Source organism: Nonomuraea salmonea (assembly GCF_042428605.1).
GTDB lineage: Bacteria > Actinomycetota > Actinomycetes > Streptosporangiales > Streptosporangiaceae > Nonomuraea > Nonomuraea salmonea.
Window position 1 is genome coordinate 855,450 of sequence record NZ_JBHMCF010000003.1, and the last position, 208,690, is coordinate 1,064,139.

General features: G+C 70.7%; 197 protein-coding genes and 3 pseudogenes (1 of these 200 running past the window's edge). 73 read left to right on the forward strand and 127 right to left on the reverse strand.

Features of this window, described 5'->3' with window-relative positions; all coding sequences use genetic code 11:
• The 4 genes from ACFFR3_RS05060 to ACFFR3_RS05075 form a co-directional block, all read right to left on the reverse strand.
• A protein-coding gene (locus ACFFR3_RS05060) for a proline-rich domain-containing protein (protein ID WP_379482662.1) crosses the window boundary here: on the reverse strand, window positions 1-3,147 show its 5' portion. The gene continues 2,841 nt to the left of window position 1, outside the view; the window shows 3,147 of its 5,988 coding nt (coding positions 1-3,147); it begins with the start codon at window positions 3,145-3,147; the stop codon falls past the left edge of the window.
• Between the two features lie 6 nt (window positions 3,148-3,153).
• Window positions 3,154-3,456: a type VII secretion target gene (locus ACFFR3_RS05065; protein ID WP_345396112.1), complete on the reverse strand. Its 303-nt coding sequence runs from the start codon at window positions 3,454-3,456 to the stop codon at window positions 3,154-3,156.
• Window positions 3,453-3,830: a YbaB/EbfC family nucleoid-associated protein gene (locus tag ACFFR3_RS05070; RefSeq protein ID WP_345396109.1), complete on the reverse strand. Its 378-nt coding sequence runs from the start codon at window positions 3,828-3,830 to the stop codon at window positions 3,453-3,455. The genes ACFFR3_RS05065 and ACFFR3_RS05070 overlap by 4 nt, the downstream gene beginning before the upstream one ends.
• Before the next feature lie 135 nt (window positions 3,831-3,965).
• A complete protein-coding gene (locus ACFFR3_RS05075) occupies window positions 3,966-5,324 on the reverse strand; it encodes an MFS transporter (protein WP_345396106.1) in 1,359 nt (452 codons plus the stop codon).
• 135 nt (window positions 5,325-5,459) lie between these two features.
• Here ACFFR3_RS05075 and ACFFR3_RS05080 point away from each other — a divergent pair, with 135 nt between their 5' ends.
• From ACFFR3_RS05080 to ACFFR3_RS05090, 3 genes are all read left to right on the forward strand, one after another.
• Window positions 5,460-5,846 carry a MarR family winged helix-turn-helix transcriptional regulator gene (locus ACFFR3_RS05080; protein ID WP_379482663.1) on the forward strand — a complete coding sequence of 129 codons (387 nt, stop codon included), beginning with the start codon at window positions 5,460-5,462 and terminating at the stop codon, window positions 5,844-5,846.
• Window positions 5,847-5,982: 136 nt separating this feature from the next.
• Window positions 5,983-6,675 (forward strand): ABC transporter ATP-binding protein, encoded by a 693-nt coding sequence (locus ACFFR3_RS05085; protein ID WP_364364910.1) that lies wholly within the window; start codon window positions 5,983-5,985, stop codon window positions 6,673-6,675.
• Window positions 6,672-9,158 (forward strand): FtsX-like permease family protein, encoded by a 2,487-nt coding sequence (locus ACFFR3_RS05090; protein WP_379482664.1) that lies wholly within the window; start codon window positions 6,672-6,674, stop codon window positions 9,156-9,158. Before ACFFR3_RS05085 ends, ACFFR3_RS05090 begins: the two co-directional genes overlap by 4 nt.
• Before the next feature lie 75 nt (window positions 9,159-9,233).
• Here ACFFR3_RS05090 and ACFFR3_RS05095 read toward each other — a convergent pair whose 3' ends face one another.
• The 6 genes from ACFFR3_RS05095 to ACFFR3_RS05120 form a co-directional block, all read right to left on the reverse strand.
• Window positions 9,234-10,511 (reverse strand): thymidine phosphorylase, encoded by a 1,278-nt coding sequence (locus tag ACFFR3_RS05095; protein WP_345396097.1) that lies wholly within the window; start codon window positions 10,509-10,511, stop codon window positions 9,234-9,236.
• On the reverse strand, window positions 10,511-10,906 hold the full coding sequence (locus ACFFR3_RS05100) for a cytidine deaminase (RefSeq protein WP_345396094.1): 396 nt from the start codon (window positions 10,904-10,906) through the stop codon (window positions 10,511-10,513). The genes ACFFR3_RS05095 and ACFFR3_RS05100 overlap by 1 nt, the downstream gene beginning before the upstream one ends.
• A complete protein-coding gene (locus tag ACFFR3_RS05105; RefSeq protein WP_345396091.1) occupies window positions 10,903-12,183 on the reverse strand; it encodes an ABC transporter permease in 1,281 nt (426 codons plus the stop codon). Before ACFFR3_RS05105 ends, ACFFR3_RS05100 begins: the two co-directional genes overlap by 4 nt.
• Window positions 12,180-13,322 carry an ABC transporter permease gene (locus tag ACFFR3_RS05110; RefSeq protein ID WP_364364902.1) on the reverse strand — a complete coding sequence of 381 codons (1,143 nt, stop codon included), beginning with the start codon at window positions 13,320-13,322 and terminating at the stop codon, window positions 12,180-12,182. The genes ACFFR3_RS05105 and ACFFR3_RS05110 overlap by 4 nt, the downstream gene beginning before the upstream one ends.
• Complete coding sequence (locus tag ACFFR3_RS05115) at window positions 13,322-14,929, reverse strand: ABC transporter ATP-binding protein (RefSeq protein ID WP_379482665.1); 1,608 nt, start codon at window positions 14,927-14,929, stop codon at window positions 13,322-13,324. Before ACFFR3_RS05115 ends, ACFFR3_RS05110 begins: the two co-directional genes overlap by 1 nt.
• An 87-nt stretch (window positions 14,930-15,016) precedes the next feature.
• Window positions 15,017-16,087, reverse strand: coding sequence for a BMP family lipoprotein (locus ACFFR3_RS05120; RefSeq protein WP_364364896.1), 1,071 nt, complete (start codon window positions 16,085-16,087; stop codon window positions 15,017-15,019).
• A gap of 298 nt (window positions 16,088-16,385) precedes the next feature.
• On the opposite strand from ACFFR3_RS05120, the gene ACFFR3_RS05125 reads away from it, so the two are divergent.
• Entirely contained in the window at window positions 16,386-18,287 is a 1,902-nt protein-coding gene (locus ACFFR3_RS05125) for a Xaa-Pro dipeptidyl-peptidase (RefSeq protein ID WP_364364893.1), read from the forward strand.
• Between the two features lie 498 nt (window positions 18,288-18,785).
• On the opposite strand, the gene ACFFR3_RS05130 is transcribed toward ACFFR3_RS05125, so the two are convergent.
• Window positions 18,786-20,009: a M20 family metallopeptidase gene (locus ACFFR3_RS05130; RefSeq protein WP_364364890.1), complete on the reverse strand. Its 1,224-nt coding sequence runs from the start codon at window positions 20,007-20,009 to the stop codon at window positions 18,786-18,788.
• A gap of 544 nt (window positions 20,010-20,553) precedes the next feature.
• On the opposite strand from ACFFR3_RS05130, the gene ACFFR3_RS05135 reads away from it, so the two are divergent.
• Window positions 20,554-21,906 (forward strand): peptide ligase PGM1-related protein, encoded by a 1,353-nt coding sequence (locus ACFFR3_RS05135; RefSeq protein WP_379482666.1) that lies wholly within the window; start codon window positions 20,554-20,556, stop codon window positions 21,904-21,906.
• Here ACFFR3_RS05135 and ACFFR3_RS05140 read toward each other — a convergent pair.
• Window positions 21,878-22,159: an SCO4848 family membrane protein gene (locus ACFFR3_RS05140; RefSeq protein ID WP_379482720.1), complete on the reverse strand. Its 282-nt coding sequence runs from the start codon at window positions 22,157-22,159 to the stop codon at window positions 21,878-21,880. The two genes, ACFFR3_RS05135 and ACFFR3_RS05140, sit on opposite strands and share 29 nt — an antisense overlap.
• 32 nt (window positions 22,160-22,191) lie before the next feature.
• On the opposite strand from ACFFR3_RS05140, the gene ACFFR3_RS05145 reads away from it, so the two are divergent.
• Window positions 22,192-23,331 (forward strand): D-alanyl-D-alanine carboxypeptidase family protein, encoded by a 1,140-nt coding sequence (locus tag ACFFR3_RS05145; protein ID WP_345396073.1) that lies wholly within the window; start codon window positions 22,192-22,194, stop codon window positions 23,329-23,331.
• On the opposite strand, the gene ACFFR3_RS05150 is transcribed toward ACFFR3_RS05145, so the two are convergent.
• Entirely contained in the window at window positions 23,320-24,288 is a 969-nt protein-coding gene (locus ACFFR3_RS05150; RefSeq protein WP_364364882.1) for a YihY/virulence factor BrkB family protein, read from the reverse strand. The two genes, ACFFR3_RS05145 and ACFFR3_RS05150, sit on opposite strands and share 12 nt — an antisense overlap.
• A gap of 350 nt (window positions 24,289-24,638) precedes the next feature.
• Between ACFFR3_RS05150 and ACFFR3_RS05155 the strand changes: the two genes are divergently transcribed.
• Together ACFFR3_RS05155 and ACFFR3_RS05160 are read left to right on the forward strand one after the other, a co-directional pair.
• The gene (locus tag ACFFR3_RS05155) at window positions 24,639-25,829 is read left to right on the forward strand and encodes a helix-turn-helix domain-containing protein (RefSeq protein ID WP_379482667.1); all 1,191 of its coding nucleotides are present in this window, start codon (window positions 24,639-24,641) and stop codon (window positions 25,827-25,829) included.
• Between the two features lie 89 nt (window positions 25,830-25,918).
• Window positions 25,919-26,131 carry a hypothetical protein gene (locus ACFFR3_RS05160; RefSeq protein WP_345396064.1) on the forward strand — a complete coding sequence of 71 codons (213 nt, stop codon included), beginning with the start codon at window positions 25,919-25,921 and terminating at the stop codon, window positions 26,129-26,131.
• A 99-nt stretch (window positions 26,132-26,230) separates the two neighbouring features.
• On the opposite strand, the gene trpS is transcribed toward ACFFR3_RS05160, so the two are convergent.
• Complete coding sequence (gene trpS, locus ACFFR3_RS05165) at window positions 26,231-27,229, reverse strand: tryptophan--tRNA ligase (protein WP_345396061.1); 999 nt, start codon at window positions 27,227-27,229, stop codon at window positions 26,231-26,233.
• Window positions 27,230-27,243: 14 nt separating this feature from the next.
• A complete protein-coding gene (locus ACFFR3_RS05170; protein ID WP_345396058.1) occupies window positions 27,244-28,557 on the reverse strand; it encodes a hemolysin family protein in 1,314 nt (437 codons plus the stop codon).
• Between the two features lie 86 nt (window positions 28,558-28,643).
• Between ACFFR3_RS05170 and galE (ACFFR3_RS05175) the strand changes: the two genes are divergently transcribed.
• Window positions 28,644-29,591 (forward strand): UDP-glucose 4-epimerase GalE, encoded by a 948-nt coding sequence (gene galE, locus ACFFR3_RS05175; protein ID WP_345396055.1) that lies wholly within the window; start codon window positions 28,644-28,646, stop codon window positions 29,589-29,591.
• Window positions 29,592-29,849: 258 nt separating this feature from the next.
• Here galE (ACFFR3_RS05175) and ACFFR3_RS05180 read toward each other — a convergent pair whose 3' ends face one another.
• From ACFFR3_RS05180 to ACFFR3_RS05210, 7 genes are all read right to left on the reverse strand, one after another.
• Complete coding sequence (locus tag ACFFR3_RS05180) at window positions 29,850-30,848, reverse strand: malate dehydrogenase (RefSeq protein WP_345396052.1); 999 nt, start codon at window positions 30,846-30,848, stop codon at window positions 29,850-29,852.
• 58 nt (window positions 30,849-30,906) lie between these two features.
• Window positions 30,907-33,066, reverse strand: coding sequence for a serine/threonine-protein kinase (locus ACFFR3_RS05185; RefSeq protein ID WP_379482668.1), 2,160 nt, complete (start codon window positions 33,064-33,066; stop codon window positions 30,907-30,909).
• Between the two features lie 161 nt (window positions 33,067-33,227).
• The gene (locus ACFFR3_RS05190) at window positions 33,228-34,256 is read right to left on the reverse strand and encodes a polysaccharide deacetylase family protein (RefSeq protein WP_379482669.1); all 1,029 of its coding nucleotides are present in this window, start codon (window positions 34,254-34,256) and stop codon (window positions 33,228-33,230) included.
• Window positions 34,257-34,441: 185 nt separating this feature from the next.
• The gene (locus ACFFR3_RS05195; protein ID WP_379482670.1) at window positions 34,442-34,741 is read right to left on the reverse strand and encodes a hypothetical protein; all 300 of its coding nucleotides are present in this window, start codon (window positions 34,739-34,741) and stop codon (window positions 34,442-34,444) included.
• 85 nt (window positions 34,742-34,826) lie between these two features.
• The gene (locus ACFFR3_RS05200; RefSeq protein ID WP_364364854.1) at window positions 34,827-36,044 is read right to left on the reverse strand and encodes an NADP-dependent isocitrate dehydrogenase; all 1,218 of its coding nucleotides are present in this window, start codon (window positions 36,042-36,044) and stop codon (window positions 34,827-34,829) included.
• Between the two features lie 53 nt (window positions 36,045-36,097).
• Window positions 36,098-36,397, reverse strand: coding sequence for a DUF3017 domain-containing protein (locus ACFFR3_RS05205; RefSeq protein ID WP_364364851.1), 300 nt, complete (start codon window positions 36,395-36,397; stop codon window positions 36,098-36,100).
• Complete coding sequence (locus tag ACFFR3_RS05210; protein WP_379482671.1) at window positions 36,394-37,515, reverse strand: citrate/2-methylcitrate synthase; 1,122 nt, start codon at window positions 37,513-37,515, stop codon at window positions 36,394-36,396. The genes ACFFR3_RS05205 and ACFFR3_RS05210 overlap by 4 nt, the downstream gene beginning before the upstream one ends.
• A gap of 181 nt (window positions 37,516-37,696) precedes the next feature.
• On the opposite strand from ACFFR3_RS05210, the gene ACFFR3_RS05215 reads away from it, so the two are divergent.
• Entirely contained in the window at window positions 37,697-38,344 is a 648-nt protein-coding gene (locus ACFFR3_RS05215) for an FHA domain-containing protein (RefSeq protein ID WP_345396031.1), read from the forward strand.
• 162 nt (window positions 38,345-38,506) lie between these two features.
• Here the strand turns inward: ACFFR3_RS05215 and ACFFR3_RS05220 are convergent, their stop codons facing one another.
• Window positions 38,507-40,036, reverse strand: a complete 1,530-nt coding sequence (locus ACFFR3_RS05220) for a glycoside hydrolase family 10-like protein (protein WP_345396028.1) — start codon at window positions 40,034-40,036, stop codon at window positions 38,507-38,509.
• An 86-nt stretch (window positions 40,037-40,122) separates the two neighbouring features.
• Here ACFFR3_RS05220 and ACFFR3_RS05225 point away from each other — a divergent pair, with 86 nt between their 5' ends.
• Window positions 40,123-41,553, forward strand: a complete 1,431-nt coding sequence (locus ACFFR3_RS05225; RefSeq protein ID WP_345396025.1) for a glycoside hydrolase family 3 N-terminal domain-containing protein — start codon at window positions 40,123-40,125, stop codon at window positions 41,551-41,553.
• Window positions 41,550-42,410 (forward strand): MurR/RpiR family transcriptional regulator, encoded by an 861-nt coding sequence (locus ACFFR3_RS05230; protein WP_364364839.1) that lies wholly within the window; start codon window positions 41,550-41,552, stop codon window positions 42,408-42,410. The genes ACFFR3_RS05225 and ACFFR3_RS05230 overlap by 4 nt, the downstream gene beginning before the upstream one ends.
• Here ACFFR3_RS05230 and ACFFR3_RS05235 read toward each other — a convergent pair.
• The 6 genes from ACFFR3_RS05235 to ACFFR3_RS05260 are packed head-to-tail and all read right to left on the reverse strand — an operon-like array spanning window position 42,407 to window position 48,769.
• Entirely contained in the window at window positions 42,407-43,867 is a 1,461-nt protein-coding gene (locus tag ACFFR3_RS05235; RefSeq protein WP_364364836.1) for a benzaldehyde dehydrogenase, read from the reverse strand. The two genes, ACFFR3_RS05230 and ACFFR3_RS05235, sit on opposite strands and share 4 nt — an antisense overlap.
• An 11-nt stretch (window positions 43,868-43,878) precedes the next feature.
• Complete coding sequence (locus ACFFR3_RS05240; protein ID WP_379482672.1) at window positions 43,879-45,465, reverse strand: thiamine pyrophosphate-dependent enzyme; 1,587 nt, start codon at window positions 45,463-45,465, stop codon at window positions 43,879-43,881.
• Window positions 45,462-46,232 carry an ABC transporter ATP-binding protein gene (locus ACFFR3_RS05245; RefSeq protein WP_345409530.1) on the reverse strand — a complete coding sequence of 257 codons (771 nt, stop codon included), beginning with the start codon at window positions 46,230-46,232 and terminating at the stop codon, window positions 45,462-45,464. The genes ACFFR3_RS05240 and ACFFR3_RS05245 overlap by 4 nt, the downstream gene beginning before the upstream one ends.
• Window positions 46,225-46,974 carry an ABC transporter permease gene (locus ACFFR3_RS05250; RefSeq protein WP_364364830.1) on the reverse strand — a complete coding sequence of 250 codons (750 nt, stop codon included), beginning with the start codon at window positions 46,972-46,974 and terminating at the stop codon, window positions 46,225-46,227. Before ACFFR3_RS05250 ends, ACFFR3_RS05245 begins: the two co-directional genes overlap by 8 nt.
• Window positions 46,971-47,828, reverse strand: a complete 858-nt coding sequence (locus ACFFR3_RS05255; RefSeq protein ID WP_345396013.1) for an ABC transporter permease — start codon at window positions 47,826-47,828, stop codon at window positions 46,971-46,973. The genes ACFFR3_RS05250 and ACFFR3_RS05255 overlap by 4 nt, the downstream gene beginning before the upstream one ends.
• A complete protein-coding gene (locus tag ACFFR3_RS05260; RefSeq protein ID WP_379482673.1) occupies window positions 47,825-48,769 on the reverse strand; it encodes an ABC transporter substrate-binding protein in 945 nt (314 codons plus the stop codon). Before ACFFR3_RS05260 ends, ACFFR3_RS05255 begins: the two co-directional genes overlap by 4 nt.
• 104 nt (window positions 48,770-48,873) lie before the next feature.
• Here ACFFR3_RS05260 and ACFFR3_RS05265 point away from each other — a divergent pair, with 104 nt between their 5' ends.
• Complete coding sequence (locus ACFFR3_RS05265) at window positions 48,874-49,644, forward strand: IclR family transcriptional regulator domain-containing protein (protein WP_379482674.1); 771 nt, start codon at window positions 48,874-48,876, stop codon at window positions 49,642-49,644.
• Between the two features lie 145 nt (window positions 49,645-49,789).
• The gene (locus ACFFR3_RS05270) at window positions 49,790-50,224 is read left to right on the forward strand and encodes a GNAT family N-acetyltransferase (RefSeq protein ID WP_379482675.1); all 435 of its coding nucleotides are present in this window, start codon (window positions 49,790-49,792) and stop codon (window positions 50,222-50,224) included.
• Window positions 50,225-50,245: 21 nt separating this feature from the next.
• Here the strand turns inward: ACFFR3_RS05270 and ACFFR3_RS05275 are convergent.
• Window positions 50,246-50,977: pseudogene (locus tag ACFFR3_RS05275) on the reverse strand (imine reductase family protein); the annotation flags it as partial.
• A 60-nt stretch (window positions 50,978-51,037) separates the two neighbouring features.
• Between ACFFR3_RS05275 and ACFFR3_RS05280 the strand changes: the two are divergent.
• Window positions 51,038-51,634 carry a DJ-1/PfpI family protein gene (locus ACFFR3_RS05280; RefSeq protein ID WP_379482676.1) on the forward strand — a complete coding sequence of 199 codons (597 nt, stop codon included), beginning with the start codon at window positions 51,038-51,040 and terminating at the stop codon, window positions 51,632-51,634.
• Between the two features lie 158 nt (window positions 51,635-51,792).
• Here ACFFR3_RS05280 and ACFFR3_RS05285 read toward each other — a convergent pair whose 3' ends face one another.
• Complete coding sequence (locus ACFFR3_RS05285; RefSeq protein ID WP_364364810.1) at window positions 51,793-52,644, reverse strand: bifunctional methylenetetrahydrofolate dehydrogenase/methenyltetrahydrofolate cyclohydrolase; 852 nt, start codon at window positions 52,642-52,644, stop codon at window positions 51,793-51,795.
• A gap of 405 nt (window positions 52,645-53,049) precedes the next feature.
• Here ACFFR3_RS05285 and ACFFR3_RS05290 point away from each other — a divergent pair, with 405 nt between their 5' ends.
• The 4 genes and pseudogenes from ACFFR3_RS05290 (at window position 53,050) to ACFFR3_RS05300 (ending at window position 60,145) form a co-directional block, all read left to right on the forward strand.
• Window positions 53,050-57,366, forward strand: a complete 4,317-nt coding sequence (locus ACFFR3_RS05290) for a glycoside hydrolase family 38 N-terminal domain-containing protein (RefSeq protein ID WP_379482677.1) — start codon at window positions 53,050-53,052, stop codon at window positions 57,364-57,366.
• Between the two features lie 422 nt (window positions 57,367-57,788).
• A pseudogene (locus ACFFR3_RS50225) lies at window positions 57,789-57,932 on the forward strand (DUF7158 domain-containing protein); the annotation flags it as partial.
• 228 nt (window positions 57,933-58,160) lie between these two features.
• Complete coding sequence (locus ACFFR3_RS05295; protein WP_379482678.1) at window positions 58,161-58,934, forward strand: hypothetical protein; 774 nt, start codon at window positions 58,161-58,163, stop codon at window positions 58,932-58,934.
• Window positions 58,934-60,145: an ROK family protein gene (locus ACFFR3_RS05300; RefSeq protein ID WP_379482679.1), complete on the forward strand. Its 1,212-nt coding sequence runs from the start codon at window positions 58,934-58,936 to the stop codon at window positions 60,143-60,145. Before ACFFR3_RS05295 ends, ACFFR3_RS05300 begins: the two co-directional genes overlap by 1 nt.
• Before the next feature lie 348 nt (window positions 60,146-60,493).
• Here the strand turns inward: ACFFR3_RS05300 and ACFFR3_RS05305 are convergent, their stop codons facing one another.
• From ACFFR3_RS05305 to purN, 3 genes are all read right to left on the reverse strand, one after another.
• Window positions 60,494-60,673, reverse strand: coding sequence for a hypothetical protein (locus ACFFR3_RS05305; protein WP_345395977.1), 180 nt, complete (start codon window positions 60,671-60,673; stop codon window positions 60,494-60,496).
• Between the two features lie 441 nt (window positions 60,674-61,114).
• Window positions 61,115-62,656, reverse strand: a complete 1,542-nt coding sequence (purH, locus tag ACFFR3_RS05310; RefSeq protein WP_364364798.1) for a bifunctional phosphoribosylaminoimidazolecarboxamide formyltransferase/IMP cyclohydrolase — start codon at window positions 62,654-62,656, stop codon at window positions 61,115-61,117.
• The gene (purN, locus tag ACFFR3_RS05315) at window positions 62,653-63,282 is read right to left on the reverse strand and encodes a phosphoribosylglycinamide formyltransferase (RefSeq protein ID WP_364364795.1); all 630 of its coding nucleotides are present in this window, start codon (window positions 63,280-63,282) and stop codon (window positions 62,653-62,655) included. The genes purH and purN overlap by 4 nt, the downstream gene beginning before the upstream one ends.
• 74 nt (window positions 63,283-63,356) lie before the next feature.
• On the opposite strand from purN, the gene ACFFR3_RS05320 reads away from it, so the two are divergent.
• Complete coding sequence (locus ACFFR3_RS05320) at window positions 63,357-63,776, forward strand: hypothetical protein (protein WP_364364792.1); 420 nt, start codon at window positions 63,357-63,359, stop codon at window positions 63,774-63,776.
• 1 nt (window position 63,777) lies between these two features.
• On the opposite strand, the gene ACFFR3_RS05325 is transcribed toward ACFFR3_RS05320, so the two are convergent.
• The 3 genes from ACFFR3_RS05325 to sucC form a co-directional block, all read right to left on the reverse strand.
• Window positions 63,778-65,415: a cell division protein PerM gene (locus ACFFR3_RS05325; RefSeq protein ID WP_379482680.1), complete on the reverse strand. Its 1,638-nt coding sequence runs from the start codon at window positions 65,413-65,415 to the stop codon at window positions 63,778-63,780.
• A gap of 154 nt (window positions 65,416-65,569) precedes the next feature.
• Entirely contained in the window at window positions 65,570-66,445 is an 876-nt protein-coding gene (sucD, locus tag ACFFR3_RS05330; RefSeq protein WP_345395968.1) for a succinate--CoA ligase subunit alpha, read from the reverse strand.
• Between the two features lie 3 nt (window positions 66,446-66,448).
• Window positions 66,449-67,630, reverse strand: coding sequence for an ADP-forming succinate--CoA ligase subunit beta (gene sucC / locus ACFFR3_RS05335; RefSeq protein ID WP_345395965.1), 1,182 nt, complete (start codon window positions 67,628-67,630; stop codon window positions 66,449-66,451).
• Window positions 67,631-67,987: 357 nt separating this feature from the next.
• Here sucC and ACFFR3_RS05340 point away from each other — a divergent pair, with 357 nt between their 5' ends.
• Window positions 67,988-68,791, forward strand: a complete 804-nt coding sequence (locus ACFFR3_RS05340) for a hypothetical protein (protein WP_379482681.1) — start codon at window positions 67,988-67,990, stop codon at window positions 68,789-68,791.
• An 80-nt stretch (window positions 68,792-68,871) separates the two neighbouring features.
• Entirely contained in the window at window positions 68,872-69,738 is an 867-nt protein-coding gene (locus ACFFR3_RS05345) for a hypothetical protein (RefSeq protein WP_364364784.1), read from the forward strand.
• Window positions 69,739-69,819: 81 nt separating this feature from the next.
• Here ACFFR3_RS05345 and galE (ACFFR3_RS05350) read toward each other — a convergent pair whose 3' ends face one another.
• Window positions 69,820-70,797, reverse strand: coding sequence for a UDP-glucose 4-epimerase GalE (gene galE, locus ACFFR3_RS05350; RefSeq protein ID WP_364364781.1), 978 nt, complete (start codon window positions 70,795-70,797; stop codon window positions 69,820-69,822).
• A gap of 141 nt (window positions 70,798-70,938) precedes the next feature.
• Here galE (ACFFR3_RS05350) and ACFFR3_RS05355 point away from each other — a divergent pair, with 141 nt between their 5' ends.
• The 3 genes from ACFFR3_RS05355 (at window position 70,939) to ACFFR3_RS05365 (ending at window position 73,406) form a co-directional block, all read left to right on the forward strand.
• Window positions 70,939-72,402 carry a glutamate-cysteine ligase family protein gene (locus ACFFR3_RS05355; RefSeq protein WP_379482682.1) on the forward strand — a complete coding sequence of 488 codons (1,464 nt, stop codon included), beginning with the start codon at window positions 70,939-70,941 and terminating at the stop codon, window positions 72,400-72,402.
• A 14-nt stretch (window positions 72,403-72,416) separates the two neighbouring features.
• A complete protein-coding gene (locus ACFFR3_RS05360) occupies window positions 72,417-73,079 on the forward strand; it encodes a neutral zinc metallopeptidase (protein WP_379482683.1) in 663 nt (220 codons plus the stop codon).
• 81 nt (window positions 73,080-73,160) lie between these two features.
• Entirely contained in the window at window positions 73,161-73,406 is a 246-nt protein-coding gene (locus ACFFR3_RS05365) for a WhiB family transcriptional regulator (RefSeq protein WP_364364772.1), read from the forward strand.
• Window positions 73,407-73,628: 222 nt separating this feature from the next.
• Here ACFFR3_RS05365 and ACFFR3_RS05370 read toward each other — a convergent pair whose 3' ends face one another.
• Window positions 73,629-74,342 (reverse strand): CPBP family intramembrane glutamic endopeptidase, encoded by a 714-nt coding sequence (locus ACFFR3_RS05370; RefSeq protein ID WP_364364769.1) that lies wholly within the window; start codon window positions 74,340-74,342, stop codon window positions 73,629-73,631.
• 144 nt (window positions 74,343-74,486) lie between these two features.
• Window positions 74,487-75,206, reverse strand: coding sequence for a PIG-L deacetylase family protein (locus ACFFR3_RS05375; RefSeq protein ID WP_364364766.1), 720 nt, complete (start codon window positions 75,204-75,206; stop codon window positions 74,487-74,489).
• 95 nt (window positions 75,207-75,301) lie between these two features.
• Between ACFFR3_RS05375 and pcrA the strand changes: the two genes are divergently transcribed.
• Window positions 75,302-77,572: a DNA helicase PcrA gene (gene pcrA, locus ACFFR3_RS05380; protein WP_379482684.1), complete on the forward strand. Its 2,271-nt coding sequence runs from the start codon at window positions 75,302-75,304 to the stop codon at window positions 77,570-77,572.
• A 68-nt stretch (window positions 77,573-77,640) separates the two neighbouring features.
• Here pcrA and ACFFR3_RS05385 read toward each other — a convergent pair whose 3' ends face one another.
• The 3 genes from ACFFR3_RS05385 to ACFFR3_RS05395 form a co-directional block, all read right to left on the reverse strand.
• Window positions 77,641-78,624: a L,D-transpeptidase gene (locus tag ACFFR3_RS05385; RefSeq protein WP_364364763.1), complete on the reverse strand. Its 984-nt coding sequence runs from the start codon at window positions 78,622-78,624 to the stop codon at window positions 77,641-77,643.
• A 151-nt stretch (window positions 78,625-78,775) separates the two neighbouring features.
• The gene (locus ACFFR3_RS05390) at window positions 78,776-79,408 is read right to left on the reverse strand and encodes a response regulator (RefSeq protein ID WP_237106330.1); all 633 of its coding nucleotides are present in this window, start codon (window positions 79,406-79,408) and stop codon (window positions 78,776-78,778) included.
• Window positions 79,405-80,613, reverse strand: a complete 1,209-nt coding sequence (locus tag ACFFR3_RS05395; protein ID WP_345395939.1) for an ATP-binding protein — start codon at window positions 80,611-80,613, stop codon at window positions 79,405-79,407. Before ACFFR3_RS05395 ends, ACFFR3_RS05390 begins: the two co-directional genes overlap by 4 nt.
• 113 nt (window positions 80,614-80,726) lie before the next feature.
• On the opposite strand from ACFFR3_RS05395, the gene ACFFR3_RS05400 reads away from it, so the two are divergent.
• The 8 genes from ACFFR3_RS05400 to ACFFR3_RS05435 all read left to right on the forward strand — a co-directional run bounded on the left by ACFFR3_RS05400 (window position 80,727) and on the right by ACFFR3_RS05435 (window position 91,311).
• A complete protein-coding gene (locus tag ACFFR3_RS05400; RefSeq protein ID WP_379482685.1) occupies window positions 80,727-82,790 on the forward strand; it encodes a PspC domain-containing protein in 2,064 nt (687 codons plus the stop codon).
• On the forward strand, window positions 82,780-82,986 hold the full coding sequence (locus tag ACFFR3_RS05405) for a hypothetical protein (RefSeq protein WP_345395930.1): 207 nt from the start codon (window positions 82,780-82,782) through the stop codon (window positions 82,984-82,986). Before ACFFR3_RS05400 ends, ACFFR3_RS05405 begins: the two co-directional genes overlap by 11 nt.
• Before the next feature lie 71 nt (window positions 82,987-83,057).
• Window positions 83,058-83,549 carry a (2Fe-2S)-binding protein gene (locus ACFFR3_RS05410; RefSeq protein WP_364364755.1) on the forward strand — a complete coding sequence of 164 codons (492 nt, stop codon included), beginning with the start codon at window positions 83,058-83,060 and terminating at the stop codon, window positions 83,547-83,549.
• Window positions 83,546-85,894 carry a xanthine dehydrogenase family protein molybdopterin-binding subunit gene (locus ACFFR3_RS05415; protein WP_364364752.1) on the forward strand — a complete coding sequence of 783 codons (2,349 nt, stop codon included), beginning with the start codon at window positions 83,546-83,548 and terminating at the stop codon, window positions 85,892-85,894. Before ACFFR3_RS05410 ends, ACFFR3_RS05415 begins: the two co-directional genes overlap by 4 nt.
• Window positions 85,891-86,745 (forward strand): FAD binding domain-containing protein, encoded by an 855-nt coding sequence (locus ACFFR3_RS05420; protein WP_345395924.1) that lies wholly within the window; start codon window positions 85,891-85,893, stop codon window positions 86,743-86,745. The genes ACFFR3_RS05415 and ACFFR3_RS05420 overlap by 4 nt, the downstream gene beginning before the upstream one ends.
• An 80-nt stretch (window positions 86,746-86,825) precedes the next feature.
• Window positions 86,826-87,524 (forward strand): SRPBCC family protein, encoded by a 699-nt coding sequence (locus tag ACFFR3_RS05425; protein ID WP_379482686.1) that lies wholly within the window; start codon window positions 86,826-86,828, stop codon window positions 87,522-87,524.
• 89 nt (window positions 87,525-87,613) lie between these two features.
• Window positions 87,614-90,256, forward strand: a complete 2,643-nt coding sequence (locus ACFFR3_RS05430; RefSeq protein ID WP_379482687.1) for a bifunctional glycosyltransferase/CDP-glycerol:glycerophosphate glycerophosphotransferase — start codon at window positions 87,614-87,616, stop codon at window positions 90,254-90,256.
• Window positions 90,253-91,311, forward strand: coding sequence for a glycosyltransferase (locus tag ACFFR3_RS05435; protein ID WP_364364743.1), 1,059 nt, complete (start codon window positions 90,253-90,255; stop codon window positions 91,309-91,311). Before ACFFR3_RS05430 ends, ACFFR3_RS05435 begins: the two co-directional genes overlap by 4 nt.
• Before the next feature lie 51 nt (window positions 91,312-91,362).
• Here the strand turns inward: ACFFR3_RS05435 and ACFFR3_RS05440 are convergent, their stop codons facing one another.
• Genes ACFFR3_RS05440 through ACFFR3_RS05450 form a run of 3 tightly spaced genes read right to left on the reverse strand, consistent with a single transcriptional unit; the run spans window position 91,363 to window position 94,794 of the window.
• Window positions 91,363-92,400, reverse strand: coding sequence for a sulfotransferase family protein (locus ACFFR3_RS05440; protein ID WP_345395909.1), 1,038 nt, complete (start codon window positions 92,398-92,400; stop codon window positions 91,363-91,365).
• Window positions 92,401-92,421: 21 nt separating this feature from the next.
• Window positions 92,422-93,303 carry a CDP-alcohol phosphatidyltransferase family protein gene (locus ACFFR3_RS05445; protein ID WP_355410939.1) on the reverse strand — a complete coding sequence of 294 codons (882 nt, stop codon included), beginning with the start codon at window positions 93,301-93,303 and terminating at the stop codon, window positions 92,422-92,424.
• 48 nt (window positions 93,304-93,351) lie between these two features.
• Complete coding sequence (locus ACFFR3_RS05450) at window positions 93,352-94,794, reverse strand: glycosyltransferase family 2 protein (RefSeq protein WP_379482688.1); 1,443 nt, start codon at window positions 94,792-94,794, stop codon at window positions 93,352-93,354.
• A 157-nt stretch (window positions 94,795-94,951) separates the two neighbouring features.
• Between ACFFR3_RS05450 and ACFFR3_RS05455 the strand changes: the two genes are divergently transcribed.
• The gene (locus ACFFR3_RS05455) at window positions 94,952-95,443 is read left to right on the forward strand and encodes a GNAT family N-acetyltransferase (protein WP_345395900.1); all 492 of its coding nucleotides are present in this window, start codon (window positions 94,952-94,954) and stop codon (window positions 95,441-95,443) included.
• Window positions 95,440-96,483 (forward strand): pseudaminic acid synthase, encoded by a 1,044-nt coding sequence (gene pseI, locus ACFFR3_RS05460; RefSeq protein WP_364364734.1) that lies wholly within the window; start codon window positions 95,440-95,442, stop codon window positions 96,481-96,483. Before ACFFR3_RS05455 ends, pseI begins: the two co-directional genes overlap by 4 nt.
• Here pseI and ACFFR3_RS05465 read toward each other — a convergent pair.
• Window positions 96,476-97,441 (reverse strand): PseG/SpsG family protein, encoded by a 966-nt coding sequence (locus ACFFR3_RS05465; RefSeq protein ID WP_364364731.1) that lies wholly within the window; start codon window positions 97,439-97,441, stop codon window positions 96,476-96,478. The two genes, pseI and ACFFR3_RS05465, sit on opposite strands and share 8 nt — an antisense overlap.
• Entirely contained in the window at window positions 97,438-98,157 is a 720-nt protein-coding gene (locus ACFFR3_RS05470; protein WP_364364729.1) for a cytidylyltransferase domain-containing protein, read from the reverse strand. Before ACFFR3_RS05470 ends, ACFFR3_RS05465 begins: the two co-directional genes overlap by 4 nt.
• Before the next feature lie 113 nt (window positions 98,158-98,270).
• On the opposite strand from ACFFR3_RS05470, the gene pseB reads away from it, so the two are divergent.
• Together pseB and ACFFR3_RS05480 are read left to right on the forward strand one after the other, a co-directional pair.
• The gene (gene pseB, locus ACFFR3_RS05475; protein ID WP_355410927.1) at window positions 98,271-99,248 is read left to right on the forward strand and encodes a UDP-N-acetylglucosamine 4,6-dehydratase (inverting); all 978 of its coding nucleotides are present in this window, start codon (window positions 98,271-98,273) and stop codon (window positions 99,246-99,248) included.
• Window positions 99,248-100,372, forward strand: coding sequence for an aminotransferase class V-fold PLP-dependent enzyme (locus tag ACFFR3_RS05480; protein ID WP_379482689.1), 1,125 nt, complete (start codon window positions 99,248-99,250; stop codon window positions 100,370-100,372). Before pseB ends, ACFFR3_RS05480 begins: the two co-directional genes overlap by 1 nt.
• A 4-nt stretch (window positions 100,373-100,376) precedes the next feature.
• On the opposite strand, the gene ACFFR3_RS05485 is transcribed toward ACFFR3_RS05480, so the two are convergent.
• Genes ACFFR3_RS05485 through ACFFR3_RS05495 form a run of 3 tightly spaced genes read right to left on the reverse strand, consistent with a single transcriptional unit; the run spans window position 100,377 to window position 104,798 of the window.
• Window positions 100,377-102,263, reverse strand: coding sequence for a glycosyltransferase (locus tag ACFFR3_RS05485; protein ID WP_345395885.1), 1,887 nt, complete (start codon window positions 102,261-102,263; stop codon window positions 100,377-100,379).
• Between the two features lie 19 nt (window positions 102,264-102,282).
• Window positions 102,283-103,899 carry a class I SAM-dependent methyltransferase gene (locus tag ACFFR3_RS05490; protein WP_345395882.1) on the reverse strand — a complete coding sequence of 539 codons (1,617 nt, stop codon included), beginning with the start codon at window positions 103,897-103,899 and terminating at the stop codon, window positions 102,283-102,285.
• The gene (locus ACFFR3_RS05495) at window positions 103,896-104,798 is read right to left on the reverse strand and encodes a hypothetical protein (protein ID WP_379482690.1); all 903 of its coding nucleotides are present in this window, start codon (window positions 104,796-104,798) and stop codon (window positions 103,896-103,898) included. Before ACFFR3_RS05495 ends, ACFFR3_RS05490 begins: the two co-directional genes overlap by 4 nt.
• A 162-nt stretch (window positions 104,799-104,960) precedes the next feature.
• Here ACFFR3_RS05495 and ACFFR3_RS05500 point away from each other — a divergent pair, with 162 nt between their 5' ends.
• The 11 genes from ACFFR3_RS05500 (at window position 104,961) to ACFFR3_RS05550 (ending at window position 116,552) form a co-directional block, all read left to right on the forward strand.
• Window positions 104,961-105,209 carry an acyl carrier protein gene (locus tag ACFFR3_RS05500; protein WP_345395873.1) on the forward strand — a complete coding sequence of 83 codons (249 nt, stop codon included), beginning with the start codon at window positions 104,961-104,963 and terminating at the stop codon, window positions 105,207-105,209.
• Window positions 105,210-105,267: 58 nt separating this feature from the next.
• Window positions 105,268-106,035 (forward strand): SDR family NAD(P)-dependent oxidoreductase, encoded by a 768-nt coding sequence (locus ACFFR3_RS05505; protein WP_379482691.1) that lies wholly within the window; start codon window positions 105,268-105,270, stop codon window positions 106,033-106,035.
• Window positions 106,035-107,372 (forward strand): AMP-binding protein, encoded by a 1,338-nt coding sequence (locus tag ACFFR3_RS05510; protein ID WP_379482692.1) that lies wholly within the window; start codon window positions 106,035-106,037, stop codon window positions 107,370-107,372. The genes ACFFR3_RS05505 and ACFFR3_RS05510 overlap by 1 nt, the downstream gene beginning before the upstream one ends.
• Entirely contained in the window at window positions 107,369-107,494 is a 126-nt protein-coding gene (locus ACFFR3_RS05515) for a hypothetical protein (RefSeq protein ID WP_379482693.1), read from the forward strand. The genes ACFFR3_RS05510 and ACFFR3_RS05515 overlap by 4 nt, the downstream gene beginning before the upstream one ends.
• Window positions 107,491-108,567, forward strand: coding sequence for a LuxE/PaaK family acyltransferase (locus ACFFR3_RS05520; protein ID WP_379482694.1), 1,077 nt, complete (start codon window positions 107,491-107,493; stop codon window positions 108,565-108,567). The genes ACFFR3_RS05515 and ACFFR3_RS05520 overlap by 4 nt, the downstream gene beginning before the upstream one ends.
• On the forward strand, window positions 108,567-109,949 hold the full coding sequence (locus ACFFR3_RS05525) for an acyl-CoA reductase (protein WP_379482695.1): 1,383 nt from the start codon (window positions 108,567-108,569) through the stop codon (window positions 109,947-109,949). Before ACFFR3_RS05520 ends, ACFFR3_RS05525 begins: the two co-directional genes overlap by 1 nt.
• Entirely contained in the window at window positions 109,946-112,039 is a 2,094-nt protein-coding gene (locus ACFFR3_RS05530; protein ID WP_379482696.1) for a hypothetical protein, read from the forward strand. The genes ACFFR3_RS05525 and ACFFR3_RS05530 overlap by 4 nt, the downstream gene beginning before the upstream one ends.
• 107 nt (window positions 112,040-112,146) lie before the next feature.
• Window positions 112,147-113,352: a glycosyltransferase gene (locus ACFFR3_RS05535; protein ID WP_364364704.1), complete on the forward strand. Its 1,206-nt coding sequence runs from the start codon at window positions 112,147-112,149 to the stop codon at window positions 113,350-113,352.
• A 269-nt stretch (window positions 113,353-113,621) separates the two neighbouring features.
• Window positions 113,622-114,329, forward strand: coding sequence for a class I SAM-dependent methyltransferase (locus tag ACFFR3_RS05540; protein WP_345395849.1), 708 nt, complete (start codon window positions 113,622-113,624; stop codon window positions 114,327-114,329).
• A 102-nt stretch (window positions 114,330-114,431) separates the two neighbouring features.
• Window positions 114,432-115,073 (forward strand): polysaccharide deacetylase family protein, encoded by a 642-nt coding sequence (locus ACFFR3_RS05545; protein WP_345395846.1) that lies wholly within the window; start codon window positions 114,432-114,434, stop codon window positions 115,071-115,073.
• A gap of 27 nt (window positions 115,074-115,100) precedes the next feature.
• Window positions 115,101-116,552 (forward strand): hypothetical protein, encoded by a 1,452-nt coding sequence (locus ACFFR3_RS05550; protein WP_379482697.1) that lies wholly within the window; start codon window positions 115,101-115,103, stop codon window positions 116,550-116,552.
• On the opposite strand, the gene ACFFR3_RS05555 is transcribed toward ACFFR3_RS05550, so the two are convergent.
• From ACFFR3_RS05555 to ACFFR3_RS05570, 4 genes are all read right to left on the reverse strand, one after another.
• Complete coding sequence (locus ACFFR3_RS05555) at window positions 116,494-116,961, reverse strand: response regulator (protein WP_345395837.1); 468 nt, start codon at window positions 116,959-116,961, stop codon at window positions 116,494-116,496. The genes ACFFR3_RS05550 and ACFFR3_RS05555 overlap by 59 nt on opposite strands.
• Window positions 116,958-118,559: a sensor histidine kinase gene (locus ACFFR3_RS05560; protein ID WP_379482698.1), complete on the reverse strand. Its 1,602-nt coding sequence runs from the start codon at window positions 118,557-118,559 to the stop codon at window positions 116,958-116,960. Before ACFFR3_RS05560 ends, ACFFR3_RS05555 begins: the two co-directional genes overlap by 4 nt.
• Window positions 118,559-119,746: a PP2C family protein-serine/threonine phosphatase gene (locus tag ACFFR3_RS05565; RefSeq protein ID WP_345395834.1), complete on the reverse strand. Its 1,188-nt coding sequence runs from the start codon at window positions 119,744-119,746 to the stop codon at window positions 118,559-118,561. Before ACFFR3_RS05565 ends, ACFFR3_RS05560 begins: the two co-directional genes overlap by 1 nt.
• 185 nt (window positions 119,747-119,931) lie before the next feature.
• Complete coding sequence (locus ACFFR3_RS05570) at window positions 119,932-120,366, reverse strand: winged helix-turn-helix transcriptional regulator (protein ID WP_345395831.1); 435 nt, start codon at window positions 120,364-120,366, stop codon at window positions 119,932-119,934.
• A 79-nt stretch (window positions 120,367-120,445) separates the two neighbouring features.
• Here ACFFR3_RS05570 and ACFFR3_RS05575 point away from each other — a divergent pair, with 79 nt between their 5' ends.
• Window positions 120,446-121,867, forward strand: coding sequence for an MFS transporter (locus ACFFR3_RS05575; protein ID WP_379482699.1), 1,422 nt, complete (start codon window positions 120,446-120,448; stop codon window positions 121,865-121,867).
• Window positions 121,868-121,979: 112 nt separating this feature from the next.
• On the opposite strand, the gene guaA is transcribed toward ACFFR3_RS05575, so the two are convergent.
• Window positions 121,980-123,527, reverse strand: coding sequence for a glutamine-hydrolyzing GMP synthase (gene guaA / locus ACFFR3_RS05580; protein ID WP_364364685.1), 1,548 nt, complete (start codon window positions 123,525-123,527; stop codon window positions 121,980-121,982).
• A 100-nt stretch (window positions 123,528-123,627) separates the two neighbouring features.
• On the opposite strand from guaA, the gene ACFFR3_RS05585 reads away from it, so the two are divergent.
• A complete protein-coding gene (locus tag ACFFR3_RS05585; RefSeq protein ID WP_345395825.1) occupies window positions 123,628-124,569 on the forward strand; it encodes a DUF2207 domain-containing protein in 942 nt (313 codons plus the stop codon).
• Here the strand turns inward: ACFFR3_RS05585 and ACFFR3_RS05590 are convergent.
• The 4 genes and pseudogenes from ACFFR3_RS05590 to ACFFR3_RS05605 all read right to left on the reverse strand — a co-directional run bounded on the left by ACFFR3_RS05590 (window position 124,514) and on the right by ACFFR3_RS05605 (window position 127,314).
• On the reverse strand, window positions 124,514-124,849 hold the full coding sequence (locus tag ACFFR3_RS05590; RefSeq protein WP_345395821.1) for a transposase: 336 nt from the start codon (window positions 124,847-124,849) through the stop codon (window positions 124,514-124,516). The two genes, ACFFR3_RS05585 and ACFFR3_RS05590, sit on opposite strands and share 56 nt — an antisense overlap.
• A pseudogene (locus ACFFR3_RS05595) lies at window positions 124,822-124,911 on the reverse strand (hypothetical protein); the annotation flags it as partial. The gene ACFFR3_RS05590 and the pseudogene ACFFR3_RS05595, both read right to left, overlap by 28 nt.
• Window positions 124,889-125,764 (reverse strand): SDR family NAD(P)-dependent oxidoreductase, encoded by an 876-nt coding sequence (locus ACFFR3_RS05600; RefSeq protein ID WP_345395818.1) that lies wholly within the window; start codon window positions 125,762-125,764, stop codon window positions 124,889-124,891. The gene ACFFR3_RS05600 and the pseudogene ACFFR3_RS05595, both read right to left, overlap by 23 nt.
• Before the next feature lie 56 nt (window positions 125,765-125,820).
• Complete coding sequence (locus tag ACFFR3_RS05605; protein WP_379482700.1) at window positions 125,821-127,314, reverse strand: DUF885 family protein; 1,494 nt, start codon at window positions 127,312-127,314, stop codon at window positions 125,821-125,823.
• An 87-nt stretch (window positions 127,315-127,401) separates the two neighbouring features.
• Here ACFFR3_RS05605 and ACFFR3_RS05610 point away from each other — a divergent pair, with 87 nt between their 5' ends.
• Complete coding sequence (locus ACFFR3_RS05610; RefSeq protein ID WP_379482701.1) at window positions 127,402-128,145, forward strand: N-acetyltransferase; 744 nt, start codon at window positions 127,402-127,404, stop codon at window positions 128,143-128,145.
• Window positions 128,146-128,266: 121 nt separating this feature from the next.
• On the opposite strand, the gene ACFFR3_RS05615 is transcribed toward ACFFR3_RS05610, so the two are convergent.
• Entirely contained in the window at window positions 128,267-129,250 is a 984-nt protein-coding gene (locus ACFFR3_RS05615; RefSeq protein ID WP_345395812.1) for a PLP-dependent cysteine synthase family protein, read from the reverse strand.
• Between the two features lie 118 nt (window positions 129,251-129,368).
• On the opposite strand from ACFFR3_RS05615, the gene ACFFR3_RS05620 reads away from it, so the two are divergent.
• The 3 genes from ACFFR3_RS05620 to ACFFR3_RS05630 all read left to right on the forward strand — a co-directional run bounded on the left by ACFFR3_RS05620 (window position 129,369) and on the right by ACFFR3_RS05630 (window position 134,998).
• Window positions 129,369-131,582, forward strand: coding sequence for a protein kinase domain-containing protein (locus ACFFR3_RS05620; protein WP_379482702.1), 2,214 nt, complete (start codon window positions 129,369-129,371; stop codon window positions 131,580-131,582).
• 31 nt (window positions 131,583-131,613) lie between these two features.
• Window positions 131,614-133,584, forward strand: a complete 1,971-nt coding sequence (locus tag ACFFR3_RS05625; RefSeq protein WP_364364664.1) for a beta-propeller domain-containing protein — start codon at window positions 131,614-131,616, stop codon at window positions 133,582-133,584.
• 157 nt (window positions 133,585-133,741) lie between these two features.
• A complete protein-coding gene (locus ACFFR3_RS05630) occupies window positions 133,742-134,998 on the forward strand; it encodes a S8 family serine peptidase (protein ID WP_364364661.1) in 1,257 nt (418 codons plus the stop codon).
• Window positions 134,999-135,056: 58 nt separating this feature from the next.
• Here ACFFR3_RS05630 and ACFFR3_RS05635 read toward each other — a convergent pair whose 3' ends face one another.
• Together ACFFR3_RS05635 and ACFFR3_RS05640 are read right to left on the reverse strand one after the other, a co-directional pair.
• Window positions 135,057-136,793 (reverse strand): glycerol-3-phosphate dehydrogenase/oxidase, encoded by a 1,737-nt coding sequence (locus tag ACFFR3_RS05635; protein WP_364364659.1) that lies wholly within the window; start codon window positions 136,791-136,793, stop codon window positions 135,057-135,059.
• Window positions 136,794-136,879: 86 nt separating this feature from the next.
• The gene (locus ACFFR3_RS05640) at window positions 136,880-137,650 is read right to left on the reverse strand and encodes a DeoR/GlpR family DNA-binding transcription regulator (RefSeq protein ID WP_345395795.1); all 771 of its coding nucleotides are present in this window, start codon (window positions 137,648-137,650) and stop codon (window positions 136,880-136,882) included.
• A 130-nt stretch (window positions 137,651-137,780) separates the two neighbouring features.
• Here ACFFR3_RS05640 and ACFFR3_RS05645 point away from each other — a divergent pair, with 130 nt between their 5' ends.
• From ACFFR3_RS05645 to ACFFR3_RS05660, 4 genes are read left to right on the forward strand one after another with little or no spacing between them, the layout of a single operon-like run.
• Entirely contained in the window at window positions 137,781-138,653 is an 873-nt protein-coding gene (locus ACFFR3_RS05645) for an SIS domain-containing protein (protein ID WP_345395792.1), read from the forward strand.
• Entirely contained in the window at window positions 138,650-139,786 is a 1,137-nt protein-coding gene (gene nagA, locus ACFFR3_RS05650) for an N-acetylglucosamine-6-phosphate deacetylase (RefSeq protein ID WP_379482703.1), read from the forward strand. The genes ACFFR3_RS05645 and nagA overlap by 4 nt, the downstream gene beginning before the upstream one ends.
• The gene (locus ACFFR3_RS05655; protein WP_379482704.1) at window positions 139,783-140,688 is read left to right on the forward strand and encodes a 1-phosphofructokinase family hexose kinase; all 906 of its coding nucleotides are present in this window, start codon (window positions 139,783-139,785) and stop codon (window positions 140,686-140,688) included. The genes nagA and ACFFR3_RS05655 overlap by 4 nt, the downstream gene beginning before the upstream one ends.
• Before the next feature lie 11 nt (window positions 140,689-140,699).
• Window positions 140,700-141,527: a class II fructose-bisphosphate aldolase gene (locus tag ACFFR3_RS05660; RefSeq protein WP_364364647.1), complete on the forward strand. Its 828-nt coding sequence runs from the start codon at window positions 140,700-140,702 to the stop codon at window positions 141,525-141,527.
• Here ACFFR3_RS05660 and ACFFR3_RS05665 read toward each other — a convergent pair.
• From ACFFR3_RS05665 to guaB, 4 genes are read right to left on the reverse strand one after another with little or no spacing between them, the layout of a single operon-like run.
• Window positions 141,514-142,284: a phosphotransferase family protein gene (locus ACFFR3_RS05665; RefSeq protein WP_345395780.1), complete on the reverse strand. Its 771-nt coding sequence runs from the start codon at window positions 142,282-142,284 to the stop codon at window positions 141,514-141,516. The genes ACFFR3_RS05660 and ACFFR3_RS05665 overlap by 14 nt on opposite strands.
• 6 nt (window positions 142,285-142,290) lie before the next feature.
• The gene (locus tag ACFFR3_RS05670; protein ID WP_345395777.1) at window positions 142,291-142,536 is read right to left on the reverse strand and encodes a hypothetical protein; all 246 of its coding nucleotides are present in this window, start codon (window positions 142,534-142,536) and stop codon (window positions 142,291-142,293) included.
• A 46-nt stretch (window positions 142,537-142,582) separates the two neighbouring features.
• Complete coding sequence (locus ACFFR3_RS05675; RefSeq protein ID WP_364364641.1) at window positions 142,583-143,704, reverse strand: GuaB3 family IMP dehydrogenase-related protein; 1,122 nt, start codon at window positions 143,702-143,704, stop codon at window positions 142,583-142,585.
• Between the two features lie 4 nt (window positions 143,705-143,708).
• Window positions 143,709-145,190, reverse strand: coding sequence for an IMP dehydrogenase (gene guaB / locus ACFFR3_RS05680; RefSeq protein ID WP_379482705.1), 1,482 nt, complete (start codon window positions 145,188-145,190; stop codon window positions 143,709-143,711).
• Between the two features lie 504 nt (window positions 145,191-145,694).
• On the opposite strand from guaB, the gene ACFFR3_RS05685 reads away from it, so the two are divergent.
• Window positions 145,695-146,711 (forward strand): helix-turn-helix transcriptional regulator, encoded by a 1,017-nt coding sequence (locus tag ACFFR3_RS05685; RefSeq protein WP_379482706.1) that lies wholly within the window; start codon window positions 145,695-145,697, stop codon window positions 146,709-146,711.
• Window positions 146,712-146,750: 39 nt separating this feature from the next.
• The gene (locus tag ACFFR3_RS05690) at window positions 146,751-147,128 is read left to right on the forward strand and encodes a DUF5319 domain-containing protein (RefSeq protein WP_355425493.1); all 378 of its coding nucleotides are present in this window, start codon (window positions 146,751-146,753) and stop codon (window positions 147,126-147,128) included.
• Here the strand turns inward: ACFFR3_RS05690 and ACFFR3_RS05695 are convergent.
• From ACFFR3_RS05695 to groES, 5 genes are all read right to left on the reverse strand, one after another.
• On the reverse strand, window positions 147,089-147,241 hold the full coding sequence (locus tag ACFFR3_RS05695; protein WP_345395765.1) for a hypothetical protein: 153 nt from the start codon (window positions 147,239-147,241) through the stop codon (window positions 147,089-147,091). The genes ACFFR3_RS05690 and ACFFR3_RS05695 overlap by 40 nt on opposite strands.
• Window positions 147,238-147,873 carry a sigma-70 family RNA polymerase sigma factor gene (locus tag ACFFR3_RS05700; protein ID WP_132334441.1) on the reverse strand — a complete coding sequence of 212 codons (636 nt, stop codon included), beginning with the start codon at window positions 147,871-147,873 and terminating at the stop codon, window positions 147,238-147,240. Before ACFFR3_RS05700 ends, ACFFR3_RS05695 begins: the two co-directional genes overlap by 4 nt.
• A 338-nt stretch (window positions 147,874-148,211) precedes the next feature.
• A complete protein-coding gene (locus ACFFR3_RS05705) occupies window positions 148,212-148,811 on the reverse strand; it encodes a DUF7711 family protein (protein WP_345395759.1) in 600 nt (199 codons plus the stop codon).
• Between the two features lie 160 nt (window positions 148,812-148,971).
• Window positions 148,972-150,591, reverse strand: a complete 1,620-nt coding sequence (gene groL / locus ACFFR3_RS05710; RefSeq protein ID WP_345395756.1) for a chaperonin GroEL — start codon at window positions 150,589-150,591, stop codon at window positions 148,972-148,974.
• A gap of 73 nt (window positions 150,592-150,664) precedes the next feature.
• Window positions 150,665-150,976, reverse strand: a complete 312-nt coding sequence (groES, locus tag ACFFR3_RS05715) for a co-chaperone GroES (protein WP_148036826.1) — start codon at window positions 150,974-150,976, stop codon at window positions 150,665-150,667.
• A gap of 404 nt (window positions 150,977-151,380) precedes the next feature.
• On the opposite strand from groES, the gene ACFFR3_RS05720 reads away from it, so the two are divergent.
• Together ACFFR3_RS05720 and ACFFR3_RS05725 are read left to right on the forward strand one after the other, a co-directional pair.
• Window positions 151,381-152,595 (forward strand): THUMP-like domain-containing protein, encoded by a 1,215-nt coding sequence (locus ACFFR3_RS05720; RefSeq protein ID WP_417629304.1) that lies wholly within the window; start codon window positions 151,381-151,383, stop codon window positions 152,593-152,595.
• 194 nt (window positions 152,596-152,789) lie between these two features.
• On the forward strand, window positions 152,790-154,631 hold the full coding sequence (locus ACFFR3_RS05725) for an apolipoprotein A1/A4/E domain-containing protein (RefSeq protein WP_345395754.1): 1,842 nt from the start codon (window positions 152,790-152,792) through the stop codon (window positions 154,629-154,631).
• Between the two features lie 673 nt (window positions 154,632-155,304).
• Here ACFFR3_RS05725 and tsaD read toward each other — a convergent pair.
• The 12 genes from tsaD to ACFFR3_RS05785 all read right to left on the reverse strand — a co-directional run bounded on the left by tsaD (window position 155,305) and on the right by ACFFR3_RS05785 (window position 165,833).
• Window positions 155,305-156,336: a tRNA (adenosine(37)-N6)-threonylcarbamoyltransferase complex transferase subunit TsaD gene (gene tsaD / locus ACFFR3_RS05730; RefSeq protein WP_364364620.1), complete on the reverse strand. Its 1,032-nt coding sequence runs from the start codon at window positions 156,334-156,336 to the stop codon at window positions 155,305-155,307.
• The gene (gene rimI / locus ACFFR3_RS05735) at window positions 156,329-156,760 is read right to left on the reverse strand and encodes a ribosomal protein S18-alanine N-acetyltransferase (RefSeq protein WP_345409520.1); all 432 of its coding nucleotides are present in this window, start codon (window positions 156,758-156,760) and stop codon (window positions 156,329-156,331) included. The genes tsaD and rimI overlap by 8 nt, the downstream gene beginning before the upstream one ends.
• Window positions 156,761-156,771: 11 nt before the next feature.
• Window positions 156,772-157,419 carry a tRNA (adenosine(37)-N6)-threonylcarbamoyltransferase complex dimerization subunit type 1 TsaB gene (gene tsaB, locus ACFFR3_RS05740; protein ID WP_379482708.1) on the reverse strand — a complete coding sequence of 216 codons (648 nt, stop codon included), beginning with the start codon at window positions 157,417-157,419 and terminating at the stop codon, window positions 156,772-156,774.
• Window positions 157,420-157,446: 27 nt separating this feature from the next.
• On the reverse strand, window positions 157,447-158,397 hold the full coding sequence (locus tag ACFFR3_RS05745; RefSeq protein WP_345395748.1) for a phosphotransferase: 951 nt from the start codon (window positions 158,395-158,397) through the stop codon (window positions 157,447-157,449).
• Between the two features lie 5 nt (window positions 158,398-158,402).
• A complete protein-coding gene (locus tag ACFFR3_RS05750; protein ID WP_364364611.1) occupies window positions 158,403-158,945 on the reverse strand; it encodes a class F sortase in 543 nt (180 codons plus the stop codon).
• A gap of 4 nt (window positions 158,946-158,949) precedes the next feature.
• Window positions 158,950-159,621 carry a hypothetical protein gene (locus ACFFR3_RS05755; RefSeq protein WP_364364608.1) on the reverse strand — a complete coding sequence of 224 codons (672 nt, stop codon included), beginning with the start codon at window positions 159,619-159,621 and terminating at the stop codon, window positions 158,950-158,952.
• A 168-nt stretch (window positions 159,622-159,789) separates the two neighbouring features.
• The gene (gene tsaE / locus ACFFR3_RS05760; RefSeq protein WP_345395739.1) at window positions 159,790-160,284 is read right to left on the reverse strand and encodes a tRNA (adenosine(37)-N6)-threonylcarbamoyltransferase complex ATPase subunit type 1 TsaE; all 495 of its coding nucleotides are present in this window, start codon (window positions 160,282-160,284) and stop codon (window positions 159,790-159,792) included.
• On the reverse strand, window positions 160,285-161,361 hold the full coding sequence (locus tag ACFFR3_RS05765; RefSeq protein ID WP_364364605.1) for an alpha/beta fold hydrolase: 1,077 nt from the start codon (window positions 161,359-161,361) through the stop codon (window positions 160,285-160,287).
• A 45-nt stretch (window positions 161,362-161,406) separates the two neighbouring features.
• Window positions 161,407-162,528, reverse strand: coding sequence for an alanine racemase (alr, locus tag ACFFR3_RS05770; RefSeq protein ID WP_379482721.1), 1,122 nt, complete (start codon window positions 162,526-162,528; stop codon window positions 161,407-161,409).
• A gap of 68 nt (window positions 162,529-162,596) precedes the next feature.
• Entirely contained in the window at window positions 162,597-164,048 is a 1,452-nt protein-coding gene (locus ACFFR3_RS05775; protein WP_364364602.1) for an NAD(P)H-hydrate dehydratase, read from the reverse strand.
• A gap of 9 nt (window positions 164,049-164,057) precedes the next feature.
• Window positions 164,058-164,408, reverse strand: coding sequence for a holo-ACP synthase (locus ACFFR3_RS05780; RefSeq protein ID WP_345395728.1), 351 nt, complete (start codon window positions 164,406-164,408; stop codon window positions 164,058-164,060).
• Between the two features lie 18 nt (window positions 164,409-164,426).
• A complete protein-coding gene (locus tag ACFFR3_RS05785; RefSeq protein WP_345395725.1) occupies window positions 164,427-165,833 on the reverse strand; it encodes an alkaline phosphatase PhoX in 1,407 nt (468 codons plus the stop codon).
• Window positions 165,834-166,009: 176 nt separating this feature from the next.
• Here ACFFR3_RS05785 and coaA point away from each other — a divergent pair, with 176 nt between their 5' ends.
• The 6 genes from coaA to ACFFR3_RS05815 all read left to right on the forward strand — a co-directional run bounded on the left by coaA (window position 166,010) and on the right by ACFFR3_RS05815 (window position 171,431).
• A complete protein-coding gene (gene coaA, locus ACFFR3_RS05790; RefSeq protein ID WP_364365847.1) occupies window positions 166,010-166,912 on the forward strand; it encodes a type I pantothenate kinase in 903 nt (300 codons plus the stop codon).
• A gap of 163 nt (window positions 166,913-167,075) precedes the next feature.
• Entirely contained in the window at window positions 167,076-168,002 is a 927-nt protein-coding gene (locus tag ACFFR3_RS05795; protein ID WP_379482709.1) for a DUF389 domain-containing protein, read from the forward strand.
• A gap of 40 nt (window positions 168,003-168,042) precedes the next feature.
• On the forward strand, window positions 168,043-168,951 hold the full coding sequence (locus tag ACFFR3_RS05800; protein WP_364364593.1) for an ABC transporter ATP-binding protein: 909 nt from the start codon (window positions 168,043-168,045) through the stop codon (window positions 168,949-168,951).
• The gene (locus tag ACFFR3_RS05805; RefSeq protein ID WP_345395719.1) at window positions 168,944-169,804 is read left to right on the forward strand and encodes an ABC transporter permease; all 861 of its coding nucleotides are present in this window, start codon (window positions 168,944-168,946) and stop codon (window positions 169,802-169,804) included. The genes ACFFR3_RS05800 and ACFFR3_RS05805 overlap by 8 nt, the downstream gene beginning before the upstream one ends.
• Window positions 169,801-170,715, forward strand: coding sequence for an ABC transporter ATP-binding protein (locus ACFFR3_RS05810; RefSeq protein WP_345395716.1), 915 nt, complete (start codon window positions 169,801-169,803; stop codon window positions 170,713-170,715). The genes ACFFR3_RS05805 and ACFFR3_RS05810 overlap by 4 nt, the downstream gene beginning before the upstream one ends.
• Window positions 170,715-171,431, forward strand: a complete 717-nt coding sequence (locus ACFFR3_RS05815; protein ID WP_364364589.1) for an ABC transporter permease — start codon at window positions 170,715-170,717, stop codon at window positions 171,429-171,431. The genes ACFFR3_RS05810 and ACFFR3_RS05815 overlap by 1 nt, the downstream gene beginning before the upstream one ends.
• Before the next feature lie 60 nt (window positions 171,432-171,491).
• On the opposite strand, the gene glmM is transcribed toward ACFFR3_RS05815, so the two are convergent.
• Genes glmM through rplM form a run of 3 tightly spaced genes read right to left on the reverse strand, consistent with a single transcriptional unit; the run spans window position 171,492 to window position 173,834 of the window.
• Window positions 171,492-172,838 carry a phosphoglucosamine mutase gene (gene glmM, locus ACFFR3_RS05820; protein ID WP_345395710.1) on the reverse strand — a complete coding sequence of 449 codons (1,347 nt, stop codon included), beginning with the start codon at window positions 172,836-172,838 and terminating at the stop codon, window positions 171,492-171,494.
• A 1-nt stretch (window position 172,839) separates the two neighbouring features.
• Window positions 172,840-173,364 carry a 30S ribosomal protein S9 gene (gene rpsI / locus ACFFR3_RS05825; protein WP_345395707.1) on the reverse strand — a complete coding sequence of 175 codons (525 nt, stop codon included), beginning with the start codon at window positions 173,362-173,364 and terminating at the stop codon, window positions 172,840-172,842.
• A 26-nt stretch (window positions 173,365-173,390) separates the two neighbouring features.
• Window positions 173,391-173,834, reverse strand: coding sequence for a 50S ribosomal protein L13 (gene rplM / locus ACFFR3_RS05830; protein ID WP_345395704.1), 444 nt, complete (start codon window positions 173,832-173,834; stop codon window positions 173,391-173,393).
• A gap of 306 nt (window positions 173,835-174,140) precedes the next feature.
• Here rplM and ACFFR3_RS05835 point away from each other — a divergent pair, with 306 nt between their 5' ends.
• Window positions 174,141-174,905 carry a CAP domain-containing protein gene (locus tag ACFFR3_RS05835; RefSeq protein ID WP_364364585.1) on the forward strand — a complete coding sequence of 255 codons (765 nt, stop codon included), beginning with the start codon at window positions 174,141-174,143 and terminating at the stop codon, window positions 174,903-174,905.
• A gap of 24 nt (window positions 174,906-174,929) precedes the next feature.
• Window positions 174,930-176,744, forward strand: coding sequence for a hypothetical protein (locus tag ACFFR3_RS05840; protein ID WP_379482710.1), 1,815 nt, complete (start codon window positions 174,930-174,932; stop codon window positions 176,742-176,744).
• 1,018 nt (window positions 176,745-177,762) lie between these two features.
• Here ACFFR3_RS05840 and ACFFR3_RS05845 read toward each other — a convergent pair.
• Window positions 177,763-177,987: a hypothetical protein gene (locus ACFFR3_RS05845; RefSeq protein WP_364364579.1), complete on the reverse strand. Its 225-nt coding sequence runs from the start codon at window positions 177,985-177,987 to the stop codon at window positions 177,763-177,765.
• Window positions 177,988-179,574: 1,587 nt separating this feature from the next.
• Between ACFFR3_RS05845 and ACFFR3_RS05850 the strand changes: the two genes are divergently transcribed.
• Entirely contained in the window at window positions 179,575-180,489 is a 915-nt protein-coding gene (locus tag ACFFR3_RS05850) for a hypothetical protein (RefSeq protein ID WP_379482711.1), read from the forward strand.
• A 91-nt stretch (window positions 180,490-180,580) separates the two neighbouring features.
• Here the strand turns inward: ACFFR3_RS05850 and truA are convergent, their stop codons facing one another.
• From truA to rpsH, 19 genes are all read right to left on the reverse strand, one after another.
• On the reverse strand, window positions 180,581-181,441 hold the full coding sequence (gene truA / locus ACFFR3_RS05855) for a tRNA pseudouridine(38-40) synthase TruA (RefSeq protein WP_364364573.1): 861 nt from the start codon (window positions 181,439-181,441) through the stop codon (window positions 180,581-180,583).
• Between the two features lie 86 nt (window positions 181,442-181,527).
• Window positions 181,528-182,058: a 50S ribosomal protein L17 gene (rplQ, locus tag ACFFR3_RS05860; protein ID WP_345395692.1), complete on the reverse strand. Its 531-nt coding sequence runs from the start codon at window positions 182,056-182,058 to the stop codon at window positions 181,528-181,530.
• A 93-nt stretch (window positions 182,059-182,151) separates the two neighbouring features.
• Complete coding sequence (locus ACFFR3_RS05865; RefSeq protein ID WP_043623495.1) at window positions 182,152-183,168, reverse strand: DNA-directed RNA polymerase subunit alpha; 1,017 nt, start codon at window positions 183,166-183,168, stop codon at window positions 182,152-182,154.
• A 97-nt stretch (window positions 183,169-183,265) separates the two neighbouring features.
• Window positions 183,266-183,892 (reverse strand): 30S ribosomal protein S4, encoded by a 627-nt coding sequence (gene rpsD, locus ACFFR3_RS05870; protein WP_080043218.1) that lies wholly within the window; start codon window positions 183,890-183,892, stop codon window positions 183,266-183,268.
• Between the two features lie 23 nt (window positions 183,893-183,915).
• The gene (rpsK, locus tag ACFFR3_RS05875; RefSeq protein ID WP_020542285.1) at window positions 183,916-184,320 is read right to left on the reverse strand and encodes a 30S ribosomal protein S11; all 405 of its coding nucleotides are present in this window, start codon (window positions 184,318-184,320) and stop codon (window positions 183,916-183,918) included.
• A gap of 117 nt (window positions 184,321-184,437) precedes the next feature.
• A complete protein-coding gene (rpsM, locus tag ACFFR3_RS05880; protein ID WP_132617274.1) occupies window positions 184,438-184,818 on the reverse strand; it encodes a 30S ribosomal protein S13 in 381 nt (126 codons plus the stop codon).
• Between the two features lie 211 nt (window positions 184,819-185,029).
• Window positions 185,030-185,143 carry a 50S ribosomal protein L36 gene (gene rpmJ / locus ACFFR3_RS05885; protein WP_003956441.1) on the reverse strand — a complete coding sequence of 38 codons (114 nt, stop codon included), beginning with the start codon at window positions 185,141-185,143 and terminating at the stop codon, window positions 185,030-185,032.
• 23 nt (window positions 185,144-185,166) lie between these two features.
• On the reverse strand, window positions 185,167-185,388 hold the full coding sequence (gene infA / locus ACFFR3_RS05890; RefSeq protein WP_012887858.1) for a translation initiation factor IF-1: 222 nt from the start codon (window positions 185,386-185,388) through the stop codon (window positions 185,167-185,169).
• 279 nt (window positions 185,389-185,667) lie between these two features.
• A complete protein-coding gene (locus ACFFR3_RS05895) occupies window positions 185,668-186,075 on the reverse strand; it encodes a hypothetical protein (RefSeq protein WP_364364565.1) in 408 nt (135 codons plus the stop codon).
• A gap of 102 nt (window positions 186,076-186,177) precedes the next feature.
• Window positions 186,178-186,609 carry a DUF1707 SHOCT-like domain-containing protein gene (locus tag ACFFR3_RS05900; protein ID WP_345409518.1) on the reverse strand — a complete coding sequence of 144 codons (432 nt, stop codon included), beginning with the start codon at window positions 186,607-186,609 and terminating at the stop codon, window positions 186,178-186,180.
• A 17-nt stretch (window positions 186,610-186,626) separates the two neighbouring features.
• On the reverse strand, window positions 186,627-187,436 hold the full coding sequence (gene map / locus ACFFR3_RS05905; RefSeq protein ID WP_364364562.1) for a type I methionyl aminopeptidase: 810 nt from the start codon (window positions 187,434-187,436) through the stop codon (window positions 186,627-186,629).
• A gap of 112 nt (window positions 187,437-187,548) precedes the next feature.
• Window positions 187,549-188,199: an adenylate kinase gene (locus tag ACFFR3_RS05910; protein WP_364364559.1), complete on the reverse strand. Its 651-nt coding sequence runs from the start codon at window positions 188,197-188,199 to the stop codon at window positions 187,549-187,551.
• Window positions 188,199-189,503: a preprotein translocase subunit SecY gene (gene secY, locus ACFFR3_RS05915; RefSeq protein ID WP_364364556.1), complete on the reverse strand. Its 1,305-nt coding sequence runs from the start codon at window positions 189,501-189,503 to the stop codon at window positions 188,199-188,201. The genes ACFFR3_RS05910 and secY overlap by 1 nt, the downstream gene beginning before the upstream one ends.
• Before the next feature lie 171 nt (window positions 189,504-189,674).
• Window positions 189,675-190,130, reverse strand: coding sequence for a 50S ribosomal protein L15 (gene rplO, locus ACFFR3_RS05920; RefSeq protein ID WP_345395681.1), 456 nt, complete (start codon window positions 190,128-190,130; stop codon window positions 189,675-189,677).
• A 2-nt stretch (window positions 190,131-190,132) separates the two neighbouring features.
• On the reverse strand, window positions 190,133-190,315 hold the full coding sequence (gene rpmD / locus ACFFR3_RS05925; protein ID WP_080043226.1) for a 50S ribosomal protein L30: 183 nt from the start codon (window positions 190,313-190,315) through the stop codon (window positions 190,133-190,135).
• 2 nt (window positions 190,316-190,317) lie between these two features.
• Complete coding sequence (gene rpsE, locus ACFFR3_RS05930; protein WP_345395678.1) at window positions 190,318-190,947, reverse strand: 30S ribosomal protein S5; 630 nt, start codon at window positions 190,945-190,947, stop codon at window positions 190,318-190,320.
• 52 nt (window positions 190,948-190,999) lie between these two features.
• Entirely contained in the window at window positions 191,000-191,383 is a 384-nt protein-coding gene (rplR, locus tag ACFFR3_RS05935) for a 50S ribosomal protein L18 (RefSeq protein ID WP_345395675.1), read from the reverse strand.
• 2 nt (window positions 191,384-191,385) lie between these two features.
• On the reverse strand, window positions 191,386-191,928 hold the full coding sequence (rplF, locus tag ACFFR3_RS05940) for a 50S ribosomal protein L6 (protein WP_345395672.1): 543 nt from the start codon (window positions 191,926-191,928) through the stop codon (window positions 191,386-191,388).
• A gap of 16 nt (window positions 191,929-191,944) precedes the next feature.
• A complete protein-coding gene (rpsH, locus tag ACFFR3_RS05945; protein ID WP_020542297.1) occupies window positions 191,945-192,343 on the reverse strand; it encodes a 30S ribosomal protein S8 in 399 nt (132 codons plus the stop codon).
• Here rpsH and ACFFR3_RS05950 point away from each other — a divergent pair.
• Window positions 192,342-192,491 (forward strand): hypothetical protein, encoded by a 150-nt coding sequence (locus ACFFR3_RS05950; RefSeq protein WP_345395668.1) that lies wholly within the window; start codon window positions 192,342-192,344, stop codon window positions 192,489-192,491. The genes rpsH and ACFFR3_RS05950 overlap by 2 nt on opposite strands.
• Before the next feature lie 45 nt (window positions 192,492-192,536).
• Here ACFFR3_RS05950 and ACFFR3_RS05955 read toward each other — a convergent pair whose 3' ends face one another.
• From ACFFR3_RS05955 to ACFFR3_RS06050, 20 genes are all read right to left on the reverse strand, one after another.
• On the reverse strand, window positions 192,537-192,722 hold the full coding sequence (locus ACFFR3_RS05955) for a type Z 30S ribosomal protein S14 (protein WP_020542298.1): 186 nt from the start codon (window positions 192,720-192,722) through the stop codon (window positions 192,537-192,539).
• A gap of 2 nt (window positions 192,723-192,724) precedes the next feature.
• Window positions 192,725-193,300 (reverse strand): 50S ribosomal protein L5, encoded by a 576-nt coding sequence (gene rplE, locus ACFFR3_RS05960; RefSeq protein WP_345395665.1) that lies wholly within the window; start codon window positions 193,298-193,300, stop codon window positions 192,725-192,727.
• Window positions 193,300-193,593 (reverse strand): 50S ribosomal protein L24, encoded by a 294-nt coding sequence (gene rplX / locus ACFFR3_RS05965; RefSeq protein WP_345409517.1) that lies wholly within the window; start codon window positions 193,591-193,593, stop codon window positions 193,300-193,302. Before rplX ends, rplE begins: the two co-directional genes overlap by 1 nt.
• Before the next feature lie 8 nt (window positions 193,594-193,601).
• Window positions 193,602-193,973 (reverse strand): 50S ribosomal protein L14, encoded by a 372-nt coding sequence (rplN, locus tag ACFFR3_RS05970; protein ID WP_026214151.1) that lies wholly within the window; start codon window positions 193,971-193,973, stop codon window positions 193,602-193,604.
• A 191-nt stretch (window positions 193,974-194,164) separates the two neighbouring features.
• Window positions 194,165-194,464, reverse strand: a complete 300-nt coding sequence (rpsQ, locus tag ACFFR3_RS05975) for a 30S ribosomal protein S17 (RefSeq protein WP_345395660.1) — start codon at window positions 194,462-194,464, stop codon at window positions 194,165-194,167.
• On the reverse strand, window positions 194,457-194,693 hold the full coding sequence (rpmC, locus tag ACFFR3_RS05980) for a 50S ribosomal protein L29 (RefSeq protein WP_043623744.1): 237 nt from the start codon (window positions 194,691-194,693) through the stop codon (window positions 194,457-194,459). Before rpmC ends, rpsQ begins: the two co-directional genes overlap by 8 nt.
• Window positions 194,693-195,112, reverse strand: coding sequence for a 50S ribosomal protein L16 (gene rplP / locus ACFFR3_RS05985; protein WP_111180887.1), 420 nt, complete (start codon window positions 195,110-195,112; stop codon window positions 194,693-194,695). The genes rpmC and rplP overlap by 1 nt, the downstream gene beginning before the upstream one ends.
• Window positions 195,113-195,114: 2 nt before the next feature.
• Window positions 195,115-195,957 carry a 30S ribosomal protein S3 gene (gene rpsC, locus ACFFR3_RS05990; RefSeq protein WP_355425609.1) on the reverse strand — a complete coding sequence of 281 codons (843 nt, stop codon included), beginning with the start codon at window positions 195,955-195,957 and terminating at the stop codon, window positions 195,115-195,117.
• The gene (gene rplV, locus ACFFR3_RS05995; RefSeq protein ID WP_103960883.1) at window positions 195,957-196,310 is read right to left on the reverse strand and encodes a 50S ribosomal protein L22; all 354 of its coding nucleotides are present in this window, start codon (window positions 196,308-196,310) and stop codon (window positions 195,957-195,959) included. Before rplV ends, rpsC begins: the two co-directional genes overlap by 1 nt.
• 24 nt (window positions 196,311-196,334) lie before the next feature.
• Window positions 196,335-196,613, reverse strand: coding sequence for a 30S ribosomal protein S19 (rpsS, locus tag ACFFR3_RS06000; RefSeq protein ID WP_049572698.1), 279 nt, complete (start codon window positions 196,611-196,613; stop codon window positions 196,335-196,337).
• A gap of 11 nt (window positions 196,614-196,624) precedes the next feature.
• Window positions 196,625-197,461: a 50S ribosomal protein L2 gene (gene rplB, locus ACFFR3_RS06005; RefSeq protein WP_111180890.1), complete on the reverse strand. Its 837-nt coding sequence runs from the start codon at window positions 197,459-197,461 to the stop codon at window positions 196,625-196,627.
• A gap of 106 nt (window positions 197,462-197,567) precedes the next feature.
• Window positions 197,568-197,870: a 50S ribosomal protein L23 gene (gene rplW, locus ACFFR3_RS06010; protein WP_345395641.1), complete on the reverse strand. Its 303-nt coding sequence runs from the start codon at window positions 197,868-197,870 to the stop codon at window positions 197,568-197,570.
• On the reverse strand, window positions 197,870-198,517 hold the full coding sequence (gene rplD, locus ACFFR3_RS06015; protein WP_345395638.1) for a 50S ribosomal protein L4: 648 nt from the start codon (window positions 198,515-198,517) through the stop codon (window positions 197,870-197,872). Before rplD ends, rplW begins: the two co-directional genes overlap by 1 nt.
• On the reverse strand, window positions 198,514-199,167 hold the full coding sequence (gene rplC, locus ACFFR3_RS06020; RefSeq protein ID WP_345395635.1) for a 50S ribosomal protein L3: 654 nt from the start codon (window positions 199,165-199,167) through the stop codon (window positions 198,514-198,516). Before rplC ends, rplD begins: the two co-directional genes overlap by 4 nt.
• Before the next feature lie 14 nt (window positions 199,168-199,181).
• A complete protein-coding gene (gene rpsJ / locus ACFFR3_RS06025) occupies window positions 199,182-199,490 on the reverse strand; it encodes a 30S ribosomal protein S10 (protein WP_012887830.1) in 309 nt (102 codons plus the stop codon).
• Between the two features lie 304 nt (window positions 199,491-199,794).
• Complete coding sequence (tuf, locus tag ACFFR3_RS06030) at window positions 199,795-200,988, reverse strand: elongation factor Tu (protein ID WP_345395632.1); 1,194 nt, start codon at window positions 200,986-200,988, stop codon at window positions 199,795-199,797.
• Between the two features lie 153 nt (window positions 200,989-201,141).
• Window positions 201,142-203,190, reverse strand: a complete 2,049-nt coding sequence (gene fusA, locus ACFFR3_RS06035) for an elongation factor G (protein ID WP_379482722.1) — start codon at window positions 203,188-203,190, stop codon at window positions 201,142-201,144.
• Window positions 203,191-203,274: 84 nt separating this feature from the next.
• Complete coding sequence (rpsG, locus tag ACFFR3_RS06040) at window positions 203,275-203,745, reverse strand: 30S ribosomal protein S7 (RefSeq protein WP_020542314.1); 471 nt, start codon at window positions 203,743-203,745, stop codon at window positions 203,275-203,277.
• Window positions 203,745-204,119 carry a 30S ribosomal protein S12 gene (rpsL, locus tag ACFFR3_RS06045; RefSeq protein ID WP_020542315.1) on the reverse strand — a complete coding sequence of 125 codons (375 nt, stop codon included), beginning with the start codon at window positions 204,117-204,119 and terminating at the stop codon, window positions 203,745-203,747. Before rpsL ends, rpsG begins: the two co-directional genes overlap by 1 nt.
• A gap of 510 nt (window positions 204,120-204,629) precedes the next feature.
• Window positions 204,630-208,505: a DNA-directed RNA polymerase subunit beta' gene (locus tag ACFFR3_RS06050; protein WP_364364544.1), complete on the reverse strand. Its 3,876-nt coding sequence runs from the start codon at window positions 208,503-208,505 to the stop codon at window positions 204,630-204,632.
• Window positions 208,506-208,690: the final 185 nt, after the last annotated feature.

A 208,690-nucleotide genomic window follows, 5' to 3' on the forward strand; every position in this document is an offset into this window, starting at 1 on the left:
GATCGTCACGGCCGTCGCGCCGACCTCGTGCCGGGGGCCGAGCACGCCCTGCGCCACGACCTCGACCGTGTGGCCGGCGATCGTGGTCTCGTACCTGATGCCGTGCAGCGCGTACGTCAGGTCCGCCTCCAGGGCGGCGCCCCCGTACCTGAGCTCCAGGTCGCGGACGATCTGCCGCCTGATGTTCTGCGGCAGGTCCGGCAGCGCCCCCTCGACGGCCTGGCGCAGCTCGGCGAACAGCCGCGTGTCCGCGTGCACCCTGACGCCGGTGCCGAGTCCTGGCCCGCGACCGGCGGCGAGCGTCCTGGGCTCCAGCGGGTGCGGGTCGTAGCCCGTCCTGCCGGATGCGAACTCCTGGCGTACGCGCTCCATCTCGCGGTGCAGGCCGGCCAGCTCGTGCTGGATCCTGTTGAACTCGCCGGGCGGCCGCAGGTCGTGGCCGAAGACGTCCCGTTCGAGGCCGGGCGCGTCGCGCGTCGGCAGGGCCAGCTCGGCCGGCACGTCCACGGTGAACGTGCCCATCGTCTCCGTCTCGACCTTCAGGCGCAGGTGGGCGTCGTACATGGTGAGGTCGGCCCGGCTGGTGACCACGGTGTGGTTGCCGTGCGCCCGGTTCGCCGTCGCGACGTGGTCGGAGCCGAACCCGAAGCCGACGATGCCGCGCCCGATCGCCTCCGCCCAGTGGCCGGCGCGCACGCCCAGCCTGCCGCCCACGTGCAGGTTGAGGTCCCTGCCCTGCCGGTACGCCACGCCTTCCGCGTTGCGCCGCCCGAGGTCGTCGCGGAGCATGCCCTCGACGGGAGGCCGCCCGTCGCCGTCCACCCGCTCGATCCTGGTCACCTCGCCGGTGATCCTGATCGACTCCTCCGCCGACCGCAGCGCCGACGCCCTGAACCTGACCGCCTCCGTGACCGCCCCGCTCGACAGCAGCGCCTGACTGCGGTTCTTGATGCCCTGCTCGTGCAGGATGGTCGAGGTGAGGTGGTCGATGATCTTGACGACCTCGCGGGCGGGCACGCCCTCGGCGAGCGCGCGGCGCTGCACCTCCAGCACCAGCGGCGTCAGGTCGAGGCCGCTGACCGTGATGCCGTGGTCGCGGAACCTGCCCGCCGCCCCCTGCGGCACCTCGTGGCGCGGGCGGGCCGGCGGGTGGTCGGACGGGCGCGGCGGGCCCTCCCTGGTGAACTGCTCGGGGAAGGGCAGGGTCACCGCCAGGTCCTGGATCTTGCCGGCGGTCGCGAGCTTCGCGCCGTCGCGGTAGACGTCCACGGCGACGTCGGCGAGGAAGTAGTCGTGTTTGGGGCTGATGACCTTGTGGCCGCTCATCAGCTCGATGCTGCTGGTGTGCGTGGTCCTGGAGGTGTCGAGCAGTCCGGTACGCGGCAGCGCCGTCGACTCCTCGGCCGCGTCGGGCGACTCGGTCAGGTTGCGGACGAGGCCGCCGCTCACCTCCCTCGACGTGGCGCGTACCGACTTGCCCTCCACGCCGTCGCCGCCGAACGCGACCGGCTTCTCCGGTGCCAGGTCCGGGTGCTCCACATGGGTGAACCCCTCGGGGCGCAGCTTGACGTAGATCGCCTTGTCCCCGACGTCCAGGGCCGCGCCCTTCGCCAGGCGCTCGGTCCAGGCGTCGCGGTCACCGTCGGCGAGCACCTGCTCCAGCCAGTCGCGGACGGCCGCCCGCTCCCGCTTCGTCGCGCCCTCGATCCCGTCGGCCAGCGCCCGCGCCGCCGCCTTGGCGTCCTGCGGCACCTTGACGTCATGCACGGCCGTCTCCCCGAGCGCCCCGATCTCGGTGGTACGCGGCGGCCGCACCGTCCCCCGCCCCGGCTCACCCGCATCAGGCCGCGCCACCCCGTCAGGCCGCGCCACCTGACCGGTCCCGTCAGGCCGCACCACCGAGGCACCGCCCTCCGGGGCGTGCGCCGGAGGGATCGCGTTGATGCCCTGCTGCTGTGAACCGGGCTGCTGGTGGGCGGGCTGCTGGTGGGCGGGCTGCGGGTCCGGGCTCGACGCGAGCGTGGTCGTGGGGACCTGCCCGGCCTCATGCGCCGCCCCACCGGAACGGGGTTCGCCGCCGCTCGCTGCGGAGCCGGGGTCGGGGACGCCGGCTCCGGAGCGCTGGTCCGGGGTGCCGGAGGCCGGCTCCCCCACGCCGGGGCCCGGGTCGCCCGTACCGGCGCCTGGGCTCGGGCCACCGGGGCCGGGATCGGGGGTAGGGGGAAGGCCGCTTGAGGTGGTCGGTGGGATCTCGGGAGGCAGACCTCTGACCAGGTGCTGGCCGTCGGCGCCGAGTGCGCTGGACGTGATGCCCTTGGCCAGCATGTCCCAGCTGAAGTGCCCCTGCGCCAGCATGGTGCCGGCCGTGGTGAGGCCGCCGGTGACGGCGTACTGGGCGGCCTGACCGTACAGGGAGGAGTTGGCCGCGGCGAGCAGCTTCTCGAACGTGGACATCTCCGCCCGGGTCAGCCCGGCCCGCAGGGCGGGCGTGGCGAGCCGGGACAGCGCGCCCGACATCAGCCCCATCATGCCGCCCATCGCGCCGCCGCTCGCCGCCGAGATCGCGAGCTGCTTGACGTCGAACTCGTCCCTGCGGTTGGTCAGCTGCAGCGCCTGGATGCCCGCGTCCATCCCGCCCATGATCCCGGCGAAGATGGCGATGTTGCGCAGTGTGCGCCGGGCGATCTGCGCGACGGTCAGCCGCGCGATCTGCACGCGCGGCGGGATCAGGCCCAGGGCCGCGGGATTGGTGACGGCGAGGTGCAGCAGCACCACCAGGGTCGCGATCAGCAGCCACACGGTGGCCTCGATCATGTACTTGGCGTACTGGATCTGCACGCCCACGCCGTTGAGCGCGACGGCGGTGTTGACCAGCCGCTCGACGAAAGTGGCCACCTTCTCGTCGGCCGTCTTCCTGACGTGGCCGACGAAGGCGAGGTGCGCGTCACCGTCCCAGTCGGCGCCGATGAGCCGGGCGCCGGCGGGCAGGTGGGCGTCGGTGCCCTCGACGATGCGGTACGCGGCCGTGATGCACGCGTCGGCCATCCGGAAGCAGCCGCTCTCGTCGCCTTCCGGCCAGTCCATGCCGACGACCCAGCCCACGTACGGCTTGGCCCAGTCGGGCGTGAGGAACCCGTCGAAGCCCATGGTCGCTCAGTCGTGGCGGGCGGGCGGCTGGTCGGCGGCGTCGTAGTTGCGGCTGGAGACGTGCAGGCCGGTGGTGAGGTCGTCGAGGTCGTCCAGAAGGTCCTTGAAGGCGTCCTCGATGGCCTGCTCCATGCCGGGCAGCTTCTTGGTCAGCTCGGCGCCGTACATGTCGTCGCCGAGCGTCTTCCTGTCCAGGTCGAAGGCTGCGCGCAGGGCGGTTCTCGCCTCCTCGGCGTTGCTCTTCAGCTCCTGGTAGACGCCGCTGTGCCGGCGCAGCGCCGCCGCGCGTACGGTGAATCCGTCGCTCACCGGGAACCCTTCCGCGGGCCGGGGAGGAACGCGTCGAGCCCCTGTCCGAAGACCCCGTCGAGGAGCTCGGGGTCCGGCATGAGCGGCTCCATGAGCGTCCTGCTCTGCTCGGCGACCTCGCCCGCCGCCGCCTCGGCCTGCCGCATGATGGCCTCGGCCAGCTCGGACGGCGACAGGCTGCGGTAGACGCGCGGGTTCAGCTCGATGCCGCGCAGCCGCCCGTTGGGGCCGACGGTGACGCTGACCATGCCGTCCTTCGAGCGCGAGGTACGCTCTACGGCGTTGTACTCCGCGTACGTCTCCCGCAGCCGGGCGACCTGCCGGTCGATCTCCCGCGCCATCTCCTCGATCGTCGCCTCGAACGCGTCGGCCACCGATGCACTCTCCCCCTGTGAATGATCACAGGGATCGTAATATGACAGGAACGGACACGACGTCACATTCGGGCGCTGTTAGCAGAGAATTAACTTCTCTGACGCAAAGCCAGGCCACTGAGCAATCTGCGAAGATTACACCGTTTCGTAGGTCCGCACCGGCTCCGCCGCCGGGACCGCCTTGCGCGCCCGCAGCCCCGTCGCCGAGATCGCCAGCCCGACCAGCGCCAGCACCAGCGACACCACGATCGCCGCGCGCAGCGAGCCGATCGAGAGCGTCTCGCCGCCGCCCGAGGTGAGCACGGCGGTCACCACGGCCAGCACGATCGCGCCGCCCACCTGCCCTGAGGTGTTCAGCAGGCCGGAGGCGAGGCCCTGCTCGTCGTCGTCCACGCCGTTGGTGGCCTGGATGTTGAGCGCGGGGAACGACAGCGCGAACGCGATGCCCAGCAGGACCATGCCGGGGATCACCATGCCGCCCAGGCTGGGGGTGCGGTCGATGCCGAGGAAGATCGCGTAGCCGCCGGCCAGCGCCGCCGCGCCGACCACGATGAGCTTGCCGGTGCCGAACCTGTCGGCGAAGTCGCCCATCTTGGTCGAGGTGAGCGCGACCAGCACGCCGGCGGGCAGGAACGCCATCGCGGTGCCGAGTGCCGACCAGCCCAGCAGGTTCTGGAAGTACTGCATGGCCACGAACTGGAAGGCCACGTACGAGCCCATGAGGATGACCAGCCCGAGGTTGGCCCGCACGATGTGCCCGGAGCGCAGGATGCCCAGCCGCACCAGCGGGTGGCGCACCTTCAGCTCGGTGAACACGAACAGCCCGAGCAGCGCGGCCACCCCGGCGAGCGAGCCGATCGTCCGCACGGACGCCCATCCGGCCTCGGGAGCCTGCACGACCGTGAAGACCAGCAGCAACATGGATCCGGTGATCGTCACGGCGCCGACGAGGTCGTGGCCGCCCTCGGCCCGCTCCTCACGGCCGCGCGGCAGCACCTTCAGCGCGGCGATCAGCGCGATGACCGCGACGGGCACCGGCATCAGCAACGTCCACCGCCAGCCGATCTCGGTCAGCAACCCCGACAGCACCAGGCCGAGCGAGTAGCCGCTCGCGCCCGAGGCGGTGAAGAAACTCAGCGCCTTGTTGCGCTGCGGGCCCTCGGGAAACGTGGTCGTGATGATCGACAAGGCGGCCGGGGCGGTGAACGCGGCGGCCACGCCCTTCACGAACCTCGCGGCGATCAGCAACCCGCCGTCGTCCACCACGCCGCCCAGCAACGACGCCACGGCGAAGACGCCCAAAGCGACCAGGAACACCCTGCGCCGCCCGAGCAGGTCGGCGGTCCTGCCGCCGAGCAGCAGCAGCCCGCCGTAGCCGAGCACGTAGCCGCTGACCACCCACTGCAGCGAGGACGTGGTCAACCCCAGGTCGTGCTGGATGGCGGGCAGCGCGACACCCACCATCGAGACGTCAAGCGCGTCAAGAAAGATCACTGCGCAGAGCACGGCCAAAGCGGCCCAGCGCGAAGAAGGAGAAGTCATGAGCCAGAACAATACATGCACCCGCATCTATTGCAAGCGCATTTAATGCCGTTGCATGAGAGTTGGGCTGGTGGTAACCTCCGCGACATGGACGCGGACGACGTGGTCGAGACCTGGCACTACGTCCTGGCCAAGCACGCCAAGACGATGTGCGCGCTGGAGCGCGAGCTGGGCGCCCGGCACGGGCTGGGACCCAGCGAGTTCGAAGTGCTCGACCGGATCGTCCATCACGACCGCAAGCTGCGCATCCAGGAGCTGTGCGACGAGGTCCACCTGAGCCAGAGCGCGCTGTCGCGGGTGGTGGGCCGCCTGGAGAAGGCCGCGCTCGTCTCGCGCGACGTCTGCCGCGACGACCGGCGCGGGGTCTACGTCCGCATCACCGACCAGGGCCGCGCCCGCCACGCCGAGGCCGTGCCCACCCATCGCGCCGTCCTCGCCGAGATCTTCAGCGAAGCCCCCGCCCTCACGAACTGACCTCCGCACCCCGCGCTCCCCGCCTTCCTTGCGAAGGCGGGCATTCGTCATGTCTTCCCTCAGGCTCGTGCATTCCGCTTGAGGCGTGCATACCGAGTATGCATACTTAGTACGCATGTCGGTCGATGGAGGAGCGATGACGTTCGTACAACTGGCCGATGTGGCCAGGGTGCACGGTGAAGGGGCGGCGGCCGTGCACGCGCTGAAAGGCGTGCGCCTCGAGGTGGGGCTGGGGGAACTGGTCGCGGTCATGGGCCCGTCGGGGTCCGGCAAGTCGACCCTGCTCAACCTCGCGGGCGGCCTCGACCGGCCCACGTCGGGGACGGTGCACCTCGACGGGCAGGACCTCGCCACCGTACGTGACCTGGCGGCGCTGCGGCGGCGCAGCGTCGGCTACGTCTTCCAGGACCTCAACCTGATCCCGTCGCTGACGGCGGCGGAGAACGTGATGCTGCCCCGCGAGCTCGACGGCGTGCGCTCAGGCCGGGCCCGCGAGGAGGCCATGGCCGCCCTGGCGGAGGTCGACGGGGCTGATCTGGCCGGCCGCTTCCCCGAGGAGCTGTCCGGCGGCCAGCGCCAGCAGGTCGCGATCGCCCGCGCGCTGATCGGTGAGCGGCGGTTGCTGCTGGCCGACGAGCCGACCGGCGCCCTCGACACGCGTACCGGCGACGAGATCCTGCGCACGTTACGGGCACGCTGCGACGCGGGGGCCGCAGTGCTGCTCGTCACCCACGAGCCGCGGTACGCCGGCTGGGCCGATCGGGTGGTGTTCCTGCGTGACGGGATGCTCACCGAGTCCACGGACGTGCCGCTGGAGAGCGCTCGATGAGCGCGATGCGCGCCGCGCTGCGCATCTCCCGCCGCAGCGCGTGGCGGGCCAAGGGCCGAAGCGCGCTCATCATGGTGATGATCGCACTGCCCGTCCTGGTGATCACGGGGGTCGCCACGTGGTTCGCCACCGGGAGCGTCTCCGGGCTGGAGATGGTGGAGACCGAGCTGGGCACGGCCGACGCCCGCCTCGTGCAGTTCCCCGAAGGCACGAGGATTCACCAGGAGCCGCGCGGCACGGTCTGGCAAGGAGACGGCGACAAGGGGGTCATCCCCGAGCGCAGTGCCGCCGAGGTGGCGGCGCTGCTCGCGCCGGGCACCCGGGCCATCCCCTGCAACGCCGGCGAGATCGAGCTGAGCACCGGGCGGATCGACGCGCTGGAGACCGACCTGCGCGACCCCCTCACCAAGGGCATGCTGACACCGGCCGAGGGCAGGCTGCCCACCGGGCCGGGCGAGGTCGCGGTGACCCCCGCCACCGGCCTGCGGCCCGGCGACCTCCTGCGGCCGACCGGCGCGGCGCCGCTGAAGGTGGTGGGCGTGGTCGAGCACCCGTACCGGCCGACGCTGCGGCAGGTCGTCGGGCCCGACCTCCCGGTGGTGCGGTCGAAGATGATCAACTACAGGACCGAGTACGGCGCCGCCTGGCTCGTCGACACCCCCGGCCCGGTCACCTGGACGGACGTGGCCGCGCTGAACACCGCCGGCATCCACGTCACCTCCCGCGACATGCTCGTGAACGTGCCCGACAGGACGGCTGTGCGCGGCCTGCCGCAGACGGTCGCGCTCGGCGCCATGGTGATCATGCTCGTGCTGGAGACCGTGCTGCTGGCCGGCCCCGCCTTCGCGGTCGGGCTGCGGCGACGGCGGCGGGAGCTGGCCGAGATCGCCGCGCAGGGCGGCTCGGCCGGGCACCTGCGGCTGATCGTGCTGGCCGACGGCCTGGTGCTCGGCGGCACGGCCACGCTGGTGGCGGCGGCGCTGGGCGTCGGCGCGGGAGGGCTGGCCGCCGAGATCGGGGCGCACTGGGGCGGGCAGGTCGGCCCGCTGGACGTGCCGTGGCTCACGGTGCTCGGCGTCGCCGTGCTGGGCCTGGTCTCCGGGATCGTGGCGGCGCTGGTGCCCGCCGTGCAGGCGGCCCGGCAGGACACCGTGAGCGTGCTGGCAGGCCGCCCGCCCGCCGTGACCATCCGGCGCGGCTGGCCCCTGGCCGGGGGCGTGCTGGTGCTGGCCGGGCTGGTGGCGACCGTACTGGCCCGCCGCCAGCAGGACCCGGCGACGGTGTGGACCGCCGCGCTGCTGATCATGATCGGCCTGGTGGTGCTGACACCGTGGCTGATCGGCCTGACCGGGCACGTGGCCGGCCGCTTGCCGCTGTCGCTGCGGGTGGCCGTCCGCGACGCGGTGCGCCACCGCTCCAGGACGGCGAGCGCGGTGGCGGCCGTCACGGCGGTCACGGCCACGGTCGTCGCCGTGGGCATCAGCGCGCAGAGCGAGTACGTCGACCAGCAACGCGCCTACACCTCGGCGCGCCCGACCGGCACACTGGCCGTCTGGGGCGGCGTGATGAGCGACAGGACCTGGACCAGGCTGCGCGCCGAGGCGGTACGAGGGCTCCCAGGAGTGCCGCTCGCCTCGGGCTACCAGGTGCAGGACGCCCAAGGCCGCCGCTACGCCCTGCGCTATTCGGTGCGCTGGAACGGCACGCGCACCCGCCGTACGGTGGCCGTCGGCGACCAGCCCCTGCTCACCCTCCTGCAGGGACGCCACGACCCGCGGGCGGCCGCGGCGCTGGCCAGCGGCAAGGCCGTGGTGTTCGACCCGGCCGCGGTGCGCGACGGCAAGCTCCGGCTGCGGGCCGGCTCGACGTCGGGCCCGCCGCGCACCTTCGAGGTGCCCGCGGTGACGGCCACCCCCGCCGACGAGCACCAGGGCGGGGCGCTGCTGCCGCGCGGCCTGGTCGAACAGGCCGGTTTCACGACCCTGGAACGCCAGCTCTACGCCATGCACCGGCCGCCGGACACGCTGTCCGGCGACCTGCACAAGGTGACCTCCCGCGTGACGGTCGCCATGGAGGACGGCTACCGGCACCTGCCGAGCACCGGCCTGGGCGGCTGGCTCGTGGGTGCCCTGGTGCTGGTCGTCGGCGGCACGCTGGCCGCCACCGGCCTGGCCGCCGCCGACATGCGGCCCGAGCGCTCGACGATGATGGCGATCGGCGCCCCGCCGAGGACGTTGCGCATGGTCGTGGCCTGGCAGGCGCTCTACATCGCCGGTCTCGGCGCGCTGATCGGGCTGGCGGCGGGAGGGGTGACGGGCGTGGCGCTCAGCCGGCCGATGACGTCGCAGGGCTCCGGTGACCCGGCCACGCTCGCCCTGCCGTGGCCGTTCCTGGCCGCCGTCGTGGTGGGGCTGCCCCTGCTCGCGACCCTGGTGGCGCTGCTCACCAGGACCAGACTGTCCCTCGCGCCCCGGCGCTCGTGACGCACGACCCACCGGGCGCCGGTGGGTCGTGGGGTGACCAAGGGGCGCTCGGGGGCGCCCCTTGGCCGTCGGTCTTCAGACGGTGATGCGGTCGATGACAAGCGGCAGCTGCGGCCCGGCCACCTCGCCCACCTCGTACGCGCCCTCCAGCGCCGCGAGAGCGCGCTCGAAGCGCCCGGTCTCGTCGGCGTGCAGGGTCATGAGGGGCTGCCCCTGGCGTACCAGGTCGCCCGGCTTGGCGTGCAGGACGACGCCCGCGCCGAACGACACCGGGTCCTCCTTGCGCGCCCTTCCCGCGCCCAGCCGCCAGGCGGCCAGGCCCACCGCGTACGCGTCGAGCCTGGTCAGCACGCCGGAGGCGGGCACCTCGACCGTCATGGTCTCGGCCGCCTGCGGCAGCAGCGCGTCGGGGTCGCCGCCCTGGGCGGAGATCATCCGCCGCCACACGTCCATGGCGGAGCCGTCCTCCAGCGCCTTGGCCGGGTCCTTGGCCCCGGTGATCCCGGCGGCCTCCAGCATCTCGCGGGCCAGCCGTACGGTGAGCTCGACCACGTCGGCCGGCCCGCCGCCCGACAGCACCTCGACCGACTCGGCGACTTCCAGCGCGTTGCCCACGGCCCGCCCGAGCGGCCGGTCCATGGCGGTGAGCAGGGCGACCGTGCGCACGCCCGCGTCGGTGCCGAGCGCGACCATGGTCTCGGCCAGCTCCCTGGCGTCGTGGACGGTCTTCATGAACGCCCCCGAGCCGACCTTGACGTCGAGGACGAGCGACCCGGTGCCCTCGGCGATCTTCTTCGACATGATCGACGAGGCGATGAGCGGGATCGACTCGACGGTGCCGGTGACGTCGCGCAGGGCGTACAGCTTCTTGTCGGCGGGGGCGAGGCCGGAGCCCGCCGCGCAGACGACGGCGCCGGCGGCGCGCAGCACGTCCAGCATCTCCGCGTTGGACAGCGAGGCCCGCCATCCGGGGATCGACTCCAGCTTGTCGAGCGTGCCGCCGGTGTGGCCGAGCCCGCGCCCGGACAGCTGCGGCACGTACGCCCCGCAGGCCGCCACCAGCGGCGCCAGCGGCAGCGTGATCTTGTCGCCGACCCCGCCGGTCGAGTGCTTGTCGGCGGTGGGCCGGTCGAGCGCCGACCAGTCCATGCGCTCGCCCGAGCGGATCATGGCCAGGGTCCAGTCGGCGATCTCGCGGCGGTCCATGCCGTTCAGCAGGATCGCCATGGCCAGGGCCGACATCTGCTCGTCGGCCACCTCGCCGCGCGTGTACGCGTCGATGACCCAGTCGATCTGCGCCGTGGTCAGCTCGCGCCGGTCCCGCTTGGCCCTGATGACCTCGATGGCGTCCATCAGGAGCTCCTGCTGAGGTCCTGCGGGCCGAACGCGTACGGCAGGATCTCGGCCATGCGCTTGGGCCCGTCCTCGGTCTCGACGAGCAGGTCCTCGCCGCCGAACTCGTAGAGGAGCTGGCGGCAGCGCCCGCACGGCATCAGCAGCTCACCGTGGCCGTCCACGCAGGTGAAGGCGACCAGCCGGCCGCCGCCCGAGCGCTGCAGCGCCGAGACCAGGCCGCACTCGGCGCACAGGCCCACGCCGTAGGAGGCGTTCTCGACGTTGCAGCCGGTGACGATCCGGCCGTCGTCGACCAGCGCCGCCGCCCCCACGGGGAATTTCGAGTACGGCGCGTACGCGTGCCGCATGGCTTCTGCGGCCTCGTCGCGCAGGCCGTCCCAGTCGATGTTCAATGTTGTTCCCCCCGGCGATAGCTCACGCCGTCCGCCTTGGGCATCCGCAGCCGCTGGGAGGCGATCAGGAGCACGAGCAGCGTGAGCACGTGTGGCGTGATGAAGACGAAGTCGTTCGGCAGCTCGTCGATGACCAGCCAGAGCCAGAACAGCACGGCCGCGCCCACGACGGCCCCTGCCATCACCACATACTGCCTGACGCCCGGCGCGGCCAGCTCGGCGGGCCGGTCGGGCGCGGTCAGGCGGTGGACCTGCAGGACGAGGTAGGCCAGCAGCAGCACCGCGCCGAACAGGAAGAACGTGGTGACGGTCTGGGCGCTGCGCAGCTGCAGGCCGTTGGCGTAGCCGAACAGGGCGGAGCCCGCGGCCAGGCCGCCGGGACGCCAGTTGCCGAAGATCATGGCGGCGAGGCCGATGAAGCCGCGGCCCTGGGTCTGGCCCTCGACGTACTTGTCGGAGACGAAGACCAGGAACACGCCGCCGAGCCCGGCGAAGGCGCCGGAGAGCACCACGGCGACGTACTTGATCCGATAGACGTTGACGCCCAGCGACTCGGCGGCCCACGGGTTCTCACCGGCCGAGCGCAGCCGCAGGCCGAAGGCGGTGTGCCAGAGCACGAAGAACGTCAGCGGCAGCAGCAGCACGGCCAGGACCACCAGCAGGTTCATCTGGTGGGTGAGCCCGCGCAGCACGCCCGCGACGTCGGCCACGAGGAACCAGTGGGTGCTCTCCAGCTTGCCGAGCAGGTCGGGCCCCGAGGACAGCAGCGGCAGGCTGATCGTGGGCGTGTCCCCGCTGACCGCGGGCGAGCTGGTGATGCCCGCGCCCGCCTCGGCGGCGGGCGTGCCCTCCTTGTAGAGCACCTCCGACAGGAAGCGGGTGATGCCGGGACCGAGCAGGTTGATGGCGACGCCGCTGATGATGTGGTCGACGCCGAACGTCACGGTCGCGATGGCGTGCAGGAGCCCGCCGAGCGCGCCGCCGATCAGCCCGGCGGCCAGCGCGGCCCACGGACCCCACTGGTATCCGGCCCAGCCGGCGAACCACGTGCCGAGCACCATCATGCCTTCGAGGCCGATGTTGACCACGCCGGCCCGCTCGGCCCACAGGCCGCCGAGACCGGCCAGGGCGATCGGCACGGCGAGGATGAGCGCGGCGCCGACGGTGCCGGACGAGGTGAGGTCGTCGAAGCCGGTCAGCACGCGGACCAGCGACACCACCACGATGAGCGCGGCGACGCCGATCAGCGCGAGGTGGTATTTGCGGACCCTGGTCATGCTGCCACCTCAACGGGAGTGTTCCTGCCGAGCTGCTGGGCCGCTCGCCGTTCTTCGATCCTCAGCGCGATGCGGTTGGTCACCTCGTTGGCCACGACGACGAGCAGCACGATCGCGCCCTGGATGATGGTGACGACGGAGGCGGGGATGTCGGCGAACTGCAGCGCGCCCTGCGCCCGGTCGAGGAAGGCGAACAGCAGCGCGGCGAACGCGATGCCGACGGGCTTGTTCCTGCCGAGCAGCGCCACCGCGATGCCGAGGAAGCCCAGGCCGGCGGTGAAGTTGTTGGTGTAGGCGCCCCGGTCGCCGAGGATCTCCGGCAGGCCGATGAGCCCGGCGATGCCGCCCGACAGCACCATGGCAGCGATGATCATCTTCTTGGGGTTGACGCCGGATGCCTGGGCGGCCGGGCCGTTGAGCCCGCTGGCCTTGACGTTGAAGCCGAACCTGGTGCGCTCCAGCACGACCCAGATGACCACGCCGAGCACGACGGCCACGAGCAGGAAGCCCCACAGGCCGCCGTTGCGGGTGGGCGGCAGCATGCCGAACCACTCGAAGACGAAGTTCAGGTCGGGGAACATGCCCGAGTCGGGCAGCGGCGGCGTGGTCGTGTTGAGCTGGCCCTCCGCCCGCTCACCCGCGAACGGCTCGCGCAGCAGGTACGCCGACAGCGCGATCGCGATGTAGTTGAGCATGATCGTGGAGATGACCTCGTTCACGCCCCTGGTCACCTTCATGACGGCGGGGATGAGCGCGTACAGGCCGCCGACGGCGGCCGCCACGAGGATGATGACCGCGATCTGGATGGGGGCGGGCGCGGTGAAGGTGGAGCCCACGAACGCCGCGCAGATCGCGGCGATGCGGTACTGACCCTCGACGCCGATGTTGAAGAGGTTCATGCGGAAGCCGACGGCGACCGCGAGACCGGCGATGAACAGCGGCACGGCCCTGTTGAGGAAGGTCGCGACGGAGTTGGACTCCGCCCGCGCGCTGTTGCCGAAGTCGAAGAAGGCGACCAGCGCGTCGAGCGGGCTGCCGCCCGCGACCACGATGGCCACGCTGCAGATGGCGATCGCCAGCACGACGGCGATGGCGGCGCCGGCGACGGTGAGCAGTGCCCGGTTGAGCCCGGCGGGCATCACGTCTCCTCGTTTCCGGCGATGGCGCCGGTCATGTAACCGCCCAGCTGTTCGGGCGTGATCTCGCGGGGGTCGAGCCCGGCGACGAGCCGGCCCCGGTAGATGACCTGGAGCGTGTCGGACAGGCCGATCAGCTCGTCCAGGTCGGCGGAGATGAGCAGCACGGCGAGGCCGGCCGCGCGGGCGTCGCGGAGGTGGTCCCAGATCGCGGCCTGGGCGCCGACGTCCACGCCGCGCGTGGGGTGCGCGGCGATGAGGAAGACGGGCTCGCCGCTCATCTCCCGGCCCACGATCAGCTTCTGCTGGTTGCCGCCGGACAGGGCCAGGGCCATCGTGTCCACGCCTGGCGTACGCACGTCGTACGCGTCGATGATGCGCTGGGTGTCGGCCTTTGACGCCTTCCTGTCCACCCAGACGCCCTTGTGCGCGGGCTTCCTCGTCTGGTGGCCGAGCACCCGGTTCTCCCACAGCGACGCCTCCAGGAGCAGGCCCTGGCGGTGGCGGTCCTCGGGGATGTAGCCGATGCCGGCCTCGCGGCGGCGCAGCGTGGACCAGGAGCTGATGTCGCTGCCGTCGAGCTCGACCAGGCCGTGCGCGGCCCTGATGCCCATGATGGCCTCGATCAGCTCCGACTGGCCGTTGCCCTCGACGCCGGCGATGCCCAGGATCTCGCCCTTGCGCACCTGGAACGACACGTCGTCGAGCAGCAGCCGCTTGCCCTCGTCGCGCAGCCTGGCGGCGTACTCACCGGCCGCTACGCCCTTGGGGGCGGGGTGGTGCCCGTCGGCCTCCACGGTGAGGTGGGAGACCTGCAGCGCGACCGTGTCGGTCACGGTGGACTCGCGGGTCTCCGGCGTGGGCAGCTCGCTGCCCACCATCAGCTCGGCGAGCTGGCGCGCGGTCACCTCGCGGGGATCGACGCTGGCCACGGTGGTGCCGCGGCGGATGACGGTGATCGCGTCGGCGATGCCGAGCACCTCGTCGAGCTTGTGGGAGATGAAGATGACCGTCAGGCCCTCGGCCTTGAGCTCGCGCAGGTTCTGGAAGAGCTCGTCCACCTCCTGCGGCACGAGCACGGCGGTCGGCTCGTCGAGGATGAGGATGCGGGCTCCGCGGTAGAGCACTTTGAGGATCTCGACGCGCTGGCGGTCGCCGACGCCGAGGTCCTCCACCAGCTTGTCGGGGTCGACCCGCAGGCCGTGGGTGGCGGCCAGCTCGGTGATGCGCCTGCGGGCCGAGGCGGTGTCGAGCCGGCCGGCCCGCTTCGGCTCGGCACCGAGGACGATGTTCTCCAGCACCGTGAAGTTGTCGGCGAGCATGAAGTGCTGATGCACCATGCCGATCCCGACGTCGATGGCGTCGCTCGGCGTACGGAAGCTGACCTCCGTGCCGTTGACCTTGATCGTGCCCTCGTCCGGCTTCTGCATGCCGTAGAGGATCTTCATCAGGGTGGACTTGCCCGCGCCGTTCTCCCCTACGATGGCGTGCACCGTGCCGGGCTGGACGGTGATGCGGATGTCGTGGTTCGCGACGACACCGGGGAAACGCTTGGTGATGCCCTCCAGCTCTACGGCGGGTCGCGCCGTGGCCAGGGTGTCAGCACTCATTTCGCCTCTCCTAGAGCGGGTGGGCGACATAGACAGAAGGCCCGAAGTTTACGGACTCCGGGCCCTCAGCTGTCCCTCGTACCCCGATTACGGCTTGGCAGGAACCGTGATCTTGCCGTCGACGATGTCCTTCTTGGCAGCGTCGAGCTTGTCCTTGATGTCGTCGATCTCGCCGCCCGTGGTGGACAGGCCGACACCGTCGACCTTGAGGTCGTACGTCACGTTCGTGCCGCCCTTGGCGCCGCCCTGGAAAGCCTTGATGAACTCGAACACGCCGACGTCGACGCGCTTGAGCATCGAGGTCATGATCACCGACTGCAGGTCGGTCTCCTTGACCGTCTGCCGCTGGTCGGAGTCGACGCCGATGGCCTTCTTGCCGGCCGCGGCGGCCGCCTGGAACACGCCGAGGCCGGAGTCGCCGGAGGCGTGGTAGACGATGTCGGCGCCGTCCTGGTACATCTTCTCGGCCGCGACCTTGCCCTTGTCGGGGGCCTTGAAGCCGCTGAAGTCGCCGTCAGGGGTGAGGTAGGTGACGTCGATCTTGGCGTCCGACTTGACCGACTTCACGCCGGCCACGAAGCCCGCCTCGAACTTCTTGATCAGGTCGGACTCGACGCCGCCGACGAAGCCGACGTGGCCGCTCTCGGACTTGGTCGCCGCGGCGACGCCCGCCAGGTACGAGCCCTGCTCCTCGGCGAACAGCAGGCCGGTCACGTTGGGCGCGTTGGAGGCGGAGTCGACGACCGCGAACTGCAGGTCGGGGTATTCCTCGGCGGTCTTCTTGACGTCTTCGGCGTAGGCGAAGCCGACCCCGATGATCGGGTTGTAGCCGGCGTCCGCGAGCTGACGCAGCAGGTCACCGCGGTTGGAGCCGTCGGCGGAGGGGCTCAGCTCCTTGATCTCCGCGCCCAGCTCCGTCTTCGCCCTCTCGAGGCCGGTGTAGGCCGCGTCGTTGAAGGACTTGTCACCACGCCCGCCGACGTCGAACGCGAGGCCGACCTTCAGCGAGCCGGTGCCCGCCGCGGAACTCGTGCCCCCTGTCGGCTCCTCGCTGGCCGTGGTTCCCCCACCGCCGCCGCCACCACAGGCGGCCGCTGCCATGAGCATGACGCCGGCGACCGGGCCGAGCATCAGCTTGTTGAATCGCTTGCCGAGCAAGGCGACTCCTTCCATTTCCCCGCCGCCGAATCTCATCGCAGGCGCGAAGAAACGAACGGCACCTGCACGGAAGATAGTTGCTTGACCAGGGACAACCAAACCGGCGCACAGGGTCGCAACCGCTCCGTTATCGACATCACTCGCGTCCGTGACCTGGGACCTGAATCCGGCACGAAGCAGGCACACCGTACGACATCCGGAAAGATTTCCCCAACTTCGCCCCACGGACACCCCTTGCCCCAGAGCTCATCGTGACGGAGATTCCCAGCGAAGGTCGAAAACTCTCATCGGAGCCCGCATGCATTCTCGTAAGGCCCGCAGGAGGCTCGCCGTGCCGCTGGCCGCGTTACTCGTGGCCACCCTGACCGGCACAGTGACCGGCACGACGCCCGCCTCGGCCGACACCCCCGCGATCAAGATCGAGAACAACGCGACCCAGCCCGTCTTCTCCCGGGCGGACGCCATCCAGCAGACGGTGTTCGTCGAGGTCAAGGGCACCGACAGCGACAACGACGGCAAACCGGACCGGGTGGCCGTGGACATCCTCCGGCCCAAGGAGACCGACCACGGGCTCAAGGTCCCGGTCATCATGGAGGCGAGCCCGTACTACGCCCCCGGCAACGACGTCGCCAACCACCCCGTGGACGTGGACGAGCACGGCAACCCGCTGCCCGCGCTCACCGCGCTCAGCGCCCGCCAGGACGCCGGGCCGTTCGACGGCTACTACGACAACTACTTCCTGCCCCGCGGCTACGCCATCGCCCTGGTCGAGAACGTCGGCAGCGCCCGCGCCACCGGCTGCCCCACCTCCGGCGACCGCAACGAGACGGCCGGGCCGAAGGCCGCCATCGACTGGCTCAACGGGCGCGCCAAGGGCTTCGACGCCGCCGGCAACCCCGTCGACGCCACCTGGTCCACCGGCAAGGTCGGCATGATCGGCGTCTCGTACAACGGCACGCTGCCCAACGCCGTCGCCGCCACCGGCGTCGAGGGCCTGAAGACGATCGTCCCCATCGCCGCCATCTCCAGCTGGTACGACTACTACCGCGCCAACGGCGGCGTCCTGGCCCCCGGCGGCTTCCAGGGCGAGGACCTCGACGTGCTCGCCAAATACGTCCTGACCAGAGAGAACGGCCAGGAGGCTTGCGGCGCCGTCATCGACGACATCGCCGCCGAGCAGGACCGGATCACCGGCGACTACAGCGCCTTCTGGGACGTCCGCAACTACATGAACGGCGTACGCAAGGTCAAGGCCAGCGTGTTCGTCGTGCACGGGCTCAACGACTGGAACGTCAAGACCAAGCAGTTCGCCCAGTGGTGGTACGCGCTGGCCAAGCAGAAGGTGCCGCGCAAGATCTGGCTGCACCAGGGCACCCACATGAACCCGTTCAGCCTGCGTACCGTCGAATGGCTGCGCCAGCTGCACGGCTGGTTCGACTACTGGCTGCACGGCATCGACACCGGCATCATGCGCGAGCCGCAGGCCGACGTCGAGGCGGCCGCCGGGCAGTGGGAACAGCACCGCTCCTGGCCGCTCCCCGGCACCGTGACCGTCCCCCTGCACCCCGGCCCCGGCTCCTCCCTCGGCTTGCTCCCCCGCCCCCGCGCGGCCAAGGAGACCTTCACCGACCAGAAGACGAGAACGGCCGAGCAACTGGTCGAGGCCACCGGCCAGGACCCGAACCGCCTCGCCTACACCACCCCCACCCTCCCCACGGACGTCCGCATCTCCGGCACCCCGACGGTGAAGGTCCGCGCCTCCTTCAAGGACGGCGCCTCCCCGTACCTGACCGCTTTGCTGGTCGACTACGGCACCGACACCCGCCCGAACGGCAGCCTGCTCTCAACCGGCGAAAACTACTGCTACGGGCAGGGCGTCCCCGGCGACACCGGCTGCACGGTCCTCCGCACCCTGGGCACCTCCGTGACCCCGTACAAGATCGTCACAAGAGGCTGGCTGGACACCCGCAACCGCCACCGCCCCGACCGCACCGACACGCTCCGCCCGGGCAAGGACTACGACTTCACCTGGGACTTCCAGCCCACGGACTACACCTTCAAGAAGGGTCACCGCCTGGGCCTGGTCGTCATCTCGACCGACTACGACTACACCCTCCGCTACCCGGTGGGCACCAAGATCACCATCGCCCCCTCCCACAGCAAACTCAACCTCCCCATAACCCTGGGCCGCCTCCCGTAGGAGGGGAAACCCCGCCGCACTTCGGCGGGGGCCTTAAGGGGGTGGGTGCCAAGCCCCAAAGAGTCCCCCGCCGAAGACGGGCAGGACCTCCGCCACACTTCGGCGGGGGTCCTCAAGGGGGTGGGACGGGGCGCGGAGCCCCACGGAGGGACCCCAGCCGAAGCACCCGCAGGACCCCCGCCGCACTTCGGCGAGGGTCCCCAAGGCGGGGTGGAGGGTGGAGTCCCCAAGGGACCCGGCAAAAGTGCGGCGGAATCCCACCCCAACACCCAAAGGACCGCAGCCGAAGCACGGCGGAACCCCCACCCCCCAACACCCGAAAGAACCCCAGCCCAAGTACGGCGGGGTCCCTCTCCTCACACCCGAAAGGACCCCAGCCCAAGTACGGCGGGGTCCCTCTCCTCACACCCGAAAGGACCCCGGCCGAAGTACGGCGGCCCCCAACACCCGAAAGGACCCCGGCCGGAGTGCGGCGGGGTCCTTTCCCAGCAGGGGTGGTCAGGCCATGGCGTTGGTGATCGAGTCGAGAGGGCCGACCTCCCACAGCGAGGTCAGGGCTGTGGTGGCCATCACCCGCACCCCCATCGCGATCGCCTTCTCGTCCACGTCGAACGTCCCCTGGTGGATGTCGTACGTCACCCCGTCAGGCGACCGCGTGCCGAGCCGGGCGAAGGCGCCCGGGATCGACTCGAGGTACCAGCCGAAGTCCTCGCCCCCGAGTGACTGCTGGGTGGGGACGACGGCCCCGGCCCCGAGGGCCTGCTCGGCGGCGGCGGACAGCATCTCGACGCTGAGCTCGTCGTTGACGACGGGCGGCACCCCGCGGGTGTAGTCGAGGGTGGCCTCGACGCCGTAGGCGCCGGCGACGGACTCGAGCAGCGACTTGATGAGGTCGGGCGCGGCGTGCCAGGCGTCTTCGTCGAGGCAGCGCACGGTGCCCTCGGCGACCCCGTCGTCGGGGATGGCGTTGGCCGCGGTGCCGGCCACCACCTTGCCCCAGACGAGGCTGAGCGAGGAGCGCGGGTCGACGCGGCGCGACAGCGCGGCGGGCAGCTCGGTGAGGATCTTGGCCAGCGCGAAGACGAGGTCGGCGGTCAGGTGGGGGCGGGCGGTGTGGCCGCCAGGCCCGGACACCCGCACGGCGATCTTGTCGCAGGCGGAGGTGATGGGGCCGGTCCTGAGGCCGAACTGGCCGACGTCGACGCGCGGGTCGCAGTGGAGGCCGAAGATGCGGTCGACGCCGCTGATGCCGCCGTGGGCCATGACCTCGAGCGCGCCGCCGGGCAGCTCTTCGGCGGGCTGGAAGATCAGGCGTACGCGGCCGGGCAGCGACCCGGCGGCGGCCTGCTGGGCCAGGAAGAGCGAGGTGCCGAGCAGGACCGTGGTGTGCACGTCGTGGCCGCAGGCGTGGCAGGCGCCCGCCACGGTCGAGCGGTAGGGCACGTCCTTCTCGTCCTGCAGCGGCAGCGCGTCGATGTCGGCGCGCAGGGCGATGGTCGGGCCGTCGCCGCTGCCGACGTCGCAGATCAGCCCGGTACCCTTGGGCAGCACCGAGGGGCTGAGGCCGGCGGCGGTGAGCCGCTCGGCGATGCGCTGTGTCGTGCGATATTCGGCGAAGGCCAGCTCAGGATGCATGTGGAGGTCGCGGCGGAATGCCACGAGATCCTGCTCGGTCTCCGCCAGGAACGCGTCGAGTTCGCCTCGAAGCTCACGTCCCCGCATATGTCACCGTCCCGTCCGATGCCATGCGCTCCCAGCGGACTGCTGGGCTGCACGGCTCATGCGCTCCAAAAAACCTCTCCATCGCCGCCGGGGCCACCTGGTTGAGCGGCCGGTGTGCGGCGGAAACCAAAGATCGGCCCGCCGGATTCGGTGCGCGGATCGTCAAGCACGGGCTTCGCATTCCATCGATCGCGAGTGCCGCCGCAGCCAGGGAGCACGGCGGTCGGCCGTGTGCCTGATGGCGATGCTTCGACTTTATCGCCCTCTCGCGCCTGCACGCCGACAGATACCCCAAATGTTGGCCCGCGGCACGTCCGAAATCGCAGGTTGTCACGTTCCGTACGGGCGCTGGTGATCCCTAAATAGTCACAAGGGATCAGTAGATCGTGACCCGATGCTGCCAGTTCAAACGTGGTCAGCGATTCCGAATCCTGTCACCTTCCGTCATGGTCATCACACTTCAGCGGTTGCTGTTTTCGGGGGGATTGCGTGTTTCACTCGCTATATGATCACTAATATCCCGTTCGGGGAGAAGTATGCTGGGTTGAGCATCTTCGAGCCGGGCGAGGGGACCCTGGTGGTCGTGCCCTCGCTCTCCCTTCCGCAGGATGAGCTCCGCCGGATCACGGGGGCCAGATCCTACGAGGAGCGCCTGCTTTTCCTGCTCCTGACGCTCCGGGAGCCCGGGGTCAAAGTGGTCTACCTCTCCTCCGCGCCGGTCGATCCCGAGATCGTCGACTACTACTTCGGCTTCCTGCCCGATCCGGATGACGCCGCCAAGCGTCTGACGCTGATCAGCCTCGACGACCCCTGGTCCCAGCCGTTGACCAGGGGCGTGCTCGACCGTCCCGACGTGATCGAGCAGCTGCGCGCGGCGATCGACGGGGACGCTTGGCTGGTGCCCTTCGTGCTGAGCGAGCTCGAGGAGGAGCTGGCGTCGCTACTCAGCGTGCCCCTCTACGGACCCGCCACGTCCCTTTCCTATTACGGCTCCAAGAGCGGGGCCAGAGAGGTGGGACATGAGGCGGGCGTCCCGATGGCCCGGGGCTTCGGCGACGTGCGCACGGCGCTCCAGATCGAGGAGGCCATCGAGGCCCTGCCGGGCGACCGGGTGATCGTCAAGCTCAACGACGGCTACTCGGGGCTCGGCAACGCCATCGTCACCAGGTCCGACCGGTCGCTGATCAGCTTCTCCGCCGACGGCGAGGACTGGGGCAGCTTCACCGCGAAGATCAGGGAACGGGGTGCGGTGGTCGAGGAGTTCATCGAGCACCGGCCGCTGTACTACCCGAGCGCGCTGGCCGGCATCACGCCCGGCGGGCACGCCAGGGTGCTGGCCACCCACGACCAGGTGCTCGGCGGCCCGAACGGCCACGTCTACCAGGGCTGCACGTTCCCGGCCGCGCCGGAGTACCGCGCCGAGGTGGGCGCGTCGGCGGGCCGCATCGCGCAGGTGCTCGCGGAGCGCGGCGTGGTGGGCCTGTTCGGGATGGACTTCTTCGCGCTCAAGGCCGACGCCGGGTACGCGGCGCTGCTGTGCGAGATCAACCTGCGCATCGGGGGCACCACGCACCCGTACGGCGCCGCCGTCCTGACGACCGGCGCCACGTACGACCAGGCCACCGGCCACCTCATGTCAGGCGACCGGCCGAAGTACTACACCGCGACCGACAACTGCGCCTCGGCCTGCCTGCGCGGGCGCACGCCCGGCGAGCTGATGCGGAAGGCGGACCGGCTGGGCGTCGGCTTCGACGCCCAGCGGCGTACCGGCAACGTGTTCCACCTGCTCGGGGCCATCCCCGAGCACGGCAAGCTGGGCTTCACCACGATCGGCGACTCCCGCGAGGAGGCCGACGAGCTGCACGCGCTCACCCGCCGCCTCCTGTGCGGCCCTTGATCCCGCCGCCCCCGCCGCGCAACGCGCGCCAGCCGATCACCCCCAGGACGACCCCGAGCACGATGTTCACCGCGATCAGCACGCCGTGCACCACGTAGAACGCGGTGGGGTGGCCGTCGGCCAAGTTAAACCCGAGGTTCACCCACTCGAAGATCATGAATGCGCCTAGGATGATGAGGAATCCGGCGATCTTTCGTGACACATGTGCCTCTCTAGCATCGAACGTGGATCTTCGGGGGATGTGTCGCCACATGTGCACTATCACGGAGCTACGCTGAGACCGCCATGTGGACGAAACTCGTGCCGGTCACGGCACTCATCGCCTCGGTCGCGCTCACCGGCGGGACCGCGCACGCCGAACCGACGACGCCGGTCGGCGGCGAGGCGCTGGGCAGCCGCGGCCTGGTCGCCCCCGCAGGCGTCAAGAAGCCGCCCAAGAGCAAGGCTACTTCGTACGTCATCGCGGACGCCGACACGGGCCAGGTGCTCGCGGCCAAGGACGCCCACGGGCACTACCTGCCGGCCAGCACGCTGAAGACGCTCACCGCGCTCACGCTGATCCCCAAGCTGGACAAGAACCGCAAGATCAAGCCCAGCAGGAACGCGTGCAACCAGGAGGGCAGCGCGGTCGGCCTGTCACCGAAGGTGTCGTACAAGATCGAGGACCTGTTCAGGGCGCTGATGATGTCGTCCGGCAACGACGCCGCGATGGCGCTGGCCGAGACGAACGGCGGCGTGGCCAAGACCATGGCCGACATGAACGCCGAGGCCAAGCGGCTGCAGGCGTTCGACACGGTGGCCAAGACGCCGAGCGGCCTCGACGAGAAGGGGCAGCGCAGCTCGGCGTACGACCTGGCGCTCATCGCCCGCGCCGGCCTGGCCAACCCCGACTTCCGCCGCTACATCAGCACCAAGACCGCGAAGTTCCCGGCGCCCAAGGGCCACTACGAGATCAGCAACCACAACAAGCTGCTCTGGCGCTACGACGGCATGATCGGCATCAAGAACGGCTGGACGTCGAAGGCGCGCGCCAGCTTCGTCGGCGCGGCCACCAGGGGCGGCCACACGATCGTGGTGAGCATCATGCGGCACGAGGGCTTCTTCTGGGACGAGGTGTCCAAGCTGCTCGACTGGGGCTTCTCCGTACGCGGCAAGGCGGCCCCCGTGGGACGCCTGGTGGACCCGTTGCCCGCCACCGCGCTCGCGGGCCCGCACACGGCCGCCACAGCCACTCCCACGACCGCTCCGTCCGGCGGGGCGTCCGTCACTCCGGCCGCGCAGCCGCCGCTGCTCGACACCGCCGCGTCCAAGCAGACCGACTCCACCAAGATGGTCGGCTCGATCGTGATCGGCGGCGGGCTGCTGTTCGGGCTGATCTGGCTGGGGTTCGGCATCCGCCGCAGGCGCGGCCGCTCAGGTCTCTGACGCCTGCGCCCGCTCCGCCTCCTCCTGAGCCTGCTCGACGGCGGGAATGGGGGATGGAGCGGGCGGCGGGCTGAACCCCGCGGTGGCCGTCCACGCGGCCACGAACAGCACGAGCCTGGCCGAGAAGTTCATCCACACCAGCAGACCCACGATGACGGCGAAGACGCCGTACAGGGCGGAGTTGCCGAGCGTGGTGGCCAGCAGCAGCGTCGCGATCTGCTTGAGCACCCCGAACCCGATCGCGCCCAGCAGCGCGCCCTTGGCGATCACCCGGAACGGCTGCCCGGTCCGCGCCACCCAGCCCAGCAGGATCACGAACAGCAGCCAGTCGGCCCCCACGCCGGCGCTCACGCCCGCCGCGCGGAAGCCGAGGTTGGCGAGCACCGACTCCTGGCCGAACAGGAAGTGCATGACGTTGTTCGTCGCCGTGGTGGCGAACCCGGCGACGAGCACGGACGAGATCGCGGTCACGCCGATCAGCAGCAGCGAGACCAGGTCGCGCAACTTGCCGACGAGGAAGCCGAGCGGCGGCACGGTGGTCATGTACATCTCGCGCAGGGCGCCGCGCAGCGCGTCGAGCGCCCCGAGACCCGCGTAGAGCAGGCCGAGCAGGCCGATGATGCCGGCGGTCTCCTTGGCCGTGGCGATGGCGGTCAGGTCGAGCTGGTCGGAGATGCCGGGCAGGCGTTCCTCGATGGCCTTGGTGAGCGCGTACTTGGTGGTCTCGCTGGTCGCCACCACGAAGCCGAGCACCGCGTACGAGAGCGCCACCAGCGGGAAGAACGACAGGAACGCGAAGTAGGTGACCGCGCCCGCCAGCCGGTCGCCCGACTGGAGCTGGTAGCGCTGCACCGCCCTGATGAGGTGGTCGAGCGCGGGCCGGCGCACCCGCCAGTCGTTCAGCCTGCCGCGCCCCCGCGCCTTGGCCGCCGCCACGCGCTCCGTCAGACTCGCCATCTCACCCTCTCACCCCGGGCCCGGGGCGGTGATCAGGCCACGACCACCGCGCGGGCATTGTCGGCCAGGGCGGCGACGACCGTCGCCACCTCATGATGGAGCAACTGCCCAGCACACTTGACGGCACGCCCGGCGACGAAGAGAGCCGCAGCGCATCGAGGCGGCCGACGCCCTCCGCGAGGTCCTCGCGCCCCTCGGCGGGCGCCGCCTCCGCCGACCGAAAAACGCGAGCGTTTCACGCGTTCCACACCCCCCGATAGGGCCTCTGAGCAGGGCGGAAACCAGGACGGCCGGACAGCGGGAGCCCTAGCCTTTGGGATGTTCCGACCGACCCAGGAGGCGTCCCGCCCATGGCCGAAATCAGCACCGGGCACATGGTCAGGCTCCAGCGCGAGCGAAGAGGCATGAGCACCACCGCGCTGGCCACGCAGTCCGGCTGCACCCCCAGGCACATCGAGCTGATCGAGCACGGCAAGCGCACCCCCTCGCTCCCCCTGCTCAGGGAGATCGCCAAAGTGCTCGGCGTCCGCACCGCGGTCCTGCTCGGCGAGACCCCGCGCGACTCGCACGAGCCCAGCAGGCCGCAGATCGGCGACATCGAGCGGGCCCTGTTCACCAGCCGCTCGCAGACGCCCGACATCGAGCCGCCCGACGCCGACCAGCTGGCCGAGCGGGTGGCCGCCGCCCGCAACGCCTGGTTCGCCTCGACGCGCCGCTACTCCATCCTCATGGCCGCGCTGCCGTCGATCATCACCGACGCCGAGAGCCTCGCCCTGGAGCGCACGCCACGGGCCTGCGGCGTGGCGACCGACGCGTACCTGCTGGCCAGGGGTGTGCTCAAGCACCTGCGCAGGGTGGACCTCGCGCACCTGGCCGCCGACCGGGCGATGCGCTTCGCCGAGGAGTCGGAGGACCCGCTGATGACGGCGTGGGCGTACTGGAGCCTCGGGCAGTCGATGCTCTCCGACGACATGCACGAGATCGCGTACGACGTCGCCCGGCGCGGCCTCGAACTCCTCGAACCCCACCTCGCCGAGGGCGACGAGCGGCACACCAAGGCGCTCGGCGCGCTCCACCTGCTCGCCGCCATCGGCGAGGCCCGCAAGGGCGACGACGACACCGCCAAGGAGCGCCTGCGCGGCGCCGCCGCCCGGCTGGCCGAGCGGGTCGACGACACCTCAAACTGCTACGACCTGGCCTTCTTCGGCCCCACGAACGTCGCCATCCACATGGCCAGCATCGAGAACGACATCGGCCGCCCCGAGGCCGTGCTGCGCATCGCCGACGACATCGACCTGCGCCGCACCCCGTCCATCGAGCGCCGCACCACCCATCTCGCCCAGGTCGCCCGCGCCTGCGAGGACCTCGGCGACGACGCCGCGAGCCTGCTCCACCTGCTGCGCATCGAGCGGGAGAGCCCCGAGGAGCTCGACCACAAGCTGCTGCTGCGCGAGATGGTCAGGTCGCTGGCGCGGCGGGCCCGCCCGTCGTGGGCCCCCGAGGTACGCCACCTCGCCGAGCGCCACCACATCACGGTCTGAACCCCGAACTCCGAGTTCGGTCACTGCGAACGGGGAGATCCTTCGCCGGAGTTCGTCACCGTCAGGCGCCGGAGTGCCACGCTGCGTCCATGACCACAGCGCCGAGTGCCGATTTCGTCATGGAACACCTGCTCCAGGAGGCCACGCGGGAGTTCCCCGGATGGTCGTTCGAACGCGACCGCTCGGGCTGGACCGCCACCCGCGACGGGACCCGCCTGCACAGGCCCAGTCTGGCCGCCCTGCGCGCCATCCTGCGCGTGCACAGAGCCGTCCGCCACGACCCGGAGTGCCCGTGCGCCTAGTGCGCCCGTCGCGAGCCGGCACTTCCCCGCGCCCGGCCCGCGACGGCGAAGGGCCAGGACCGCCGACGGCGGTCCTGGCCCTTCAACGAGCCGGTGCGGTCAGAGCAGGAAGCCCACGCGGTCGCGCACCTGCTCCATCGTCTGCCTGGCCACCGCCGACGCGCGCTCGCCGCCGATCGCGAGCAGCCGGTCGAGCTCCTTCTCGTCGGCGAGCAGCTTCTCCGTGCGCTCCCTGATCGGCGTGAACGTCTCGACCACCGCTTCCGCCACGTCCTTCTTGAACGTGCCGTAGCCCTGGCCCTCGTAGCGGGCCACCAGCTCGGGGATGGGCGTGCCGGTCAGCGCGGACTGGATGCGCAGCAGGTTGGAGATGCCCGGCTTGTTCTCCTCGTCGAACAGCACCTCGGAACCGGTGTCGGTGACCGCGCGCATGACCTTCTTGCGCAGCGGCCCCGGCTGCTCCAGCACGTCGAGGATGCCCGCGGGGCTGGAGGACGACTTCGACATCTTCGACGTCGGGTCCTGGAGGTCGGTGATCTTCTCGACCTCCTTCGGGATGAACGGCTCGGGCAGCGTGAACGTGTCGCCGAAGCGGTGGTTGAAGCGCTGCGCGAGGTCGCGGGTCAGCTCGAGGTGCTGCTTCTGGTCGGCGCCCACGGGAACGCTGTCGGCCTGGTAGAGCAGGATGTCGGCGGCCTGCAGGATCGGGTAGGTGAACAGGCCGACGCTGGCCGCGCTCTCGCCGAACTTGGCCGACTTGTCCTTGAACTGCGTCATCCTGGCCGCCTCGCCCATGCCGGTGAGGCAGATGAGGATCCACGCCAGCTCGGTGTGCTCACGCACGTGCGACTGGACGAAGACCGTCGACCGCTCGGGGTCGAGCCCGGCGGCGAAGAGCTGGGCCGCGGCCACGCGGCTGCGGCGGCGCAGCGCGGCGGGCTCGGTCGGCACCGTGATCGCGTGGAGATCGACCACGCAGTAGAACGCGTCGTGGGTCTCCTGCAACGTGACCCACTGACGGAGCGCACCCAGGTAGTTGCCCAGGTGGAAAGAGTCCGCTGTGGGCTGGATGCCGGAGAGAACACGAGGTCTGGCCATAGCAGGCAATTGTGTCAGGAATCCTGCTCAGGTGCCGACTCGACGGCCGGTCGGCGTTTCACCCTGACGCGGGCGATCCTGCGGCCGTCCAGCTCGGTCACGGCCAGCTCGAAGCCGCTGAACTCCACCCGCTCGCCCACCGCGGGCACGTGGCCCAGCATGGCCATGACGAAGCCGGCCAGCGTCTCGTACGGGCCGTCCGGCAGCCTGATGCCGGTCTCGGTGGCGAAGTCGTTGAGGTTGGTCAGGCCGTCGATCTCGATCTCGCCGGCGGGCAGGACGACGACGTCCTCCTCGATGTCGTACTCGTCCCTGATGTCACCGATCAGCTCCTCCACCAGGTCCTCCATGGTGACGATGCCGGCCGTGCCGCCGTACTCGTCCACCACGATCGCCAGGTGCTGGCCCTCGTCGCGCATCTCGTTGAGCGTGGTGAGCAGGCGCTTGGACGCGGGCACGAACTTGGCCGTCCTGATCGGCACCACCGCGCTGATCGGCTCGGTCCGCCCGATGAGCTCCGGGTCCAGCAGGTCGCGCACGTGGACGAAGCCCACCACCTCGTCGTACGACTCCCGGTAGACGGGGAAGCGCGAGTGCGGCAGTGTGGCGGCCAGCCTGGCGGCCTCGGTCAGCGGCGTGTCGGCGTCCATGAACTCGACCTCGGTACGCGGCAGCATCACCTCCCTGAGCTGCCGTTTCCCGGCGGCGAACACCTCGGCGATGAGCTTGCGCTCGTCGGCGGTCAGGTCGGTGTGTCCCACCACCATGTCGCGCAGCTCCTCGGTGGTGACCTCCTCCCTGTCGGCCGACGGGTTGCCGCCGAGCAGCCGGACCACGAGGTCGGTCGACTTCGACAGCATCCAGATGACCGGGCGCGACAGGGCGGCGATGCGGTCGAGGAAGGGCGCCACGAGGAGCGACAGGCCCTCGGTGCGCTGCAGCGCCAGCCGCTTGGGCGCCAGCTCGCCGAGCACCAGCGACACGTACGAGATCGCCAGCGTCACCAGCACCAGCGCGAGCACGGGCGCGACGGCCTCGGGCACCTGCCAGCTCACGAGCACGGGCTCGAACTGGGCGGCGAGCCGGTCGGCGCCGAACGCGGCCGACAGCATGGTGGCCACGGTCACCCCGATCTGCACGGCCGACAGGAACCTGTTGGGGTCCTGGGCCAGCTTGGCCACCCGCTCGCCGCGCCTGCCCTGCTGGGCGAGCTTGCGCACCTGGCTGTCGCGCAGGGAGACCATGGCTATCTCGGCGGCGGCGAAGAAGCCCCCGATCAGAATGAACAGCAGGACCAGGGCGATGTTGGCCGCGACGGTGTCAAACATGGTGGTTGGCAGCGTACTCGCCGGGTTTCCCGCGTATGCTGAACGGCAAGCCTTACAAAATCAAACATATCTCCACAGGAGTGCACATGAGACTGCTGGTCACCGGAGGGGCCGGATACGTCGGCAGTGTCGTCGCCGCCCAGCTCGTCGAGGCGGGACACGAGGTGACCGTGCTCGACGACCTGTCCACCGGGCACGAGGACGCGGTGCCCGAGGGCGCGCGGTTCGTGCGCACCGACATCGCCGAGGCCGGGCAGGCGCTCGACGGCGTGGACGCGGTGCTGCACTTCGCCGCCAAGTCGCTGGTCGGCGAGTCGGTGCAGCAGCCTGCGCGCTACTGGGCCAACAACCTGGGCGGCACGCTGGCGCTGCTCGACGCCATGCGGGAGCACGGCGTGGGCCGGATCGTGTTCTCCTCGACGGCGGCGACGTACGGGGAGCCCGAGCGCTCGCCCATCGAAGAGAGCGATCCCACGCGCCCGACCAATCCCTACGGCGCGACCAAGCTGGCCGTGGACAGCGCGCTCACCGCGTACGCGGGCCTGCGCGGCCTCGGCGCGGTGAGCCTGCGCTACTTCAACGTGGCCGGCGCCTACGGCCGCTACCGCGAGCGGCACGCGGTCGAGACCCACCTGATCCCCAACGTGCTCAAGGTCGCGACGGGCGAGCGCGAGTCGGTCAGCGTGTTCGGCACCGACTACCCCACGCCCGACGGCACCTGCGTGCGCGACTACATCCACGTCGCCGACCTGGCCAGGGCCCACCTGCTCGCGCTGGAGTCGATCACGCCCGGCCGGCACGAGATCTACAACCTGGGCAGTGGCGCCGGCTTCTCCGTGCAGGAGGTGATCTCGGTCTGCCGCGAGGTCACCGGGCACGAGATCCCGGCGGTGGTCGGCGAGCGGCGGCCCGGCGACCCCGCCGTGCTGGTGGCGTCGTCCGCGAAGATCCAGCGTGAGCTGGGGTGGAAGGCCGAGCGGCCGGCGCTGCGCGACATCGTCGCCGACGCCTGGGGAGCGCTTTCTCGGAAATGACCCTACGCGTGTGCGATCTGTGCTGTGATACGCAAATGTGAGGAGCTTTTCACCAAGGGTCACGCAGCTGCTCTTCGTCACCCTCGTCGTGACGGGCAGCCTCCTGACCGCCGCCGGTGTGGTCTTCGCCACGCCCGGCCCCGTACCGGCCGCCGACCCCGCGCCGAGCGACGAGGCGGCCACTCCGTGACCGGCTGACCCCCGGGACGCGAACGCGCGCCCCCCGCGAAGCGGAAGGCGCGCGTCAGCGAAAGTACGTCAGATGAGGCCGAGGTCCTTGACCGCCTGGCGCTCCTCCGCCAGCTCGCGCACGCTGGCGTCGATGCGCTCGCGGGAGAACGGGTCGATCTCGAGACCCTGGATGATCTCGAACCTGCCGCCGGCCGCACGCACCGGGAAGGACGAGATGAGCCCCTCGGGCACGCCGTAGGAGCCGTCGGAGACCACGGCGGCCGAGGTCCACTCGGTGCCGTTGACCCAGTCGTGGACGTGGTCGATCGCGGCGTTGGCCGCCGAGGCGGCCGAGGACGCGCCGCGCGCCTCGATGATGGCCGCGCCGCGCTTGGCCACGGTCGGGATGAACGTCTCGCGCAGCCAGTCGCCGTCGACCTGCTCGGCCGCGACCTTGCCGCCCACTTCCGCGTGGAACAGGTCGGGGTATTGCGTCGCGGAGTGGTTGCCCCAGATCGTCATGTGCTTGATCTCGGTGACCGGCACCTGGAGCTTGGCCGCGAGCTGCGACAGCGCGCGGTTGTGGTCGAGGCGGGTCATCGCGGTGAAGCGCTCGGCCGGGACGTCGGGAGCGTTCTGCTGGGCGATCAGCGCGTTGGTGTTGGCCGGGTTGCCCACGACCAGGACCTTGATGTCGTCGGCCGCGTGGTCGTTGATGGCCTTGCCCTGCGGGCCGAAGATGCCGCCGTTGGCGCCCAGCAGGTCGCCGCGCTCCATGCCGGCCTTCCTGGGCATGGCGCCGACCAGCAGCGCGACATTGGCGCCGTCGAAGGCCACGTTGGGGTCGTCGGTGATCTCGATGCCGGACAGCAGCGGGAACGCGCAGTCGTCCAGCTCCATCGCGGTGCCCTCGGCCGCCTTCACCGCCGCCGGGATCTCCAGCAGGCTCAGCTTCACCGGCGTGTCGGCGCCGAGCAGCTGCCCCGACGCGATGCGGAACAGCAATGCGTAGCCGATCTGGCCGGCGGCTCCGGTGACGGTCACCTTGACGGGCACCTTGACGGGCTCAGTGGCTGACGACGCCATGGCCTTCCCCTAACTCGCAGCGAGAATCATTGACGTTCGGGATGTTACCCGCTCGTCATCAGCAGGTTTCCATCGCGGGCACCTTGAGCTCCTCCTTGAAGTCGACCCTGCCGAAATAGCTGGTCAGGAGCTGCTCCATGACACCCTTGGCGTACATGTCGGCGATCACGCCCGACACGGCCTTGCACGTCTTGACGTCGCCGTCCTTGATGCCGACCGCGTAGCGCTCGCTGCTGAGCTTGGCGCCGAGGATCTTGAAGCGCTGGTTCTCGCGGGCCGCGAACCCGGCGAGTATCAGGTCCTCGCCGGGCACCGCGCTCACCTTGCCGGTGCGCAGCAGGTCCATGCAGGCGGCGTAGTCGCTGGCCGCGACCGGCTTGACCGGCACGCGGTCCTGGACGGCGCCGACCGACGGGCTGTTGAGCGCGCACACCCGCTTGCCCTTGAGCTCGTCGATGTCGTCGATGTCGCCGGCGCGCACCAGGACGTCCTGGTGGGCCAGGTAGTAGGGCCCGGCGAACTGGGTGTCGCTCCTGTCGATCGAGTACGTCGCCACGACCAGGTCGACCCGGCCCTCGGCCAGCGCGGACGCCCGGTCGTCCCGCCCGACCCTGACGAACGTCGTCTCCCTGGCGCCCAGCTCGGCCGCGATGCGCTTGGCGACGTCGACGTCGAAGCCCTCGAAGGAGCCGCCGTCCTGCAGCCCGATGCCCGGCAGGTCGCCCTTGACCCCGATCACGATCTTCCCGGTCTGGGCCACCTTGTCCACGACCGACGTGGCCGCACCGCCGGAGTCCTGCGGCGGCGGATCGACCTGCTCGAAGAAGGCGAGCGGGCGCCAGCCGTTCGCTAACAGCGCCAGTGCGGCGGCGGCGAGCAGCACGAGCACGGTGGCCACCGCGATCCACAGCCTGGCCCGCCCGCGCCGTGCGGGCGCGGCGGGCCCGGTCGGCGCGTACGGCGCCGCACCCCCCTCCGGCCCCACGCCGCCCGGGTGCTGCCCGGGGCCGGTCGGCGCGTTCTGGAGCGCTGATGCCCCAGCGTGGGGAGCCGTGTGGGGAGCCGCGTGGGGAGCCGGCAGATGCGGGACCTGGGCGCCGGTGTGCGGACCTGGGACGGCCTGCGAGCCCGTGTGGGAGCCGGTCTGGGGGCCGGTTGGAGGGCCGCCGGTCTGAGGGCCGGTCTGGGGGCCGGTCTGGGGGCCGGTCTGGGGGCCGGTCTGGGGGCTCTGCGCGGGCTGGGGGCTCTGCTCGGTCTGGGGGCCGGTCGGGGCGGGCTGGGCCGGGGAGGCGCCCGTCACGCCGGGACGGTCGGTGATCGAACCCGCCGACACCCGCAGGAACGGCGTGGTGTCGTCGCTCGCCACCTGCACGCCCTTGGTCAGCACCGCCGTCGAGGCGCCCGCCGTGGACGACTGGCCGAGCAGCCGCAGCAGGATCTGGTCGGCGGACGGCCGGTCGGCCGGGTTCTTCGCCAGCGCCGAGCTCACCACGCCGCGCAGCGGCTCGGCCATCATGGTGACGTCGACCTCGTGGTTGAGTATGCGGTTGAGCACGACCGCGATCGACTTGCCCTCGAAGGCGACCTGCCCCGTGGCGGCGAACGCGATGGTCGCGCCCCAGGAGAACACGTCGGTGTAGGGCCCGATGTCGTCGCCGGCGATCTGCTCGGGCGCCATGTAGGCGGGCGTGCCGATGGCGCGGCTGGTGATCGTACCGGTGGAGTCGATGATGCGGGCGATGCCGAAGTCGACCACGCGCGGCCCGTCGGCGGCGATCAGCACGTTGTCGGGCTTGAAGTCGCGGTGCACGATCGAGGCGTGGTGGATGGCGGTGAGCGCGGTGGCGGTGCCGATGGCCAGCCGGTCGAGCACGGTGCCGGTGAGCGGCCCGTCGGTCTCGACGATCTCGCGCAGCGGCCGGCCGTCGATGTACTCGCTCGCGATGTACGGCGTGTCACCGTCGAGGTCGGCCTCGATGACCCGCGCCGTGCAGAACGACGCCACCCGCTGCGCCGCCTTCAGCTCCCGCGCGAAGCGCGAGCGCGCGATCGTGTCACCGCTGAACTTGACGTGCAGCAGCTTGATCGCGGCCCGCTCACCCTGGTTGTTGACCCCCAGATAGACGATGCCCTGCCCGCCCTCCCCGACCCGTCCTGACAGCCGGAAGGACCCCAGCTCGGTGGGATCGCCGGCGACCAGCGGCGAGATCTGCGGCATTCGTCATCCCCACGTGTACTGAACCCATCGACGCAAACTTTACGACGCTCAGCAACTTCTCAGGGATCGGTTGAGGCTTAGGTACGTCACGGGTTCGCCTCTTTCCCGCCCCGGCGCCGATCTCCGGCGCCGGGGTTGACGTGGGTCGCGGGTGAGGCCGATCAGTAGGGCAGGCTCCAGGTCGCGAACGCCTTGCGCAGCGAGGGCGCCTTGAACTTGGGATACGCCACCGTACGCGGGTCACCGTCGGAGGTGTAGCGCATGTCCGGGTTCTTCTTCAGCCAGTCGAGCCACGCCTCGGAGCAGAACTGGGCGCAGTCGCCCTTCTTCTCCATGACCTTGATCCTCGGGATGCCGGCCGGGTCGAACGCCTTGCTGAACGGCGCCGGTGCCGGGGTGTAGCCGGCCAGGAACGCGCCCGCGTGCTTGTACGCCTTGCCGCGCAGCGCCCAGTTCTTCTTGTTCGGCTGGTTGCCGTACGGCAGGGCGATGGTGACGGGCTTGACGTACGACAGGGCCTCGATCTCCTTGCCGATCGAGCCGATCTGCTCCTCGACCTCCTTCTGCGAGCGGCCCCGCAGGTTGAAGTGGTCGCGGGTGTGGTTGCCGAGCTCGAAACCGTTGTCCTTGAGCCACAGCAGCGCCTGGGCCTGCTCCTCGCGCACGGTCTTGCCGAACATGTCGCGCGTCACGTAGAAGGTGGCCTTCGGCTTCCAGCCGGGGTGCGCGGCGGCCACCTCCTTCAGGATCGCCACCGCGGTGTCCTTCTGCGGCACGCCCATCGCGTTCAGGGTGAGCTGAGAGGGCGACGAGTCGTCGAACGTCAGCACCACGGGGTGCTTGCCGGCCGGGATGTCGATCTTGCCGGTCACGAGTTCGGCGGCCGAGACGGGCACGTAGCCCTCTTTCACCAGGCGTTCCAGATCGGCCCTGAACTGCTGGGGCGACCGGTCGTCGGTGGTCTGCGGCTTGGGCACGATGCGGTGGAACATCAGCACCGGGATCTGCCCCAGCTCGTTGGCCTTCACCGCGGCGGCCCGCTTCACCTTGGCCGCCCTGTCCGCCTTGGCCTTGGCCGCCGCGTCGACCTTGTTGTTGGTCAGCTTGGCGGTCTCGGGCTGAGAGTCGCAGCCCGTGAGGAGAGCGGCGGCGATGAGCGCCCCCAGCCCACTCAGATAACGCAGTCGCATCCTTACCCCCCGAAACGCGTACGACTGTTCTGAGCTGGCTCTTACCCACGTGATCAACTACGCCACGCCGCCCTCGGGGTCAAGAGCTGGGAAAACGCGCCGGGCCCGACAAAACGACCGGCCCCTGCCGGGGAGGCAGAGGCCGTACGCAGCCGCCGTGGCCCTTCCTGCATGTCACCTCCATGTCACCTCGCGGAGACGCGGCGGCGGAACTCGGCGGTGGCGGTCTGGACCACGCGGTTGAGCTGGTCAAGCTCGTCCTCGGTGGGCTCGCGACGCAGTTCGACGTTGACCGCGAAGTCACCGTCCTTGAGGCTCGCACCGAGGTCGGCGGGCAGATCCTGCGGCAGTCTGCTGTGCACGAACTCCCGGAACGCCTCGGCGACCACCGCGATACGCACGCGCCCGAGAAGCTCCTGGTCGCCGCTGTGTTCGTGTCGAGCGACGTAGATGATGTCGACATGGCGCAGGAGCGTATCGATCACTGCTGACATGCGAGGGTGACGACGGCCCAGGCATGCGAAACGGCCCCCACCATGCGGCGTAGTCGCAGGTAGAGGCCGTTTCCGGCTAGGCCGACATCTTCTTCTTGAGGTTCTCGTCGAGCGCCGCGAGGAAGTCCTGCGTGGTGAGCCACGCGGCGTCGCCGCCGACCAGGAGCGCGAGGTCCTTGGTCATCTGGCCGCTCTCGACGGTCTCGATGCAGACCTGCTCCAGCTTGTCGGCGAAGTCGGTGACGGCGGGGGTGCCGTCGAGCTTGCCGCGGTGGGCCAGGCCACGCGTCCACGCGAAGATCGAGGCGATCGGGTTGGTGGAGGTGGGCTTGCCCTGCTGGTGCTGGCGGTAGTGGCGGGTCACGGTGCCGTGGGCGGCCTCGGCCTCGACGGTCCTGCCGTCGGGGGTCATCAGGACCGAGGTCATCAGGCCGAGGGAGCCGAAGCCCTGCGCGACGGTGTCGGACTGGACGTCGCCGTCGTAGTTCTTCGCGGCCCAGACGTAGCCGCCCTCCCACTTGAGCGCCGCGGCGACCATGTCGTCGATGAGGCGGTGCTCGTAGGTGAGGCCGGCCTTCTCGAAGTCGGCCTTGAACTCGGTCTCGTAGACCTCGGCGAAGATGTCCTTGAAGCGGCCGTCGTAGGCCTTGAGGATGGTGTTCTTCGTGGAGAGGTAGACCGGGTAGTTGCGGGCCAGGCCGTAGCGCATGGAGGCGCGGGCGAAGTCGCGGATCGACTCGTCGAGGTTGTACATCGCCATGGCGACGCCGCCGCCGGGGAAGTCGTACACGTCGAGCTCGATCGGCTCGGAGCCGTCCTTCGGCGTGTACGTCAGGGTCAGCGTGCCCTCACCGGGGATCTTCAGGTCGGTCGCGCGGTACTGGTCGCCGAAGGCGTGACGGCCGACCACGATGGGCTTGGTCCAGCCGGGCACCAGGCGCGGCACGTTGGACATGATGATCGGCTCGCGGAAGATCACGCCGCCGAGGATGTTGCGGATGGTCCCGTTGGGGGACTTCCACATCTTCTTGAGGCCGAACTCCTCGACACGCGCCTCGTCCGGGGTGATGGTGGCGCACTTCACACCGACGCCGTACTTCTTGATGGCGTTCGCGGCGTCGATGGTGACCTGGTCGTCCGTGGCGTCGCGGTGCTCGATGCCGAGGTCGTAGTACTTCAGGTCGACGTCGAGGTAGGGAAGGATCAGCTGGTCCTTGATGAACTGCCAGATGATCCGGGTCATCTCGTCGCCGTCAAGCTCGACGACGGGGCCCTCCACCTTGATCTTGGGCATGCGAATGGTTCCCCTTCAATGAATGGATGCGTTGAGGCTATCGGACCGTCTGGTCACGGGGCGAAAAGGGACAGGATGATCGCTTTCAGCTCGTTGTTACCGAGAAGGAGCGAGGTCAGCACCAGCACGAATCCGAACACGGACAGCGTGATGACGTCGATCTTCTTGCTCCTGAGTGCGAGCTGACCGCCGTAACCGGCGAAACGCAGCGCGGCCGCGATCATGATGACGGCCCCCAGCACGAACCCGCCCCAGCGCGGGTCGGCGATGAACATGGCGAGCACACCGGCGGCCGCACCCACCAGGATCAGCGGGTACGGCCCCCAGGTCTCGCGTTCGGTCCCGTTGCTCAACGCTCTTCTATCGGCTTCCACTTCTGGTCGGTCTCACCGATGTACTCACTGTCGGGGCGGATCAGCCGGTTGTCGGCGTGCTGCTCGATCACGTGAGCCGTCCAGCCTGACATGCGGCTGACGGAGAAGACCGGCGTGAACAGGTCTGTCGGAATGCCAAGGTAGTGGTAAACGGAAGCGGCGTAGAAATCGACGTTGGGATAGAGGCCCTTGGTCTCGAAGACGACCTCCTCCATCTCCTTCGACATCCGGTAATACGTGTCGTCGCCGCCGGCCTCGCCGAGCTCGGCGGACATGCGGCGCAGGTGCGTGGCGCGGGGGTCCTCGGTCTTGTAGACGCGGTGGCCGAAACCCATGATCTTCTCGCCGGCGGCGAGCTTGTCGCGTACGGCCTGGGCGACGCCGCCCGGCGACAGCGACTCCAGTGTCTTCATGACCTGCTCGTTCGCCCCGCCGTGCAGCGGGCCCTTGAGGGTGCCGATGGCGGCGACGATGGCGGAGTGCATGTCCGACAGCGTCGCGGCGCACACGCGGGCGGCGAAGGTGGAGGCGTTCATGGTGTGGTCGGCGTGCAGCACCAGGCACTCGTCGAAGATCTCGACCTCGCGCCGGTCGGGGGTGCGGCCGGTGACCTGGAGCAGGAAGTTGGCGGCGATGCTCAGCGACGGGTCGGGCTCGGGCGCCTCCGAGCCGGTGCGCGCGGCGTGGTAGCGGGCGACGAGCAGCGGTTGCTGGGCCACCAGTCGGGCGGCCTTGCGCAGGTTGGCCTCGGGGTCGATGGAGTCCTTGTCGGCGTCGTCGGCGCCCGCCAGGGAGACCAGCGTGCGCAGCGCCTCCATGGGTTTCTGTTTCTCGGCGATCTCGGCGATGTTCGCGGACACCAGGGCGCCCAGCTCGCGGCCCCGTGCCAGCTCGTCGCCGTAGGCGTCGAGCTGGGAGCGGGTGGGCAGCTTGCCACGTTGGAGCAGGTGCGCGGTCTCCTCGAACGTCGCGCGGCCGGCCAGGTCGTGGATGTCGTATCCACGGTAGAAGAGGCGACCGGCCTTTCCGTCGATGTCGCTCAGCGCTGTGGACGCGGCGACGACATCGGCCAGACCTTTCGTTGGCTTGTCCGCCATGAGTGTTTCCTCCGCTTATCTCCGCCCGAAGTCTACCCGTGAGCAGGCAAAACCGACGGCAAAGGTCCAGACCAATTTCACGACGGATTCTCCTTTCGGCAAAGGAGATTCCGCATCCCCTCGGTTGGGTAAGCCGGAGCTGTAGTAATAGTTACGGCGGGCTACCTGGGGAGGAACTGCCGTGGAGGGGCCGTTCATACGCATCGAGGACACTGGCGAGGTGGTCCCGTTGCGCCCCGAGATCACGACGGTCGGAAGGGGCCGGGGTGTAGACATCCGGCTCACCGACCCCAGCGTGTCTCGACTCCATGCCGAGTTCGTCAGACGAGGACCCTACCTGTATGTCGTCGACCTGGGGCTGTCCAGGAACGGCACGCGGGTGAACGGCAGGCCGATCGCCCGGAGGGTCCTTGACGACGGCGACGTCGTCTCCTTCGGCGCGGCACGCGGCCGGATCGGTGGAGTCCCCCGTGAGGACTTCACCCCCGAGGTCGAGCTGCGCAGGGCGGCGGCACCCGAGCTGACCAGGCGCGAGGTCGATGTGCTGACCTCGCTCTGCCGGCCGGCGCTGTCCGACGAGGCGTTCGTCGCTCCGGCGACGGCACGCGAGATCGCCGACGACCTGGTCGTGACCGAGGCCGCGGTCAAGCAGCATCTGCTGCGGCTCTACCAGAAGTTCAGGATTCCCGAGGGCACCAACCGGCGCACACGGCTGGCCAACGAGGTCGTCGCGCTCGGGCTGGTCCGCCCGACCCCTGTGGTGCCACCGCAGAGGTCGTCGGGAGCCGCACCCGAGCAGGCTTCGGCGGCCGGGCGCAGGGCTTCGTAGTCTCAAGGTTCGCGACCGGGGCCACGGCGAGGGGTTCCGGCAGCGTCGGAACCTGAACATCACCCCCTACGGGGGGCGCGAGCAACGGCGTACGCCCTGCTCAGGGCGGCGCCGCGGCTCGTCGCCGGTCCGACCGGCGACGCAGCCGGGCGCAGCACGCTCTCAGATCACCCTGAACCCGTTGCTGGGCTTGCTGGTCCTGTTCGCCCGGTCCACCGCGACGACGTAGTAGTGGTGGCCGCGCTTGCCTTCGGCGTCCACCCAGCGCAGCTGCCGGTCGCCCGGCACGACGGCGACCAGGTTGCGGGCGTCGTCGAAGGCGCGGGAGTTCGCGGGCCGGTCGAAGCGGAAGACGGCCCACTGGAAGGGCTCGTCCTTCCCGGTGGCCACCGCCCGCACCTCGACCCCGCCGTGGCGGCGCAGCGCGTACGCCACCACCGGCCGCGACGGCGCCCTGCCGCCCGCGAGCCGGGGCAGCACCGGCGCGAGCGCGGGCCGCTGGTAGTGGTCGTTGACCGCGGTCGTGATGGAGGCGAGCCTGTCCACCTTGACGTCGTTGGCGTTGTACCAGATGTCGCCGCCGATCTCGGGGTGGTCGCGGTTGAGCGTCAGGTGCCTGGACAGCTCGTCCGGCGCCTGCCACTCGGCCGCCTGCGCCGGGTCGCCCGCCTTGTACGCCGCCTGCCCGATCCACAGCAGCGTCTTGGTGCCCGCGGCCACGTCGGACCACCACGGCACGAGCTTGGAGTAGTCGGCCGGCGGCTGCCCGATGTACCAGTAGAGCTGCGGCGCGATGTAGTCGAGCCAGCCCTTCTTGACCCAGCCGCGGGTGTCGGCGTGCAGGTTGTCGTACGACTGGCCGCCGTTGGTGTCGGAGCCGAGCGGGTCGGTGCCCTTGTTGCGCCAGATGCCGGACGGGCTGATGCCCCAGGCGATCTCCGGCTTGGCCTTGAGCACGCGCTGCTGCATCTCCTGGACCATGAGGTCCACGTTGTTGCGGCGCCAGGCGGCGAGGTCGGGGAAGCCGGCGCCGTACTCGGCGAACTCTTCCGCGTCGTCGAAGTCGGCGGTGTTGGTCGGGTAGAAGTAGTCGTCGAAGTGCAGGCCGTCGATGTCGTAGCGGGTGACCGCGTCCATCATGGCGTCCTGGCAGAACTTCCTGACCTCGGGCATGCCGGGGTTGTAGTAGAGCTTGCCGCCGAACGGCACGATCCAGTCGGGGTGCTTGCGCCCGGGGTGGTCGGGGTGCAGCTGGGCCGGGTCAGCCTGCATCGAGACGCGGTAGGGGTTGAACCAGGCGTGGAAGGCCAGGCCGCGCTTGTGCGTCTCCTCGACGGCGAACTTGAGCGGGTCGTAGCCGGGGTCCTGGCCCTGGGTGCCGGTGAGATATTGCGACCACGGCTCGTACGGCGACGGCCAGAACGCGTCGGCCGTGGGCCTGATCTGCACGAACACCGAGTTGAGCTTGCGCTGCACGGCCACGTCGAGCCAGGCGAGGTATTCCGCCTTCTGCTGCTCGGCGGTCAGTCCCGGCTTCGACGGCCAGTTGATGTTGACCACCGACGCGATCCACATGCCGCGCATCTGGCGCAGCGGGGGCACGTACCCGGGCTGGGCGAAGGCCGGGAGGGGAACGGCCGATGCGGCGGCGGCGAGAGCGAGACCCTTGAGGAGAGTCCTTCTGCTGGGCATGGGGGGTGCCTCTCGGAAGTGGTTGTATCGAAGGCGACGATGACAGAAAATTACCTTCAGATCAACAACCGTGAAGGAAAATGCCGATGAGCGGTGACCTGTACAGACTGGCGATGACGGTGCTGCATCCGGGGTTCGAGGGGACCTCTGCTCCCGACTGGCTGCGCCGCGCGCTGGGCGAGGGTCTGGGCGGCGTCGTGCTGTTCGCCCGCAACGCCATCGGCGCCGATCTCGTTCGCCAGTTGCGGGCCGAGAACCCGGACGTCGTCGTCGCCATCGACGAGGAGGGCGGCACGGTCACCCGGCTCGAAGTGGCGGACGGCAGCTCCTTCCCCGGCAACAGGGCGCTGGGCGTGGTGGACGACGTGCGGCTCACCGAGCAGGTGGGCCGGCAGATCGGCAGGATGCTCGCCGACCTGGACATCACGCTCGACTACGCGCCCTCCGCCGACGTGAACGCCGACCCGGCCAACCCCGTGATCGGCGTGCGCTCGTTCGGGCCTGCCGCCGAGCTGGTCGCCCGCCACACCGCCGCGTACGTCGAGGGCGTGCAGGGCGCCGGGGTGGCCGCCTGCGCCAAGCACTTCCCCGGGCACGGCGACACGGTCACCGACTCCCACCTGGCCCTGCCCACCGTGCACGCCACCAGGGAGGTGCTCCAGGAGCGCGACCTGCCGCCGTTCCGCGCCGCGATCGAGGCGGGGGTGCGCTCGATCATGTCAGGCCACCTGCTCGTGCCCGCACTCGATCCCGCGGTGCCCGCGACGCTCAGCCGTACCGTGATGACCGAGCTCCTGAGGGGCGAGCTCGGTTTCGACGGGATGCTGGTCACCGACGCGATCGAGATGCGGGCGGTGGCCGCCATGGCGCCGCCCGGCGAGATCGCCGTACGCGCGCTCGCCGCCGGCGTGGACGCCGTCTGCGTCGGCCTGAGCGACGAGCACGGCCTGCGCGAGATCGCGGAGGCGATCGTCGCGGCGGTCCGCGAGGGCCGGCTGGCCGAGGAGCGGCTGGCCGAGGCCGCCGCCCGCGTGCGGGCCCTGTCCACCTGGTACGCCGCCCAGTCCGAGCTGCGCGCCAAGGCCCACGGCGACCTTGACGAGGGCGTCGGCCTGGACGCCGCCCGCCGCGCGCTCACCACGACCGGCGACGGCAGGCTGACGAGCGCCCCGCTGGTCGTCGAGGTCAACACCCGGCTCAACAAGGCCATCGACGCCGACACGCCGACCGGCGTCGCCACCGCGCTGACCGCCCTGCTGCCGGGCACCGCACGGGTACGGCTGGAGCAGGGCGGCGAGCTGCCCGCGTTCGGCGAGCGTCCCGTGGTGCTGGTGGTGCACGACGCGGCCAGACATCCGCAGGTGCGCGACACGGTCGCGCGGGCCCTGGCCGCCCGCCCCGACGCGTTCGTGGTGGACACCGGCGTGCCCGCCACGCCGGAAGGCGGCACGCACGTCCATACGCACGGCATCTCCCGCGTGTCGGCCCAGGCCGCGGCCGAGTGGATGACCCGATGAGCGTCGAGCCGGCGAACCCGGTGGCGTCCGTACGCGCCGTCCTGCCCTCGCTCACCCCCGCCGCGCAGTCGATCGCCCGCCTCATCGTGGACGACCCCGGCCTCGTGGTGCGCAGCACGATCACCGAGTTCAGCGCCGTGTCGGGGACGAGCGAGGCGACGATCGTGCGCACCGCGCGGGCCCTCGGCTTCGCCGGATACTCGCAGATGCGCTTCGCGCTGGCCGCCGCCGTCGCCAAGGAGCCCGAGCGGCTGGTGCCCGGCGACCTCGCGCCCGACGACCCGCTGACCGACGTCATCGCCAAGGTCGCGCGGGCCGAGTCGGAGGCGCTCGCCGACACCGCCGCCCAGCTCGACCCCGACCGGCTCGGCGAGGTCGTCAAGGCCATCTCCGAGGCGCGCAGGATCGACGTGTACGGCGTCGCCGCCTCGGGCCTGGTCGCGACCGACATGTCGCAGAAACTGCTGCGCATCGGCCTGTCCAGCCACCCGTTCAGCGACGCCCACCTCGCGCTGACCAGCGCGGCCCTGCTCCGCGACGGCGACGTCGTGGTGGCGGTGAGCTGCAGCGGCGAGACGCCCGACGTGCTGGTGCCGGCCCGCACCGCCGCAGAGGCGGGCGCCCTGCTGGTGGCCATCACCGACAACCCGCGCTCGTCGCTGGCGGAGCTGGCCGATCACACGCTGGTCTCCGCGGGCCGCGAGACGGCGTTCCGCCCGGGCGCGCTGGCCAGCAGGATCAGCCAGCTCCTCATCGTGGACTGCATCTTCGTCGGGCTGGCGCAGCGGCGCTACGAAACCGCCGAAGCCGCCATCCGCGCCACCAAAGAGGCCACCGACCGCTACCGCAACCGCTAGAACGGGTAACCGGCGATGTCGCCCTGCACCGTGACCCACTGCGTCTCGGTGAAGGCGTCGACGTTGGCGCCCGTGCCGCCGAAGCGGCTGCCGGTGCCCGAGGCGCCCACGCCGCCGAACGGCGCCACCGCCTCGTCGTCCACGGTCTGGTCGTTGATGTGCACGATGCCGGTCGGCACCTGCTCGGCCAGCGCCAGGCCCTTCATGACATCCCTGGTGAGGATGCCGAGCGACAGGCCGTACTCGGAGTCGGCCGCCAGCGCCGCCGCCTCCTCCAGGGTGGCGAACGTGGCGACAGGCGCCACCGGGCCGAACACCTCCTCCGCGTACGCGGGCGCCCGCACCGGCACCTCGGCCAGCACCGTCGGCCGGTAGAACAGCCCCTCGTACGAGCCGCCCGCCGCCAGCCTGGCCCCGGCCGTCACGCTCTCGGTGACCAGGCGGTGCACGCGGTCGCGCTGCCCGGCGTCGATGAGCGGGCCGAGCGCGACCTGACCGGTGGCCGGGTCGCCGACCGGCAGCCCGTCGGCCTTGGCCGCCAGGCGCTCGACGTACTCGGCGGCCACCGACTCGTGCACGAGGTGGCGTCCCGAGGTCATGCAGATCTGGCCCTGGTGGAAGAACGACGCCCACGCGCCCGCCGAGGCCGCGGCGTCCAGGTCGGCGTCGTCGAAGATCACCAGCGCCGAGTTGCCGCCCAGCTCCAGGTGCACCCGCTTGAGCGAGCGGGCCGCCGCCTCGCCGACCTTGCGCCCCGCCGCGGTCGAGCCGGTGAAGGAGATGACGGGGATGTTCGGGTCGGCGACCAGCGCCTGCCCGGCCTCCGGCCCGCCGGGCAGCACGTGCAGCAGTCCAGGAGGCAGCCCCGCCTCCTCGAAGACGCGGGCGATGGCGTAGCCGCCGCAGACGGCGGTGCGCTGGTCGGGCTTGAACACCACCGCGTTGCCCAGCGCCAGGGCAGGGGCGACCGACCTGATGCCGAGGATGAGCGGGAAGTTGAACGGCGCGATCACGCCCACCACGCCGGCCGGCACCCGGCGGGCGAAGCTGAGCCGCTTGCGCGCCGTGGGCAGCATCTCGCCGACCGGCTGGCTGGCCAGCGCCGCCGCCTCGTAGCACTCCTGGGCGGCCACGTGCGTCTCGAACCCGGCCTTGCCCGGCACCCCGCCGGACTCCCTGACGATCCAGTCCTGGATCTCCTGGGCGTGCTCCTCGAACAGCCTGCCCGCGCGGCGCAGCAGGGCGGCCCGCTCCTCGTACGAGGTCGCCGCCCAGGCCCGCTGCTCCTGCCTGGCGCGTACGGCGGCGGCCGCCACGTCCTCGGCGCCGGCCGTGCCCGCCCTGCCCAGCTCGTTGCCCGTCGCGGGCTCGATGACGGGGGCCTCACCGGCCCGCGCGGCCGTCCAGCTCCCGTCGAAGATCGACCCCGTCCACGTCTTCGGGTCTAAGAACGTCATGGTGTGCCTCCTCAGGGCTGGAACCGCGGATCGACCGCCACGGCGACGTCGAGCAGCAGGGGGCTGTCGCGGCCGGGCAGTACGGGCATGATGTCATCGAGGGCCGCGGTCAGCTCGGCGTGCGAGCCGATCGTGACGGCCGGGCAGCCGAGCGACCTGGCCAGCGCGCCCATGTCGATCTCGTCGAACGCCGGCCACGGCGCCTTGCCGCCGCCGTGCTGCTCGGCGAGCCGGTCCATGATCGCGTACCTGCCGTTGGCCAGCACCACGAACAGGGCGCCCACCCGGTAGTGGGCGGCGCTCCACAGGGCGTGCAGGCCGTAGAGCGCGGAGCCGTCGCCGACCACGGCCACCACCGGCCGGTCGGGCAGCGCCATCTTCAGCCCCACGGCGGCGGGCAGCGCGAACCCGAGCCCGCCCATCGCGGCCGACAGGAAGCCGAGCGAGGTCCTGGCGGGGACGAGGCGGTGCAGGTCGGGGCGGGCCGAGGGAGTCTCCTCGATGAGCGCGGCGTCGGCGGGCAGCCGCAGCGCCAGCTCGCGCAGCACGTCGGCGGGCTGGAGCGGGCCGTTCGTGGTGTGCTCCTGTGCTTCAGGCCGGTTGCTCGTGGCGCGTGGCCGCTGCGGGAGCAGGGCGGTCAGGCGGGCGCAGACGGCTTGCGGCGCGGCCAGGACGGCCAGGTCGGCCGGGCTGCGGTGGGCCTCGGCCGGATCGTCGGTGACCAGCGCGACGGCGGTGCCGGGCGGCACCAGCGGCCCCGGCACGTACGGATACTGGCGGAACACCGGCGCCCCCACGGCCAGCACCACGTCGTACGCCGCCAGCCGCTCCCGCAGCCTGGCCCGGTCGGCGGGCAGCACGCCGGCGTACTGGGGATGGTCCTGGGGAAACCCGGCCCGGCCGCCGAACGACTCCTGGTGCACCGGGCACCCCAGCCGCTCGGCCAGCGCCACTAGCGCGTCCCACCCGTCGCGCACCCCCGCGCCCGCCACGATCGCCGGCCTCTCGGCCCCGGCCAGCAGCTCCACCAACGGGCCCAGCTCGGCGTCCACCACCGACGCGGGCCGCACGAGCCTGGCCGGCGCGGCCATGATCTCCCCTTCGAAGGGCGCGTCCCAGTCGTCCAACGGCACCACGACCAGCGCGGGCCCCCGGTGGGTGCGCGCCTCGTGCACGGCCCTGGCGACCGCTCCTGGCACGTCCTGGGCGCGTACGGGCTGGTCGACCCGTACCGGATAGTCGCCCGCCAGCCCCGCGAGCCGCCCGGTCAGGAACGGCTCAAGCGCCAGGTGCCGGCGGTCCTGCTGCCCGACGAGCACGACGAGCGGCGCCCGGTTCTCGCGCGCGGTCGCGATGGCGCCGACGGCGTTGCCCAGCCCGGCGGTGGTGTGCAGCACGGCGAGCGCGGGCGCGTCGCGCCCGATCGCCCAGCCGGTGGCCATGCCGACGACCGAGCCCTCGTGCAGGGCCAGCACGAAGCGCAGGTCGTCGGGCAGTCCCGTGAGCAGCGCCACCTCGGTGGAGCCCGGGTTGCAGAACAGCGTGGTCAGCCCGTGGCGGCGCAGCACGTCGAAGACGGCGTCCTTGACGGTGGTCATCGTTCTCCCCTCGCCCGCTGGATCTGCCGGTAGACGTGCCCGCGCAGCTCGCCGAAACGCGGCAGCGACCGGGTGGTGAGCTGGTCGCGTTCCGGCGGCAGGTCGATCTTGAGGTCCTCCATGACCGTGGTCGGGGACGATGAGAGCACGATCACGCGCCGGCCGAGGTAGACGGCCTCGTCGATGTCGTGGGTGACGAAGAGCGTGGTGACGCCGAGGTCGCGCCACAACCGCAGGATGAGGTCCTCCAGGTCCGCCCTGGTCTGGGCGTCCACGGCGGCGAACGGCTCGTCCATGAGCAGCACCTGCGGCTCGTACGCGACCGCCCGCGCGATCGCCACCCGCTGCTGCATGCCGCCGGACAGCTGCCAGGGATGCGCGTCAGCGGCGTCGGACAGCCCGACCGCCGCCAGCGACTCGGCGACCAGCTCCCGCCGCCTGGCCGCGGGCAGCCGCTTCTCCTTCAGCGGCAGCTCGACGTTCTGGCGCACGGTCATCCAGGGGAAGAGGCTGCGGGCGTACTCCTGGAAGACCACGGCCATGCGCGGCGGCGGGCCCGTCACCTGCACGCCGGCCACCCGCACCTCGCCGCCGGTCGGCGGCAGCAGCCCGGCCACGCAGCGCAGCAGCGTCGTCTTGCCGCAGCCCGACGGGCCGACCACGCAGACCAGCTCCCCCGCGCCGACCTCGAACGTCACCTCGCCGATCGCCTCGACCCTGCGACCGGGGCTCGCGTAGACCTTGTGCAGGCCGGAGATCTCAAGCACGGGCCGCTCCACCCCCGTGGTACCAGGCCAGCACCCGTCGCTCCACCACGCGGAACAGCGCCGACAGCCCGAGGCCCAGCAGCCCGAGCAGCAGGATGCCGCTCCACATCTCGGCGATCTGGAACTGCCGCTGGAACAGCACGATCGTGAACCCGAGGCCGCTGGAGCTGGCGAACATCTCGCTGATGACCATGAGGATGATGCCGATCGACAGCGCCTGCCGCAGCCCGGTCATGATCTGCGGGCTCGCGCCGCGCAGCACGAAACGCCGCATCCTGGAGGCGCCGCGCACGCCGTACATGCGGCAGGTGTCGGCGAGCACCTCGTCCAGCGCGCGGACGCCCTCCACGGTGTTGAGCAGGATCGGCCAGAGGCAGCCCGAGACGATGACCAGCACCTTCATCGGCGTGTCGATGCCCGCCAGCAGCATGATCAACGGCACCAGCACCGGCGGCGGGATCGCGCGGAAGAACTCCAGCACCGGCTCCAGCGTCGCCCGCAGCCGCCGCGACAGCCCGATGGGCACGCCCAGGCCGACGCCGAGCAGCCCGGCCACGGCGTAGCCCGCGAGCAGCCGGCCGACCGACGGCAGCACGTCCTCGGTCAGCCGCTCGGAGAACCACGTCTCGGCGAACGCCCGGCCCACCGCGGCCGGCCCCGGCAGGTAGAACGTCGCCCCGCCGACCGCCCACCAGGCCAGCACCAGCAGCGCGGGCAGCGCCAGCAGCCTGATCACCTTCACGCGGCCACCTCCGAGCGCACGGCGGGATGCCAGGCCAGCACCCGGCGCTCCAGCAGCCGTACGGCCGCGTTGACCGCGATGCCGACCAGGCCGGACAGCACGATCAGCGCGTACACGGCCGGCACCGCGCCGCTGCTCTGCGCGACCTGGATCTCCGCGCCCAGCCCAGGGCTGCCGATGACCAGCTCCGCCGTCACCGCCAGGATGAACGCCACCGCCGCCGCCAGCCTGAGTCCGGTCATGACGTACGGCAGCGCGGTCGGCCACACCAGGTGCCTGATGCGCGACCAGGCCGACAATCCGTACGACCTGGCCGTGTCGTAGGCGACCGCGTCCACGGCGGCGACGCCGTACAGGACCTGGATGAGCACCTGCCAGAACGCGGCGTAGACGACGAGCAGCAGCGTCGAGCCCAGCGAGGGCCCGAACAGCAGCGTCGCCAGCGGCACCAGCGCGACCGACGGGATCGGCCGCAGGAACTCCACCGTCGAGTTCGTCAGCGCGCGCAGCCCCGGCACCACGCCGATCAGCACGCCCGCGCCGACCGCCGCGCAGAACGCCAGCGCCAGCCCGATCGCCCAGCCGCGCAGGGTCTCGGCCAGCGCGATCCACAGCTCGGCGGTGGCGAGCTGCCCGGCCAGCGTGCCGAGGATGACCGTGGCGGGCGGCAGGAACCGCTCGTCCACCAGGCCCAGCCTGGGCACCGCCTCCGCCAGGAGCAGCAGCCCGGTCAGGCCCGCGGCGCCGTACGCGAGCCGGGCGGGCAGGCCGGTCGGACCCGCGGCGCCGTGCCCGAGCCTGGCGGGCAGGCCGGTCGGACCCGCGGCGCCGTGCCCGAGCCTGGCGCCCCTCACGGCACCAGCTCCGAGACGTCCACCTCGTCCTGCAGCACCCCGTCGGCCAGCGCCAGGTCCGCGATGGTCTGCACGGACGCCCTGTTCACCTCGACCGGCCACTTCGGCAGCTTGATCTGTGCGATCACCTCAGGCGCGATCTTCGTGTACGTCTTCAGCACCTCGCGCACCTCGTCGGGGTGGCCGTCGGCGTACTCCAGGGACCTGCGCATCGCGGCGGTGAAGCGGCGGGTCAGGTCGGCGTCGGTGCGGCCGGTGGTGAAGTACATGGCCACGGTCAGGTCGGGGGCGGCGTCGGCGAAGTTCCACGCCACCGGGCGGGCACCCTGGCTGATGGCCTGGCTGACGAACGGCTCGACCACCCAGATCGCGTCCACCCGGTCGCCCTGCAGCGCGGCGGGCGCGTCGGGGAAGGGCAGCTCGACGAACTCGATGCCGCTCGGATCGCCGCCGGCCTTGCGCACGGACGCGCGTACGGTCGTGTCGCCGATGTTCTTGAGCTGGTTGACCGAGATCTTCTTGCCCGCCAGGTCCTTGGCCGTCCTGATCGGGCTGTCCGGCTTGACCAGCACCGCGCTGAAGTCCTCGCCCTGCTCGCCCGTCGAGGAGACGCCGTTCGCCACCACCTTCACGTCCAGGCCCTGCTGCTTGGCGGTCAGCAGCGACGTGGTGTTGCCGAAGGCGAACTGGAACTGCCCGCTCACCACCCCCGACACCGAGGCGGCGCCGCCCGCGACCGGGGTGATGGTGAGGTCTATGCCCTGCTCGGTGAAGAAGCCCTTGGCCTTGCCGAGGTGGATCGGCGCGGTGTCGACGATGGCGATGACGCCCGCGTTGACCTTGGCGGGGCCGGTGCCGGTGGATTCTCCGGCCGGTTCTGAGGTGCCACAGGCTGTCACGAGTGCGGCGGTGCAGGTGAGGATCACAAGAGCGCGACGCACGACTGCTCCTCTTTCTGTTCGCTCTGCGCACAGGTATTCTCTGACCGAACGACCCCGTATCGCGGAAGCTACGCTCTTGCCCGCCGCTGTCAAGGGGGCAGCTCATGGTCGATCACGTGCAGTCGCTCGCCAGGGGGCTCGCGGTGATCCGGGCGTTCAGCGCCGCCCAGCCCGAGCTGACGCTCAGCCAGGTGGCCCGCGCGACCGGGCTGAGCAGGGCGGCGGCCAGGCGGTTCCTCATCACGCTGACCGACCTGGGCTACGTGCGCAGCGACGGGCGGCTGTTCGCGCTCACGCCACGGGTGCTGGAGCTCGGCTACGCCTACCTGTCCAGCCTGTCCCTGCCCGAGGTCGCCGACCCCCATCTCGAACGGCTCGCCGCCGAGGTCCGCGAGTCCGCCTCCGTCGCCGTGCTGGACGGAGAGGACGTCGTTTACGTGGCGCGGGTGGCCACCGCCCGGATCATGCGCGTCACGATCAGCATCGGCACTCGCTTCCCTGCGTACTGCACCTCGATGGGGCGGGTGCTGCTCGCCGGGCTGCCCGCCGCCGAGCTGGACGCCTACGTGGAGCGGGCCGAGCTTCGCCGGCTCACCTCCCGCACCATCGTCCTGCCCGCCGCCTTGCGGGCCGAGCTCGACGAGGTGCGGAGGCGCGGGTGGGCGATGGTGGACCAGGAGCTGGAGGAGGGGTTGCGGTCGATCGCGGCGCCCATCAGGGACCGGTCGGGGCGGACGGTGGCGGCGGTGAACGTGTCGACGCACGCCAGCCGTACGAGCCTGCAGGCCGTACGCCGCGACCTCCTTCCGCCCCTGCTGGCCACGGCCACCAAGATCGAGTCCGACCTGGCCTCGCTGTCCGTGACCCCCACCTGACCCGCCGCGCCTCGCTGTCCGTGACCCCCACTTGACCCGCCGCGCCTTGGACGCGCGGCGCGCCTGGCTCCGCATCAGGGTGGCGGCACTTTCCTCCCCTGACCCCGCGAACGGGCGCCCGGCGCGCGGCCGTACCCTGGCCCGCATGCACATCCGTCTTCGCCTGCCCGCCGACCTGGACGCCTGCGTGGAGGCGCTCGCCCAGGTCCAGGCCACCGACCGCTACCCCGTCGACTGGCCGAGCGACCCCGGTGGGTGGCTCACCCCCTCCGACCTGACATCGGCCTGGGTCGCGGTCGAGGACGGCGCTGTCCTCGGGCACGTCGGCCTCACCCGGGACGCGGAGATCGTCCGCCTTTTCGTCACCCCGGCCGCGCGCGGCCGCGGCCTGGCCGCCCACCTCCTCGACGCCGTCCGCGCCGCCACCCCCGGCCCGCTCAAGCTGGAGGTCTCCTCAGAGGGCACCACCGCCATCGCCCTGTACGAACGAACGGGCTGGCGCCACACCGGCACCACCCGTGGCCGGTGGCTCAACGCCGCCGGCGAACCCGCCCTCCTCCACCACTACACGAGCCCCTGACGGCGCCCACCTCCGGAAGTGGTCGATGACGCGGGCGTAGCTGCCGAGGGCGTGCCCGCGGTCGATCGCCTCGGCGAGCAGCTCGCCGGTGCACTCCGCCATGGTGGCGTCGATGCCGCGCATCCGGCTCTCGTGGATGAGGTGCCGGACCGGCGGGACCTGGGTCTCCAGGGTGGCGTCGTCGGCGGCGAAGGAGTCCGCGTCGATCTGGTGGGCGTAGGCCGTCAGGAACGACGCCACCCCCTTCAGCCAGTCCGTGGCCATCGGCAGGAAGTCGGTGACCGCGATCTTCTCGGTGCCCAGGAGCGCCGCGCCGTGCGTGAAGCCGTTGAACGTCGACCACATGACCCCGAGCAGCGCGACGTCGTACAGCGACGGGAGGCCGACGTCGGTGCTGATCAGCGTGGTGCCGCCGCCCAGCACCCGCAGGGTCCGCTCGTACGCCTCGTACGCGGCGGACGGGCCTCCGTACAGGATGACCGTCTCCGGCGCGCCGATGCCGGGCGGGGTCATCATGATCGCCCCGTCCAGGTACTCGGCCCCGCGTTCCGCCGCCCAGCCGGCCATCGTGCGGGCCTCGTCGGACGCGCCCGAGGTGAGGTTCACCAGGGCGCTGCCGGACAGCTCCGTCTCCGCCGGGGCCAGCAGGTCGCGTACGGCGTCGTAGTCCCGTACGCAGACGATGACGAGCGGGGCGGCGGCGACGGCGGCACCCACCGTCGGAGCCTCGCTCGCGCCCGCCTCGACCAGGGCCCGCGCCCTGCCCCGACGTGCGGTTCCAGGTGGTCGGGGGGTGGCCCGCCTTCAGTCGGGATGCGCCCCGGGACGACCTCCTCGGTGCCGGGGTTCACCTGCAACGCGCCGTACGGGCTGGAGGAGCTGGAGCGGGCGGACACGGTGATCGTCCCGGTCGTGCCGGAGGCGTACCTGCGGGGCGAGCGCGACCTGTCCCCGGAACTGCTCGACGCCCTCCGCCGCGCGGGCGGCGCGGGCGCGCGGATGGTCTCGCTCTGCAACGGCGTGTTCGCGCTCGCCGCCGCGGGCCTCCTCGACGGCCGTCCCGCCACCGCCCATTGGGAGCACACCCGCGAGCTGGCCGAGCGGTACCCGCAGGTGCGGGTGGACGACTCGGTTCTGTACGTCGACGACGGCGACGTGCTCACCACCGCCGGGCTCAGCGGCGGGCTCGACCTGTGCCTGCACATCGTCCGCCGCGACCTTGGCGCGCGGGTGGCCAACCAGCTCGCCCGCCGCCTCGTGGTGCCCGCCCACCGGCCGGGCGGCCAGGCCCAGTTCGTGGAGCGCGCCGTCGATGTGACCGACGACGGGTCGCCCCCGTCCTGCACTGGGCGCTGGAGCACCTCGACGCCCCGCTCACCGTCGAGGACCTGGCCGCCCGGGCGGGGATGAGCGTACGCAGCTTCCACCGCAACCTGCGGGCGGCGACCGGCACCAGCCCCATGAAATGGCTGCTCCACCCCCATGGACTCCGGGCCCGGGGCGGCCTGGGGTGGGCCCAGGGCGGGCCAGAGGTGCCGGCAGCAGGCCCGCACCAACGGCCGGCGGGGTTAGACGAGCTGGCGTTCGGCGGCTTCGACGACGTTGGCGAGGAGCAGGGCGCGGGTCATCGGGCCGACGCCGCCCGGGTTGGGCGTGAGGTAACCGGCGACCTCCTCGACGTCCGGAGCCACGTCCCCGGCGATCTTGCCCGCCACCCGGGAGACCCCGACGTCGAGAACGGCGGCCCCCGGCTTGACCATGTCGCGCGTGATCAGCTCGGGCACGCCGGCCGCCGCCACGACGATGTCGGCCCGCCGTACATGCGAGGCGAGGTCCTGGGTGCCGGTGTGGCACAGGGTCACCGTGGCGTTCTCGCTGCGCCGGGTCAGCAGCAGCCCGAGCGAGCGCCCCACCGTGATGCCGCGGCCGACCACGGCGACCTCAGCCCCCTTGATCGGCACGCCGTACTCGCGCAGCAGCAGCACGATGCCGTGCGGCGTGCAGGGCAGCGGCGCGTCCACCATGTGCACGAGACGGCCGAGGTTGACCGGGTGCAGCCCGTCGGCGTCCTTGGCCGGGTCGATGCGCTCCAGCAGCGCCATCGTGTCGAGGTGCTTGGGCAGGGGGAGCTGCACGATGTAGCCGGTGCACGCCGGTGAGGCGTTGAGCTCGTCGATGGCCGCCTCGACGTCGGTCTGGGACGCGGTGGCCGGCAGATCGACGCGGATGGAGGCGATGCCCACCTCCGCGCAGTCGCGGTGCTTGCCCGCGACGTAGATCTGGCTGCCGGGGTCGTCCCCCACCAGAACGGTGCCCAGGCCGGGCGTGATCCCGCGTTCTTTGAGCGCGGCCACCCGCTTGGTGAGATCTGCCTTGATCTTTGCGGCGGTGGCCTTGCCATCGAGTTTCACAGCGCTCATGCCGCAATCCTGTCATGCCCCCTGACCTCCCCCGCACCACCCCACACCCCCGGCCACGGCCGCCAACCCCACAGCCCGACCACCCCCCGCGCCACCACCGAAATGCCCTGCCCCGGTCCCGAAGCCAACCACCCCCGCGCCACCGTCCCGCGCCACCGTCCCGCGCCACCGTCCCGCGCCACGAAGTGGTGGCGACCGACTCCCAGGGACGGCCGCCCAAAGCGGCCTGCACCGGCGGGACGCCGTCCGTTCGTGGTGTACCGGTTGCCGTCATTCCCGGTGACTTATCCACAGGCCACGAGCGGCCGGGGCGGGTTATCCACAGCCGGAGGCTGACATCGTTGTCATCGATTCGGCGAAGGCTTAGTGTTTTCGGCGCCAGCACCACGCGTCCGGAGGTCCCCCTTGCCGTTCCGCCTCTTGTCCGCCGAGTCCACCGACCTGTTCGTCGGCTCCCAGGAAGAGCCGCACCAAGTCCTGCGCGTCACTGTGGCGGCAGGCGAGCGCGAGTCGTCGCTGGAGCTACGCGGCGCGGGCGTCCGGCTGGCCGGACATGTCATGATCCCGCCGGAAGCGGGAGTGCACGAGGTCCCGCTGGAGGTGTGGGCCGAGCCGGGCACGACGGTCCCCTGCCTGCTCACCCTCGACGGCGAGGACCTGGAGGTCGAGGTCACGGCCGAGGAGCCGGGCTGGACGATGTTCATGGTGTCCCACTTCCACTACGACCCCGTGTGGTGGAACACGCAGGCCGCCTACACCAGCCCGTGGGAGCTGCTGTCGGCCGACGCCACCACCAGGCCGCTCTGGGAGGGCAACGCGTTCGCCCTGGTCGAGGCCCACATCGAGCTGGCGCTGCGCGACCCCGACTACCGGTTCGTGCTGGCCGAGGTCGACTACCTCAAGCCGTTCTTCGACACCCATCCCGAGCGCCGAGCCGATCTCAAAGCCCTCATGGCCGAGGGCCGGGTGGAGCTGGTCGGCGGCACGTACAACGAACCCAACACCAACCTCACCGGCGCCGAGACCACGATCCGCAACCTCGTCTACGGCATCGGCTACCAGCGCGACATCCTCGGCGGCGACCCGCGCACGGCGTGGCAGCTCGACGTGTTCGGTCACGACCCGCAGTTCCCCGGCTACCTCGCGGCGGCCGGGCTGACGGCCAGCGCGTGGGCGCGCGGCCCGTTCCACCAGTGGGGCCCCATCAGCAAGAACTTCAAAGAGGCCAAGAACGACGCGGCGCTGATGCAGTTCCCGAGCGAGTTCGAGTGGATCGCGCCGTCGGGGCAGGGCGTGCTGACCCACTACATGCCGGCTCATTACTCCGCCGGCTGGTGGATGGACTCGTCGCCGTCCCTTGAGGACGCCTGCCAGGCGGTCTACGACCTCTACCGCTCGCTCAAGCCGGTGGCCGCGACGAAGAACATCCTGCTCCCGGTCGGCACCGACTACACCCCGCCCAACAAGTGGGTGACCGACATCCACCGCACGTGGGCGTCCCGCTACGTCTGGCCCAGGTTCGTGTGCGCCGTCCCGCGTGACTTCCTCGACGCCGTACGCGCCGGGCTGTCGTCCTACAGCCCCCAGACGCGCGACATGAACCCGATCTACACCGGGAAAGACGTCTCCTACATCGACACCAAGCAGGCCCAGCGCGCGGCCGAGGTGGCGGCGCTCGACGCCGAGCGGCTGGCGACGTTCGCCCGTGTGCTGGGGCTGGGGGGCTACCCGCACACGGCGCTCGACAAGGTGTGGCGGCAGCTCGCCTACGGCGCCCACCACGACGCCATCACCGGCTCCGAGTCCGACCAGGTCTACATCGACCTGCTGACCGGGTGGCGCGAGGCGTACGACCTGGCCGCCGAGGCCCGCGACAACGCCCTGTCGGCCCTGTCCGCCCAGGTCACGACCGACGCGCCGGGGGTGCTCGTCGCCAACACGCTGCCGTTCGCACGTGACGGCCTGGCCTCGGCCGCCCTGCCCGAGGGTCACGTCCTGGCCGACCCTTCCGGGGTCCCGGTGCCCGCCGTAGCGGAGGGCGGCACGCTCACGTTCCTGGCCCGCGACGTGCCGTCGGTGGGCTGGCGCACGTACCACGTGGTGCCCGGCATCCCCGAGACGTGGCAACCGGCGTCCGGCGTCACCATCGAGAACGACCGCTGGCAGATCACCGCAGACCCTGACAAGGGCGGCACCCTCGTCTCCATCGTCGACCGCACCACCGGCCAGGAGGTCCTCACCGGCCCCGGCAACGAGCTGCGTCTCTACGACGAATATCCGCAGCATCCCGACATGGGCGAAGGGCCCTGGCACCTCATCCCGACCGGCCACGTCGTGGGCTCGTCGTCGGCCGCCGCAACCGGTGTGCGCGCCGAGAGCAGCCCGGTGGGCCGGCGGCTGATCGTGACCGGGCAGGTCGGCGAGATCACGTACGAGCAGGTCGTCACCCTCCCGGCCGGCTCCGACCGCATCGACTTCACCACCCGCGTCCTCGACCACACCGGCGCCGACCGGCTGCTGCGAGTGCGGTTCCCGGCCCGGGTGGAGGGGGCGCTGCCGGTGTCCGACGTCTCGGGGGCCGTGGTGGGGCGTGGTTTCGCGCTGCCCGACGTCGATACGGCCCACCACCCGTGGACGCTCGACAACCCGGCCAACACCTGGTTCGGTCTCTCGGCCACCGCGAAGGTCGATCTGGGCGCGGCGGGCGCACGCGCGCTCGGTGTGGCCGAGGTCGTGGTGCCCGCCCTCGACGACGCTCCGCAGGCCCGCGACCTGGTCGTGGCCCTGGCCAGGGCCGGCGTCACCGCCACCACCTCATCCGCCGACGGCACCCGCTACGGCTGGCTCGACGTCGACTCCAACCTGCCCGACGTGCGCCTCGTGCTGGGCGGCCCCGACACCAACCCGGTGGCCGCCGACCTGCTCGCCAGGGCCGACGAGTCCTACGCGAAGGCGCTGAGCGAGGGGGCCACCCGCGTCTGGATCCCCGCCGAGCGTCCGCTGCCCGAGACCTGGCAGCCCAGCGCCGACCTGCGCGACCTGCGGGCCCTCCCGGCCCTCATCGTCACCGACTCCATCGCCGACCTGGTGGCTGACCTGGCCGACGCGACCATCGAGGCCGTGTGCCCGCTGGGCGGCGAGCGCCTTGAGGACCGTACGGTGGCGCTGCTGGCGTACGGGCTGCCCGGGTTCGCGGTCGACCCGTCCGGCGCCCTGCACCTGTCGCTCATGCGGTCCTGCACCGGCTGGCCCTCCGGCATCTGGCTCGACCCGCCGCGCCGCACCACTCCCGACGGCTCCGGCTTCCAGCTCCAGCACTGGACGCACGAGTTCTCCTACTCCCTGGTCTCGGGCCCCGGCGACTGGCGCGCCCTGCGCCTGCCCGCCGCCGCCCAGGAACACATCACCCCCCTCCACACCCGCCTCCTCGACACCCCGCAGACGGGCCCCCTCCCACCGGTTCACTCCCTGCTGACGGTGTCCCCCGAGCGCGACGTCCTCCTGAGCACCCTCAAATCCACCGGCAACCCCCACGCCCACGGCCGCGCAGAGGGGTCCTCGGAAACCTCCGCCGTGACGATCCGCCTGATCGAATCCACCGGCCTGGGCACCCGGGCCGAGTTGACCTCCCCCGTCCTCGACCTGCACACCCTCGCCCCCGCCAACCTCCTCGAACACCCCTCGACCCCCACCTCCACCGCGCTGACCCGCACGATCGAGAGCGCCACCCTCGCTGCCCCCAGCAAGCAGACCCGGCCAACACCCGGCTCCCTCGCGTCCTCCGACTCCGCAGCCACCACGGCTGCGGCCATCGATGCGCCCGCAAGCCCCACCCCCTCGCCCTCGCCTGCGCCTGCGCGCATCGACCTCGGTGGCTTCGAGGTCGCCACCTACCTCGCCTCGGCCCCGCTCCCGTCCATGGCGCCGGAGCTCGCGCGCACGACCGAGCAGGCCCAGCCCGTCTACAGCCGCTACTGGCTGCACAACAAGGGCCCGGCACCCCTGGGCTACCTCCCGGTCTCCATCGCGGTCACGCCGGGTCTCGTGGAGTCGCCGGAAGGGCCGTTCGAGGTGGAGGTCGTCCTGGCCTCCCACCTCACCGACACCGCGCACGAGGGCGTCGCCGAGATCCGCGTCCCCGAGGGCTGGACGGCCACCCCGTCCGCCCGCCCGTTCCGCCTCACCCCCGGCGGACACCTCCGCTTCCCCGTGACGGTGACGCCGACCGCCGCCCCCGAGCCCGGCCTGCACTTCATCTCCGCCCGCACCCACACCAGCGGGCAACTCGTCGAAGACATCACCACGGTCGCCATCGGCCCCGCGCCCGAGCTGCCCGTCCCCGGCACCCCACCCGAGCTCGCCAAGGCGACCCGCGGCACCACCGCCGACACGGCCCGCCCCACAGGCCTGTCGATCACCACCGTCGAGGACTCCCTCACCCTGGCCACCGGCGACCGAGCCCAGCTCACTCTGCGCCTCACCAACACCACCGCCGACGAGATCCGCGGCGAAGCCCAGCTGGCCTCACCTTGGGGCACCTGGTCCCTGCTCCCGGAGGTCATCAAGGGCTTCACGGTGGCGGCAAGGACGACCGCCGAGGTGTCGTTCCCGGTGCAGGTTCCCCACGACCACCCGACCGGCCACGCGTGGGCCCTGGCCAAGGTCATGTGGTTCGGCCGCTGCCAGTACACCCCGGCAGTACGCCTAGAGGTGACTCGATGACACCAGCGAACCCCCCGGCCAAGCCCAACCTCTCACCACCGCCGAAGGCCCTCACCAGCGCCATCCCACCAACGCCCACAAACGGTCGGCCGAACCGCCGAACGGCACCTCCAACGTCCGACCAACCCAAAGACCACCGAACAGGACCGATCACCCCAACCAGCCGCGACCTGACTACACCAGCCGCCCCAGCCGAAGGCGACGCCCCAGCCGAAGGCGGCATCCCAGCCGAAGGCGACGCCCCAGCCGAAGGCGGCATCCCAGCCGAAGGCGACGCCACGACACCAGCCGTTCCGGCGGGAGGCGGCTCCACAACGGTGGCCGGCGACTCGACCGGAGACCACCGGGCGACGGAGACCAACGACTCTGCCGTGGACCACCCGGCGACGAAGGCCAGCGACTCGGCAGGCGGCCACTCGACGATGGAGGTCAGTGGAGTGGCCGGAGGCGGACTGGAGACGGCGGTGATCGGGTGGATCGACGGACGTCCGATTCCTCGTGCACGCCTTGACGCTCGCCTCGCCGCCCTCCGGAACGGCCCGCTCAGCTCGGCCCTTCCCGTGCCCGGCACCTCGGAAGACCGTCAGCTCGCTCGCTGGCTCACCCAGGTCATCCTCACCGAAGCCCTCTGCGAGTCCACCGCCACCGAGGTCGGCCTGTCCGTAGGACCACAGACGGCCCCAAGTCTGTCCGTAGCACCGCAGACGACCCCGACTCCGCCGTCGCCCGAAGATCACGCTGCCCCGGACGCCCCGGCGAAAGCGGCCGCGACCGCAGCCCTTACGCTCGATCGGGTGGCCGCGGTCGAACTCGGTTCGATCAACGCCGCCGCCTACAACGCCAGCCCTTGGGTGCGGGCCGTGTTCGAGCACGTCACGGCCACGGTGACCGTCCCGGAGGAATGGCGCCGCCCACCGACCCCCGACCAACCACCCCGCCACCACGTACGCCACCGCCTTTTCGACACCCTCTCGGACGCACAGGCGGCGACACCCTCCGACCTCGAACCCCTCGGCCTCATCACGCTCGACTCCCTGCCCACCGCCATCGCCCAAGCCCTCCAAAGCCACCCGTACAACACCCTGGTCGGCCCGATCAGGGACGCCCTCGGCTGGCACGTGGCAACCGCCACCCCACCCGAGACGCCCGCCCCAGCCCCGCCACATCAAGCCGCCCAAAGCACGCCACACACCCAGACGATCATCACCGCCCCAGCCGAGTCACTCAGCACAGCGTCACCGCACCAGACGACCGTCACCACCCCACCTGGCCAGACGATCACCATCACGCCGTCACCTGGGACGACCGTCCCCACGTCACCGTCCCCCATGGCCGCCACCGCACCGCAGTCCGACGAACCGCAGTCCGACGAACCGGAAGGAATTGTGCAGACACTGCCTCACCCCACCTCCCGGCCGACCGGCCACGACCACGACCTTCTGGCCGCCGCTCGGCGTAAGGCGTTCGCGCGCTGGCTGGACGACATGCGGGCCAGGAAGGTCACCCTCGTTCCCGGCCTGGAGCATCCTGGCGACCCCCGCCAGCCCGACAACCACCACAAACACTGATGAACTGCGTACTTGCCATTGATATCGGAGGGACCAAACTCGCCGCCGCACTGGTGGACGAGGAGGGTTCCATCCTGCGCTCAGCGACCCGGCCGACCCCGCGTACGGAGGTCATGTCCGCCCTCGCCGCCCTCATCGCGGAGGTGACGGCAGGCGGCCCGGCGCCCCAGGCGGTCGGCATCGGCTGCGCCGGCCCGCTCGACCTGGCCACCGGCACCGTGAGCCCCGTCAACATGCCGAGCTGGCGCGGGTTCCCGTTGCGGGACGAGGTGCACAAGCTGACCGGGCTGCCGACGCTGCTCGCGGGTGACGCGCAGTGCTTCGCGCTGGGGGAACACTGGCTGGGCGCCGGCCGCGGTTGTTCGTCGTTGCTGGGCATCGTGGTGTCGACCGGCATCGGCGGCGGCCTGGTCATCGAGGGCGCCCCGCTCCTCGGCCCCACAGGCAACGCCGGACATGTCGGGCACATGAGCATCGACCCGTACGGCGAACGCTGCGAGTGCGGCGGCCGCGGCTGCGTGGAACGCTACGCCAGCGGCCCGAACATGACCCGCTGGGCTTTGGACAGCGGCTGGTCCCCCTCCCCCGGCACCTCGACGACCGCCGTCCCAGAAAAGCCCCTCGTCCATGTTCGCGACGCGAACCCAGGGGCAGGGACCCCTCGGAACAAGCAAGGGAACGGGAGCACTGAGGGAAATCAGGGGATCGCACCCTTCGGGAACAGCCGGGAGAACGGCCCTCTTGGGGGAGGCCGAGGCAACGGGCCCGCAGGGGACGGACCTCTCGAGGACGCTAGAGGACCCTTCGGGGACGGCCGGGTGAACGGGGCTCCTGGGGACGAGGAGCACATTCACAGCGAGGAGGGCAGGGCTCAGGGCGACGAGGGACAACGGGCGGACGCACGGGCGTTGGCACGAGATGCCGCCGCCGGGGATGAGATCGCGGTGCAGGCGTTCGAGCGGGGCGCCAGGGCGCTGGCGGGCATGATCGCATCCACAGCGGCTGCCGCCGAGGTCACGACCGTGGTGATCGGCGGCGGCGTGTCGGCGGCGGGCAGCGTACTGTTCGAACCGCTGGAGCGAGCACTTGACGACGTGGCCGGGCTCGCGTTCGTCCGGGCAGTCCAGGTGAAGCAGAGCACGCTGGGAGTCCGAGCGGGCCTCGCCGGCGCCGCGAATCTGGCCTGGCAAGCCCTCAAGTCAACAACCTGACCAGCAGCCCCCGCCCCTCCCCGCTGCGGGTCGCCCAGAGGGATGCGCTGTCCCGGGCGGTGCTGCGGTGACGCGGTGCGTCGTCGGCACGCAAAGCGGTGCGCGGCCTGGCCGAGTTGTACGGCCTGGCCGAGGTGCGCGGCCTGGCCGAGCAGTTGTTACGGCACGTGCCGTGGGGATGGGGCCGCGCCAAGTCGGCGCGGGAAGCGGTTGACGGGCTGCCCGCCAACTGCCCCGGGTTGTTGCTCCAGACGGCGCTGTGGGGGGTGTGCCGGCCTGGTGGCTGCGGTGGGTGGTTTGGTGGCGCGGGGCTGCGCTGTTGTGTGCCTGGGATCTTGCCGAAGGTGGTTACTCGCGTTCAGCGAGCTGGGCTTCGCGGCGTTCGATGATACGGCGGGTGAAGGGGATGACCTCCACGATGCGTCCGCCGAGGTAGGCGCCGATGAGGGCGAGCACCACGAGGACGATGGGGCTGGAGGAGAAGCCGTTCAAGGCGACGAAGGCCTGCAGGAATGCGTCGAGCGCCATAGAAGAACTCCGAGGGACGGGAGTGGGGAGGAGGGCTTCAGGCTAACGTTCCTTGGCGACTGCTCGCTACAGAAAGGGATAAAAGCGACAAGATCCATCAGATTGGTCTTGATGTCGCACCCGGTGGCACCTCCCACGGCCCTCCGCGAGCCGCCTGAGCCCGTCATGAGCCCCCTGAGCCCCCCGCGAGCCCCCGTGAGCCGCCTCCCATGAGCCCCCCCGCGAGCGCCCGCGACCCCACAAGCCCCAAGAGCGCGAGCCCCGTCGGCCCCACAGGCCCGTGAGTCCAACCAGCCCCGTAAGCCCCAACAGGTCCCAATCAGCCCCGTGAGCCCAACCAGCCCCGTGAGCCCCTGAAAACCCACCAGCCCTGCGAGCCAGGTCATAACGCGGGGATGGCCCGCTTCCGGATGGCGGAGGCGGGCCATCTGCTGTGGCTGATCAGTGGAAGAAGTGACGGGTGCCGGTGAAGTAGAGGGTGATGCCGGCTTTTTCGGCCGCCTCGACGACCTCCGCGTCGCGGACCGAGCCGCCGGGCTCCACGATCGCCCGTACGCCGGCCTCCGCCAGCACCTCCAGCCCGTCAGGGAACGGGAAGAAGGCGTCGGAGGCGGCGACCGAGCCGGCGACGCGTTCGCCGGCCCGCGTGACGGCGAGGCGGCAGGAGTCGACGCGGTTGACCTGGCCCATGCCGACGCCCACGGTGGCGCGGTCGCTGGCGAGGAGGATGGCGTTCGACTTCACCGAGCGGCAGGCCCGCCAGGCGAACTCGAGGTCGGCCAGCACCTCGGGCGAGGCGGGGGCGCCGGTCTTGAGCTCCCACTGGGCGGCGGAGTCGCCGGGCGCGTCGACGCGGTCGGTGGTCTGGACGAGCAGGCCGCCGTCGATGCGGCGGAACTCGGTCGGGTCGGCCGGCCCTGAAGGGCAGCGCAGCAGGCGCAGGCTCTTCTTGCCGCGCAGCACATCAAGCGCCTCGGCGTCGAAGTCGGGCGCGATGACGACCTCGGTGAACACGTCGAAGATCTGCCGGGCCAGCTCTTCGGTGACGGGCCGGTTGACCGCGATGACGCCCCCGTACGCGGAGACCGGGTCGCACGCGTGGGCCTTGCGGTGGGCCTCGGCCACGTCGGCGCCGACGGCGATGCCACACGGGTTCTGGTGCTTGATGATGGCGACGCAGGGGTCGGAGAAGTCCCACGCGGCGCGCCAGGCGGCGTCGGCGTCGAGGTAGTTGTTGTAGGACATCTCCTTGCCGTGCAGCTGCTCGGCGTTGGCCAGCCCGCCCTCGCCCGCGGTGTAGAGGGCGGCGCGCTGGTGCGGGTTCTCGCCGTAGCGGAGGGTGGCCTTGCGCTCGTACGCGGTGCCGGTGAACTGCGGGAACTCGCCCTCGCCCACGTACGTGCCGCCGAACCAGTTGGCCACGGCCACGTCGTAGGAGGCGGTGTGGGCGTAGGCGATGCCGGCGAGCCGGCGGCGCTCGGTGAGGGTGAAGCCGCCCTCGGACAGGGCGTTGAGCACGTCGCCGTAGAAGCCGGGGTCGACGACGACGGCGCAGGTGTTGTGGTTCTTGGCGGCGCCGCGGATCATGGCGGGCCCGCCGATGTCGATCTGCTCGACGCACTCGGCGTCGGACGCGCCGGAGGCCACCGTCTGCTGGAACGGATAGAGGTTGACGACCACGAGCTGGAACGGGTCGATCTCGAGCTCGTCGAGCTGGGCGACGTGGTGCGGCTTGGTGACGTCGGCAAGCAGCCCGGCGTGTACGCGCGGGTGCAGCGTCTTGACCCGCCCGTCGAGGCACTCGGGGAACCCGGTGAGCTGCTCCACCTTCGTCACCGGGATCCCGAAGGAGGAGATCGCGGCGGCGGTGCCACCGGTCGAGACGATCTCCACCCCGGCGCCGTCGAGGGCTCTGGCCAGCTCTTCGAGCCCGGACTTGTCGTATACAGCGATCAACGCGCGCCGGATGGCGATGCGAGTCACGTGGTTTCCCCTCCTGTGTGGTTGCCGATGCGGACCATACGTCCGCTGACCGTCCAGCCCTCGCGGGCCATCCGGCCGACGGTTTCGACGAGCAGGCGCCGCTCGGCCTGCTTGATGCGCTCGTGCAGGACCTCCTCGTCGTCGCCGGGGAGCAGGGGCACCGCCGCCTGCGCCACGATGGGGCCCGTGTCGACGCCCTCGTCGGCGAGCATCACCGTGCAGCCGGTGATCTTGACGCCGTGGGCGAGCGCGTCGCGTACGCCGTGGGCGCCGGGGAACGACGGCAGCAGCGCCGGGTGGGTGTTGAGCACGGGGAAGGCGTCGAGGGTGGGGGTGCCCAGAATCTTCATGAATCCCGCGGACACGACGAGGTCGGGTTCGTACGCGGCGATGCGGGCCGCGATCGCGGCATCCCATTCCGCCCGAGTCGCGTAATCACCCAATTTTTCGACAAATGTCGGGACCTGTGCTCGTTCGGCCCTGACCAGCCCTTCTATGCCCTCCCTGTCCGCGCCCACCGCGACCACGCGAGCGCCGTACGACGGATCGGCGGAAGCGTCCAGCAGGGCCTGTAGGTTGGTTCCAGAGCCGGAGACGAGGACGACGAGCCGCCCAGCCTTAGACACGCATACTCCAATGAGGAAACAGGGTGGGGGTCACAGGGTATCTGTTCATCGTCCGGCGACGCAGAGGAGGTCAGGTGTCGACACCGGTGAAGGCACCGGCAGGCCAGCAGCCCGCGGATTCCGCGAGCCGCCGAGCGATCTGGTTGTCCATCGCAGCGCTGGCCATGACGTTCATGTTGCCCCTCGCGGGCCTGGTCATGGCGTTGTTCGCGCTGATGGCAGGGGTCCGGGCGCTGCCGCTGCTCAAGAGCGAGGGCAAGCCCACGGGCGTGGCGGTGGGCGGCATCACCGTCTCCTCGCTCGCGCTCGCGCTGTCGGCGGGGGCCACGGCCATGCAGCTCTATCTCGCGGACGAATACTCCGCCTACACGGAGTGCATGAAGGGCGCCGGCACGGTGGCCTCGCAGGGTGAGTGCTTCGCCGAGTTCAAGGAGGCGGCGCAGCGCAAGCTTCCCGCCGACGTCCTCCAGATGCTCGGCACCATGCAGCCCTGACCTAGTCGCGATCCCAGGCGTAAGGGTCGACGTAGATCACGTGGCCGCCCCGGTCGTCTGACTCGTCCACGATGTCCTTGCGGGGCGGGCGGGCCGCGGCCGGTTCGGGCTCGGCGAGCCGGGGCCGGGCCTGGGCCAGCGTCTCGGCCTCCGCCGACGCGTGCTCGTCCTGCCAGTCGTCCCTGATGACGGGGATCTCCTGGGTGTCGGCCTCGGTGGCGTCGAGCCAGTGGCCGGGCAGCGGGCGCGGGTCGCTCTCGGCGAGCCCGACCTTGCTCGCCGCCTTGGCCAGCGCCGCTCCGGCTTTACGTACGGGGGCGGCGGCCTTGTCGAGCGGGGCCCTGGCCTTCTTGTTGAGCAGCAGCAGGTTGGTCACGCCCGCGGAGATGCCGGCCGCCACGCCGACCTCGAGCGCCACCGACAGCGCCACCTCCCAGGGCGACGGTCCGACCGTGGCCAGCCGCCCGCCGCCGATCGGCCCGCCCGACAACGCCGCGAGCACCCCGGCGACCAGCCCGCTGGTGATGCCGGACAGGAACCCCCACAGCGGAGCGGCCTCGTACGACGGCGAAGGCGAGATGCGGGCCACCATGACGCCCGCCACCGCGCCCGCCGCGAACGGCAGCGCGATCACCGCCATCATCCACGCCGGCACCGGCCCGCTCTCGGGCAGTGCGCCCAGGATCGGCAGGCTGGGCACCGTGCCGAGCTGCACGCCCGTGGGCGCGACCAGGGTGTCGGCGCCGATCGCGAAGCCGGGCCCGGCGATGTAGGAGAACGCCCAGACGACGGCGTTGAGCAGGTAGAGCAGCTGGAGCAGGATGAGCAGCACCCCGCCCACGAACCCCGGCGACAGCACCTCCGACAGCTGCCTGACCTGCCCGAAGTTGAGCACGACCGCGAGCAGCACCAGCGCGAGCCCGGCCACCACCAGCACCGCGGTGGCGACCGCCGTGCCGACGGTCAGGGCGCGCACGCGCTCGGGCAGCAGCCGCAGCATGACCCGCCACGGCCCGATCATGCGCGCGGTGGCCAGCGAGCCGGCGAGGAAGGCCAGCAGGAAGTGGCTGAGCAGCGCCTCACCGATGAACGGCTGGGTGATCTCGTTGCCGGCCACCAGCGCGATCAGCCCGGCGAGCAGCGCGTAGGGGGCCGCCAGCGACACCCCGGCCTGCACCACGAGGACGAGCTGGGCCCGCCGCCTGGCGCCCGCCTGCTCCTTCGGGCTGTTCTTGGGCAGCCGGGCGGGCAGGCGCAGCCGCAGGTCGGCGTCGCGGGCCATCCAGCGCCCCGCGCGGTAGAGCAGCATGGCGGGCAGGATCATGAGGCCGAGCGGCAGCAGCCCGACCCGGCCGCCGGGGATGGCGAACCCGGCGTGGTGGGCGGCCAGCCAGAGCTGCGCCGCCGTACGGAAGACACCCGGCAGCCCGGCGCCCAGCGTGCCGCGCGGCGCGGCGATCCAGCCTACGAGGGTGAGCGTGGTGAGCACGGCGAGGCCGACACCGAGCGTGCAGGCGGCGGCCAGCATTCCCGACACCGGCAGCGGCCGCCGCGTCTCGTCGTCGTCACTCGGCGCTCCGGGGAGCTTGCCGAGCACCGACCGGGGGGCAGTACGCAACTGGTCGAGGATCGCCGTCACAGTAGGCGATTTTCTCAAGCTTTCCCGACCGAAGCTTGGTTGACGCGCCGGGTATCGCCGCGTTCTGTCGCTTCTTCGCCGAGGGCGTAGGGGCTTTCGGACGCGCGAAGGGCTCCGCATGGCGGCATACCACGCGGAGCCCTTCGGGAAACGATCAGCGCGCCTGCATGATCTCGCGCATGAGGCGGGCGGTCTCGGAGGGGGTCTTGCCGACGCGGACGCCGACCTTCTCCAGGGCCTCCTTCTTGGCCTGGGCGGTGCCGGCCGAGCCGGACACGATGGCACCCGCGTGGCCCATCGTCTTGCCCTCGGGGGCGGTGAAGCCCGCGACGTAGGCGACGACCGGCTTGGTGACGTGCTGCTCGATGTAGGCGGCGGCCCGCTCTTCCGCGTCGCCGCCGATCTCGCCGATCATCACGATCGCGTCGGTGCCGGGGTCGTCCTGGAACGCCTGCAGCGCGTCGATGTGGGTGGTGCCGATGACCGGGTCACCGCCGATGCCGACGGCCGTGGAGAAGCCGAAGTCGCGCAGCTCGTACATGAGCTGGTAGGTGAGCGTGCCGGATTTCGAGACCAGGCCGATGCGGCCGGCGGTGGTGATGTCGGCGGGGATGATGCCGGCGTTGGAGGCGCCGGGCGAGGCGATGCCGGGGCAGTTGGGGCCGATGATGCGGGTCTTGTTGCCCTTGGCCACCGCGTACGCCCAGAACTCGGTCGAGTCGTGCACCGGCACGCCCTCGGTGATCACCACGCAGAGCGGGATCTCGGCGTCGATGGCCTCCTTGACCGCGTCCTTGGTGAACTTCGGCGGCACGAACACCACCGACACGTCGGCGCCGGTCTGCTCGATGGCCTCCTTCACCGTGCCGAACACGGGCAGGCCCTCGTGCGTGGTGCCGGCCTTGCGGGCGTTGACACCGCCCACGACGCGAGCACCGGAGGCGAGCATGCGGCGGGTGTGCTTGGTGCCCTCACCACCGGTCATGCCCTGAACGATGATCTTGCTGTTCTCCGTCAACCAGATGGCCATGGGTCACGCACCTACCGCAGCGAGCTCGGCGGCGCGCTTGGCCGCCTCGTCCATCGTGTCAACCAGCTCGACGCGCGGGAGCGCGGCGTCGGCCAGGATCTGCCGCCCGAGCTGGGCGTTGTTACCGTCGAGGCGGACCACCAGCGGGTGGGTCACGGCCTCACCGCGGCTCTCCAGCAGCTTGAACGCCGAGACGATGCCGTTGGCGACGGCGTCGCAGGCGGTGATGCCGCCGAAGACGTTCACGAAGATCGACTTGACGCTGGGGTCGGACAGGATGATCTCCAGGCCGGCCGCCATGACCTCGGCGGACGCGCCACCGCCGATGTCGAGGAAGTTCGCGGGCGAGGGCTTGCCGGGGAACGCCTCACCGGCGTAGGCCACCACGTCGAGCGTGGACATGACCAGGCCGGCGCCGTTGCCGATGATGCCGACGTCGCCGTCGAGCTTGACGTAGTTGAGGTCCTTCTCCTTGGCCTTGGCCTCGAGCGGGTCCTCGGCGGCCTTGTCGGCCAGCGCCTCGTGGTCGGCCTGGCGGAAGCCGGCGTTGTCGTCGAGCGTGACCTTGCCGTCGAGCGCCTTCACCTGGCCGTCGGCGGACAGGATCATCGGGTTGACCTCGACGAGCGTGGCGTCCTCGTCGACGAAGCAGCACCAGAGCTTCTCGATGAGCTCGGCGGCGCCGTCGAGCGCCTTCTCGGGCAGGCCGCCGGCCACCGCGATCTCGCGGGCCTTGGCGCGGTCGATGCCGGTCAGGGCCGAGACGGGAACCTTGGCGACCTTCTCGGGCGCGGTGTGGGCGACCTCTTCGATGTCCATGCCGCCCGAAGCCGAGCAGATGGCGAGGAAGGTACGGTTCGCCCGGTCGAGCAGGAAGGAGAAGTAGTATTCCTCGGCGATCGCGCTGGCCTCTTCGACCAGCACCTTGTGGACCGTGTGGCCCTTGATGTCCATGCCGAGGATGGCCTCGGCCTTGGCCACGGCGTCGGCGGCGTCGTCGGCCACCTTCACACCGCCGGCCTTGCCCCGGCCGCCGGTCTTGACCTGGGCCTTGACGACAACGCGGCCGGTCAGCTCCTGAGCCGCCGACCGCACCTCCTCCACGTTGTGGGCGACGATGCCGCGTGGCACCGGGATGCCGTAGTCAGCGAAGAGCTCCTTCGCCTGATGTTCGAACAGGTCCACGAGGGTCCGTCCTTGCTTATCCGACTGATGTTCGACGGCCCGGGCATCTGTGCTGATGGTCGCGTGCGCTTCGCCGTGCGCGGGCTTCGTTCCTCGCTCTGCTCTGTCACGGCGAGCTCCTGCGCTCAGGGGTCGTGCCGGGCGTTTCCGCCAGTGAAGCCTAGCCCGAAGCTTGACCTGCCCAGGTCATCGGGTCGCGGTTCTTCCGCTATGTGACGGTGATCTCACTTCTTCAGGACGGACCCTGCACACAAATTGCACGGTTTAGCCGACATAAGACCCTTCGCTCGATATATGTTCGTGATCTTCAAATGTCAGGCTTGCTCCTCGTTCTTGCCTAATGCCGAAGGAAACCCTATGAAGCGAATTGTCGCGGGGCTGGCGCTGGCGTCGTCGGCCGCATTCGTGACCGCCGCGCCCGCGCAGGCCGCGCCCGCGGACCCGGTGAAAGCGCTGAAGAAGCAGTACGTCACCGGGCACGGCGTGCGGATCTCCGAGTCCGCCCGCACGGCCGCGGGTTCGACGGGGGCCGTGAGCATCACCACGAACGGCACCATCGGATTCGGCAAGTCCGGAATCGTGGCCATGGACCTGCGTACCGGGGTGAAAGGCGCGGGGTCTCCACTCGGCGCGCCGCCGCGGATGGTCACGGTCGGCAATTACACGTACGCGAAGGGCGGGTTGTTCAGCGATGAACTTCCCGACGGCAAGAAGTGGGTGCGCTACCCGAACCAGACCGGTGGGCGGGCCGGCAGCCAGCCGCTGGACATCTTCCGGCCCAAGGTGCTCAAGGCGCTCGTGACGGGGGCCAAGAGCTTCAAGGGCGGCTCGTACCGGGGGACCGTCACCTTCGGCCGGCTCGGCCGGCTCTACGGGGAGAAGGTCGACAAGCGGCTGGGCAAGGTCGCGATCTCGTACGTGCTCGACGTCAACTCCAAGGGCCTGGTCACCCGGGTCCGCAGCGAGTACAGGCTGGACTTCGGCATCCTCGGCAAGACCACGTCCACCGTGAACACCCGCTACACCGGCTGGGGCAGCAAGGTCACGATCAAGGCCCCGCCGGCGGACGAGGTGCTCGACGTCAGCGAGCTGGGCACTGAGAGCGACGTGCCGCAGAGCATTCCCGACGGGTCGCTGAACTCGCTCAGCGCGGTCGAGTAGCCGCCACACCCGCGCCGGGGCCTCTCCCTTCCGGCCCCGGCGCACATCAGCAACTCCTCCTCAACACCTAAGGAATCCGCATGAAGCGAATCCTGACCGGCGTGGCGTTAGCCACGACCGCCGCTCTCGTGAGCGCCACCCCGGCGCTGGCCGCCGCGCCCAAGAACCCGGTGGCGGCCGTCAAGAAGCAGCTCGCCCCCGGCAAGGGGGTGAAGTTCACCGAACGGACCACGCTGAGCGATGGTCGCCTCCGTCAGGTGTTCGTCCGGCGTACCGGCGCCCTGCAGTTCGGCAAGTCGGGCGTCGCCGCCTCGGACATCACCGGCAAGATCAACATCAAGGCCAGCGACCTGGAGGGCATGGGCGACGGCGAGACCGGCACGCTGCTGAAGGCGCTGACCGTGCCCGAGCGCACGATCCGCGTCGGCACCACCTCCTACCTGTCCGGCAACCTCTGGTCGGCGCTGCTGCCCGAGGACAAGCCCTGGTACAAGATGCCGAAGGGCCTGACCGGCGGCTTCACCGGCACCTACGGCCAACCCATCAACGTGGCCGAGCCCGTCACCCTCGCGGCCCTGCTCAAGCGCTCCAAGGCGACCGGCAGCGGCTACGCGGGCAAGACCAGGGTGGCCGACCTGTGGAAGGTCTCCCCCTGGCTGCGCTCCAGCTGGATGGACAAGCCCTCCGCCAAGGCGATGAAGGCGTCGATCAGCTGGAAGCTCACCGTCGACAAGGCGGGCCGTCCGACGCGGCTCGTGACGACGTACCCGCTGTCGGTGCCCGGCCTCGGCAAGACGGGCAGCATCAGCGTGGACACCCGCTACACCGGCTGGGGCGGCAAGGTCACGGTGAAGGCTCCGCCCGCCGACCAGGTGACCACGACGTTCGAGAACGGCGAGGACGACATCTCCAGCCTCGAACTCCCGATCGGCAGCCTCGCCGGCTGACCCCACGCGTCAAAGCACCGGCCCGGTCTGAGCCGGGCCGGTGCTTCGGCCCCGCCTCGCGTCCCCGCCGCCCCTTTCGGGTCAGGGGAGGCGGGTGGGGCGGAGGGCAGCCCATTGGAGTGAGTGTCTGATGCCGTCCTCCAAGGAGAAGCGGGTCTGCCAGCCGAGCAGCTCGCGGGCGCGGTCGCTGCGGGTGTAGGCGCCGGCCACGTCGCCTGGGCGGGCGGGGGCCTCGACGGCCTCGATCGGCCGGTCGGCCACCCGGTTGAACGCCTCCACCAGCTCGCGGACGGTGGTGCCTGAGCCGGTGCCGAGGTTGATCACGTCGGCCTCCAGCGAGTCGAACCGCCGCAGGGCCGCCACGTGGGCCTCGGCCAGGTCCCAGACGTGGATGTAGTCGCGGATGCCGGTGCCGTCGGCCGTGGGGTAGCCGGTGCCGGTGATCTGGAAGGGGACGCCCTCTTCGTACGCCTCGATCATCTTGCCCAGTGCGTGACTGGGGCGGCGGAGCTGCAGGCCCGTCCGCATGAGAGGGTCGGCCCCGACGGGGTTGAAGTAGCGCAGCGACAGGATCCTGATGGGCCGGCCGGCCGCGATGTCGGCGAACATGCCCTCGCAGACCGCCTTCGTCCGCGCGTACGGGCTCTGCGGGGCCAGCGGCGACTCCTCGGTCACCGTGTGGTCGTCGCCCGCCTGGTAGATCGACGCCGACGAGCTGAAGATCATGCGCGTGCACCCGTTGCGGAGCAGGTGCTCGACGAAGTCGAGGCTCTTGGCGACGTTGGCACGGTAGTAGCCGATCGGGTCGGCCACGGAGTCGGGGACGACGATCAGCGCGGCACAGTGGATGACGGCCGAGATGTCGGGACATTCGGCGAAGATCTTGTCGATGAGCGGCCCGTCACTGATGTCGCCTTCGTAGAACACCCGGCCCTCGGCGAACTCCCGCCGCCCAGTGACGAGGCTGTCGAGGATCACGGGATCGATCCCCGCGTCGAGGCACGCGGAGGCGATCGTGCTCCCGATGTAACCGGCTCCACCGGTGATCAGTACGCGCATGCCTGCACCCTAGCCAGCATCGCGGGCCCCGCCGCGGGCCTTGAGCCAACCTGTGGACAACTCGAACGGCCTGTGGACAACAGGGGTTCCTTTGCCTTCCCGGTATGGCCTAGTCGGCTTCGGCGTGCGACATTTCGAGATATGGGCAGGGACGTGCCGGTCGTCGTGTTCAGCAGGGACGATCGCCGGCAATACCGCGAGAAGGTGCACCGCTGCCTCGACGTGTTCGCCCGGATGCTGCGCGAGTCCCGTTTCGCGTTCGAGCACCCGCTCGCCGGGCTGGAGATCGAGCTCAACATCGTGGACGCGCGGGGCGAGGCCCTCATGCGCAACGCCGAGGTGCTCGCCGCCATCGCGCAGCCGGACTGGGCGACCGAGCTGGGCCAGTTCAACGTCGAGATCAACGTCGAGCCCCAGGAGCTGAGCGGTGACGGCGCCCTGCGCCTGGAGAACGACGTACGCGCCAGGCTGAACCACGCCGAGTCACGCGCGCGTTCGGAGGGCGCCCACCTCGTCCTCATCGGCATCCTGCCCACGCTGCGCGAGCAGGACATCGGCGAGGGCACGCTGTCGGCGAACCCCCGCTACCGCCTGCTCAACGAGCAGATCTTCGCCGCCAGGGGCGAGGACCTGCACCTGTGCATCGAGGGCGTCGAACGGCTCGACACGCACGCCGACAGCCTCGCCCCCGAAGCGGCCTGCACCAGCGTGCAGCTGCACCTCCAGGTCAGCCCCGACATGTTCGCCGCGCACTGGAACGCCGCCCAGGCCATCGCCGGGCCGCAGGTGGCGGTGGCGGCCAATTCGCCGTACCTGTTCGGCAAGGAGCTGCACAGGGAGACCAGGATGGCGCTGTTCGAGCAGGCCACCGACACGCGGCCGGCGGAGCTGAAGACGCAGGGCGTACGGCCGCGGGTGTGGTTCGGCGAACGGTGGATCACCAGCGTCTTCGACCTGTTCGAGGAGAACGTCAGCTACTTCCCCGCCCTGCTGCCCCTCTGCGCGGACGAGGACCCGCGCGCCGAGCTGGACCAGGGCCGCATCCCCGAGCTGCACGAGCTGACCCTGCACAACGGCACCATCTACCGGTGGAACCGGCCCGTGTACGCGGTCGTCGGCGGGGTGCCGCACCTCCGCGTGGAGAACCGGGTGCTGCCGGCGGGCCCGTCCGTCCTCGACATCGCGGCCAACGCGGCGTTCTACTACGGGTTGATGCAGGTGCTGCCGTACGACGAGCGTCCGATCTGGAGCCGGATGTCGTTCCAGGCCGCGGCGGACAATCTGGCCGCCGCCGCGCGGCACGGGCTCGACGCGCGGCTGTACTGGCCGGGAGTGGGCGAGGTGCCGGCCGCCGAGCTGATCCTGCGGCGACTGCTGCCTCTGGCGCGTGAGGGGCTGGCGAAGTGGGGCGTGGACGGGGCTTCCGCGGATCGGCTGCTGTCCGTCATCGAGGGGCGGTGCCTGACGGGGCGTACGGGGGCGAGCTGGCAGGTGGACCGGGTGCGCGCGCACGGCGGCGACCGGCACGCGGCGCTGCGGGCCATGACCTTGGAGTACATCGAACGCATGCACACCAACGAACCCGTGCACACGTGGGACGCGTGACGCATGCTGGAGGTGTGGCTTCGTCCCGCCCGGCCCGGTTCATGGCCGCCGTCCTGACATTGGTCCTGGCCGTCGTCTCGACGGGCTGTGGGGTGGTGCGGCGGGAGTCGATGGACAGGGCGCGGGACGACACGTTCGAGGAGGACGTACGGACCGCGCGGACGCTGACGGAGGAGTTCTGGCGGCTGCAGTTCCAGGAGTCCGGCCGGACTTATCGGCCGGTCAACGATTTCATCCCCTACTCCGGACGTTTCGGGCCGAGCTGCGGCGACCAGCCCGCCGTCCCGAACAACGCCTTCTACTGCCCGCTGGGGCATTTCATCGCGTTCGACCAGGACTGGATGGAGTCCTTGTGGAGTGAGATGGGCGACGGATCCGTCTATGTCATCATCCCGCATGAGTTCGGGCATGCCGTACAGGCGCAGCTCCGCACGGGCTACCAGTTGAACATCCAGATGGAGCTCCAGGCCGACTGCTACGCGGGCGCCGCCCTGAGCGGCATGGTCGCGTCCGGCGCCCTGGCCGCCGACGAGGGGGACGAGGAGGAACTGCTCTACAGCCTGGCGGCGGCCGGCGACCCCACGGACGACTGGCTCGACCCCTCGGCTCACGGAACGGCCGAACAACGCCAGAGGTCCTTCGCCGCCGGCTATCAGAACGGCGTCACCGCCTGCTGACGACGTAGTCGCCTGGTCGTACGCCAGGGTTCAACCCAGAGGATGATGCCACCGATCTTGTCCTCGGCCTACCGTTGGTGCATGCCACTGGAGGAGATCGGCTGGCTGCGCAGGGGGGCATGCCGCACCAGCGACCCTGACCTCTTCTTCCCCCTTGCCCCCACCCCGCTGCAGGAGGCCCGTGCGAAGGCGATCTGCGCCGGCTGCCAGGTCGTGGAGGAATGCCGCGCGTACGCGTTAGAGGCCGGCGAGTCGGAAGGCATCTGGGGTGGCCTCACCCCGGAAGAACGCCGCCGCACCCGCCTCACCCGCCCGACCGCCTCCTGACCGCCCCCTGCGGCGCCTCGCCAGGTGCCGCGGAAACCACCGACCGGTCCCCCAAGACTCGACAAGTGATCGACACAGCGCGAGACAGCCCCTCCGCGGCGCTGTCGCCTCCGCCGCGCGAGGCAGCCCCTCCGCGGCGCTGTCGCCTCCGCCGCGCGAGGCCGGCTGATCTCAGAGCAGTTCGGGCAGTCACACCCTCCTGCCCGCACTGCGCCTTCGCGGTCAGGACGGTTGCAGGGGCTTGGGCGGGGCGGGCTCTCGGGGGGCGGCGAGGCGGGCGAAGAGGTAGCCGAGGGAGTTGGTGGCGAGGTGGAGCATGGCGGGGGTGAGCAGGCCCCGGCGCCGGCGCAGCTCGCAGAACAGCACTCCGGCCGCCGCCGTCGACACGACGCTGCCCACGACCACCCGGGCCACGTCGAGCCGCCCGGGCGGCTCTCCGGCCGTCAACGCGCCCAGCGCCGGGTTGGCCCGCGCCATGTCGATCGACGGCAGGATGTGCCACAGCCCGAACAGCCCGGAGGAGACGGCCGTGGCGGCGACCGTGCCGTGGCTCTTGCGCAGCATGCCGTACAGCGCCCCCCTGAACCCGACCTCCTCCAGCAGCACCGTCCCCAGGGGGACCTGAAGCAGCGCCTCCTCGAAGACCCGGGCGCGCGACAACGACAGCGCCCGCTCGTCGTGGAAGAGCGGCTTCGTACGCGGCGACGCCACCCCCACGCTGTAGACCGCGGCCACCGCCGCCGCCAGCACACCCCCCGCGACCGCTCCCCGGCGCCCGTCCTCGAACCCGATCTCCTCCCACGTCAGCCCGGACTTACGGGCCATCGCGACGAGCGCGCCGGTGGCGAGGGTGGACGTCAGCGGTCCCAGGCGGGGGACGACCTTGTTGTTGAGCACGTTGGCGGCGGCCAGCACGGCGATCGAGCGGAGCAGCATCCTTGCAGGCTACGTCTCAGCTCACGGAGACACGCCCGCACACTTTCTCCTCAGCCCGCACCGGGGGTGCCCGGCCCTAGGGCCGGCGGGGTGAGTGGCGAGCCCGTGTCGCCTGGTTTTCTGAGGCCGTAGGAGGGTCTGGGGTCAGGCGGTGGGGACCACCTGGAAGCCTTCGGCGTAGTGGCCCTCGCCGAAGCCGGCCTGTTCGGCCCAGGCGCCGAAGCGGCTCTTGACGAAGTCGGCGAAGCCTTCCACGTGGGCGACCTGGCTGACGTGCGACTGCAGCGCGGCGAGCTTGCGGTCCATCGAGGCGGTGATGTCCACCCAGTGGTCGGGGGTGGGGCCGCCGTTGAGCCACACCTCGCGGACGGTCCACGCCTCCAGGCCCTCGTCCTTGAGCAGCTCGGGGAAGGCGTAGGGGTTGCGGGCGTCGGGGTAGACGGCGTCGAGGGCGGCGCCGCCCACCGCGCGGTGGTCGGGGTGGCTGGGGGCGACGAACTGGTAGTTGCGGTCGGGGTGGTGGGTGATGACGAGGTCGGGTTTGACCTGGCGGATCACCCGGGCGATGTCGCGCCGCAGCTCAAGCGTGGGGGTCACCTGGCCGTCGGAGTAGCCGAGGAAGCGTACGTCACTGACGCCCACGGCCTTGGCGGCGGCGAGCTGCTCGGTGCGGCGGAGCTCGGCCATGCCGGAGTTGTCGAGCGTGCGCTCGTTGCCGCCCGCGTCGCCGTCGGTGACCAGCAGGTACGTGACCTCCACCCCCCGGTCGGCGAACAGCGCGATGGTCCCGGCGGAGCCGAAGTCGGCGTCGTCGGGGTGGGCGCTCACCACGAGCACGCGGTTGATCTCGCTCTCAGGCAGCATGATCCCTCTTTCCTGACCTTCTGTGGGGGTCAACCGGCACCCTCTCGTCGGCATTCCGGGCGCCTTTTGTCGGTGGAGCGTCTTACCCTGGGTGGGTGCCGACCCAAGTCTCTGTTGACCACCCCTTGCTCGATGGCCTCAATCCGCAGCAGCGCGAGGCCGTGATCCATCATGGCAGTCCCCTGCTCATCGTGGCCGGGGCGGGCTCGGGGAAGACGCGGGTGCTCACGCACCGCATCGCCTACCTGCTGGCCGAGCGCGAGGTGCATCCCGGCGAGATCCTCGCCATCACCTTCACCAACAAGGCCGCCAAGGAGATGAAGGAGCGCATCGACAAGCTGGTCGGGCCGCGCTCGCGGGCGATGTGGGTGATGACGTTCCACAGCGCCTGCATGCGGATCCTGCGGCGTGAGGCCAAGCGGCTGGGGTTCCCGTCCAGTTTCTCCATCTACGACCAGGCCGACTCCCAGCGGCTGATGGCCATGGTGTGCAGGGAGATGGATCTCGACCCCAAGCGCTATCCGCCGCGCTCGTTCTCCGCGCAGGTGAGCAACTTCAAGAACGAGCTGGTCGACTACGAGAGCGCGATCGACCGGGCGGGCTCACACCTGGAGAAGACGCTCGCGCAGGCGTACAAGGCCTATCAGCTCAAGCTGACCGAGGCCGGCGCGATGGACTTCGACGACATCATCATGAACACGGTGACGTTGTTCCAGCTCTTCCCCGACGTCGCCGAGCACTACCGGATGCGGTTCAGGCACGTGCTGGTCGACGAATACCAGGACACCAACCACGCCCAATACATCCTGATCAGGGAGCTGGTGGGCCATCCCGAGCTGCGCACCGACGACGGCGAGCTGGTGCGCTCGGGGTCCGACATGTCGGAGCTGTGCGTGGTGGGCGACGCCGACCAGTCGATCTACGCCTTCCGCGGCGCGACGATCCGCAACATTCTGGAGTTCGAGCGCGACTATCCCGACGCCCGCACGATCCTGCTGGAGCAGAACTACCGCTCGACCCAGAACATTCTGGCCGCCGCCAACGCGGTCATCTCCCGCAACGAGTCGCGCAAGCCGAAGAACCTCTGGTCCGACCAGGGCGACGGCCCCAAGATCGTGGGCTACGTCGCCGACAACGAGCACGACGAGGCCATGTTCGTGGCCCAGGAGGTCGATCGGCTCAGCGACGAGGAGGGGGTCAAGCCGGGTGAGGTGGCGGTGTTCTACCGCACCAACGCGGCCTCCCGGGTGTTCGAGGAGATCTTCATCCGCACCGGGCTGCCCTACAAGGTGGTCGGGGGCGTGCGCTTCTACGAGCGCAAGGAGGTCAAGGACCTGCTGGCCTACCTGCGGGTGCTGGCCAACCCCAACGACGTGGTGTCGCTGCGGCGCATCCTCAACGTACCCAAGCGCGGCATCGGCGACCGGGCCGAGGCGATGATCGAGGCGCTGTCGTCGCGCGAGCGCATCTCGTTCTGGGACGCGCTGCGCCGCGCCGACGAGGCCCACGGCATGGCGACGCGCTCGCTCAACGCCGTACGCGAGTTCGTCGCGATGATCGAGGAGCTGATCGGCAAGGCCGAGGGGGTGCCGCCGTCGGCGCTGGCCGAGGAGGTGCTGGTCGCCACCGGCTACCGCGCCGAGCTCGAGGCGTCGGAGGACCCGCAGGACGAGTCCCGCCTGGAGAACCTCAACGAGCTGATCTCGGTGGCCTCGGAGTTCGAGGAGGCCAACCCGGAAGGCACGCTGGTCGAGTTCCTTGAGCAGGTGTCGCTGGTGGCCGACGCCGACCAGATCCCCGACTCCGACGGCGGGCAGGGCGTGGTGACGCTGATGACCCTGCACACCGCCAAGGGGCTGGAGTTCCCCGTTGTGTTCCTGACGGCGATGGAGGACGGCGTGTTCCCCCACGTGCGGTCGCTGGGCGAGCCGAAGGAGCTGGAGGAGGAGCGGCGGCTGGCCTACGTCGGCATCACCAGGGCCCAGCAGCGGCTCTACCTCACCAGGGCGGCCGTGCGCAGCTCGTGGGGCGCGCCGTCGTTCAACCCCGCGTCCCGGTTCGTGAACGAGGTGCCGGGCAAGCTCATCGACTGGCGTACCGACCCGGAGAAGTCGGCCTGGAGCGCGGCCACGCGGCGCGAGCCCGCCGCACGCCCCGCCCCGGCCAGGAGCGGCGGTGGGAGCGGCGGTGGCGGGCGGACGGTGCCGTCGCTGGCGCCCGGTGACCGGGTCTCGCACGACAGCTTCGGGCTCGGCACCGTCGTGTCCGTCGACGGGGTCGCGGAGAAGACCAAGGTGAAGATCGACTTCGGCAGTGGCGGGGAGAAGACGCTGCTGCTGTCGTACGCGCCGCTGGAGAAGCTCTAGACGGCGCAGGGCCGCTCCCCCTGGCGTGGGGTGCGGCCCTGCGGTGTCGTCGAAGCGGGTCGAGTCCGTCAGCTCTTCAGGGCGCTGCCCTTCTTCCACTGGGTCCAGTTGAGCTGCCAGTAGCTCCAGCCGTTGTTCCACTGGAGTTTGCGCTTGGTGCCGGTGATCTTCACGACGTCGCCGCGCTGGGCGATCGTGTAGAACCACTTGGCGCCCGCCGGGGTGGCCCGCACGCAGCCGTGGCTCTGGTTGGAGCGGCCGAGGAAGTGGTAGTAGCCGGCGCTCTGGTGGACGTACTCACCGCTGTCGGAGATCCGCACCGCCCACGGGATCTCCTCCTTGTAGTAGCGCGGGTCCTTGGGGTCCGTGACGCCCATCCAGGACGACGTCATGGTCTCCACGGCCTTCTTGCCCATGGTGAGGTGGGTTCCGCTGGTGGTGAGGTAGACGTCCACGCCGTTGCGGACGAGGCCGCCCTTGCCCGCGCTGATCGGGATCTTCTTGGCCAGCTTGCCGTTGCGGTACACCTTCATGACGTGCTTGCGGGTGTTCACGACGGAGATGTGCTTCGCGCCGACCGCGAACCTGCGCGAGACGTTCTTGGCGCCGGTGTTGCCGGGCAGCTCCGACAGCCGCGCGGTGAAGAGCACCTTCTGGTTCGGCTGCCAGTACGTCTTCGTCCGGTAGATCACCTTGCGCTTCGACACCCAGCGCCAGGCCCCGTCGACCGGCTTGTCGGGCTTCACCTCGAGCAGCGCCTCGACCTCGGCCTTGTTCTTCACGTCACGGTCGAAGGTGACGATGATCGGGAATCCGACGCCGACCTTCTCGGTCTTCTCCCCCATCGGGGTGATGTCGGCGATGCCCAGCGTGACCTTCTTGCGAGCCGTACCGGTGGTGGTGGGGCTCGGTGTCGGGGTCGGGGCGGTCGTGACGGCCGCCTGGGCGACGACGACGGGGGTCTGGGCTCGGGGTACGGGGGCGCTCTGTGCCGCGCAGGCCGACGCGGCGGTGAGCGCGACCAGTGCCGGAAGCATCCGGGTGACGCGCATCAAAGGGGTTACTCCTGGACTAAGTGCTTTCGACTACCTCCTTGTGAGACAACCGGGACGGTCGATTCGTGTGCGAAATGGTGATTACTATCCTGTAACGATCCAAATTTGAACAAACCGCTGGTCAGAAGCGGCGTTCAGAAGGAAGGGCTCAGACCAGCCTGCGGGCGGTCGCCCAGCGCGACAGCTCGTGCCGGTTCGACAACTGGAGCTTGCGCAGCACCGACGACACGTGCGTCTCGACGGTCTTGACCGAGATGAACAGCTCCTTCGCGATCTCCTTGTACGCGTAACCGCGCGCGATCAGCCGCAGCACCTCGCGCTCGCGCTGCGTGAGCGAGTCGAGCTCGGGGTCGATGGACGGCGCCTCGGAGGAGGCGAACGCGTCCAGCACGAACCCGGCGAGCCGCGGCGAGAACACCGCGTCGCCCTCGGCCACCCGGTTGATGGCGTCGGTCAGCTCCTTGCCGCTGATGTTCTTGGTGACGTAGCCGCGAGCCCCGCCCCTGATCACCCCGATGACGTCCTCGGCCGCGTCGGACACCGACAGCGCCAGGAACCGCACCTGCGACCCCGAGCCCAGCACCCGCCGCAGCACCTCCTGGCCGCCGCCGCCCGGCATGTGAACGTCGAGCAGGACCACGTCGGGCTGATGCGCGGCGATCGCCTTGACCGCCGTCTCGACGTCCTCGGCCTCGCCGACCACCTCGATCGAGTCGCCCAGCTCGGCGCGCACGCCCGATCGGAACAACCGATGGTCATCGACGATCAGTACGCGCGTCATGCCTTCTCCACCTTCATCGTCAACATCACTTCCGTGCCCTCACCCGGCGCGGTGCGTACGCGGGCCGTGCCGCCGTGCCGCTCCATTCTGCCGATGATGGACTCCCTGATGCCCATCCGGTCGAGCGGGATCGCGTCGAGGTCGAACCCCTTGCCCCGATCCTTCACGAAAATCGTGACTTCTTCACCCTCGACCTCCGCGTACACCGAAATGGACGGACTCTCAGAGTATTTCGCCGCGTTGACCATCGCCTGGCGGGACGCCTTGAGCATGGCCGCGAGCTTGCCCGCCGCGTCGAGGTCGATGTCGCTCACACAGACCACCTCGATGGGCACGCCGTGCGCGTCCTCCTCCTCGGCGGCGATCCTGCGCACGGCCGCCGCCACCGTCGCGTCGGCGTCCTGCGCCGGCTGGTAGAGCCAGTTGCGCAGCTCGCGCTCCTGCGAGCGGGCCAGCCGCGACACCTCGCGCGGGTCGTGCGCCACCCGCTGGATGAGCGTCAGCGTGTGCAGCACCGAGTCGTGCACCATGGCCGCCACCTCGGCGCGCTCCTCCTGCCTGATGCGCTCGCGGCGCTCCAGCTGGAGCTCCTTCCACAGGCCCGCCAGCCAGGGGGCGGCGATCACCGCCAGGCCGCCCACGACCACGATGGTGAACATCAGGCCCGGCCTGGCCTGGGCCAGCTCGCCCTGCGAGTACAGGAAGCCGACCGCGCCGGTCACCACCAGCGCGATGCCGAGCAGCGTACGGACGCGGTTCTTCCTGATGCTCAGCGCCGCGCCGCTCATCCAGCTCCGGCGCCGCTCCGGGTCGGCCTGCTGCCACAGGATCAGCGCGCCGATCCCGCCCACCGCGAACGGCAGCAGGCCGATGCCGCCCTGCGAGGCCCCCGTCAGCAAGCCGAACGCCAGCACCGCCACCCCGATCGCGGTGAACGCGGCCAGCTGGCTCCAGTCGCGTGGCGGCACCTGCCCCTCGTGCGGCTCGCGCGGCGTCACCATCCACAGCACCGCGTACGCCGGCGCGCCCGCCCAGCCCACGGCGGTGAGCAGCACGAACATCAGCCTGATCACGACCGGGTCGAGCTTCAGCTGGGTCGCCAGCCCCTGGGCGACACCACCGAGCAGGCGTCCCTCCATGGGGCGCTGCATCCGGCGAAAGGGCTTGTCGCCGCTCTGCTCGGCGAGTGTCTTCTGGTCAGCCATAACATGGCCATGGTCACACGTCCCGGGCCACATGGGCATCAGGGAACAACCCCCGGGTCCTGTCAGGGGTCTCCCGGATGCGGGCGTAGCGCGCGTGGGTCACGATGGTACGCATGACAGAGGCACCGCCAAGGCAACCGGCTGCTCCCCCCTCCCAGCTGCGACGCAGCGGCGAGGGACGCTTCCTCATGGGAGTGTGCGCGGGGCTCGGGCGGCACACCGGCGTCGACCCGGTGGTGTTCCGCGTCGCCTTCGCGGTGCTGCTGCTCGGGTCCGGCATCGGGCTCTTCCTCTATCTCGCGGCGTTCCTGCTGATGAAGGAGCCGAACGGGCGGCCCGGCATCATCGAGCAGTGGACGCGGCGCGACTTCGACGCCGAGACCGTGCTGGCGCTGCTGACGGCGGTGCTGGCGTTCGGCCTGGCGATCAACGTGGCCACCGTGTGGCTGGACACCGGCTCGCTCGTGGTCGGCGTGTTCCTGGCGGTGTCCCTGCTGGCGGCCCACACGAACGGGGTCGATCTGGTGGGTCTGGCCCGCTCGATGCCCGACCGTCTGAGCCGCCGCCGCTCACCCGACTGGGCGGCCTTCGACTCGGCCCCGGCCGGTCCCGCCACGGACGCCGCACCCCCGACCACCGCGGTCCGCCGCCCCTCCCCGCCCTCGGCCCCCACCGACACCCCCGTCGGCCCCCTGCCGGAGAACGCGTCGCCCGAGACGGGCGCGCTCGGGGCACTCAGGGACGAGCTGCCCCATGAGGCGGCAGCGCCCGATGTGGCCGCAGCGTCTCAGGGGACGGGAACGTCGGATACCGCAGCAGCCCAGGGGGCTACGGCGTCTCAAGGTGCGGGAGCGCCCGATGAGGCAGCGCCCGATGAGGCGGAAGCGCCCGGCGGGACGGGCGCGCCGCAGGAGCGCGAGGCGGCTCTGCGGCAGGAGGGGGTGCCCGTCGAGGAGGCGGTCGCGGAGGGCGGCGACGAGGCGACCCGGCGGGTCGGCGACAAGCCGGCCTGGAACATCGAGGGGTTGCGTCAGGCGGCGGCAGGCGTGCGCGATGCCGCCTACCAAGCCAGGCGCCACCGCCAGGGGCAGTCGAGCGCGCCTCTTCCGCCTTCGGGCGAACCAGCCACCACCCAGCACCCGGCCTCGCACGCGAGCGCGCCGGGCGCGACCGCCGACGCTCCGGGGGCGAGCGCGGGGGTCCCCGACGCGGAAACGTCCGGCGCGGGAGCGGCCGGCGCAGGAGCGGCCGGCGCAGGCACGTCCGGCGCGGGAGCGGCGGGGGCCAGGGATTGGGAGGAGCGGCTGCGGTGGCGCGAGCAGTTCGAAGGGCCCGTCTCGCCGGAGGCGGTGACGGCCGAGCATCCCGTCCCGAAGCGGCCTCGCGACTACCGTCCTGACCCGCCGACCTCGATCGACCACAGCCAAGGGGAGCCGTTCGCGCCGCACGGCCCGTACCGGCCGCTGGATCCGGCCAGGCGGGCCGGCTACTCCCCGTACGACCCGGCGTTCTACGGCCGCCCCCCGATGCCGACGCATCCGCGGCGGCCGCAGCGCCGGCCGCAGCCGAAGTCGTACATCGGCGCGATCACTGTCCTGCTGGCCATCATCATTGGAGGGATCGTCGTGGCCGTCCAAGCCAGGTCGGCCGCCGGAGTGAGCCCCACCATCGTCGGCGGCGCCATGCTCATCACGCTCGGCGCGGGCCTGCTCGTGGCCGCCTGGTGGGGCCGGGGCGCCGGCCTGGTCGCGGGGGGCACGACGGTCGCGCTGATCATAGGGGTGGGGTTGATGCTGGGCGGCGTGCCGAAGAGCATCGGCCCGTCGGATTGGGCGCCGACGAGCGTGGCGGAGGCGGGCAGACTGTACGACGTGGGCCTGGGCGACGGCCGGCTGGACCTGTCGGAGCTGGTGCTGCCACCGGGGACGAAGGTGACGTTCAACGCGGCGGTGCAGGCGGGCGAGCTGGAGGTGATCGTGCCACCGACGGTCAGGGTCGAGGTGCACGCGACGAACAAGGTGGGCGACATCATGATCGGCCAGTCCCTGCGCGGCGGCGTGGACCTGCGGATCAACCGCGTGCTGGAGCCCGAGGTCAAGCCGGAGGGCAAGCTGTCGACGATCGTGCTCAACCTCAAGGGCGGCCTGGGCGACATGACGGTGCGTCATGCGGCGTGATCTCGAGGAGCGGCCGCGCCGGCTGCACAGGACCGACTGGATGGCCCTGCTGAGCGGTGTCCTGTTCATCGTTCTGGGAATCTTGACGGTGACCCGCGCGATCACGGATCCGCTGGTCCTGATAGGCGTGCTGGTGCTGGGGCTGGCCTTCGCGGGGCTGGTGGCGATCATCGCCAGGGTGTTCCGCGGTAAGTAACCCTTGACCGGGAAAAACACCGGCGTAGGTTCGGAGTGTCCGCTTTTCCCCCTGCTCCTGAGGGAGGACGTATGCCCCGAATCACCGTCACTGTCGACGGGGTCAAGTACGAGGAGGACGTCGAGCCGCGGCTTCTCCTCGTTCACCTGCTACGAGAGCGGCTGGGCAAGACCGGCACCCCCATAGGTTGCGACACGAGCAACTGCGGCGCGTGCACGGTCATGCTCGACGGCAAGAGCGTCAAGAGCTGTTCGGTGCTGGCCGTGCAGGCCGACGGCTGCGACGTCGTCACGATCGAGGGTCTCGGCACGAGCGGCGCGAACGGCTCGATGCATCCGATGCAGCGGGCCTTCCACGAAGAGCACGCCCTGCAGTGCGGCTACTGCACGCCCGGCATGGTCATGGCCGCGATCGACCTGCTCAGGGACGACCCTGAGCCGTCGGAGGAGACGATCAGGCAGGGGCTGGAGGGCAACCTCTGCCGCTGCACCGGATACTGCAACATCGTGCGGGCCGTCCGCAGGGGCGCCCAGGAGATGGGGCAGGCGGTGAGCACGTCATGACCGTCCAGGAGGTCGGCCGGCCGCGCAGGCGGAAGGAGGACACCAGGCTGCTGACGGGGCGCACGCAGTGGACGGACAACCTCTCCAGGCCCGGGATGCTGCACGTGATGTTCCTGCGCAGCCCGATGGCGCACGCGCGTATCACGCGGGTCGACGTCTCAGGGGCCCGCGACCTGCCGGGGGTGGTGGCGGCCTTCAGCGGCCAGGATCTGGCGGCGGAGCAGGGCAGCCTGCCGTGCGCGTGGCCGGTGACCGAGGACGTCGTCATCCCCGACCATCCGCCGATGGCGGTGACGGAGGTCAGGTACGTCGGCGAGGCCGTGGCCTGCGTGATCGCGACCGACCGGTACCGGGCGGCGGACGCGCTGGACGCGATCGAGGTCGACTACGAGCCGCTGCCCGCGGTGCTCGACATGAACGAGGCGCTGGCGCCGGACAGCCCGAAGGTGCACGAGGCGGGCAACAAGGCGTACAGCATGCAGATCACCTCGGGTGACATCGAGGCGGCGTTCAGGGACGCGCCGGTCGTGGTCGAGCGGACGTTCACCCAGCAGCGGCTCATCCCGAGCGCGATGGAGCCGCGGGCGGTGCTGGCCGACACCGACGGCGAGTCCTACACGCTGTGGACGTCCTCGCAGATCCCGCACGTGCTGCGGGTCATGCTCGCGGTGACGACCGGCATCCCCGAGCACAAGATCCGGGTGGTCGCGCCCGACGTGGGCGGCGGGTTCGGCTCGAAGCTGCAGGTCACCGCGGAAGAGGTGCTCTGCCTGCTGCTGGCGCGGCGGATCGGCCGGCCGGTCAAGTGGACGGAGTCGCGTTCCGAGGGCAACCTGACCGTGCATCACGGCCGCGACCAGATCCAGCACCTGCGCCTCGCGGCCGACGCCGACGGGCGCATCCGCGGCCTGCGGGTGGAGCTGATCGCCGACATGGGCGCGTACCTGCTGCTGCTGACGCCGGGCATCCCGCTGCTCGGCGCGTCGATGTTCAACGCGATCTACAAGATGGACGCGTACGAGTTCGGCTGCACGGGCGTGTTCACCACGAAGATGCCCACGGACGCCTACCGGGGCGCGGGCCGGCCCGAGGCCACGTTCGGCATCGAGCGGATGATGGACGAGCTGGCCGCCGAGCTGAACATGGACCCGCTGGAGGTGCGCAGGCGCAACTGGATCAGGCACGAGGAGTTCCCGTACACCACGATCTCGGGGCTGACGTACGACTCGGGCAACTACGAGGCGGCGACCGAGCGGGCGCTGTCGTTGTTCGGCTACGACAAGCTGCGCGCCGAACAGGCCGACCGGCGTGACAGGGGCGACCCGGTGCAGCTCGGGATCGGGGTGAGCACGTACACGGAGATGTGCGGGCTGGCGCCGTCGCGGCTGCTCGGCGAGGGCCGCTTCGGGGCGGGCGGCTGGGAGCACGGCGAGGTGCGCATGCTGCCCACGGGCAAGGTCGAGGTCGTCACCGGCAGCACGCCGCACGGGCAGGGCCACGTGACGTCGTGGAGCCAGATCGTGGCCGACGCGCTGGGCGTGCCGTTCGAGGACATCACGGTGCTGCACGGCGACACGGCGATCGCGCACAAGGGCATGGACACCTACGGCTCGCGCTCGCTGGTCGTCGGCGGGATCGCGGTGCTGAAGGCGTGCGAGAAGGTCAAGGACAAGGCGCGCGTGCTGGCGGCGCACCTGCTGGAGTGCTCGCCCGACGACCTGGAGTTCGAGGCGGGGACGTTCAAGGTGCGCGGCACCGACTCGGGCAGGACGATCCAGGAGCTGGCCTTCGCCGCGTTCACCGCGCACAACCTGCCCGACGGGGTGGAGGCGCGGCTGGACTCCGTGGCCACGTTCGACCCGGAGACCTACTCCTTCCCGCACGGCACCCACCTGTGCGCGGTGGAGGTGGACACCGAGACGGGCCGGACGAAGATCCGCTCGTACGTGGCGGTGGACGACATCGGCAAGGTGATCAACCCGCTGATCGTGGAGGGCCAGCTGCACGGCGGCATCGCGCAGGGCATCGCCCAGGCGCTGTTCGAGGAGGCCGTGTACGACGCCGAGGGCAACCTGCTGACCACGACCATGGCCGACTACCTGCTGCCGTCGGCGGCCGACCTGCCGGATGTCACGCTCGACAGGACGGAGTCGCCGGCGACCAGCAACCCGCTGGGCGCGAAGGGCGTGGGCGAGGCGGGCACGATCGCCTCGACCCCGGCCGTGGTGAACGCGGTCGTGGACGCGCTGCGGCCGTACGGGATCGACGACGTGCGCATGCCGTGCACGCCGGAGCGGGTCTGGCGGGCCCTCCAGGAGCGGGCGCAGGAAGGAGAGCGGCCATGATCCCCGCGCAGTTCGAGTACGTGCGTCCCGGCTCGGTCGCCGAGGCGTGCGAGGTGCTGGCCGGCGACGAGGACGCCAAGGTCCTCGCGGGCGGGCAGTCGCTGCTGCCGCTGCTGCGGCTACGGCTGGCGTACCCGTCCGCGCTGGTGGACGTGGGCCGGCTGGAGGAGCTCAAGGGCGTGCACGACCGGGGCGACCACGTCTTCATCGGCGCGCTGACCACGCACGACGAGGTCATGCGCTCCCCGGTGGTGACGGCGGGCTGCCCGCTGGTGGCGCTGGCGACGGCGCACGTGGCGGATCCGGCGATCAGGCACCGGGGCACGTTCGGCGGCTCGCTGGCGCACGCGGACCCGGCGGGTGACCTGCCGGCCGTGGTGCTGGCGCTGGACGGCGTGTTCGTGGCGGTCTCGGCGCAGGGCGAGCGGGAGATCCCGGCGTCGGAGTTCTTCGTGGACTACTGGGAGCCGGCGCTGGCGCAGGGCGAGATCCTGGCCGGCGTGAAGATCCCGAAGCTGGGCGAGGGCTGGGGCTTCCACTACGAGAAGTTCCACCGCACCGCGCAGGCGTGGGCGATCGTCGGCGTGGCGGCCGCGGTCAAGCGCTCGAACGGCTCGATCGCCGAGGCCAGGATCGGGCTGACGAACATGGGCGCGACCCCGCTGCGGGCCGGCGCGACGGAGGCCGCCCTGACCGGCGTGGAGCTGGGCGACCAGGTACGCCAGGCGTGCGACGAGGCGGCGGACGGCACCTCGCCCCCGTCGGATCTGCACGCCCAGCCGGACTACCGGCGGCATCTGGCCAGGGTGCTGACCTATCGCGCGGTCCGTGCCGCGGCCGGAGCGCCCTGACGACGTGACGGGGGCGTCCCTCTTCCGGGGCGTCCCCTTCGCGACGTAGTGTCACAGGCATCGGCGGAAGGAGCGGATCGATGGCGATGCGGTTCGAGCACGAGTTCACTGTTCCCGTCCCGATCGAGCAGGCCTGGGCCGTGCTGCTCGACGTCGAGCGGGTCGCGCCGTGCCTGCCGGGGGCGACCTTGGACGTCTTCGAGGGTGACGAGTTCACCGGCAGGATGAAGGTCAAGGTCGGGCCCATCACGGTCACCTACCGGGGTTCCGCCAGGTTCGAGGACGTGGACAAAGACTCCTACTCGCTCACCATCCGAGCGTCGGGCAAGGAGGCCAGGGGCTCGGGCACGGCCTCGGCCACGGTCAAGGCCCGCATGCGGCCGCGCGACGACTCCACGCTGGTCACCGTCGAGACCTCGTTCAACGTCACGGGCCGGCCCGCGCAGTTCGGGCGGGGCGTGATGGCGGAGGTCGGCGGCAAGCTCATCGAGAAGTTCGCCGGCAACCTGGCGGAGCTGCTGTCGGAGCCCATGGTGACGCCCGCCGAGCAGGAGCAGGAGCAGCAGGAGGAGGAGCGGCATCTGAGCGCGGTGCCGGAGCCCGAGCCCGTGCAGGAGCGGCAGGTGGGCTCGCTGCGCTCGTCGCGGACGCCCGACGAGGAGGCGCTCGACCTGCTGGAGATCGCCGGGCAGCCGCTGCTGAAGCGGGTGGCGCCGATCGTGGGCGGGCTCGCCGCACTCCTTGTCATCATTTGGGTGATTCGTCGCCTGGCGCGCTGATTTTGGGCAAATAGTCCATCAAGTCCGGTCACTTCCCTCTGGGCGGGGGAAGCCCAATCCCGCCGGAATGTCTCACGGGGGGATGCGCGATGCCGGACTGCACCGTGGTCGTGATCACCTACAACGACGCGGCCCGCCTGCCCAGAGCCGTACGTTCGGTGCTCGGCCAGTCGCTGCGCGACCTCGAAGTGATCATCGCCGACGACGCGAGCACCGACGGCACCCCCGAGGTCGCCAGGCGCCTGGCCGCGAGCGACCCCCGGGTCCGCTACCTGCGCAGGCAGGCCAACAGCGGCGGCTGCGGCGCCCCGCGCAACGACGGCATCGACGCCGCGCGCTCCCCGTACGTGATGTTCCTCGACAGCGACGACGAGCTGCCGCGGCACGCGTGCAAGAGCCTGCTCGCCGAGATCGAGCGGACGGGGGCCGAGTTCGTCGCGGGCCAGATCTCCCGGCTGTACGAGTCGAACGGCCGGCTGCGCCCCTACTACCCGTCGTTGTTCGCCCGGCGGCGCGTGGTCGAGGGCATCAGGCAGGAGCCCGAGCTGTTCCTCGACAGCTTCAGCACCAACAAGCTCTACGACGTGCGGCTGCTGCGCGAGAACATGCTGCGCTTCCCCGAGGACATCCACTACGAGGACCACGTCTTCGCCACCGAGCTCTACGCGGTCACCCGCAGGTTCGCCGTCGTGCCCTGGGTCGTCTACCACTGGCACCGCTCGACCGCGAACGACTCCATCTCCCTCAGCATCGAGGACCTGGAGAACGTGCGCCAGCGGGTGATCGCGGCCCGGCTGAGCGACGACATCCTGCGCGAGCACGGGGCCGCCGACCTGGTGCCGCACCGGCAGTACCGGTTCCTGCGCCAGGACCTGCGGGTCTACCTCAACCCGCTGCCGGCCAGGGACCTGGTGTGGGTCAAGGAGTTCGCCTCGGTGGTGCGGCCGTACCTGGAGGAGATCTCCGGTGAGGTGTTCGACCGGCTGGACCCGCTGGACCGGGTCTGCGCGCAGCTCATCATGGACGACCGCGTCGAGGACCTGCGCGTGGCGGCCGGCTCGCTCACCGGCCCGCGCGCCGCGCCCAGGGCGGCGGTGCAGCTCGGCGGCAGGACCTACTGGGGCAGCACGCCGTCACCCGGCATGGACATCACCCGGCTGCGGCTGGCCGAGCTGCCCTTCACCGCCTCCCGGCTGCGGCACGAGGTGGCCGACCTGTCCTCCGACGGGCGGCGGGTGCGGATGACCGTGCGCAGCTACGACCCGTTCGGCGCGCTGCCGCCCGAGTGGATGGCGTTCCTGCAGCTCGGCCGGGTCCGCGTGCCGATCGACCCGCAGCCGTCGGCGCAGGGCGCGTACGTCACGCACGTCGAGTTCACGCCCACCGGCCGGTGCGAGCCGCGCATCGGGTTCACCCGGCTGTCCGACGGGCTCACCACGACCGACCGGCTCATCGCCGACCCCAGGACCGAGCCGATCGAGCTGCCGGGCTGCACGCTCGGCGTCGAGGGGTACGCGGCCTACCTGTGCGTGCGGCCCGACTCGGTCACCCGGGCTGTGCTGCGGCGGGTCAAGCGGCAGGTGCTCAAGCGGATCAGCACGCCGCGCAACAAGTTGCTGGCGTACAGGCTGCTGGTCAGGGTGCTGCCGCCGCGCAGGAACCTGGCGCTGTTCGAGTCGGACGTCGGCAAGGGCTACAGCGGCAGCCCGCGCGCCATCTACGAGGAGGTGCGCAGGCGGCGGCTGCCCATCGACGCGGTCTGGTCGGTCGCCAGGGGGCGCGGCAACTTCCCCGCCGACGCCAAGCTCGTCCGCAGGGGCAGCTGGCGCTACGTCTACACGATGGCGCGGGCCGGGATCTGGGTGGACAGTCACGGCTTCCCGCTCGACTACCCCAAGCCGCGCGGCACCCGCTACCTGCAGACCTGGCACGGCCAGGGCATCAAGTCGATCGGCTTCGACGCGCCCGACCTGCGCGGCGACTTCGACGGGCCGCGCGCCAGGTGGCGGGCCGCGGTGGCGCGGTGGGACGCGCTGGTGTCGCCGAGCGCGGAGTTCTCCCGCGTGTTCCTGCCGTCGAACGGCTACGCGGGCAAGGTGTACCGCTGCGGCACGCCCCGCTGCGACGCCCTCGTCAGGGGCTCCACGCAGGACGGCGGCGCCTTGGAGGTGCTGCGCCGGCTGGAGGTGCCGCCGGGCCGTCGCGTCCTGCTGTACGCCCCCACCTACCGCGACCAGGCCAAGGGCAGCGGCCGCTCGGTACGGGTGGACCTGGAGCTGCTGGCCGAGGAACTGGCCGACGAATGGGTGGTGCTGCTGCGTACGCATCCGGTCGAGCGCTACCAGCCGCCCGAGCACCTGCGGCACTTCGTCCGCCCCGCGAGCTCCTATCCCGAGATCAACGACCTCATGCTGGCCTCCGACGCGCTGCTGACGGACTACTCCTCCGTCATGTGCGACTACGCGCTGACCGGCAAGCCGATGGTGTTCTACATCGACGACTGGGACGACTACCGCCTGTCCGAGCGCGGCGTCTACCACGACCTGCCGTCCATCGCGCCAGGGCCGTGCGTGACGACCACCGGGGACCTGGCCGAGGTGCTGCGCAGGCTGCCCGCCGTGCACGAGTCGTACGCCGAGCGCTACGCCGCCTTCCGCCGCATGTGGTGCGCGGACGAGCGGGGCGACGCGGCGGCCAGGATCGTCGCCGACTTCTTCGAGGAGGCCCGGTGAGCGTCGTGTTCACCTGCCTGGACGCCGACACGCTCGGCGGGATCCAGCAGGTCACCCACACCCTGGCCCAGGGTCTCGCCGAGCGCGGCCACGAGGTGCACGTGATCGGCCTGCACCGCACAGGACGCCCGTTCCGCTACGTGGACGAGCCGCGCTACCACCGGCACCTGATCAGCCCGCGGCCGGCCGACGGGCCGCTCGCCCGCAGGCTGGCCGACCGGCGGCTGAAGGGGCTGCTGCGCGAGATCCCGCCCGGGTACGCGGTGCTGACCTCGCCGTCCGTGGTGGCCCGCGTGTCGGGCCTGCTGCCGCCCGGTTTCCGGCCGATCGGCCAATATCACGGCTCGTACGGCCACGCCCGCGGCTGCTGGCACCTGGCCTCGATCCGCCGCCACTACCCGCCGCTCGACCAGGCGCTCTTCCTCAGCGACGACGACGCGCGGCGCTTCTCCGAGCACGCGCTGCTGCCCAACGCGGGCGCGCTGCCGAACCCGCTGGCCCGCTGGCCTGAGGAGATGTCCCGGCTGGACACGCCCAGGGTGCTGGGGGTGGGCCGGCTGGAGGGGGTCAAGCGGTTCGACCGGCTGATCAGCGCGTTCGCGAAGTCGCAGGCGCCGCCGCCGTGGGAGCTGCACCTCATCGGTGACGGCGGCGAGCTGGAACGGCTGCGCGCGCACGCCGAGCGCGAGGGGGTCGGGGACCGCGTGGTGTTCCGAGGGGTGGTGCCGGCCGAGCGCATGCCCGCCGAGTACCTCGACGCCTCGATCCTGGGGCTGACCAGCGAGCATGAAGGGCTGCCGATCGTTCTGCTGGAGTCGGCGGCGCACGGGGTGCCCGCGGTGGCGTTCGACGTGTCGGGCGGCGTGCGCTCGGCCGGCCCTGTGCTGGTGCCGCCTGGGGACGTGGCGGCGTTCGCGGCGCAGCTCGGGCGGCTGGTGGCCGACGAGGAGGAGCGGCGCCGGTTGGGCGCCGACGCCCGCGCACGGGCCGAGGCGTTCCGCCTCGACCACGTGCTGGACGGCTGGGAACGGGTCTTCGCCCACATCGAGCGCTGACCCGAGAGCGCTGACCCGAGAGCACTCACCCGAGAGCACTCACCCGAGCGCTCAGACCGGCTCGGTCAGTTCCTTACGCTGTTGCGGCACGCCGGCCAGCGACCGCTGGCGCGAGGTGAGCAGCGCGGCGACCGGGCTGGGCTCGCGCAGCCGGTTGAACCGGTCGCGCATGTGCTTGCGCATCCTGCTGGCCCTGCGCTTCTGCATCGTCTTCTGGGCCGTGGTGATGTGCTCCTTGGACGGCTTGGGCGCCCCGCTCAGCTCGTAGCCCATCGACTCCAGGCGGTCGCCGAGCATGTGCTCGCACAGCGCCACCTCCCAGTCCTCCAGCCGGTTCGCCCAGCTGCCGACCCGGCTGCGGGTGACCTCGCGGTGGGTGTTGCTGTGCCAGACCTTGTGCTGCGGCACCGCCACGCTGGCCGCCTCCCGCGGCGAGATCATCGCCGGCGAGAAGTCCTCGTCGAGGAAGTGGCAGAGCTTCTTCAGCTCGGTCATCGGGTCGTCGGTGAGGTCCTCGTAGCGCAGCTCGTAGTAGGTGTCGTCGGGCAGCGTACGACGCAGCCTGCCGCCCGCGTCGATGGCCTCTGCCCAGGTGGAGACGGCGTGGAAGGAGTCCAGGGTGTACCAGGGCATCTCCTTCAGCGAGGCCACGCAGTCGCGGCCGTCCCTGATGAGGTGGATGAACTGGGCGTCGGGGAAGAGCCGCAGCAGCATGTCCACCTGCTTGACGTAGCTCGGCCGCTTGTCGCCCCAGCGGGCCTTGTCGAAGCGGTCGGCGTACATCTTGAAGGCGATGCCGAGCACCGAGCCCAGCGAGCCGGGGCCCTCGACGGCCTGCCGGACGAACTCGTCCTTGTCGATCTTCAGCTCGCGGAACTTGGTGCTGCGGTCGGTCGCGATCCACTGCGCCAGGGCGCGGCGGCGCTGGGCGACCCGGAGGTCGCCCCACTTGCGGCGGCGGTAATAAGCGGGAACGAGGAAGCGCGTCTCCGGTGGCACCGCGAGGCGCGGGTGCGAGTGGAGCATGAGCTGGAGCATCGTGGTGCCGGACCGCGGGCATCCGATGACGAAGACTGGCCGGTCGTTCATGTCGTACTAACCCCCGAAAACTTAGACGAGAACGTGCTCTCGGCTCTCCTGAGGCGAGCCCACGCCGTGCCTGCGCGTGAAGAGCCACATCCGGTACACAAGGAAGACCTCGTTGGCGAGCAGCAGCGCCCCAGACGACGCGGCGAGCGGGATCAGCGCCCACGCCCCCGCGATGGGCGCGACCACGAACACCGCCGCATGGAACTCGATGCCGCTCACGAGGTGCGAGCGCACACGATGACGGGCCAGGAACCTGTTGAGCCTGCGGAAGAACCGGGCGAAGATCCGCCGCTGAGCGCGCCCCCGCGGCTCGCCCTCCGGCCGCTCGGCGAAGAACGGCTCCGGGCCCACGGGGTCGGCGCCGAGCGGGTCGGCGTCGATCGGGTCCTGACCCAGCGGGTCCGGCTCCGCCTCCTGCCGTTCCTCTCTGATGGCCTCGCGTACGCGCTTCATCTGCGGCGCGTTGACGTACCTGAACAGGTCCAGGACCGCCACCGCCGCGCCGAGCACGACGTAGTGCACGTCGCCCGTCAGCGCGTACTGTCCGTACGCCAGCCCCCCGGCGCACAGGACGACCCTGATCCGATCCCCCACGTAGTCGAGCCAGAGCCCGAACGGCGTGCCCGTGCCCTTCAGCCGGGCGATTTTGCCGTCCACGCAGTCGATCATGAAGCTCAGATAGAAGAAGCCCGCGCCCGCTATGAGGTGGTTCGCCGCGAAACAGGCGGCCGACACCGTGCCGAGGACCAGCGAGAGCACGGTGAGCGCATTGGGCGTGAGCCGGGTGTGATTGGCGACGGGAAGGGCGACCCGGCAGGCGACCGGATCCACGAAATAGACGGTCCACCAGGAGTCTCTCCGCTTGCGTGTCTCGTAGACGTCATCCAGCGAATAGGTCCTCATGGATCCCAGCATGACCACGCGACGCGCCGGAGCGATTACTGTCTGGAACTACTGGGGGATGTCCATAACGGTTCTTGACCATCCCGGCACGGACCACCGCCACGTCCCGCCCGCCTCTCCGTCGCGGCACCAGCCCTTGAACACCAGGCCGCGCAGCTCGGCCCGCACCCCCAGTTTCCAGGGGCGATCCCCGTCGAGCCGGGCCGGGTCCACGACCGCGAGGACGCCGTACCTGCCCTTGCGCCGCACCTCCAGCGGCACCCTGCGGCGGCCGTCGCTGAGCCACAGGCTCACCTTCGGCACTTTGCGCTCCACCCGGTGGATGCCCACGTACGCGCGCAGCCGGTAGTCCGTCCCCGTCCAGGTGCACTCCTCGACCCTGGCGACCAGCTTGAGCTCGTCGCGGGCGTCGAACACCTCGTCCGGGATGCGCAGGCGGCGGTCGCGGAAGAAGGGGTAGTCGCCGTACCAGCCGGTCGTCCGCCAGCCGCGCGGCACCACGCGGGCGACCTCCTCGCGGCCGCGGCGGAACTCCCGTACGGTGCGCAGCTCCCTGATGAGCCCGCGCCGCAGCAGGTGCAGCTCCAGGCGGCGCAGCGAAGGCGCGCCGGCCAGCACGTGCGGCCCCAGCTCGGCCAGCCAGGCCCGGCCCAGGTCCAGCAGCGGCCCCGGGTCCTCCGTACACCGCTCCAGCGCCTGGAACAGGAAGATCGTGTCCTTCTCCAGCACGAGCGCGTCGAAGCCGTCGAGCAGCTCAGGCGCGCGGTCGTCGAAGAACGTGCGCACCGAGCGGATGGCCGACAGCCGCTCCTGGAGGTTCGGCAGCTCCGAGCGGCGCTGCGTGATCGAGGTGCCGCCCTCCTCGCGCTTGCGCCAGTGGTAGACCACGTCGCCGACCATGTCCACGCTGGTCGCCAGCACGTGGGCCTGCATGGCGACCGGGACGTCCTCATAGATGCCGGCGGGGAAGCGCAGGCCGCAGCGCTCCCAGAAGTCGCGCCGGTACACCTTGTTCCACACCGTGCGGTCCCTGACCAGCACCGGCCTGTCGGTGATGTGGGTGCACAGGTGCGGGCGCCTGAACACCTTCTCGTGCAGCGTCGACTCCTCCAGCCCCCCGTCCACCAGCCGCCGCACGGCGCCGGTCGCGAGGTCGGAGCCGGTCGCGGCGAGCGTGCCGACCAGCCGCTCGTACGCTTCCGGCGGCACGACGTCGTCACCGTCGGCGAAGGCCAGGTACGTGCCCCGCGCCCGGCCGACACCCACGTTCCGCGCCGGTCCGGGACCCAGGTTGCGCTGACTCACCAGCACGAACCGGCCGTCGCGCGCGGCGAAGTCCTCGGCGACCCGCCGGCCGCCGTCGGTGGACCCGTCGTCCACGACGATCACCTCGATGTCCTCCAGCGTCTGCGCCGCCAGCGACTTCAGGCACTCGGTCAGGTACGGCTCCACGTCGTGAACGGGGACGACCACGCTGAGCAGGGGGATCATGCCGAATTGCTCCTTGCACTCGGTGTGCGTTCGAGGGCAGCATGCCGTGACGGCCGACCTCACTACGTGCCCGATGGCCGTCCCTGATGAGCTCTTTACCGAGCGCGTAATCCGCTACGTTGTGCAAAGGATCGAGCACGTACGGTAGGGGGACGCCGTGTTGAGAGACGCACACGAGGACGATCTGCCGGCCATGCGCCACTGGCGCAACCACCCTCGCGTCCGCGCCACCAGCTTCACCACGCACGAGATCACGCCGGACGAGCACACCCGCTGGTGGCGGGCCACCCGGGTCGACGGCACCAGGCGGGTGATGGTCTACCAGCACGCCGGGGCCCCGGCCGGGGTCGTCACCTACACCGGCATCGCGGGCGGCGCCGCGTACTGGGGCTACTACCTCGACCTCGACGGCCTGGAGCGGCACGGCGAGCTGCTGCCCGCCTGGGTCGGCCTGGAGCGGGCGGCCATCGAGCACGCCTTCGGGCCGCTCGGGCTGAGCCTGCTGCGCGGCGAGGTGCTCGCGGGCAACGAGCCGGTGCTGCGGCTGCACCGGCGCTTCGGCTTCGCCGAGACGGGCTCCTACCGGCGGGACGTCGACGGCGTCCTGCGCGACGTCGTGACCATCGAACTCAGGAAGGACCACACATGATCTCCATCGGGGGGCGGCCGATCGGCCCAGGGCATCCGCCGTTCGTCGTCGCCGAGCTGTCCGGCAACCACAACGGCAGCCTGGAGCGGGCGCTGGCCATCGTGGACGCGGTCGCCGACGCGGGGGCGCACGCGCTGAAGCTGCAGACGTACACGCCCGACACGCTGACCGTCGACTGCGACGCTCCGGCGTTCCGGGTGGGCGACGAGCACGAGCTGTGGGGCGGCGAGACGCTCTACCGGCTCTTCGAGCGCGCCCACACGCCGTGGCAGTGGCACGACCCGATCTTCAAGCGGGCCCGGGAGCGGGGGCTGGTCGCCTTCTCGGCGCCGTTCGACCCCACGGCGGTCGAGGTGCTGGAGAAGCTGGGGGTGCCGGCGTACAAGATCGCCTCGTCGGAGATCGTGGACCTGCCGCTCATCCGGCTCGCGGCCGGCACCGGCAAGCCGCTGATCATCTCGACCGGCATGGCCACCGCCGCCGAGATCGACGCCGCCGTGACGGCGGCCAGGGGCGCGGGGTGCACGCAGCTCGTCGTGCTGTCCTGCACGGCCACCTATCCCGCGCCGCCCGGCGAGAGCAACCTGCGCTCGCTGCCGCTGCTGTCGGCGCTGACCGGCGAGGTGGTGGGGCTGTCCGACCACACGCCCGGCATCGGGGCCGCGCTGGCGGCGGTCGCGCTGGGGGCCTGCGTGATCGAGAAGCACGTGACGCTGTCGCGGGCCGACGGCGGCGTGGACGCCGCCTTCTCACTGGAGCCCGCCGAGCTGGCGGCGCTGGTGACGGAGAGCAGGCGGGCCTGGGAGTCGCTGGGCGACACCGTGATCGGGCCGCGCCCGTCGGAGCGCGAGGGCCTGCGCTTCCGCCGGTCCCTTCACGTCGTACGTGACGTGCGCGCCGGCGACCCGGTCACCCCCGACAACGTCCGCTCGATCCGCCCGGCCGGCGGCCTGCACCCCGACGCCGCCGCCCAGGTCATGGGGCGTCGTTTCGTCCGCGACGCGCGGCTGGGCACTCCCCTGACCTGGGACCTCATCTGACGGCGAGAGCGAGCAGCGCATCGGCCACCCGCTCCCGCCCCTTGCCGTCCACCAGCCCGCGGCCCCGCCTGCCGTGCTCCTCGCGGGCGGCGGGGTCGGCGAGCAGCTTCGCCAGCGTGGCGACCGCCTCGGGGCCGGGGGCGGGGCCGAGGCCCGCCGCGGCGCGGCGGCGTACCAGCTCCTCGTAGCCGATGAGCTGGTTGGCGGCCACCCAGGTCAGCGCCATCGGCGCGCCGAGGTGCAGCAGCTCCCAGACCGCCGAGCCGGCCGCCGTCACCACCAGGTCGGCCGCCGCCATCAGCTCGGGCAGCCGGTCGGTGGGCGGGATCACCGCGATCGGCCCCGCGTCGAACGGCACCGGGCTGACGACCGTGCCGAGGAAGGGCAGCCCGGTGGCGTTGAGCGCGTCCGCCCAGCGCCGCGCCACCCCCGCGCTGTCGGTGCCGCCGAAGAAGCACAGCACGCGCGGCGGGCCATCCGGGCGGGGTGCTCGGGTGCGGCGGCGGACGCTGTCGCGGAGGAGCACATGGCTTGAGCCGGCGAGGCGGGGGCCGGACAGGGTGAAGGGGCGGTGTTCGGCGCCGAGGTTCTGGTCGAGGTAGAGGTCGGCCTCCTGGCCCAGCGGGTCACCGTCCACGATGGCCAGCACCGGCAGCCCCGCCGCCCTGAGCACCGACCCGGTGGCCGGCGCCAGCTCGTACGAGTCCAGCACCACGGCGTCGAAGCCCAGCCCGCGCGCCAGCGCCGCCAGCTTCTCGGGCTCGTGCGGCGCCGGGACCAGCGGCAGCCCGCGCCCGTCGAGCTGGGCCCGCCCCCACGGCGAGTCACGGACCTCCCCCAGGAAGACCACCTCGACGCCGCGCGCGACCAGCTCCTCGGCCAGCGCCACGCACCGCACCAGATGCCCGACCCCGCTCCGCGCCCCGGCGTCGCACCGGATCCCCACCCTCGCGGTCACGCGTCCTGCAAAGCCTTCTGGCGGACGTGGGCGTTGAGGCCGGTCACCTCGGGATGCTCCCGCAACCAGGAGACGAGCGTCCTGGCCGGCAGGCACCGATCGCCCAGGGCGGCGACGACGGCCGCGATCAGCCGCCAGTCGTCCTCGGTGTCGAGCGTCACCCGCAGGTCGTCGGCCGCCGGGCGGTAGGCCAGGCCGAGCAGCCGGGAGTCGCCGGGATGCTCGTAGAGGTAGGAGGTGACGTGGGTGCGGTGGAAGCCGGTGGCCTCCTGGTCGGCCCTGGCCAGCGCGGCCCGGCCGGCGATCTCGACGTCGAGCCCGCGCGGCAGCGTACGGGACAGGCCGGTGCTGAGGTAGTCGAGCCCCGGCACGGCACGGAACACCAGCGCCGCCTCCCTGATCACGGCCGGGTCGAGCAGCGGGCAGTCGGCGGTGAACCGCATGACCGCGTCGCACCGCCGCCCGGCCAGAGCCTGGACGAACCTGGTCAGCACATCATCGACCGGCCCCCGGTGACAGGCCACGCCGAGCCGGTCGCACTCGCGGAGCACCGCGTCGTCGGCCGGCTCGGTGGTGGTGGCGACGAGCAGGTCGTCGAGCGCCCCGGCCTCGCGCGCCGCGCGTACGACCCAGCCGAGCACCGACCGCCCGCCGAGCTCGCGCAGCACCTTGCCGGGCAGCCGGGTCGATCCCGTCCTGGCCTGAATGATCCCCACAATCCGCACCGAAGCCCCAATCCCCCGTGTGACTCTGTGTCGTTGTGCGATCGCGCTATGCTACCGGCTGCCACGACGACTACAGCGCCGTCCGGCGCGACTCAGGGGGCCACGTGAGCATTCTCAGCGGATCATCGATACTGATCACCGGAGGCACGGGGTCCTTCGGCAAGGCGTTCATCCGCCACGCGCTCGACTCGCTGGGGGTGCGCCGCCTGGTGGTCTTCTCCCGCGACGAGCTCAAGCAGTACGAGAGCAAGCAGCTGTTCGGCGACGACGAGCGCCTGCGCTGGTTCATCGGCGACGTACGCGACCGCGACCGCCTCACCCGCGCCATGCACGGCGTCGACCACGTCGTCCACGCCGCCGCGCTCAAGCAGGTCGACACCGCCGAGTACAACCCGTTCGAATACGTCCGCACCAACGTCGCGGGCTCCCAGAACGTCGTGGAGGCCGCCATCGACTGCGGCGTGCGCAAGGTCGTCGCGCTCTCCACCGACAAGGCCAGCAGCCCGATCAACCTCTACGGCGCCACGAAGCTGGTGGCCGACAAGCTGTTCGTCTCGGCCAACCACTACGCCGCCGCCCACGAGACCCGCTTCTCCGTCGTCCGCTACGGCAACGTGGTGGGCAGCAGGGGCTCGGTGGTCCCGCTGTTCCAGCGCCTGGCCGAGCAGGGCGGCAGCCTGCCGATCACCGACAAGCGCATGACGCGGTTCTGGATCACGCTGGAGCAGGCCGTCAGGTTCGTGGTCGACTCGTTCGACATGATGCAGGGCGGCGAGCTGTACGTGCCGCGCATCCCGAGCATGCGCATCACCGACCTGGCGGAGGCGCTGGCCCCGCAGAGCGCGGTCTACGAGATCGGCGTGCGTCCCGGCGAGAAGCTGCACGAGGAGATGATCGGCCCCGACGACAGCCGCAGGGCGCTGCGCCTGGCCGACCGCTACGTCGTCCAGCCGACGATCGCCACCTGGGGCTACCGGCCGCCCGAGACCGGCGAGACGCTGCCCGAGGGCTTCTCCTACCGCTCCGACACCAACGACCAGTGGCTGTCGGTCGACGACCTGCGGGCGATGGTGACCGGCTGATGCTGCCCTACGGACGCCAGTCCATCGACGAGTCCGACGTCGAGGCCGTCACGGAGGTGCTGCGCGGCGACTGGCTGACCACGGGGCCGGCGGTCGGCGCGTTCGAGGCGGAGCTGGCCAAGTGGACGGGCGGCGTGCCCTGCGTGTCGGTCACGTCGGGCACCGCCGCGCTCCACGTCGCCTACGTCGCGGCCGGGGTGCGCCCCGGAGACGAGGTGATCACCTCGCCGCTGACGTTCGTGGCCACGGCCGCCACGGCCGCGCTGCTCGGCGCGCGGGTGGTCTTCGCCGACGTGCAGCCCGACACCGGAAACCTCGACCCCGGCGCCGCCGCCGCGCACGTCACGACGCGGACGCGGGCGATCACCGCGGTCGACTACGCGGGCCACCCCGCCGACTACGACGAGCTGCGCAAGGTGGCGAAGCGGGCGGGGGCCACGCTGATGGCCGACGCCGCGCACGCGATCGGGGCGACGTACAAGGACCGGCCCGTGGGGAAGCTGGCCGACCTGACGACGTTCTCGTTCTTCCCCACCAAGACCGTGACCACGGCCGAGGGCGGCGCTGTCGCGGCGCCCGACCCCGCGATGCTGCGGCGCGCGGCCCGCTTCAGGAACCACGGCCTGGTCAGGGATCCGGGCGAGCAGCGCACGCCCGGCGAGGGCGGCTGGCACCAGGAGGTGCACGCGTTCGGGCTCAACTACCGGCTGCCCGACGTGCTCTGCGCGCTCGGCATCAGCCAGCTGCGCAGGCTCGGGCGCTTCCGCGAGCGGCGCGCCGAGCTGGTCGCCCGCTACCACACGCTGCTGCGCGACGTGCCCGGGCTGACGCTGCCGGCCCAGCGCGCCTACGTACGCCCGAGCTGGCATCTCTATCCCGTCAGGATCGGCGACGGGCGGCGGCGCGAGGTCTACGACCGCATGCGGGCGGCCGGCATCGGCGTGCAGGTCAACTACATGCCGGTCTACTGGCACCCGGTGTTCGAGGACATCGGCTACCGGCGCGGCCTGTGCCCAGAGGCCGAGGCCTACTACTTCGAGGAGCTGTCGCTGCCGCTGTGGCCCGGCCTGACCGACGCCCAGCAGGACCACGTCGCCGAGACGCTGGCCGGGATCCTGCGCTGAGCCTTCAGCGTTCGGCCAGCAGCAGGCAGCCGTCCTCGCCGCGGTCGATGAGGAAGCGGCGCTCGGCCACGGTCGTCACCGTGCGCTGCCGCGAGCGTACGAGCGGGCGCAGCGCACGGCCCTGATCGATCAGCACCTCCCACCACGACTCGTGGCCCACGCACGCGTCGATGCCGGCCAGCGGCACCCGTGCGTGGAAGTTCTGGCCGGTCAGCTCCACCGGGAAGTACATCTCCTCGCCGTCGCTCCTGCGCAGCAGCCGCAGCACCGGCTCGCCGTCCCCGAGGTCGGAGATGCGGCCCGCCAGCACCAGGTCGCCGCCGTCCACCCGGCACTCGCCGATGATCGCCTGGGCCGTGCGCACCCTGATGCCCCAGGCGCCCTTCGTGCTGCGTACCGGCACGAGCCACACCCCCGACCTACGGCGCGGCGCCGGGATCAGCGGCGGCAGCCAGCGCGGCCCCGCCACCCTGCACTCCAGCCGCAGCCCGCCGCCGCGCACCCGGACGTGCAGGTCCCACTGGCCGTGCCGGGCGAGCTGCGCCCGCGACAGCGTCTCGGGGTCGAAGGCGAACCTGAACGGGAACGCGTGCTCCGGCAGCCGGCCGCCGTCCTCCTGCTCGATCTCCTCCCAGAGGGGGAAGCTCCCGTTCTCCGACAGCACCACGGTCTCGCCGGTGCCGCGCTCGCGCAGCCACGTACGCACCCGCACCCGCCGCAGGTCGCCGATGTCGAACTTCCCGACCGCCACCCGGCCCGCGCCGTGCAGCACGTCGTCGTGCCAGTCGAGGCTGACCAGCCTGGCCCGCAGGCCCAGCTCGCCGGAGACGTCCGACAGGTGGCCCGGCATCGAGGGGTGGCGGCCGTGCCAGCGCTTGCGCCACCACCCCGACGAGCCGACCTTCGGCTGCAGCCGGCCCTGCCTCGCCTCGGCGAAGACCCGCGACAGCTCATCCAGCCTGCGCGTGTGCAGCAGGTGCACCATCAGGCGGTGCTCGAACGGGATGCTCAGCCACGCCTCCTGCGACACGCCGTCGAGGTAGCGGACGGCGAGGTCCACCAGGTCGGGGTCGGCCTTCTCGCCCATCGCCGCCATGGCCTCGACGGCGACGGTCATGTCGATGTCCAGCGTGTCGCGGTCGAAGTCGGCCTTCAGCCCAGGGGCGCCGCGGGCGAGCAGCCCTGCCGTCTGCGTCACCGACAGCAGGCGGTCGCGCAGGTTCGCCGGCTCCAGGCAGCGCTGGGTGATCGAGGCGCCCTGCTCGTCGCGCTGCCGCCAGTGGTAGACGACCCTGGCCAGCACGTCCACCGACCGCGCCCCTACGTGGGCGGCCATGGCGACGGGCTGGTCCTCGTACATGCGCTCGGGGAAGCGCAGCCCGAGGCGGTCCCAGAACGAGCGGCGGTAGACCTTGTTCCACAACATGCGGTCGCGGACCAGCAGCGGGTGGCGGGTGATGTGGGTACGCCTGGCCGGCCTCGCGAACGCCTGCCGGTGCGCCCACGAGGGGATGAGCAGGTTGCGGTAGAGCCGCATGACGTTGCCGCAGGCCAGGTCGGAGCCGGTCGTCTCCAGCGAGGACACCATGCGCTTGAACGCGTCGCGCGGCACGGTGTCGTCGCCGTCCACGAAGGCGAGGTAGGTGCCGGTTGCGTGGCGCACGCCCACGTTGCGGGCGTGGCCCACCCCGTGGTTGTCCTGGCTGAGCAGGGTGATGCGCGGGTCGTCCGCCATCCTCGCCGCGACGGCCGCGGCGCCCTCGTCGCCGCTGCCGTCGTCGACGCAGATCACCTCCAGGTCGTCCAGCGTCTGCGCGGTTATGGAGTCAAGGCAGGGTCCGATGTACTTCTCGACGTTGTGGAACGGGACGATCACCGAAAGAACCGGCACAGGAGCTCCTCATGGTGAGTCAGCCGGACAGCAGGCGTATGACGCGGCGGGCGACCTTGCGGGGGCGGGCCAGTCGGCGGGAGAGGCGGTAGCCGAGCGTTCTGCGGTAGGCGGTGGCCTTGCGCTGCGTCCTGCGCAGCTTGGCCTTGGCCCGTACGAGCTCGCGTTCGCGATAGGAGAGCTTGGTCTCCAGGCGGGCGATCCTGGCCAGGGCCGACGTGAGCTGGTCGGCCAGCCGGTCGCGGGCGCCCAGCAGATCCCGGTACGTCGGCGCGTGCTCGCCCAGCTCGGCCGGCTGCCCCAGCTCGGCGTCCAGCTTGCGGGCCAGGTCGAGGTCGCCCTGGTCGCACGGCCGCTCGGCCATTCCGCACAGGGTCAGCGCGAGCTGGTCGGCCTCCAGCGGCCACGGCCACGGGTGATGGTGACCGGCCGCCAGCAGCCTGACCGCGAACCGCCACAGGATCCGGCACAGCACCACGCGCGGCTCGGGCGGCGTGGCGGGGGCGGCGGGCGGGTTGACCGCGGCGAACCGCTCGCCGTCGTAGACCAGGCTGTCGGTGGCGGCCGACGCGTCGCCGCCCGCCTCCAGCCAGCAGGCCAGCTCCGACAGCAGCTCGCGTACGGTCTTGACGTCCTCGCGGGCGCACGCCTCGACGAGGATCTCCTCCACGACGCGGCCCGCGGGCACCGGCTGCTCCTCGCCGCCCGGCAGGCGACGGGTGCCGCCGGCGGTCAGCTCGTACAGGGCCTGGCCCTCCTCGATGAGGCCGAGCGGCAGCTCCACCGGGTGCACCGGGTCGGACGTCAGGGGCGGGCGGGTCGCGACGGCCAGCCACAGCGGCGCCAGCTCCTCGCCCAGCCCGTGCCTGAACACCAGCCTGGTCAGGCTGAGCGGGTCGGCCACCAGCATGCGGTCGCTCTCGCGGGCGCTCAGCGGGAACGTCAGTGCCTCGGGCAGCTCGAACGCCAGCGACTCACGCGACAGCAGCGAGCGCGGGGCCTGGCGGTCGGGGTAGGCGGCGTAGCAGCGCTGCAGGCTCAGCCCGGCCGACTCCAGGCCGAGGTCGAGCGCCGCGGGGCCGCCCGGGTAGCTGGGGTCGAAGCCGTGCGGGGCCCACTGGTCGTCGCCGCACTCGCGGTCGGCCGGCCGCGCCTCGATGAACCGGTCGATGCCGAGGTCGTTGCGTACGCCGAGGACCATACGGCCACCCGGCCTGGTCAGCTCGGCCAGCGCGGCCAGTGACTCGCTCCATGCCGAGGCCGGGGCCTCCGCCGAGTGGGTGCGCAGCAGGCCGTCGAGGGCCAGCACCAGGTCGTACGGCTCGTCGACGTCCAGCACCTCAAGCCGGCCGCAGAACACCTCCAGCCCCGGGTGCCGCTCCCCCAGGTCGCGGGCGTCGGGGAACGAGCGCAGCAGCGCCGCCGCCTCGCCCGCCCTGGCCACCACGTCGTCCACCAGCGGCTGCGGATGCGGGCCCACCAGCAGCACCCTGCCGTCCACGGGGACCAGCCGCCTGATCAGCTCCAGCGCCGCGCCGCGCCACTCGGTGACGCCCCCGATGCCGGACATGTCGGACCAGAGCAGCATCTCGCCGCCGATCAGCCGCACGTTCGCCGGCGCCTCGTTCACACTCATCCCCGCACTCCTGCACTCACCTTGGTGTGGCCGGCGGCGGACGGGGCGAGGCGCCTGCGTGGGGCCGCCGCCGGGGGGCGCTTCCATCCGAACATCCGCCGTAGCTCCTCCGGTGTCGCCTGATACTCGAAGCCCAGCTCGCGCCGCGCCACCTCGGCCGCCAGCTCGCGATCGACGTGGGTGCCGTGCAGCTCGGGCCACAGGCGCATGCGGCGGGCGGTGCCGCCGTATTCGGGCCGTTCGTCCTCGAACTGCATCGGGTCGCCGTAGACGGCCACCTCGCACCCCACCGACGCGCCGTAGAACAGCGCGCTGCCGAGCCGGTTGGAGGCCACCCTGCGGTGGCGCCGCAACTCGACGAGCTGCTTGCGCAGGAAGTCGCGGCCCTTCGCCTCCCAGCGGGAGCCGCGCTCGCCGTGACAGATGACCCGGAACCCCCTCGATTCGTACGCCCGCCGAATGTCCGGATTTGCGAATTCCAACCAATAAAGGCAGACCGTTACCGGGCCAATCTCGACATCTCGGATTTCATCGGCAAGCCGGGCGTGATCCCCGCTGACGGAATGTTTTTCCCAGCCATGAAAGGGATACCAGATCGTACCCTCGCGATCCTCCCGCACACCGAGGCCGGGCTCCTGGTAAAGAAGGTAGATCCACGGCGCGCCGATGAGGTAGTGCCCCCTCCTGCCCATCGACCAGCCCCGGCGGCGCAGGACGTCCGACCAGATGAAACGGGGGTAACCGGGGCTGCACCAGTGGTCGTTCGGGGGAAATCCGTGCAGATAGTTCCATCCGTGCTGGAGGAAACCTTGAATGCGCTTTGGCGCCTCGTCCGGCAGGCCGCAGTATCTGCCGAGAATGCGGGAGTGCCCGTACCAGTGATTGGATTCGTCCATCATTCCCCCCGTACGGCTGGCGTGTCGTTCCCGACATTCCCAGCACCCATGACGGGTCACGCATCGTTATACGCTTCCATTACTCAGGTCGGGGGCTTGGTTTTTCATCGCCTTCGCGATACGGCTACACTTCGTCATGGCTTGAGGACAGAGAGTGAGTGCATCATGAGTCATCTCGACCGCCTGCGGGCCGTGTTCCGCATGGCGCTCAACCTTCCGCCCGACGCCGGCGTCGACGACCTCGAATACCGCGCCATCCCGCAGTGGGACTCCCTCGCGCACATGGCGCTCATCGCGGCGATGGAGGACGAGTTCTCCATCATGATCGACACCGACGAGATGATCGACATGAGCTCGTTCGCCAAGGCGGCCGAGCTGCTGGAGAAGCATGGCATCGGCGCCGCCGCCGTCTGACCCCCGCCCCGGTTCGCACCCACCGCACCCTGAGCTCGGGTCGTGTGAGGAGACCCGGGTGGGGTCCGAGACCGAGGGCGAGGCGTTCGTGGAGCGGCGGGTGGTGCTGGTCACCGGGTCGACGCGAGGGATCGGGCGGGCGGTGGCGATGCGGCTGGCCGCGTCCGGTCACGCCGTGGTCATGCACGGCCATGACGAGGAGCGGGCCGCGAAAGCGGCGGCCGAGGTGGCCGCCGAGACCGGTGGCGCCACCGACTCCGTGCACGGCGACGTCGCCGACCCGGCGCGGGTCAACACGATGATGCGGCGCATCTACCAACGGCACGGCCGGCTCGACGCGCTCGTGGTCAACGCCGGTGTGCACGCGGCCGGGCTGCTCGGGCTGACGAGCCGCGACACGATCGGCCGCCTCTTCGAGGTCAACGCCGTCGGCGCCACCCACACGCTCCAGGCCGCGCTCAGGCTGCTGCGCAGGGGCAGCGAGCCGGCCGTGGTGCTGGTCTCGTCGATCATGGGCAGGGCGGGCGGCGCCGGGCAGACGGTCTACTCCGCCACGAAGGCGGCGGTGCTCGGCCTCACCCTCGCCGCGGCCAAAGAGCTGGGCCCCCACGGCATCAGGGTCAACGCGGTGGCGCCCGGCTACATCCGTACCGACATGCTCGCCACCCTCGGCGACGACGAGCGCCTCGCCACGATCGCGGCGACCCCGCTCGGCCGCCTCGGCGAGCCCGACGACGTCGCACGGGCCGTGGCCTTCCTCCTCTCCCCTGAGGCCGCGTTCATCACCGGCCAGGTCCTCGGCGTGGACGGCGGTCTGGTCCAGTGATGTCAGAAGACCCGCAGCCGCACGCCACCGGCCTGTTCCCGCATCCGCAGGCTCGGCTCATCGCCGCCGGCGATCGGGACGGTGTCGCCGGGGAGGACCTGGCGCGGGCCGTCCGGCGGGCGGCCGGACGGTTCGGGGAGCTGCCGCCCGGGCCGGTGTTCTGCGGGATGCGGAACACGCCGGCGTCCGTCTTCTGCTACCTGGGGGCGTTGGAGGCTCGGCGGCCCATCGCGTTGCTTGATCCTGAGTTGCCGGCCGCCGCGCTGGGCGAGCTGGTCGAGCGGTTCGAGCCGAGTGCGCTCATCGGGTTCACGCAGGCGGGCGGTGAGCTGGGGCGGCGGCGCACCGCGCCTGATCCGCATCCCGACCTCGGGTTGTTGCTGGCCACCTCCGGCTCTACGGGCAACCCCAAGCTGGTCCGGATCTCGCGGGCGGCGGTGCTGGCCAATGCTCGGGCGATCGCCGTCGCCCTGAGTCTCGGACCGCACGACGTCGCGCCGACCAGTCTGCCGTTGCACTACAGCTACGGGCTGTCGGTGCTCAACAGTCACCTCGTCGCCGGGGGCACGGTGGTGCTCACCGAGGCGGGGTTGCTGGAGCGGTCGTTCTGGGCCAATCTGAAGGCCCATTCCTGTACGTCGCTCGCCGCGGTCCCCTACCAGTACACGATGCTGCGCAGGCTGCGCTTCGACCACGCCGACTACCCCGCGCTCACCACGCTCACCCAGGCGGGCGGGCGGCTGGCGCCTGAGCTGGTCAAGGAGTTCGCCGCGCAGGCGAAGCGCTTCTACGTCATGTACGGCCAGACCGAGGCCACCGCCCGCATCGCGGTGCTGCCGCCCGACCGGCTCGACGACAAGCCGGGGTCCGTGGGCGTGGCGGTGCCCGGCGGGCGGCTGGAGATCGACGGCGGCGAGGTCGTCTACCACGGGCCCAACGTGATGATGGGCTACGCCGAGACGGCCGCCGACCTGGCGAGGGGCGACGACCTGGGCGGCGTGCTGCGCACCGGCGATCTGGGCCGGCTCGACGACGAGGGCTTCCTGTACGTCACGGGCCGCACCAAACGCATCGCCAAGGTCTTCGGCACCCGCGTCAACCTCGACGACGTCGAACGCCTGCTGCGCGGCTCCGGCGCGGTGGCCGCCACCAGCGGCGACGACCGCGTGACGATCTGGACGGAAACCCTCGACAAACCCGCGATGGCGCTGCTGGCCCGGCAGCTCGCCGCACAACTGCGGCTGCACTGGAGCGGCTTCGAGATCCGCCACATCGACCGCCTGCCCCTGCTCCCGACGGGCAAGATCGACTACCGAGCGCTGGAGTCCATGACATGACGGGGACGGCAGGACAGGCCCTGGCGACGGGCGAGGCAGGAGCCGCTGACCTGACCGGGACGGCAGGACAGGCCCTGGCGACGGGCGTGATCGGCAGCCGAGCGTCGGAGTCGATCGCATGATCCGTCCGCAGATCGGGGTGGCGGGGCCGGCCCTGGCGGCGCCGGGGCAGTCGGTGTTCACGCTGGGGGCGGCGCGGCGGGAGGCCGTGTTGCTGCCTGAGCTGGCCGCGTTGACCGAGCGGCACCGCCTGGCGTGCCCGCCCTATCGCCGCATCCTCGACGCCATCGGCGCGACGCCGCCGTATGCGCGGCTGGCCGACCTGCCGTGGCTGCCGGTACGCCTGTTCAAGACCCACGAGCTGCGCAGCGTGCCTGCCCATGAGGTGTTCAGGGTGCTGACCTCCAGCGGCACCACCGGGCAGGCGCCGAGCCGCATCCACCTCGACAGGGCGGCCGCGGCGGCGCAGACCCGCATGCTGGCCGCCACCATGCGGCAGGTGCTGGGCGAGCGGCGGCTGCCGATGCTGGTCGTGGACATGCGGTCGGTGGTCCGCGACCCGATGCTGAGCGCTCGCGGCGCGGGCGTGCTCGGGATGATGAACTTCGGCCGCGACCACACCTTCGTGCTCGACGATCGGGGCGAGGTGGACGCGCGGGCGGTCCACGACTTCCTGGCCCGGCACGGCGGCGAGCCGTTCCTGATCTTCGGGTTCACGTTCATGGTCTGGCTGCACCTGCTGGGCCTGGGCGCGGACCTGTCGCAAGGGGTGCTGATCCACTCCGGCGGCTGGAAGCGGCTGACCGAGCAGGCGGTCGACAACGCCGAGTTCCGGCGGCGGCTGGCCGCCGAGTGCGGGCTGAGCAGGATGCACAACTTCTACGGCATGGTCGAGCAGATCGGGACGGTCTTCTTGGAAGGACCCGAAGGCGACGGGCTCTACTGTCCCGACTTCGCCGACGTCGTGATCCGCGACCCCGAGACCTGGCAGGAGGCGCCGACCGGCGTCCCCGGGCTGGTCGAGGTGGTCAGCACGCTTCCCACGTCCTATCCAGGTCACGTGCTGCTGACCGAGGACCTCGGCGTGGTGCGCGGCGTCGATGACGGGGCCTGGCCCGGCAAGCGGTTCGAGGTGCTCGGCAGGCTGCCGCGAGCCGAGGCGCGCGGCTGCAGCGACACCATGGGGCGAGGCTGATGACCGACGCCCACACCCCCCGAAGCGCCGCCAGCCCACACGACGCCCACACGTCAAAGGACGCCCGCACCCCGCGCAACGTCGTCGCTCCGCAGGACGCCCGCATCCCGCACAACGCCCGCTCCCCGCAGGACACCCGCGCTCAGCAGGGCCACGCCGCCGAAGGCGGTCCCCTGGTCGAGGTGCTGTTCCCCGCGGGGGCGGCGGTGCCGGTCGAGGAGTTGTTGAAGCAGGTGGGCGAGAGCCGGCTGCAGGTGGGTGATGAGCGGGTCAAGGAGTTTCTGGCGGCGTTCGGGAGGCGGCTGCTGCGGCCGGCGCTCGCGCGCCGTCACCCCGAGCTGGGCTCGCTGGGCTTCTTCCTGCGCCCGGCTGAGCTGGCCCGTACGCTGGCGGAGCTGGCCGGCGAGCACGTACGCGTCCCGCGCGGCCTGATCTTCCACCTGCCGCCCGCGAACGTCGACACCGTCTTCGTCTACTCCTGGGCCCTGTCGGCCCTGATGGGCAACCGCAACGTCGTCCGCCTGTCGCCCCGCTCGGGCGCGGTGGCCCAGGTGATCCTGGAGACGCTGCACGAGACGCTGGCCACGGCGGACCCGGTGATCGCGGCGACGCAGCGGATCGTCTCCTACCACCGCTCCGACGAGGTCACGGCCGCGCTGTCGGCCGCCTGCGACCTGCGGGTGGTGTGGGGCGGCGACCACTCCGTACGCGAGATCCGCCGCCACCCCCTGGCCCCGCACGCCCGCGACCTGACCTTCCCCGACCGCTCGTCGTTCGCGGTGGTGCGGGCGGCGGCCTGGTTGTGCGCGCCGAGGGCGGCACGGGTGTCGATCGCGGAGGGCTTCGTCAACGACACCTACTGGTTCGACCAGGCCGCCTGCTCGTCACCGCGCACGGTGTTCTGGGTGGGCGCGGAGGACGACTGCGAGGCCGCGCGGGCCGACTTCACCGGGCACGTGTCGCGGGTGGTGACCGTGCGCGGGTGGGGGGTCGATGCGGCGATGGCGGTGGAGAAGCGGGTGTCCACCTATGGGCTGGCGGCCGACGGGGTGGCGGAGAGCGTGGAGTTCCACGGCAACGCGCTGGCCTGCGTACGCCTGGCGGCCGCGGCGGCGGCTCCCCGGCGCTGGCTGGGCGCGGGGACGTTCGCGCACGCCAGGCTGGAGTCGCTGGCGGAGCTGGTGGCCCTGGTCGAGCGGCGCGACCAGACGATGACCCACTTCGGGTTCGGCAGGGGCGAGCTGGAGGAGCTGGCCAGGGGCCTGGCCGGGCGCGGCGTCGATCGCATGGTGCCGGTGGGCGGCGCGCTGAGCTTCCACCGGGTGTGGGACGGCGTCGACCTGCCGGCCGAGTTCACGCGACTGGTGACCGTCGTCGCATGACGCTGGCGCCGCCCGCGAGCACGCTGGTGCGCCTGACGATGTCGAGGGGGCGCAGGCTCGGCTCGGGGTGGGCGCCGGCGGCGCTGGTGGGCGTGCTCGCCGTCGCCGTGTTCCTGTGGTGCGGGGTGTCCTGGCGGGATCTGGTGGTGTTCGCCGGGTACGTCGGCGTGGGCCTGGTGCTGCCTGGCACGTTGTTGTGGCGGGCGCTGACGGGTGGCGGCCGTTCGATGGCGGAGGATCTGGCGGCGGGGCTGGCGTTCGGGTACGCGGTCGAGGTGCCGGCCTACCTGCCCGCCAGAGCCGTGGGGCAGCCGCTGCTCGTGCTGGTCGTGCCGGTCGCGGTGGTGGCGGCGTTCGTTTGCGTGCCGAGGCTGCGGCGGCATTGGCGCGGGCCTGGGCTGAGCGAGCGGGTGCCGCCGTGGTGCGCGTGGGTGCTGGCCGGGATCGTGGCGTTCCTGATCGTGTGGAGTGCGGTGCATCTGTACGGGGTGCCGGTCGGGGCGGCGTACGGGGATCTGCCCTATCACCTGGCGCTGGTCGGCGAGCTGCGGCACCACGTGCCGCCCGCGCTGCCGGTGGTGCTGGGCGAGCCGCTGTCCTACCACTGGTTCGTCTACGCCGAGCTGGCCGCCACGAGCTGGGTCACCGGCATCGAACCGCTGACGCTGGTCTACCGGCTGGGCACGCTGCCCATGGCGGTGGCCACGGTGGTGCTGGTGGCGGTGCTGGGGCGGCGGCTGGGCGGGAGCTGGGGCGCCGGGGCGGCGGCGGCCGGGGTGACGTACTTCCTGTTCAGCCCCGAGCTGGTGGAGGGCGTGGTGTTCAGCTCGCGGTCGATGTTCACCGTATGGGCCAGCCCGACGCAGACGTTCGGGGCGCTGCTGTTCGCGGCCGTGATGACGTTGCTCGTGCGGCGGCGGATGCGGTGGGCGGCGCTCGCGGTGCTGCTGGCGGTGCTGAGCGGGGCGAAGGCGACGTACCTGCCGCTGTTGCTGGCCGGGCTGATCACGGTCGTGGCCGTGCGGCGGCGGGCGGAGCGGCGGTGGCTGGTCGCGGCGGGGCTGACGCTGGGGTTCCTGGTGGTGGCGCACGTCGTCCTGTACGGCGGCGGGCAGGGCACGCGGGTCGATCCGTTCGCCACCATGCGCGCGCTCTGGGGGCAGGCCACCATCCCGACGCTGGCACTGCTGACCGGGGTGCACCTGTTCTGCCTGGTTTGCGTGTGGGGCGGGGCGGCCGGGCTGGGGCGGCGGGCGCTTGAGCCGCCGCTGCTACTGATGCTGGGCATCGGGGCGGCCGGGATCGGGGCGGCGGTGCTGCTCGGGCATCCGGCGCAGTCGCAGCTCTACTTCCTGGAGGCGGCACGGCCCTACCTGTCGATCGCGGCGGTCTGCGGGGTGCTGGCGGCGCCCCCCGTGTCGTGGGCGCGGGCGGCCTGCCTGGCGGGGCTGGGCGCGGGTGGCGCGCTGCTGGTCGCGGCGCCCGACATCGATGGCGGGCCGCCGGCGCGGGTGGTGGCGCCGTACGCCGTGCTCGCCGTCGCGGCGCTCGCGGTGTGGCGGCGCGGGCACGTGCTGGCCGTGGTGGCGCTGCTCACCGGGTACGCGCTGCCCACCTCCGTACGCGTGATCGCCGCCCACGTCACCCCGGAGGAGCGCCGGCACCGGCTGATCCCCAAGGGCGCCCTGGCGGCCGGGCGGTGGCTGCGCGACCACTCCTCGCCCGGCGACGTGGTGGCCACCGACCTGCACTGCCACCACCCCAGATGGAAGGTGTGCGACAGCAGGCACTTCTACGTCTCGGCGTTCACCGAGCGGCGGGTGCTGGTCGAGGGCTGGGCGTACGCGGAGAGCACGCTGGCCAGGGCCGGCACCCGGTCCTACCTGGAGATCCCGTACGCCGACCAGGCCAGGCTGGCCGCCAACGACGCCGCGTTCACCACCCCGACGGCGCAGAACGTCCAGCGGCTCGCCACCGACTACGGCGTGCGCTGGCTCTACACGGGCATCAGGCCCGAGCTGGACGCGTACGCCCGCCTGCGCTTCCGCAACGCGACCACCTCCGTCTACGAGCTGAGCTCAGGAAGGTAAAGACTTCCACCGCGCCGCGGAATGCCGCGGAGAAACCCGTCCGGCACGCCCGGCCTCCCCACCACCATCGTCTTGACCATGGCCACGAGCACGATCGGGGGAGTGAAGTGGACACCCGTGCCGCCCTGGAGCCGAGCCCTCTCCTGCTCGATCCGGTGCCGAGCCTGGCGAGCGTGGACATCGTCATCCCCGTGCTCAACGAGGAGCGCGCCCTGCCCGGCTGCGTACGCACGCTGCTCCACCGCCTCGACGGCTTCCCGCTGCCGTGGCGCGTCACGATCGTGGACAACGGCAGCACCGACGCGACGTGGCGGGTGGCGGGGGCGCTGGCCGGGGAGTTCGCCGAGGTGCACGCCCGGCGGATCCAGGTCAAAGGGCGCGGCGCGGCCCTGCGGGCGGCCTGGCAGGCCAGCCCCGCCGACATCGTGGCGTACATGGACGTGGACCTGTCCACCGATCTCGACGCGCTGTTCCCGCTGCTCGCCGCGGTGGCGAGCGGCCACTCCGAGATCGCGATCGGCACCCGCCTGGCGCACGGCTCGCGCACGCGGCGCTCGCTGCGCAGGGAGATCGTCTCGCGCGGCTACAACGCCCTGCTCAGGTACGGCTTCGGCGCGCGCTTCAGCGACGCCCAGTGCGGGTTCAAGGCGGTCAGGGCCGACGTGGCCAGGCCGCTGCTGGCCAGGGTCGAGGACGACTCGTGGTTCTTCGACACCGAGCTGCTGCTGCTCGCCGAGCACAACGGGCTGCGGGTGCACGAGGTGCCGGTGGACTGGATCGAGGACGCCGACTCCCGCGTCCAGGTGGTCAGGACCGCCATCGACGACCTCAAGGGGCTGGCCAGGGTCGCGCGGACGATGGCGCGCGGCGGCGCCGGCGTGGAGGTGGCGAGGCGCGAGCCGGCGCCCGCCCACCCCGACCCGGTGCTCTCACCGCGCGTGGTGACGAGCGCGGCCATCACCTCGTTCGCCGCCATCGGCACCGTCTCCGCCGTCCTGTACGCGCTGCTCTACCTGCCGCTGCGTGGGCTCTGGCCGCCGGTGCCCGCCAACCTGGGCGCGCTCGTCCTGACCTGCCTGTGCACGCTGGTGGCCAACCGGCGCTGGGCCCCTGGGCTGCGGGCCGCCATGCGGCTGCGGGCGCCGGCGCTCGTCCTGGCGACCTATGTGCTGACCACGCTGGCCGTGCTGACCGTGCCGCCGTGGGCGGGGCTCGCCGCCGAGGTGAGCGCGATCGTCACGACGTACTGCCTGCTCACGCTGCTCAGGTTCGCCGCCCTTGACCGGCTGGTCCTGGCCCGTACGAGGAACTGACCGGTGACTTCTCCGCTCCCTGAAGGGAGTGGCTTCTCGCTGAGCCGCTTCCGCCAAGGACCGGACGGCGGTACCTCGGGCACCGCAACACGTGGTACCCGAGGTCGTACGCCGCACTGGGAGAAGCGCGCATCCGCCCAGCCGCACGATCGTTATGACAGCGCCATCCAGCTCATGCGCGACGAACGGAGATCTCTGATGTGCGGACCAGGCAGGTCACTGCACGCACGGGCCTTGGCGGAAGGCCGCAGTCCCCTCGGCGGAACCTGATGGAGAGTGACGAGGTCCGCCGGCTGGTCGCGGTGGAGGACACGCACTGGTGGTACCGCGAGCGGCGGGCCATCCTGCGCGCGCAGCTCCGCCGGCTGGCCCGCCTGGGACGGCCGGGAAGGGCGCTCGACGTCGGCGCGGCGGGCGGCGGGAACACCCGGGTGCTCGCCGACGCCGGCTGGGCCGCGACGGCGACCGACATGTGCCCCGAGGCGGTCGAGTCGGCCAGGGAGCGCGGGCTCGACGCGGTACGCGCGGACGCGCGGGCGCTGCCGTTCCTGCCCGGCAGCATGGACCTGGTGACCGCGTTCGACGTGCTGGAGCACGTCCGCGAGGATGACCTGGTCGCCGCCGAGATCGCCCGGGTGCTGGCGCCGGGCGGGCACGCGCTGATCGCGGTGCCGTGCGACATGGCGCTGTGGTCGGCGCATGACGAGGCCGTCGGCCACGTACGCCGCTACGACCGCGACACGCTCACGGTCGTCGTCGAGAAGGCCGGGCTGACCGTCGAGCGGGTGTGGAGCTGGAACGTGCTGCTGCGCCCCTTGGTGGCCCTGCACCGGCGCCGCTCGGCGGGCAGCGACCTGCGCAGGATGCCCGTGCTGGTGAACGCCGGGCTGTCGGCGGTCGTCAGGGCCGAGCGGTGGCTGCCGGTCACCTCATTGCGGGGCGTCACCCTGTTCCTGAGCGCCCGCCTGCGTCGCTGAGATCGGTTCTCAGAACGAGACATTGCCGCCACATCCGCGATCGAAGTTGGCTCTAGGCTTGCGCATGTGGTGATTCATGCCCTTATCGCAGCCTCTCTGGTCTTGACGTCCGCGCCCGCTCAGGCGCCCGCCACCGACTGCTCCCGGGTCAAGTGCCTGGCGCTGACATTCGACGACGGGCCGGGCGCCCACACCCCCGCCCTGCTCAAGACGCTGTCGAAGGCGCGCGCGAAGGCCACGTTCTTCCTGGTGGGCAAGCGGGTCGAGGCGCACCCCAAGATCGCCAGGCAGATCGTCGCCAAGGGGCACGCGATCGGCAACCACACCTACTCCCACGCCGCGCTCCCCGCGCACTCCGACAACGAGATCGACGAGGAGCTGAAGCTCGCCCAGGAGGCCATCGAGAAGGCCACCGGGCAGCGGCCCACCATGTTCCGCCCGCCGTACGGGCAGAGCGACGAACGGGTGCTCGGAGTCGCGTACCAGAACGAGCTGTCGCAGATTCTCTGGACGGGCACCACGCTCGACTGGAGCCTGCGCGACGCCAAGAAGATCAAGGCGGCCGTGCTCAGGCTGGCCAAGCGCGACGGCGTCATCCTCATGCACGACGTGGTGCCGCAGACCGTGCAGGTCATGCCGCAGATTCTCAAGGAGCTCAAGAAGCGCGGCTACCACCTCGTCACCGTGCCCACGCTGCTGCGCGGCAAGGGTGGCCCGGCGGCCGGGGAGAGCTACTTCAGGTAATCACTCCCGCAGCTCGGGACGGGAACCATGGGGAGTGACACCCGGCCCGGCCGGCCCTGGGTCGCGCTCGCGACCTTCCTGGCCGTCCAGGCGGTGCTCGGATGCTGGTGGGCGGCGTTCTATCCCGGCCTGTTCAGCCGCGACTCGGTGCTCTATCTCAGCCACACGGTGGCCGGGCCCTGGGTGGCCGACCACTCGGTGCTCTACGACGCGCTGCTGTGGCTGAGCTTCACCAGGACCGGCGACCTGGGCGCCGTGACCTTCGCGCAGACGACGGCCATGGCGGGGGCGCTGACGTGGCTGGCGCAGTCGCTGAAGCGGCTGGGCGCGCCGGGGTCGCTGACGACCGCGGTGGCCGTGCTGATGCCGCTCGCGCCGCCGGTCGGCGCGTTCACGGTGACGTTGTGGAAGGACGTGCCGTTCACGATCTGCGCGGTGGCGATCGCGGCGTGCTGCGCGCGGATCGCGGCCGGGCGCGCCGTCGGCCTGCCCGCGCTGCTCGGGCTCGGCGTGCTGTTCGCGCTGCTCGGGCTCTTCCGCGCGAACGGCTTCCTGGTCGCGGGCGTCACCGTGCTCGCGCTGGTCGTGATCGTCAGGCGGGTCCGGCTGTGGCTGACCGGAGCCGTCGCCGCCGCGCTGCCGCTGGCGCTCTCGACCCTGGTCTTCCCGCAGGCCGGCATCGTGGCCCCGTCGCCGACGTACGTCTACCACACCGCCTACGGCGACATCGCGGTCCTCTACCGGGAGCGCCCCGACCTGTTCACCCCCGCCGACATCGGCCTGATGACCACGGTCGCGCCGCTGCGCCGCTGGTGGGCGGGCGGCACCTGCTCCACGATCAACCCACTGATCTGGCGGCGCGACTTCGACTGGCAGCAGGCCGACGCGCGCTCGGGCGACCTGCTGGCGCTGTGGCGGCGGCTGCTCGTCACCGAGCCTGGCCTGGTGGTGCGGGCCAGGCTCTGCCGGGGCGCGATCGCCTGGCGGCCGGTCGGCGACGAGACGGCGACCGGCGGCACCACGTACCGGCTGTCGCTGCGGCCGAACGCCGACACCTACGTCGGCCCCGGCAAGGTGACCGACTTCCCAGGGCGCGGGGTGTTCTCGCTGCGCCCGCTGTCGATGGAGCTGCACCAGGTGGCGGCGCCGTGGCTGGCCGGCTCGCTGACCCCCGAGTGGGACCGGATCCTGTGGCGGGGAGCGTCGTGGGCTTACCTGGCGTACGTCGCGGTGGCGCTGGCCGCCTTGGCGCGGCGCAACCGGCTGGTGCTCGGCGTGGCCGCCGTGGTCGCCGGGCAGCAGCTCGCGGTCCTCGCCAACATCTCGGCGCAGGACTTCCGCTACATGGCCGCGCCCATCCTCATCGGGGCGCTGCTGGTGCCGCTGCTGCTCGGCAGCCTGGTGCCGCGACGGCGGCCGGTCAGTGACGGTCCTCCCCGCCGTACGCGGCCGCGCGACCGGGCAGCCGGACGACCGTGACGAAGAACTCGTCGATCTGCCGGATGATCGCCATGAACCGGTCGAGATCGACGGGCTTGCTCACGTACGCGTTGGCGAAGAGCTGGTAGCTGCGCAGGATGTCCTCCTCGGCTGAGGACGTGGTCAGCACGACGACCGGGATCGAGCGCAGCTCGGGGTCGCCCTTGACCTGTTCGAGCACCTGGCGGCCGTCGTACTTGGGCAGGTTGAGGTCGAGCAGGATGAGGTCGGGGCGAGGCGCGCCGACGTAGTCGCCGCGCCGGTAGACGAAGTCGAGCGCCTCCAGGCCGTCCCTGACGACGTGGAGGTTGTTGCGGATCTTGTTGTCCTCGAACGCCTCTCGGGTGATGAGCTCGTCACCGGGGTCGTCCTCGACGAGGAGTACTTCGATGGGCTGCCCGGTGGTCATGAGTCGATTCCTTCGTGTCCGGTGTCTTCGTGTCCGGTGTCTTCGTGTCCGGTGTCTTCGGTGTCTTCGGTGTCTTCGTGGACCGGCAGAGTGAAGCGGATGCGGGCACCGCCGGTGTAATCGGTGTCGAGCCAGATGCGGCCGCCGTGCGTCTCGACGATCTTCTTGCACATCGCCAGGCCGATGCCGGTGCCGGTGTAGGTCTCGCGGCTGTGCAGGCGCTGGAAGATGATGAAGATCTTGTCGGCGAACTCGGGCTCGACGCCGATGCCGTTGTCGGCGACCGAGAACTCCCACTCCCCCTCCTCGCCGCGCTCGCAGGCGATACGGACCAGCGGCGGGCGGGCGGGGTCACGGAACTTGATGGCGTTGCTGATGAGGTTCTGCCAGAGCAGGCGCAGCATCGTGGCGTCGCCGACGACCGTGGGCAGCGGGTCGGGACGCTCGAACGTCGCGCCCGACTCCTCGATGGGCGCCGACAGGTCGTCGATCACCTTGTCCAGCGCCTTCTCCAGGTCCACGGGCTCGCGCTCGTCGTAGACCCGGCCGACGCGGGAGAAGCGCAGCAGGTCGTTGATGAGGACCTGCATGCGGGTGGCGCCGTCGACGGCGAAGTGCACGTACTGCCTGCCGCGCTCGTCCAGCACGTCGCCGAAGCGCTTCTCCAGCAGCTGGCAGAACGTGGCGACCTTGCGCAGCGGCTCCTGCAGGTCGTGCGAGGCGACGTAGGCGAACTGCTCCAGCTCGGCGTTCGAGCGGCGCAGCTCCTCGGCCTGCTCGCGCAGCAGCGCGTGCTGCTGGCCGGACTCGTGCAGCGCGTTGACGATGCGTACGCGCATCTGCTCGACGTCGTTGGCCACCTCGCGGATGTCGGCGGGCCCCCTGGCCGGGATGCCCAGCCCGAAGTCACCGGCCGCGACGCGCCGCGAGGCCGCCCGCAGCTCGTCGAGCGGCCGGCCGACCGCGCGCCGCAGCAGCACGGCCACCGCGGCGGCCGCCAGCGTGAACACCACGAGCATCCCGAGGAAGGCGAAGTTGCGCACCCGCTCGGCTCCCGCCAGCTCGGCCTTGGACTGGTCGCGGGCCTGCGTCAGGTGGGCGCTCTGGCTGTCGAGCAGCGCCCTGATGCCGTCGAACGCCTGCTTGCCCGCCTCCACCGTGGCGTCGGGCACCGCCTCGTCGCGCTGCCGGTGCGCCGTCATGAACTCGGCGTAGTCGCGGCGCCAGGCGGCGGCCCTTTCGCTGATGGCGGTGAGGCCGGCCCGCAGGTCCGCGCGGTCGGCCAGCAGCGCCGCCACCCGATCGCGGCTGACCTGCTCGGCGCGCACGCCCTCGCTGTACGGGCTGAGGAACTCCGCGCGGCCGGTCAGCAGGTAGCCCCTGACGCCGGTCTCCTGGTCGATCAGCGCCTTCTGCATGTTGGCCGCCTCGACCAGGGCGGGCGAGATGCGGGTGGTGAGCTGCTCCGAGAGCCTGCTCGTACGGTCGAGCGTGACGGCACCGACCACCGCGCAGACCAGGAGCAGGGTCGCGATGACCGAGATGACCACCACGAACCAGCCGTGCACCGTCAGCCGGTGCCAGCGTCCTCCTGCCATCACCGCTCCGTCCAGCGCAGGTGGACCACGGCGAGGTCGTCGGCGGGCGCGTCGGGCGCGGTGGCGGCCTCGACGTCGGCGATCAGCGCGTCGAGGAAGCCTTCGCCGTCGAGGTGGGCATGGCGGGCGGCCAGATCGAGCAGGCCCTCCTCGCCCAGCCAGCGGGCCGGCTCGCCGGGCAGGCGCCGCTCGAACAGGCCGTCGGTGTAGAGCGTGAGCCCGCCGCCCTCGGGCAGCTCCAGCACGTCCTGGTGCCAGTCGGTCTGCACCGGGAAGCCGAGCGCGAGGCCGCGGCCGGGCTCGGCCAGCGTCACCGTCTCACCGTCGTGCACGAGCAGGCCGGGGTGCCCGGCCCGCCAGATCCTGACCGTACGGCGGTCGTGGTCGAGCTCCAGCGTGGACAGCGTGACGAAGATCTCGGAGCTGGGCCGCTCGGCCTCCAGGACGCGTTCGAGCCGGCGCAGCAGCGTCGGGCCTGTGACGCCGCTGAGCACCAGCGCCCGCCAGGCGATGCGCAGGCAGACGCCCAGCGCCGCCTCGTCGGGGCCGTGGCCGCACACGTCGCCGATCAGCGCGTGCACGACCTTCTCGTCGTCCTCGACGACGTCGTAGAAGTCGCCGCCCAGTGTGGCCGAGCCCCTGCTCGGCCGGTAGCGGGACGCCACCTCGATCGGCATGCTCTGCAGCAGCGGCGTCGGCAGCAGGCCGCGCTCCAGCCGCTCGTTCTCCTTGGCGCGCATGCGCTCGGCGTTGAGCGCGACGGCGGCCTGCTCCGACTGCTTGCGCTGCATCGCGTAGCGCAGCGTGCGGCCCAGCCACTCGGCCTCCACCCGGCCCTTGACCAGGTAGTCCTGGGCTCCCGCGGTCAGCGCCGCGAGGCCCGCCTGCTCTTCCGCGAGGCCCGTGAGCACCACCACGGCCGCGTCGCCCGCCTCCTCGATCACCGCCGACAGCGCGGAGAACTCGTGGGCGTCCGGCAGGCCGAGGTCGAGCAGCACGCACTGCGGGCGCAGCCCGGCCAGGGCGCGGCGGGCCTCGTCGACCGAGCGGGCCCACTTTAGGCGGACCAAGAGGCCGCTGTCCTCAAGCAACCCCTCGACGATCAGCGCGTCCTGCGGATCGTCCTCCACGAGCAGCACCAGCGGCTGCCCGGCGGCGTCGCAGCCGTCTTCGCTCCCGTGGGCCATGAAGGCCTTGCCACCCTTTCTGAACCGCTCCCGAACCGCAACCGGCCTGTCGCCGGCCGCGCTCGGATCGCTTGTCGACACCGGGCACACACCGACCCCCGCCGGCGCCCGTCTGCGATCACAGGGAACCGGCCCAGGGGAAGCCTCTCTTCCCCTCATTTTCCTCTCTATGCACACGAGACTGGTCAGATGTGCTCGGCCTCCGCGGCCCGGCGCTCGTCGTAGCGCCGCCTTGATGCCGCCACGCAGGAGCTGTGCTTGCGCGACCAGTTGGTGATCGTCAGCATCGCCTCGTACAGCTCCAGCGCCATCTCGGTGGCCCGGTATTCCACCTTGGGCGGCACCGTCGGGTAGACCGTGCGCTCCAGCAGGCCGTCGCGCTCCAGGTTGCGCAGGGTCAGGGTGAGCATGCGGCGGCTGATGCCCTCGATGAGCCGCTCCAGCTCGGTGAAGCGCCGGGGCTGCCGCGCGGTGGCCACCACGATGAGGATCGCCCACTTGCCGGCGATCCGGTCGAGGATCTCGCGCGGCGGGACCGGGCACTCGCCGCTCTCCAGAAGGAGATCGGCGTCCTCCAGCGTCTTGAGCTGCTCTGGTACAGCCGTGTTCCTCTGAGACATGAAAGTGCCTTCTTCCGGTTGACCTCGATGGTCACACATCATGGCGGCTGTTACAAAAAGTTCCCTAAGGGAGTTGGTCATGCAAGGCAAGTGGGCCGCGTTCTCGTTGCTGGCCGCCACCCAGTTCGTGCTCATCCTCGACACCACGATCGTGGGCATCGCGCTGCCGCCCATGGGGCGCGAGCTGGGCATGACGGCCACGGACCTGTCGTGGACCACGACGGCGTACTCGCTGGTGTTCGGCGGATTGCTGCTGCTCGGCGGGCGGCTGGCGGATTACGCCGGTCGGCGGCGGATGTTCATCGCCGGGATGGTCATGTTCGGGCTGGTGTCGCTGATCGGCGGTGTGGCGTCGTCGGGCGCCGTGCTGGTCGCCGTACGGGCCCTGCAAGGGCTGGCGGGGGCGCTGGTCGCGCCGGCGGGCATGTCGCTGGTGATGGTGATCTTCAAGGGCGACCCGGCGCTGAACAAGGCCATGGGCCTCTGGGGAGCGGTCGGCGGCATGGGCGCCTCCGCGGGGGCGGTGCTCGGCGGGTTGCTCACCGACTGGTTCGGCTGGCGGTCGGTGTTCCTCGTCAACACGCCCATCGGGCTGGTCGTCGGAGCGCTGGCGCTGGTCGTGCTGCCCGCCGTACGCGCCGCCGGACGTGAGCGCGGCTTCGACCTGGCCGGCGCTTTCACCTCGACGGCCGGGCTCGGCCTGCTCATCTACACCCTGACGGACGCGCCGCAGGCCGGCTGGACGTCGGCCAGGACCCTCGCGCTCGGTGCGCTGTCCGTCGCGCTCCTCGGCGCCTTCCTCGCCGTCGAGCGGCGCTCGGCCAGCCCGCTGGTGCCCCTCGACGTCTTCCGCCGCCGTACGCTGCGGGCGGGCAACCTCATCATGTTCCTGGTGGCCGCCGGCATGCAGCCGATCTTCTTCCTGCTCACCCTCTACACGCAGGACGTGCTCGGCCACAGCGCCACCCGCTCCGCCATGTCGCTGGTCGCCATCTCGGTGACGATCGCGCTGACCGCGTCGTTCCTCGGCGGGCGCGTGCTCACCCGGTACGGCATGCGCGCCACCGCCGTCGCCGGCCTCGTCTTCATCACCGTGGGCGCGCTGCTCTACCAGCGCATCGGCGTGCGGGACGACTTCGTGGGCACGCTGCTCGCGCCCGAACTGCTCGGCGGGTTCGGCTTCGGCCTGCTCATCGGCGCCGTCACCGTGGCCGCCACGTCGCAGGCGGCGGCCGACGAGGCGGGCATGGTGTCGGGGCTGTTCAACACGACGACGCAGGTGGGCATCTCGGTCGGCATCGCCGCCCTGGCCACCGTCGCGACGGCCGTCACCGGCGACACCGGCACCCCGCAGGCCCTGGTGTCGGGCTATCACGCGGCGTTCATCGGCTCGGCCGGCCTGGCCCTGCTCGGCCTGATCGCCGCCCTCACCCTGCTCCCCAGGCGCACCCGCCAGGTCACCACCCAGCCGGCGACCCCCGCAGAAGCCCCGGTGGCCTGACCCCCGAACGGCCTTGGGGCCGCCCGGCGGCCCAAGGCCGTAGGAAAGCTCGCAGCCCCGGCCCGTCACGGGCCGGGGCTGGGATGGCTTTCAGCCGGTCAGCGCGATGGGGTCACTCCCACTCGATGGTGCCAGGGGGCTTGCTCGTCACGTCGAGCACCACGCGGTTGACCTCGCGCACCTCGTTGGTGATGCGGGTGGAGATGCGCGACAGCACGTCGTAGGGGACCCGCGCCCAGTCGGCGGTCATCGCGTCCTCGGAGGTGACCGGCCGCAGGACCACGGGGTGGCCGTAGGTGCGGCCGTCGCCCTGCACGCCCACCGACCGTACGTCGGCGAGCAGCACCACCGGGCACTGCCAGATCTGCCGGTCGAGCCCGGCCCGCGACAGCTCCTCCCGGGCGATGGCGTCGGCCTCGCGCAGGAGATCGAGCCGCTCGCCGGTCACCTCGCCGACGATGCGGATGGCGAGCCCTGGCCCGGGGAACGGCTGCCGCCACACCATGGCGGCCGGCAGGCCCAGCTCTTCGCCGGCCCTGCGCACCTCGTCCTTGAACAGCGCCCGCAGCGGCTCGACCAGCGTGAACTGCAGGTCTTCAGGCAGGCCGCCGACGTTGTGGTGTGACTTGATGTTGGCGGTGCCGGTGCCGCCGCCGGACTCGACGACGTCGGGGTAGAGGGTGCCCTGGACGAGGAAGTCGACCGGCCCGTCGGCCATGATGGCGCGCTGCTCGTCCTCGAAGACGCGGATGAACTCGCGCCCGATGATCTTGCGCTTCTCCTCCGGGTCGCTGACCCCTTCGAGCGCCTTGAGGAACCGGTCGGCGGCGTCGACCACCCGCAGCTTGACCCCGGTGGCGGCGACGAAGTCGCGCTCGACCTGCTCGGCCTCGCCCTTGCGCAGCAGCCCGTGGTCGACGAAGACGCAGGTCAGCCGGTCGCCGATGGCGCGCTGGACGATCGCGGCGGCCACCGCGGAGTCGACGCCGCCGGACAGCGCGCAGATGGCCCGGCCGTCGCCGACCTGGCGGCGCACGGCCTCGATGGAGTCTTCGACGATGTTGAGCATCGTCCACGAGGGCCGGCACCCGGCGGCCTCCAGGAAGTGCTTGAGCACCGCCTGGCCGTGCTCGGAGTGGAGCACCTCGGGGTGGAACTGCACGCCGTAGAGGCCGCGCTCGACGCTCTCGAACGCGGCGACCGGCGTCTCGCTGGTGGAGGCGGTCACCGCGAAGCCCTCGGGGGCCGCGGCCACGCTGTCGCCGTGGGACATCCACACGGTCTGCGACGTGGGCAGCCCGGCGAAGATGACGCCCTCGTCGAGCACCTCGAGCGGGGTGCCGCCGTATTCGGCGACACCCGTGCGGGCCACCTCGCCGCCCAGCGCCTGCGCCATGGCCTGGAAGCCGTAGCAGATGCCGAACGTCGGCACGCCCGTGTCGAACAGCCCGTGGGGCACCGGCGGCGCGCCCTCGGCGTAGACCGACGAAGGACCGCCGGACAGGATGATCGCCTTGGGGTTTTTCGCCATCATCTCCTCGACCGGCATGGTCGACGGGACGATCTCGGAGTAGACATGGCACTCACGCACCCGCCTGGCGATCAGCTGCGCGTATTGAGCGCCGAAGTCGACCACCAGGACCGTGTCGAATTCAGACACCGTGAGAACCCCCTGAAAAGGCGAAGTGCGGTGACACCAGTCTATCGGCCTTGGCCAGGACACCTGGCCTGGCCGGGTGGGACGTGCTAAACACAGAACGATGGATCTTGTCTGGCCGGCGACCGCGTGGGCCCTGTGGGCCGCCACGCTGGCCGCCGCCTTCAAGGTGTCCGGCCGTGACAGGGCCACGGAGGCGCCCGAGCACCCGGTGCCCGCCCCCGTCGCCGAGCTCTTACGCGGCATGCGCGCCCAGGACGTGTTCTACACCGTGCTGTTCGAGCTGGCCGGACGCGGCTGGGCGACGATCGAGGGCGACCGCCTGACGCTCGGCCCGCCCGTACGCGAGCCGCTGCGCCCGTACGAGACCTGGGTGCTCGAACGCGTGCGCGCCCGCATGGCGGACCGGCCCGCGGCGCCCGTGATCGCCCTCATGCCCGAGGGCTCCGACCTGGAGGGCGGGTTCGTCAAGCTCGTCCGCCGGCACGCCATCGACCTCGGCCTGGCCCGCAGGCGCTGGCGCACGGTGCTCGTCCCCGTGCTGCTGACGGCCGCCCTGATCGTCCCCTGGTACGCGACCGTGTCGGTGGCCCTGTTCTCCTGGCCCGCGATCATCGCGACGATGGTCTCGCTGGTGGCGGGGGTCTCGCTGCTGTCGGGCGGCAGGGGCTTCCTGCTGACCCCGCGCGGCAGGGAGGTGGCCGGGCCCGGCCCGCTGCCCGCGAACCCCGACCAGGAGTGGATCTTCACCGGCAGCGGCTGGCAGGGCGTCGAGATCGCGCCCGCCGAGCTGCCGCGCGGCTCGGGCCGCCAGGAGGTGACGGGCCACGTCGTCAAGCGCTGGGTGGAGGTGATCCCGCAGGAGGAGGGCGTGCGGCGCGACTACTACATCGCGCTGCACGACGGCCGTTCCGAGCGGGCCGCCGCGTTCCGGGTCAAGCAGGGCCTCTATCGCGACGTGCTGCCGGGCGACACCGTACGCCTGCTGGTCAAGCCGCCGGGCGGCACCGTCGTCCGGGTCCTCGCCCACGACCGTCAGTGTTGACGCGCTTCCCGGTCTTGAGCTGATGGCCGGGGACCGCGGCCTTGTACTCCAGCATGGCCGCGAACTGCGACCAGCCTGCATCGTGCACACTCTTGGCCGGCTTTGTGCCGGCCAGGCCCTTCACGGACAGATCCTCCACGTACACCGCTTGGTTGTCGCGGATGATCCGGGTGGAGAGCTTGTGTGCGAAGTCCCGGCGCGCGTCGGCCACCCTGGTGTGCGCGCCGCGTGAGCTTTCCGCCTGGCGCGCAACCCGTCGTTGAACACCACCCGCGCGCACCCGAACGCAACGCTCGCCTCTACCCGGCGTTCCGGCCCGCTACGCGGGGAAGTCCGCTTCATCCCCTGCCCGAAGGCCGGAGCACTGCGGACGACCCGGATAGCCGGGCAGGGTCCCGGTCAGCAGTGTCTCGGTCTGCAGGCGGAGCGCGGCCGCGTACGACGGGTCGGTCAGCAGCAGGAACCGCTCCTCGTGGATGCCCCTGACCACCAGGTCGGCCACCTCCGACGGCTCGATGCCGCGCTCTGCCGCCTTGCCGACGCGCTCCTTGACGGCCACCTCGTCCGCGCCCGGCGTGATGGTGAGGCTGGGCGGGCGCAGCCGGTCGGAGTCGGCGATGCGGGTCCTGACCGCGCCGGGGCACAGCGCGCTGACGCGCAGCTTCGACCCTGTCGCGGCCAGGTCCTGGGCGAGCGCCAGGGACGCGGCCAGCGCGGCGTGCTTCGACACCGCGTACCCGCCGGTCCCCGGCGTCACCAGCAGTCCCGCCACGGAGACGGTGTTGACGACGTGACCCTCGGTGTCCTGCTCGATCATGCGCGGCACGAACGCGCGGATGCCGTGCAGCACGCCCCACAGGTTGACGCCGAGCAGCCAGGACAGGTCCTCCTCGTCCCTGGTCCACATGTGGCCGCCCTGGAAGACGCCCGCGTTGTTGCAGAGCACGTGCACGGCCCGCAGCTCACCGAAGCAGCGGTCGGCCAGGTGGCGTACGGACGAGGCGTCGGAGACGTCGGTGATCTGCGTGAGCACCGTCGCGTCCCCGCACAGCGCGGCCGTCTCCGCCAGCCCGCCGTGCTCGACGTCGGCGAGCATCAGCGTCATTCCCTCGGCCGCGAACCGGAGGGCCAGCGCCCTGCCGATCCCGCTCGCCGCACCCGTCACCACCGCGACCTTGCCGGAGAGCTCGCGCACGAACAGACCTCCCTAGGGACACGCCATAGGTCGTTCCCCGATCAGTCCGTGCGACGCTACAGGACCGCGTCCATGAGTCCCAGGGGCGGTGAGCCGAGGTCGAACAGGGCCTTGTGGAAGCGCTGCAGGGTGAAGCCGGCGCCCCACTCCTCGCGCGCCCGTTCGCGCAGGTCGAGGATGAGCAGCTTGCCCCAGGTGTAGCGGCCGTAGGTCGGGTCGAAGGAGGCCCTGCGCGCCTCCGACAGCGCGGCGGGACCGGCGAGGTGGGTGTCGGACTCGAAGCGGCGGGCGCCGTCCTCGACCGTCATCTGCCCGGTGTGCACGCCGATCGCGCAGGCCAGGCGGGTGACGCGGATGAGCGCCTCCACCCAGACGCCGATCTCGAAGCGCGGGTCGCCGTCGCCGAACCCCTCCTCGACGCAGAGCTCCTCGGCGTAGTGGGCCCAGCCCTCGATGAACGCCATCGACTGCAGCAGCCTGCGCACCTCCGACGGGGCCCTGCGCAGCGCCCTGGCGTGCGAGAAGTGGCCAGGGGCCACCTCGTGCACGTTGATGGCGGGCAGCGTGGTGGCGCTGAAGACCTCCAGCCACTCCTCCTGCTCCTGGCGCGGCCAGCCGGGCTCGGGAGGGGTGATGTAGTACCAGGACGGGCCCTCGGGCTCGCCGGGCGAGTTCCACGCCATCATGGCCATCGCCCAGCGGCGCGACTCGGGCGCCAGCCCGACCAGGCACTCGCCGTCGTGGTAGGGCACGAGGTCCTTCTCGCGGGTGAACGCGATGGCCTTCTCGGTGCCGATCCTGGCCGCCTCGATGACGCCGTCGGCGTCGGGGTGATCCTTGACCAGCTCGCGTACGACGTCGAGCGGCGGCCGGCCGGTCTCCCCCAGTTTGGCGCAGGACTCGGTGAGGCGGTCGAGCAGCCGGTCGCGCTCGGCGTCGGCGCGCTCGGCCAGCCTGCCGAGGTCCACGGGCAGGCCCTCGGCGGTGCCCATCAGGCGGGCGAGCGCGTCGCCGCCGAGCGCCGCGTCGGGGTCGCCCTCGCGCGCGGCCCGCTCGACGTGCGCGACGAGCCTGGCGTGCGCGGCCAGCGCGGCCTCGTCGGTGACCCCGGCGGCCAGGCCCTTGACCGCGCCGAGCAGGGAGGTCGCGACGGGGGCGGCGACCTGGTCGAGCGAGGCGAGCGCCTGGTCGACGGCCTCGGGCCAGAGCGCGAGGTGGGCCGACTTGGCCGCCGCGCGCTCCTCCTCCGGCGCGTAGTCGCGGTCGTAGCAGGCGAGATCGAGGTTGGACAGATGGATCAGGGGGTTCTTGCGGTGCAGTTCCAGCTCGCCGAGCTGGGTGCGCAGAGACTCCTCGAACACCTGTAGGTGCCTGGCGTCGTGCGCGTCCGCGGGCGCGGGTCCCTCGCCGAGCCGCGCCAGCCCGGACCGTACGCCGTCGGGCGACAGGTCCTGGATCCGGCCGTCGTACTCGTGCCTGCCGCCGCCCTCGCGAGCCTCGGCCACGATCAGGTCGGTGATGGCTCGTAGCCTGGCGTCAAGTTCTGTCATGCCGCCGACGCTAGCGCACCGCAGGTAGTGGGCTTAAGTGTCGATATTTCAGGCGATTTTCGGATGTACGCAGGGCAAGATGATCACATGGCTCTCCGCATCACCACGCTCGCAGAACGTCCGGAATTCGCCGCGACCTTGTGGGAGATGGAGCACACCTGGCAGGAGTTCGTCCTGCGTGACCCGATCGCCGACCTCTACTACCCCTTCGTCACCACCCGCCACAAGAACCACGTGCTCGTGGCCGACGACGACGCCGAGCCAGGGCGGGCGGTGGCGCGGGCGTGCATGGTCCCGTACGTGGCCGGCGGCGACGGGCTGCCCGACGACGGCTGGGACGGCGTGATCAGGGCCGGCTGGCTGGCCCGCGAGCGCGGCCAGGAGCCCGACGCCGTCTCCGCGCTGGAGATCACCGTGCGCCGCGACCTTCAGGGCAACGGGCTGTCGGGGCTGATGGTGGCCGCCATGCGCGAGCACGCCGCCCGGCTCGGCTTCCGCACGCTCGTCGCCCCCGTACGCCCGAACCGCAAGCACCTCGAACCCCACACCCCCATGGCCGAGTACGCCTTCAGGAAGCGCCCCGACGGCCTGCCCCACGACCCGTGGCTGCGGGTGCACGTGCGGGCCGGCGCCGAGATCGTGAAGGTGGCGCCCCGGTCGATGGTGGTGCCGGGCACGCTGGCGGAGTGGCGGGCCTGGACCGGCCTGCCGTTCGACCGTCCAGGCCCGGTGGAGGTGCCGGGGGCGCTCACGCCGGTGCACTGCGACGTGGACCACGACCACGCCGTCTACGTGGAACCCAACGTCTGGGTCACCCACCCCCTGACCTGACCACCCGGTCATCGGGCGGGGGCGGCCCGGTCATCGGGCGGGGGCGGCCCGGTCATCGGGCGGGGGCGGCCCGGTCATCGGGCGGGGGCGGCCCGGTCATCGGGGGGCCGGTTCGGTCCCCTCAGCCGCCGCCGGGGCTGACCAGGCGGAGTCGCTCGGCGTGGCGGGCGACGTCGAGGCCGCGTTCCGTGGCCCAGGCGTCCTCGTGGCAGGTCGTCAGGTGGCGCTCGGAGGCGTCGCCGATCAGCGAGACGATCGTGCCGCGCTCACCCCGGACGACCATGCGCTCGATCAGCTCAAGCGCGGCCCAGAGCGCGGTGCCGGACGAGGGCCCCACGGGCAGCCCGGTGACCTCCCTGATGTGCCGGGCCGCCGCCACGCTCGCCGCGTCGGGCACGGGCACGACCAGATCGACCAGCTCGGGACGGAACCCCGGCTCCATCCGCGGCCGCCCGATGCCCTCGATGCGCGACGGCATGCCGGTCGCGTAGTCATGCACGTCGAGCGTCCAGCCGGGGAAGTACGCGGAGTTCTCCGGATCGGCCACCGCGACCCGGCAACCCAGGCCGTGCTCCTTGATCCAGCCGCCGAGCGTCGCCGAGGTGGCCCCGGTGCTCGCGCCGGTGACCACCCAGTCGGGGCTCACCTGGGAGAACAGCTCGCCGGCCAGGTCGTGCTCGGCCGCCCGGCCGAACTGGTCGAGGAAGTGCCCCTCGATCTCGCGCGCCGCGTCGTAGATGGCGAGCGGCGGCGTCACGAACCGGCATTCGCCGCCCAGCTCCTCCACCGGCCGCGCCCGCTCGGGCCCCGCCTTGCCCGGCATGACCACGATGTACGGCAGCCCGAGCCGCCGCGCGAACCACGCCTGTGCCACCGCCGCGTTGCCGCCGGTCGCCTCGACCACGGTGGTGCCCTCGGTGACCAGCCCGTCGAGCACGGCCCGGCGGAACAGCGCCCTGGCGTGCCGGTGCCGCAGGCTGCCGGTGGGCTGGCGCGACTCGTCCTTGAGTAACAGCGTGATCCCCGGCACGCGCACCGGGAAATCGATCAGCGGGGTGGGCTCCCCGGCCGCCAGCACATCGAGGGCTCGTGCGTTCCAGCTCACGTGTCCAGCCTTTCAGGCATGCCCGCACGGGGTCCGGAGTTTCGCCAGGAACGTACCGACTCGATCACTGGAACTGCGAAGTTTCCCCGTACGGGCGGCATGGGGCCAGAATCCTGACATGGCATCCTTCGCTCCGCTCCGCCCGGCAGATCCGCGCTCGCTGGGGGGCCTGCGCCTGCTCGGCCGGCTCGGCGAGGGCGGTCAGGGCGTCGTCTACCTGGGCGAGAACGCCGACGGCGGCAAGGCGGCGGTCAAGTGGCTGCGGCCCGACCTGTCGGGCGACGAGGTGAGCGTGGGGCGGTTCCTGCGCGAGGTCGAGGTGGCCAGGCACGTGGCGCCGTTCTGCACCGCCGCGGTGCTGGGCACGGGCATCGAGCAGGACCGTCCTTACATCGTCAGCGAATATATCGAGGGCCCCTCCTTGCAGCGGGTGGTGCAGGAGCAGGGCCCGCGTACGGGGACGGTGCTGCACCGGCTGGCCATCGGCACCGCGACCGCGCTGGCCGCGATCCACCAGGCCGGCATCGTGCACCGCGACTTCAAGCCGGCCAACGTCATCATCGGCGCGGACGGGCCGCGGGTGATCGACTTCGGCATCGCGCGGGCGCTGAACGCCACCTCGACGATCAGCAACTCGGTGGTGGGGACGCCGTCGTACATGCCGCCCGAGCAGATCATGGGGCACACGGTGGGTCCGGCCGCCGACATGTTCTCGTGGGCCGGGACGATGATCTACGCGGCGTCGGGGCGGGCGCCGTTCGGCAGCGACACGATGCCCGCGGTGATCAACCGGGTGCTCAGCCAGCAGCCCGACCTCGGCGTGCTGGACGGCACGCTGCGCGAGGTCGTGGCCGCCTGCCTGGCCAAGGACCCGGCGCAGCGGCCCACGGCCGAGCAGGTGATGATGCGGCTGCTGCAGCAGTCGGCGCCCGGCTCCGGCATGCTCGCACAGGGCGCGGCGGAGGCGGCGGCGCCACCCCCCGCTGCCTTCCCGGGGCCGCCCTCCCACGCCGGCCCGCCCGCACACGCCGGCCCGCCCTCCCACGTAGGTCCGCCCTCACACGCCGGCCCTCCCTCCGCAGGCCCGCACTCGCACGCGGGCCCGCACACCGCGGGCCCGCACTCTCAGGGGCCCGTCCCCGCGCACGCCTACACGCCGCCCGCCTACGCTCCGCCCACCCACCCGGCCGCCCAGCCGCCGAGGAGCGGCAGGCGGGCGCCGCTGGTCGCGGGCGCCGCCGTGGCGATCGCGCTGCTGGTCCTCGCCGGCGTCTTCGTGGCGATCCAGGCGGACAAGGCGTCGGTGGCGAGCCCGTCCACCACCCCGCGGGAGGAGGGGAGGAAGACGACGACCCCGCAGGCGGAGCGCGGCCGCCCCAGGCAGGAGACGACCTCGGCGGGCCGGACGGACGTCCCGGCCAGGGGCACGAAACGGACGCTGCCCGGCGGCGCGATCTCCCTGTACGAGAACCCGTCCGACGCCATCGTGCTGACCTCGTACGAGATCTACGACGAGAAGAAGGAGACGTGGACCGACTACGCCAGGGACTCGCTGCGCGGCCCGTTCACGAAGTACGCGGGCAACATGGAGTCGCTGGTCTCCCCCGACGGCCGCTACCTGGCCTCCAGGGGCAAGCGCTACACCCCCGACGACCATGACTTCATCGTCATCGCCGACCGCGAGACCGGCGAGCGCACCACGATCAAGACCGTCAAGAAGCCGCAGACCGGCATCATCAGGAACTGGTCGAAGGACGGCGCGACGATCCTGCTCAGCATCGGGCACAAGCGCGGCGACACCTGGACGTACCCGGGCTTCATGCTGGTGGACGTGGCCACGAAGCGCGTCAGGCGGGTGGACGTCAGCGACCCCGACGTCAGGGGCAGCTCGTGGGGCTTCGACGGCGACGAGACGGGCACGGTCAACGTCCACGGCGACGAGGACAATCTGAGTTTGCGCTTCTTCGACGCCCAGGGCAGGGCCGTGCGCTCGCAGGCGAACATCGGCACGCTCGCCGCCGACACCACCCAGGACCTCTTCTCGCCCTCGGGCGACGCGTTCGTCACCAACTGCCCGGACGGTACGTACAACGACCACTGCGTGTGGGACGCCGGGACGGGCGAGCGGCTGCGCACGTTCTACTCCGACTGCGACGAGGTGCTCGGCTTCTATGACGAGGAGCACCTGTTCTGCTGGGAGAACGACAACGGCGCCAACGACGAGGTGCAGGTGGTGGACTTTAAGGGCAAGCTCGTGCGCAAGCTCATGGAGGTGCCCGACAGCCTCGACCTCGATCCGGTCTTCACCAGGAACCCGGCGCACGGTTCGTGAACCATCCGGCCCGCCCGGCCGTGATGGGGACATGAACACGCTGATCCGTACGGTCGTGACCGCCGCCGCGCTGGCCGCGGTCACGACCGCCTGCACCGCTTCGACGGGCGGGGGCGAGGACCCGGCGCCCAGGAGGACGAGTCTCGGCGCGGTGCGCCTGGTGGCCTACGACGGGTGCGACGACCTGCTGACCGGCCTGCGCGAGCACGCCGCCGAGAACGTCGGCCCGTACGGCTTCGGCCACGCGATGCCGATGGTCATGGAGGACAGCGTACGCAGCGAGGCGAAGGCGCGGACGACGCAGACGCCCGAGCACTCGACCACGAACGTGCACGAGGCCGGCGTGGACGAGCCCGACCTGGTCAAGACCGACGGCGACCGGCTCATCACGGTCGCGAACGGCACCCTGCGCGTCATCGACACGGCGACCAGGAAGATCACCGCCTCACTCAGGCTGACCGAGGGGGAGGGCGGCCCCGGCGTCCCCGCGGACCTGCTGGTCTCGGGTGACCGGGCGCTGGTGCTGATGCGCGGCGGCGACATCATGTACAAGCGGATCGCCGGCCCGGTGGGTGACACCCGGTACGTGCTGGTGGACCTCGCGGGCGAGCCCAAGGTGCTGAGCACGATCAAGCCGCAGGGCTCGTACGTGGACGCCCGGCTGGTGGGCGACACGGTCCGGCTGGTCACCCGCAGCGAGCCCGAGATCACCTTCCCGGAGCCGCGCCCTGACGCCCAGCAGGCGGAGCTGATCGCGGCGAACCGGGCCGCGGTCAAGCGGGCGCCGGCGGAGAGCTGGCTGCCGACCATCGAGATCACCGACGCGGCGGGGAAGGTCACGAAGAGCCGGGTGGCGTGCGAGCGGGTCAGCCACCCCGCCGACTACACCGGCACCTCGATGCTGACCGTGCACACGATCGACCTGGCCGGCGGCGTCACGGCGGCGGGCACCGACCCGATCAGCCTGGCCGCCGACGGCGACATCGTCTACGGCACCGGCCAGAGCCTGTACGTCGCCAGCAACCCCCGCTGGTGGTTCCCCATCGTGCGCCCGCTCCCCGTCGAGCCCCCGCCCACCCCGGCGCCCCGCTCGTCGGGCGCGGCCCCCGCCGACGAGCCGACCCCGAGCGAGCCGGCCGTCGACGTGCCGTATCCGACGCGCACGCCGCCTCCTGAGGAGACGGAGGTGCACCGCTTCGACATCACCAAGCCGGGCGCTCCCGCGTACGTGGCCTCGGGCAAGGTGCCGGGCCGTCTGCTCAACCAGTACTCGCTGTCGGAGCACGACGGCCACCTCCGCCTGGCCACCACGCTCACCGCGGCCGACGGCGCCGACAGCTCCAGCACCGTCCACGTGCTCAAGGCCACCACCTTGGAGAAGGTGGGCGAGGTGGGCGGCCTCGGCAAGGGCGAGCGCATCTACTCGGTGCGCTTCATCGGCCCGATCGGCTACTGCGTGACGTTCCGCCAGGTGGACCCGCTCTACACGCTGGACCTGCGCGACCCGGCGCGGCCCAAGGTGACGGGCGAGCTGAAGATCACCGGCTACTCGGCGTACCTGCATCCGGGTGCGGACGGCCGGCTGATCGGGATCGGGCAGGAGGCCAGCGAGAAGGGCAGGACGCTGGGCACGCAGGTGTCGCTGTTCGACGTGAGCGACCCGGCCGCGCCGCGCCGGCTGTCGCAGTTCTTCCAGCGCGACTCGGGCTCGGGCGCGGAGTGGGACCCGCACGCGTTCCTGTACTGGCCGAAGACGGGACTCGCGGTGGTGCCGCTGGTCCAGGCGGAGAAGTCGGGCGCGCTGGTGCTGAAGATCGACGACAGGGAGGTGCGGCGGCTCGGCATGATCGAGCATCCCGTGAAGGAAGGCGAGTACCCATACCAGCCGGGCATCGAGCGCTCGGTGGTCATCGGTGACTCCATTTGGACGGTCTCGCACGAGGGCGTCCAGGTCAACGACATGGAGTCGCTCGCCTCACAAGCGTGGATCCCGCTTCGTTAAGCAACCAAAAGGTGCCGGTTCGTAACGAATCGGCACCTTTTTTATGGACTTATCCCGACAAATGATGAAAACTTTGATGACACCGTCCTGTCGGATCAGGCGGTAGACCGTCACAAGCCGCCGCCGGTCCGCGTCACGAGAAAGGGCCCACGCTGCCATGCGACCACGCACCCCCCTGCTCGCATTGCTCGTCAGCGCGCTCGCGTTATCCGCGGCGCCGCTGCCCGTGTCCGCAACCGTCCAGCAAGCAGCCCCAGACAGCACGTACATCGTCCAGCTCAACCCGTCACTGCGCGGCACGCACAGCGCGGCCGAGACCCAGGTCGCGCAGCTCGGCGGCGAGCTCGTCGGCGTCTACCAGCACGCCTTCAAGGGCTACACCGCCCGCCTGAGCGCCGCCGCCGCCGAGAAGCTCAAGGGCGACCCCAGCGTGCTCAGCGTGGAGCCCGACGCCGTGGTCACCCACTTCGCGCAGACCACGCCCACCGGCGTCAACCGGATCTTCGGCCCCAGCAACCCCAACCTCGACATCGACGGCACCGACGACGAGCGCGTTGACGTGGACGTCGCCGTGGTGGACACCGGTGTCGACCAGAACCACCCCGACCTGAACGTGGTCGCCAGGGCGAACTGTGTGATCGGCTTCTGCACCAACAACTCCGGCACCGACGACAACGGCCACGGCTCCCACGTCGCCGGCACCGTCGGCGCGATCGACAACGCCATCGGCCCGGTGGGCGTCGCCCCCGGCGCGCGCATCCACGCCGTCAAGGTGCTCAACTCGGCCGGCTCCGGCTCGCTCGCGGGCATCGCGGCCGGTATCGACTGGGTGGTGGCACGGCGCGCCACCATCGAGGTCATCAACCTGAGCCTGGGCTGCAGCGGCTGCTCCAGCAGCGCGATCAGCTCGGCCATCACCAACGCGGTCAACGCCGGCATCGTCGTCGTGGTGGCCGCGGGCAACAGCCACGCCAACACGTCCTCGTTCTTCCCCGCCAACCACCCCGACGTGGTCACCGTCTCCGCGCTGACCGACAACGACGGCCTGGCGGGCGGCGCCGGCGGCAACAGGCTGTCCTGCCGCAGCGAGACCGACCAGGACGACACGTCCGCGTTCTACTCCAACTACGGCGCCACGGTGGAGATCACCGCGCCCGGCACCTGCATCTACTCGACCTACCGCAGCGGCGGCTACAGCACGATCAGCGGCACCTCGATGGCCAGCCCGCACGTCGCGGGCGCGGCGGCCCTGCTCACCTCGGGCGCGGCCAAGCCGACGACGCGGGCCGGCTCGCTGGCCGTGCGCAGCACGCTGATCTCGACCGGCAACTCCAACTGGACCGACGACTCCGGCGACGGCGTCAAGGAGCCCCTGCTCGACGTCCATGACGCGAGCGTCTACAACCCCGCCTGACCTCTGACACGGGCGGTCCGCGGAGATCCGCAGCGCCGCGGGCCGCCCTTCCCTATGGCTAGGCGCCTTCCGGCACCACCACGGGGACGATCTCCGGCGCCCCCAGCCTGATGGCGTCGGCCTCCTGGTCGGAGTCCTGCTCCTGGGAGCGCCGCTCGGCCTCCACCCGCTTGGTGTAGTACTCGACCTCCCGCTTGACCTGCTCGCCGTCCCAGTCGAGCGGCCCGGCCATCAGCTCGGCGGACTCCCGCGCCACCCCCACCCCGCGGTGGAAGGTCTCGATGGAGATGCGGGTACGCCGGGTCAGCACGTCGTTCAGATGCCGGGCGCCCTCGGCGGTGGCGGCGTAGACGATCTCGGCCCGCAGGTAGTCGTCGGCCCCGTCCAGCGGCCTGGCCAGCGACGGGTCCTCCTTGATCAGCTCAAGCAGCTCGTCGATGAGCGAGCCGTAGCGGTGCAGCAGGTGCTCGATCCGCGCCACGTGCAGCCCCGACTCCTGGGCGAGGCGGTGGCGGGCGTTCCACAGCGCCTGGTAGCCCTCGGCGCCGACCAGCGGGACGCGGTCGGTGCACGAGCGCGGCACCCGCTGGTCCAGCCCGTGCGCCACCGCGTCCACGGCGTCGCGCGCCATCACCCGGTACGTCGTGTACTTGCCGCCCGCCACCATCACCAGCCCGGGCACGGGGTGCGCGACCACGTGCTCCCTGGACAGCTTCGAGGTCTCGTCGGACTCGCCCGACAGCAGCGGCCGCAGCCCCGCGTAGACGCCCTCGACGTCGTCGCGGGTCAGCGGCACCGACAGGATCGCGTTGACATGGTCGAGCAGGTAGTCGATGTCGGCGCGGGAGGCGGCCGGGTGGCTCTTGTCGAGCGTCCAGTCGGTGTCGGTGGTGCCGATGATCCAGTGGCGGCCCCACGGGATGACGAACAGCACCGACTTCTCCGTACGCAGGATGATGCCGGTCAGCGAGTGGATGCGGTCGCGCGGCACGACCAGGTGGATGCCCTTGGAGGCGCGCACGTGGATCTGGCCGCGGCCGCCCACCAGCTCCTGGATGTCGTCGGTCCACACGCCGGTCGCGTTGACCACCTGCCTGGCGCGTACGTCGAACTCGTCGCCGCTCTCCAGGTCGCGCACCCGTACGCCGGTGACCCGCTCGCCCTCCCGCAGGAACCCGACGACCTGGGCCCGCTGCGCGACGTGCGCGCCGTAGGTCGCCGCGGTGCGCAGCGTCATCATGACGAAGCGGGCGTCGTCCACCTGGGCGTCCCAGTATTGGACGGCGCCGGTGAAGGCGCTCTTCTTCAGCGCGGGGGCCAGGCGCAGCGCCCGCGACCTGGACAGGTGGCGGTGTCCGGGCACACCGCGGGTGAGGCCCGTCGCGAAGCCGAGCGTGTCGTAGAGCGTGACGCCGGCGCCCACGTACGGGCGTTCCCAGCCGTAGTGGGTCAGCGGGAACAGGAACGGCACGGGTCTGACCAGGTGGGGCGCGATGCGCTGGAGCAGCAGGGCGCGTTCCTGGAGCGCCTCGCGTACCAGGTCGAAGTTGAGCTGCTCCAGGTAGCGCAGGCCGCCGTGGATCAGCTTGGACGAGCGTGACGAGGTGCCGGAGGCGAAGTCGCGCGCCTCCACGAGGGCCACGTCGAGGCCCCTCGTCACCGCGTCGAGCGCGATGCCGGCACCCACGACGCCGCCGCCGACCACGACCACGTCGAGTTCCTGAGCCGTCATGCGCTCCAGCGCCTCGGCCCGCTCCGCGGGCCCGAGCCGGGCCGCGCACTTTCCCGACGCCATATTTCCCCCTGAAACGGCTTTGTCGCTGTTACTCATACCTACCCGCGCAGCGTCCGACCTGTAACGCCTTCTGCGGGGGCGCGCTCTCAGGCGCGGACGACCTTGACCCCGGCCTCGGTGAGCCGGCCGGCCAGCTCGTCGCTGAGCCTGGCGTCGGTGACGAGCGTGTCGATCTGGTCGATCGGGCAGATGCGGGAGAACGCCCGCCTGCCGACCTTGGAGGAGTCGGCCACCACCACGACCTGGGCGGCCCTGCTGATCAGCAGGTGGTTGACGCTGGCCTCGCCCTCGTGGTGGGCGGAGGCGCCCAGCTCGACGTCGAGCGCGTCCACGCCGAGGAAGGCGACGTCGAGCGTGACCTGTTCGAGCACGCCCGAGGCCAGCGGGCCGATCAGCTCGTACGACTGCGGCCTGGCCACCCCGCCGGTCACCACGATCTTGACGTGCCTGCGCACGGTGAGCTCGGAGGCGATGTTGAGCGCGTTGGTGACGATGGTGAAGCCGCTCTCCAGCGTGGCCATGGTGGCCAGCGTGCGGGCCAGCTCGGAGGTGGTGGTGCCGCCGTTGAGCCCGACCACGGCGCCGGGCGAGACCAGCTCGGCCGCCGCCGCGGCGATGCGGTGCTTCTCGTCGGCGTGCCGCGCGGTCTTGTAGCGCAGCGGCAGGTCGTAGCTGACGCTCTGGGAGACCGCGCCGCCGCGCGTGCGCATGAGCATCTGCTGCTGGGCGAGCTGGTCGAAGTCCCGCCTGATGGTGGCGGTGGAGACGTCGAGCGCCTGCGCTGCCTCTTCCACCGACAGCCTGCCTTCCTGCGCGAGCAGCTCCAGGATGGCATTCCAGCGGTCGTAGCGGGACACGGCGGACTCCCTAGGTGATGAGGTCAGGAGCAAGCGTGGCACAACCTGGGACTCCAGAGCTACCAATGTTCATTTATGCTCTGTTCTGGTATAAAAACCGCAGAAACAATCAATCATGGGGAGGTAAGTGGTGACCACCCACACCGAAGCCGAGATCGCGTCCCAGCCGTCGTGCTGGCAGCGCGCCGTCGCGAACGTCCCCGCCGGCGCGCTCCCCGCACGAGGTGAGCGGGTCGCCGTCGTCGGCTGTGGTACGTCGTGGTTCATCGCGATGGCGTACGCGGTGCTGCGCGAGCGTGCCGGGCACGGCGAGACCGACGCGTTCGCCGCCTCCGAGTTCCCCGAGGGCCGCGGCTACGACCGCGTGCTCGCGCTGACCCGCTCCGGCACCACGACCGAGGTGCTCGACCTGCTCGGCAGGACCGGGACCAGGACCACCGCCATCACGGCCGACCCCGAGACGCCGATCAGGGACACCGCGCAGGACCTGATCGTGCTCGACTACGCCGACGAGCGGTCCGTCGTGCAGACCAGGTTCGCCACGACCCAGCTCGCCATGCTCCGCGCCAGCCTCGGCGAGGACCTCACCCAGGCGATCGCCGACGCCGAGCGGGCGGTCGCCGAGCCGCTGCCCGACGCGCTGGTCGCCGCCGAGCAGTTCAGCTTCCTCGGCGCCGGCTGGTCGGTCGGGCTCGCCCAGGAGGCGGCGCTGAAGATGCGCGAGGCGTCCAGGTCGTGGACGGAGGCGTACCCGGCGATGGAATACCGCCACGGCCCGATCAGCATCGCGGGGCCTGGCCGCGTGACGTGGATGCTCGGCACCGCTCCCGAGGGCCTGCGCGCCCAGGTGGAGGCGACCGGCGGCACGTTCGTGGAGAGCGGGCTCGACCCGATGGCCGAGCTGATCCGCGCCCAGCGGGTCGCGGTGGCGCGGGCCTTCGCCCGCGGGCTCAACCCCGACGAGCCCATGCACCTCACGCGATCTGTGATCCTTTCTTCATGAGCCTTACTCTTGCCGACGCCAGGATCGTGACGCCCGAGGGAGTTCACGAGGGGTGGCTGACCATCGAAGACGGCCGCGTCACGCACGTCGGCCACGGCGCCGCCCCCGGGCCCGGCCTGCGGCTGGGCGGACGTCACGTGGTCCCCGGGTTCGTGGACGTGCACAACCACGGGGGCGCGGGCGGCTCCTTCCCCACCGGCGAGCAGGACAAGGCACGTGACGCCGTGGCGCTGCACCGGCTCCACGGCACCACCACGATGGTGGGCAGCCTGGTCACCGACACGCTCGACGGCGTGAGCAGGGCGGCCGCCGCGCTGGCGGAGCTGTGCGAGGAGGGCCTGCTGGCCGGCGTGCACTTCGAGGGCCCCTACATCGCCAAGGCCCGCTGCGGCGCGCACGACCCGGCCTTGCTGCGCGAGCCGTCGCCGCAGGAGTTCGCCGGGCTGGTCAAGGCCGCGCGCGGGCACGCCCGCATGGTGACGATCGCGGCCGAGCTGCCCGGCGCGCTCGACACGATCAGGATGGCCGCCGCCGAGGGCGTCATCGCCGCCATCGGCCACAGCGACGCCGACTACGAGCAGACCATCGCCGGCATCGAGGCGGGCGCCACCGTGGCCACCCACCTCTACAACGCGATGCCGCCGCTCGGCCACCGCGCGCCCGGCCCGATCGCGGCGCTGCTCGACGACGAGCGGGTGACGGTCGAGCTGATCAACGACGGGGTGCACGTCCACGCGGCCATGCTGCGGCTGGCGTACGAGGTGGCCGGGCCAGGACGCACGATGCTCATCACCGACGCGATGTCCGCCACCGGGCTCGGCGACGGCGACTACGTGCTCGGCCCCATGAAGGTGCACGTGCGCGACGGCGTGGCCAGGCTGGCCGAGGGCGGCTCGATCGCCGGCTCGACGCTCACCATGGACGTCGCCTTCCGCCGCGCGGTCCAGGAGCTGGGCCTGTCGCTGCCGGACGCCGTCCAGGTGACCTCGCTGACCCCCGCCCGCGTGCTCGGCCTCGCCGACCGCATCGGCTCGATCGCCGTCGGCAAGGCCGCCGACCTGGTCGTGCTCTCCGACTCCCTGCAAGTGGACGGCGTGCTGAAGGACGGCGTCTGGATCACGGAGCCTTCATGATCGTCACGGTGACCCTCAACCTCGCCCTCGACACCACCTACCGGGTGCCGGGCGCCGACTGGGACGGCGTCAACCGCGTCGCCGCCGTGCACCGGCGGGCCGGGGGCAAGGGCGTGAACGTCGCCAGGGTGCTGCGCGCACTCGGCCGCGACGTGCTGGTCACCGGCCTGGCCGGGGGCGCCACCGGCCAGGCGATCGCCGACGATCTGCGGGCCGCCGGTCTCCCCCACGACCTCCACCCCGTGGCCGCCGAATCGCGGACCACCCTCGCCGTCACCGACCCGGACGCGGGCCGTACGGCGCTGTTCAACGAGCCAGGGCCCGAGGTGAGCGCCGCCGAGCTGGCCGGCTTCACCCGCCGCTACGAGTCGCTGCTGGCGGGCGCCGACGCGGTCGTGCTGTCCGGCAGCCTGCCGCGCGGCGTCCCCGCCGACGCCTACGCCACGCTCGCCGCCATCGCCGCCTCCCTGGGCGTGCCCGCCATCGTGGACGCCGACGGCGAGCCGCTGCGCCACGCGCCCAAGGGCCGTCCTTCCATCGTCAAGCCCAACGCCGAAGAGCTGGCCAGAGCCGTGCCGGGCGATCCGGCCGAGGGTGCCCAGGCCCTGCGCGGGCAGGGCGCGGAGGCGGTGGTCGTGTCCATGGGCGCCGACGGGCTGCTCGCCGTCACCGGCGAGGGAACCTTCCGCGCGCGCATGCCGTACGCCGTGCGCGGCAACCCCACGGGGGCCGGTGACTCGCTCGTCGCCGGGCTGGCGCTGGGCCTGGTCGAGCGCGAGCCGTGGCCGGAGCGCCTGCGCCGCGCCGCCGCCCTGGGCGCCGCCGCCGTCGCCACGCCCGTCGCCGGTGAGATCGACCCCGGCGTGTACGCCGACATCCACCCCCAGATCACCATCAGCTGAAGGAGCCCGCCATGCCCCTCACCCCCATCGGCGACATCGTCCGTCGGTCACCCGCAGGGGTGGGCGCGTTCAACGTGATCCAGCTGGAGCACGCCACCGCCATCGTCGCCGGCGCCGAGGCGCTCGGCCTGCCCGTCGTCCTGCAGATCAGCGAGAACTGCGTGCGCTACCACGGCGCGCTGGAGCCCATCGCGCTGGCCGCGCTCGCCGTCGCCCGGCGCGCCGAGGTGCCGGTCGCCGTGCACCTCGACCACGCCACCGACCGCGCGCTCGTCGAGGAGGCCGTCGGGCTGGGCCTCGGCTCGGTCATGTACGACGCCTCCGCGCTGCCCGACGAGGAGAACGTCGCGAGCACGGCCGAGGTCGCCGCCTGGTGCCACGAGCGCGGCGTGTGGGTGGAGGCCGAGCTGGGCGAGGTCGGGGGCAAGGACGGCGTGCACGCGCCCGGGGCGCGCACCAAGCCGCACGAGGCCGTCGACTACGTGACGCGGACCGGCGTGGACGCGCTGGCCGTGGCCGTCGGCACCTCCCACGCCATGACGACCAAGGACGCGGTGCTCGACCTGGAGCTGATCGCCGAGCTGCGGGCCGCCGTACCGGTGCCGCTGGTGCTGCACGGCTCCTCCGGGGTGCCGGACGACGTGCTGCGCGAGGCCGTACAGCGGGGCATGAAGAAGATCAACATCGCGACCCACCTGAACAAGGCGTTCACCGGGGCCGTCCGCGACTACCTGGCCCACGACGAGCGCGTGGTGGACTCCCGCAAATACCTCAAGGCGGGCCGCGACGCCGTGGCCCGCGAGGTCTCGCACCTGCTCGGCGTGCTCACAGGCGGGTGAGGACCCGCTCCACCTGACGCTCGAACGTGCCCGGCGGGTTGCGGGGACTCTCGTGCGAGAGCAGGAAGAGCCACATCAGCGCGTGCAGCCTCCTGCACTCCCGCATCCGCCACTCCTCCTGCGGGCTCAGCTCGACGGCCGCCGCGATGTCCACATCGCCGTCCACCCACGTGGACACGTGCTCCGCGACCTCGGACAGCTCGTACGCCCGGTCGCTGCGGCCTGACTCCTCGAAGTCGACGACGCGGACGCGGTCGCCGTCCCACAGGAAGTTGGCCAGGTTGCCGTCACCCGCCCCGAAGACGGGCGTGACGCCCTCCTGCCCCGGCTGCCAGCCCTCCAGCCACCGCAGCCCCTCCTTGACCGCCAGGTCCGCCCTGGCGCCCCTGGACCGCCATTCCGCGCACCTGCGCCCGACCCACTCCACGACGTCCTCCCGCTGATAGGGACGTACGGGGACGCCTTCCAGGACGTGGACGGGCACGGCGGTGTGCAGCCGGGTCAGGGCCTCGGCGAGGGCGGCGAGGGGCACGTCACGGGCGGGCAGAGCACGCAGCGGCACCCCGTCGAGCCGCGACATCGTCACGGCGCCGTCCTCGTACGCGATCGGCTCGGGCGCGAGGCCGGGCGCGTGCGCGGCCAGCAGGGTCAGCGCCCGCCACTCCCGATCGCCCGCGCCCGGCTCGGTCGCGAGGTGCCGCTTGACGACCCGATCGCCCTCGTACGACAGGGCGTGGGTGTGCGTCAGATCAGCCATCCGGGGTCAGGGCTCGACCGACAGGCGGCGCTGCATGTTCTCCACGGCCTTCTTGGCGTGCACCAGCGAGGCCCCGGTCTCCTTGCGGTAGATCGCGATGGCCTTGACCAGCTTGCCGTTGCGCAACGCCTCGTGGAACTCCGGCGGCAGCCGCAGCCCGCCGGAGTCGTCGAGCTGGATGCCCAGGTAACGCTGGAGCGAGGCCACCTGCTGTTCGAGCCGTTTGACCCGGTCTTCGAGCGATTCGTCCATGGACAGGGACTCTAGCGGTGGCCCCGCGCGTGCGCCTTGAGGAGGATCAGCGCTGGATCGGCGCCACCACGACCTCGACCCGCTGGAACTCCTTGATGTCGGAGTAGCCGGTGGAGGCCATGGTGCGCTTGAGCGCGCCCATGAGGTTCATCGACCCGTCGGCCACGCTGGACGGCCCGTGCAGGATCTGCTCCAGCGTGCCCACCGTCCCGAACTCGACCCGGCGCCCGCGCGGCAGGTCGGGGTGGTGTGCCTCGGAGCCCCAGTGGAAGCCGTGGCCGGGCGCCTCGGCGGCGCGGGCCAGCGGCGAGCCCACCATGACCGCGTCTGCCCCGCAGGCGATGGCCTTGGCGATGTCGCCGGAGGTGCCCATGCCGCCGTCGGCGATGACGTGCACGTAGCGGCCGCCGGACTCGTCCATGTAGTCGCGCCGGGCCGCCGCCACGTCGGAGATCGCGGTCGCCATCGGCACCGCGACGCCGAGCACGTTGCGGGTGGTGTGGGAGGCGCCGCCGCCGAAGCCGACCAGCACGCCGGCCGCGCCGGTGCGCATGAGGTGGAGCGCGGCGGTGTGGGTGGCGCAGCCGCCCACGATGACCGGCACGTCGAGCTCGTAGATGAACTGCTTGAGGTTGAGCGGCTCGGCCCGCCCCGAGACGTGCTCGGCGGAGACCGTGGTGCCGCGGATGACGAAGATGTCGACGCCCGCGTCGATCACGGCCTTGTGGTACTGCACCGTGCGCTGCGGCGACAGGCGGACGGCCGCGGTCACCCCGGACGCGCGGATCTCCTCGATCCTGCGGCCGATCAGCTCCTCCTGGATCGGCGCGGCGTAGATCTCCTGCAGCCGCCTGGTGGCCGCCTCCTGGTCGAGGGCGGCGCACTCCTCCAGCAGCGGCAGCGGGTCCTCGTAGCGGGTCCACAGCCCTTCGAGGTCGAGCGGGGCGAGGCCGCCGAGCCGGCCGATCTCGATGGCGGTGGCCGGCGAGACCACGCTGTCCATGGGAGCGACGACCACGGGCAGCTCGAACCGGTAGGCGTCGATCTGCCAGGCGATCGACACCTCCTCCGGGTCGCGGGTGCGCCGCGAGGGCACCAGGCCGATCTCGTCGAGCGAGTACGCCCTCCGCCCGGTCTTGCCCCGGCCGATCTCCACCTGCTGAGTCATGAACTTACCTTCTGTGATAGTTCGGAGCTTCCACGGTCATCTGGATGTCGTGGGGGTGGCTCTCCTTGAGCCCCGCCGCCGTGATCGGCATGAGCTCGCAGTCGGTGTGCATCTGCTCGATCGTGCGGCAGCCGGCGTACCACATGCCCTGGCGCAACCCGCCGACGAGCTGGTGGGCGACCGCGGCGACCGGGCCGCGGTAGGGGACCTGGCCCTCGATGCCCTCGGGGATGTACTTGTCCTCGCCACCGGACTCGGCCTGCGCGTAGCGGTCCTTGCTGTAGGAGGTGCCGCCGCGCTCGCGGTTGCGTACGGCGCCGAGCGACCCCATGCCCCGGTAGGACTTGAACTGCTTGCCGTTGATGAAGATCAGCTCACCGGGCGACTCCTCGCAGCCGGCGAGCAGCGAGCCCAGCATGACCGTGTCGGCGCCCGCGGCGATGGCCTTGACGATGTCGCCGGAGTATTGGAGGCCGCCGTCGCCGATGACCGGCACCCCGGCGGGCACGCACGCCTTCGACGCCTCGTAGATGGCGGTGACCTGCGGCGCGCCGACCCCGGCCACGACGCGGGTGGTGCAGATGGAGCCGGGGCCCACGCCGACCTTGACGGCGTCGGCGCCCGCCTCGACCAGCATCTGGGCGCCCGCCCTGGTGGCGATGTTGCCGCCGATGACCTCGACGCTGCTGTTGGCCTTGACCTTGGCGATCATGTCGGCGAGGCCCTTGGAGTGGCCGTGCGCGACGTCGACGATGATCACGTCGACGCCGGCGTCGATGAGCGCCTTGGCCCGCTCCTCCGCGTCGCCGCCGACGCCCACCGCGGCGCCGACCAGCAGGCGGCCGTCGGCGTCTTTGGTGGACAGCGGGTATTGCTCGCTCTTGGTGAAGTCTTTGACGGTGATCAGCCCGCGCAGCCGGCCGTCGGCGTCGACGAGCGGCAGCTTCTCGATCTTGTTGTGCCGCAGCAGCGTGAACGCCTCGTCGCGGGAGACCCCGACGGGCGCGGTGACCAGCGGCATCTTCGTCATGACCTCGCGCACGGGGCGCGTCTGGTCGGTCTCGAAGCGCATGTCACGGTTGGTCACGATGCCGACGAGCTTGCCCGCCACGTCGGTCACCGGCACACCGGAGATGCGGTAGGTGGCGCACAGCCGCTCGACGTCGGCGAGCGTGTCGTCGGGGCTGCAGGTCACCGGGTTGGTGACCATGCCGGCCTCGGACCGCTTGACGAGATCGACCTGCTGGGCCTGCTCCTCGACCGCCAGGTTGCGGTGCAGGATGCCGATGCCGCCCTGGCGCGCCATGGCGACCGCCATGCGGGCCTCGGTCACGGTGTCCATGGCCGCGGAGACCAGCGGGATCGACAGCGTGATGCCCCGTGACAGGCGTGATCGGGTGTCGGCCTCGCCTGGTTGGAGATCTGAATAGCCGGGCACCAGCAGCACGTCATCGAAGGTCAAACCCATTTCGGTGAACTTGGACATGCCGCGGCCCCCTCCTGCCTCGCACGCTGAATGGACTCAAGTCTAGGGCCTGCCTCCAAACGCATCGAGGCAGGGAGGCGGCCCGCGCGATTCGGCGTGAAATCGGCGGGGAATCGGTGGGATCCGGCGGGGATCCGGCGGGGAACGCACTGATGCCGGGAGGACGAAGGCCCCCACAGCCGTTCGTACTCCCGGCATCGGAAGTGCCCGGGGACGGGACGGTCGGTGATCCGTCCCGTCCCCGGGCCATCGGCATCCGGGCGAGGTGGCGCTCCGCACCACCGAACCCCCCTCCGCGTCCTGATGGCCGGCGCCGCCGCGCCCATCTCTGAATGCCGACGCTGGGTAAAGCGTGCGTTACGGAGCGGCGTATCGCAATGGGCAAACGTGCAACTGCACGAAGTTGCACATCCACCGGAACAACTCGCCGAAAGGGCGGGACAGGCGCCGATCGCGGAGTTATCCTCGCGGCACGCCCGTGTCCCCCCGCCGGAGCCGCCCAGCATGCGCGACGAGCCCCACACCGTGTCCGATCCCTTCGAGACGCTGGGTCTCGACTCGGCCCAAACCGCGCTTTACACGGCGGTGCTGCGCCTGCACAGGGCGACCCTCTCCGATCTGGCCCAGGCGATGGACGGCCCGGTCGACAAAGTAGGCCGCCAGCTCGACGACCTGGTCAAGCTGGGCGTCATCGACGAGCAGTCGGGCCAATACCTGGCCAGGCATCCCGCCGCCGCGCTCGGCCGGGTGATCGCGCAGCGCCTCGACCGGCTCGCCGAGGAGAGCCGCAGAATCGACTCGGCGCTCGGCTCCATCCGCGGCCTGATCCGCGACTACGACGCCGGGCGCGACTATCGCAGCGGCCCATTCATGGTGGAGATGGCGAGCGGCGCCGACATCCTCTACGAAAGCGTCGTCGGCATCGCGGTGCAGTCGCCGTCGCCGCCGATGCCTTTACTGACCGCGATTCCCGACGAACGCACGATGACCGATTTTGCGCGTAAATTCGCGGATCCCTGGATTGATGCGCAAAAACGAAACCTGCTGACCGTACGCGCCGTCGTCCCGGTCTTCACGCTGAGCGCCCCCGGCGTACGCGACCAGCTGACCAACGTCATCGAGGCCGGCGGCGAGGTCCGCACGCTCGACCGGGTGCCGAGCTGGTTCATGACCGCCGGGTCCGAGACGGCCGGCCTGCCCGCCTGCTGGGGCGGCAACCTGCCCGACCACGCCTACAACTTCTACCTCGTCCGCACTCCCGTCATCGTCGGCGTGCTGAGCACCCTGTTCACGGAGCTGTGGGCCCGCGCGCAGCCCCTGCCGTGGGCGTCCAGGGCCGACGGCGTGCGCCAGGTGCTGCGCCTGGCCGCACAGGGCCTGTGCGACGACTCCATCGCCCGCCAGCTCGGCGTGTCCGTACGGACCGTGCGCGCCCGATGGGCCGACGCCATGACCGAGTTGGGCGCGCAATCCCGCTTCCGCGCAGGTGTGGAGGCCGCCAGGCGCGGATGGCTGAGGTAATACTCACCGCGCGGGCCGCATCGGTCATATGGTGGGAAGGTGCTGGAAGACGTCCCCCGCGATCCGTTCGCGGACGACCCTAACGACCCTTCCTCAGCGATGGGCGCGCTCGACGATGCCGAGCCGCTCACGGCCGCCGAGCGCGACGAGGCCATCACCGACCTCGCCGACGTCGAGGTCTTCCGTTCCCTGCTCGAACCGCAGGGGGTGCTGGGGCTCGTACTCGACTGCCCGGAGTGTGGCGAGCAGCACTTCTTCGACTGGGATCTGCTGCGCGGCAACCTCAAGCAGATGATCGAGAAAGGCCAGCCACAGGTGCACGAGCCGGCCTTCCACCCTGACCCCGCCGACTACGTCAGCTGGGACTACGCCAGAGGCTACGTCGACGGCGTCATCGACACGGAGGAGCGCCGCTGAGTCACGTCATCCCGCAGCACGGCCAGCAGCCGCACCGCGGGATCGCCCGGATCGGGCATCTCTCCACGGCCGAGCGCGTCGAGCAGCGCGTCGGTCTCGTCCTCTGGCGTCAAGCGGACTCCAGCTCGGCCATCTGCCGCAGCCTGGCCAGCGCCCGATGCTGGGCGACGCGCACTGCACCCGGTGACATACCGAGTACATTACCGGTCTCCTCCGCCGAGAGCCCCGACACCACCCGCAGCAGCAGCAACTCCCGCTGGTTCTCGGGCAGACGGGCCAGCAGCCGCCTGGCGTGCTCGACCTCGATGTAGCGGACCACGGTCTCCTCGGGCCCCGGGCCGTCGTCGGGGCCGTCGGGCAGGTCCTGTGTCGGCACCGCCGACCGTACCGAGCTTCGTAGCGCATCGGCCACCTTGTGCGAGGCGATGCCGAACACGAACGACGCGAACGGCCGCCCCATGTCGCGGTATCGCGGCAGCGCGGACAACACCGCGATGCACACCTCCTGGGCGACGTCATCGGCAATGTGATATTGCCCTGAAACCCTGCCCAGCCGGGCGCGGCAATACCGCACCACCATCGGACGCAACTCGCCGAGCAGGGATTCGATCGCACTGCGATCCCCCTGTACGGCGAGGCTCGTCAGTTCCCTAAGGTCGGAGTCATCCGTCCGTGCCGGAAGTCTCGACGCGAGCCTTACCCCAATTTTGGCGTCGGCGACGCTTCCCTCGCTCACGATAGGCATGATGCCCGCACTGATCCGGCCTGTCGTCATGGCGAACGGCTACGGATTGGTCACATTGAAGCGACGATAACGAGCAGTAATCAGGCGACCACACTAAGCCTTAATACTGACATAATATTTCACCTGATAACCCGGAATGCACGACATTTGTCAGACCCCAGACGCTTATCGCCCACTCCCGGTTTACGACCAACAATCCACCTTTCCCCCCAATTTCCCCCATCGCCCGATAAGCCGCCCGCCCAGAACCGGCCCCCAAGCGTGGGCGCCCTCGGCCGAGTTCCCGCCGCGCCGCGCGCTCAGCCGAGCTCCCGCCGCGCCGCGCCGCGCGCGCTGCCTCAGTCGTCGCGCGCGTCCAGCAGCTCCAGGTAGCCCCGCACGGCCTCCCACAGGTGATGCTCGGGGTAGCGGCCCAGGCTCCGGTGCTCGCGCCGCCACCGCCGGTCCCAGTACGCCCCGTGCACCGCCCTGAGGTGCTCCAGCGCCGTCCGCAGCTCCGCCTCGACGTCGGCCACCCCGTTGCCGGCGGCCCCGCCCTCGGACGCCGCCCGCGCCTCGCCGAAGCGCCGCTCCGCCAGCGCCGCCAGCACGTCCTCCTCGATGCCGTCCAGCGACCAGAACCGCACCGGCTCCCTGACGTGATGGTTGGCCACCGGGTCCCGATGCGGGCGCCAGACGTAGGCCACCCCGCCCTTGTCCAGATCGAGGAAGTCGACCAGCCAGGCCGTCCCCGGCGGCTGCGTGCCCCACGCCACCTCCTCGGGCGGCAGGTTCAGCACGAACGCCACCTCCAGGCACCCGACCTCGTCGGCCCCGCCGAGCAGGTCGCCGAACACGTACGCCGCCCGCAGGAACGGCTCGTCCGCCCGCACCCGCCGCGTCTGCTCGCACGCCCGCGCGAGCATCCGCAACCGCTCCACCGCCCGCCGATACCGCACGCCCCCGGCCACCTCCTCACACCGACCGCCGCCCAGCGTACGTGCCCACCCCCGCCGCACGCCGACCCCAGGCACCGCCAAGCCGTACAGACGCAGGAAAGCCGTACGGCCCGCACCCTGAGCGGGTGCGGGCCGTACGGTCAGCGGAAGGAAGGGACGGTCAGTGGCCGTGGCCGTGACCGTGACCCGCGCCGGCGGCGGGCGCCTCCTCCTCGGGCTTGTCCACCACGAGCGCCTCGGTCGTGAGCAGCATGCCCGCGATCGAAGCGGCGTTCTGGACGGCCGAGCGGGTGACCTTGACCGGGTCGATGACGCCCTGGCCGATGAGGTCGCCGTATTCGCCGGTCGCGGCGTTGAGGCCGTGACCGGCCTCCAGCTCGGCGACCTTGTGCGTCACGACGTAGCCCTCGAGGCCGGCGTTCTCGGCGATCCAGCGGGCCGGCTCGACCAGCGCGCGGCGCACGATGCCGACACCGGTCGCCTCGTCGCCCGACAGACCGAGGTCGTCGAGGTCCTTGGAGACGTGGATCAGCGCGGAGCCACCGCCGGAGACGATGCCCTCCTCGATCGCGGCGCGCGTCGCGGAGATCGCGTCCTCGAGACGGTGCTTCTTCTCCTTCAGCTCGACCTCGGTGGCGGCGCCGACGCGCAGCACGCACACACCGCCGGCCAGCTTGGCCAGCCGCTCCTGCAGCTTCTCGCGGTCCCAGTCGGAGTCGGACTGCTCGATGGCAATCTTGATCTCCTTGACGCGGTCCTCGATGGCCTGCGCGTCACCGGCGCCGTCGACGATGGTCGTGGCGTCCTTGGTGACGACGACGCGGCGGGCCGTGCCGAGCACCTCGAGACCGACGTGCTCCAGCTTGAGGCCGACCTCCTCGCTGACGACCTGGCCGCCGGTGAGGATGGCCATGTCCTGCAGCATCGCCTTGCGGCGGTCGCCGAAGCCGGGGGCCTTGACGGCCACCGAGGTGAAGGTGCCGCGGATCTTGTTGGTGACCAGGACGGCCAGGGCCTCGCCCTCGACGTCCTCGGCGACCACGAGCAGCGGCTTCTTCGTCTGGGCGATCTTCTCCAGCAGCGGCAGGAAGTCCGCGATGGAGGAGATCTTGCCCTGGGTGAGCAGGATGTAGGCGTCCTCGAGGACGGACTCCATGCGCTCGGGGTCGGTGACCATGTAGGCCGACAGGTAGCCCTTGTCGAACTGCATGCCCTCGGTGAACTCGAGCTCCATGCCCATGGCGTTGGACTCTTCGACGGTGAGCACACCGTCCTTGCCCACCTTGTCGAACGCCTCGGCGATCAGGTCACCGATCTGCGCGTCCTGCGCGGAGATCGTGGCGACGTTGGCGATCTCCTTCTTGTCGGCCACCTCGCGGGCGGTCGACAGCAGGCGGTCGCTGACGGCCTTGGCGGCCTTGTCGATGCCGCGCTTGAGCGACAGCGGCGAGGCGCCGGCGGCGACGTTGCGCAGGCCCTCGCGGACCATGGCCTGGGCCAGGACGGTCGCGGTGGTGGTGCCGTCGCCCGCGATGTCGTTGGTCTTGGTCGCCACTTCCTTGGCGAGCTGGGCGCCGAGGTTCTCGTAGCGCTCCTCCAGCTCGATCTCACGAGCGATGGTCACACCGTCGTTCGTGATCGTCGGCGCACCGAACTTCTTGTCGATGACGACGTTGCGGCCGCGCGGGCCGAGGGTTACCTTGACGGCGTCCGCGAGGGCGTTCACGCCGCGCTCGAGCGCGCGGCGGGCGTCCTCGTCGAACTCCAGGATCTTCGCCATTGTCTGAAAGTCCTCTCCTAGCGTCGAAAGCCCCGGCCGCCCTCAAGAGCGCCCGGGGCTCGACACATCCGGCCTACTTCTCGATGATCGCGAGAACGTCGCGGGCGGAGAGCACGAGGTACTCCTCGCCGCCGTACTTGACCTCGGTGCCGCCGTACTTGCTGTAGAGGACGATGTCGCCCTCCGAGACGTCGAGCGGAATCCGCTTCTCGCCGTCCTCGTCCCAGTTGCCCGGGCCCACCGCGAGGACCTTGCCCTCCTGCGGCTTCTCCTTGGCGGTGTCCGGGATGACCAGACCGGAAGCGGTGGTCTGCTCGGCCTCAAGCGGCTGAACCACAATGCGGTCGCCGAGCGGCTTAACGGGAACCTTGGTGGCGGTCGTCACGATCGGACCTCCCCTTCAGATTTGAATGATCTAGAAGAGGCGACCAGCTGGGCCTGCCGTCGCGGGTGTCAGACCTGCCTCGTCGCACGTTGGCACTCTCAAGGGGAGAGTGCCAACAGGAAACATATGCAAGAGGGGCTTGACAGTCAACACGAACGCGTCTGCTGAGAGCGATCAGAGCTCGGGAAGAGGCCGTTGACCTGGTCCAGTCTCCCACGTGCACGAATGTTCGCCCCACCGGCCACGCCGCTCCCGCCCGCTCGGACCACGACGCCGACCCGCCCCTACCCACCTGCACACCTCCTACCCGCACCACCTCGCACAGGTCTCCCCGCCCTTAGGACTCCCCCGAGGCGCGTCTCCCCGTCCTGAGGATGGCGGGCGTGGCGCTAACGTCGGGTGACGTGGACCTCGACGCCTTCACGGAGCTGCTGACCCCGCGCGGCCTGCGGGCGCTCGCCGAGGCGGGCGAGCTGGCGGGCGCCGATCCCGTGGCCGCCGCCACGACCCTGCGCAAGACGTACGACGCGGCGCTCACCTCCGCCGCGCTCACCCAGGCGGGGCTGCGGCAGCGGGCAAGGGCCAAGTTCGGCGCGGACGCCGACCGGATGTTCTTCACGCCGCACGGGCTCGAACAGGCCACCCGCACCGAGGTCGCCGCCCACCGCGCCGCCCTGCTGCCCGCCCTGCTGCCCACCCAGGCGCCCGCCCTGCCGCCCGCCCTGCCGCCCTCCGGCGCCCGCGTCGTGGACGCCTGCTGCGGCATCGGGGGCGACCTGCTCGCGCTGGCCCGCGCCGGGTGCACGGTGACGGCGTTCGACACCGACCCGCTGACGGTGGCCGTGGCGCGGGCGAACGCGGAGGCGTTCGGGCTGGGTGAGCGGGTGACGGTCCACGTGGGCGACGCGGCCGAGGTGCGTCCCGAGGAGTACGACGCGCTGTTCGCCGACCCGGCGCGGCGCACGGGCAGGGGCAGGACGTTCGACCCGATGGCGTACTCGCCGCCCTGGCCGGTGGTGCTCGACCTGATCTCACGCGCCCGGCTCGCCTGCCTCAAGGTGGCGCCGGGCATCCCGTACGAGTTCATCCCCGAGGGCGCGCTGGCCGAGTGGGTGTCGTACAAGGGGGAGGTCAAGGAGGCCACGCTGTGGACGGGCGCCGGCGTGACCGCGGGCAGGCGCGCGGCCCTGCTGCCCGGCGGGCACACGCTGACCGCCACCGGCGTCACGGCCGAGGTGGGCCCGCCAGGGCGCTACCTCTACGAGCCCGACGGCGCCGCCATCCGCGCGCACCTCGTCGGCGAGGTGGCCGAGCTGGTCGGCGGGCGGCTGATGGACCCGATGATCGCGTACGTCACGTCCGACGCCCCGGCGGACACCCCATGGGCCGCCAGATACGAAATAGAAGACATCATCCCCTTCTCTCTGAAAAAACTCCGCGCCGCACTCCGCGCCCGACAAATCGGCAATGTCACCATCAAGAAGCGCGGGTCCGCCGTCGACATCGAGCGCCTCCGTGCCGATTTGCGGCTCAGCGGGGAGAACACCATGGTCATCGCCCTGACCAGGATTCTCGACAAACCCTCGGTAATCCTCTGCAAGCCCTCCTCACCTGCCTGAATCGCCAAATTCGGCCATCGAATCGCTTTCCTCGATCTTTCACTTCAGCCCTGACGGACCTTGATCGAAAGGCTAAGGTGGGCGGGCGGGAGTTCTCCCCCTATTGCGGTTAACCGCGTTCTCGCTCTTCAGATATTGAACCGGACCTACCCGACCACTGCGCGGCAGTCCGTCGGCGAGCGAAGGAGCTTTCGGTGGACCATTCCAACCACACCACCCTTCTCCAATCGGGCGCGTACAACGCCGACGTCGTCCCCAAGAGGATGCGGGACCTGCTCGCCCGTGCCGCCCAGGACCACGTCTACGAGCAGCGCACCCAGGGCGCGGTGCTCGACGAGATCCGCCAGCGCCTGGAGGGCATGGAATGGCTGCTGCGGGAGGTCCGCGAGCGGGAGCTGGGCGGGCTGAGCGGGTCCATCGAGGCGGTGAGCGGGCGGCTCGACGAGATCTCCGCCAAGCCGCCGATGTGGGCGGAGGGCCTCGCGCAGCACGTCGAGGCCGTACGCGACCACGTGGACGCCGTGGGCGACAGGGTGAGCGGGGTGGACGCCAGAGTCTCCCCGATCACCGACCTGCCGAGCGTGTGGGCCGACCTCGGCACCGTGGGCGAGAGCGTCGACGAGGCGCTCAGCCGGCTGCAGTCGGTGCTCGACACCACCGACGGCATCACCAAGGGCATGGCCGACTTCGCCGCCACCCTGGCGGGGCTCAACGCCAGCATGGAGGCCGCGGCCGGGCGCTTCACCCGGCTCGACCGGTCGATGGCGGAGCTGACGTCCCGCACCGACCGGGTCGAGGTGGCGGTCTCCGACCTGTCCGAGAGCCTCACCACCCGCCTCGACGACACCGACCAGCGCCTGACGACCCGCCTGGACGAGACCGACCAGCGCCTCACCACTCGGCTGGACGAGACCGACCAGCGGTTGAGCGCCCGTCTGGGCGAGACCGACCAGCGGCTCAGCACCCGGCTCGACGAGACCGACCAGCGGCTCGCCACGGCCCTGCTGGAGGCCGACGAGCGGCTCGTGGCCCGGCTCAAGGAGGCCGACGAGCAGGCCGGCGCCCGCCTGGCCGCCGTCGAGCAGCGCCTGACCGTCCGCCTCGACGAGACCGACCAGCACCTCGCCGTGCAGCTCGGCGAGAGCGAGCAGCGCCTCACGTCCCGGCTCAGCGCCGTGGACGCCCGCCTCGAACGCGCCGAAGGCCGGCTCACCGGCCTCGACTCCCGGCTCACCGGGTTCGACAGCCGGCTGGAGTCGGCCGACGAGTGCCTGGCCGACATCGACACCAGGCTCGACGGCCTCGACGGGCGCATCGGCGGCGTCGACAAGCGGCTGTCGTCCATGGACGGCCAGCTCGGCGCCGTCGACAAGCGCCTCGGCACCCTCGACGGCCACCTCGGCCGGCACGACGACCGCTTCGACGCCCTCGACGTCCGCATGGACACCCGCTTCGCCTCGCTCGACGAACGCCTGCAGGCCACCGACCAGCGCGCCGCCGAGATCGCGACCCGCAACGAGGGCCGCTTCAACCGCCTCGACAGCCAGGTCGACGCCATCGACGAACGCCTGGTCGAGGCCGAGGAGCACATCAGCAGCCGCTTCGACTCGCTCGACGACCACTTCGGCGGCCTCGACAGCCGCTTCAACGGCCTCAACACCCACCTGAACGGCCTCGCCACCCGCGCCGAACAGGCCACAGAACACCTGGAGTCGGTCGACGACCGCATCGAAGCGGTCAACCGCCGCGTGGGCGACCTCCCCGACCTGACCGACCGGATGACCCAACAGGTAGGCGAACTCCTCCAGACCCACGCAGGCCAACAGTCGGAACGCCTCGCCGCCGCCACAGAAGCCCTCAGCGAACTGGTTCGCTCCCGCCCCGACAGCGAGGAGATGACCGGCGCCGTCTCAGGCGTGGTCACAGAGGTCGTCCAGCCGGCCACGGACGAACTGACAAAGCGCCTGAGCGCGCTGGAGGAAACCATGCTCGCCCTAGCCGAAGCCCTCCTCCGCCCCACCCGCCCCAAGGACTGAGCAGATCGCTCCCGCCCGCCCCACGATCGGAGGCGGGCGGCCCCTGTCACCAAGGCACCTCTACCGCAAAGCCCGCGCACAGCCCAGGCCAGGCCACGAACGGCACAAACGGCCCCGCAGAACAACGCGGACAGGTGCCCCCTAAGGGCGAACGGCGCAGACAGGCGCGCGACGCGATGCGGTGCGGCGCGGTGCGGCGCGATGCGATGCGATGCGGCGCGATGCGATGCGATGCGGCGCGATGCGATGCGATGCGGCGCGATGCGATGCGATGCGGCGCGATGCGATGCGGCGCGATGCGATGCGGCGCGATGCGATGCGGCGCGATGCGATGCGGCGCGATGCGATGCGGCGCGATGCGATGCGGCGCGATGCGATGCGGCGCGGCGCGATGCGATGCGATGCGATGCGGCGCGGGTGGGCGGCGCAGGGGCGGCGCGGGTGGGCAGGCGACACGGACAGGAGCCTGCGGGGCTCAGCGACTCCCAGAGGGACCGCACCCCCCTTCCCCCACGACGCCCACCCAAGGCGGCGAGAGCGAGGCCAGCAGGCCTCAGGAGCGCGTCCGAGAGGCCGCTGGGCCCTCATTCCCTCCCCCGGCCGACGCCCGCGCACGACGGCGGAGTCGAGAGCTGCGGTGGGTCGGGCACGCGTCCGAGGAGCCCCGAACCCCTTAGACGTGGACGGTGGTGATCGGGAGCGAGGAGTCGGCGGGGATCTGGAGGGAGGACGGGGTGACGCCGGCGGCCACCAAGTCCGAGCCCAGGGCGGCGACCATGGCGCCGTTGTCGGTGCACAGACCAGGGCGGGGCACGCGCAGGCGTACGCCGGCCGCGTCGCAGCGCTCCTGGGCCAGGGCCCGCAGGCGGGAGTTGGCGGCGACGCCGCCGCCGATGAGCAGGTCGTGGACGTCGTACTTGCGGCAGGCCTGCAGCGCCTTGCGGGTGAGCACGTCGACCACCGCCTCCTGGAAGGACGCGGCCACGTCGGGCACGTGCACGGACTGCCCCGACGCCTCCCTGGCCTCGACCCACCGCGCCACGGCCGTCTTGAGCCCGGAGAAGGAGAAGTCGAGCGTGCCGTCGTCGATCTTGCCGCGCGGGAACGCGATGGCGGCCCCGGAGCCGTCGCGGGCGGCCTTGTCGATGTGGGGCCCGCCGGGGAACGGCAGCCCCAGCACCCGTGCCACCTTGTCGAACGCCTCACCGGCGGCGTCGTCGACGGTGGAGCCGAGCGAGATGACGTCTTCGGCGACGTCGGGGACGAGCAGCAGCGAGGAGTGCCCGCCGGAGACGAGCAGCGCGATGCAGGGCTTGGGCAGCGGCCCGTGCTCCAGCTGGTCGACGGCGACGTGGGCGGCGAGGTGGTTGACGCCGTAGAGGGGCACGCCGAGGCCGAGCGCGTAGGACTTGGCGGCGGCGACCCCCACGAGCAGCGCACCGGCCAGGCCGGGGCCCGCGGTGACGGCGATGGCGTCGATGTCGGAGAACGTCAGCCCGGCCTGGGCCAGCGCGGCCTCCACGGTCGGCGTCATGGCCTCCAGGTGGGCGCGCGAGGCGACCTCGGGCACGACCCCGCCGAACCTGGCGTGCTCGTCCATGCTGGAGGCGACGGTGTTGGCGAGCAGCGTGTGGCCCCTGACGATGCCGATGCCGGTCTCGTCGCAGGACGTCTCGATGCCCAGGACCAGGGGTGCGTCAGTCATCCAGCCGTTTCCTCATCATGATCGCGTCGGTGCCGTCGTCGTAGTAGCGGCGGCGGGTGCCGATCTCCTCGAACCCGAAGCGCCGGTAGACGCTCTGGGCGCGCGGGTTGTCGGCGCGTACCTCAAGGAAGATCTCCCGCGCGCCTCTGCGGCGCGCCTCGGCGAGCAGCTCGGTCAGCATGGCGCTGCCGATGCCGTTGCGCTGGTGCTTCTCCAGCACCGCGATGGTCTGCACGTCGGCCTGGTCGGCCGCGGCGGCGAGCCCGGCGTAGGCGACGATCTCGTCGTCGACCAGCGCGACGACGTAGTGGCGGGTGCGCGGTATCTCGTCCAGCTCGCCGCGCATCATGCCCTCGCTCCACGCGTCGAGCGGGAAGGTGACCCGCTCGATCTCCATGACCGCCGGCAGGTCGGCCTCGGTCATCGGCCTGAGTCTCACGCCGTCACCTTCTTGGGGGCGCCCGGCACGACCGCGTCGGGTCTGCGCAGGTAGATCGGGCGCGGCGGTTCGAGCGCCACCCCCTTGGCCAGCCGCTCGGCGGCCAGGGCGGCGAGCGCGCCCGCGTAGGGGTAGGGGGGTGCTCCCGCGCCGTCGCCGAGCAGGTCGGGGTAGAGCTGGGCGCCCGCGCCGACCACCGGCAGCCCCTCGACGGGGACGTCGGCGGGCCGGTCGACGAAGGGACCGTCGAGGCGGGTGCGCAGATCGGTGTAGCGGGCCCAGAACACCTCTTTGCGCCGCGCGTCGGTGGCGGCGACGAAGGGCTCGGTGCGCCCGCTGGCGTAGGCGACGGCGTCGAGCGAGCAGACGCCGTACGCCGGCACGCCCAGGGTGGTCGCGAGGCCCTGCGCGGTCATCAGCCCCACCCGCAGACCGGTGTAGGGGCCGGGCCCGCTGCCCGCGACGACGGCCGTGACCTCGCGCAGCGTCACCCGCGCCGCGCCGAGCACCAGTTCGATGGCGGGCGCGAGCAGCTCACCGTGGCGGCGGGCGTCGATGGTGGTGTGTTCGGCGAGCACCCGCTCGCCGTCGTGGAGAGCCGCGGTGACGGCGGGCGTCGCGGTGTCAAAGGCCAGGACCAGCACGACTGTTTAGCCTACCCGCAGGCGGGGTCACTCCCAGCCGGTACGCCGCTTCAGCCATTCGAGTGCCACCAGGCCCTGCGCCCGCTGGAACGCCCTGAGCGTGGGCAGTCCAGGCGGGTCCGGCTGCCTGGACGAGCGGACGAAATAGCCGGTCATGGCGGCCACGACCCGGGTGACGTCGTCGCCGGGCAGCTCGGCCAGCTCGTGCGGCGCGGGCCCGCCCTGCATGCCGATGGACGGCAGCATCCCGACCAGGTCGAACCAGGACGCGGCGCGGGCGGCCCACGGCCAGTCGACGAAGTAGACGCGGTCGTCGGTGAGCAGGATGTTGTCGGCCCGCAGGTCGGCGTGGGCGAGGGTGTCGCCGGCTGCCGCGGCGGCCCAGCCGGACTCCAGCTCGGCCAGCGCGCCGAGGTGCCGCACCGCCCAGGGGTCCAGCCCGGTGGTGTCCTCGCTCATGAGGTTGCGCCAGCCGTGGAACTGCTCACCGAACACCTCCTCGATCGGCGGCGCGTCGATGGGCGACGGGGTGAGCGCGGCGGACATCTCCTCGACGGCGGCCAGCACCCGGTCCAGCTCGTCGCGCCGCCAGGGCATGGCGGGGTGGCGGCCTTCGACGTCCTCGAAGACGAGCACGACCCAGCCGTCGCGCTCGAACCCGGTGAGCAGCCGGGGCGCGGGCACGGACGCGGGCAGCGCGGCGGCGTTCACCAGCTCGGAGCGGTAGATGCGGACGGCGTCGGCGTTGGGCTCGGGGCCGACGGCCTTGACGAAGACGCGCCTGCCGCAGCGCGTGCGCAGGCGGACGGCTGCGGCCGGGGAGAAGCCGCCCGGCTGCGTGACGGCCTCGGCCACGGCGTCACCCAGGAAGTCCTCGATCGCGGCGCGCACCGCCGCGGGCACGTCGGACCAGGGCACGCGGGCACCGGTGGCGGGCGGGTTGGTCTGGGTGTCGGTGCCGGTGTCGGTGTCGGTCATGAGCCTCAGACCTGGGACGCGTAGACGATGATGTTGTCGACGTATTCGCCCTTGGCGTAGTCGAACTTGCCACCGCACGTTACCAGTTTGAGGCCGTCTTCCAGGTACACCTTTTTCGCCGGGAAGCTGTCCTTGTGCACCTGTTCGATCGCGTCCACCTTGTAGCGCACGACCTTGCCGTCACTGCGCTCGACCTTCACGGTCTCGCCCTTGCGTAACTCCCTGAGCTTGTAGAACACGGCGGGCGCCGTCTTGGTGTCGACGTGCCCGATGATCACGGAGGCGCCCTTCTCGCCGGGCACGGAGCTGCCGGTGTACCAGCCGGCCGTCTTCGGCTTCTCGTACGGCGGCAGTTCGACCTCGCCGTTCTCCAGCAGCTTGAGCTTCATCAGCGGCGCCTCGACGTCGATCGACGGGATGTCGATCGTCTTGGGCACGACGGAGGCTTGCGCGGGGGTGGTGGTGCCGGTCTCCATGCTCTTGCCGAACGCGACCAGCAGCAGGCCGGTCACGGCCCCTGCGAGCACCACCCGTCCTGGACGGGCCATGACCTTATGCCCTGGTGCGCCGCTTGATCGCGTAACCGATGCCGCCGGCCAGCGCCAGGGCGATGAGCACGCCCGCGGGGCCGAGCGGGATCGACGACTCCTCGGAGGCGTCCTGCGCGTACGTGCCGCCGCCGCCCGCCCGTGGCGCCCTGGTGGGCAGCGTGGTGGTCTCGGTGGGGTCGGGCTCGGCCGCGACGACGCGCAGCGTGGCGCGGCCCATGTCGTTGGTGCCCTCGCACTTGACGTCGACCCGGTAGTTGCCGCGCCGGATCGTTCCCGAGACCTGCGCCTCGCCGCGCACCCATGGCGAGGGAGAGGCGGGAGTCGCGGTGGGGGACGTCGTGGACGCCGGCACGGGGCTGAGCGGGACGCCGTTGATGAACGCCTTGGACGTGGCCGTGCCGGTGTGGGCGGGGCCGCCGGTCGGCACCGGACAGTTGGCCAGCACCCACACCCGGGACGTCTCGCCCGCGGTGACCCGGTCGGGGTTGACCTGGACGTTGATGTTCTGCCTTGTGGTGGTCACGCGGGGGCTGGCGGTGGTGGTGCCTGTGGGGCTCGCGCTGGCGGTTGGGGTGGGTGTGGGTGTCGGATCGGTGTCGGCCGAGGCCGAGCAGCCGGTCAGGCCGACCATGGCGATGGCTCCCGCGTACGCGACTCGTCTGACCCTGAGCACCGGCCGCACCCCACTTTGCCGTCTTGCTACCCAGCATCCACCAGAACGATGGATGTCGCCCCTCCTGATACCCAGAAATTCTGGGCGAATCACTGACCAACGATCATGTTTCAGATAGCCGGCCCGGTACGTCAAGGGTGCCAGTCTTACCGGATAGTGACCTGCGTTTTAGTCTTGTGGCGGTTCAGACGGCGTGTCGGCCCCGAAGTCGAGCCCGGAGCCGGGCCCGAGCCCGGCCCAGCGGGCGCCCACGCCGCGCAGGGTGACGACGCGGGCCTCGTCGCCGGCCTCGCGGTCGATGTGGATCTCCAGCCGGTCGTCGGCCAGCCCTTCGACCAGCCCTTCGCCCCACTCGACGACGGTGACGGACTCCTCCAGCGAGGCGTCGAGGTCGAGGTCGTCGACTTCCAGGTCACCACCCAGCCGGTACGCGTCGACGTGCACCAGCGGCGGCCCCTGCCGCAGCGACGGATGCACCCTGGCGATCACGAACGTCGGCGAGGTGATGGGCCCGCGTACTTTGAGCCCCTCGGCGAGGCCCTGCACGAGCGTGGTCTTGCCGGCGCCGAGCGGGCCCGACAGCACGACGAGGTCGCCGGCGCGCAGCCGGGCGGCCAGGCGGGCGCCGAAGGCCCGCATCTCCTCGGTGGTCGCGACGCGCACTTACAGCTCCACTCTCTTCAGCAGGTCGCGCAGCGCGTCGTTGACGACGCCCGGCCGCTCGAGCTGGATCAGGTGCGAGGTGTCGGGCACCTCGGTCAGCTGCGCCTTGGGCAGGGCGGCGGCGATGGCCTTGCTGTGGTCGGGCGGGGTCAGCCAGTCGCGGTCGCCCACCAGGATCGCGGTGGGCACCGGGTCGAGCACGTGCAGCGCGGAGAGCTTGTCGTGGTTCATCAGCGCCGGGTAGAAGTCGGCGACCACCTCGGTCGGGGTGGCCCTGATCATCGACTCGGCGAAGTCGACGACGGTCGGGCTGACGTTCTTCGAGTCGCCGAAGCCGACGTAACGGGTGAGGAGGAAGGCGATGTCGCTGCCCGCGTTGCGGGTCCTGTCGATGAGCGAGCCGCGCTTGCCCAGCATCGACACCGTGGTGGGGGCGACCTTGTGGACGACCTTCGACAGCATCGCGGGCAGGCCCAGCGTCAGCTCGGCCAGCTTGCCCGCCGAGGTCGCGATGAGGGCCACCGCCCGGATCTTGTCGCCGAACAGGTGGGGGTGACGGTCGGCCAGCGCCATGATCGTCATGCCGCCCATGGAGTGGCCGACCAGCACGCACGGGCCGGGCACGTGAGCGGCGATGACCTCGGCGAGGTCGTCGCCGAGCCGGTCGATCGTGCTGTCCTCGGCGCCCGCTCGCTGGGAGCGGCCGTGGGAGCGCTGGTCCCACAGGACCACGCGGTAGTTGTCACGCAGGTCTTTGCGCTGGTAGTGCCACGACTCCATGCTGAGGCAGTAGCCGTGGCAGAAGACGACGGTCAGCGGCGGCTCGTCGTCGGCCGACGGGTTCTTCCGCTCCGGGCCATCGATCTCGACGTGCAGCGCCTTGCCGTCGGAGGTGATGAGCGTGTGCTCGGTGCCGCGCAGCTCGCCGAACGGCTCGCTGGCCTCGGTGTCGGGGCGCAGCCTGATGCGGCCGACCGCGTACCGCTTGGCCAGCGCCGCCGCCGCGACGCCTGCTGAGGCCGCGCCGACGAGCGCGCCGGCGATCCCTACCCGGCGCCGTCTTGCCGTCGTCGTCATGTGCCCGATCCTTCTCCACTCATGGCCGCCGCGATGTGCCCTTCGTCACTGGTGGTAGATCCTGGGCACCCGCGCTCCGATCCTCGTCACGATCTCATGTGTGATCGTGCCGAGGGTATCGGCCCACTCCTGAGCGGTCGGCTCGCCCCCGTCGCCGGGGCCGAACAGCACGACCTCGTCGCCCGCGGAGATCGGGTCGTCACCCATGTCGATCATGAACTGGTCCATGCACACCCGGCCCGCGACGAGCCGGCGGCGCCCGCCCGCCAGCACCTCGGCCCGCCCGGTCGCGTGGCGCAGCACGCCGTCGGCGTAGCCGAGCGGCACCAGGGCGAGCGTGGTCTCGCACGAAGTGGTGTAGAGGTGGCCGTAGGACACGCCCGAGCCCTCGACGACCCGCTTGACCAGGCCGACCCTAGCCACCAGCGTCATGGCGGGCCGCAGGCCGAAGTCGCCCAGCTCGGGGACGGGGCTCAGGCCGTACATCGCGATGCCGGTCCTGACCATGTCGAAGCGGGCCTCGGGCAGCGTGACGACGGCGGCGGAGTTGGAGATGTGCCTGATCACCTCAGAGCCCGCAGCGCCGGCCTGCTCGGCCAGCTTCAGAGCCGTCTCGTACGTCTCAAGCTGTCGTGCGACCGACGGATGCCCGGGGATGTCGGCGCAGGCGAAGTGGGACCAGATGCCGACGATCTCGATGGCGCCCTCGGCCTTGAGCTCAAGCGCCTTGGCCAGCAGGTCGGGCCAGGCGGCCTGCGGCGCCCCGCCCCTGCTCATGCCGGTGTCGGCTTCGAGGTGGAGCTTCGCTGCGCGGCCCGTGGCGCGGGCGGCGGCGGCGATCTCGTCGAGCAGGGCGGGATGCGAGGCCGACAGCTCGACATCGGCGGCCAGCGCCTCGGCGATCGGCTCGCCGGGGGTGATCAGCCAGGCCAGGATCGGCGCGCTCACCCCGCCGGCGCGCAGGTAGAGCGCCTCCTGGATGAACGCGGTGCCGAGCCGGCTCGCCCCCGCCCCCAGCACGGCCTCGGACGTGGGCAGCAGGCCGTGGCCGTAGGCGTCGGCCTTGACCGCGCCCATCAACTGCGCGCCACCGGCCCGCTCTTTCAGCAGGGCCACGTTGTGGCGAATGGCGCCCAGGTCGACCCGTGCCTCGGCGGGGGTGGTCATCGGGTGGTCCATCTCTCCAGTCTGGCAGCTCGGGCTCATGGCCGGGCACGCTTCGCCCGGCCTGGACGTCACGAAATGGCGCTGGTCACGGCCCGGATGGCCCGGGGAAGCGCGGTCGCCACGTCGCCCGCGGCCAGCGGCGCGCCCTCGGCGGCCAGCCGCCCGGCCACGCCGTGCAGGTAGGCGCCGCAGGACGCGGCGTCGTAGCAGCTCAGGCCCTGGGCGAGCAGCGCGCCCGCGAGGCCGGCCAGCACGTCGCCGGTGCCGCCGGTGGCCAGCCACGACGTGCCGGTGGGGTTGACCCGCACCGGGCGGGCGTCCTCGGCCACCACCGTGGTCGAGCCCTTGAGCAGCACGGTGACGCCCAGCTCCGCCGCCGCCCTGCGGGCGTGTTCGAGGCGGGCCGCCTCGATCGCGTCGCGGTCGGCGCGCAGCAGCCTGGCCAGCTCGCCGGCGTGCGGCGTGATGAGGACGGGCGCGTTGCGCCACAGCAGCGAACGGTCCCTGGCGACCAGCGTCAGCGCGTCGGCGTCGACCAGCACGGGCACGTCGGAGGCGAGCACCTCGGCGGCCAGCTCGTGCGCCCAGTCGTCGGTGCCGAGCCCCGGGCCGAGCACCCACGCCTGCACCCGGCCCACGCGGGTGATGGAGGGCTCGTCGAGCTCCGTCACCACGGACTCCGGCCAGTGGGAGCGCACCTGGGCGACGGGGGCGGGGCGGCCGGCGTACCTGACCATGCCGGCGCCGCCCCGCAGCGCACCGCCGACGGCGAGCACGGCCGCGCCGGTGAACAGGTCACCGCCCGCCGCGACGCCCAGCACGCCTCTGCGGTATTTGTCCGACTCGTTGCCCGGCCGCGGCAGCAGCACGTCGAGGTCGGCGTCGGTGAGCGCGGCCACGTCGGGGTCGGGCAGGTAGGGCCCGAGCCCGATGTCCACCAGCTCGACCCGCCCGGTGTGCGCGGCGCCCGGATCGACCAGCAGCCCCGTCTTGTACGCCCCCATGGTCACGGTCACCCGCGCCCGCACCGCGGCGCCCTCGACCCGCCCGGTGGAGGCGTCGACCCCGCTCGGCACGTCGACCGCCACGACCTGCCCGCGCGCGGCGGCGGCCTGCTGGGCCAGCTCCGCGTACGGCTCGCGCAGCGCCCCCGACACCCCGATGCCGACCAGCCCGTCGATGATCAGATCGGCCTCGTCGATGGCGGACCGATCGACGACCCGCCCACCGGCGTCGAGCAGCGCCCGCAGCCCCGCCTCGTGCGTCTTCGAGCCGGCCGCCACGACGCCCACCCTGGCGCCGCGCCTGGCCAGCCGCTGCCCCGCGTAGAGCGCGTCGCCGCCGTTGTCGCCGCTGCCGGTGAGCAGCACCACGCGGCTGCCGTAGACGCGGCCCAGAAGATCGGCGCAGACGGCGGCCAGCCCGGCCGCGGCCCGCTGCATCAGCGTGCCGTCGGGCAGCCGGGCCATGAGCGCCTGCTCGGCCTGCCTGATCTGGTCGGCTGTGTAGGCGGTCTTCATGATCTGACGCTATCCCTCCGCGATCACGTAGGCCACGGCCACCCCCGCGTCGTGGCTGAGCGAAAGGTGCCAGCGTTTGACGCCCAGCCCGTACGCGGCCTCGGCCACCTTGCCGTAGACCCGCAGCTCCGGTTTGCCCAGCTCGTCGCAGCGCACCTCGGCCTCCAGATGACCGAGCCCCTTGGGCGCGCCGAGCGCCTTGGCGACGGCCTCCTTGGCGGCGAACCTGGCGGCCAGCGAGTGGACCGGCAGCGGCTGCTCGACCTCGGTGAACAGCCGGTCCTTGAGCTGCGGAGTGCGCTGCAGCGCGGCCTCGAAGCGGGCGATGTCAACGACGTCGACGCCGATACCCAGGATCATCGTCCCAGCGTATGGGCTTCAGAACGGGCCGCGCTCCCACGGCCCCCAGATGGCCAGGGACATGCCCTGTCTTGCCTGCACGTTGACGTAGAGGGTGTGGCCGCCCGGCCCGAACGTGGAGCCGGCGAACTCGGCGCCCGGGTCGCCGTCGACGGGCTCCAGGCGGCAGAAGTCGAAGATCTCCCCCGCCTTGCTGAGCCCGCGCAGGTAGTTGGCGCCGTCGCCGTCCTCGCAGAGCACGAGCGTGCCGCGGCGGCTGACGGTGACGTTGTCGGGCAGGTCGAGCGCCGAGGCGCGGGGCGACTCGTAGACGAGCTTGAGCCTGCCGCTCCACGTCTCGTAGCCCCACACCTGGCCGCGCCCGTCGCCGAAGCCGTCGGGCGCCTCGTCGCCGGGCGCGGTGGCCCCGCCCTGGGTGGAGACGAAGTAGACCGTGCCCTGGTGCTGCACGGCGCCCTCCAGCCGGGAGAAGATCGCCGCGCCCGCCTCCCTGCCCTGCTTGCCCACGGCCTGGACGGCCTCGTCGTTGGACGGCCTGCCGCGGAAGTCGGGGTCGGGGTCGTCGATGTCGACCCACGTGGTCTCGTACGTGACGCCGCGCTTCTGCCCCACCGACAGGTCCTTGCGCTTGGCGCCCTTGACGGCGAGCATCTGCAGCCGGCCGCCGTCGAGCAGCCGCCCGGCCAGCACCGGGTGCTTGGGCGGCAGGTAGCGGTAGAAGCCGGAGGGGAAGCCGAAGTTGTCCTCGGTGAGGTAGAGGGCGCCGGAGGAGGGGTCGAAGGCGACGGACTCGTGGGCGAAGCGGCCGGCCGCGCGGATCGGCCTGGCGCTCGCGGCGCGGCCGACCGGCACCTCGAAGAGGTAACCGTGCTTGCGGGTGAGCTTGGAGTTGTCGCCGCCGGAGAAGTCGTCACCGACGTCGGGGCCGTTGACGGTCTCCTCGCAGGTCACCCAGGCGCGCCAGGCCATGGGGCCGCCCGAGCAGTTCATCATGGTGCCGGAGAGCGAGGGCGCGCTCTCGATCACCTCGCCGTGGCGGGTGACGCGCAGCGTGGAGGTGCCGCCGCCGGCCATCGGGTCGTAGGCCCGCTTCTTGTCGCCGAACGCGCCGACCGGGCCGTTGACCTCGTGGTTGCGGATGAGGATCGTGCTGCCCTTGGGCCCTGCGAAGGCGGCCATGCCGTCGTGGCGGCCGGGGACGGTCGAGCCGTCGCCGAACTTGCTGCCGGCCACGCTGAACGAGCGGTAGCGGAAGCCGTCGGGCAGGTGCAGGCGCACCTCGCCGTCACGCAGGTCGCGTACGGGACGCAGCGGCCCGTACGCGCGCACCGGCTTGGCCTGGCCTTGATGGCTCACGCACGCGACGCCCGCGAAGGGCCCGGCGATGCCGGCGGCCACGGTGGAGATGAAGCGGCGACGGTCCATGGCAACCTCCGTGAGGCACAGTACCCGCTCGCGGCAGCCGAACTCCTTCGCTTTCCCCGAACTGAGTCTCGGTAATCCCACGTCTTCATCCACAGGCTGTGGATATCCGGGGACGCGCCCCTCCCATGATCCGTTTTGTCGGGCATCGCTACGCTGCCTAGGTGAACAACGGCTACGTGGAACTGAGCAGGGAGCAGTGGAGCGAGCTCCGCAAGAACACGCCCTTGACTCTCACCGCAGACGAGCTGGAAGAGCTGCGCGGGGTCGACGACCCCATCGACCTGACCGAAGTCACCGACATCTACCTCCCCCTGACCCGGCTGCTCAACCTGCACTTCACCGGGTCCAAGCAGCGCAGCAGCGTGCTGAGCGCGTTCCTTGGGCACGAGGAGCAGCGCGTCCCGTACATCCTGGGCATCGCGGGCAGCGTCGCGGTCGGCAAGTCGACCACGGCCCGGCTGCTGCACACCCTCCTCGCGCGCTGGCCCGAGCACCCGCACGTGGAGCTGATCACCACCGACAGCTTCCTCTACCCCAACGCGGTGCTGGAGGCCAAGAAGATCATGCACCGCAAGGGCTTCCCCGAGAGCTATGACCGGCGGGCGCTGGTCAGGTTCGTGGCGGAGGTCAAGGCGGGCGCGGCGGAGGTGAAGGCGCCGATCTACAGCCACCTGGAGTACGACATCGTCCCCGGCGCCGCGCAGACCGTGAGAAATCCCGACATCCTGATCATCGAGGGGCTCAACGTCCTCCAACCGGCCCCGCCCACGTCCCTCGCCGTCAACGACTACTTCGACTTCTCCATCTACGTGGACGCCAAGGTCGAGGACATCCGCACCTGGTACGTCGAACGCTTCCACAAGCTGCGCCGCACCGCCTTCGAAGACCCCAAGTCCTACTTCCGCCACATCGCCGAGCTCTCCTACGAGGAGGCCACGGCGTTCGCGGAGAACGTCTGGCGCGACATCAACGAGCGCAACCTCGTCGAGAACATCGCCCCCACCAGGGGCCGCGCCGACCTCGTGCTCAAGAAGGGCGCAGACCACTCCGTACGACGGGTGCGTCTTCGCCAGACCTGAACGCCTCCTCGTACACGTAACGCCCGAACCTGCCCGCACACCCCAGATCGTCGACGCCGGCGAACCAGCACTCCTCGCCGTGACCATGACACCAGATCATGCGAGGAACGTTCGCGTACCGGCGTCAACACCCCGTCAACATCCGATCGACGAGAATGTCGGAGTGCTGCACCTGCGACTGATCGTCCCCGCCGCGCGCACCGAAGAGGCGACGGCGGTGTTGGAGAGCTGCCCAGGCGTCACCAACATCGTCGTCCTGCCGGGCGCCGCCCGCGAGCCGCGCGGCGACGTGGTGCTCTGCGACGCGGCCAGAGAGTCGGCCAACGAGGTGCTCGGCCGGCTCGCCTGGCTGCGGACCGAGGGCTCCATCGCGGCCGAGCAGGTCGACCTCTCGCTGTCGGAGGCCGCCGACGTCGCCGTCGAGGAGGCCCCGGGCGAGCCCGACGACGCCGTGGTGTGGGCCGAGCTGGCCCAGCGGGTCTCGGCCGACTCCCGGGTCACCTGGTCGTACCTGGTGTTCCTCACCATCGCCACGCTGCTGGTCGGCATCGGCGTGCTGCAGAACTCCCTCGTCCTCATCGTCGGCGCGATGGTGCTCGGTCCCGAGTTCGGCGCGGTCGCCGCCGTCTGCTTCGGGCTGCTGCGCGGCGACGGGCGGCTGATCGTGAGCGCGCTGCGGACGCTGGTCGTCGGGTTCGTGGCGGCGATCGCGATCGCGTACGCGTGCGCGCTCGCGGCGTACTGGCTGGGCTGGTTCGGCCCCGGCGACATCGGCGGGCACGAGGAGGTGCAGTTCATCGTCAAGCCCGACCGCTGGTCGTTCGTCGTGGCCCTGCTGGCCGGCGCGGCGGGGGTGCTGTCGATCACGGCGGGCAAGTCGACGGCCCTGATCGGCGTGTTCATCTCCGTCACCACGGTCCCCGCCGCCGGTTACGTGGCGGTCTCGCTGGCCGTCCAGGAGCTGCGGGAGGTCGGCGGCTCCATCTCCCAGCTCGCGCTGAACCTCTTGGGGATGAGCGTGGCGGGCACGCTCACCCTCCTGGTCCAGCGCAGATTCTGGCCTCAAGTAGGACGACGTTCATCCCTATGACCGAGGCGGCGGCGCCGGGCGGACGGGTAGTGTCCGGCTCATGCACATCCTCGCCACCGAGGGGCTGACCAAGCGCTTCCCCACCGTCACCGCGGTCGACCGGCTCTCGGTCACCGTGGGGCCGGGGGTCACCGGTCTGGTCGGGGCGAACGGCGCCGGCAAGTCGACGATGATCAAGATCCTGCTCGGCCTGCTGCCGCCGTCCGAGGGCACCGCGCGCGTGCTCGATCTCGACGTCACCACGCAGGGCGCCGAGATCCGCCGGCTCGTCGGCTACATGCCCGAGCACGAATGCCTGCCCCCCGACGTATCCGCGACCGAATTAGTCGTCCACCTCGCCCGCATGTCCGGGCTGCCGCGCACCGCGGCCCGCGAACGCGCCGCCGACGTGCTGCGCCACGTGGGGCTCGCGGAAGAGCGCTACCGTGCCGTCGGCACCTACTCCACCGGCATGAAACAGCGGGTGAAGCTGGCCCAGGCACTCGTCCACGACCCCAAGCTGATCTTCCTCGACGAGCCGACCAACGGGCTCGACCCGCGCGGGCGCGACGAGATGCTGACGCTGATCCGGCGCATCGGCACCGAGTTCGGCATCAGCGTGCTGGTCACCTCCCACCTGCTCGGCGAGCTCGAGCGCATCTGCGACCACGTCATCGTCATCGACGCGGGACGACTGCTGCGCTCCTCGGCCATCGGCGAGTTCACCCAGGCCACCCAGACCCTGACGGTCGAGGTGGACGAGGGGCTCGACGACCTGGCCGCCAAGCTGTCCGGCGACGGGCAGACGGTCTCGCTCCAGGGGCGGCAGCTGGTCGTGAAGGTGGCGGGCGAGCAGACGTACGACGCCATCCGCGACGCCACCGCCGAGCTGGGCCTGTGCCTGATCCGCCTGGAGCAGGGACGCCACCGCATCGAGGACGTCTTCAGGGATGAGGTGGCACATGTCTGAGATCTACGACATCGGCTATCGCCACTACGACGGCCCCAGGCTCGGCCGCGGCTACTCCACCAGGGCGCTGACGGTCCACAGCCTGCGCGGCGTCTTCGGGCTCGGCCGGCCCGCGCGCAGCAAGATCGTCCCGTACTCGCTGGTCGCCATCATGTTCTTCCCGGCCATCGTGAACATCGCCCTGATGGCCCTCGCCCAGCAGCGCGGCATCGACTACAGCGGCTTCGCGGTCGTCATGCAGGCCGTCGTGGCGATCTTCCTGGCCGCCCAGGCGCCCACGGTGGTCGCCCCCGACCTGCGCTACCGCGTCCTGCCGCTCTACCTGTCGCGTCCCGTCTCGATCGCCGAGTACGTCGGCGCGAAGGTCGCCGCGATGACCATCGCGGTCTTCGCGCTCGTCGCGGCCCCGATCACCGTGGTCTACGCCGGCGAGCTGCTCATCGACATGCCAGGACCGCCCGCCACCGGCGAATACCTCAGCTCCGTGCTGATGGCGCTGGTGCTGGCGCTGCTGCTGTCGGTCTTCGGGCTCGCGCTGGCCTCGTTCACGCCCAGGCGCGGCCTCGGCGTGGCCTCGGTGATCACGGTCTACCTGCTGTCGTCGGCCGCGGTCCCCATCATCTACGGCACCCTCTACTCGGCGGGCAACGAGGCCGCGGCCACCTACGCCTGGCTGGTCAACCCGTTCTGGCTGGTCGACTCCGTCCAGCACGCGGTGTTCGGCACGCCGTCCCACGCGATCGAGGACGGCGTCTACCCGAGCGGCGCCGTGTCGATCGCGGTGCTGCTCGTGCTGCTCGCCGCCGGCTTCGCCGCGCTGGCCCTGCGCTACAGGAAGGCGGCCGCGCGATGAAGATCGAGCTCTCTCAGGTCTCCCGCTGGTACGGCAACGTCGTCGCGGTCAACGACGTCACCATGACCATCGGGCCGGGCGTCACCGGCCTGCTCGGCCCCAACGGGGCGGGCAAGTCGACGCTCCTGCACATGATGGCCGGCTTCCTCGCCCCGTCGGGCGGCACGGTCACCCTGGACGGCACCCGCGTCTGGAAGAACCACCACATCTACCGCAGCATCGGCCTGGTCCCCGAGCGCGAGGGCGTCTACGGCTTCCTGACCGGCTGGCAGTTCGTGCTGTCCGCCGCCCGCCTGCACGGCCTGCCCGACCCCGACGAGGCCGCACGCAAGGCCCTGGCCACCGTCGAGATGGAGGAGCCCAAGGACCGGCGGGTCGAGACGTACTCCAAGGGCATGCGCCAGCGCGTCAAGGTCGCCGCCGCACTCGTCCACGACCCACCCGTGCTGCTGCTCGACGAGCCGTTCAACGGCATGGACCCGCGCCAGCGGCTGCACCTCATGGACCTGATCCGCGCCATGGGCACGGCGGGCAAGACCATCCTGTTCAGCTCCCACATCCTGGAGGAGGTCGAGCGGGTCGCCCAGCACATCGAGGTGCTGGTGGCCGGCCGGCACGCCGCGTCGGGCAACTTCCGCGAGATCAGGCGGCTGATGACCGACCGGCCCCACCTGTTCAGGATCCGGTCGAGCGACGACAGGAAACTGGCCGCCGCCCTCGTACGCGACGACTCCACCGGCGGCATCACGCTGCGCCCCGACGGGCTGGAGGTCCAGGCCACCGAGTTCCGCCGCTTCGCCCGCCTCCTGCCCCAGGTCGCCCGCGCCGAGGGCGTCAGCCTGCACCAGGTCTCCCCCGCGGACGAGGACCTGGAGAGCGTCTTCTCCTACCTCATCAACAGGAGCTCCTGATGAACACAGTCGTCGCGGGCATCACCTACCGGGCCCTGCTGGGGCGCCGGCGGATCATCCTGCTCCTGCTGCTCCCGCTGGCCCTGATCGGCCTCGCCGTGCTGTTCAAGGTCTTCGGCGCCGCCGACCAGCGCTCGGCCGTCCTGCTGCTGCAGAACTTCGCCATCGGCACCATGCTGCCGCTGCTCGGCCTCATCGCCGGCACCGGCGTCATCGCCCCCGAGATCGACGACGGCACCATCATCCACCTGATGTCGAAGCCGATCTCGCGCCCGACCATCGTCATGACCAAGTTTCTGGTGGCCGCGTCGCTGCTGGCGGTGTTCGCGGCGGTGCCGACGTACGTGTCGGGCTGGCTGCTCGTACGCGGTGAGGACGGCGTCGCCGCCGGCTTCGCCCTCGGCACCCTGGCCGCCGGCATCGCCTACGCCGCGCTGTTCCTACTGCTCGGCATCGTCACCCGGCACGCGGTGACGATCGGCATCGTCTACGCCCTGGTCTGGGAGAGCCTCGTCGGCAACCTCGTGCCGGGCGCCCGCAGGTTCTCCATCCAGCACTGGGGCCAGTCGATCGCCGACCAGCTCAGCGACTCGCCCTTCCTCAAGGCGGACGTCACGCTCGGCTTCGCCGTCCCCGCCCTGCTCGTCGTCACCGTCGCCGCCGTCCTCTGGGCCGGCCAGCGCCTGCGCGCCTTCTCACTCACCGGCGACGAGTGACCGTACGAACGAAAAAGGCCCGCGGGGATCTCTCCGCGGGCCTTCTTTCGATGCCGTGTCTCAGACGCAGACCTTGCGGACCACGTCGGCCAGGCGGTTCGCCACCATCGTGGCGTGCTCCTCGCTGGCCGCCTCGACCATCACCCGGATCATCGGCTCGGTGCCGCTCGGCCTGATCAGCACGCGCCCGGTCTCACCCAGCTCCGCCTCCGCCGTGGCGACGGCGGCGAGCAGCTCGGGAGCCGCGGCCTTGCCCTTGTCGACGTCCTTGACGTTGATCAGGATCTGCGGCAGCGACGTCATGATCGAGGCCAGCTCCTTGAGCGGCACCCCCGACTTGGCCACCACGCCCAGCAACTGCAGCGAGGTGAGCAGGCCGTCGCCGGTGGTGGCGTGGTCGAGCATGATGACGTGGCCCGACTGCTCACCGCCCAGGTTGTAGCCGTCGGCCTTCATCCGCTCAAGCACGTAACGGTCGCCCACCGCGGTCTCCACCACGGTGATGCCCGCCTCGCGCATCGCGAGCTTGAAGCCCAGGTTGGACATGACGGTCGCGACCACGGTGTCCTTGGCCAGCAGGCCGTCGCCGTGCAGCGCGGCGGCCAGCACGGCCATGATGCGGTCACCGTCGACGATCGCGCCGGTGTGGTCGACCGCCAGGCAGCGGTCGGCGTCGCCGTCGTAGGCCACGCCGAGGTCGGCCCCGCGCGAGACGACCACCTGGCAGAGCTTGTCGAGGTGGGTCGAGCCATGACCGTCGTTGATGTTGAGGCCGTCGGGCCGCGCGCCGATGGCCTCGACCCGCGCCCCCGCGCGCACCAGCGCCTCGGGAGCCACCATGTGGGCCGCCCCGTGAGCGCAGTCGACCACGACGTGCAGGCCGTCGAGGCCGGCGTTCATCGTGGTCAGCACGTGGGAGATGTAGCGGTCCGCCTCGCCGTACGCGTCGCGCACGCGCCCCACGCCGGACCCGACGGGGAAGCTCCACTCCTCGCCGAGCCGCCGCTCGATCTCGTCCTCGACCGCGTCGGACAGCTTGAAGCCGCCGCGCGCCAGGAACTTGATGCCGTTGTCGGGCGCCGCATTGTGCGAGGCCGACAGCATGACGCCGAGGTCGGCGCCGAGCGCCGCGGTGAGGTGGGCGACGGCAGGGGTGGGCAGCACGCCGAGGCGCAGCACGTCCACTCCAGACGCCGCAAGGCCGGCGACCACTGCGGCCTCGAGGAACTCTCCCGAGGCACGCGGGTCCCGGCCTACGACCGCCACCGGACGGCGTCCGGTAGCGGCGAACGCGCCTGCATCGCCGAGGACATGGGCCGCCGCCACGGACAGATCCATGGCGAGCTCGGCCGTGAGGTCGCGGCCCGCGACCCCACGTACCCCGTCGGTGCCGAAGAGGCGCGCCAACTCAGCGCTTGCTGTACTGCGGAGCCTTACGGGCCTTCTTGAGGCCGTACTTCTTCCGCTCCGTGGCGCGGGCGTCACGGGTGAGGAAGCCGGCCTTCTTCAGCGGCGGGCGGTTGACGTCGACGTCGAGGATCGCCAGCGCGCGGGACAGGCCCATGCGCAGCGCGCCGGCCTGGCCGGTCACGCCGCCGCCGTCGATGCGCGCGATGACGTCGAACGCCTCCTCGGCGCCGAGCACCACGAAGGGCTCGTTGACGATCTGCTGGTGGACCTTGTTCGGGAAGTAGACGTCCAGCGAACGACCGTTGATCGTCCACTTACCGGTGCCGGGGACGATGCGCACGCGGGCGATCGCCTCCTTACGGCGGCCGGTGCCGTACGAGTTGCCCGTGGTGACGGGCTTGCGCACGGGAGCGTCAGCGCTGGCGGCGGACTCGGTGGTGTACTCGGACGGGAAGTCCTCGCCGGAGAGGTCCTCCAGCTCGGCCGTCTCTACGACCGTCTCGACACCGGTGGGCTCAGCCACGGTTCTCCTCTAACTCTTTCGAACTACTACTGGGCGATCTGGGTGATCTGGAACGGCACCGGCTGCTGGGCCTGGTGCGGGTGCTCAGAACCCGCGTAGACCTTCAGCTTCTTGGCCATCTTCCGACCGAGGGAGTTCTTCGGCAGCATGCCCTTGACGGCCTTCTCGACGGCCTTCTCCGGCCGCTTCTCCATGAGCTCGCCGTACGTGACGGAACGCAGACCGCCCGGGTAGCCCGAGTGGCGGTACGCCTTCTTCTGCTCAAGCTTGTTGCCGCTCAGCGCGATCTTGTCCGCGTTGATGACGATGACGAAGTCACCGGTGTCGACGTGGTTGGCGAAGATCGGCTTGTGCTTGCCGCGGAGCAGGGTCGCGACGTGGCTGGCCAGCCGGCCCAGCACGACATCGGTCGCGTCGATGACGTACCACTGACGCTGGACGTCGGCGGGCTTCGGTGAGTACGTGCGCACGGTCGTAGCCTTCTTTATGCTCGCGTCTTCGGCGCTGTCGGATGCGACAGCTACATTGGTCGGTCGGTGCGGGCACACGACGGCCCGGACCTTCCGTCTCCACATCACGGGAGATGACGCCGGACGCGCCGCGCATCGGTCTCGCAGGACCTATGCACACAACGAACCTAAGCTACCCGCCCTGAGGCGTGCAGGTCAAAAGACCGGTAACCCTGTGCGATTCTACCTGACCTCAGAACGGTTTAGTTTCGTTTCCCTGGGACCCCTTCTTTCCCAGGACCCGACATCCCTATCGTTAGCGGCGGTATGTGGCAGATCTCTCGCACCCGGCTCACCCAGCGCGGCCCCCGGCGCCGGAGCCGTCTGGGCCTGCTGACCTGCCTGCTCGCGGTCCTGTTCACGGGCGTGCTGATCGGCCGGCTGAGCAGCGAAGAAGAGCCGGCCCGCCACATCTACCTCAGCGAGACCGCGCCGCCCGCCGCGGCCACCGCCAACCCGGCGCCGACCGTGCAGAAGAAGGCGCAGCCGCAGGTCGAGAGCATCCCCAGGGGCATCACCATCAAGAAGGAAGTGGGCGAGCCCACCGCCACGCACGCGCCGCGCCGCACCCCCGACGGGCAGATCCCCGGGTTCAACTCCCACGACAACCCGTCGGCGGCGTTCGAGGACGGGCGCGAGGACGTACGGGTGCTGGCGGGCATGGCGTCCGAGGTCGTCACGCTGACGAACTCCGCCAGGGCCAAGCGCGGATGCGGGCCGCTCAGGGTCGACGCGGGGCTGACCAGGTCGGCTCGTACGCACTCGCTGGAGATGGCCCGCGCCGGCGAGCTCGCCCACAACTCCCCCGACGGCTCCTCCCCCTGGGACCGCATGGAGCGCGCCGGATACCGCTGGGGCGCCGCCGAGAACATCGGCGCCGGATACAGCACCGCCCGGGAGGCGGTGAGCGGCTGGATGGGCAGCCCTGACCACCGCAGGAACATCCTCGACTGCCGCCTGAAGGCCATCGGCGTCGGCGTCGCCGCGGGCCCCGGCGGCCCATGGTGGACCCAAGACTTCGGAACCCAATGACGAACATCACGGTAATGTCGCCGCATGGTTTCCAACGGCAGTGGGGAACGTGAGCACGGCACCGGCAGCGCCCCCTACGGCATGGGAGGCACTCCCAGGGGCGAGGGCTCACCGGCGGACGCGACGGCGGGCAGCCTGTTCACGAGCAACGGCCCCGCAGGTGGCGGGCCCGCCGACGGGGCCCCTGGCAGCTTTTTCGCAGCCGACGGCGGCTCCGAAGGCGGCCGTCCCCGCAGGGGCAGGCCGGTCGACGAGCCCTTCCCCAACAACCCGGGCGGTGGCTCTGACGCGCCCGGCAGCCTGTTCATGAGCGGCTCCGGCCGCCACGGCGGGCCCGGCGGGCCTGCTGGCCCTGGCGGTCCTGCCGGCCCCGGTGGTCCCGGCGGCCTTGCCGGCCCTGCCGGTTTCGGCGGTCCTGACGGCCCTGGCGGCCCCGGCGGCCCTGCTGGTCTCGGTGGCCCTGCTGGTCTCGGTGGCCCTGCTGGTTTCGGCGGCCCTGACGGCCCTGCCGGTGGGCCCGGCGGCGCTCCGGGCGGTGCTCCCGGCGGTCGCGGCCGTCACGGCGCCGGCCCTGCCGGCCCTGCCGGCCCTGCCGGCCCTGGCCCTGGTGGTTCTAGCGGTCCCGGTGGTCCCGGTGGCCCGGGCGGGGGTTTCGGCGGCGGGCCTGCCGGTCCGCCGCAGGGCGGCTTCGGCACGGACCCGTTCGGCGGCCCGAGCGGGGCGCACCCCGTTCCCGGCCGACGAGCCGCCCCACCGAACGGTCCCGGCGGCGGCCCTGATGGAGGTCCTGGCGGCGGTCCCGGTGGCGGCCCCAGTGGCGGCCCTGGTGGCGGCTCCTCCGCGAGCGCCGCCACCTCCGCCTTCGGAGCGCCCACCCCGCCGGAGGGCGCCGACGGCAAGGACGACAAGGACGACAAGGGCAGAGGCAAGGGCAGGGGCAAGGACGGCAAGAAGGGCAGGGGCGACGAGTCCGCCTCTTCCGGAAAGTCCCGCCGAGGCCGCAAAGATCGCGGTGCCACGGCCGACCCCGAGACCGGCGGCGACACCGGCAAGGGCAAGCCCGAGGACGACTTCACGAACAGGGCTCCCCAGAGCCGCATCGGCTGGAGCCCGTACGACGAGGGCAGCCGCTCCCGCGGCCCGCTGCTCGCCGGCATCGGCGGCCTGGTGGTGCTCGGCCTGCTCGGCGGCGGCCTGGCCCTGATGTACAACGCCGACGACCCGGTCACCGCCGAGCCCGCCGCGGCCCGCCAGACCTCGGCGCCGCTGCCCTCGGTCCCGTCAGGCAAGTACGGCTTCGCCGCCAGCCGCAAGACCGACCCCGACCCGATCTCGGTGAAGGAGCTGTTCGGCAAGAAGCGGAAGTTCACCGTCTCGAAGCGCGGCTACGAGATGACGATCACCAGCAAGGACAAGAAGTGCACGGACGGCGCTCTCGGCGACTCCCTGCAGAAGGCGCTCAAGTCCGCCAAGTGCACCCAGTTCGTCCGCGCGAGCTTCCGTGACAAGGCCGGCGTGGTGATCGGCACGGTCGGCGTGGCCAACCTCAGCTCCGAGAAGCAGGCGGCCAAGGTCGCCAAGGCCGGCAGCACGAGCAACTACGTCAAGCCCCTGGCCGGCAAGGACGAGGTCACCAAGCAGCTCGGCTCCGGCGCGGGCGGCGCCAAGATCTCGACGTACGGCCACTACGCGATCCTCGTGTGGTTCCAGAACAAGGACGGCACGAAGCCCGACTCGAAGGGCTCGAAGCGGATCTCTCAGGCCATCGTCGACATCACCAAGGCCACCGTGTACGTGGCCCTGGACAACCGGGTTCTGACCGGCAACGCGCTCAGCTGAATGGTCTTTTGGGGCGAACCCGCTGCAAAGGGGCTCGTGATGCTCCTGGGAACGCCCATACCGGCCTAACGATCTCGCTCCGCTCGCTAGGCTCCAAGCTATGCGTGGCCAGGAACCCGGGTCTGAGCACGATCAGAGGGAGGCCGACGGTTCGGCCGCCCCAGCGACACCACCGCCGAGCTTCGGCCAGACCAACGGGCGAGACGTTCCACCGGCGTCCACTCCCTACGGCGAGCGGACGTCGGCCCACCCACACCCATCGGGCACCTCCCCCTACCCCCCGGGCTCCCCAGGAGCCCCGGCCGCCGGTGCTGACCCCGGCGACCACCACCCTCCCCTGCCCGACGGCCCTCCAGCCACCGAGCCACGCGTGCAGGCATCGGAGCCCCCGTCGACGTCCGCGCAGGGTCAGGCGCCCCCCACAGCGCCTACACCCTCTGGGGACCAACCGGCACCCGCCGCCCAGGACACCGACGACACGCCCGCAGACCTCCCGCCGGACGCCCAGCCCTGGGAAGTCCCCGCCAACGACGCGGCTTCCTACGACTGGCTCTCCGACCCGGCCCTCTCCCAGCCTCCCTTCGGGCCCACGCCCCACGCCCCCGCCACCCCACCCCGCTTCGGCCAACCCCCCTTCAGCGGCCCACAGAGCACCCCCCAACCGCACGGCCAGCCGCCCTTCGGACCACCGCAAGGCCAGCCGCCTTTCGGACCACCCGAGGGCCAGCCGCCTTTCGGGTCACCGCAGGGCCAGCCCCCTTTCGCCCCAGCACAGGGCGCCCCTAACGCGTTCGCACAAGGCGCCCCCACCACGCCTCCCTTCGGCGCACCTCAAGCCGACCAGCACGCCTTCGGCCACCCTCAGGGCGACCCCGCCACCCCACCTTTCGGCGCGCCCCAGGCCGACGACCGTGCGTTCGCACAGGGCGGCCCCCAGCCACCGTTCGGTCGGGGCGGGCCCGGCGCCACCCCGATCGGTCAGAGCGGGCCCGGTGCCCAGCCACCAGGTGCCCAGCCATCAAGCGGCCGGCCTCCGGCCCCTGACCACGGTCACCCGCACTTCGGCGCGCCTCAGGGGGGCCCGCACGCGTTCGGCCAGCAGCCGCCGGGGGCGCCGTTCGGCGTGTCGCAACCGCACCCCCCGGCGGGCCTGCCGCACCCAGGCCAGCCGCCGTTCGCCACGCCCCACCCCCACCAGCCACTCGCCGCACCACACCCCGAGCAGCCACCAGCGCCACCCCACCCCGCCTCCCCGCCGTTCGGCGGCCCGGAGGCCGGCGAAGCCTGGCCACAGCAGCCCCACCCCAACCAGACCGGCTCCAACCAGACCGGCTCCAACCAGGTCGGCCCCAACCAGACCGGGCCCAACCAGGTCGGCCCCAACCAGGTCGGCCCCAACCAGCCTCACCCGGGCCCACACTTCGAAGGCCCGCATCAGGGAGCCCCGCACCAGCCCCAGCACCACGGCGGCCCGCACCCAGGCCACCCCATGCCCCCGAACAACCAGCGGCACCCCGGCCAGGGCGCTTGGCCCGCGGAGGGCCCGGGATCGACAACGCCACCGTGGGAGCCACCGCCGGCGTTCACCGCAGCGGCAGCGGGCATGCCGACCTGGCCCGCCCCGGTGTCGGACGCCCACGCCATGCCCCCATGGCCCGCCGCCACAGGCGAGCTGGAAGCCGTCCCCGACGCGGACGAGCCCTTCCTCCCACCCCCGTTCAACCCGAACCCGACCCCGTTCATCCTCAACCAGGTAAGCGCCGGCGACACCGACTACCCAGCCGGCGGCACCGACCTGGACGCGATCACCACGGACCCGGAGGGCCTCAACCTCCCGGCGACGCACCACCCCGACCCGGCCGGCCAGGACGCCAAGGAGCAGGCCCAGCCTGGCGACACACCCGTGTCCAACACGCCTCGCTCCCTCTCCTCAAACGAGGCGCCCACCCGCCCGGCCAACGCCCAAACGCCGTTCCCCCAACTCGCCACAACGGCCCACCAAGGCGACACCCACCCGAACGCCTCCCACCCGGCCGACACGGACACCACCCGCGTCCACACCACGAAGCCGGGCGAAACCGAGCCAGCCGACACAGACCCGGACATCACCCGACAGCACACGTCGCAACCGACGGCCAGCGCCCAAGCGGATCCCTCGCGCCCAGGCACCCTCCCCGGAGACGCCGATCACACGGACGCCAGCCACGCGAACGCCGACGTCGCGGCCACCGGCCCCACGGACGCCAACCTTCCGGACGCGAACCACACCGACGCCAACGCCACCCGTCCAGCCCTGCCACACCCCGACGCAACCCATGGGGACGCGACCCACGGGGACACAACCCACTCGGACACGGCAGCCACCCACGAAGGCGACGAGTCCTCGCCAACGGCCGCCCATCCGACGCAGGGCTCCCCAGGCTCTGTCGGCAACGGCTCAAAGCCGGCTCAGGCCGGCACAGAGCCGGCTGAGGACAACGCACAGCAGTCCGACGACACCACGGAGCAGCCCACAAATCGGGAGAACCCCGACTCCCCGCTCCCCACCACGCCACAGACCGCAGGAAAGGCGGCAGCGGCCGCCCAGGCGAGCTCAACCGCCGAAACGGACCCGACCGTCCCGGCAGGTTCGGCCAGCCAGGCAGGCTCGACCGCCCCGGCAGGTTCGACGGGCCAAACGGACCCAACCGGCCACGCAGCTTCGACCGGCCACACAGGTTCGACCGGCCACACAGGCTCGGCCGGCCCCGGTGGCGAGGTCGAGGCCGCTGTGACGGCCACCTCACCGAATCAACCCCATGACCCCGCCCGCCCCCCGGAGCCAGGCGACGTGCCCGTCTGGCCCCCCACGCCCGCGACCGGTGACAAACTGCCCGAACTCCCGTTCTCCAGAGACACCTGGGGCCAGAAGCCCACGTCGGCTTTCAACGTCCCCGCCCAGACGAGGCCGGGCGCTCCAGCCTTCCCACCGGGCGCCTTCAAGCAACCCCCGTTCCAGACGCCACCACCACCTCCGCCACCGCCTAAGAGCAAGCGGGCCCTGCTGGTGACCCTGGGCGCGCTGGCCCTGGCCGGCATCGCGACGGGTGGCTTCTTCGCGTACCAGACGGTGACCTCACCGACCCCGACGACGGCCGCCACGGCGGCGTCGGTGCCGCCACCGTCGGCGACGGCCAACGCCGCCACCCCGCCGCCCGAGACCCCGGCGGCCACGTCCGTCCTCGACTCGGAGCAGACCGACCCGCAGAAGCTGTCCCTCTCGGAGGCGTTCCCGAAGAAGAAGGTGAGCGCGGCGGGCACGACGTTCACACGGGTCAAGGCCGGCATGGAGACGACGTGCGCCAAGGCCGCGACGGGCGCGTTCGCCGACGCGCTGAAGGAGCGCAAGTGCAGCCGGGTGCTGAGGGCCACGTACGTCGACGGCAAGCGCCGCTACGCGGTCACCACGGGCATCGCCGTCCTGCCGGACAAGGACGCCGCCGCCGCGGCCGACCAGGCGAAGGACCTGCCGAACAACGTCTGGTTCCGCCCCCTGCCCGGCCCTGAGAAGTCGGGCGGCGAGCGGGTGCACATCGCCGGCGGCTACGCGGCCGGCCTGGTCTGGGGCCGCTACATCGTCTTCAGCTACGCCACCCACGCCGACGGCCACACCCCGAAGGCCGACGAGAAGACGCTCCCGCAGGTGAGCGCCGAGTTCCGCGACCTGACCTCAGAGGTCCTGGAACACCGCGCCACCAAGGACTGACAACCGCAAATCGGGGCGTACGAAGAGGCACCAGCCCCCGTACGCCCCGACCCTGCCACCCTCGCACCAGGGGCGCAGGCCGAAAGGACGCTCAGCCGGCGTCCGCCCTCACCGTACGAACCCGCCGCGTAGCCGCCGCCCGACCGGCGAGCTCCTCATCGGCCGGATACCCGACCTCCTCAAGGCACAGCCCGTGAGCGGGCGCGACATGCACCCCGGAGTCCCGCACCCCCCGGGTGAGCACCTCAGCAGGCCACTCGACGGAACGCCGCCCCTCCCCGACGGCCAGCAACGACCCCACCAGCGCCCGCACCATCGAGTGGCAGAAGGCATCAGCCACCACAGTGGCGACCAGCACGCCGGAATCCTCGCGCACCCAGTCGAGCCGCTGCAGCTCCCGGATGGTGGTGGCGCCTTCGCGCTTCTTGCAGAAGGCCGCGAAGTCGTGCTCCCCCAGCAGCAGCGCGGCAGCGGCGTTCAGCGCGCCGAGATCGAGCGGCCGGTTGTGCCAGACGACCTCACGCCGCCGCAACGGGTCAACGCCTCCGGGCGCATCCCCCACCCGGTACGCATACCGCCGGAACATGGCCGAGAACCGTGCGTCAAAGCCCTCAGGAGCCACCGAGACACGATAAATCCGTACATCGGGCTCCAGGACCCCACCCAGCCGCCGCACGAGCGCAGAGAGCCGCTCATCGCCGCCCAGCGGCCCCCGGCGCCCGTCGAGCTCCCCCAGCGCCGCCTCATGCACGTCCACATGCGCGACCTGCCCCCGCGCGTGCACCCCCGCGTCCGTACGCCCGGCAACGGTCAGCATGGCCGGCGAGGAAAGCCGCAGGATCCGCGTGAGCGCCAGCTCGATCTCCCCCTGGACGGTACGCAGCCCCGGCTGCCGTGCCCATCCGGAGAAGTCGGTCCCGTCGTACGCGAGATCGAGGCGAAGCCGTACCACGATGATCCCCCCATCAAAAAGGGCCCGAACTCAAAAAACGGGCCCGAACCCCCGCAAAGGGGATCGGGCCCGTCCAGCCTGAAAGATCAGGCCTCGTCCTTCTTCGCCTCGCCCTCGGCGGGCGCGGACTCCTCAGCCTTGGCCTCAGCGGCCTCGGCGGGAGCCTCAGCAGCCGGAGCCTCGGCAGCGGTCTCCTCGGCGGGAGCCTCAGCCGGAGCAGCGGCGGGAGCCTCGGTACGGCGGGTGGTGACGCCGTTCAGCGGCTCGGTCACCAGCTCGATGACCGCCATCGGGGCGTTGTCGCCCTTACGCGCACCGATCTTGGTGATGCGGGTGTAGCCACCGGGACGCTCGGCGAACGTCGGCGCGATCTCGGTGAACAGCTGGTGCACGACGCCCTTGTCCCGAACGACGGTCAGGACCTGACGCCGGTTGTGGATGTCGCCCTTCTTCGCCTTGGTGATCAGGCGCTCCGCCAGCGGGCGCAGGCGCTTGGCCTTGGCGACCGTCGTGCGGATCTTGCCGTGGCGGAACAGGTCCGTGGCCAGGTTGGCCAGGATCAGCCGCTCGTGCGCCGGGCTGCCGCCAAGACGTGCACCCTTGGTGGGCTTGGGCATGTCATTTCTCCTTGAGGTTCACCCGCCCCGGCCGTGCCAGGTACCGGGGTCGGGCCGCCAGGCCCCCGGACGGGGGCCCGCGCTAGCTGGGAATCAGTACTGCTCGGTCTCGACGTACGCGCTGTCGTCGTCGTCGTAGCCGCCGCCGGCCACCGCGCTCGGGTCGAACCCGGGCGGGGAGTCCTTGAGCGCCAGCGACATCTCGTGCAGCTTCTGCTTGACCTCTTCGATCGACTTGGCGCCGAAGTTACGGATGTCGAGCAGGTCCTGCTCGCTGCGGGCGACGAGCTCACCCACGGTGTGGATGCCCTCGCGCTTGAGGCAGTTGTAGGAGCGAACCGTGAGGTTGAGCTCCTCGATCGGCAGCGCCAGGTCGGCGGCGAGAGCGGCGTCGGTCGGCGACGGGCCGATGTCGATGCCCTCGGCCTCGACGTTGAGCTCGCGGGCCAGGCCGAAGAGCTCGACGAGGGTCTTACCGGCGGAGGCCACCGCGTCGCGGGGCTTCATCGCGGGCTTGGTCTCGACGTCGAGGATGAGACGGTCGAAGTCGGTACGCTGCTCGACTCGGGTCGCCTCGACCTTGTAGGTGACCTTGAGCACCGGGGAGTAGATGGAGTCGATCGGGATGCGACCGATCTCCTGGCCCGGCTGCTTGTTCTGGGCGGCGGAGACGTAGCCGCGACCGCGCTCGACGGTCAGCTCCATCTCCAGCTTGGCCTTGCCGTTGAGCGTCGCGATGCGCAGCTCGGGGTTGTGCACCTCGACACCGGCGGGCGGCGCGATGTCGGCGGCGGTGACCTCACCCGGGCCCTGCTTGCGCAGGTACATCACGACCGGCTCGTCGTGCTCGGACGAGACGACCAGTTCCTTGAGGTTCAGGATGATGTCGGTGACGTCTTCCTTGACCCCGGGGACGGTCGAGAACTCGTGCAGCACGCCCTCGATGCGGATGCTCGTCACGGCCGCGCCCGGGATGGACGACAGCAGCGTGCGGCGCAGCGAGTTGCCGATGGTGTAGCCGAAGCCGGGCTCCAGCGGCTCGATGACGAACCGGGACCGGGTCTCGTCGATCGACTCTTCGAGAAGAGTCGGACGCTGAGCGATCAGCATGTGCGGGTCTCCCCTTTTTTCGTGTGACGCCCGCTATATGACGCCACTCCGATGAACAGCGTAGCCGGGGTACGGCGATGCGTACCCCGGCCGAGGCTCACTTCGAGTAGTACTCGACGATGAGCTGCTCTTGAACCTGCGTGTCGATCTGCTGGCGCACCGGAAGCTGGTGCACCAGGACGCGCAGCTTGTCGGGCACGACGCCGAGCCACGCGGGAACCGTGCGCTCGCCGGCGGTGGCGCGAGCCACCTCGTACGGCATCAGGTTGCGCTTGGTCTCGCGGACCTCGATGATGTCGTGCTCGCGGACGCGGTAGGACGGGATGTCCACCTTCTTCCCGTTGACCAGGAAGTGTCCGTGACGGACCTGCTGGCGGGCGGCGTCACGCGACTGGGCGAACCCGGCGCGGTAGACGACGTTGTCGAGCCGGCTCTCCAGGATCTGGAGCAGCACCTCACCCGACTTGCCCGTGCGGCCCGCGGCCTCCTCGTAGTAGTTGTGGAACTGCTTCTCGAGGACGCCGTAGATGCGGCGGGTCTTCTGCTTCTCGCGAAGCTGAAGCTGGTACTCGGACTCCTTGGGACGTCCGCGACCGTGCTCACCCGGCGGGTAAGGACGGATCTCGATGGGGCACTTGGCGGACTCGCACTTGCTGCCCTTGAGGAAGAGCTTGGTCTTCTCGCGGCGGCAGAGCTTGCAGTCGGCGCCCGTGTAACGAGCCATTTCTTCGTATCTCCTGGGCTAAGTCAGACGCGGCGGCGCTTCGGCGGCCGGCAACCGTTGTGCGGAACCGGGGTGACGTCCTGGATCGAGCCCACTTCGAGGCCGGTGGCCTGCAGCGAGCGGATCGCGGTCTCGCGGCCGGAGCCGGGACCCTTGACGAAGACGTCGACCTTGCGCATACCGTGCTCCATGGCGCGGCGGGCGGCGTTCTCGGCGGCCATCTGTGCGGCGAACGGGGTGGACTTACGGGAGCCCTTGAAACCCACGTGGCCGGCGCTGGCCCAGGAGATCACGTTCCCGTTGGGGTCGGTGATCGAGACGATCGTGTTGTTGAACGTGCTCTTGATGTGGGCGTGCCCGTGAGCGACGTTCTTCTTCTCCTTGCGGCGCACCTTCTTCGGCGCACCCTGGCGGCTCTTAGGAGGCATTGTTTGCCATTACTCCTGAGGTCTTCGGTCCGCGGCTGTGTGTGATGGTCGCCGGCCCGGCACCCGCCGGTCGCGTGCGCGACCGGGGCCGGACGGGTGGCGACATCCCGTGCGGGACTACTTCTTACCGGGCTTCTTCTTGCCGGCGACGGTCTTCTTCTTGCCCTTACGGGTGCGCGCGTTGGTCTGCGTGCGCTGACCGTGCACGGGCAGGCCCTTGCGGTGCCGGATGCCCTGGTAGCAACCGATCTCGATCTTGCGGCGGATGTCGGCCTGGACCTCGCGGCGCAGGTCACCCTCGATCTTGTAGTTCGCCTCGATGTAGTCACGCATCGGGACGAGCTCGGTGTCGCTGAGCTGGTGCACGCGCAGGTCGCCGCTGACACCGGTGGCCTGCAGGATCTCCTGGGCGCGGGTGCGGCCGATTCCGTAAATGTAGGTGAGAGCGATCTCCAGCCGCTTGTCGCGGGGGAGGTCGACGCCAACCAGGCGAGCCATGGTCGGGCATTCTCCTTCTTTGTGGCGGAGGTCTTGCACCGCACTACCCCTCCCCAATGCCCGGGGTGAGGGCCCCGGCCTCCGACCGGGGGTCTCCTGAGCGGTTCGGCGATGCCGCCTGCTCAGGTGTGCGACGCGCTAACTGACTCAAGGCTTCTCATGCGTCGAGCCCGCTCCCTTGCGGGGCGGACTCGGAGAAGCCTTGCGGCGACTAACCCTGACGCTGCTTGTGGCGCAGGTTGTCGCAGATCACCATGACGCGACCGTGCCGGCGAATCACCTTGCACTTGTCGCAGATCTTCTTGACGCTCGGCTTTACCTTCATTGTCCTTTGATTCCTCAGACGTCTTACTTGTATCGGTAGACGATCCGCCCGCGACTCAGGTCGTAGGGGCTCAGTTCAACGACTACCCGGTCGTCGGGAAGAATCCGGATGTAGTGCATCCGCATCCGTCCGCTGATATGGGCAAGGACTTTGTGGCCGTTGTCGAGCTGCACCCGGAACATGGCGTTCGGGAGCGATTCGACCACAGTGCCCTCGATCTCGATGGCGCCGTCTTTCTTGGCCAAAATTCCTCGCGTTTCACTGATCGGTCGTCTGAGGCTCCGGTTCACTAAGCAGCCGCGACCTTCACGCTTCGAAGAGAGCGACGGCCGGCAAAGACCGCCGACGCGTGATAAGTCATAGTGAGCCGACTAAGGAGTGTACGACACCTGGGCCCAAAACGCGAAACGCGTGCCAGGTGTCCTGACACAACCACGTAGCAGTCTACCCCACCCCGCAAGCCGCGACGCCCACAACACGAGGCCCGCCGGGGAAGCTCCCCCGACGGGCCAGGCTGGACGGACCTAGTAGATGCGGTGCACCGAACCGCAGTACTTCGACTTGCCGCCCCAGCAGGTGTACGTGTAGATCCGCTTGATCCCCTTGCCCGACCAGCCGCCGTGGTGCTTGCCGTTCCACGGCCGGTAGAACTTGTGCCACTTGCCGCCGGAGTAGTAGCGGAACCAGACGTAGCCGAACTTCGAGGTGGACTCCTTGCCGTACCAGTGGGTGTAGACCTTCCCGCCCTTCTTGAAGGTCTTGCCGTAGGTGTAGGCCTTGTGGTTGCTGCTGTAGTACTTGCCCCAGTTGCCCGCCGAGCCCGCCTGGGCGGCGCCGGCGGTCACCGGGGCGGCCTGGGCGGCGGGGGCGACGGCGAGGCCGGTGATGGCCATGGAGCCGGCGAGAGCGGTGGCCGCAAGGATCTTGCGCATCGATTCCTCCGAGTGGGTGGTGTTTCCCGACACCACTCACGCTAGGAATCGCCGCCTTCACGCACTGCGCACGAATGCACACAGTGCACTACTGCATAAAACCTAGGACTCCTTCGCCTGGTTGTTCCCGCCGAAGACCGTGCTCACCAGCAAGATGACACCCCACGGACCCATCACCCACAGGGGCCACGGATAGATCAGGTCGCCCGCGGTGATGCTCACGATCAGCCAGATGACCCAGTTGATGCCGCTGGCCGCGGCCCAGGCGCTCCAGGCCGCCGCCATGCCGCTGTGCATGCCCTTCTTGTCGGGCACCGACGAACCGGCCTTGACCGGCAGGTGACGCAGATCGACGTCGGGCAGGTCGGAGGTGAGCCTGGCCAGCTCGCCGTAGGTCTTGCTCTTGTAGAGCTGCTCCAGCCGCTCGTTGAACTCGTCCATCGTGATGCGGCCCTGCGCGGTGTGCTCGCGGAGGATGGCGGCGACGCGGTCACGGTCGGCGTCGGAGGCACGCATCTCGGGGCTGTTCGCCATCCACCACTCCCGGGGAGCTAGATCTGCAGTTGAGCGAGGCGCTCTTTGCCCCCATCTAGAGCGGTGAGCACCCAAGGTCCATTATGTGTCACGGCCACGCTGTGCTCGAAGTGTGCGGAGTGCTTGCCGTCGATCGTGACGACGGTCCAGTCGTCGGCCAGTACGCGCGTCCGCTCGGTGCCGAGGTTGACCATGGGCTCGATGGCCAGGCACATGCCCTCCTCCAGCGCCGGCCCGCGGCCCGGCTTGCCGTGGTTGGCGATCCACGGGTCCATGTGCATCTCGGTGCCGATGCCGTGGCCGCCGTACTCAGGGGGGATGCCGTAGCGGCCCTGCGACTTCACGTACCGCTCGACCTCGTGGCCGATGTCGGACAGGTGGCGGCCCGGCTTGAGCGCGGCGATGCCGCGCCACATGGCCTCCTCGGTCACCCGCATCAGCTCGGTCAGCTTGGGGTCCACCTCGCCGATCGGCACCGTGACGGCCGAGTCGCCGTGCCAGCCCTCAAGGATGGCGCCGCAGTCGATCGAGATGATGTCGCCCTCGCGCAGCTTACGGGCGTCGGTCGGGATGCCGTGGACGACCTCGTTGTTCACCGACGCGCAGATCGTCGCGGGGAAGCCCTGGTAGCCCTTGAACGACGGGATCGCGCCCTCGTCCCTGATCGCCTTCTCGGCGATGACGTCGAGGTCGAGCGGCGTCATGCCCGGCTGCACCGAGCGCTTGAGCAGGTCGAGCGTACGCCCGACCACGAGACCCGCCGCCCGCATCTTCTCCAGCTGCTCCGGCGACTTGATCTGGATGCCGTGCCTGTTCCGTTTGAACATCTTTTGCCCCCCTGGGTCTCAACGGGCCACGATGGGGGCCCAATTCCCCCACAATAGCCGCGAGGTGGCACGGGAACCCGTGCCACCTCCGCGAATCAGTCGTACTCGGCGCTCAGCCCATGAAAGGCCGGATCGCGTCCATGGCCCGCTGAGTGACCTCTTCGACCGGCCCTGTGGCGTCCACGCCCACCAGGATGTCCTCATCGGCGTAGTAGGAGACCAGCGGCGCCGTCTGCTCCTGGTAGACCTCCAGGCGGTGCCTGACGGTCTCCTCCTTGTCGTCGTCACGCTGGAAGAGCGCGCCCCCGCACGCGTCACACTTGTCGTCTTTCTTGTCATCGAACTCGACGTGCCAGATGCGGCCGCACTGGCTGCAGGTGCGCCGGCCGGCGAGCCGCCGCACCACTTCGTCGTCGTCGACGACGAGCTCCAGCACGAGATCGAGCTCCTGGCCCCAGTCCTTGAGCATGTCGCGCAGGATCTCCGCCTGCGCGACGTTCCTCGGGAAGCCGTCGAGCAGGAACCCGTCCTGCGCGTCGTCTTCGGACAGACGGTCACGGACCATGGCGATGGTGACCTCGTCGGGCACCAGGTCGCCGCGGTCCATGTACGTCTTGGCCAGCTTGCCAAGGTCCGTGCCGCCCGAGACGTTGGCACGGAAGATGTCACCTGTCGAGATCTTCGGGATGGACAGGTTCGATGCGATGTACTGGGCCTGCGTCCCCTTACCCGCTCCGGGGGGCCCGACCAGAACGAGACGCACTACCGCAGGAAACCTTCGTAGTTACGCTGCTGCAGCTGGCTCTCGATCTGCTTGACCGTGTCCAGGCCGACACCAACCATGATCAGAATGCTCGTCCCTCCGAACGGGAAGTTCTGGCTCGCACCGGCCACGGCCAGCGCGACGATCGGGACCATGGAGATCAGACCCAGATAGAGCGCGCCTGGCGCGGTCAGACGGGTGAGCACGAAGTTCAGGTATTCAGCCGTCGGACGGCCGGGGCGGATGCCCGGAATGAACCCACCGTACTTCTTCATGTTGTCGGCGACTTCAGGGGGGTTGAAGGTAATCGACACGTAGAAGTAGGTGAAGAAGATGATCAGCAGGAAGAAGGTCGCCATGTAGATCGGCGTGTCGCCGGTGGCGAGGTTCTGCGAGATCCAGGTGATCACCGCGTTCTCGCTGGTGGAGAAGAGCGAGGTGAGCAGCTGCGGAAGGTAGAGCAGCGAGGAGGCGAAGATGACCGGGATGATGCCGGCCTGGTTGACCTTCAGCGGGATGTAGGTCGAGGTGCCGCCGTACATCCTGCGGCCGACCATGCGCTTGGCGTACTGGACCGGGATGCGGCGCTGCGCCTGCTCGACGAAGACCACCGCGGCGATCATGAAGATACCCACGATCATGACGACCGCGAAGGTGAACTTGTTCGCCTGGAAGATGTTGGCCAGCTCGGACGGGAAGACCGCGACGACCTGGGTGAAGATCAGGATGGACATGCCGTTGCCGACGCCCCGGTCGGTGATGAGCTCACCGAGCCACATGATGACCGACGTACCGGCGGTCATGATGATCACCATCGTCACGATGCCGAAGATGTTGTCGGGGTCGAGCAGCACGTCCTGCTGGCAGTTCGGGAAGAGCTGGCCGGTACGCGCGAGCGCGATGAAGGCCGTCGACTGAAGGACCGCGAGGCCGATCGTCAGATAACGCGTATACTGCGTGATCTTGGTCTGGCCGGCCTGGCCTTCCTTCTTCAGCGCCTCGAGGCGCGGGATCACGACGACGAGCAACTGCAGGATGATGCTCGCGGTGATGTACGGCATGATGCCCAGTGCGAACACCGACAGCTTCAGCAGCGCACCGCCGCTGAACAGCTGCACCATCCCGTAAATATTGCCGGTTTCGCCACTACGAGCCTGATCGAAACAGGCGGCGAGGTTCTGGACGTGGACTCCCGGAGTCGGAAGAACCGAGCCGAGACGGAAAAGCGCGATGATGCCCAGCGTGAAGAGCAACTTCTTGCGCAGGTCCGGTGTCCGGAACGCCCGGGTAAACGCGGTCAGCACGGTCCCTCCTGCGCGCCTTTACGGCGGTGTGAGTAAGCGATGGTGCGGGGATCTGCCATCTGAAGTCTCATTGTCAAACGAGCCGGACAGAAGCCTGCCGTCTCGCGAACTCTAACGCACTACGGGCGTGGGAGCCCATTGTCAAAGCCCCCACGCCTCGTCATAGCGTCTTTACAGCTCGGTAACGGAACCACCGGCAGCGGTGATCTTCTCCTTGGCTGCGGACGAGAAGGCGTGTGCCTGCACGTTCACCGCGACGGAGATCTCGCCGGTGCCGAGCACCTTCACGAGCTGGTTCTTGCGGACAGCACCCTTGGCGACCAGCGCCTCGACGGTGACCTCGCCACCCTCGGGGAACAGCTCACCCAGCCTGTCGAGGTTGACGACCTGGTACGTCGTCTTGAACAGGGCGTTGGAGAAGCCCTTGAGCTTCGGCAGACGCCTCTGCAGCGGCACCTGGCCACCCTCGAAGCCGAGGGGCACCGTGGTGCGGGCGTGGCTGCCCTTGGTGCCGCGACCGGCCGTCTTGCCCTTCGACGCCTCGCCGCGACCCTTGCGGATCTTGGCCTTGTTGGCGCCGGGGGCGGGACGCAGGTCGTGAATCTTCAGCGGAGCCTTGTCAGTCATGACTAGTCGACCTCTTCCACCTCGACGAGGTGCGTCACCACGGAGACCATGCCGCGAATCTCGGGCCGGTCCTCCTTGACGACGACGTCGCCGATTCGCTTCAGGCCAAGCGAACGCAGCGAGTCGCGCTGGTTCTGCTTGCCACCGATCTTCGAGCGAACCTGAGTGATCTTCAGGCGTGCCATGACTAGCTCACCGCCTTCGCCGCCGCCGCCTCGGCCAGGCCCTCGGCGCGAGCCTTGAGCATGGAGGCAGGAGCGACGTCCTCGATCGGCAGGCCACGGCGGGCGGCGATCTCCTCGGGGCGCGAGAGGCCCTTCAGAGCCGCCACGGTGGCGTGCACGATGTTGATCGGGTTGTCCGAGCCGAGCGACTTGGACAGCACGTCGTGGATGCCGGCGCACTCCAGCACCGCGCGCACCGGGCCGCCGGCGATGACGCCGGTACCGGCCGAGGCCGGACGCAGGAAGACGACACCGGCCGCCTCCTCGCCCTGCACGGTGTGCGGGATGGTGCCCTGGATGCGGGGCACCTTGAAGAAGTGCTTCTTGGCCTCTTCGACGCCCTTGGCGATGGCCGCGGGCACTTCCTTGGCCTTGCCGTAGCCGACGCCGACCAGGCCGTTGCCGTCGCCGACGACGACGAGGGCGGTGAAGCTGAAGCGACGACCACCCTTCACGACCTTGGCCACTCGGTTGATCTTCACTACGCGCTCGATGTACGAGACGCCCTTGTCGGCGGCGCCACCGCGGCGATCGTCACGACGGTCCCGCCGCTCGCCACCGGTGCCGCCACCGCGACGCGGAGCTGCAGCCATCAGTGGTTCCTCATCTCAATTGCGGTCATCATTTGCGTTCCTCGGGCCCTCATCAGAATTCGAGCCCGCCCTCGCGCGCGCTGTCCGCCAGCGCGGCGATCCGGCCCGCATACCGGTTGCCACCGCGGTCGAAGACGACCTGGGTGATCCCGGCTTCCTTGGCCCGCTGAGCGAGGAGCTCGCCGACCTTCTTGGCCTTCTCGGTCTTGTCGGCCTCGAGCGAGCGCAGCGAGGCGTCCATGGTGGAGGCGCTCACCAGCGTGTGACCGACGGAGTCGTCCACGATCTGGACGAACATGTGACGGGTCGAGCGGTTGACGACCAGGCGCGGACGCTCGGCCGTACCGACGACGTTCTTGCGGACGCGGCGGTGACGGCGGGCCCGCGAGACGGTGCGGGCAGCCGTGTGCTTGCTGAACGCAGTCTTCGGAGCCATGCCTACTTACCAGCCTTTCCGACCTTGCGGCGGATCTGTTCGCCCTGGTAACGCACGCCCTTGCCCTTGTACGGGTCAGGCTTGCGCAACTTGCGGATGTTGGCCGCGACCTCGCCGACCTTCTGCTTGTCGATGCCGTCCACGTGGAACAGGGTCGGCTTCTCGACGCGGAAGGTGACGCCCTCGGGGGCGTCCACGATGACCGGGTGACTGAAGCCCAGAGAGAACTCCAGCTGCGTCGGGCCCTTGGCCTGGACGCGGTAACCGACGCCGACGATCTCAAGGCTCTTGGAGTAGCCCTGGGTGACGCCCTGCACCATGTTGGCGATCAGCGTCCTGGACAGGCCGTGCAGCGCACGGACCTTGTTCTCGTCGTTGGGCCGGGAGACGGCGATGGCGCCGTCGTCGTCGCGGACCACCTTGATGGGCTCCGCGACCTTGTGAGTGAGCGTGCCCTTGGGGCCCTTGACCTGGACGTCCTGGCCGTCGATCGTGATGTCAACGCCATTCGGCACAGGGATGGGCAGCCGTCCGATTCGCGACATGCTGTGTTCCTCCCCTCTACCAGACGTAGGCGAGGACTTCCCCGCCCACACCACGCTTGCCGGCCTGCTTGTCGGTCATGAGGCCGTGGGACGTCGAGATGATCGCGACGCCCAGTCCGCCCAGGACTCGAGGCAGGTTGTCCTTCTTCGCATAAACCCGCAGACCGGGCTTGGAAACCCGGCGCAGGCCCGCGAGCGACCGCTCACGGGTGGGCCCGAACTTGAGCTCCACCACGAGGTTCTTTCCAACCTTGGCGTCCTCGACGGTCCAAGCCTGGATGTAACCCTCCTGCTGGAGGATCTCGGCGATGTGCGCCTTGATCTTCGAGTACGGCATCGACACGCTGTCGTGGTACGCCGAATTCGCGTTGCGCAGACGTGTGAGCATGTCTGCGATCGGGTCGGTCATCGTCATGGCCAGTGGCCTTCCTCGCCGCGGTTTCCAGTCGGCCAAGCAGTTCGACTGGCTGAGTCCGCCTTTCGGCTACCTCACCCTGCTCTGCCGGTGGACCTACGGCGTGGTCACGGACGCCCCTTACGGGACGCCCTGTCTCTTCTACTGAATATGAATGCCTGAACGGGCGGCACGAGGCCGCCCCTCAGGTTACCTACCAGCTCGACTTGGTGATGCCGGGCAGCTCACCACGGTGCGCCATCTCGCGGAAGCACACGCGGCAGAGCCCGAACTTGCGGTAGACGGCGCGCGGCCGGCCGCAGCGCGAGCACCGCGTGTACGCCCGGACCTCGAACTTCTGCTTGCGCCCCGCCTTGGCGATCAGCGACTTCTTCGCCATGATCAGGCCTCCTTGAAGGGGAACCCGAGGAGCTTCAGCAGCGCCCGGCCCTGGTCGTCGTTCTTCGCGGTGGTCACGATCGTGATGTCCATGCCCCGCGGCCGGTCCACCTTGTCCTGGTCGACCTCGTGGAACATGACCTGCTCGGTCAGGCCGAACGTGTAGTTGCCGTTGCCGTCGAACTGCTTCGGCGACAGGCCACGGAAGTCCCTGATGCGGGGCAGGGCCAGCGCCAGCAGGCGGTCGAGGAACTCCCACATGCGGTCGCCGCGCAGCGTGACGTGCGCGCCGATCGGCATGCCCTCACGCAGCTTGAACTGCGCGATGGACTTGCGGGCCCGCACGACCGCCGGCTTCTGGCCGGTGATCGCGGTGAGGTCGCGGACGGCGCCCTCGATCAGCTTGGAGTCGCGAGCTGCCTCGCCGACACCCATGTTGACCTTGATCTTGGTGAGCGCCGGGATCTCCATGACGTTCTCGATGCCGAACTGCTCACGAAGCTGGTTCGCGATCTCCTCGCGGTACTTCGTCTTGAGTCGCGGCGTGGGGCGCTCGGTCTCGGTGGTCGTGGCAGTCATCAGCTGTCCTCACCCGTCTCGTCGGCCTTCTTCTCGTCGGCCTTCTTGTCGGCGGGCTTCTCGTCCTTCAGCTTCTTCACGTTCGACACGTGGATCGGAGCCTCCATGGTCTGCACGCCGCCCTGCTTGGCGCCGCGCGGGCCCTGGTGGGTCTCCTTGGTGTGCTTCTTGATCAGGTTGACGCCCTCGACCACCACGCGGTCCTCGCGCGGAAGAGCGGCGATCACGCGACCCTTGGCACCCTTGTCCTTGCCCGCGATGACCTGGACCAGGTCACCCTTCTTCACCGTCAGCTTCGGCATTACAGCACCTCCGGAGCGAGCGAGATGATGCGCATGAACTTCTTGTCGCGCAGCTCGCGGCCGACCGGGCCGAAGATACGAGTGCCGCGAGGGTCACCGCTGTCCTTGATGATGACGGCGGCGTTCTCGTCGAAGCGGATGTAGGAGCCGTCGGGCCGGCGGCGCTCCTTGACGGTGCGGACGATGACGGCCTTGACCACATCGCCCTTCTTGACGCCCGTGCTGCCGGGCAGCGCGTCCTTGACTGTGGCGACGATGACGTCGCCGATACCGGCGTAGCGTCGGCCCGAGCCACCGAGAACGCGGATGCAGAGAATCTCCTTCGCACCCGTGTTGTCGGCGACCTTGAGCCGCGACTCCTGCTGGATCACGTCTACTCCTGTTAGTCGCGCCGGTTCTCATCGCTGAGCCTGGCGGAACCTGTCATTGTCTTGTTCCCACGGCCACAGCGCCCCTAGGGCGCCGCACCGCAGGCGACGCGAGGCCCGCGGGCCTCGCGTCCTTGGACGCCGTCATGGGGGCTCTGAGAGCCCCCACGAGGCGCGGTATGGCGGAGAAAGCCTTACTTGGCCTTCTCGAGGATCTCCACGACCCTCCACCGCTTGGTGGCGGAGAGGGGGCGGGTCTCCATCAGCAGCACGCGGTCGCCGACGCCGCAGGCGTTGGACTCGTCGTGCGCCTTGTACTTGGTCGTCCTGCGGATGACCTTGCCGTAGAGGCGGTGCTTGACGCGGTCCTCGACGGCGACGACGACGGTCTTGTCCATCTTGTCGCTGACGACGAGGCCCTCGCGGACCTTGCGGAAGTGCCGCTGGTCCTTCTCCGCGCTCTCGGTGGTCTCAGTGGTCTCGGTCTCAGCCATCGCTCGTCTCCTTCTCGACCGTGACGATGCCGAGCTCACGCTCGCGCATCACGGTGTAGATACGGGCGATCTCGCGGCGGACGGCCCGCAGCCGCCCGTGGCTCTCCAACTGACCGGTCGCCGCCTGGAAGCGGAGGTTGAACAGCTCCTCCTTCGCCTCCTTCAGCTTCTGGACGAGGGTCTCCTCGTCCTCGAGCCGCAGCTCGCCGGCGGTCAGGCCCTTAGCCATCACGCCTCACCCACTTCACGCTTAACGATCTTGCACTTCATAGGCAGCTTGTGGATCGCACGCTGAAGCGCCTCGCGCGCGACCGGCTCCGCCACGCCGGACAGCTCGAACATCACGCGTCCGGGCTTGACGTTGGCGATCCACCACTCCGGAGAACCCTTACCGGAACCCATGCGGGTCTCGGCCGGCTTCTTCGTCAGGGGACGGTCGGGGTAGATGTTGATCCACACCTTGCCGCCACGGCGGATGTGACGGGTCATGGCGATACGAGCGGACTCGATCTGGCGGTTGGTCACGTAGGAGTGCTCAATCGCCTGGATGCCGAACTCGCCGAACACGACCCTGGTGCCGCCCTTGGCGGCTCCGCTGCGGTCAGGCCGGTGCTGCTTGCGGTGCTTGACCCTGCGCGGGATCAGCATGGTCAGCTCCCTTCAGCACCCGGCTGAGCAGCCGGGCCGGTCTCAGGGGCGGCCTGCGCGGCCGCCTCGTTACGGGGGGCGCGGTCGCCGCGGCCACCACCACGACGGGGGCGGTCACCGCCACCACGACGCGGACGGTCGCCGCCACCACGACGGTCGTCGCGGTCACGACGCTGGCCGGCACGAGCGCCGGCGGCGGCCGCCTCGCGCTCGGCGCGGCTGGTCGGAGCCTCGCCCTTGTAGATCCAGACCTTCACGCCGATCCGGCCGAAGGTCGTACGGGCCTCGTAGAAGCCGTAGTCGATGTCCGCGCGGAGCGTGTGCAGCGGCACGCGGCCCTCGCGGTAGAACTCCGACCTCGACATCTCGGCGCCGCCCAGACGACCGGAGCACTGGACACGGATGCCCTTGGCGCCGGACTTCATGGCCGACTGCATCGCCTTGCGCATGGCGCGGCGGAACGAGACACGGCTGGACAGCTGCTCGGCGACGCCCTGCGCGACGAGCTGCGCGTCGATCTCCGGGTTCTTGACCTCGAGGATGTTGAGCTGGACCTGCTTCTTGGTCAGCTTCTCCAGGTCGCCGCGGATGCGGTCGGCCTCGGCGCCACGGCGGCCGATCACGATGCCCGGACGCGCGGTGTGGATGTCCACCTGCACGCGGTCCGTGGTGCGCTCGATCTCGACCTTGGAGATGCCGGCCCGCTCCATGCCCTTCTGCAGCATGCGGCGGATCGCGACGTCCTCGGCGACATACGACTTGTACAGCTTGTCGGCGTACCACCGGCTCTTGAAGTCGGTCGTGATGCCGAGGCGGAACCCGTGCGGGTTAACCTTCTGGCCCACTATCGGGTCCTTCCCTTCGGCTCGCGGGACTCCACGATCACAGTGATGTGGCTCGTCCGCTTGTTGATCCGATAGGCACGACCCTGGGCACGCGGACGGAACCGCTTCAGCGTCGGGCCCTCGTCGACCCACGCGCGGCTCACGACGAGCGTGCTGGGGTCGAGATCGAAGTTGTGCTCAGCGTTCGCCATGGCGCTGCTGAGCACCTTGTAGATCGGCTCGCTCGCCGACTGGGGAGCGAACTGCAGCACGGCCTGCGCCTCCGAAGCGGGCAGCCCGCGAATAAGGTCCACCACGCGGCGGGCCTTGAGGGGCGTGACACGGACGAACCGCGCCTGAGCCCTGGCTTCCATCGCTTTCTCCTACTTCCGGGACGCTTACCGCCGGCTGCGGCGGTCTTCCTTGACGTGGCTGCGGAACGTCCGCGTCGGGGCGAACTCTCCGAGCTTGTGGCCGATCATGGACTCGGTGACGAACACCGGGACGTGCTTGCGGCCGTCGTGCACGGCGATCGTGTGCCCGAGCATGTCGGGAACGATCATGGAGCGCCGCGACCACGTCTTGATGACGTTCTTGGTGCCCTTCTCGTTCTGGACGTCCACCTTCTTCTGAAGGTGCTCGTCCACGAAGGGACCCTTCTTAAGGCTACGTGGCATCTCGGCTGCTCCTACCGCTTCTTCCTCTTGCTCCGACGACGGATGATCAGCCGGTCGCTGGACTTGTTGGCCTGGCGGGTGCGGCCCTCGGGCTTGCCCTTCGGGTTCACCGGGTGGCGACCACCGGAGGTCTTGCCCTCACCACCACCGTGCGGGTGGTCGACGGGGTTCATCGCGACACCGCGAACGGTCGGGCGCTTGCCCTTCCACCGCATACGGCCGGCCTTGCCCCAGTTGATGTTGGCCTGCTCGGCGTTGCCGACCTGGCCGACAGTCGCCCGGCAGCGCACGTCGACCATGCGCATCTCACCGGACGGCATACGCAGGGTGGCGTACTGGCCTTCCTTGGCGAGCAGCTGGATCTGAGCGCCCGCGGAGCGGCCGAGCTTGGCGCCGCCGCCCGGACGGAGCTCCACCGCGTGGATGAAGGTACCCGTCGGGATGTTGCGCAGCGGCAGGCAGTTGCCCGGCTTGATGTCGGCAGCGGGGCCGTTCTCGATTCGGTCGCCCTGCTTCAGGCCGGTCGGCGCGATGATGTAGCGCTTCTCGCCGTCGGCGTAGTGCAGCAGAGCGATGTTGGCGGTGCGGTTGGGGTCGTACTCGATGTGAGCGACCTTGGCCGGGATGCCGTCCTTGTCATGCCTACGGAAGTCGATGATCCGGTAGGCGCGCTTGTGACCGCCGCCCTGGTGGCGAGCGGTGACTCGGCCGTGTACGTTGCGGCCGCCCTTGCTGTGAAGGGGCGCAAGCAGCGACTTCTCAGGCGTGCTGCGGGTGATCTCGGAGAAGTCCGAGACACTCGACCCGCGGCGACCTGGAGTCGTCGGCTTGTACTTACGGATGCCCATCTTTTTCGTTCATCCTTCGTCGGTTACATGGGTGAGCCCGCCGCACCGGAGTGCGACGGTCTCACCCCGCGCGTGACCCTGCGGCCCGCGCTCATTCCTATGGCTGCTAGCCGATCTGACCGAAGATGTCGATCCGATCGCCCTCTACCAGGCTCACGATCGCGCGCTTGGTGTCGGGACGCTTGCCGTAGCCGGTACGGGTCCGCTTGCGCTTGCCCTGCCGGTTGATGGTGTTCACGCTGGTGACCTTGACCCCGAAGATCTGCTCAACGGCGATCTTGACCTGGGTCTTGTTCGCGGTCTTCTTCACCAGGAACGTGTACTTGTTGTTCTCATCGATCAGGCCGTAGCTCTTCTCAGAGACGATCGGCTTGATGATGATGTCGCGCGGGTCGGCGATCTTCTCCATCAGGCGTCTTCCTTCCCGCCACTCAGCCGCGCCACGACCTGGTCGTACGCCTCCTGGGTGAAGACCACGTCGTCGGCCACGAGCACGTCGTAGGTGTTGAGCTGCCCGGCGTCCAGCAGGTGGACCTCCGGAGCGTTGCGCAGGCTCAGCCAGCTCAGCTCGTCGTCCGCGTCGACCACGACGAGGACGCGCGGAGCCTGGGTGATCTTGCGCAGAGCCTCCAGGGCGGCCTTGGTCTTGGGCGTCTCGCCCGAGACCAGCGAGCTCACCACGTGGACGCGACCGCCGCCGGCCCGGTCGGACAGGGCGCCGCGCAGGGCGGCGGCCTTCATCTTCTTGGGCGTGCGCTGCGAGTAGTCGCGCGGCACGGGGCCGTGGACGGTGCCACCGCCGGCGAACTGCGGCGCGCGGGTCGAGCCCTGACGGGCGCGGCCGGTGCCCTTCTGGCGGTACGGCTTCTTGCCGCCGCCGGAGACCTCACCACGGGTCTTGGCCTTGTGGGTGCCCTGCCGGCGAGCGGCGAGCTGGGCCACGACCACCTGGTGGATCAGAGGAACGTTGACCTTCGCGCCGAAGATGTCTTCGGGCAGGTCGACGGTGCCGGTCTTCGCGCCGCTGGCGTCGAGGACGTCGATAGTGGTGCTCACTTGGATGCCCCCTTCTTGGCAGCGGTGCGGACGAGGACCAGGCTGCCGTTGGCGCCGGGGATCGCACCCTTGATCAGGATGAGACCGTTCTCGGCGTCGACGGAGTGAACCTTCAGGCTCTGCACGGTGGTGCGGACGTTACCCATCCGACCGGCCATGCGCAGACCCTTGAAAACGCGGCCCGGGGTGGCGCAGCCACCGATGGAACCCGGCGAGCGGTGCTTGCGCTGCGTACCGTGCGACGCGCCCAGACCACCGAAGCCGTGCCGCTTCATGACACCGGCGAAGCCCTTGCCCTTGCTCTTGCCCGTCACGTCGACGAACTGGCCGGCCTCGAAAGTGTCGGCCAGCAGCTCCTGGCCCAGGGTGTAGTCGCTCGCGTCGTCGGTGCGGATCTCCGCGAAGTAACGGCGCGGGGTGATGTCGTGCTTACGCAGGTAGTCGCCGAGCGGCTTGTTGACCTTCCGGGGGTCGACCTGCCCGAAGCCGAGCTGTACGGCGGAGTAGCCGTCCTTCTCAGGAGTGCGGACGCGGGTCACCACGCACGGACCGGCCTCGACCACGGTCACCGGCACCATCCGGTTGTCCGCGTCGAAGACCTGGGTCATGCCGAGCTTCTTGCCCAGGACGCCCTTGATCGTCTTAGCCATGTCAGTGCGTTCCCTCAGAGCTTGATCGAAATGTCGACACCCGCGGGGAGGTCGAGCCGCATGAGCGAGTCGACCGTCTTGGGGGTCGGGTCGATGATGTCAATCAGCCGCTTGTGCGTGCGCATCTCGAAGTGCTCGCGGCTGTCCTTGTACTTGTGCGGCGAGCGGATGACGCAGTACACGTTCTTCTCGGTCGGCAGCGGCACCGGGCCCGCGACCTTCGCGCCAGTCCGCGTCACCGTCTCGACGATCTTCTTGGCCGAGCTGTCGATGACCTCGTGGTCATAGGCCTTAAGCCGGATGCGGATCTTCTGTCCCGCCATAGTGGCCTCGGTGTCCTTCGCTGTCGTCTGAAAAAGTATCGTGCGGCCTGTTGCCGCTGTTCGTGCAGGTCGAAGCCTGCGTAACCCCACGAGGCAGACGTAGTCGATCTGCCTTTTCTTCCGTGATCCGGCAGTGACTTCGGTCACGTGATGCTTGCCGGCCGAAGCCACTGCTGGATCACGGCGCCTTGCATGGGGCCTTTCGCCGCCGGCCCCCGCCCGCTTTCGCGGGCGGGTTCCGGCTGTGACGTGGTACGGCGGTCGGTCCCGGAGCCCGGGGCCGACCGCCGCCCCAACGGTCTGGCTACTTGATGATCTTCGTGACCCGACCGGCGCCGACGGTGCGGCCACCCTCACGGATCGCGAACTTGAGGCCTTCCTCCATGGCGATGGGCTGGATCAGCTCAACGCGCATCTCGGTGTTGTCGCCCGGCATGACCATCTCGGTGCCCTCGGGGAGGTTCACCACGCCGGTCACGTCCGTCGTACGGAAGTAGAACTGCGGGCGGTAGTTGTTGAAGAACGGCGTGTGGCGGCCGCCCTCGTCCTTGGACAGGATGTAGACCTGGCCGGTGAACTCGGTGTGCGGAGTGGTCGTGCCCGGCTTGATGATGCACTGGCCGCGCTCGACGTCGTCGCGCTTGATGCCGCGGAGCAGCAGGGCGGCGTTGTCACCCGCGTGACCCTCGTCGAGCATCTTGTTGAACATCTCGATGCTGGTGACGGTGGTCGTGGTCTTCTCCGGCTTGATGCCGATGATGTCGACCTGCTCGTTGACCTTGACGATGCCGCGCTCGATACGACCGGTGACGACGGTGCCGCGACCGGTGATCGAGAAGACGTCCTCGACCGGCATGAGGAACGGCTTCTCCGTGTCACGCGGCGGCTCGGGGACGTTCTCGTCCACGGCGTTCATGAGCTCGATGATGCTGTCGGCCCACTTCTCGTCACCCTCGAGAGCCTTGAGGGCGGAGACGCGGACGACGGGCAGGTCGTCGCCGGGGAACTCCTGAGCGGACAGGAGCTCACGGACCTCGAGCTCGACGAGCTCCAGGATCTCCTCGTCGTCGACCATGTCGGCCTTGTTGAGGGCCACGACGATGTAGGGGACGCCGACCTGGCGGGCCAGGAGGACGTGCTCCTTCGTCTGCGGCATCGGGCCGTCGGTGGCGGCGACCACGAGGATGGCGCCGTCCATCTGAGCGGCACCGGTGATCATGTTCTTCACGTAGTCGGCGTGACCAGGGCAGTCGACGTGCGCGTAGTGGCGCTTCTCGGTCTGGTACTCGACGTGCGCGATGGAGATCGTAATGCCGCGAGCCTTCTCCTCCGGCGCCTTGTCGATCTTGTCGAACGGCGTGGCGGCGTTGAGCTCAGGGTAACGGTCGTGGAGCACCTTGGTGATCGCCGCGGTCAGCGTGGTCTTGCCGTGGTCGATGTGCCCAATGGTGCCGATGTTCATGTGCGGCTTGTTCCGCTCGAACTTGGCCTTGCCCACTGGTTCTCTCCTTAGAGAATCTGACTGACTTTCGTCTACACACTCGGGCCCGGGAGATTCCGAACCCCTTGGCGGTGCGGCGGCCGCTGTGACCACCGCACCAGGGACCAGGACGTGAGCCCGGTCCGTCCGCTCGCGCGGCCGGACCGGAAACTACTCGCCCCGGGCCTTCGCGACGATCTCCTTGGCGATGCCCGGAGGCACCTCCGCGTAGGAGTCGAACAGCATGCTGTAGCTCGCGCGCCCCTGCGTCTTGCTACGCAGGTCACCCACGTAGCCGAACATCTCAGACAGCGGCACGAGCGCCTGGACGACACGGGCGCCGGCCCGCTCGTCCATCGACTGGATCTGCCCGCGGCGACCGTTGAGGTCACCGATGACATCACCCATGTAGTCCTCGGGCGTGGTCACCTCGACGGCCATCATCGGCTCGAGGAGCACGGCGTCCGCCTTGCGCGCGGCCTCCTTGAAGGCCATCGAGCCAGCGATCTTGAACGCCATTTCCGAGGAGTCAACGTCGTGGGCCGCACCGTCGGTCAGCGTCACCTTCACGCCGACCATCGGGTAACCGGCCAGCACGCCGAACTCGGCGGCCTCCTGGGCGCCGGCGTCGACCGACGGGATGTACTCCCTCGGGACGCGGCCACCGGTGACCTTGTTCTCGAACTCGTAGCCGTCGTTGCCTTCGCCCAGCGGCTCGAGGTCGATGATCACCCGCGCGAACTGACCGGAACCACCGGTCTGCTTCTTGTGGGTGTAGTCGATCTTCTCCACCTTGCGGCGGATGGTCTCGCGGTAAGCCACCTGCGGGCGGCCCACGTTGGCCTCGACCTTGAACTCGCGACGCATGCGGTCGACGAGGATCTCCAGGTGAAGCTCGCCCATGCCCCAGATGACCGTCTGACCGGTCTCCTCGTCACGGCGGACCTGGAAGGACGGGTCCTCCTCGGCCAGCCGCTGGATGGCGGTGGACAGCTTCTCCTGGTCGCCCTTGGTCTTGGGCTCGATGGCGACGTTGATGACCGGAGCCGGGAACGTCATCGACTCGAGCACGACCTGGTTCGACGGGTCGGACAGGGTGTCGCCGGTCGTGGTGTCCTTGAGACCCATGACCGCGACGATCTGGCCGGCGATCGCCGACGGGCGCTCCTCACGCTTGTTCGCGTGCATCTGGTAGATCTTGCCGATCCGCTCCTTCTTGCCCTTCACAGAGTTGACGACCTGTGAACCGGCCTCGAGCGTGCCCGAGTAGATGCGGATGTAGGTGATCTTGCCCAGGTGCGGGTCACTCGCGATCTTGAACGCCAGCGCCGAGAAGGGCTCGGCCGGGTCGGCGTGCCGCTCGATGACCTTCTCCTCGTTGCCGACCGCGTGACCCTTGAAGGACGGGATGTCGGTCGGGGCGGGGAGGTAGGCGACGATCGCGTCGAGCAGGGGCTGCACGCCCTTGTTCTTGAACGCGGTGCCGCACAGGACCGGGTTGATGGCGCTGGACAGGGTCGCCCGGCGGATCGCCGCGACCAGCTGCTCCTCGGTGGGCTCGGTGCCCTCGAGGTAGAGCTCCATCAGCTCGTCGTCGTTCTCGGCGACGGTCTCGATGAGCCGGTCACGCCACTCGCGGGCGGCGTCGGCGTGGTCGGCCGGGATGTCGACGGTGTCGTACATCTCGCCCTTGGCCGCCTCGGCGCTCCAGACGAGGCCCTTCATCGTGATCAGGTCGATGACGCCCTTGAAGTCGGCCTCGACACCCAGCGGAAGCTGGATGACGGCCGGCGTGGCGCCCAGACGGCTGATCATCATGTCGACGCAGCGGTGGAACTCCGCGCCGACCCGGTCCATCTTGTTCACGAAGCAGATGCGCGGGACGTTGTAGCGGTCAGCCTGCCGCCACACCGTCTCCGACTGGGGCTCGACACCCGCGACACCGTCGAAGACGGCGACGGCCCCGTCGAGGACGCGGAGCGAACGCTCCACCTCGATGGTGAAGTCGACGTGGCCGGGAGTGTCGATGATGTTGATGGTGTGACCGAGCCACTCGCACGTCGTCGCGGCAGACGTGATGGTGATGCCGCGCTCCTGCTCCTGCTCCATCCAGTCCATCGTGGCAGCGCCCTCGTGGACCTCACCGATCTTGTAGTTGATACCGGTGTAGAACAGGATGCGCTCGGTCGTGGTGGTCTTGCCCGCGTCGATATGGGCCATGATCCCGATGTTGCGGACCTTGGCCAGGTCAAGAGCGGTCGTGGTGGCCACTTCTCTCGCGTCCTCGTCGTCTCGTCGGATCCACTACCAGCGGTAGTGGGCGAAGGCCTTGTTGGACTCGGCCATCTTGTGGGTGTCCTCGCGCTTCTTCACGCTCGCCCCGAGGCCGTTGCTGGCGTCGAGGAGCTCGTTCATGAGGCGCTCGGTCATGGTCTTCTCGCGGCGGGCGCGGGAGTACTGCACCAGCCAGCGCAGGGCCAGGGTGGTGCTGCGCGCGGCGCGCACCTCGACCGGCACCTGGTAGGTCGCGCCACCGACGCGACGGCTGCGGACCTCGAGGGTCGGCTTGACGTTGTCAAGCGCACGCTTCAGGGTGACGACCGGGTCGTTGCCCGTCTTCTCCCTGCAGCCCTCAAGGGCGCCGTAGACGATCGACTGCGCGATGGAGCGCTTGCCGTCCAGAAGCACCTTGTTGATCAGGGCGGTCACCAGCGGCGAGCTGTAAACCGGGTCAGCCATCAGCTGACGGCGGCCAGGAGAACCCTTACGCGGCATTAGCTCTTCTCCTTCTTCGCGCCGTAGCGGCTACGGGCCTGCTTGCGGTTGCGGACACCCTGGGTGTCGAGCGAACCGCGGATGATCTTGTAGCGAACACCAGGCAGGTCCTTCACACGACCGCCACGCACGAGCACGATGGAGTGCTCCTGCAGGTTGTGGCCCACACCGGGGATGTAAGCCGTGACCTCGATGCCGTTCGTGAGCCGAACGCGGGCCACCTTGCGCAGTGCCGAGTTGGGCTTCTTCGGGGTGGTGGTGTAAACGCGCTGGCACACGCCGCGCCGCTGCGGACTCCCCTTGAGGGCAGGAGTCTTGGTCTTGGAGACCTTGTCCTGCCGGCCCTTGCGGACCAACTGCTGAATAGTGGGCACTGCCACTCCGTTTCGTGCCTTGGCCGGTGTTACGTCATGGGTCTTGCATCGCAGGTACTGCCGGTGTCATGACCTGCTGGTTTTTCTTGTCTCGGTGCCCCCGCGCTCGGGCGTGTCGCGCTATTCGCACAGACACGTCCGCGAGGATTACGAGCCAGGAAGCCGTCCCGCGCCCGCAATTGAGCGCACGGTCGAGAGCCCGTTAGAAGACGGGCACGATGCTCAAGACTACCCAGGCCCTGGCGACACGTCAAAACGGCGCGGCAATGCGGGCAAGCCTTGCCACTCCGGGTCGCCTGGGCCTATCTCATCCAGCCCATCCACAGCTCCGGACCAATGATATAGGCCCTCAGGGTGTCCCGTCCCCAAGTCAGCGAACCGCCACCTGACCGTAACCGTGTTTTGTCCCACTCCACGCCGGATGACTACGTACGCGCCTGTGAGCGGCCCGGAAAAGGGACGCGCCCGGGCCCCTCACCGAGGGACCCGGGCGCGCCGCCCTGAGCCGTCTTACCGGTTGTACTGGCCGAAGTCGTACTCCTCCAGCGGCACGGCCTCGCCGCTGCCGGTGCCGAAGGTGTAGTCGGCCGCGGAGCCGTCGTAGCCACCGACGGTGTACATCGCCGCCTTGGCCTCCTCGGTCGGCTCGACCCGGATGTTGCGGTATTGGGGCATGCCCGTACCGGCCGGGATGAGCTTACCGATGATGACGTTCTCCTTCAGGCCCAGCAGTGAGTCGGACTTGGCGTGGATCGCCGCGTCCGTCAGCACCCTGGTCGTCTCCTGGAAGGAGGCCGCCGACAGCCACGACTCGGTGGCCAGCGACGCCTTCGTGATGCCCATGAGGACCGGACGGCCGGCGGCCGGCGAGCCGCCCTCCGCCACCGTCTCGCGGTTCATCTGCTCGAAGCGCGGACGCTCCACGAGCTCGCCGGGCAGCAGGTCGGTGTCACCGGACTCCAGCACGTTCACGCGCTTGAGCATCTGCCGCACGATGATCTCGATGTGCTTGTCGTGGATCGACACACCCTGCGAGCGGTAGACCTGCTGGACCTCCGCCACCAGGTGCAGCTGCACGGCCCGCGGGCCGAGGATGCGCAGCACCTCGTTGGGGTTGACCGCACCGGCCACCAGCTGCTGGCCGACCGTGACGCGCTGGCCCTCCTGCACGAGCAGGCGCGAACGCATCGAGACCGGGTAGGCGATCTCCTCCGACCCGTCGTCGGGGGTGATCACGATCTTCCTGGTCTTGTCGGTCTCGTCGATCCTGACCCGGCCCTCGGCCTCGGAGATCGGGGCGACACCCTTGGGGATGCGCGCCTCGAACAGCTCCGTGACACGCGGCAGACCGTGGGTGATGTCGGCGCCCGCCACACCACCGGTGTGGAAGGTCCGCATCGTCAGCTGCGTGCCGGGCTCACCGATCGACTGGGCGGCGATGATGCCGACCGCCTCGCCGACGTCCACGAGCTTGCCGGTGGCCAGCGAGCGGCCGTAGCAGGTCGCGCAGACACCGATCTTGGCCTCGCAGACGAGCGCGCTGCGGGTGCGGACGGTCTCGACGCCCGCCTCCACCAGCTTCGTCACGTGGATGTCGTTGATGTCGACGCCCGCCGGGACGATGACCTTGCCGTCGACCTCGACGTCCTCGGCCAGGATGCGGCCGTGCACGTTGGACTCGGCGTTCTCCGCCTTGACCAGGTTGCCCGAGGCGTCGCGGTCGGCCACGTGGAGCGGGACCGCGCGGTCGGTGCCGCAGTCGATCTCGCGCACGATGACGTCCTGGGCGACGTCGACCAGACGACGGGTCAGGTAACCCGAGTCGGCGGTACGCAGGGCGGTGTCGGCCAGACCCTTCCGCTGACCGTGGGTGGAGATGAAGTACTCCAGCACCGACAGGCCCTCGCGGAACGAGGCCTTGATCGGCCGCGGGATCGTCTCACCCTTGGTGTTGGACACCAGACCACGGATGCCGGCGATCTGCCGGACCTGCATCTTGTTACCACGGGCGCCGGAGTTGACCATCATCCAGACCGGGTTGGTCGCCGGGAAGGCGTTGACCATGTCGGTCTCGACGTCGGCCGTGGCGTGGGTCCAGATCTCGATGAGCTCCTGACGGCGCTCCTCGTCGGTGATCAGACCACGCTCGTACTCGCGCTGGACCTTGTCGGCCCGGCGCTCGTAGTTCTCCATGATGTCGGTCTTGTTCGGGGGCGCGACGACGTCCTCGATCGAGATCGTGACACCGGAGCGGGTCGCCCAGCGGAAGCCGGCGTCCTTGAGCGCGTCGAGCGAGTTGGCGACCTCGATCTTCGGGTAGGTCTCCGCCAGCTCGTTCACGATCGTCGACAGCTGCTTCTTGCCGACCTGGAAGTCGACGAAGGGGTAGCTGTCCGGCAGCGTCTGGTTGAACAGGCACCGCCCGAACGTGGTCTCGAGCCGGATCGGGTCACCCTGCTCCCAGCCCTCGGGAGCCACCCAGTCACGCGGCGGCAGGACGTCCTTGAGCCGGATCTGGATCTTCGCCTGGATCTCCAGCTCGCGGCGGTCGAAGGCCATCTGCGCCTCGGCGATCGAGCCGAACACGCGGCCCTCACCCTTGGCGCCCTCCTTCATGGTGGTCAGCCAGTAGAGGCCGATCACCATGTCCTGGGTCGGCATGGTGACGGGCTTGCCGTCGGCCGGCTTGAGGATGTTGTTGGTCGAGAGCATCAGGATGCGTGCCTCGGCCTGGGCCTCAGCCGACAGCGGCAGGTGCACCGCCATCTGGTCGCCGTCGAAGTCCGCGTTGAACGCGGTGCAGACGAGCGGGTGGATCTGGATGGCCTTGCCCTCCACGAGCTGCGGCTCGAACGCCTGGATGCCCAGGCGGTGGAGCGTCGGCGCGCGGTTGAGCAGGACCGGGTGCTCGGTGATGACCTCTTCGAGCACGTCCCACACCACGGGGCGGGCGCGCTCGACCATCCGCTTGGCCGACTTGATGTTCTGGGCGTGGTTGAGATCGACCAGCCTCTTCATCACGAACGGCTTGAACAGCTCCAGCGCCATCTGCTTGGGCAGACCGCACTGGTGCAGCTTGAGCTGCGGGCCGACGACGATGACCGAACGGCCGGAGTAGTCGACGCGCTTGCCCAGAAGGTTCTGGCGGAAGCGACCCTGCTTACCCTTCAGCATGTCGCTGAGGGACTTCAGCGGCCTGTTGCCGGGACCGGTGACCGGGCGACCGCGACGGCCGTTGTCGAACAGCGCGTCGACGGCCTCCTGCAGCATCCGCTTCTCGTTGTTCACGATGATCTCGGGCGCACCGAGGTCGAGCAGACGCTTGAGGCGGTTGTTCCGGTTGATGACCCGGCGGTAGAGGTCGTTGAGGTCGGAGGTCGCGAACCGGCCACCGTCGAGCTGCACCATCGGGCGCAGGTCCGGCGGGATGACCGGGATGCAGTCGAGCACCATGCCGCGCGGCGAGTTGGTCGTGTTGAGGAACGCCGACACGACCTTGAGCCGCTTGAGCGCGCGGGCCTTCTTCTGGCCCTTGCCGCTGCGGATGGTCTCGCGCAGGTTCTCGGCCTCGGCGTCGAGGTCGAAGCTGATCAGACGGTCCTGGATCGCCTGCGCGCCCATGCCGCCCTTGAAGTAGCGGCCGAAGCGGTCACGCATCTCGCGGTAGAGCAGCTCGTCGCCCTCGAGGTCCTGGACCTTGAGGTTCTTGAAGCGGCTCCAGACCTCGTCGAGGCGGTCGAGCTCGCGCTGCGCGCGGTCGCGCAGCTGACGCATCTCGCGCTCGGCGCCCTCACGCACCTTGCGGCGCTGGTCGCCCTTGGCGCCGGCGGCCTCAAGCTCGGCCAGGTCGGACTCGAGCTTCTTCTGCCTGGTCTCGATGTCGGCGTCACGGCGCTGCTCGATGTGCTGCCGCTCGACGGAGATCTTCGCCTCCAGCGAGGGCAGGTCACGCTCACGCAGCTCGGTGTCGACATGCGTGATCATGTACGCCGCGAAGTAGATGACCTTCTCCAGGTCCTTCGGGGCGAGGTCGAGCAGGTAGCCGAGGCGCGACGGGACGCCCTTGAAGTACCAGATGTGCGTGACCGGCGCGGCCAGCTCGATGTGGCCCATCCGCTCACGACGCACCTTGGCGCGCGTCACCTCGACGCCACAGCGCTCACAGATGATGCCCTTGAACCGGACTCGCTTGTACTTACCGCAGTAGCACTCCCAGTCGCGGGTCGGACCGAAGATCTTCTCGCAGAAGAGCCCGTCCTTCTCCGGCTTGAGGGTGCGGTAGTTGATCGTCTCCGGCTTCTTGACCTCGCCGTGCGACCACTGACGGATGTCGTCGGCCGTCGCCAGCCCGATCCGAAGCTCGTCGAAGAAGTTGACGTCCAGCATTTGTGCGATCTCCCCCTCAGACTTCTTCCACGCTGCTCGGCTCACGCCGGGACAGATCGATACCGAGCTCCTCCGCCGCGCGGAAGACGTCCTCGTCGGTGTCGCGCATCTCGATGGACATGCCGTCGCTGGAGAGCACCTCGACGTTGAGGCACAGCGACTGCATCTCCTTGATCAGCACCTTG

Bases quoted from the DNA above. Each gene is read 5' to 3' on its own strand.
- ACFFR3_RS05365 (WP_364364772.1), top strand. From the start codon at position 73,161: ATGCCACTGGAGGAGATCGGCTGGCTGCGCAGGGGGGCATGCCGCACC.
- ACFFR3_RS05345 (WP_364364784.1), top strand. From the start codon at position 68,872: ATGAAGCGAATCCTGACCGGCGTGGCGTTAGCCACGACCGCCGCTCTC.
- ACFFR3_RS05950 (WP_345395668.1), top strand. From the start codon at position 192,342: ATGGCCAGTGGCCTTCCTCGCCGCGGTTTCCAGTCGGCCAAGCAGTTC.
- ACFFR3_RS05265 (WP_379482674.1), top strand. From the start codon at position 48,874: ATGGTCGATCACGTGCAGTCGCTCGCCAGGGGGCTCGCGGTGATCCGG.
- ACFFR3_RS05370 (WP_364364769.1), bottom strand. From the start codon at position 74,342: ATGCTGCTCCGCTCGATCGCCGTGCTGGCCGCCGCCAACGTGCTCAAC.
- ACFFR3_RS05515 (WP_379482693.1), top strand. From the start codon at position 107,369: ATGACGGGGACGGCAGGACAGGCCCTGGCGACGGGCGAGGCAGGAGCC.
- ACFFR3_RS05570 (WP_345395831.1), bottom strand. From the start codon at position 120,366: ATGTCTCAGAGGAACACGGCTGTACCAGAGCAGCTCAAGACGCTGGAG.
- ACFFR3_RS05810 (WP_345395716.1), top strand. From the start codon at position 169,801: ATGAAGATCGAGCTCTCTCAGGTCTCCCGCTGGTACGGCAACGTCGTC.
- rplE (WP_345395665.1), bottom strand. From the start codon at position 193,300: ATGACTGCCACGACCACCGAGACCGAGCGCCCCACGCCGCGACTCAAG.
- rpsE (WP_345395678.1), bottom strand. From the start codon at position 190,947: ATGGCTGCAGCTCCGCGTCGCGGTGGCGGCACCGGTGGCGAGCGGCGG.
- ACFFR3_RS05610 (WP_379482701.1), top strand. From the start codon at position 127,402: ATGGCTCTCCGCATCACCACGCTCGCAGAACGTCCGGAATTCGCCGCG.
- ACFFR3_RS05900 (WP_345409518.1), bottom strand. From the start codon at position 186,609: ATGGCGAACAGCCCCGAGATGCGTGCCTCCGACGCCGACCGTGACCGC.
- ACFFR3_RS05660 (WP_364364647.1), top strand. From the start codon at position 140,700: ATGCCCCTCACCCCCATCGGCGACATCGTCCGTCGGTCACCCGCAGGG.
- rplB (WP_111180890.1), bottom strand. From the start codon at position 197,461: ATGGGCATCCGTAAGTACAAGCCGACGACTCCAGGTCGCCGCGGGTCG.
- ACFFR3_RS05605 (WP_379482700.1), bottom strand. From the start codon at position 127,314: ATGACAGAACTTGACGCCAGGCTACGAGCCATCACCGACCTGATCGTG.
- ACFFR3_RS05140 (WP_379482720.1), bottom strand. From the start codon at position 22,159: ATGTGGCGACACATCCCCCGAAGATCCACGTTCGATGCTAGAGAGGCA.
- ACFFR3_RS06050 (WP_364364544.1), bottom strand. From the start codon at position 208,505: ATGCTGGACGTCAACTTCTTCGACGAGCTTCGGATCGGGCTGGCGACG.
- ACFFR3_RS05665 (WP_345395780.1), bottom strand. From the start codon at position 142,284: ATGGCTGATCTGACGCACACCCACGCCCTGTCGTACGAGGGCGATCGG.
- ACFFR3_RS05130 (WP_364364890.1), bottom strand. From the start codon at position 20,009: ATGCGGGGACGTGAGCTTCGAGGCGAACTCGACGCGTTCCTGGCGGAG.
- ACFFR3_RS05490 (WP_345395882.1), bottom strand. From the start codon at position 103,899: ATGAGTGTGAACGAGGCGCCGGCGAACGTGCGGCTGATCGGCGGCGAG.
- ACFFR3_RS05280 (WP_379482676.1), top strand. From the start codon at position 51,038: ATGCGCCCCGGGACGACCTCCTCGGTGCCGGGGTTCACCTGCAACGCG.
- ACFFR3_RS05420 (WP_345395924.1), top strand. From the start codon at position 85,891: ATGATCCCCGCGCAGTTCGAGTACGTGCGTCCCGGCTCGGTCGCCGAG.
- ACFFR3_RS05430 (WP_379482687.1), top strand. From the start codon at position 87,614: ATGCCGGACTGCACCGTGGTCGTGATCACCTACAACGACGCGGCCCGC.
- ACFFR3_RS05495 (WP_379482690.1), bottom strand. From the start codon at position 104,798: ATGATGGACGAATCCAATCACTGGTACGGGCACTCCCGCATTCTCGGC.
- rpmJ (WP_003956441.1), bottom strand. From the start codon at position 185,143: ATGAAGGTAAAGCCGAGCGTCAAGAAGATCTGCGACAAGTGCAAGGTG.
- ACFFR3_RS05270 (WP_379482675.1), top strand. From the start codon at position 49,790: ATGCACATCCGTCTTCGCCTGCCCGCCGACCTGGACGCCTGCGTGGAG.
- pseI (WP_364364734.1), top strand. From the start codon at position 95,440: ATGATCTCCATCGGGGGGCGGCCGATCGGCCCAGGGCATCCGCCGTTC.
- map (WP_364364562.1), bottom strand. From the start codon at position 187,436: ATGTTCAAACGGAACAGGCACGGCATCCAGATCAAGTCGCCGGAGCAG.
- ACFFR3_RS05530 (WP_379482696.1), top strand. From the start codon at position 109,946: ATGACGCTGGCGCCGCCCGCGAGCACGCTGGTGCGCCTGACGATGTCG.
- rplF (WP_345395672.1), bottom strand. From the start codon at position 191,928: ATGTCGCGAATCGGACGGCTGCCCATCCCTGTGCCGAATGGCGTTGAC.
- rplQ (WP_345395692.1), bottom strand. From the start codon at position 182,058: ATGCCCAAGCCCACCAAGGGTGCACGTCTTGGCGGCAGCCCGGCGCAC.
- ACFFR3_RS05805 (WP_345395719.1), top strand. From the start codon at position 168,944: ATGTCTGAGATCTACGACATCGGCTATCGCCACTACGACGGCCCCAGG.
- ACFFR3_RS05800 (WP_364364593.1), top strand. From the start codon at position 168,043: ATGCACATCCTCGCCACCGAGGGGCTGACCAAGCGCTTCCCCACCGTC.
- rplV (WP_103960883.1), bottom strand. From the start codon at position 196,310: ATGGAAGCCAGGGCTCAGGCGCGGTTCGTCCGTGTCACGCCCCTCAAG.
- fusA (WP_379482722.1), bottom strand. From the start codon at position 203,190: ATGGCCCATATCGACGCGGGCAAGACCACCACGACCGAGCGCATCCTG.
- rpsS (WP_049572698.1), bottom strand. From the start codon at position 196,613: ATGCCACGTAGCCTTAAGAAGGGTCCCTTCGTGGACGAGCACCTTCAG.
- ACFFR3_RS05155 (WP_379482667.1), top strand. From the start codon at position 24,639: ATGGCCGAAATCAGCACCGGGCACATGGTCAGGCTCCAGCGCGAGCGA.
- ACFFR3_RS05305 (WP_345395977.1), bottom strand. From the start codon at position 60,673: ATGGCGCTCGACGCATTCCTGCAGGCCTTCGTCGCCTTGAACGGCTTC.
- ACFFR3_RS05400 (WP_379482685.1), top strand. From the start codon at position 80,727: ATGACAGAGGCACCGCCAAGGCAACCGGCTGCTCCCCCCTCCCAGCTG.
- rplC (WP_345395635.1), bottom strand. From the start codon at position 199,167: ATGGCTAAGACGATCAAGGGCGTCCTGGGCAAGAAGCTCGGCATGACC.
- ACFFR3_RS05150 (WP_364364882.1), bottom strand. From the start codon at position 24,288: ATGGCGAGTCTGACGGAGCGCGTGGCGGCGGCCAAGGCGCGGGGGCGC.
- rpsJ (WP_012887830.1), bottom strand. From the start codon at position 199,490: ATGGCGGGACAGAAGATCCGCATCCGGCTTAAGGCCTATGACCACGAG.
- ACFFR3_RS05105 (WP_345396091.1), bottom strand. From the start codon at position 12,183: ATGACCAGGGTCCGCAAATACCACCTCGCGCTGATCGGCGTCGCCGCG.
- ACFFR3_RS05550 (WP_379482697.1), top strand. From the start codon at position 115,101: ATGGGGAGTGACACCCGGCCCGGCCGGCCCTGGGTCGCGCTCGCGACC.
- ACFFR3_RS05775 (WP_364364602.1), bottom strand. From the start codon at position 164,048: ATGAAGACCGCCTACACAGCCGACCAGATCAGGCAGGCCGAGCAGGCG.
- rpmC (WP_043623744.1), bottom strand. From the start codon at position 194,693: ATGGCTAAGGGCCTGACCGCCGGCGAGCTGCGGCTCGAGGACGAGGAG.
- ACFFR3_RS05390 (WP_237106330.1), bottom strand. From the start codon at position 79,408: ATGACGCGCGTACTGATCGTCGATGACCATCGGTTGTTCCGATCGGGC.
- ACFFR3_RS05620 (WP_379482702.1), top strand. From the start codon at position 129,369: ATGGCATCCTTCGCTCCGCTCCGCCCGGCAGATCCGCGCTCGCTGGGG.
- groL (WP_345395756.1), bottom strand. From the start codon at position 150,591: ATGGCGAAGATCCTGGAGTTCGACGAGGACGCCCGCCGCGCGCTCGAG.
- ACFFR3_RS05180 (WP_345396052.1), bottom strand. From the start codon at position 30,848: ATGGCGTCGTCAGCCACTGAGCCCGTCAAGGTGCCCGTCAAGGTGACC.
- ACFFR3_RS05560 (WP_379482698.1), bottom strand. From the start codon at position 118,559: ATGGCAGGAGGACGCTGGCACCGGCTGACGGTGCACGGCTGGTTCGTG.
- rplW (WP_345395641.1), bottom strand. From the start codon at position 197,870: ATGGAGAAGATCGCCGACCCGCGCGACATCATCATCAAGCCGATCGTC.
- ACFFR3_RS05300 (WP_379482679.1), top strand. From the start codon at position 58,934: ATGAACTGCGTACTTGCCATTGATATCGGAGGGACCAAACTCGCCGCC.
- trpS (WP_345396061.1), bottom strand. From the start codon at position 27,229: ATGGCCAGACCTCGTGTTCTCTCCGGCATCCAGCCCACAGCGGACTCT.
- ACFFR3_RS05895 (WP_364364565.1), bottom strand. From the start codon at position 186,075: ATGCGCAAGATCCTTGCGGCCACCGCTCTCGCCGGCTCCATGGCCATC.
- ACFFR3_RS05575 (WP_379482699.1), top strand. From the start codon at position 120,446: ATGCAAGGCAAGTGGGCCGCGTTCTCGTTGCTGGCCGCCACCCAGTTC.
- rpsM (WP_132617274.1), bottom strand. From the start codon at position 184,818: ATGGCTCGCCTGGTTGGCGTCGACCTCCCCCGCGACAAGCGGCTGGAG.
- nagA (WP_379482703.1), top strand. From the start codon at position 138,650: ATGAGCCTTACTCTTGCCGACGCCAGGATCGTGACGCCCGAGGGAGTT.
- ACFFR3_RS05185 (WP_379482668.1), bottom strand. From the start codon at position 33,066: ATGCCGCAGATCTCGCCGCTGGTCGCCGGCGATCCCACCGAGCTGGGG.
- rpsH (WP_020542297.1), bottom strand. From the start codon at position 192,343: ATGACGATGACCGACCCGATCGCAGACATGCTCACACGTCTGCGCAAC.
- ACFFR3_RS05745 (WP_345395748.1), bottom strand. From the start codon at position 158,397: ATGACCGACACCGACACCGGCACCGACACCCAGACCAACCCGCCCGCC.
- ACFFR3_RS05340 (WP_379482681.1), top strand. From the start codon at position 67,988: ATGAAGCGAATTGTCGCGGGGCTGGCGCTGGCGTCGTCGGCCGCATTC.
- ACFFR3_RS05625 (WP_364364664.1), top strand. From the start codon at position 131,614: ATGAACACGCTGATCCGTACGGTCGTGACCGCCGCCGCGCTGGCCGCG.
- sucD (WP_345395968.1), bottom strand. From the start codon at position 66,445: ATGGCCATCTGGTTGACGGAGAACAGCAAGATCATCGTTCAGGGCATG.
- ACFFR3_RS05385 (WP_364364763.1), bottom strand. From the start codon at position 78,624: ATGCGCGTCACCCGGATGCTTCCGGCACTGGTCGCGCTCACCGCCGCG.
- rimI (WP_345409520.1), bottom strand. From the start codon at position 156,760: ATGACCGAGGCCGACCTGCCGGCGGTCATGGAGATCGAGCGGGTCACC.
- rpsQ (WP_345395660.1), bottom strand. From the start codon at position 194,464: ATGGCTGAGACCGAGACCACTGAGACCACCGAGAGCGCGGAGAAGGAC.
- ACFFR3_RS05635 (WP_364364659.1), bottom strand. From the start codon at position 136,793: ATGGCGTCGGGAAAGTGCGCGGCCCGGCTCGGGCCCGCGGAGCGGGCC.
- ACFFR3_RS05170 (WP_345396058.1), bottom strand. From the start codon at position 28,557: ATGTTTGACACCGTCGCGGCCAACATCGCCCTGGTCCTGCTGTTCATT.
- galE (WP_345396055.1), top strand. From the start codon at position 28,644: ATGAGACTGCTGGTCACCGGAGGGGCCGGATACGTCGGCAGTGTCGTC.
- ACFFR3_RS05240 (WP_379482672.1), bottom strand. From the start codon at position 45,465: ATGACCACCGTCAAGGACGCCGTCTTCGACGTGCTGCGCCGCCACGGG.
- ACFFR3_RS05125 (WP_364364893.1), top strand. From the start codon at position 16,386: ATGCATTCTCGTAAGGCCCGCAGGAGGCTCGCCGTGCCGCTGGCCGCG.
- rplR (WP_345395675.1), bottom strand. From the start codon at position 191,383: ATGGCTCCGAAGACTGCGTTCAGCAAGCACACGGCTGCCCGCACCGTC.
- guaB (WP_379482705.1), bottom strand. From the start codon at position 145,190: ATGTCCAAGTTCACCGAAATGGGTTTGACCTTCGATGACGTGCTGCTG.
- ACFFR3_RS05285 (WP_364364810.1), bottom strand. From the start codon at position 52,644: ATGAGCGCTGTGAAACTCGATGGCAAGGCCACCGCCGCAAAGATCAAG.
- ACFFR3_RS05655 (WP_379482704.1), top strand. From the start codon at position 139,783: ATGATCGTCACGGTGACCCTCAACCTCGCCCTCGACACCACCTACCGG.
- ACFFR3_RS05510 (WP_379482692.1), top strand. From the start codon at position 106,035: ATGTCAGAAGACCCGCAGCCGCACGCCACCGGCCTGTTCCCGCATCCG.
- ACFFR3_RS05865 (WP_043623495.1), bottom strand. From the start codon at position 183,168: ATGCTGATCGCTCAGCGTCCGACTCTTCTCGAAGAGTCGATCGACGAG.
- rpmD (WP_080043226.1), bottom strand. From the start codon at position 190,315: ATGGCACGCCTGAAGATCACTCAGGTTCGCTCGAAGATCGGTGGCAAG.
- ACFFR3_RS05415 (WP_364364752.1), top strand. From the start codon at position 83,546: ATGACCGTCCAGGAGGTCGGCCGGCCGCGCAGGCGGAAGGAGGACACC.
- alr (WP_379482721.1), bottom strand. From the start codon at position 162,528: ATGACCACCCCCGCCGAGGCACGGGTCGACCTGGGCGCCATTCGCCAC.
- ACFFR3_RS05090 (WP_379482664.1), top strand. From the start codon at position 6,672: ATGAGCGCGATGCGCGCCGCGCTGCGCATCTCCCGCCGCAGCGCGTGG.
- ACFFR3_RS05395 (WP_345395939.1), bottom strand. From the start codon at position 80,613: ATGGCTGACCAGAAGACACTCGCCGAGCAGAGCGGCGACAAGCCCTTT.
- ACFFR3_RS05405 (WP_345395930.1), top strand. From the start codon at position 82,780: ATGCGGCGTGATCTCGAGGAGCGGCCGCGCCGGCTGCACAGGACCGAC.
- ACFFR3_RS05565 (WP_345395834.1), bottom strand. From the start codon at position 119,746: ATGGCCCACGGGAGCGAAGACGGCTGCGACGCCGCCGGGCAGCCGCTG.
- ACFFR3_RS05785 (WP_345395725.1), bottom strand. From the start codon at position 165,833: ATGGACCGTCGCCGCTTCATCTCCACCGTGGCCGCCGGCATCGCCGGG.
- ACFFR3_RS05095 (WP_345396097.1), bottom strand. From the start codon at position 10,511: ATGGACGCCATCGAGGTCATCAGGGCCAAGCGGGACCGGCGCGAGCTG.
- ACFFR3_RS05840 (WP_379482710.1), top strand. From the start codon at position 174,930: ATGGTTTCCAACGGCAGTGGGGAACGTGAGCACGGCACCGGCAGCGCC.
- rpsD (WP_080043218.1), bottom strand. From the start codon at position 183,892: ATGGCTCGTTACACGGGCGCCGACTGCAAGCTCTGCCGCCGCGAGAAG.
- rpsG (WP_020542314.1), bottom strand. From the start codon at position 203,745: ATGCCGCGTAAGGGTTCTCCTGGCCGCCGTCAGCTGATGGCTGACCCG.
- ACFFR3_RS05440 (WP_345395909.1), bottom strand. From the start codon at position 92,400: ATGAACGACCGGCCAGTCTTCGTCATCGGATGCCCGCGGTCCGGCACC.
- ACFFR3_RS05110 (WP_364364902.1), bottom strand. From the start codon at position 13,322: ATGCCCGCCGGGCTCAACCGGGCACTGCTCACCGTCGCCGGCGCCGCC.
- ACFFR3_RS05835 (WP_364364585.1), top strand. From the start codon at position 174,141: ATGTGGCAGATCTCTCGCACCCGGCTCACCCAGCGCGGCCCCCGGCGC.
- ACFFR3_RS05220 (WP_345396028.1), bottom strand. From the start codon at position 40,036: ATGCCCAGCAGAAGGACTCTCCTCAAGGGTCTCGCTCTCGCCGCCGCC.
- ACFFR3_RS05520 (WP_379482694.1), top strand. From the start codon at position 107,491: ATGATCCGTCCGCAGATCGGGGTGGCGGGGCCGGCCCTGGCGGCGCCG.
- ACFFR3_RS05780 (WP_345395728.1), bottom strand. From the start codon at position 164,408: ATGATCCTGGGTATCGGCGTCGACGTCGTTGACATCGCCCGCTTCGAG.
- rpsK (WP_020542285.1), bottom strand. From the start codon at position 184,320: ATGCCTCCTAAGAGCCGCCAGGGTGCGCCGAAGAAGGTGCGCCGCAAG.
- ACFFR3_RS05700 (WP_132334441.1), bottom strand. From the start codon at position 147,873: ATGCCTATCGTGAGCGAGGGAAGCGTCGCCGACGCCAAAATTGGGGTA.
- ACFFR3_RS05160 (WP_345396064.1), top strand. From the start codon at position 25,919: ATGACCACAGCGCCGAGTGCCGATTTCGTCATGGAACACCTGCTCCAG.
- ACFFR3_RS05955 (WP_020542298.1), bottom strand. From the start codon at position 192,722: ATGGCGAAGAAGTCGCTGATCGCCAAGGCGGGGCGCAAGCAGAAGTTC.
- ACFFR3_RS05750 (WP_364364611.1), bottom strand. From the start codon at position 158,945: ATGGCCCGTCCAGGACGGGTGGTGCTCGCAGGGGCCGTGACCGGCCTG.
- ACFFR3_RS05200 (WP_364364854.1), bottom strand. From the start codon at position 36,044: ATGCCCAAGATCAAGGTGGAGGGCCCCGTCGTCGAGCTTGACGGCGAC.
- ACFFR3_RS05540 (WP_345395849.1), top strand. From the start codon at position 113,622: ATGGAGAGTGACGAGGTCCGCCGGCTGGTCGCGGTGGAGGACACGCAC.
- ACFFR3_RS05450 (WP_379482688.1), bottom strand. From the start codon at position 94,794: ATGATCCCCCTGCTCAGCGTGGTCGTCCCCGTTCACGACGTGGAGCCG.
- ACFFR3_RS05375 (WP_364364766.1), bottom strand. From the start codon at position 75,206: ATGCTGCCTGAGAGCGAGATCAACCGCGTGCTCGTGGTGAGCGCCCAC.
- ACFFR3_RS05585 (WP_345395825.1), top strand. From the start codon at position 123,628: ATGGATCTTGTCTGGCCGGCGACCGCGTGGGCCCTGTGGGCCGCCACG.
- ACFFR3_RS05670 (WP_345395777.1), bottom strand. From the start codon at position 142,536: ATGGACGAATCGCTCGAAGACCGGGTCAAACGGCTCGAACAGCAGGTG.
- ACFFR3_RS05555 (WP_345395837.1), bottom strand. From the start codon at position 116,961: ATGACCACCGGGCAGCCCATCGAAGTACTCCTCGTCGAGGACGACCCC.
- ACFFR3_RS05815 (WP_364364589.1), top strand. From the start codon at position 170,715: ATGAACACAGTCGTCGCGGGCATCACCTACCGGGCCCTGCTGGGGCGC.
- ACFFR3_RS05765 (WP_364364605.1), bottom strand. From the start codon at position 161,361: ATGACGACGACGGCAAGACGGCGCCGGGTAGGGATCGCCGGCGCGCTC.
- ACFFR3_RS05230 (WP_364364839.1), top strand. From the start codon at position 41,550: ATGAGCGTCGAGCCGGCGAACCCGGTGGCGTCCGTACGCGCCGTCCTG.
- rplP (WP_111180887.1), bottom strand. From the start codon at position 195,112: ATGCTGATCCCGCGCAGGGTCAAGCACCGCAAGCAGCACCGGCCTGAC.
- ACFFR3_RS05410 (WP_364364755.1), top strand. From the start codon at position 83,058: ATGCCCCGAATCACCGTCACTGTCGACGGGGTCAAGTACGAGGAGGAC.
- ACFFR3_RS05425 (WP_379482686.1), top strand. From the start codon at position 86,826: ATGGCGATGCGGTTCGAGCACGAGTTCACTGTTCCCGTCCCGATCGAG.
- ACFFR3_RS05190 (WP_379482669.1), bottom strand. From the start codon at position 34,256: ATGCGACTGCGTTATCTGAGTGGGCTGGGGGCGCTCATCGCCGCCGCT.
- ACFFR3_RS05685 (WP_379482706.1), top strand. From the start codon at position 145,695: ATGCGCGACGAGCCCCACACCGTGTCCGATCCCTTCGAGACGCTGGGT.
- ACFFR3_RS05500 (WP_345395873.1), top strand. From the start codon at position 104,961: ATGAGTCATCTCGACCGCCTGCGGGCCGTGTTCCGCATGGCGCTCAAC.
- galE (WP_364364781.1), bottom strand. From the start codon at position 70,797: ATGCGCGTACTGATCACCGGTGGAGCCGGTTACATCGGGAGCACGATC.
- ACFFR3_RS05115 (WP_379482665.1), bottom strand. From the start codon at position 14,929: ATGAGTGCTGACACCCTGGCCACGGCGCGACCCGCCGTAGAGCTGGAG.
- ACFFR3_RS05675 (WP_364364641.1), bottom strand. From the start codon at position 143,704: ATGACTCAGCAGGTGGAGATCGGCCGGGGCAAGACCGGGCGGAGGGCG.
- ACFFR3_RS05085 (WP_364364910.1), top strand. From the start codon at position 5,983: ATGACGTTCGTACAACTGGCCGATGTGGCCAGGGTGCACGGTGAAGGG.
- ACFFR3_RS05630 (WP_364364661.1), top strand. From the start codon at position 133,742: ATGCGACCACGCACCCCCCTGCTCGCATTGCTCGTCAGCGCGCTCGCG.
- ACFFR3_RS05445 (WP_355410939.1), bottom strand. From the start codon at position 93,303: ATGAGGACCTATTCGCTGGATGACGTCTACGAGACACGCAAGCGGAGA.
- ACFFR3_RS05480 (WP_379482689.1), top strand. From the start codon at position 99,248: ATGCTGCCCTACGGACGCCAGTCCATCGACGAGTCCGACGTCGAGGCC.
- rplO (WP_345395681.1), bottom strand. From the start codon at position 190,130: ATGACTGACAAGGCTCCGCTGAAGATTCACGACCTGCGTCCCGCCCCC.
- ACFFR3_RS05145 (WP_345396073.1), top strand. From the start codon at position 22,192: ATGTGGACGAAACTCGTGCCGGTCACGGCACTCATCGCCTCGGTCGCG.
- ACFFR3_RS05235 (WP_364364836.1), bottom strand. From the start codon at position 43,867: ATGACGTTCTTAGACCCGAAGACGTGGACGGGGTCGATCTTCGACGGG.
- ACFFR3_RS05210 (WP_379482671.1), bottom strand. From the start codon at position 37,515: ATGGCGGACAAGCCAACGAAAGGTCTGGCCGATGTCGTCGCCGCGTCC.
- ACFFR3_RS05225 (WP_345396025.1), top strand. From the start codon at position 40,123: ATGAGCGGTGACCTGTACAGACTGGCGATGACGGTGCTGCATCCGGGG.
- ACFFR3_RS05355 (WP_379482682.1), top strand. From the start codon at position 70,939: ATGGGCAGGGACGTGCCGGTCGTCGTGTTCAGCAGGGACGATCGCCGG.
- ACFFR3_RS05080 (WP_379482663.1), top strand. From the start codon at position 5,460: ATGGACGCGGACGACGTGGTCGAGACCTGGCACTACGTCCTGGCCAAG.
- tsaD (WP_364364620.1), bottom strand. From the start codon at position 156,336: ATGACTGACGCACCCCTGGTCCTGGGCATCGAGACGTCCTGCGACGAG.
- ACFFR3_RS05525 (WP_379482695.1), top strand. From the start codon at position 108,567: ATGACCGACGCCCACACCCCCCGAAGCGCCGCCAGCCCACACGACGCC.